This window comes from Bacillus sp. AFS002410 (assembly GCF_002556365.1).
GTDB lineage: Bacteria > Bacillota > Bacilli > Bacillales > Bacillaceae_G > Gottfriedia.
In genome coordinates this window covers 1-177,972 of sequence record NZ_NUEU01000023.1, presented here as the reverse complement: position 1 = coordinate 177,972, position 177,972 = coordinate 1, and the positions used below count along the sequence as shown (strand labels likewise).

Genomic DNA, 177,972 nt, shown 5'->3' with positions numbered 1-177,972 from the left:
TAGACAACGTTTTCTTTTTAAATTAATAATTGCTAATGCGAAAAAATACCGAAGATCTCGTAAGAAGTTATTCGCTTAGAGAATAAGTCTGTGGAATCCACTGTTAGAAGTTTATCGGAATTGAAATTTTCTTGGGCAATTTGTACTTAAAAATTAACTTATGATGCTTTATGTTCTAGGCGCAATTTGTCTGCTACCATTGCAATAAATTCTGAATTTGTTGGTTTTGCTTTTGACATCGAAATTGTGTAACCGAATAATGTAGAAATACTATCGATATTTCCACGGCTCCATGCTACTTCAATCGCATGTCGAATCGCACGCTCAACTCGGCTAGCAGTAGTATTAAATTTCTTAGCAATATCTGGATATAATACTTTTGTAATTGAACCTAGTAGCTCAATATCATTGTAAACCATTGAAATTGCTTCCCGTAAGTACATATAACCTTTAATATGAGCAGGTACACCAATTTCATGAATGATACTAGTGATACTTGCATCTAAGTTACGTGGCTTACTTTCGTAATTTGAAACAAGCGATGGGGCATTTCGTTTAGTAATTGAGCTACCTTTTCCAACTACTTGACGAATGTTGCTGATTAAATGCTCCATATCAAATGGTTTCAAGATAAAGTATGACGCTCCAAGATCAACCGCTTTTTTTGTTACATCCTCTTGACCAAAAGCAGTTAACATAATTACGTTTGGAATTTTCTCAACTAAGCCAGTACGTAAGCGATCTAAAACTGCTAAACCGTCTAAATGAGGCATAATAATATCTAATACTAATACATCTGGCTTTTTGTCCTTCACTAGAGGTAAGCAATCTTGTCCATTAAACGCAACTCCAACCACTTCCATATCAGTCTGTGCGTTAATGTAGTTCTCCAACATGATAACAAGTTCTTTATTATCATCAACCAATAATACTTTAATTTTCTCCACGCCCGTTCCTCCCTACATCCTCTATAGTGAATTACATTACTTATTACCGATAATTTCGACAATAAAAATTTATTTCCTGTTTTTATTATAAATTCTGAATATTTTTATTAATATAGATAGTTTTCTTCATTTTCTTCTAGCATTCGACGATAGCAATAAAAACAACTATGTATTAAGTCGAATTATCATATAATTCATTATATAAAAAATGAAATAGTATGTAAATTTATAATTTTTAATAAAAATTTACAAAGTCTTAAAATATTCTTTATTCTCAACTGTTTTCTATATTAATAATTTTTTAATCAACTCGTTCTTGTTACTAGTATATAACCATTTTTTTCCATATTCAATCTAATTTCAAAAAAATACACCTACTAAATTTAGTAGGTGTATTTTACATCAAGATGCTTTTTTATTTTGATAATCATATATTGGGACTTTCGCTTCATCAAGCATCCATTCAATATGAACTCCATATCCACTCGTTGAATCATTTACAAAAACATGTGTAACTGCACCAATTAATTTTCCATTTTGAATGATTGGTGAGCCGCTCATGCCTTGTACGATTCCACCGGTTTCTTTAAGTAAACGTTTATCAGTTACCTTTAAAATAATCCCTTTTGTAGATGGAAATTTTTGTTGGATACTGCTCACGATTTCTATGTCAAATGCTTCAACTTTATTATCATGTATAACAGTAAGTATTTTAGCAGGACCTTTTTTCACTTCATTTGATAATGCAATCGGTAAAGGTTGAGACATAATTCCATTGTCAATTGTACTATTAACTTTACCGAATATTCCAAAGGGACTATTAGATGTGATATTGCCGATCGTTCCGCGATCTAGAGCAAAATGTGCAATTTTTTCTCCTGGGGAACCATCTGAGCCTTTTTCAATAGCTGTAACTGTAGAATAGACTATATGCCCGTCTTCTACTTCTATAGCCTTTCTTGTATCGCTGTCTGAGATGACATGTCCTAATGCGCCATATTTTAATGAATTTGGTTCAATAAAAGTCATCGTACCAATACCAGAAGCTGAATCTCTTATATACAAGCCTATTCTATAGCTGTCACGGCCTTGATCACGAATAGGTTGTAGCATTTTTGTATAATACTTCCCTTCACGTTTTACAGTGATTTTAATCGGTTTTCCGTACTTCCCAGCTTTTTGAATAAATGGTAGTACATCCGACATTTTTTCGATTTGTTTACCATTCATTTTTATTATCATATCTCCAACCTTAATACCTGCAATTTCACCTGGAGACTTTTGTCCTGAGCTCGTATTTACTAAATGGTGCCCAACGACTAAGACACCAACTGAATTAAGTTTTACTCCTATTGATTGTCCTCCTGGTATTATTCTTAAATGGTTTAATACTTTTACATCCACCTTTTTGCTTGGTAATTCATTCATACCTAAAGCAACATTTACGATTTCGCTTTGTTGATCTTTATTTATGGTAGATGAAAATACATTTTTTTGATTTATATTAAACACGCCAATACCAACTATAAATAAAAGGAGAAGAATTTTTATTATTCGATGAACATTTACCTTTTTCACAAGCGAATCACTCTCCTTAGCGCCAAATTTCATTTTTTTTAATTCGCGGCTATGTAGTTAATGTTAGCTTTGTAAAAGCAAAATATGATTGTAAAATTATGATAGATACTTTCTCGTATAATGTTGTATTAGTATGTTTCATTTAGCATTTTCCAATTACTAATTTATCAATAATTCCCACAAAAAAAAGAGAATATTTAATGAATAGTAAAAAAACTACTATCATTAAAAATTCTCTTATGTTATTGAGCTTGAAATTTTGTTGAAGTTGCTTGTTCAATCAATTCTTTAGCATGCTGAATCGTAACGTCTGTAATTTCTACTCCAGCAATCATTCTTGCGATTTCATTAATTTTTTGATCATTTCGCAACGGCGTAACAGAAGTTTTTGTTCGGTTGCCATCAATTAATTTCGCTATAAATAAATGAGTATCTGCCATAGATGCAACCTGAGGTAAGTGAGTAATACAAAGTACTTGAGAATTAATCGATACCTTATGTATTTTTTCCGCTATTGCTTGCGCTACTCTTCCACTAACACCTGTATCGACTTCATCAAAAATGATTGACGTAATTCCTTGGTGCTTAGTAAATATACTCTTTAAAGCAAGGAACATTCTTGATAGCTCTCCGCCTGATGCAACTTTAGCTAACGGCTTTAAAGGCTCACCAGGATTTGTCGATATATAAAATTCGACAAAATCAAATCCATCTTTTTTAAACTTTACATGTTTGTCACCTAATAAAGGATCTGTTTCTTGACCTTCTTCTACTTCAAACATAATTTCAAAGGTCGTTTTATCCATATAAAGCTCTTTTAATTCTTTATGTATATCAGCTGTTAATTTAATAGCTAATTCTTTACGTTTATCTGAAAGCAATGTTGCAGCTTCGATTAGTTTATCCGTTACTTGATTTAATTCTTTCTCTAGCTTCTCTATATGCTTATCTTTATGTTGGATCGTATCTAACTCTTGTTCGATACCTTCCGCGTATTGTAGGATGTCTGCAACACTATGTCCATACTTCTTTTTAAGAGTAGAGATTTCGCTTAAACGTGTTTCAATTTCATTCAGTCTATTTGGATCATATTCCATTTGTTCAATGGAATCACGTAATCGATACGATATATCTTCTAATAAATAATAACTACTACTAATACCCTCATGCATTTCCTTAATATCATTATCAATATCTGTTACAGATTCTAAAGAATACATACTTGATCGAACTGAATCTAAACCTGATCCATCCTGTGATAAACTTTGATATGCCTCAACTAATGATTTATAAACGCGTTCAAAATTAGAAATTTTAAGTCTTTCTTCCATCAGCTGATCGTCTTCATTTTCCTGTAAATTAGCATTTTGAATTTCTGATAGCTGAAATTGGATTAAATCTAATCTATGCGCCATTTGTTGCTCATTTTCTGTCAATTGCTTTAACTGTTTTTTTAAGGCCATATAGTTATTAAAAATTGATTGATATTCAGTAATTAAAGGATGAATCGCTTTTTCATCATATTGCTGTAACATCGGTAAATGATGATCTTGGTCCATTAAATCTTGACTCTCATGTTGTCCATGAATATCAACCAAGAGACCACCAATTTCCTTTAAAATAGAAGTTGTCACTAACTTACCATTGATGCGGCAAATACTTTTTCCAGTTGAAGTAATATCTCTTTTTAAAATAATCATTTCATCTTCAATGTCAAAACCTAATTCTCTACATCTAGCGTAAATTAAATGATTCTCATTTTCGATATGAAATAAGCCTTCTATTTCTGCTTTATCAGTATCATATCTTACGAATTCTGCAGACCCACGACCACCAAGTAATAGACCGATGGCGTCAATAATAATTGACTTCCCCGCTCCTGTTTCACCACTTAGTACAGTTAAACCCTTTTCAAATGAAATGGCTACTTCCTCAATGATTGCAAAATTTTTAATGATAATTTCAGATAACAATGAGTTTCTCTCCTCTTTTTTAAAACCATTCTCCTATTGAAGCATGTCAATAAATTTTTCTTTTAAATGCTCAGCATCTTCAGGTGTACGACAAATAATTAATATCGTATCATCACCACAGATTGTACCCATAATTTCAGCCCAATCTAAATGGTCAATTAATGCACCAACAGCATTAGCATTACCCGGTAATGTTTTCATTACGATTAAATGACTAGAACTATCAATTTTAATAAATGAATCAATTAAAAGTCTTTTTAATTTTTGTAATGGATTAAATCGTTGATCCGCAGGTAAGCTATATTTATATCTACCATCTGATAATGGTACTTTTACTAAGTGTAGCTCTTTTATGTCACGAGAAATAGTTGCTTGGGTTACTTTAAAACCTAAATCTCGTAATGATTGTACTAATTCATCTTGTGTTTCGACTTCATTTTTCGCGATAATTTCACGTATTTTTATATGACGCTGACCTTTATTCATAATACACCTCTTTGCAAATTCCGACAAATATCTTACTTATGTAAGATTATCTTATCTAACTTACTCGTTATTGTATATATTTTTTTAAACGTTTTCATAAAATGCATTTTTTAGTATTTAAATATTAAATACTATTTTTACCGATATCCCCATTTGGAAAAAAGGAGAAAAAGGAAACCAAATAGGTTTCCTTTTTATTATTTGGTCTTCTTCAATTCACTATGTGCTTCATTTACAATTTCCATTGGAGAACGCTTTAGTTCGTTCGTTCCAACTTCTTTTGAACCTTCCCAATGAAGATGAATTAAGAATTCAATATTACCATCTCCACCTGTAATAGGAGAGAAAGTTAATGCTTTAACATCATATCCTTGACGTAGTGAAAAGTCGACCATCATTTCGATTACTTGTTCATGTACTTTCGGTTCGCGTACAATCCCTTTTTTACCAACTTGTTCTCTACCTGCTTCAAATTGTGGTTTGATTAAAGCGACAACATCACCAGAAGGTACTAGTAATGTTTTTAGAACTGGTAAAATTAATCTCAATGAAATAAATGACACGTCGATTGAAGCAAATTGCGGTAGTCCTTCGATTAAATCTTCTGGTTTCACATACCTAAAATTTGTTCTCTCCATAACAATTACGCGTTCATCTTGTCTTAATTTCCATGCAAGCTGATTATACCCAACATCAAGTGCATATGATTTTTTCGCTCCATTTTGAAGAGCACAATCTGTAAAGCCACCTGTTGAAGAACCGATATCAATCATAATTTTATCTTGCACTGATACATCAAATGTGTTTAAAGCTTTCTCTAATTTGAATCCACCACGACTCACATATGGCATTACTTCACCTTTAATTTGCAATGGTTGTTCAATATCAATCTTTTCTCCTGGCTTATCTAATCTTTGTTCATTTGTATAAACAAGACCTGCCATGATCGCTCGTTTAGCTTTTTCGCGTGTTTCCATTAAACCACGATCTACTAGGAGTACATCTACTCGTTCCTTTTTTGCCATTTATATGTCATCCTCTTATTTATTACAAATCATTTCACGGATTTTTTTAACCGATTCATCTTTTGTTAAATGAATTTCTTCAAGCAATTTATCAACATCACCATGCTCAACAAATAAATCAGGTATACCGATGCGTTCTACGCGGACATTTTGAAAATTATTTGAGCTTGCAAATTCTAAGACGGCACTTCCAAACCCACCTTGTAGGACTGCTTCTTCGATCGTTAAAATTGGTTTTCCATCTTTAAAAATATCACTTAACATAGCAGTATCCATCGGTTTAATAAACCTAGCGTTTACTACTTTTACAGAAATATTATCTTTTTCTAATTCATCCGCAGCATCTAGAGCCATTTTAATTGTTGTTCCAAATGTTAGGATTACGGCATCAGAACCTTCTCTTAAAACCTCCCATGAGCCTATTGGAATTTCTTTTAACTCTTCATCCATTGGAACACCAATTCCATTTCCTCTTGGGAAACGTAATGCAATAGGACCATCATCATATTTAATGGCAGTATTAACCATGTGTTGGCCTTCATTTTCATCTTTAGGCATCATTAATACTAAATTAGGTATATGACGTAGGAATGCTATATCAAATACACCTTGGTGTGTTTCACCATCTGCCCCAACTAACCCTGCACGGTCTATGCCAATAAACACATTTAAATTTTGTCGACAAATATCATGTAGCACTTGGTCATAAGCTCTTTGTAGGAATGTAGAGTAAATTGCTAAAAACGGCTTCATCCCCTGTGTCGCTAAACCAGCTGCTACAGTTGCGGCATGTTGTTCTGCAATACCGACATCAAAAATTCGATCAGGTAATAGCGCTTGGAAATTTTCCAATTTTGAACCTACTGGCATCGCAGGTGTTAGCGCAACGATTCGCTCATCATTTAAAGCTAATTTCAAAACCGTATCACTCACAAGCTTACTCCATGCAGGTGGTGCTTGATTTGGCTTAATTAACTTACCTGATTCAACTTTATAAGGACCAGTGCCATGCCAAGTTCCGATGTCATCACTTTCAGCAGGCTTATACCCTTTTCCTTTTTTCGTTAAAACATGCACTAAAACAGGACCTTTAGTTTTCTTTGCATATTCAAGCGTTTCAAATAAATCTTCATAACTATGTCCATCAACTGGGCCAAAATAAGTGAAGCCCATTTCCTCGAAAAACATTCCTTGCGTAACTAAATATTTAAGACTGTCTTTTAATTTCTTTGATGTACTTGATAGTTTATCGCCGATTCCTGGAATTTTTTTGATGACACCTTCAAGTTCACCTTTTGCCCAACGATATTTCCCGGTTGTTCGAAGTCTACCTAAAATGCTATGTAAAGCACCTACGTTCGGTGCGATTGACATTTCATTATCATTTAATATAACAATGACATCTTTTTGCTCATGACCAATATGGTTCATTGCCTCTAGAGCCATCCCGCCTGTTAAAGCACCGTCTCCGATGATCGGAACAATATACTCTCCAGTTTTTTTAATATCTCTAGCAATAGCCATTCCCATCGCAGCAGATAAAGAAGTCGAGCTATGCCCTGTTTCCCATACATCATGTTCACTTTCATTTCGCTTTGGAAAACCACATAATCCTTTAAATTGTCTTAGTGTAGTAAATTCCTTCGCTCGACCAGTTAGTATTTTATGAACATATGATTGATGTCCTACATCCCATAAAAATTTGTCTTTAGGCGAATCAAAGACTTTATGTAATGCTATCGTTAATTCTACAACCCCTAAATTTGGTGCAATATGGCCACCAGTTTCAGAAAGTTGTTGAATAAGAAATTTACGAATTTCTTCACTTAATACTTCTAACTCACCGTTCGTTTTATTTTTTAAAAAACTCGGATTTTCAATTGTCGTAAGATCCATCTTGGATCACTCACCTTCCTAGATGTTAAATCTCTTTAAATAATTCATTATTATGTAATTTTATCTATAAAATGATTTTACCATACTTGTAGTTAAACGCTAGTTTCGAAAAGACTTACTCTTAACACCATGTATCATAATACCATTTTTATTAAAAACTGTTTAATGTTTTTTATATTTATAGATTAAAATTATCAATATTTTCCATCAAAATGAAAAGAAAGCCGCTAGCACAGATGTGTTAACGGCAAACATTTCTGTATATTTGATTAACAACATTAGCATTTGTTATAAAGTACCTACATTATACATAAATGTATAAATCTATTCAATGGACAACCATTTCATTACATAATTAAAGGTTAAAAACTGCGATTTCCTACAAAATCACATATTGAGATTAAATAATCATCTTTAATTCCACATGCTCTAACATGTTGTTTAGCTTCTGTAATAAAAGTATGCAGTCTCTCTTTTGCCCCTTCGACTGTGTATAGCTTTACATATGTCGTTTTATCATTTTCGATATCACTGCCAACTGGCTTTCCTAAAACTTCTTCGTCGCCAATTACATCTAAAATGTCATCTTGTATTTGAAATGCTATGCCAAGTTTATATGCAAATTGTGTTAGATGTGATAATTGCTCAGCTGAAGCTTTTGAAATAATTGCACCCGCGATAACTGGATACATTAGCATTTTACCCGTTTTTCGTTCATGGATATACTGCAATTCTTCACCACTTAGCTGTTTACTTTCACCTTCCATATCTGCAACCTGACCAGCAACCATACCTTCAGGACCAGCAGCAATTGCTAATTCACTAATCAATTGTAGCTTCACTGAATTAGACACTTGATTTTCATTCATTTCTGTAATTAATTTGAATGCATATGTCAGTAAACCATCACCTGCTAATACTGCAAGATCTTCACCAAATACTTTATGATTCGTCGGTTTTCCTCTTCGGAAATCATCATCATCCATACAAGGTAAATCATCATGAATTAATGAATAAGTATGAATCATTTCCAAAGCACATGCTGGTTTAATCCCTTGTACTGGGTCATTACCAAATGCATCTAGAGTCGCGAAAAGTAAAAGAGGTCTAATTCGTTTCCCGCCACCTTGTAATGAATAAGACATCGATTCTTTTAATCTCTCTGGCGCTTTTAAACTCTCAATTGATTTAATCATTTCTTCATTAACAAGTCTACTGGAATACTCCATAAATTCCTTGAAAGTGTTCATATTATTCCTCCTCAACAGTAAAAGGAGTTTGCTCACCTTGTTCATTTAAAATCGATGTCATTTGTTTTTCAACTTTTGTAAGCTTTTCTTGGCAAACTTGAGACAGTTTTATACCTTCTTGAAAATATTCGATTGCTTTTTCAAGTGGTACATCACCTTGCTCTAGTTTTTGTACAATCGTTTCAATCTCTTTAATTGCTTCTTCAAAAGATAGTTCGTTTTGTGACAATTGCTTTACTCTCCTTTTACTTCAAGTACTTCACAATTTAATTTTCCATCAGTCATTTGTAACTGGAATCGATCTCCGCTTTTTGCTTGGTTAACCGATTTTATCAGTTCATTATTATCTTTATAAGCTAATGAATAACCCCTGGCCATGACCTTTAATGGACTAAGTGCATCAAGTGTATGCACTATTTTTTCCATTTCAAATTTTTTCTGGGTTACAAGTCGATTAAATTCTTTTTGTAAAGTCATATGTAACTGCAAGTGTTTTTGTTTTTCAAGCTGAATTCTATTACTCGGATGATGTATTAGTAAAGACGAATTAAGCTCTTTATGTTTATTGATTTTCGATTTAACAATTTCATTTATTGTCGTGTGAAAGCGCTCATTAATCCGATCAAACTGTTCTTGTTTTGGGTGAAATAATGAATTTGGATATCTAAAAACATAAGCATCTTGAACAGACTTTAATTGAGCTTTTTTACGTTCGATAATTGTATCTATCGCTTTATTAAGTCTAGTCTCTCGTACTGAAAATTGTTCAAGAATTTCCCTCTGACTTAAAGAAACTAATTCTGCCGCAGCTGTTGGTGTAGGAGCTCGTAAATCAGCTACATAATCAGCTATAGTTGTATCGGTCTCATGCCCAACTGCTGAAATAATTGGAATTTTTGATGTGAAAATAGCTCTTGCCACTTTTTCATCATTAAAAGCCCAAAGCTCCTCTATTGAACCTCCACCTCGCCCGACTATTAAAACATCAATTTCTTTCATTTTATTAGCTGTTTCAATCGATTTCACAACTGATACAGGGGCACCTTCTCCTTGTACAAGAGTAGGTATTACGACTATTTTACCAATTGGATATCTTCTTTGAATTGTTGTTATAATGTCCCGTACGGCCGCTCCAGTCGGTGAAGTCGCAACCCCGATTACACTAGGAAAAGAAGGAATCTTTTTCTTAAATTTCTGATCAAAGAGTCCTTCTTCTAATAGTTTTTTCTTTAATTGTTCATAAGCTACAAAGAGACCGCCAACCCCGTCAGGCTGCATGTCTCTTATGTAGATTTGATAGCTACCAGACCCAGGGTATACATTTATTTCACCTTGAACAATAACCTGCATACCATCAGTTGGTTGAAATGCTATATTAGCATTATAGGATTGAAACATGACCGCCGCAATTCTAGCACCATCATCTTTTAAGGTAAAATAATAATGACCGCTAGATGAATGACGTTTAAAGTTTGAGATTTCTCCACGGAGAAGTATACTTTGTAAATTTCGATCCGCTTGAAATTTTGCTTTTAAATATTTAGTTAATGCGGTAACAGTAACTGGTAGCTTTTCCGTCATGCCTACCCCTTCTTTCATTCTTGCAAAGCAATATGATTAAAGTTTTACACTCAAATTAATTTTATGATCAATTTGAGACGCCGCTTTTAACGTATTATGAAGTAGCATTGTAATTGTCATAGGACCAACTCCACCTGGTACAGGAGTAATAAATCCAGCAATATTTTTTACATCTTCAAAATTTACGTCTCCACACAATTTGCCATTTTCATCTCTATTCATTCCGACGTCAATAACAATTGCACCTTCTTTAACATAATCAGCCGTAATTAATTTTGCTACACCAATAGCAACAATTAGAATATCAGCCTGCTTTGTAATATTTTTAAGATTAGTTGTACGTGAATGTGTATAAGTAACCGTTGCGTTTTCGTTTAAAAATAACTGCCCAACTGGTTTCCCTACAATATTACTACGACCAATAACAACCACATGTTTACCACTAATCGGAATATTTGTATTTTCAATTAATTTTAATATACCAAAAGGAGTACAAGGTAGTAATGAATCTTGATTAGTCATCATTCTTCCAATATTAATTGGATGAAATCCATCAACATCTTTTAATGGAGAAATCGTTTCAATTACTTTCTTTTCAGAGATATGAGCAGGTAGTGGTAACTGAACTAAAATACCATGAATTGCCTGATCATCGTTTAATTTGTTTACAACCGATAATAATTCATCTTCAGAAACTGTCTCAGGTAATTCAATTACTTCCGAATACATACCTAGTTCATTACATGCTTTGTGCTTCGAATTTACATATGTTCTTGAAGCAGAATTATTCCCAACTAAAACAACTGCTAAACCTGGTGTAACACCTTGACTTTTCAATTCAGAAACACCATTTTTTAAACCCTCACGAATAGATACTGAAATTTCTTTACCATTAATTAATGTTGCTACCATTTTAGTTTCCCCCTATGCATATAAACAATTATCTATTTAGAATTTTGATAATACCGCATTGATAAATTTACTAGAATCATCGTCACCGTAAATTTTTGCAATTTCAATCGCTTCATTGATTGCTACACTTTTAGGAACATCCTCTAAGTAATTTAATTCCACTAAAGCAATTCTAAGAATATTACGATCAACATTAGCTAAGCGATCAATCGTCCAACTTTCGACTTTTGAAGCTAACTGTTCGTCAATCACCAATTTATGATCAACAAAATTCGTTACGATCGCATCTAAAAATGCATCTTGTTTTTCTTCAGCTTCTTCTAATACATGCTCTAATGCTTCTGTTGCATTTGCCTCACTTAAATCCATTTGAAATAATGTTTGTAATGCAAGTTCCCTTGCTTTTCTACGTTTCATCAAAATAATAAACTCCTTTAAGCTAAATTCATCATTCGTTGCATAGGTTATAACGAATTCTAATTTGTATAGTAACACGTTATTTTACCACTTTTTTTAACAAGTTCCAACGACTGTATTCATTAACTCCAATTTTTATTATTATTAACGTTTCTAAGCAAACTCAATACTATAAACTGTTTTCTACATTTTAACTTAAAATCTCATAAAATAACAGAATAATGTTTGTGTTTTACAAAACTTTTTTCCTTTTTATTACTACTTCAAAAGAATTATGCACCAAAACACGAACATTAACCGAGTGAAAGGTGAGGAAACCAAGGTCAAGTGGAAACAGAAATGAATAGAAATGTATAAAATTTTTTCTCTTTTAACCTCTTCTTTTTTGCCATACCTACCGTTACTCCCCTAATTACTCCATTCATGTTCTAAAATGCTGTATAAAAATGTGTCCCTCCATCCATCTCTTAGTAATAAATCTTCGCGCATTTTTCCTTCCAAAGTTAGCCCACACTTTTCGAGTACTTTTGCAGATCCAATATTTCTAACATCACATGTTGCATAAACTCGGTGAAGCTTAAACTTTTTAAATCCAAATGAAATTATTTCTTTCGTAGCCTCGGTTGCAAATCCCATTCGCCAATAACTCGGATGAATGATATATCCAATTTCACCGATTCGATTTTGTTCATCCCTAATATTAAACTCAATCGAGCCTATTAATTCATTTGCCTCTTTTTCAATAATTGCAAATGCAAACCTTGTCCTATTATTTTTTTTCTGATCAACAAGTATCGTTCCAACAAACTCCTTTGTATCGTATTCAGTATTTGGTCCCCACGGCTGAAATTGACAAACCTCTTTTTGAGATGCATATTTATGAACTTGCTCCCAGTCGCTTTCTACAAACTCACGTAACGTTGTACGATTTGTACTCAAATTTGGAATCATTTTTTCCACCTTTTTCTATTTTTATTTACATTTGAATTTTAACATATTTCAGAATTTTGAGATGAGTAGCACTTCATAAATTAAATGTTTTAGAATAAGAGATACAAAAATAAGTGTCACCACTTAAAGCATACTCCTATATTGATTGAAAACTGATTGATTTTAGATGGAGAACGTTGAAGATTTTATGTCGAGGCGGAAATAAGGGGGTATCTTAGCGTTGTTTTTCATTTGTTGATGAATAAATGATTCTTATTTATATGATTTCTTCAAAATTTAAGTAGGTTTTGATAGATTTAGACCAAGCTTGCTAATTTGTCTATTAAAAGAGCTATTTTTGGTCAAATACAAAGGTGAAATACCCTAACCGGTATAGGTATTTTCTTATTTTAATTGCGATTGTAGGCATTTAATTGCGATTTTACAAATTTTTTTTGCAGTTTTGTTAATTTTAATTGCGGTTTTGCTTATTTTATTTGCAGTTTCTCTATTTTTATTTGCACTTCACTTTTTATTAGCAGATTCGAATCTTTTATTTGCACCCAATACACTTTTATTTGCAGCTTTAGGCCTCTTATTTGCACCAGATACTCTTTTATTCGTATGCCTCACACTCTTATTCACCTCGACATTTAATTGCAGTTTCGATCTCTTTATTTGCACCCTTTACTCTTCTATCTGCACCCCCACACTCTTATATCCACCTCGACACTTAATCGCAGTTTCGATCACCTTATTCGCATCAGATACTCTTTTATTTGCACCCCCACACTCTTGTATCCTCCTCAACATTAAATCGCACTTTCTGTCTTCTTATTTGCACCTGTTACTTCTCTAATTTGAACAGTCCGTATCCTTTATTTGCACCATTCAAACTCTAATCGTCCTTACACCTTCTACTTTTTTAATAATTGTTCCAATAAAAAAAGGATGCCACTAAAAGTGGACATCCTCTTTTTTCAAATATTAAAGTTCAATTGGAGCTTCTTGCTCTGGTTTCGTTTCAAATTGAACTCCTACAACATGAACGTTTACTTCAGATAACTCAAGACCAGTCATTGTTAATAGAGCTTGACGGATATTGTCTTGTACATTACCTGCTACTGTTGGGATTGACTTACCAAATTTAACTAGAATGTATACATCGATTGTAATTCGATCGTCTGATAAATCAACTCGGACACCTTTACCATGATATTTCTTACCGATAATTTCAGAAATACCTGATGCTAGGTTACCACGCATGCTTGAAACACCGTCAACTTCAGCAGCTGCAATACCAGCAATTACTTCGATTACTTCAGGTGCGATTTCTACTCGACCTAATGTCGCAGTACCCATTTCTAAAATTTGATTTTCATTCATACGGATCCCTCCACTTTATCCTTTAACAAGCGCATGCTCCTCAAGGAATTTAGTATTATACTTCCCTTTTACGAAGATTTCATTTTGCAATAAATTTAAATGGAATGGAATTGTTGTGTGAATTCCTTCTACCACAAATTCTTCAAGTGCTCTTATCATTATAGCAATTGCTTCTTCTCTTGTCTTGCCATGTACGATAACTTTCGCAATCATTGAATCATAATATGGCGGAATTGTGTACCCGCTATATACTGCAGAATCAACACGAACATTCGGGCCACCTGGTGGTAAATACGCAACGATTTTACCAGGAGACGGCATAAAATTCTTAGCTGGATTTTCAGCATTTATACGACATTCAATAGACCATCCTTTTAGAGATACGTCTGCTTGTGTCATTTTTAAAGGATGACCTTTAGCAATCAATAATTGTTGCTTAATAAGATCGATACCAGAAATATATTCTGTTACGGGATGTTCAACTTGAATACGAGTGTTCATCTCCATAAAGAAGAAGTTTTTAGTATGTGGCTCATAAATGAACTCAACAGTACCTGCACCCCAATAATTAACTGCTTCAGCTGCACGAACGGCTGCGTGACCCATTTTTGCACGAGTCTCTTCGTCTAATACTGGTGATGGTGCTTCTTCTACTAATTTTTGAAGGCGTCGTTGAATAGTACAGTCACGCTCTCCAAGGTGAATCGTATTACCGTGTTCATCTGCTAAAACTTGAATTTCAACATGTCTAAAATCAGTAATATATCTTTCAAGATATACGCCTGGATTTCCGAATGCAGTTTGAGCTTCTTGTTGGGTAATTTGAATACCTTTTTCTAATTCAGCTTCATCTTTTGCTACACGAATACCTTTACCGCCGCCACCAGCTGTAGCTTTGATAATAACAGGATAGCCAATTTCTGCAGCAATTCTTTTACCATCTTCAATACTTTCAATAATACCTTGTGAACCAGGTACAACAGGAACTCCTGCTTCTTTCATTGTTTCACGAGCAACGTCTTTAGTACCCATTTTTGAAATGGAGTCAGCTGTCGGTCCAATGAATTTCACATTACATTCAGTACATAATTCTGCAAAACTAGCATTTTCAGATAAGAAACCATAACCTGGATGGATTCCATCACAACCTGTTAGTTTTGCAATACTAATGATGTTCGTCATATTTAAATAACTATCTTTTGATAATTTTGGACCTACACAATATGCTTCATCAGCCATTTGAACATGTAATGCTTCTTTATCTCCTTCAGAGTAAATAGCAACTGTTTCGATATTTAATTCTTTACATGCTCGAATAATACGAATGGCGATTTCTCCACGATTCGCGATTAAAACCTTTTTCATTTCTTCACCTTCTCTAGTAAAGTACTTTTGATTTTGTAGATACTTAAGCCTTTACCACGAATAATGGTTGACCGTATTCTACTAATTGACCATTTTTAGCAAGTACTTCAACGATTTCGCCTTCAATTTCAGCTTCAATTTCATTGAATAGCTTCATTGCTTCAACGATACATACGATTGAATCATTTTTAATACGATCGCCAATTGATACGTACTCTTTTGCATCAGGAGATGGCGATGCATAGAATGTACCTACCATTGGTGATGTAATCTTATGTAAGTTACTAGTATCTTCTTTTTCAACTACAGGAGCAGCAACTTCTGCAGCTGGTCTTTCTAATGTTGCAACTGGAGCAGCTGTAACAATTGGAGCTACCTCTTGGAGTACAACTGGAGTTGTTTGTGAAACAACAGTTGTTTGTCCACCTTTTTTAATTTTAACGATAGCACCATTATCTTCGAATTCGAATTCATTAATTGTTGATTGATCGATTAACTTAATTAATTCTCTAATTTCATGAATTTTCATTTCTGTTCACCCCTTAAGACATATAGTCTAATCTTATAACCTAATACTAAACTTTTCAACAAATTATTTTAAACAGGCAAATTCCTACTTATTTTTAGCCATTTTACTAGGAATATTTATTATATCATTCCTTATCTAAAATATTTTGGTATAACCTATTATAACAGGGAAAAGGAAAGACAGGAAGGGCACCAAAAATAGAATAGTCAAAATATTATGGTTATTTCTTATATGCTTTTTAGAAAAATTAAAGAGCCAGCAGAATAGGTCTGCTGGCTAATACTTCTAAATTATTTAACTTGGAATTGTACTACAACTAATTTTTCTCCAAGAACACTTCTTGTCATTTGAATAATATCGTTTGCTGCTTTTCTACTTGCTTTAGATGAAGTTACATCTACTTTTACTTCGTCTTTGTCTGTACGAACTAATGCATCTTTATAACCTGCTTCTTTAATCATTGTTTCTACATCTGATTCTAATGCAGTTAATTTTTGAAGCTCGTTCATATTAGTAAATGCTACACTTTTTTCTTCTGCAGTTGCAGTTGCTGAGTCTACTGTAGCTTTATATTCATCGATTAATTGACTTCTTTGATCTTCTTGTTCCATACGTTGTTTTAGGAATACTTCACTAGTTGAATTTTCTTGAGAAGTTGTTTCTTTATCGCCTTGTTTAGAAGAATCAGATTTCTTAGTGTCTTTAGGAGTTGAGTCTTTAGGAGTTGAGTCTAATGAACTTGTATCAGTATTATTATTCATGTCCATAAAACTTGTAGTTTTTAAATTATCAGGCGTTGTGACATAATACACTGATAATACAACAACTAAACTTAACATTGTTAATAACCAAATTGTTTGTTTTTTCATTTAAATTTTACCTTCTTCCTCTTATTTTTTTGGTAATACAGATACACGATAGCTTGGTACATCAAGTAATCGTGTTACAGCTTCTCGAATCATGCTTTTTACTTCAAGATTATCTGCGCCCTTAGCAATAACAAGTACTCCTCTAATTCTTGGCATTTCAGTTTCGACTATAACAGGTTCTTGTTTATCACCGTTATCTATAATGACTACTTGCTCTTCTTGAGATTGATCATCAATATTTCTTTTCCCGCCTTGTTTATCTGTTTCATCAGTTTCCTGAGTACGGTTTGTTTTATTTGTTTGATAGACTTTCTTTTCACTACCTTCAAGATTTACTTCTACTTTTACATTACTTACACCAGCCATATTATTTAAAGTGTCTGTTAACTGTTGCTCATATTTCCTTTCAAATTCTTCTATTTTGCTAGACGATGAATTTCCACCACCACTACCAAGAGTCTCAACAGCATTTTCATTCTTTGGTTTTCCACTAGTTTCAGTCGACATCGGTGAAATCATTGAATTCGTTTTTTGATTCGCATTTGAAAATAGACCACTTGCAAGCATCCAACAAATCCCGAGTCCTAGCAGGGCTAGTACATATTTTCTCGAAAATTTAAATGGACTTTGTCCTTTTTCAGAAGAGGTTTTATCATCGCCATTTCCTTTTAGAAAGTCTGCTAATTTTATTGGTGGAATCTTTTTCTTCATTTGTCATTACTCCCCTCCTTCCATTTTGACTTCAATTTGCTTGTCCTCAAGCTCCCATTTATTTGCTAAAAAAGTTTGTAACTCTTGTTGTTTAATTTTTTCATCGTCTGTCTGCACTGGTTGATCAGTATTGATTGAAACTTCTTGAACAGGTTCTACATTGCTTGTCTCATCTTTCTTCGGACTAACGTAAACGGTTACTTTAGATAGGTCCTGGGCCGTTTTTACTGTATTTACTCCATCTTTTACTTGTAAATCCACGTTTGTAATTACCTGTTCAAATTCTTTCGTAAAGCTTTTTTCAACTTCTTTTTTCATTTGGACAGCCATTTGTTTTAATATATATGCACGTTCTGCTTCTTGTATTTCACTTTTCTTATTATTTATTTCATTTTTTATTTCGTTATTCGCTTGATAAGTTGTAGATTGGTATCCAGCTAGAACTTCTTTAATATTCACTTTAAAAAGTTGAAAAATCGGTTGAAGCATCATGACGATTAATAATAGACTCGCAACAAATCGCACATATTTCGCTAAGCCGGAATTTGGAATTAACATCATAATAATCGTTGCAACTAATATATAGACGATAATATTTGATACCCAATGTATAAAGAATTCCATTTTTTCACCTACCTAAACATGACGACAATATTTCCTGCCGCTATTATTAATGTCATACTTAAGAAAAACATTAATGAAACAATCGATAAACAAACGAATAAATACGTTACACTTTTTCCGATCGTATCGATCGTGCTAATGATATTTTTACTACCCACTGGTTGAAGGATTGCAGCTGAGAATTTATAAATTAACGCTAAAACTAGTATTTTAATAGCTGGGAAAACGATGATTGCTAAAAGTGTCACTAAACCTACAATCCCAACTGTATTTTTAAGTAATAAAGACGCACTAATAACTGTATCCGTAACATCAGCAAATACTTTCCCAACAACCGGAATAAAGTTACTTGTCACAAATTTAGCCGTTTTTACAGCTACTCCATCTGTTACTGCTGTCGTCATACCTTGTACACCTAAAACCCCTAAAAAAATAGTTAAAAAGATCCCTAATACACCAACAGCAACATTTCTTATTAAAGCTGCTAATTTTGTCACCTTTAACTCATCATTAATGATACTTACAATACTTAAAATTGTTGATACGAGAATTAGAGGTAAGACAAAATACGTTACTAGTAATCCGCTTGTATGCATTAAAAATATTAAGATTGGGTGAAAGAAGCCAACGGATATTACGCCACCAGAGGTTGCAATTAAAGCTAGTAAAATAGGGATTAATGCTCTTAAAAAATCAATCATGACTGTAATTGCATCTTGCGTGGCTTGAGTTGCCACATAAAAGCTATTTAAAGCGAAAACTACTAAAACTAGAAAAACTACATTATCTGCAATTTTACTGATTGTACTTTTCTCAAAAGCATTTTGTAATGACTGGAGGAGTGAACTGAAAATGACTAACATAATTAGGATTCCTAATATTTTCCCATTGCTTAATAACTCAAAAAATATATATTTACCAAACGCGATAAACCATTCTTGTATTGAAAATTTCTTTTCTCCCTTTACAAATTGGATAAAGTCACCTTTTTGACTTTCAGGTAAAAAGCCACCATATTTATTCACAACTTCATCCCAATATTGTTGAACATCATCGATTCCTAGCTTTTGTATTTGTTCATTTACGATTTCAGCAGGTGGAGGAGCAGCTTGTACATATTTTGGTACTAAAAAAAAGAAGGTAAAGAAAAGAAGAAAAACTGTTAATTTTTTGGCCATAATGTCCTCCTTCCCTTACGTTTAAGAAACTTTAGGTAAAAAGCTTAAGATTGTTTCAATTAATGCTGTCAAAATAGGAACTGCAAGTACCAAAATAAGGATTTTACCACCTAATTCAATTTTGGAAGCGATCGCACCCTGTCCAGCATCTTTTGTAATCTGTACTCCAAACTCAGCTATATATGCAATCCCAATGATTTTTAATAAAGTTTCAACGTAAATATTTTTTATATTTGCTTGATTTGCTAATTTTTGAATTTCATGCAGTAAGTATTGAACCTTATCTAGTAAAAATAAAAATAATACACAGCTTATAAAAACAGTTATTGCTAAATTGAAATTATTCATCTTAAATTGATTTAATAATAGAATGATAAATGTAGCGCATAATCCTATACCGACAATTTGGATGATTTCCATTACGCTTTCACTCCTAATCTAATGAAATAGAAATACATCCTTAACTTTATTAAAAAGATCACCAGCTTTTGTGATGACTTGTAAAAACACGATTATAAATGCAGTAATAATTGTCCAAGTAGCGAACTCTTCTTGTCCTGCTTTTTTTAAGACAGCGTGGATAATCGCAGCAATTACCCCAATACCAGCTATTTGAAACATTAATGCATAATTTGTAATCAACTTAAACCCCTCCTACAAGAGTAATATAACGATTAAAATTCCACTTAAAACGCCTAGCATTTTTGACATCCGTTCATAACTAGCTTGCGAATCGATCGCTTCTTGTTCTTCTCTTTCTAAATGTTTTAATGCCAAAATAATTTGTTTTTGCTGTGAATATTTATCATGCATTCCAATCGTCTCACCAAACTGTAATAATACTTGGAGATCTGACTCTTTAATGGAGACTGTTTTTGCATATTTCATTAATGAACTTTCCCAGGCCTCTTTTGCTGTCAATGCGCTTGTCTCAAGTTGAGTTGCAAAATCCTGTAAACACCCATTAATCGGGCCTTTTAATTGACTAGAGATTCTTCGAAATGCTTCTTGCAGTGGCAATTGACTATACATCACCTCTGCTTCAAGAGATTGGAGAGCTAGTTTCCAACCCCTTAGTTCTTTTGTTCGTTCTGATAATCGACCTGCAAAATAAAATCCAAGCCAACTTGTTGAAAAGATGATAAAAAGCGCTCCAATCCATCTCATTTAAAGCACCGCCCTAGAATGAAATAAACTAGTGCAATTTTTATTTTTTATATCCGTAACAGTACCTGGCGAAGGAAAATTCGAAATTTCGATAAATCGCTCAAAAGTCGCATTTTGAAACAATGGTTGTAATGATGGCCGCTTCTTTATCTCCTCTAAAGAGTAACCATGCACTGTTACAATTAATTGAACACCAGCAAAGATGGCCTCTAAAATCGCGTCAACATCTTCTTTTTTTCCTATTTCGTCTACAAGGATGACATGAGGACTCATTGACCTAACAAGCATCATCATCCCCTCAGCCTTTGGACAAGCATCTAATACATCGATTCTTTCACCAAATGTATATTGAGGAACCCCTTTTACTGAACCTGCTATTTCCGATCGTTCGTCAACAATCCCAACCTTACCAGGCCTAATTCCTCTTACGACATCACCTTGGCTAACGACTCTCGCAAAATCTCTTAGTAATGTTGTCTTACCTGCTTGTGGTGGGCCAATCAGCATTGTATTCTTCCATCTTCCTTCATAAACATACTTAACAAATGGATTAGCTATTCCAACTTTTTCTTTCGCAATCCGAAAATTATAAGAACTAATATCTCGAATCATTTTAACAAGTCCATTTTCAGTAACGACTCGACCAGCAAGCCCGACCCGATGTCCACCTTTTATTGTGATGTAACCTTTTTTCAATTCTTCTTCAATTGTATAAATGGAAAACTGACTAAGCTTCCCAAGTATTTGGCTACCTTCCTCTTCCGTTAAAATATAAGGAATAAAGTTGGACTCATTATTAGAGATCACCTCAACCGGGCGTCCGACCCTTAGCCTTAGCTCCTCTACATAACGAAGGTCTCCATAAGAACGCTGTAACTTTTCTTTTAACAAAGTAGGAATTACATTGAAAACCTCTTCCATAAAGGTCACATCCTATCATTTAAAAACTGCTAATAATATTAAAAACACACCACATACTACTAAAACTAATCGAATAGGGTCTAATTTAGATGCAACACCTATAATTCCAATTGCCATCGTTGAAATCAGAATAATTGGACCAACAGTGGCCAAAACACTATTTACAGCTAAAGCCTTCTTAATATCGTTCAAATACAATATTGTAAAAGCTGCAATCAATTCCACACTTCCTCCAAAAACCCTAAGCATCCCCATACTCAAAACTGCTCGATCCATTGATTCAATCCAGTCCTTCATAGCTACACACCTTTTTTCAGTCTTTTTATTACTAATATGCTGAACATGTCCATTTCAGAAGACAAACATTAGTTAGAAGACATAAAAAAAGAGAGAAGTTTTCTAACTTCTCTCTTTAGAGTGGTGAATTATCAATATGTAAAGTAGCGACTAACAGGATCTACTCAGTAAATTTGGTGGTAGTGGATTCGGGTTATTTTTTTAAAACTTCGGATCTTTTTACTTACTCATGAACCCTTTATGAGTAACCTTTTTGGGGATTTCTGCTTTTTTACTTACTCATGAACCCTTTATGAGTAACCTTTTTCGGGATTTCCACTGTTTTACTTACTCATGAGCCCTTTATGAGTAACCTTTTTCGGGATTTCTGCTTTTTTACTTACTCATGAGCCCTTTATGAGTAACCTTTTTCGGGATTTCTACTGTTTTACTTACTCATGAACCCTTTATAAGTAACCTTTTTTGGGGATTTCTGCTTTTTTACTTACTCATGAGCACTTTATGAGTAACCTTTTTCGGAATTTCTGCTGTTTTACTTACTCATGAACCTCCACAGGATAGAAGACACTCAGGTCTCGCCCACCGAAAAAAGCAAGTAATAATCCACTGAACTTGCTTCTCAAATATAATTAAAAAACTAGATAAACAAAAAAGATAATAACCATAATAACCTGCAAAATCGCTTTCGCTAACGAGCTGCTTATAAATGAAAGTACTGTAGCCCAGGCAGATTTGATTGATTCTTTCGTATCCTTACCTTGTAATTTTTCAGCTACAAAAACAGAAATAAACGGGACAATGATTAAGCCAAACGGAGGAAAAACAAACGAACCAACGATTACAGCTAAACAACCTACTCTTTCACCTGTTTTTGTACTCCCATATTTTTTAAGAAAATATGCATTCGCTAGAAAATCCGCTAAAAAGATAACTGCTGTAAAAATCACCATTATGATCCAAAAAGACAGATTTAAATTACTTTTATTAATACCAAAATAATATATTAAAAAACCTACCCATAAAACAGGAACACCAGGAATAATTGGTTTGATTAACGCAATAAACGCTATTGCAAAACAAATGATGATCAATGCCCAAAGAACGATTGATGTAACCATTTTCATCACCCTTACTTATTTAAATTTGTTAATACGAAAAAGAGACACTTCATAAATAAGTGCCTCCAATTTTTATATTTATTAATTAAGCTTTTGAACGTGAAACATAGCTAGCTTCAGTAGTGTTAATAATTAATAATTCACCTTCATTAATGAAGATTGGTACTTGAACTACTAAACCTGTTTCCATAGTAGCTGGTTTTGTAACGTTTGAAGCTGTATCACCTTTGATACCAGGTTCAGTTTCAACTACTTTTAAGTCAACTGTATTTGGTAATTCAACACCTAAAATTTCACTTTCAAAAGTCATGATATAAACTTCCATATTTTCTTTAAGGAATTTTAATTCACGTTCAATGTTTGCTTCTGGTAATTCAATTTGTTCATAAGACTCATTGTCCATGAATACATGTTGGTTACCGTTAGCATATAAGTATTGCATTTTACGGTTTTGAATATGTGCTTTTGCAACTTTCTCACCTGCACGGAATGTTTTTTCTTGAACAGCACCTGTGCGTAGATTACGAAGTTTTGAACGTACGAATGCAGCACCTTTACCCGGTTTAACGTGTTGGAAGTCAATTACTTGCCAAAGGCCACCGTCAGTTTCAATTGTTAAACCCGTACGAAAATCGTTTACTGAAATCATTAAAATATCCTCCTAAAAAATGAAATGGTCCTAATAATATGTATCGTGTAAAAAAAGAACCATTTCGCTTACCATGAATTTCTTTTACAACTTTATATCATAAAGTAAAATACGCATTTTGTGTAGTTCTATTTTCTAATCTAATGAAAACTTATAGGATGATTAGATTTTTTGGTGAAGACATTAAGTTTTCGTTACCACCAGTTTTAACGATTAAATCGTCTTCTATACGAACTCCACCTAAATTTGGAATGTAAATACCAGGTTCGCAAGTTACGATCATATTTGGCTCTAATACTGTATCAGAACGGAATGAAACTCCAGGTCCCTCATGTACTTCAAGTCCAATACCATGACCTGTACCATGTCCGTAATATTCTCCATAACCTTTTTCTGTAATATAATCACGAGTTAAAGCATCCGCTTCTTTACCTGTAATTCCTGCCTTAATTCCGTTAACACCGCGTAATTGAGCTTCAAGAACGATTTCATAAATTTTCTTTAATTCATCTTTAGGCTCACCAACAGATACAGTTCTAGTCATATCTGAAACATAACCTTTATAGTATGCACCAAAATCTAATGTTACAAAGTCACCGATTTCAATTACTTTCTCAGATGCTACACCATGTGGAAGTGCAGAACGTGCACCAGAAGCAACAATTGTATCAAAAGATGATGAAGTTGCACCTAATTTACGCATGAAAAATTCTAATTCATTTGATACTTCTAATTCTGTAACACCCTGACGGATAAATCCTAAAATATGATCAAAAGCAGATTCTGCAATTTTAGCAGCTTCTTTAATAATTGAAATTTCTGCATCAGTTTTAATTAAACGTAATTTTTCAATTAATCCGCTTACTGGAACTAATTCAGCTTTTACAACTTTGCGATATGAACCGAATTCTGTAAATGTAACATAATCTTGTTCAAATCCAAGTTTTGAAACGCCTAATTTTTCAGTTAATGCAGCAACTTCTGCAGGAATAGAACCTTCATGTTTTACAATTTCATAGCCAACACATTGGCTAGTAGCTTGCTCAATATAACGGAAATCAGTAATGAATAAAGCTTTGTCCTGAGTTATTAAAGCAACACCTGCAGAACCTGTAAAATTCGTCATATAACGTCTGTTGTATGTACTAGTAATTAATAATGCGTCTAAACCTTTTTCTACTAAAGTCTCACGTAACTTGTTAATTTTTTCCATTATTTTTCTCTCCCCTACTAATCTTTTGTAACGCACTTAACCCTAAATCATATCCATACACACCTAATCCTACGATTTGTCCTACAGTAACTGCAGCTAAAACTGAAGTATGTCGGAACTCTTCTCTCTTATGTATATTTGAAATGTGTACTTCAATCGTTGGAACAGTAATACTAGCAATTGCATCACGAATTGCATAACTGTAATGAGTAAATGCGCCTGGATTAAAAAGAATCCCATCATAGACATTATTTGCCGCATGAAGTTTATCGATTAAATCACCTTCATGATTAGATTGAAAGCAATCAATCGTATCTCCATTTTCATGTGCTAGTGATGATACATGATCCTCAATATCCTTTAATGTAGTTGAACCATAGATAGAAACTTCTCTTTGACCGAGCATATTTAGATTAGGTCCATTTAACAATAAAAACTTAGCCATTTAAAAGTCTCCACCCATCATTTCAGCATATTTATCCCAAAAACGCATATTTTGGAATACCCAAGCTTTATTTTATCATAGGCCAGACTATTTTGAATAGCCACGCAAATATGTCTTTTGTTCTTGAAATGCAAATGAAACAGAATATCCAATAAATGTTCCGTATAAAATGAATACACAGATAGTTGTAACTGTTGTATCAGATGAATAATCCTTAACTGCTTTTAAATCAAATGCTATTTTACCGAGCACGATAAAAACAATGACCCAAAGAATTAATCCAAAAAATATTCCCGGAAGAACACCAGTAAACCTTTTACCAATAAAGTAAAATACAAATGCGATTATAATTGAAATGATTCCAATTCCTACAATTGAAATGAGGTTTTCTATGTAACCATGTGCCCATTTTCCAAGCTTAATTTTTTCTAAAACAAAATTCGGACCAATTTGAGTAAAATCAAAATAACTAAGAACTAACAAAATAGTGGACCAAAATATCCCACCAAAAAAGCCAATACTTACGATCTTATTAAAATTCGTATTTCCATTAGAACCTCCTTGCCCACCCTGAACTTGATTCTCAGCCGGAGTTTGGTCTGGGTTTGGATTTTGTTCCTGGTTTTGATCTTGACCCTGCTTTTCTTGTTCTTTATTCTCTTCTTGCTCTTTATGCCCTTTGTCCATCTAACATTTCCCTTTCCATACATTGCTAAATATCTTACTGTATTATGTCCAACAAAGAAATTTTTAATGTGAATCTGATTATTTATTTGAAAATTAAAAATATTTAAATTATTATTTTTATTTTCCTACTTCTTATACTTGCACCTTTATAATGCTTACATTTACAATAGATATAAATAGATAAATACAAGTTTAGGTTGGTGCAACATGAGAGAGAAGAATAAAGCAGTATATGGGGGTCAAGCAATCGTTGAGGGTGTAATGTTTGGTGGCAAAACACATACAGTCTCTGCAATACGCAGATCAAATGATGAAATACAATATTATGAAGAACCGATACATATAAATCGGACAATGCAAAAATTAAAAAAAATTCCATTTGTCCGTGGTGTAGTCGCGATTGTTCAAGCAAGCATCAATGGATCTAAGCATTTAAACTATTCCACTGATAGATATGGTGTTGATCCAAAAGATGATGAAAAAATAGCAATTGAACGTGAAAAACAAAAAGGTAAACTTGGAACTTACCTTGGGCTTTCATTACTTGCCGTTTTATCATTTTTAGTTGGAAAAGTTATTTTCACACTTGTGCCCGTTCTACTAGCAGCAACATTGAAACCAATATTCGAAACCGATTTTCAACAAGTCGTAATAGAAAGTATTTTAAAACTAGGTTTTCTGTTAATTTATATTTATTTAGTTTCGTTAACTCCATTTATTAAAAGAGTATTTATGTATCACGGTGCCGAACATAAAGTAATTAACGCATTTGAAAACAATATACCTTTAACAATTGAAGGCGTTCAATCACAATCACGACTACATTATCGTTGTGGTAGTAGTTTCATTCTTTTTACTGTAATTGTTGGCATGTTTATTTACTTCTTAGTTCCAACAAGCCCACTTTGGTTAAGGATTGTAGATAGACTTTTATTAATTCCAGTTGTAATAGGCGTATCATTCGAAGTTTTACAATTAACAAATAAAGTTCGAAACATTCCAATATTAAGATGGGTTGGCTACCCAGGATTATGGCTTCAATTATTAACGACAAAAGAACCTACTGATGATCAAGTTGAAGTATCGATCGCCTCTTTTAACCGACTGATGGACATGGAAAAAAATAACACCAGATAATTGACAGAATTTTATAAAAAATATCAACTTATTGGATAAAATGTAATAAACTATAAGAAACCATATTTTTTCTAATACAATTAATAACAAATTTACTCTTCACTTAGGAGGTGCTTAAAGTGAATCAAAAAGTGTACACATCAATATTTTATGGAATCATTGCATTAGCACTTTTTGGCTTAATTGCTCAGTTGATACACGAACCAGCAAAAATATTACAAAGGTTTTTGTTTATAGGATTAATCCTTTTAATTCTTTATTTTATTTATAGAGTTTTTACCTCTTCAAACAGTCAAAGAAGCCAACAGGATTCTTATCGAAAGGCTGCAAAACAAACGATAAAAAAATATAACACACAAAAATCAAGTCCGATAAAAAAATCGATGAACAAATCAAAGCCCACTTCAAGAAAAAGTACCTCCAGCCCTTTATTAAAAAAACGAATAAAGGATTCGAGCCACTTAACTGTGATTGAAGGTGAAAAGGGCAAAAAGAAAGACCGTGCTTCCTACTAAGCACGGTCTTTTTATTTATTCGAATTCGATTGTTGCTCTTCATTCGATTTTTGGATATATTTTAATGCTTCAATTCGCTCTTTATCTTCTTCAAAGTATTGAACTAATTCTCCAATTCGATCAACCGCTTCCCAACTCATATGGTGTTCCATTCCTTCAACATCTTGATAGATTAATTTTTCATCAACACCAATAATACGTAGGAATTGCTCAAGTAAAACATGGCGATAAACAAGCTTTTTCCCCATTTTTTTACCTTTTTGCGTTAAGATAAGTCCTCTATACTTTTCATAAATTAAATACTCGTCTTTATCAAGTTTTTGAACCATTTTGGTCACCGACGATGGGTGTACTGATAAGGCTTCAGCAATATCAGAAACACGAGCATACCCTTTATCTTCAATTAAAAGGTAAATTTGTTCTATATAATCTTCCATACTAGGTGTGGGCATGTTCTTCCTCCAATACAGTAATTCAAACTTTTATCCGTTACAATAAGCATCAGTTAAAATGATACAATACATATGCCAAAAGAGCAATTAACATGAACTAGAATCGATAGATAGTCCTACTGTATAAGAATATGTCAAAAATAAAAAGAGTGTACCTATTAATTAGATACACATTTAAGTAAAATATTGAATTTCACCATTCGGAAAATATTTATTTATATAGCTGGAGATTGTCTCTTCGATTGAAGCAGCCTCTTCCTTTTGATAAACATATTTTCCAATTCCGTATTTCCCCCATTTATATTTCCTTTTCTCTTCATCCATCTCAAGCTTCGTATTAGGATACCTCTCTAAAATCACTTTTTTTGCAGGCTTAGTAAAACGATGCTGAATTAGCTCAAACGTCATTTTCTCATCGGCCAATTCACCTAATGCATCCTTCAACCGAATAAAGAGCTCTTCATAGCCCTCTTCCCACTCATCATGCATATAAATAGGTGCCACTATAAAACCAAATGGATAACCTGCATGCGCAACTTTTTTCGCAGCTTCTATTCTCTCATCAAAAGAACCCGTACCAGGTTCAAAATTTTTAATAACATACCTAGAATTTATACTAAATCTAAATGTTGTTTTCCCATTATGTTTTGCATCGAGTAAATGATCAACATGTGGAAATTTCGTTACAAATCGTAAACGACCAAACTCAGTTTGTCCTATAAATTCAATTGTTTTCTTTAGTGAGTGAGTTAAATAATCAATACCTACAATATCCGAAGTACACGCTGCCTCAAACCTTGTAATCTCAGGCTCACGCTCCTTCATATATTTTTCTGCTTGTGCGAAAATATCCTCTAAATTAACATATACCCTAATATACGGCTTTGAACCAAGTGTAGTTTGTAAATAACAATAATGACAATGTCCCATACAACCTGTAGCAAGAGGAATAGCATATTCCGCAGAAGGTTTAGAAGTCTCAAATTTTAATGTTTTACGTAATCCAACAACTAAAGTTGATTTTGCAATACGATACTTTTCAATATCATTCTCACCTGGTAAATTACGAATTTGATTATGGGAAGTCGTTTCTCTAATATCTAGCCCCATTTTCTCAAATTTCTCTTTTAACTCCCTACCTAAAGGATACTCTAAAGCTTGAGGCTCAAAATACACAAGGTTTGGTACAAAAGGTTTCATCCAATCACCCCTTCTCCACGTTAATGCTTAGTATTGACCCCAATAAAAAATAAAACATTGGAAATGGTAGGAAGCTCATTTCTTATTGTGTTGTTCATTTATTTTTTGTAGCGCACCGCTTGGGGTTTACGGGTTATTTTTTGTTTTGTTAACTGATTGCATATGAAAACAACTGCATTACATGTATTTTTTAACTGATTTGCAATTCTGGAAGTAAAACTAAATATTTTTCTTTAAAATGAACCGATTTTTCTTCAAATTACACTTATCTCGGGCATTCAAATAAATTTTAAAGGTCAAGTTGACTAGATTTAAGTACGAATCACGTTATAATACCCTTAGGGGTATGGGTATATTTTTGTTTTATTTGCACTTTTATCATTTTTAATTGCGATTCTCGGATTTTATTTGCATTTTTCCTATTTTTAATTGCGATTATCAGATTTTATTTGCACTTTTGCCTTTTTTATTTGCACTTCTTTGTTTATTTGCACTTATTTCACAATTATTTGCGTTCCTCAGACTTTTATTTGCACGTTCGCCTTGTTTATTTGCACTTCATGTTTATTTGCACTTATCTCACTGGTATTTGCGTTCCTCTGGTTTTATTTGCGCCTTTGCCTTAGATATTTGCACTTCATTGTTTATTAGCACTTATTTCACTGGTATTTGCGTTCCTCAGGTTTTATTTGCTGCTTTGTCCTTTTTATTTGCTCTTATCACTTTGATAATTGCATCCCCAAGTTAATTTGCACCTTTACCCTGTTACCCCCTTAATCCCCACAAAAAAAAGAAAGCCAAAAAGGCTTTCCTCAAAACTACCTATTACATATAAAATTATTTACGTAAGTTCCATTCCTCAGTACTATACTTTGTAGCTAGTAGGTCTTGAACTTCTTTTTCTTGAGCTTCAGTTAATTCATATGGAACTAACTCAATGTCTAGTCCAATTTCAAATCCTTTTTCAAATGCTTCGTATAGATCCGCCATTGTTTTTGGAGTAGCACTTTCTGCATTAATCCAAGTTGCGCGATCTAAGAATCTTTTCTTCATTTTCTCTTTTACTGCATCTGAAGAGAAAATATATAGGTCATATAGCATATCAACATCAATATTTAATGGAACTGACCCGTGTTGAAGAATTGAGCCTTTTTGTCTAGTTTGAGCACTTCCAGCAATTTTTTTATCGTTCACTACGACTTCATACCAAGATGGAGCATCGAAACATACTGCACTTGCTGGGTTTTTAAGTTGATTTTTTTCTTCAGCAGTTTTTGGTACTGAAAATGATGCATCTAGACCTAGAAGCTTGTACCCTTCCAAAATTCCCATTGAAATAACTCTATATGCTTCAGTTACTGATACAGGCATATTCGGATAGCTTTCTGGAACGATTACACTATAAGTTAGTTCTTCATGATGTAGTACACTTCTACCACCAGTTTGTCGTCTAACGAAGTCACCATTGTATTTTTTTAATGCATCTAAACTAATTTCTTGATTTTTTTGGAAATAACCAATTGTAACAGTAGGATTTTCCCATTCATAAAAACGTAAAGTTGGTAGAAAGCCTTCTTCACTTTGCCATTTAATTAAGCATTCATCAAGTGCCATATTATAGCTACCAGATTTCACTCCACTATTAATAAAGTTCCACTTAGTCTTTGCCATGTTGATAAACTCCTCTTTTTTGTTTAAAATTTTACTTTTTTAATGAAAGTTTCTTGCACAATCCTATTAGAGAATTATAATAAGATAAGTAGGTAATTGAAAGGTGATGAAAAATTTGAATCAGTTTTTACCAGTAATTTTTGTCGTACTAGGTATCATTGTATACTCAACAGTAATGTATTTCTACCAAAAACGTTTAATTAAAACGTTAACTGAGGAAGAATTTCGTGCTGGCTTACGTAAAGCTCAACTAATTGACTTACGCGATCAAGAAGATTTTAAGAACGGCCATATATTAGGTGCTCGTAATATTCCGTTCGCACAACTAAAAACGCGTTCAAAAGAAATTCGTAGAGATCAGGCAGTTTATTTATACGATCAAATGGGCGTTCGTCCTGGACAAGCTGCACGTATTTTACGTAAACAAGGCGTAATGGAGCTTTACCAACTTAAAGGCGGCTTCAAGCTTTGGTCTGGTAAAGTAAAAAAAGGCTTATAATCTATTTAATGTAAATAAAAAAACTACTTCATTATAGGAAGTAGTTTTTTACGTTTATGTAATTATTACATATGTTTATTCTTTTTGAGTTTTAGGTTTACTATATTTTTCACCTTTTGTATCAATCTTAATTGATTCGATTACTACAGGAGTTACAGGTTTTTCCATTGAATCTACTTCAACTTCATCGATTTTTTTAACAATATCGATTCCTTCAATTACTTTACCAAATGATGCATATTGTCCATCAAGGTCTGGTGTATCATTAGCCATTATGAAAAATTGACTACCAGCACTATTAGGTTCACCAGTTCTTGCCATTGATAATACACCTGTTGTATGTTTTAAATTATTTTTAAAACCGTTAGATGTAAATTCTCCTTTAATAGTATATCCTGGACCACCGTTTCCAGTTCCCTCTGGATCTCCACCTTGAATAACAAAATCTCTAACAACTCGATGGAACGTTAAACCATTATAAAACCCTTTGTTTGCTAGTGAAATGAAATTATCTACTGTATTTGGCGCAATATTAGGATATAATTCAGCTTTAATGACACCATAGTCCTTTACAGTTATCGTTGCAATTGGGTTTTTCACATGCTTATTCCCTTTTGCAGTCTTATCATTATTGTTACCACATGCGGCTAATAAGCTAATCGTTAATACAAGACAGCTTATTAAAATTGCTCTAAAAGATCTTTTTAACATTTTTACTTCTCCCCTCTTTCCATAATTATAGTTTACCAAATTTGACCACTTATTTTCTACGGTTTCAAAAAATTGGGAATTTTTACACAGATAGACAACTTCCGATAAATTTAATGAAAATTCGCCGACTGGATCGATTTAAGGTTAAGACAGACATATAAAATTGGAAACCACATCGATTTTCTTCATCTTTCCCTATTTAGAGTTCTTACAGTACAAAAAAACTACTATCCATCTTTAAATGAATAGCAGTTTCCTTTTTAATTTACACAACTTTTTTCGATCGTTCTTCGATATTGTTTTTACTAAATGGAAACCACCAATTCCATTTTCCAAATAACTGCATTAAGCTTGGAACTAAGACTAAGCGAACGATTGTAGCGTCCAAGAATATAGCTATTGCGATACCGATTCCCATTTGTTTTACCGGTACCATATCAGTAAAAGCAAATGCTCCAGTTATAACGATCATAATGGACGCTGCTGATGTAATAATACGACTCGTCGATACTAAACCTTCTCTAGTCGAATAAGTATTATCTCCAGATTCATAATATAACTCTTGCATTCTTGACATTAAAAATACTTCATAGTCCATGCTTAAGCCAAAAACTAATCCAAAGACAAACACTGGTAAAATCAACATAATATCAGATTGAGGTAATCCAAATTTCCCACCCTGGAATAGCCACGTAATAATTCCAAAAGTTGCACTTAGTGATAATACATTCATTAGTATTGCTTTGATTGGGATGATAATTGACCTAAAAGCAATCATTAATATGATGAAAGTACTTACCATAATGACAAGTAAACCGTATAAAATATTATCTGTAATCTCATCAAATAATTCTTGTTCGAATTTAACTTGACCACCTACAGTATAGTTAAGGCCTTCAATTTTTCCTTTATATTTATCCTCAAAATCTCGTACCCATTGCTTCCCCTTTTCTGATTTCGGATTAGAATTCAGGAAAACTTGTATATATGTTTTATTATTTTTAATATAAGCATCAATCGCTGGCTGAATTTTTGAAGCACTAGGAGTTTTTAAAGCAGGTAATACTTGCTGTGCATTTAAATTAACTGCATTTAACACGCTTTTTACTTCATAAACATTCTGATCTTTTTCAAGTTTTTTCTGTATGTTTTCTAAGGTGTTTAAATGATCTTGATTCAAGAAATCATCTTTAGATGCCAATACGATTGAAATTGTCCCATGCTTTTGAGCTTCTGGAAGAAACGCTTTTTGATATTTTTCATAATTAATTCGCGATGCTGCATCCTTCGGTAATGCGTCAATCGTCGGTATATTTAAGTGCACATCTCTAATTGGAATGACAAAAAGACCTAATATGATTAACGATGTTAGAGCCATAATGACTGGTCTTTTCATAACGAAATTTGCAAATTTTCTCCAAACTGCTTGTTGTTGGTCTTGACTTCGATTCGCAATCGATTTTAGCGTACCTTTATTAATATTTTTACCAAGGGCTGAAAGTACTGCTGGTAGTAATGTTAATGATAAAAATAAACTGACTAAAACTACAACTGCGCCACTGATTGCAACACTTCTAAATAAATCAATATTAATGAAATAAAGTGCCGATAAACCTATAAACACACAAATTCCAGAAAAAATAATCGCTCTGCCGGCTGTTGCAAATGTGACACTAATCGCTTCCTTCACCGTTGAATGATTCTGTAATTCAGTTTTATAACGACTAACGAATAGCAATGCAAAATCGATTGATAGTGCTAATCCAATCATCGGTGCAACATTTAATACAAAGATTGACAATTCAATATGTTTTCCAATAAAGGCTAATATACCAAAAGTACTTAAAATACTAATCATACCAATAATAATTGGAATAGCAGATGCAACTAAACTTCCAAATGCAAAAAACAGTACAATAAACGCAATTGGAACACCAATCATTTCAGCCTTCTTTAAGTCTTTTTGACTAGTTTTATTCATAACATCACTAATGATCGTAAATCCAGTTGTACCTATTTTCACAGAATCATCTGACAAGGACTCTACTTTTTTTGCAAATTTATTATTTAGATCAACAAGCTTATCATGGTCCTTTTCATTGTATAAAAAAGATAAGTAAGCGATATTCTTCTTTTTCATACTTGGATTATTTAGAGGATGATGAAATTGTGCTATATTCTTTTCTTTTTGAACTTCTTTAACGACACGTTCAATTTCAGATTGGAATTTAGCATCGGTTACCCCTTTATTCCGTTCAAGAATTATGATTAGTGAGTCGGGTGATTGTTCAAATTCTTTTTCCAATACATTCTTAGCTTGTTCATATTCCCCAGGTGTTCTAAATCCATCCCCATCCAAAATGCCCGGTAAATGTTTAGAATAGACACCTAAAAAAATTGAAATCACGGCTAATATTGCTATGATAAAATATCGAAGTTGATATATCGAACGACCCACCTTTTTCCAAGCACTATTTTCATTTACTGTACTTTTCATCTTTCCACTCCTTATTTACATATCCTACCAATATTTTATCAAACTTTAGTGTAAATTCGCCTATTTATTTTATATTTTGACATAAGAATTTTTAAAGAAAACTCGCAAAAATTGATAGACCTTAAAGTGAAGACCGAGTCGTAAATGTAATTTGTGTAACTACGACGATTGTCCTTCTTAACTGCATATTTATTCTTTCTTAAGATGATAAAAAAACGCCCAAAATATAAATCAAATTGATTTATATTTGAGCGCTAAAATTTTGAAACAAATATAGCAACGATTATGCCTAATATTGCTCCGACAACAACTTCATATGAAGTATGACCTACTAATTCATTTAATGCTTTATAATTTTTTATTCTCCCATGAAAAAAATCATTTAATAACTTTGCATGTTTACTAACTGCAAGTCTAACCCCAGAAGCATCATACATAATAATCGTCGCAAAAATCGCTGAGATTGCGAAAGTAACATTTTCAAATCCTTCTGTTAACCCTACACTCAGTGCTAATCCTGTCACCGTAGAAGAATGTGAACTTGGCATACCACCAGAGGCAAAAAACTTAGATATATCAAAGTCCTTTTCTTTAAACAAATGAATAATAACCTTTAAGAACTGCGCAATAAACCACGCGATCACCGCAGAAACCAATGGTTCGTTATGAAGTATCGACAAAACGTACCTCCTCTAAATACAAAAAATTATTATTCCATTATTATCTTCCTTAAGTAATTGTATATTCACCAACTTTGTAAAAGAACTGATATTTAAGTCAGAAATTAGGAATTCGTAATCTGGGCAATGGTAGCGTAGTATAAAATATTCCACTTGCATATTCTGACTTTAATGTTCTACCTCATTGACTTGAAATTCTTGCCTTTAACGATCGCCCCTAAATTTTTTTAATAAATTATCATTTTTCAAATTGACAATTCATACAATTCTGATAGACTTAGTTGTAATTAATATCTAGGAGGAAGCCCATGAGCCAAGCCAACGACTTAAAACCCATCATTGAGGTCGTGGAATCGTTACTTAGTGGTTTAAAATTTGGAACAATCACATTAGTCGTTCAAGATGGGAGAATTATTCAAGTAGAAAAGCAAGAAAAAATACGATTAAAGTAAAATGTGTTCCTGCTGACTAGAAAAACTAGAGGCAGCTCAAGTCTACGAAACTGTAGATTTGGGCTGCCTTTTTCTTTTTAGGATAACTTGAATGGAAATAAACTTTCTTTTGAAAAAGATCTGTTTCCGCTCTACTCTCTTTAGTCAATTGGAGGAAAGAAAATGAAGTTTGAAAATTGGAATGAGAAAAATATTCCTAGCTTTTCGATTGATAATGAAACTAAAGGTGCACTTGAAGTACTTGAGTGGGCTTACAAAACCTATGGTGATGAGCTAATTTATGCTTGTAGCTTTGGTGTTGAGGGAATCTTATTAATTGATTTAATTTCAAAAGTTAAGCCTGATGCAAAGATTGTATTTTTAGAGACCGGCCTACATTTTAAAGAAACATATGAATTAATAGACCGTGTCAAAGCAAAGTATCCACACTTACAAATCGAAAAGAAAACACCAAGTCTTACTTTAGAAGAACAAGCGAGTATTCATGGAGATGAGTTATGGAAGCGTGAACCGAATAAGTGCTGTAATATTCGTAAAATCCTACCACTTCAAGAAGCTCTAAAAGGTGCTCCAGCTTGGATCTCAGGCTTAAGAAGGGAACAATCACCTTCTAGGCAGAAAACAGAATTTCTTAATCTAGATAATAAGTTCAGTTCAATTAAGGTTTGCCCCTTAATTCATTGGACTTGGAAGGAAGTTTGGCGATATGTATATTACAAAAACCTTCCATACAATCCATTACATGATATAGGTTATCCAAGCATTGGTTGTGAGGTTTGTACATTGCCTGTTTCGAACTCTTCAGATAGTCGTTCTGGACGTTGGTCAGGAACAAATAAAACAGAATGCGGTTTACATGACTAGTTGTCTTATTAGATGCTAAAAAACTAAATTTTATTCTTACTAACTATTAAATTAGGAAAATATAAGGAGTGTTTAGAAATGAGTTTAGCCCCTCACGGTGGAGTCTTAATTAATCGATTTTATCCAGAAGTAGCTGTTAGAGATGGTCTGAAAGAAATCCCTTTAGATTTAATAGCTTTAAGTGATCTCGAGCTAATTGGAAATGGTGCTTATAGTCCCCTAACTGGATTTTTAGGAAAAGATGATTATGAGCAAGTCGTAAGCACAATGAGATTAAAAAACGGAACAGTATGGAGTATTCCAATTACCCTTCCTGTAAATGGTCAATTAGCTAGTAAGCTAAAACTAGGTGAAGTAGTGAAACTTACTTGGGAAAATGATGTGTATGCATTGTTAGCGATTGAAGATATTTATACACCTAATAAGTTACTAGAAGCACAGTTTGTTTATGGAACTACTGACACAAACCACCCTGGAGTTGCGAAAATGTATTCTCGTGGTGATGTTTATTTAGGTGGAGAAGTAACTGTTATTAAACAAATTAATCGTACTAAGTTCACTGAGCATTATTTAAGTCCAAAAGAAACGAGAGAAAAATTTGCGTCATTAAATTGGAAAAAAATTGTTGGGTTTCAAACTCGTAATCCAGTTCATCGTGCACATGAGTATATTCAAAAAACTGCACTTGAAATCGTAGATGGCTTGTTCTTAAACCCATTAGTTGGTGAGACAAAATCGGATGATATTCCTGCTGAAGTACGTATGAAAAGCTATAAAGTATTACTCCAAAACTATTACCCAACAGACCGAGTATTTTTAGCTGTATTCCCTGCCGCTATGCGATATGCGGGCCCAAGAGAAGCTGTGTTCCATTCGATCGTTAGAAAAAATTATGGCTGCACACATTTTATAGTTGGCCGTGATCATGCTGGAGTAGGTAATTACTATGGAACATATGATGCACAAAAAATCTTTCAAAACTTTTCACAGGATGAATTAGGAATCAATCTCTTATTCTTTGAAAATAGTTTCTATTGCTCAAAATGCGAGAATATGGGTTCAACAAAAACTTGTCCGCATGGTAGTGAGCACCATGTAACTTTATCTGGTACGAAGGTTCGTGAAATGCTGAAAAACGGTGAAGTTCCTCCTTCAGCTTTTAGTAGGAAAGAAGTTGTTGAAGTATTAATAGAGGGATTGAAAGAACCTCAATCAATTTCAGCAGAATAGGAGAAATTTTAAATGTCTAAAAATATTGTTTGGCACCAAGCAAGTATTACAAAACAAGATCGTCGTTTCAAAAACAATCACCACAGCACTATTTTATGGTTTACAGGTTTATCTGCTTCTGGGAAATCAACTATCGCTAACGAAATCGCAAAAGCATTGTTCAACCTTAATGTTCAACAATACGTCTTAGATGGTGATAATATTCGTCACGGATTAAACAATGATCTTGGCTTCACTGATTATGATCGAACAGAAAACATTCGTAGAATTGGTGAAGTAGCAAAACTCTTTGTAGATAATGGGCAAATTGTATTAACAGCCTTTATCTCCCCATTTATAGCTGATCGAAATATAGTGCGGTCATTAGTCGCTCAAGATGAATTTATTGAAGTTTATGTAGAGTGCTCTGTTGAGACATGTGAAAGTAGAGACCCGAAAGGCCTTTACAAAAAAGCAAAAAATGGTGAAATTCAAAACTTTACGGGCATCAGTTCTCCGTATGAAGCTCCATTAAATCCAGAAATTACATTAAACACAGATAAACTATCCGTTCAAGAATGTGTTGAAACAGTACTTCAATTTTTAAAGAGTAAAAATTATATTGGGTAAGGTGATGTTCGATGGCATTTGAAAAAATATGGAAAGACAATCTTAAGTTAAATGAAACTGAAAAAAAGAAACTCGTTAAAGATGGACTAAAAATTTATGATGACATCCCCTACTATGCTGAAAATGGGTTTGAATCCATTCCAAAGGATCAATGGGATATGTTCAAGTGGGCTGGATGCTATTTACAAAAACCAAAAGAAGCCGGATATTTTATGATGCGTGTAAATGTTCCTTCTGGTATTTTAACGCATGATCAACTTGTCACATTAGCTGATATCGCTCGTGATTATGGTCGAGATGTTTATGACATTACAACTCGTCAAGCAATCCAATTTCATTGGTTAACAATTGATCAAATACCAGATATTTTCACCCGTTTAGAAAAAGTTGGGCTTTCTAGTTCCGGTGCATGCGGTGATATTACTCGTAATATCGTTGGAAATCCACTTGCAGGAATCGATCCAAATGAATTATTTGATACTACACCAATTGTGAAGGAAATTTATGAATTTTTTCAGTTTAATGAAGATTTCTCTAATCTACCTAGAAAATATAAAATGTCGATTAGTACGAATAAAAGTAATGCATCCAATGCAGAAATTAACTGTATTTCATTTGTTCCTGCAATTAAAGAGATTGATGGAAAAGAAACTTCTGGTTTCCATGTAAAAGTTGGTGGTGGACTTTCTGCCGCTCCACATTTAGCTCAAGAACTAGATCTATTCGTACTACCACATCAAGTTAAAGAAGTTTCAATAGCTGTTACAACAATCTTTAGAGATTTTGGCTATCGTGAAAAACGCCATCACTCCCGTTTAAAGTTTTTGGTCGCTGATTGGGGAGTTGAGAAGTTTAAAGAAGTTTTAGAAGGATACACAGGTAAGCTATTAACGAAAGGAACAGGCTTTGAGGGGTCATGGAATGCAGGGTATTTTTACGGAGTTCATCCACAAAAGCAAGAAGGACTAAATTATGTGGGATTAAGTATACCTGTTGGACGATTACATTCTAAGGACGTTTTTGAATTAGCTAGAATCGTAAAAAGATATGGTAATGGTGAAATACGAAATTGTAATTCACAAAATTTAATTTTGCCAAATATCCCAACAGAAAATCTTGATGAACTATTAAAGGAACCTATTCTTGAAAAATTCACGCCAGTGCCTCCAAAATTCATTGGCTACTCTGTCGCTTGTACTGGAAATGAATATTGCAACTTAGCATTAGTGGAAACAAAAGCTCGTATGAAGGATACTGCTTCTTATTTAGATGAAAAAATCACATTAGATGTCCCTGTCAGAATTCATATGGTCGGTTGCCCTAACTCTTGTGGTCAAAGAGCAATCGCGGATATAGGTCTTCAAGGAATCAAAGCTCGTAATGAGAAAAAAGAATTAGTAGAAGCTTTTGAAATTTACGTAGGTGGTACATTAGCGAACGGTGGTAAATTAAACGAAAAATTAAAAGGTAAGGTTGAATCCCCTGCCCTACATCTTGTATTAGAAAAATTCTTGCAGCACTTTAGTCAAAATAAACTACCTTCTGAACCTTATTTAGATTATGTATCAAGAGTTGGAATTGAAGAATTGCAAAATCATTTAACAGCTATTCTTGAAACTGTTAAAGCATCTTAAAGAAAGACGGTGACATATGTTTTTATATCGATTTGAAGCAACAATCCAAAGCCGTGTCGTACCTATTGTTATTTTAGCAAGTGATGATGAAAAAGCATTTAAGTTAGTTGATACTGAACTTGAAAAGTTTTATGTAAAAAAACCAGTCGTTAAAGATCTACTAATGTATGAAAAAAAGAAAGTTAATCAAAGTGGTGGATTTGTTTTAGATTTAGAAGTTTTAAGTAAACGATAATAATGAGGTGTGTGGAATGATTGGAAAAGTTTATTTAGTTGGTGCTGGGCCAGGGGATGTTGATCTAATTACTGTAAAAGGACTAAAGTACATTCAAAATGCAGATGTCATTATATATGACCGATTAGTCAATAAGGAACTACTAGATTATGCAAAAGAATCCGTCGAGTTAATATACGCTGGTAAACTACCAAACTACCATGCATTGAAGCAAGAAACTATAAATGCCTTCCTAGTGAAATATGCTAAAAAAGGAAAAAACGTTGTTCGATTAAAAGGTGGAGACCCCTTCATTTTTGGCCGCGGAGGTGAAGAAGCAGCTTATCTTGTTGAACGTGGTGTTTCATTTGAAATTGTTCCTGGTATTACTTCAGGTATAGCAGCTCCAGCTTATGCCGGCATACCTGTTACCCACCGCGATTACAGTAGTTCATTTGCATTTGTAACAGGGCATTGCAAAGAAGAGGATACTGTAAAATGGGCAGCTTTAGCAAAAGGCATCGATACTCTAGCAATTTATATGGGAGTTAATAATTTACCATATATTCGTCATCAACTAATTTCAAATGGAAAACATCAAGACACCCCTGTTGCACTCATTCATTACGGTACTACTGAACAACAGCGAACTGTCATAAGTACATTAAAAAATGTCTTAACAGATGTTGAAAAAGAAAAAATAACAAACCCTAGTATGATTATTGTAGGAGAGGTCGTTCGCTTACATCATCAATTACAATGGTTTGAAACGAAATATAACGCTATAACTGACCATAAAAATATTAATTATTCTAGTCTTTAAATTCTCGCCTAGCATGAAATGAGGTGCTTTACAATGGATGCAATCTTATATGTATGTCATGGAAGCCGTGTAAAATCGGCTGTCCATTCTGCCATACAATTTGTTAAAAAAGTTCAAAAGCAAATTGATTGCAAAGTACAAGAAATTAGTTTCATCGAACTCGCTGAACCATCAATTTCAGTAGGATTAGAAAATTGTTTGCGTAAAGGAGCAAACTCGGTAACAGTATTGCCGGTTTTACTCCTTTCTGCAAATCATGCAAAGGTGGATATACCTCTAGAAATTGCAAAATTTCAAGAGGTATATCCAGACATTACGATTAATATAGCTGAACCAATTGGCATTCACAAAAATATGATTGAATTAATTAAAAAACGCATAAATGAAAAAGCGAAGAATTTAATTAAACCAACCAAAATTATGTTAGTTGGACGAGGAAGTAGTGATCCACTAACCATCAAAGATTTTAATTCGATTGTTAAACTACTTGAGGTTAATTTAAATCACCCTGTTTTACCGGCGTTTATGGCTGTTTCAAAGCCAACTATTCATGAAGCTTGGGATCAACTAATGAACGAAAAAAATAATCAAGTTATTATTGTACCTTATTTATTTTTTTCAGGAACGCTTATGAATGAAATAAAGCATAAACAAAAAACGCTACCTCTAGCTATGCAAAATAACTGGATATTATGTGAACCATTAGGATATGACCCGTTAATTACTTCAATTTTTACTGATAGAATTCATGAATCTCAAGCAAAACAATTAATCACTGTGGCAAAATAAAAGCTCTTGTTCCTTCTATGAAAGAACAAGAGCTTTACTTTTATTATTTACTTTCAACTTTCAAGAAATTTGTTGGTTTGTAAGTTGGCAGTGTTTGTAAAAAACGATTAATTCTTTTTGTAGCTTCAATTAATTGATTTAATGAAGTTGCATAAGAACATCGAATATATCCTTCACCACAATCCCCAAAAACATTTCCCGGGACGACCGCTACTCTCTCTTTTAATAATAATTGTTCAGCAAATTCCTCTGATGTTAAGCCAGTATTTTGAATTGATGGGAAAACATAAAATGCGCCACCAGGATTATGACATGATAATCCAATTTCTTGTAGCGATTGAACAAGGAAATTACGTCGTTGCATATAGCTTCGTCTCATAGCTTCTACATCATGATCTCCATTACGAAGTGCTTCAACCGCTGCATGCTGAGACATTGTTGGTGCACACATGATTGCATATTGATGAACCTTAAGCATATGGGAAATAATGTCCGAAGGTGCCGCAACAATTCCTAAACGCCAACCTGTCATCGCAAATGTTTTCGAAAATCCAGAGATTAAGATTGTATGATCTCTCATTCCATCAATATTTGCAAAGCTTGTATATTCGCCATCATAAACAAGTTCAGCATAAATTTCATCCGAAATAACTAATAAATTATGCTTTTTAACAAATATAGCTAAATCTTCTAATAATTCTTTTTCTAATAAAGTACCTGTTGGATTATTAGGATTACAAAGTAAGATTGCCTTTGTTTTCGGTGTAATTTTCTTTTTTAACGCTTGGAGATTAATTTTAAACTCCTCTTCTCCCGTCGTCGCTAAATGAACTGGAACACCTCCAGCTAGTGATACAAGAGGCGCATATGATACAAAGCATGGATCAATGACGATTACTTCGTCCCCTGGATTTAAAATTGTTCTTAATGCAATATCAATCCCTTGGCTTGCCCCTACAGTTATAATTAATTCTTCCTCTGGACTATAATGTACATCAAATTTTTTTGCAAAATAACGACTTACTTCCTCACGTAATTCTAGTAGTCCAGCATTTGAAGTGTATGCCGTATGTCCAGTCTCTAATGAATAAATACTTGCTTCTCTTACGTTCCAAGGCGTAACAAAGTCAGGTTCACCTACCCCAAGTGAAATGACATTATCCATACTAGCCGCTAAATCAAAAAACTTACGAATCCCTGATGGTTGTAGTGAAGTTACTGTATTTGATAAATTAAATTTACTCATGGCGTGATCACCATACGCTTATCACTTTGTTTTTGACCATATACAATACTGTCATGCTTATATCGTTTTAAAATAAAATGGGTAGTTGTTGATAAAATAGATTCTAAAGTTGAAAGTTTTTGAGATACAAATGAAGCGATTGATGTCATTGTCTTCCCTTCAACTACAACTGATAAATCATATGTTCCTGACATTAAATAAACTGATTTTACTTCTGGGTATAAATAGATTTTTTCTGCAATCTCATCAAAGCCAACCCCGCGTTTTGGTGCAACTTTAACATCAATCATTGCAGTTATACTTTCTTGAACTGGCACTTTACCCCAATCAATAAGCGTAATATATTGAAGAATAACACGATCATTTTCGAACTTCGTTAATATTTGAGCTACCTCTTCTTCTGTAGCTCCGATCATTTTTGCCAAAACATCATTATTTAATCGACCATTTTGTTCGATACACTGTAATAATTGTATTTCTTTTTCTGTCATTTTCATTTACTCCTTATGTATTCCAATTTTACTGGAATAACCTTCAGTTGTTTATTCTATTCATCTATATTTTAATATTTTAGTTAGATGACACTTTTGTAAAGAATTCTTCGTAAATCACTTGAACAGCTTTTTTCTCATCACATGATTTTACGCCAAACATCATACTAACCTCTGATGACCCTTGGTTTATCATTTCAATATTGATCCCTGCACTTGCTAATGCTTGACTCGCTCTTGCAGTAGTACCAACATTATGACGCATACCCTCACCCACTAGCATAATCAATGCAAGGTCCCTTTCAACTACGACATGGTCTGCGTCTAATTCATCTTGGATTCGTTTAATAATTTCAAACTCTAATTCCTCTGATAATTGACTTTGACGAATGATGATTGAAATATCGTCAATTCCACTTGGCTGATGCTCATATGAAATTTGATAATCTTCAAGAATTTGCAATAATTTACGACCAAATCCAATCTCTCTGTTCATTAAATACTTGCTTATATAAATACTACAAAATCCATTGTCACTAGCAATACCAATTAAAGGACCGTTTGACAATGCTCGTTCCTTTACAATTCGTGTACCAGGACCTACGGGATTATTCGTATTTTTAATGTTTACTGGAATGCCAGCTTCAAAGGCGGGAATCAATGCTTCGTCATGAAATACATTAAAGCCTGCATAAGATAGCTCTCGCATTTCTCGGTAAGTTAATTCTTTAATTTCCTTAGGATTTTTTATAATCGCCGGATTAACAGAATAAACTGCGTCAACATCTGTGAAGTTTTCATACAGTGTAGCTTTAACTCCATTTGCCACAACAGATCCAGTAATATCCGATCCACTCCGTGAGAATGTAACGATATGCCCGTCTTCTGAATAGCCAAAAAATCCAGGGAAAATGAGTATTCCCGATTTTTTTCTCAATTTGAATAAGTTATCATAGCATTTCTGTAAAACTTGGGCATGTCCTGGTTCATTTGTTACAAATAAACCCGCTTCTTTTGGATTAATGTAACTAACCTCAAGTCCTTTTAACTGAAAATAAGAAGCTACTAATCTAGCACAGTTATCTTCCCCACATGCCATAACAGCATCCAGAAATCTTGCAGGATCGTCCCTTTTACTACTAATCGAAAGTTCGATACCTAGTGAAATTTCATTCACAATATCCGCATGTATTCCTAATCCATTTGCAATTTCAGAATACCTTTGAATGATTTGATCAAATTCTTTAGAATAATCCTCTTCCTGTAGAGCAAGCTGTGCGCAATTAATTAGTAAATCGGTAACTTTAATATCCTCTGGAAATCTTTTACCTGGTGCAGATACAACGATAATTTTACGTTCAACATCTGATGTAACAATCTGAAATACTTTTTCAATTTGTTCAGAAGTGGCTAATGAAGACCCACCAAATTTTACGATTTTCATTTTTATTACCCCTAATTAAGTTAATTTTCAGTTAAAATAATGCTACAATTATCCTCCTAATATGAGAAAAAATCAACACAATTTGAAAAGTTTCTTGGGAAAATATAGTATTTCACAAAAAGAATTTAGCTTTGTTATGGGTATTTATTCACTCTAGTGAAAAAGGAAGCTCATAGGAAGCACTGAAATTAATAGGTATATGGTAGTGCAAACGAAAAAAGGTAGGATAAAGGGAATACTTGAACAAGCATACAGCTGGCTCATAAAAGTTGCCTGTTTTTTCTTCCTCGCTATCTCGCAATTTTACTTTTGATTCCGATAGCTACGCTTAATAATTTTGTATAAAAATCCACTTAAAAATATTTTCATAAAATTTAAACTGCTATCTCAAAAATATGTTAATTGAACAAATTCCTCTAAAAAAACTCCCTATTTTTAGCAATCTCGTTACGAAAAGGAGATTACTAAAAATAGGGAGCTCATACTATTATAGCTCTAGTAGTAAAGTGAATTCTGTGTATTCATTTTCTATACTAGAAGCAGATATAGTACCACCTAAACGATTCGTAATTGATTGTGCGATTGATAAACCAAGTCCATACCCTTCTGTTTTATGTACCCTTGAGGGATCTGAACGATAGAAGCGATCAAATACTTTTGGCAAATCCTCTGCGGAAATTCCTTTACCGCTATTTTTTATCGTAAACTTCGCATGTCGTTTTACTTTTATAAGGTTTACTTCAATTTTTCCATGCTCATTTGTGTACTTAACTGCATTATCAAATAAAATAATCATTAGTTGCTTAATTTTTTCTAAATCACTTTCGATCATAATATTTGATTCAATGGCATGATTTAATGTAAGTTCCTTGTCCTTCAAAACTGTTTCCATTGACATCATCACTTCATATACTTCTTTACTCAGATCAAACATCTTACAATCTACTTCATCAATTGCTTCTTCCATTTTAGTTAAAGTTAATAAGTTATTAATTAATTTTGTCATTCGATCTGAGCCAACTCTTATATGGTTAAACCATTTTTGCTGATTTTCGATTGTTTCATCCTGATTAGCCATTAACACATCATAATTAGCATTAATAATAGCTAATGGTGTTTTTAACTCATGTGATGCATCTGCTACGAACTGATTTTGCTTCTTCCAAGCTTCAGCAATCGGTTCAATGGCTCGATTTGCAAAATATCGACTGATAAAATAAATAGCAAAAAGCGTGATTAGTCCAACACTTATTAATGTCGTCAAAAGCTTAAATAGTGCTTTATGGGACTCTGTAACATCTAAAAAATTAATTAAAGTTACTTTATTTATTATTTGTGGTGGCAGATCATTTGTTTGATTAGCAATTATTTCTGAAGGTTTTATTACGTATTGCCATTTTTTTCCGTCTAAAGTGAAAGTTGAAAAGTTCTTTTTATTTTCCAATGCGATCTCTGTAGCTTTTTTAAAAGTTTCCGTAGGCATTGAAATAAACGAATGACCTTCTATAACATTTCCATTTGAATCAACTTCCACACTGAAAGAAACCGAATCACCTAGAGAGATTTTTTGTGTCACAATTCCGCCTTCACCAATTATATTTGTAATTTCTTTTTTGCTTTCAGTCGGTCCATTTTCTTCAATGTTATTTTTCAGCTCAGACCCTATTTCTTTTCTTTTAATCTCTCTTTGAATCGTAACTAGTTTTTCCGTCTGTGCGTCTAGCTTTTTTTTATTTTCATTTTGAATATTGTTATATGTCATTATGTAGATGATTGTAAAGGCCCCAAGCATCACCAATGAGATAACTGACATATTAATAAGCAAAAATTTATTTCGGAGTTTCTTAAACATATTTTTCTCCAGCTTTATCATTTTTCAAAAAATAACCTGCACCTCGAATTGTTGCTATTGAAACATTTGATTCAACCTGTCTTAGCTTTTTTCGTAAAAGTGATACTTGTACTTCAACATGACGATCATCTGTATCTGTGTCATAACCCCAAAGTTTTTCGATAATAATTTCTTTCGAGCTAATTGCTTCTTTTCGGTTAATAAGCAACTCTAACAGTTGAAACTCTTTTAAAGTCAACTTAACTTCATTTTCTCTGCAGCATAAAACTAACATCTTTTGATTAAGCGAAATATCTTCATAAGTAAGAATACCATCTCTTATTAACTCTGTTTTTCGTCGTCCTAATGCTCTAAGTCTAGCAAGAAGTTCATCAGTGTGGAATGGCTTCGCTAGGTAATCATCAGCACCACTATCTAAACCTCTTATTTTATCAGTAAGATCGCCTTTAGCTGTCAACAAAATGACTGGCGTCTTAATTCCATTTTTGCGTAATTCTATTAGTACTTGAATGCCATCCATTTTAGGAAGCATGATATCTAGAATAATAATGTCATATATATTTGACAGTCCACAATCTAGTCCAAACTCACCATCACCTGCTAAATCGACACTGTAGTGATTTTTCTTTAAAACTTGTGCAATTGCCTCTGAAATATAAATTTCATCTTCAACCATTAATATTCTCATCGTTTATCCTCTTTACCTAGTTCTTTTATCCGAAGCAACTCCAACAAATGAGCTGTACACTTCTCATTTGTTGAAGATGCTCTAAGTATATACTTGCTGTTATTAAATTCACTTATATGGATGTGAAAATTTCATGTAATTTCTGTCTTAGTGCCGATCATTAATCAATTTTCTTTTTAACAATAATTGAACCATCTTCATTTTTTATAATTGTTACACCTTTTGGAGCATTCTCAGACCAAGTTTTTCCTCCATCTGTAGAAAACATCACTTTACCGTTTTCATTCTTTGTCATAAATGGTTCTTTCAATTTTTCTGGCTCACCTTTAATCCAAGTTTTACCACCGTCTTTAGAAAATTTAACAGCACCATTTTCTTTTTTTATAATCAGCTTCCTTTTCTCAAAAACAGCTCCATTGCCTTTTTCGATTTTAAAATGATCAGGTGCTTTTTCGCTCCAAGTCTTCCCACCGTCTTTTGAGAACTTAAGCTTTCCGTTCTCATTCTTTACCATTAAACCTCCGGAAGGTGCGGATTTAGCTTCACCAATTATAAATGATTCTTTTCCATCTACATCATGAATTATTTTTCCCCCTTCAGGTGCACCTGGAATCCATGTTTTACCATCATCAGTTGAGTGACTGATAACACCATTTTCATTTTTAACTAACATTTTTGTCATAACTTTTTCACCTTGTAGAGAAACAGAAGCTTCCTCACTTTTAACTTTGGATCCATCATTATTAGCAGCGTATACAGCTCCTGAACCGATGCCTAACACTAAAGCGCTACATACTGATGCTGCAACTGCCTTCTTTTTTGTTGTATTTAACAACGTTTTAAATCTTTCTTGCATTTTAATTTCCTCCTATATTCTGATTTATGTAAGCAGCTGTCTTACAGTAACAATAGTAGAAGACATACCTTTAACGAACCTTTAACGTATTAATTTTTTCTTATATTCTCTTTAAAATAGCTATTAGTTAATTAGATTAACTAATAGCTTACTATAATTTTCCGAAGACTTATAAGATTATACATAAGCTTTCTTTTATTTTTTGTTTTAAAATTTAACTGAAAATTCACACTAAAGCAAAGTTGTTTTTACATTCCTTTCCTATGCTTAGTAAGTAACCTACTAGCGAAATAGGAGGGAGAAAATTTTGAATTGGAACGCATTGAAAAAGGCAGCTTTTGCTTTTGTTCTTACGACTACATTATCTGTGGGTGTATTTATGGTCTCCGGTAAACCGGCAGCACTAGACATTCCTTTTCACAACAAGAAAGATAAGGACCGTTTCATTCAAGTACAATTACTCGGCATTAACGATTTTCATGGGCAATTAAATACAACTCGAAAATTTAAAGGAAGGAATGTTGGCGGAGCAGCTTATCTTTCCGCATATTTGAAACAAAAGAAAAAAGAAAACCAAAACACTATTTTAGTTCATGCCGGTGATATGGTTGGTGGTAGTCCTCCAATATCTTCATTTCTCCAAGATGAACCTACCATTGAAGTATTAAACAAGATGGATTTTGACTATGGAACACTAGGTAACCACGAATTCGATCGCGGTGTGAAAGAAATGATGAAGCTAATACACGGAGGAAAAAATTCAAAAACTGAATACTTTAACGGAGCAAACTTCCCATATTTATGTGCTAACGTAATTGATGATCAAACAGGTAAGACAATTCTACCTCCATATAGTATAAAAAAAATAAATGGTGTACCGATTGGATTTATTGGGGTCGTAATAAAAGATACTCCAAAAATTGCACCACCTAATCAAACCGCTGGAGTAAAGTTTATTGATGAAGCAACAGCAATTAATCATTCTGTGGAAGCACTAAAAAAACAAGGTGTTAAAGCAATTGTGGTACTCGCACATGATGGAGGAAGTCAATCCAAATCTACTGGAAAAGTTACAGGTGATATTGTTCGAATGGCAAAAAAAATGGATGATGAAGTTGACGTTATTATTTCTGGACATACACATACTTATCTTAATAAAGAAGTAAATGGAAAACTGATTGTGCAAGCATATTCTTACGGAACAGCTTTCTCTAATATTCAATTAAAAATCGATACTAAAACGAAAGAGATCATAGACAAACATGCTAAAATCGTAATGGTTTATCAAGATGCAATTAAACCAGATCCTGAAATAAAAGTAATGATTCAAAAATATGAATCAAAAATTGAACCCGTTGTTAATAAGGTTTTTGGAAAAGCAGTAAACGACGTGTTAAGTAAGAAAAATCATAACGGAGAATCCAGTTTAGGAAGTATAATTGCAGATTCACAACGAACTGCAATGAATTCCGAGTTCGCATTTATGAATTTTAGTGGAATACGTGCTGATCTTCCTAAAGGGGATGTAACGATGGATGAATTAGTCACAATCCAACCATTTAATCTTAAACTTGTTAAGATGACTTTAACTGGTGAACAAATCCGAAAACTGCTCAACCAGCAATGGCAGGATAACGGAAACGTTCGAATGCTACAAATTTCTGGTTTAAAATATACTTGGGATGATACGAAGCAACCCGGCCAAAAAGTGATTAATATTATGCGAACAGATGGTACCCCAATAAATCCTCAAACTAAGTATAGTGTTACAACGAATAGCTATCTCTCAAATGGCGGTGACAGTTTCTCCGTTTTACTTGATGGTAAAAATAAAATAGAAGGTCAAACTGATTTAGATGCATTTGAAAATTATGTGAAGGAACAAAAAAATCCATTGGTCGCAGTATATGATGGACGGATCATTCGGATAAAATAGATAAAGAAAGTTACTTAAATGGCTCGATTGTAAAGTTTTCTGTAGAATTTTTTTTTAAGCTCCTCATCTTTTTTATTTTTAACAAAAAAGAAGCTGTCTCAAAAATTCGTTGAAAAACAACTTATTTGAGTCAGCTTTTTATTTCACATCAATTATTAGGGGGATTTCGGATTCCTTTTACTTCTACGTTGCTATTATCTGTCTGTTGGAAGTGTTTGTCCATTTTTTTAGATTATAGGCAACACAAATAAGGGCCTAATCCGTGTTATTTTGGATTGGCCTTTTATTGTAATCTTTATGAGTTAACTTATTACTTCTTCTTGCTCTTTTTTTAACTCATGAACCCTTTATGAGTTAATTATTTCCTTCTTCTTGTTCTTTTTTTAACTCATGATCCTCTTATGAGTAACATATTTTCAGATTCTTCCTTTTTGCTTGCTTATAAGCCCTCTACTCTGTTTTTATAGTTAAATCAGACAAAAAAAAGTTCCCTAACAAAAGGGAACTTTTTACTTATGCTTTAATGTAACGTAATACTGGTTTACGAGCTGCTAAAGTTTCGTCAAGGCGGCTTACAACTGTAGTGTGTGGAGCTTCTTGTACGATTTCTGGATTTTCTTCTGCTTCTTTAGCGATTGTAATCATTGCATCAACGAACGCATCTAAAGTTTCTTTAGATTCAGTTTCAGTTGGTTCAATCATGATACACTCTTCCACGTTTAATGGGAAGTAAATTGTTGGTGGGTGGTAACCAAAGTCTAATAGACGTTTTGCAATATCTAATGTACGTACGCCTAATTTCTTTTGACGTTTACCACTTAAAACGAATTCATGCTTACAATGACGATCGAATGGTAGATCGAAATGAGGCTCTAAACGACGCATCATGTAGTTAGCATTTAATACTGCATCTTCTGTTACTTGTTTTAATCCTTCAGGACCCATTGAACGAATGTAAGTGTATGCACGAACATTAATTCCAAAGTTTCCGAAGAAAGGTTTAACTCGACCAATTGTTTCTGGACGATCTGCATTTAATACGTACTCATCTCCAACCTTTTCAACGATTGGTGCTGGTAAGTAAGGAATTAAATCTGCTTTAACTCCAACAGGACCAGAACCAGGACCTCCACCACCGTGAGGACCAGTGAATGTTTTATGAAGATTTAAGTGAACTACGTCAAATCCCATATCTCCTGGGCGTGCTTTACTTAATACAGCATTTAAGTTTGCTCCATCATAGTAAACTTTACCACCAGCAGCGTGGATGATTTCAGAGATTTCATAAATATCTTCTTCGAAAAGACCTAATGTATTAGGGTTTGTAAGCATTAATGCTGCAACATTTTCATCAACTACACGACGTAAATCTTCAAGGTCTACTAAACCTTTTTCATTTGATTTAACAGTGATCGTTTCAAAGCCTGCTACAGTAGCAGATGCTGGGTTTGTACCGTGAGCTGAGTCTGGTACGATTACTTTTGTACGGTTGAAATCGCCACGACTTTCGTGATAAGCACGGATAATCATTAATCCTGTCCACTCACCATGAGCACCAGCAGCTGGTTGTAATGTTACTTCATCCATACCAGTAATTTCTTTTAATTCTGTTTGAAGCTCATGCATTAATTCAAGGGCACCTTGCACTGTATATTCATCTTGAAGTGGGTGAATATGTGCAAAACCTGCAAAACGCGCTACAGCTTCATTGATTTTTGGATTGTATTTCATCGTACATGATCCAAGAGGATAGAATCCAGAATCTAAACCATGATTACGTTTAGATAATGCAGTATAATGGCGCATTAAATCTAATTCAGAAACCTCTGGTAATTCCGCTTTTTCTTTACGGATATAAGCACTTGGAATCACTTCATTAAGATCGATTTCTTCTACATCCCATGTAGGAAGACTATATGCAATACGACCTTCTTTACTTATCTCAAAAACTAACGGTTGATCCTTCAGCATGTTGAATCCCCTTTCCGTCTACTAATAGTGCTAACTCTTCTACAAATGTATCAATATGTTGTTTAGAACGTAATTCAGTTACTGCGATTAACATATGATTTTCCATAGTAGGTTCAACTTTTGCTAAGTCATAACCACCGATAATTTTCTTTGTAAATAATTGTTTATTGATTTCTGAAACGTTTTGTTTCACATCAATTACTAGTTCGTTGAATGCAGCACCTTGGAATACAACTTCGATACCGTTTTCAATTAATTTTTTCTTCATATATTGAGTACGAGAAATATTTTGCATTGCCATTTCTACAGCACCATTTTTACCAAGAGCTGTCATAGCAACAGAAGCTGCTAATGCATTTAGAGCTTGGTTAGAACAAATATTTGAAGTCGCTTTGTCACGACGAATATGTTGTTCACGTGCTTGTAATGTTAATACGAAACCGCGACGACCTTCTCCATCAACAGTTTGACCAACTAAACGACCTGGCATTTTTCTCATTAATTTAGTTGTTGTAGCAAAATATCCACAGTGAGGTCCGCCAAATTGAGTTGGAATACCAAATGTTTGAGCATCACCTGCAACGATATCCGCTCCGAATTCACCTGGAGGAGTTAAAGCTGCTAATGCTAATGGATTACTTGAAACAACGAATAAACTTTTACCAGTATGTGCAATTGGTTCGATTTCTGCTAATTCTTCTACTTGTCCATAGAAGTTAGGATATTGAACAACAACACATGCTACATTATCATTCATTTCATTTTTTAATTCTTCTATATCAGTTCTTCCATCTTTAATGCCGATTTCAACAACCTCTAAGTGTTGACCTTTTGCATAAGATAAGATAACTTCACGTGATTGTGGATGAACACCTTTTGATACTAAAATACGTTTTTTACCATTGTGACCTGCTGCTAAAGTAGTTGCTTCCGCTAAAGAAGTACCACCGTCATACATTGAAGAGTTTGCTACAGCCATACCTGTTAATTCACAAATCATTGTTTGGAATTCAAAAATTGCTTGAAGTTCACCTTGTGAAATCTCAGGTTGATACGGCGTATAAGCAGTATAAAACTCTGAACGTGAAATAACATGATCTACAACTGTTGGTAAGTAATGATCATAAACTCCAGCACCTAAAAAAGATACATACTCTCTTAAGTTAGCATTTTTATTCGCTAATCCACTTAACTCCTGGATTAAATCAGTTTCTGATTTAGCTTTTTTAATATTTAATAAGCCATTAAAACGAACTTTCTCAGGAATATCACTAAATAATTCATCAACTGATGAAACGCCTACTACTTTTAACATCTCTTGACGATCTTGCTCTGTCATTGGTAAATAACGATGCATTAAGGTAATCCCCTTTCTCCCCCTAGTTACTTCTTCTCTCTTTTATAAAATGGTTTTGAAACTACAACAGCTTTTAATTTTTTATTTCGAATTTCAACTTCAAGCTCAGTGCCTAAAGCAGAAAATTCAGATTTAATTAATGCAAGGCCAATATTTTTCTTTAATGTTGGAGATTGCGTACCACTTGTTACTTCACCAATTACTTCCCCGTTTACATATACAGGATAGTGAGTTCTTGGGATCCCTTTGTCAATCATTTCAATTCCAACAAGTTTACGAGGTACACCTTGCTCTTTTTGATTTTTCAGAACTTCTTTACCGAAGAAATCTTCTTCTTTATTTAATTTCACAGCAAAGCCGATACCAGCTTCTAATGGAGTAATGTCTTTAGTAAGTTCTTGACCATATAAAGCTAGCGCTGCTTCGAAACGAAGTGTATCGCGTGCACCTAATCCACATGGTTTTAAACCGTCTTCCTTACCTGCTTCTAATAGTAACGTCCAAAGTTTAGACGCGTCTTCAGCAGCTAAGTATAATTCATACCCATCTTCACCAGTGTATCCTGTACGTGAAACTAAAACATTTAGGTCACCAATTAATACATTATTTTTAAAAGTAAAGTACTTAATATCCGTAACGTTTTCTTCAGTTAGACGTTGTAAAATTGCCACAGACTTTGGCCCTTGTAGAGCTAATTGTGCAACTTCATTACTTTTATTTTCTACTTTTACATCACCTTCAACATGTGAAAGTAACCATTCGAAATCTTTTTCAATATTAGACGCATTTACAACTAATAAATAGTGTTCATCGTTATACTTATAAACTAGTAAGTCGTCTACAGTTCCAGCGTTTTCATAGCACATAGCAGTATATAATGCGCTTTCTTCATTTAATTTTGAAATATCATTTGTCATCATTTTTTGTAAATATTTAAGACTATCTTTACCAGTTACTTCAACTTCTCCCATGTGAGAAACATCAAATAAACCAGCTGCCGTACGAACAGCTTCGTGTTCTTCTTTAATGCTCGAAAATTGAACAGGTAGCTCCCAGCCACCAAAATCAATTGTTTTACCACCTAATACTTTGTAATCTTCAAACAATGGTGTGCGTAATAAAGTCGTCATGTAGCCATTTCCCCCTTATCTACATGCTAGCATGATGGAAAACTAAATTAATAGTTCATCCAGCTAACCATTAAATAATTTACATATTTTTGTATATTTTCGGAAAAACTAGTAGAAAACAAGAAAATATTATCAAACTGTAATAATTAACTGTTTTTTCTTAACAATAAGAGTTTTTTGTTTAATAAAAGAATAATAAATTTTTACTTTTTTCTACACTATTATCCTAACATTAAACGACAAGTTTCAGCAATATCAAAGTGAATTTTTTTAAAAATAAAATTACGAACATTATATCAGTTATTCTACTATAACGTTCATGATTATCTAATATAAATTAGAAATAGGTGAATTTTGCATGTCAATAGAGATTAAATTCCATACAGAATGGCAGGAAGAGTTCTTAGAAAAGCTAGAAAGTGATGGACCATGGTCAAATTGGGAGAATTATAAACTCGCATATCATACTTCTACGAAATTAGCAGTTCCTTCTTTTACCGGTATGATTGCTCCTACCCATTTACCAAATTTAACTCCACTACCCCATCAATTAGAAGTTGCTACGACTGTCATTGAAAAAATGAACGGTAAAGCAATTCTTGCCGATGAAGTAGGTTTAGGTAAAACAGTTGAAGCAGGATTAATTTTAAAGGAATACATGATTCGCGGATTAGTTAATAAAGTTCTAATTCTAGTTCCAGCTTCACTCGTATCACAGTGGACATTCGAATTAAATACAAAGTTCCATATCCCTGCAATAGCTCAACAAAAAAAGAATTATGTGTGGGATAGTTGTGATGTAGTTGTTTCTTCAATAGATACGGCAAAAAGAGAACCTCATCGTGAAAAAATATTAGACATTAATTATGATCTAATCATTATCGATGAAGCTCACAAACTTAAAAATAATAAAACAAAAAACTATGAGTTTGTTCAACTTCTTAAAAAGAAATATTGCTTACTATTAACTGCTACTCCAGTTCAAAACAATATTGAAGAAATCTTTCACCTAGTTTCATTATTAAAACCAGGTCACTTAGGTAATAAATCTAGTTTTGAAGAATATTTTTCTGCTAAAAACCGCTCATTAGAACATGAAGACATGCTGCGCGAACTTATTGGAAAAGTAATGGTTCGAAATCGTAGACAAGATACAGGTATCGAGTGGACTAAGCGTAAGGTTGAAACAGTACTAATTAATTTTAGTGAAGATGAACAAAAACTATATGACTTAATAGATGAATGGCAGAAATCACAATATACCGGTGTAACATCGGCTTTCTCTTTTTTAACATTTAAAAGAGAAGCTTGTAGTAGTCGTGAAGCTGTATATGTCTCGATGAAGAAAATGCTACAGAGATTTGAAAAAGAAAATATTGATATGAATGATCCTTACGTCGATAAAGTTTTTCATCAGATTAATCAAATTACCTCTAATTCAAAAGCAAATAAAGTAGTTGAACTGATAAAAAAAATAAATGATAAAGTAATTATTTTTACTGAATATCGAGCTACCCAATTGTACTTACAATGGTTTTTAAAACAAAATGGCATTACGTCTGTTCCATTCCGTGGTGGTTTTAAACGCGGAAAAAAAGACTGGATGAAGGAATTATTTAAAAGTAGGGTACAAGTTCTAATAGCAACCGAGGCTGGTGGAGAAGGGATTAACTTACAATTCTGTTCTAATATGATTAATTATGACCTCCCTTGGAATCCAATGAGATTAGAACAAAGAATTGGTCGAATTCATCGTCTTGGACAAACAGAAGATGTTAGCATCTATAATTTTGCAACAGTCGGTTCGATTGAAGAACACATTTTACGATTGCTTTATGAGAAAATCCATTTATTTGAACGTGTAATTGGTGAACTTGACGATATCTTAACTCGAATTCCATATAAAGATTTCGAAGCCCATATGAATGAAATTTTTATTAATTCAAAAACAGAAGGCGAAATGAAAATTAAAATGGAAAATTTAACATCCATTATTCAATTACAGCAACATAAACAAGCAGGTGATAGTTATGCAGCAACATGAAATTAATGATTATATTGAACATTTTTTCCAACATAATGATTGTGAAATCATAAAGAAAATGCCAACATATTTAGAAATTCAATTAACAATCGACATGGATAAAAAATTAATGAACCGACCTTTCTATTGGCATTACTTAGAAAAAACTGGTGGCATTCCAAATCCAATGAAATTAACAATTATTACTGATAGTGATAATGCACCGGAAGATCTTAAAGGCGAACAAATTCATTTTGGCTCGCCTCGTCTTCACCAGATTTTCTCAATTGTTAATGAACTTGGACAATCAATTAGACTTTATGAAGACACAAAAGCACCGATAGGCCAACAGATTGCACTTCATCCTTGGTTAGCTGTTAATTATCAAGTTTCATTTACTTGTGATCATAAAAAAGATTATTTATATTCTTTTGGAATCCATTTGATTTCAGGAAAAATAATTGAGGATTTTCATACAAAACTTGAAAAAATTCAATTCAACTCCAAAATTCCTGACTTTTGCTATTCAATGTCTCCGATTATTAAACCAATTAGTGGATTAAATCGTATGGAACAATTACTTCGGAATAAAATTGAGGCTGAAGATAAAAGTTGGGCTGAAGAAGCAAGAAATAGATGGCAACATGATTTAGATTTACTAAATCAATTTTATAAAGATGATGAGGATAAACCAGAAAATTATCATGTTGAGTTAAATGCATTAAAGGAACTTTATGAACCAATCATTCATGTTGATTGTATTAATGGTGGACTATTTTATTTATCACCAAACACAATGAGTGATTTAAATTAAAAAGAAAGACTGATTTCGTTTTTTAGGGAAATCAGTCTTTTTAATTATATACTTTTCTTTTCTTTTTCTTTTCGATTTGAAATTTTTTTCATATATAAAGCTATACTCAATGGTAACATTCCAAACATGTTGGTAGAAAATGGTGTTTTCAAATCCTCTTTTTCTTGTTTCATTGAATCTCGCTTCTCTTTAGGCTGATCGATATAATTAATAAACTGTTCAGTCATATATTTCACATAATCATTCGTTTTCAAAAAAATCACCTTACTTTCTTATCACTTATTTCTACTATCTCCTCCTTTTGAATAATTTAAACAGTCAATGATTTCCATCGCAATTTCAATTGGCGTTAAATTATTCGTTGATATTTTAAAATCCGCTTTTTTATATTGCGCTTCTCTACTTTGAAATAAAACGGTTAACTCCTCTAACGTTCGATTTACAGCATTTGGTCGATTAGAATCTAAGTGAATTCGATCGAATATTACATCAATTGATGTTTCAAGATAGATAATATTACCAGTTTCTTTCATACAACAAATATTTTCATCGCGTAGTATGATGCCCCCACCTGTTGAAATAATCGATTTTTTTCCTGATACATTTCTTAAAATTTGCGTTTCAAAATCACGAAATCCACTTTCACCGTATTCATTAAACAATTCAGGTATACTTTTTCCAGTTTGGATGACAATTTCCTCATCTAAATCAATAAATTTTTTGTTCATTCTTCTGGCTAGTTCTTTACCAACAGTTGACTTTCCACATCCCATAAATCCTACTAAATAAACTGACTCCATTACATCCTCCAACTTAGTCTATCCATTTAAATACTTGGTTTGAATTCTTTTTATAATTGAATTGAACAACATGTTTTTTTATGTTTGAATTACTACTAGTTAATGTAACATGGTATTCATCATTAGCTATTAAAGAGAAATTCCAGACAATTTTTGTATTATTATAATACTTTATTGTATTTGATTGAAAGGGTATTTCTCCACTTTTCAATTCGTAAATTGCTTGTATATGTGCTCGCTCTAGATTATTTTGACTAATTGTATAGCTATAAAAAGTGTGAATTGATTGAAAGATATCAACTTGAATTAGAAAAAAAACTAATAATAGATTTATCATAAATATTGTATAAGGTAAATAAATCCCTCTTTCATCAAGCCACTTAAATTTAATTAGTAAATACTCGAATCGTTTTTTCATAAATACCACCATTTAGATCAACAACTTTTACTAAAATTTGACTTTGGTAATTTTGACTATATTCAATGTCTCTTATATTTTGAAGGACTATTTCATGTCCTGTTCCAAGCTTTTGCCTCCGAATGATCGTTGCATACTTACGATAAGTAATTGGAACATGAGTGTAATCTTCAAATAAAAGCATATCTGAATAAACTATATAACTGCTACTTATATTTGCTTCTTTCTGAACTTCTTTAATAAAATTATCTAATTCCAATTTATTAACTGATTCATACCGATAATTTCGTTTAACAAAGCTTTTTAAACTTGAAGTAGTTATAGCGATAATCAATAAAAATAAAACAAGTGAAAATAGTGTTTCGATTAAAGTAAATCCTTTTTCATCCAATAATTTTTTCACATATTTCACGTTCCTTATCACGATCGACCCATGAAACACAAATCGAGTGCGAATGATTTCTAGACTTTAATTTTATAAAAAAATCTTTACCATTCTTCTTATATAAACCTTCTATAAAATCTTCTTTATTAACAAAATAAAGATGCACCATATCCGTTAATAAATCATCTGCGCTATTTCTAATCGTTAATTGATCTTTTTTTTGTAAAAATAATGACATTGAAGGAACGATCATAAGACAAAAAATAATTAGCAAGTTTAATGAGATGATTGCCTCAATGAATGTAAATCCCTTTTCACTTTTTATCATACTTAAATCGACCACTTCCTAAATAAAAAGTAACAATGTATTCTATTTTTTTATACTTAATTGAAATCGTGCCAAAGTTGGAAATATTACCGTCGGAGTTGAATCGTAATGGGGGTTTTAAAGTAAGATAGGTAATCTTAATCAATTCGTCAAAGTTTCGAATTACTACTGGTGGATTTAGTATATTATCCTCCATTTCATATTTATTTTGATAAAAAATTATTCTAGTTGGAATTTGTTTTAATATTGCGTTTCTTTGAGCAAGAAAAATATCATTCTGAAGCATTTGTATAAATAAACTTAGTTTTTGTTCATCTTCAACTTTTCTAACTTGAGAAATCGGTAAAATTAATAACATCATCATTAATGTTAGGACTAATAACAATTCAATAAACGTAAAACCAGGAGAATTCCCCAATCTTTTTTTAAGGCATCGATACTGTGCCAGTCGAATTGTCATACGATAATTCTACTTTATTTTTGCATTTATAAGTTGTTATATAGCCCTGTTCCTTCAAACTTGATAAACTTTCTGGTAATTGTTCATTGTCTAACCTATACGCCTCAACGCTCGATTGAACCATTTTTTGCAGTGCCAAACAGCCTTTCGTTTGGATTGACTCTTGTTGCTTTCCTAAATTTGGAATTACAAGTAATAATAAAAGGGATATGATTGTTAAAACAATTAGCATTTCGATAAGGGTGAATGCATTTTGCTCATTTAGTTTGTCAGTCCCTAAACGAGCATATTTACGAACTTTCTTTAAAGTAAACACACGCTCATTCACAACATAATCCTCCTAAATATTGTTCATTAATTGAAACATTGGAAATAAAATGGCTACGTACAGAGAAAGAATACTTGATGAGATAAGAATTAAAATAATTGGTTGAATGATTTTTATTGATCGATGAAAATATTCTTCGATGCTATCTTTTAAATAATCAGCGTAATCAGCAAGTTCTTTTCCAAGTGTACTATTGTTCATGCCATGTTCAATGACAAATAATAAATCTCTATGAAATGTACGTTCATTTCTTAAAGCTTCTTGCATAGAAATTCCATTACGAATTTGATTATATAGAACAACCGCTTTTTCTTTTAAAAATGTTCTACTTTCATTGTTCTGCATCGTTTTTAATGCATCACTAATTGGAAATCCAGCATGTAGTAAAATACTTAGTTGCATTGAAAATTCATAAGTATTGATCGCGATTAAATATTTTCTAACGAATGGGATCAGAACGAGTTTATTCATTCGCTCAATCGGATTTAATTTTTTTATCGTAATTAAATAAACAAAAACAATACAACCAAGTATGATCAATGAGAAAAACATAATTGAAGGTAAGTTTTTTATAAATTTTAAGTAGATGAAAATAAACGAATGCTGGTTGGATTGAAACGTAGAAAAAAGCATTTCATATTGAGGAATAATTAAACTTTTAAACAAAAATAAAATGAATAAAAGAATTGAAATTAGAAAAATAGGATAGCCCATGATTTTTCTTAAATAGGCTCTATGTTGAATTTTTTTAGTTAGCATAAAGCTACCTTCACTTAATGCAAAAGATAAATCACCATGCTTTTTAGCATAATACAAGTAAACAAGAACATCTGGATGAAGCCTTAATAATTTAGCAAATTCAATAAACGAATGCCCTTCTAACAATGATATTTTAGCTTTTTCAATTAATCCTTTAACATCGTCTTGGAATTGTATCGTTAGAAATTCAATCGCTTGTATTAAGGGATATCCTTTTTCTAAAAGTTCACTTAGTATTTTTAAAAGCCGAGCCTGTTCACTATACGATAGCCTTCTTTTAATAAACTTTTTAACCATATAGCATACTTTTGTCTAAAGATTTATAATCAATAAATCCTAAAGCATATCCTTTAATGAGTTGATCATTTAAAGTGTTGAATTGAATTTGTTTATCGCTTCCTTTAATTTGTTTTATGACCGAATTTAATGCATTTCCATACAGTAGTTCATATACCCCTAATCTCCGGTTTGTTCGATGAACGAAACAATTCGGCTCACACTCACCTTCACAAAAACGACATTTTACTTGAACTAATCTCTGTGAAACGATTGCTACGATCGCTTGGAATAATTCTTCTTTAGGAATCCCAAGCTCCAGCATTCTATAGATCGCACCCTTAGTATTGTTAGAATGAATTGTAGTTAATACTAAATGACCTGTTAAAGCTGCTCTAACAGCGATTTTCGCTGTCTCCTCATCCCGGATTTCTCCTACCATTACGATATCAGGATCTGATCGAAGAATAGCTTTTAAACCTGTTGCATAAGTTAGCCCGGCTTTCTCATTAACTTGTACCTGAGAGTATTCATCTGACTTCCTTTCAATCGGGTCTTCTAAAGTTATAATATTTCTTGCAATGTCTTTTTTAGCTGACTGTAATAGAGAATACAATGTTGTAGTTTTACCGCAACCAGTAGGACCTGTAAACATCATTAACCCATGTGAATGATGTAATAAAGACAAAAGCTTACGAGTTGTAGATGGAAATAAGGATAGACTTTCTATTGGAGAAATTTTTTGTTGTGGGTGAATTCGAATAACTAATGATTCGTCCGAGATCGTAGGTAATGTTGCCAATCGGAGCGATAATAATATGTCGTTTATATTAACGACTAATATTCCAGTTTGTGGTCTTCTTATTTCGCCTATATCCATACTTCCTAAAAATTTTAAATGCGTAATCATCCTCTTAGATTTCTCCTTATTAATTCGCTGAATGATTTTCAAATCGCCATCAACACGAAAATAAATTTCTACGTGATCTTGTTTTGGTAATAAATGAATATCCGAGGCACCAAAATGACAAGCTTTTTTTAAAAGTTCTTCGACCATATTTTCAACCGATACCACATTTCTTCCCCCTTTCTCATTTGTAGCAATTATAGTTTCGTTTCAATCGACTATCAAATCATGAAAATTATGTATTTGTTTATAAAACTAAGTTTTTATCAAAATTTTCATACAAACTATAGGTTACTTTATCGAAATAATGGACTTGAAATTCAAAAATAAATTGATGTAGTCCTACATAAAGTTTGAGACGATAGTTTTAAAAAAAACTAATTAAATCTATTTCTCCTACCATTACGATATCAGGTCTGATTGAAGAATAGCTTTTAAACCTGTTGCTTAAGTTAGCCCGGCCTTCTCATTAACTTGTACTAGAGAGTATTCATCTGACTTTCTTTCAATCGGGTCTTCTAAAGTTATAATATTTCTTGCAATGTTTTTTTTAGCTGACTGTAATAAAGAATACAATGTAGTAGTTTTAGCGCAACCAGTTTGTCCATAACTAAGGGAATATAAAAAATCCCTAGTTTTACTAAGGATTTGAAATAATTTTAATTACGATAAACGCTTGATTTAGAATATACAAGTTCATAGTATTCAGACATTTCTTCTTCTGTTATATTGTATTTTTTTTGGATTTCATTGTGTTCTTCCAATAAATTTTTTGACCATTTCATTGATTGTCTATCTGATATCTTACCACTCTTTAGTAACATTTTATTTTTTGCAAATTCTGACCTGAATTTCAGTTCGAATTCTGCAATTTCTATAATTTCTTCAGGAGTATGTTTTTCTTCCTTACGGCTAGAAGTGCTATTCATTTTAAGTATTATACCAATAATTACAATTACAATTACAATAAACCATACCACAATATCACCACCTTTCATTTTCATAATATCATGTATAAATAACTAATAGTTAAACTATTCCTAAATTTATACGCCTTAAATTTTTTGTATTTTCCACAATCTGTAGGACCTGTAAACAACATTAATCCAAGTGTATGATTTAATAAAGAAAAAAGCTTACGAATTGTAAATGGAAATAAGGATAGACTTTCTATTGGAGAAGTTTTTTTTGAGGGTGAATTCGAATAACTAATGATTCGTCTGAGATTGTAGTTTCGTTTCAATCGACTATCAAATCATGAAAATTATATATTTGTTTAAAAATCTTAGTTTCCATCAATATTTCCATACAAACTAAAGGTTACTTTATCGAAATAATGGACTTGAAATTCAAAAATAAATTGAAAAATAATATGGTGATTTTTAAAGCAATGTATAGAAAATATCAAATTAAGAAAAATAATAATGGATAAGCTACATTCATTATCTTTGTATCAATTTAGAATTGTATTAATACATTGTTTACAATTGTAACTTTCTTATTTTATAATAATGAATGGGTAGAAATTTTTTATGGGGGGATTTAGAATGGATCGCATGTTCCGCGTTCTAGGATTTTGGACAGCAATATTTACAGTAATGTTTTTTGTTGGACATATGTCAGCAGCAGCACTTATTTTCGCATGTCAAACAGCATTTTTCTTTGTATTAGGCTCTCTGAAGCTTTCTGAGCGTATGTACATCTATATCTTTGGCGCATACTTAACTGTGTTCTTTATTGGATTTACATATTATAGTACTTTCTTATTAGTACCTAGCTTTAGTGAATAATAAGAAAACCAGTCATATGACTGGTTTTTTTATTTATATTCATTTAATGAAATTAACTCATTCAACTTAGTTTGATCAATTTTTGACATTCCCTTTGTTTGTAACAGGACTTGAAACGAATCGCTTATCCCGCCAGGCATAATCAGTGATTGGACTGCCCTATTTTGTTTATACTCACTCGAAAATGGATTTGATTGAGCATGAGGAATGAGCCAATTTAAGACTCCAAAATCTAATAAAGCCTCTCTTTGACTAGAAAAGTATAGATTTTCAATATTATTAAGCGTTCCAAAATTCTTTAGTTCATCCCAGTGTATATGTGTAGTTATGTCAATTGTACCTAAGTTCTCAAATAAATTTGTTTTCATTTCATGTTTTGAATAACCACGCAAACTTCCTTTGATTCGATGGGGTGCATCCCATTCTTCTCTAGTAAATCCATAATCAACAGTTAATATGATTCCATAATTAAGTTTTGATTGTAAAAGGTCATATAATTTTTCCATTCCAACCGGAATTTCAACTCTTTGACCATTTTTACCATCAAAATGATTTCTTATTAGAAAATCGCTTATTATTGGATCTTTAATATTAACAAGATTTTCTCTTAGATTATTTTGCTCATCAAGAGTAATAACAACCTCTTGCCACTCGTTATGATTGAATTCCACTACTCGTACTGGTAAAGCGTCAAACAATTCGTTTGAGAATATCATCCCGTTATTGATTTGTTCAATCTCTTCTATATTTGAGAAATAGTTACAACTCAAATGGTTTTCTAATAGTTCTTGTTGTAATTTTCGATGATATTTACTTGCATCAATTATATAGTAAGTTAATCGATTATATATTTCTGGCTCCAGTTCTTCACAATACGTAAGAAAGGATGAGGCAAATCTACCGTTTCCACCGCCAACTTCAACAAAAAAAGGTTCAATTAGATTAGTCTTAACAAATCGACAAAAGGTAGCTGCAATTACTTCTCCATATATTAAACCAACTGAGCTTGAAGTATAAAAATCACCTTTTCGACCAATTTTTTCATTAGCCATTTGATAATAACCTTTTTCTGGATCATAAAGTACTAATGAAATAAATTGTTCGTATGTAATAAAATGATCTTCACTATTATTTATTGCGTTAAAAATTAAGTTTTTCATCATTTCACCTTAAAGAAATGGATTATACCTTTTCTCGTCACCAATTGTTGTTGTATCACCATGACCACTGCATACGACTACATCATCAGGTAATGAAAGAAGCTTACCTTTTATACTTCTAATAAGTTGGTCGTGATCTCCACCTGGTAAATCTGTACGGCCAATACTACCTTCAAATAATGCATCTCCAGAAAAGACTGTTTTGATTTCCTTACAATAAAATGAAACACTTCCTGGTGAATGGCCTGGGGTTTCAAAAATTGAAAATAAGAAATGACCGATTTCCATTTTACCTTCTTTTTCAATTAGGTGATCTGCCTCCCTAGCAAAAATGGATTGATTTCTCATAAATAATTCAGAACCATTTTTTTGACCGTCAGTTAACCAATCTGCTTCATATTTATGGATGTAAACGGGTATATTATACTCATCACGCACATCGTCAACAGCCCCAATATGGTCAAAATGAGCATGCGTTAAAAGAATTGCTAATGGTTTTAATCCATTTTCTTCAATTTTATTAAAGATTACATCAGCATCTTCGCCTGGATCAAAGATTACTGCTTCTTTCAGATCATTACTTATGATATAGCAATTAGTTTGTAAAGGACCTAACGGTAATTGAAAAACATTCATATTCATACCCTGCTTTCTTTATTTAATCTATATAATACTATATCATAATTTTGTTTTAGCACTTAATTTCAAATAGACAATTGTTCATAAAAGTTTTACAATAATAATGATGTGATAGCAAACAGGGGTTGCTTGAAGAAATTTATAGGGGGTTTACAATGGGTACAGTTATTATTTTTATACTAGTAGCTATTCTAAGTGTTCCAGCTTTTTTAGGATCAATAAAAAAGAAGAACTTTTTAGCCATTTTTTGGTCTGGAGCTACATTAGTTTTATTCGGTTGGTTTGCCATTATGACAATTTTACATAACGGATATCCACCAGCGCACTTATAATATTTATTCTTTATGTAGCGTACTAATTTCTACATAGAAACATGTTACTTAAAATAAAAAAGCTGACATTAAATTGTCAGCTTTTTTATTTTAAAGTTTGGTTGGGGTAATTTTCTAAATTAAATAATGATCCTAATAGGATTGGAAACGTTTCTGAAAAAATGGTTTCAAACATAGAAAGTGGCAATGGGTTAATTCCTTTACCTAATTCCAATGTAAATCCAGGTTTCCTAAATTCTTGTATATACCAATCTTTATAGCCTGCGTGGCTATCAATCGTTTTTACCGCCTTATATGGACTCACACTAGCAAAATAATTAGCATAAACTTCCGAAAATGCCGGCTCAAGCTGACCATAGCCCCAATAGAATTCCTTACCTTGTGTATGGAGTGCTAATAATAGATCAAACTGCTTTTCAATCGCCAAATTGCTCATTGCAATTGCTTCTGGTTCAGTTAATGGCGCATCTCCTGGATAATCTCTTGGAGCGTATGTTTTTTGCTTCTTTCTTTCTTTTTCAATCTCCCAATTTGCCGGAAATTGATTATTTAAATCAACACCTCTTATATTCGCTTTCCACCCAGTAAAACCATCATTTCCATTGTTTATTAGATTAACAAAATCCATAAATTCTTTATAATCAACAACTTCATTTAAAACTAAATTTACTCCATCAGGATTAACCATTGGTACAACCGATAATGTATTTTGATTTAATAAGGACAATAGCTCTTGATGGAAGGGTAAATCCTCCATTGCTAACGTGTTACATAACCAAACAACCATCTTCATTATGACACAGGTTGTAATCCATTCATTTGCATGAAATGAACCATTCCAATGAATCTTTCTCGGACCATTGCCAATCTCAATTTCGTATATAGGTTTGTTCAAAACACTATAACCGATTGTATTCACACGAAGAAAAGGAAATTTTTCAACTAGTAAACTGATATCATTAGTCAGTTCATTAAAATCATATCTTCTTGGATAGAAGACAAAGGGTCGATTACTATTATTCAATATTTTCACCTCATATAAATTTATCTAATTAATTGTATGAAGTAAAAATAAAGAAAAGCACTCCCTTAAAGGAAGTGCTTTTTGTCGTTATTCAAACTTTGTTTCACCTTTATCATATTTGATTTGGTAGAAACGTAGTAAATCTTTATAAATGATTGAGTTTGAGTACTCAAGTGATTTATTTGCTTTTGCTAAATCTTCTTTAGGTGGTTTTTGACCTTTTAATTCTTCACCAGTTTTTGGATCATACATCTTCTCACCAGTATAAATATACTTATCAGTAACAATTGTACCATCACGGAAGACTACGAAATCTTTGTGTTTTGGAGAGAATAAATCATTACCAAAGTTGATAGATGTTTTATTTGGATCTTCACCTAATAAGTTTAAGATTGTAGGCTTAATGTCAATTTGACCTGCCACTTCATGCATTGTTTTACCTTTAGTTTGTCCAGGTAAGTGGATAAAGAAAGGTACTTGTTGTAATTTAACATGTTCAGCAGGAGTGATGTCTTGTCCTAAAACTTCACTCATTGCACGATTATGGTTTTCAGAAATACCATAGTGGTCACCATACATAACAATAATCGTATTATCATATAAACCTTTTGCTTTCATTTCTTCAATGAAACGTTTGATCGATTCATCTAAATAACGAACTGTTGTAACATAATTATCAACAGTTTGGTCTCCTGTTTTTAAACGAGGAATCATTAAATCTTTATCATCTAACTCAAACGGATAGTGATTTGTTAATGTAATCATACGGTTGTAGAACGGTTTAGGTTCAGCAGCCATTTTTTCAACAGATTGCTCAACAAAATATTTATCTTTCAGACCCCAGCCAATTGAAGTAGCTGCAGATACTTTAAAGTCAGCTTCATTATAATAACGATCGTAGCCTAGACTTGGATACATCATATCTCGGTTCCAGAACGATTTATTATTTGAATGCATTACTGAAGTATAATAGCCTTGATCCTTTTTAAGAATAGCAGGAGTAGCAGTAAACGTATTACTACTGTTAGTAAAGTATACAGCTCCGCGATCCAATGGGAATAAACTATTATCAACTAAGAACTCAGCATCAGAAGTTTTACCTTGTCCAGTTTGGTGGTAGAAATTATCAAAGTAATAACTTTCTTTTGTAAATTTATTTAAGAATGGTGTAATTTCTTTACCATCAACTTTTCGTCCAATTACGAAATTTTGTAATGATTCTAATGAAACTACAACAACGTTTTTACCTTTATACTTACCGTGTAGTTGTGCATTTACACCTGTATCGTTCGCACGAATAAAGTTTTCAATACCAGCTAATTGACTATCATCAGCCATTGCTTTTTGAGCAGTTGTTTTTGATTGAATAACCATATCATATAAATGATAGTTGTATAAACCTAAGAATTTAACAATGTATTCTCTATCGAAAGAACGTGTTAATAATTGAGGACGCTCAGTTTCAGCAAGTCCAAGGTTTACTAAGAAAATAGCTACAGCGCCTAAGAAATAAGCAGTTCTTGCTTTAGCTTTAATGTTACCTGTAGTAAAGAATTTTTTACCCCAAATAAGATTAGCGATAATTAGAATATAAATATCAGAAAAAGCAAAGAATGTTTTATAACTAATCATTGCTTTAACACTTGACCCTAAATCACCGAAGTTGCGCGTCATAAATAAAACTGGGATTGTAACGAAATCATCGAAAAACGAATAATACGCTGTGTCACCAATTAAAATGAATGACATAATTGCACTAATCCATATAACTGCTCTATTTCTCTTTGGACCTTTTGCAAAAAGACTTATACCGATAAAAATTAATAATGAAGATATAGGTGCAATTATCAAGATAAATTCTTGCATTGAATTTTCAATTTCTAAATCAAAATAAAATTGGCTTAGTAAAGTTGCTTTAATCCATAAAAGGAATACAGCAAGTAACGGGAAACCAAAGTTTTTGATAAACTTTTTCCACATATTCTGTTCCTCCTCTTGTAAAGACTATTAATCTATTATAAACAATGTTTGGCGTTTCACATATCTATTTAATTGGTATTTATTACCAAGAATTTTTAAATGATTCATACAATCATTAGCTACTAATTGTATTTATCGTATGAATTATTGTAAGAAATCATTTGACGTAACCTTTAGGTTTTTTTCTAACGTCATTCAATTTATCATAAACTGGTTCAGTCGTCAAATAACTAATTTTTTTTTCAATTCAATACAATAAACATAATAAGGTACTTCAATTAGAAGCACCTTAAATTTAAGTTAAATTTCATTAGTAATAAACTTTTTCACTAAATATGCTGCACCAATTGCTCCTGCATCGTTACCTAATTTAGCAATTGAAAGTTTTGTCGAATCACGAACTGTCGTAAATGCAAATTCGTCAAAATATCTTTTTAATGGTTTCAATAACAATTCTCCTGCATTTGACACTCCGCCGCCAATAATAATATTTTCTGGATTTAATGTATTCCCTACTCCAGCTAAGACTAGAGCAAGATATCGCATTACATGATTAACAATTTCTTCTGCGACCTCATCACCTTTTGAATAAGCTTCAAATACATCCTTAGTTGTAATTTGGGACCCATTTGCAATTTCCTTTAAAACCGACTCTTTTGTCGTATTTTGTAATTTTTCGTTTGCGATTCTTGTAATACCAGTAGCTGAAGAAATTGTTTCTAAACAACCCCTTTTACCACAATTGCAAAGTACTCCATTTTCAAGTTGAACAGTTATATGACCAATTTCACCTGCAGATCCACTAATTCCGTGTGCTACATCTCCATTTACAATTACGCCACCGCCGACACCTGTACCTAACGTCACCATTACAACGTCTTTAGCACCGTTTCCAGCACCCTTCCACATTTCCCCTACTGCAGCTATATTTGCATCATTATCAACAATTACGGGAATACCAGATTCCTTTTCTAAAATTTCTTTTAAAGGAAAATTAACCCACCCTAAATTTACTGCTGCAAATATTAATCCATCTTCAAGGCGAACTGAACCTGGTGCACCAATACCGATTCCAGCTATATCTTCTTTTGTTTTATTCATTTGGTTTAGCTTTTCTTCAATCGCGATCGTTATTGTTTTTGGAATATGCTTACCACTATCTGATTTATCAGTTGGCACTTCCCATTTATCTATGAATTCCCCGTTATCTGTTAATAATGCCAATTTAATACTTGTCCCACCTAAATCTACGCCTACAATCATTTTATCCATTTTGCCTTCTCCCTCCGTTGTGAAATCGCTTGCAATTCGATTCTAAAAAAAAACGATTTTCTTCAAACCGTCTTATTTTTAATTACATCCATCTCTTTTTTTAAGATCAACGTTGCCACTTGTAAATCTTTTATATCTAAAATATTTGCTAAAAATAATTCTTTAAGCTCATCTTGCATTAACATCAAGTCTGCTAATCGATCACCTGTATATATAAAGGTGCCATAATTCTTTAGAAATTGTTGAATATCATATACGGATTTCATTTTTAACTCCTACTATTTAATCTTTCTAAATATGTAATTAGTATAAGTTGGAAACAGTTACTCGTCAATGTGAAATACCAAACAATCATATATTATTTAAGTATTTAATGATTTGGTTTCATGACTTCTTCTAAAACTAAATTATTTTTATAAAGATAGGTTGCGTATTTGATTCCTACATATCTTATATGCCATGGTTCATAGTCATATCCTGTCATTTCAGCCTTATCTTCTGGATAACGAATGACAAACCCACATTCATGTGCATGCTTTGCCAACCATATCCCTTCCTTTGTTTTTCCAAATCCCTGCTCTAGCTTATTTCCAAAGTTTGGCGACGATACATCAATTGCTAATCCAGTTTGATGTTCACTTGTACCGGGAACAGCACTAAAAGATTGTGTCCAATCTTCTCCATGAATTTGTACATAATAATTATATAAGCTTTTTTGTCTTTCAAAAGAACGGTATGCGGAAACTGGTGTCAGTTCGATACCATCTGATTCAGCTTTTTCAAATAATTTTTCTAATGCATGGCCTGCTTCTTTTCTCATTAAAGTTTTATCTTTACTAACACCATGTAACGGAACAATGGGATAAATTAAATCAGGCGGTCCATATCCATCTGGAAGCTTTCTTTCTTTATTCACTAATACTAAATCTGATTTAGGATTTGTGACCTCTAATAAGCCATTCTCAGCTTCTATAGCTGTATGATTATAATTTGGGAACACAGGTGAACGCTGTGCTTCATTTGTTTGAGGTTCATTGTTTACACTATTTTGGTTCGTAATAAAAAGAGCTAGTCCAACAATTGTGATTAAAACCATTAATAACAAGACGAACTTTCGATTTATTTTTTTCAAAACAGCCTCCCTCTGAACAGTTATCGTTAACTTAACAATATTAGAAGATAGCATCTTTTTAAAATTACACGTAATGAAATTATTCTTCTTTTTCTATAAAAAGACCTCTTTCAATTGAAAGAGGTTTTTTCGTACTGCTTACAAAATAGGTTCCATCGTTTTTCTTAATGTCTCAACTGAATTTTTAAATTGTCGTTGTTCTAATTCATTTAAATCTAATTCGACGATTTCACGAATTCCGCCTCTATTTAAAACCGCTGGAACACCGATATAAATATCATTTTCTCCATATTGACCTTCTAAATATGCTGAAACAGTAATAATACTATTTTCATTTTCAAGTATTGCTTTAGTTAACCTAACTAATCCCATTCCAATACCGTAGTATGTTGCACCTTTCTTCTTAATAATATGATATGCAGCATCACGTGTATTTAAAAAGATTTCATCAAGCTCTCTTTGACTATATTTCGGATTTTTCTTTAAAACATGGTGCACTGGTGAAGTACCAACAGTTGTTTGTGACCAAACAGGAAGTTCACTATCCCCGTGTTCACCTATTATATATCCATGGATATTTCTTGAATCAACATTAAAATAATCTCCTAGCATATATCTAAAACGTGCAGTATCTAAACTAGTACCTGATCCGATTACTCTTTCTTTCGGTAATCCCGAGTATTTCCAGGTTGCATAAGTTAATATATCAACTGGATTCGTAGCGATTAAAAAGATACCGTCAAAACCAGAAGCCATAATCTCTCCAACGATACCTTTAAAAATCGAGCAATTTTTCACCACTAAATCTAGTCGTGTTTCTCCAGGCTTTTGTGCAGCTCCAGCTGTAATAACGACTAAACCAGCATCTTTACAATCACTATAATCTCCAGCCCAGATTTTTGTTCTAGAACTGACAAAAGGTAAACAATGACTTAAATCCATCGCGTCTCCTTCTGCTTTATCTTTGTTTAAGTCGATCATAACTAATTCTTCGGCAATACCTTTGTTTAACATTCCAAAAGCATAACTCGCTCCAACTGCGCCTGTACCAATAAGTGCGACACGATTAATTTCTTTTTGTAACATTAAATCCACCTCATTAGTGTTATAAAAGTGTAAGTGATTGGGACTTTTATATTATATATGTATATCCGCTTAAAGTTTGTGAAACATTTTACAAATTTGTTACAATAAACATTAAAAACAAATTTTCTTTAAGGAATAGCGGTTTAATTCATCATTTATTTTAAACAAAAGGTGTCGCTTTATGCACTTATTGGAAAGCTTGTATTATTTCTGATTCTGTTATGATGAAAGGTATTTTAATGTCATGTTTTTCTGTTGGTAGCTCATTAACGATTTGAATATCATACGCTAAAGCTAAAAGAAGCTTATTATAGTCTTCTAAGTAGCGATCGTAATAACCGCCGCCATAGCCTAATCGTTCTCCTTTTAATGTGTATGCTACTCCAGGAACAATTACTAAATCAATCTGTTCCTTTTCTATTTTCTCGCATTTTTCTTCAATCGGCTCCTGTATACCAAAATAGCCTTCTTTTAAATCTTCAAACGAACTGATTTTATAAAAATCCATTTCTCTTGTTTTGTGATTACATTTCGGTACAACAACCGATTTATTCTCATTCCAACAAGTAGCTATTAAATACTTAGTATTTATCTCGTGCTCCATCGGCATCGTTGTTGCAATTATGTTTGCATCCTTTAATTGTTTTGTACTAAATAATGTTTCTATTATTTGCTTCGACTTTTTCTCTCTGTCTAATACTGAAATATTTTTCAAATTTTTCATCATATTATTTCTAATGTCTTTTTTTTCCATTATGGCCTCCTAAGGTCAGGATTAAAGTTTCTATCAATAGGATTAAATAGTAAAATGACGTTTCTAATTAGATTATAAATTTTTATATAAAAAAAAACAGTAGGAAAATTCCTACTGTTTATTTTGTTTCGCGATGAACTGTAACTTTTTTAAGTCTTGGGCAATATTTTTTAAGCTCAAGACGGTCTGGGTTATTACGTTTATTTTTAGTAGTGATGTAGTTACGATCTCCGCATTCTGTACATGCTAAAGTAATATTTACGCGCATTTTATTTTCCCTCCTGACATAGTGACATAATCAGACTTGTATATAATAACATTCTTTCAAGATAATTTCCATACTTTTTATTGATTCATTGCATTTCTTTTGATTTTTTTTTTATTGAATTATGTACAAATTTATTTTCATAATTCAGAGTATATTTTTGAAAGACTGCTTGATGCTGTAAAACGCTCCCCTGATCGATTCTAATATTTGAGCTAATTGATACGTACGGACCAATTACACAGTTTTCTTCGATTGTAACATCATTGCCAATAATTACTGGAGAAACAATCTTTACATTATTATTAATCGTTACATGCTCACCTAAAAAAATTCGTGGTAATATTTGAACGGCCGGAATAGGCAAGTTTAATTTTTCTTCAATCCAATCTACATTTAGCTTTGCAAAACGTCTAGGAGTCCCATAATCAATCCAGTAACCTTCTAAATGATAAGCATTCATACTAATATTATTTTTTAACATCAAAGGGATTAAGTCATTACTAATGTCAAAATATCGATTTTCTGGAATTTGAAATAATAATTCCGGACTCATAATATAAATCCCGGTATTTACTAGTTTACTAATTTCACTACCCTCATTAGGCTTCTCAATAAAATCGATTATTTGTCCATTTTTCACTTTTACATTTCCATAAGATCCACAATTTTCAACTTGTTTTACAAACATAGAAAATTTACTCTTATTTTCTAAATGATTCTTTAATGAGTCTCTAATTTCTCCATCAAATAAAATATCACCATTCACTAATAGAAAGGGCTCATTGAGAAAATGCTTAGATAATCGCAAACAACCAGCTGAGCCTAAGCTTTTTTCTTCTATAATATAATCAATTGAAACATTTTTTAATTTCATCGCGTTAATTGTTTCAATTATGGCTTGGGACATATAATGAAGCTGAATTATAAACTCATTAAACCCCAATCTTGTTAGATGTAATAATAAATGCTCAATTGCCGCTCTATTTGCGATTGGTAATAGTGGTTTAGGAATGTTGTTAGTAATTGGTAAAAGCCTTTGACCGTATCCTCCAGCTAAAATAACAACCTTCATTTGTTACCACCCCAAAATGTTATACTAGTTAAAGAAGTATGCTTAATATTACATAAATATGACAAAAGGGCGTCCAGTAAAATATGAACTGAACACCCTTTTATTATTTTATTGATTTAATAAATAATGCTTACCTTTTACTAAATAGTAAATGTTCTCTGCAATATTAGTTGCATAATCTGCAATTCTTTCAAGATATCTACAAATGAATGCCATTTGCAAAATATTTGCGACATGCTCAGGCGACTCAACAATACTTGACATTAAATTTCGTACAGTCGTTCCATATAACTCATCAACTAGATCGTCAATTTCACCAATCTCTTTTGCAGCTTGTAAATCTTCAGTTCGGTATGCTTCTGAAGCTTTTGTTAACATATCTAAACCAAGTTCATGCATCTTTTCGATATTTTCTATAGGTAAGTTTTCTTGACGGCCACGAATACGAATTGTCGACTTTGCGATATTTACTGCATAATCTGCAACTCGTTCAAGGTCATGAGCAATCTTAATTGCTGTTAAGTTTCTTCTTAAATCTACTGCAACTGGCTGTTGTCTTGTTATTATGACTAAAATTAATTCATTAACTTCTTTTTCTAATTTATTGATTCGCTCATCTTCATCAATGACTTCTAAAGCTAATTCAATATTTTCAGTTCGGAATGCATCCATACTCTTAACTACAGCTTTTTTTGTTTTCTCGGCTAGCTCGATGATCATTTCTTGTAATGATTTTAACTCTGTTTCAAATTGATTTCTCATATTATTGCCACCATTTCCCCTTCTATTAACCGAATCGTCCAGTAATATAGTCTTCTGTGCGTTTATCTTTAGGAGTCGAGAATAGTTTATTTGTATTTGAGAACTCAACTACCTCACCGCTTAAGAAGAAAGCAGTTTTATCAGAAACACGTGCTGCTTGTTGCATATTATGAGTCACGATAATAATACTAAAATCTTTTTTCAAATCATTGATTAATTCTTCAACTTTTAAAGTTGAAATAGGATCTAATGCCGATGTTGGCTCATCCATTAAAATAACATCAGGCTCGATTGCAAGGCAGCGTGCAATACATAAACGTTGTTGTTGTCCCCCTGACAAGCCATGTGCATTCTCATGTAAACGATCCTTAACCTCATCCCAAATCGCAGCACCTTTTAAACTTTTTTCAACAATTTCATTTAATGAGGCTTTATCTTTAATACCATGAATTTTTGGACCGTAAGCAACATTTTCCCAAATTGACTTAGGAAATACATTTGGCTTTTGGAATACCATCCCTACATGAGTTCTTAATTCTTGGACAGGATAGTTTTTATCGAATATATCTTGTTGGCGGTAAAGAATTTTACCTTCTGTTCTAACTGTAGGCACTAGCTCAACCATACGATTTAAAGTTTTTAAGTAGGTCGATTTACCACAACCACTTGGACCGATAATTGCTGTTACTTCATTTTCATATATGCTTAAATTGATGTTTTTTAACGCTTTATCTTGTCCATACCATAAATTTAAATTTTGAGTATCATAAACGATTGATTTTTTTGTGTTTGTATTTGTATCTTCAATATCTTCACTTTTAATATTATTTTCTCTATCTAATGTAAATGTCATAACTTCTATCCCCTCTCATCCTAAAGGAAGCATTCTATTGTTGTTTTATGTTAACTAAACAATAGCTAAAATTTATAATCTTTTTAATTCGGTAATTGATTACATGAATAATCATATCCTTAAACTATTAAACCTGTTTTAACCGAATGTAAAGATTATGTAAATAAGTTCAGAAGCTGTTTTAAATAGATAAAAAAAAGAGAAGGGATTCCCCTTCTCTTTTATTGATTCTTATTTTGGTCACCTTGACTATTTTGAGTAACTTGATTGTCAATTGTGCCTTTTGGTTCATCATTGTAAACTGATTGTCTTTCTTTTTTCAATTTAAAGTACTCATCCATAATATCGCGGCCAATGTATTTATTGACAGGCGCTTGGTCAGTTTGTAACCAAGGAACAACAACTGAAAATGCAATTTCAGGATTGTCATATGGAGCATAGCCAGTCAATGTTTCATTATATGTTCTTGGTGCTTCTTTATAATTTTTACGATCAGGTCCATCATAGAAGGACTGGGCAGTACCTGTTTTACCAGCTATTTTATAGTCTACGCCTAAGAAATAAGGACGAGCAGTACCACCTTGTTCATTATATACTTTTATAAAACCTTGTTTAACTCGATTGATGTATGAATCCTTCATATCAATTCGATTTAAAACTTTTGTTTTTACTTCTGATCTAATTACTCCAGTATCTTCACCAATAGAAGGTTGTCTTAATTCTTTTGCAACATGCGGCTGAATTCTATAACCTCCATTTGCGATTGTCGATATATACTGAGCTAATTGAAGTGGTGTATAAGTATCATACTGCCCAATCGCCATATCTAGAAGGAAACCTGGGTTTTTGTCGACACCTTTAAATCCAATTGCCTCATTTGGTAAATCAATTCCAGTTTTAACACCAAGTCCAAACTGACTGAAGCTATTACGGAATGTATCAAACGCTTTAACATCGATATCTAAAGGTTTATTTGGAACATAATTTGCATGACCAATTGCCATTGCTGTTCGGAACATATAAACGTTTGAAGATCTTTTTAACGCATCTAAATCATTAATCCATCCCATATTACTATAAGATGATTTGATAGGTGTGCCTGCAATTTTAATCGGTGTATCGAATTGTCTTTGTCCAGGAACAATCGCTCCTGTTTGAAAACCTGTTAAAAGGGTTGCACCTTTAACTGTCGAACCCATCTCGTAAGATGAAGTAAGATTGCCTGTTGCATAGTCTATAACTTTATTTCTTCCTGTCTTTTTATCTTTAACAATTTGTTTACCTGACATCGCTAGAATTTCACCCGTATTCGGATTAATCATTGTAACGAATGCTCGGTCCAAATATTTACCATTTGAAGTTGCTTTTGCTTGTAAAAGTCTAGTTTTTACAATTTCATCAACCTTACGTTGAAGCTCCATATCAATTGATAGTACTAAATCACTACCAGGTTCCCCTTCAGTAATCACCTTCGTATCAACAACATTTCCTTTTGAATCAATAACATTTTGAGCTTTACCTTTTGTACCGCGTAAAACATCTTCATACTGCTTTTCGATATAACTTTTTCCGACACGATCATTGCGATCATAGCCACGTGCTAAATAATAATCTACATTCTGAGCAGGTAAACCCTCTTTTTCAGAAGTAATATTACCTAAAATTGTGCGGAACGTATCACCGTAAACGTATTTTCTTTCCCAATTTGTTGTTACATCTACACCAGGAAGCTCGTCCAAATGTTCACTAACAGTCGCATATTCTTTTTCAGTAACTCCCTCACTTTTAATTGTTTGAGGAGTTAATGCATAACCAACGCTCATTTGCTTGTAAATTGCGAGTATTTGCAAATCATTTGGACTAAACGAATTCATGTCGGCTTCTGTAATTTTATCAAGTTGTAAATTATAGTAAGCTTTGTTATATCCAGCATCATCATCTTTATTTTGAGCCTTTAATTCTTTATCTTCTTGTTTCGATACAAGCATTTTTGCATCTTCAGGATTTTTTAGTAACCAAAAATCCTTTCGATCTCTTTCAGTTATTTTATTAGTTGGCATCTTAATAAAAGTTTTTAACTTAGTTGCCATTTGTAATAGTTCACCAGACGTTGTACCTTTTTTCCTTGTATACGTGATTGTACGTAAAGGCTTATTATCTACTACAACCTTACCATTACGATCTAGAATTTTCCCCCTTGGTACAGCTTGATCGACGGTCATATTTTCTGTTCGCTCTAATTCTGATTTATAGTCTTCACCTTTTACAATTTGTACAACACCTAATTTTAGAATTAAAAAGGAAAATAGTACAAATACAAGGAAAAATAGAGTATTCAGTCGTGTGGGTAATGTAATTTTATATTTCTTAGGTTTATTCATCTTTTCTCCTCTTTTTTCTACCATTGCTTTCATTACGCGTATTATTATTTTATTGAATTGGAAACAGAATTACAGAAATACTTTTGACAATTTAGTGAACTACCTTGTATTAAGCATGTTTAATTTCTAATTTCCTCATTACGAAATAGACCATAAAGTGTCCTGTACCAAATAAACACATTAACAATGGAATAACTTGTTTCGCTGGGAACAATATAGTACAAACAATGAATACTGCAATTGAAAACATTCTACCACTATTCAAATAAACTTCACGTATCACTATATATTCCACTCGATATTCCCTGGCCTTATACGATTTTCCTATTATATCATATGTTAAAGATAAGTAAGGTACTAAAATGATTGGATACGCCAAAGAAATTATTGCACCATAAATGATCAATAATGAAAAATTAACTTTAAAAGCGATTACAAAAACCGCACTAAATAATAAAAACCCTCCAAGAAATATTGCTTTCATTCTAAAATTTTCTTTTATGATTCTAGTCACAATGTAATAAGTAATAAAGCTGATTAATGATGTTATTAATCCATATTTCCCTAAAGCAAACTCACTTCCAGTTGATAAGAAAATATAGATTGAAATGACAAACATAAAGATTCCTTCACGATTGCCTTGAAAGAAATTTGCATAAGTAACTTGTCGCCAATTCTCATTTAATTTTCTTTCTAAGATGACTCGTTTAATGTTGAACTCACTATCAAGTTCTCTTTTAATTAAAAAACAACTTAACACAACCGCACAAACAAATAATAAAACTGCAGCCATAAATACAAAGTGATAACCTTTATTTCCAATCATGGAAGAAATGATTGCTCCAGCAATAAACGGCCCAAGCATTCCAGAAAATGAATTAACAAGCCCTAAAAAACCGTTAAAAAATTGCCTAGTCTCAGGCTCAGTCACTTCAAATGTTAATAAATTAAACGCCAAATAATAACAACCATTTCCAACTCCTAATATTGCTCCGATTAATATCGTTGCAAGCAATGTCTTTGTTTCAAACACTAAAACAACAATATAGAAGATCGCTAAAAAAGAAATACCGATCCTAAGAATCACAACACGGTCAACTGTTTTAGCTAATCTACCCGCAATCACGAAAGTCAGAGCTTGAAAAAATGCAATCGCAAATTGATACGAAGCTATCGGTAAATAATCATTTGACTGCTTCCATAAATAAACATTTACAAATGTACTAGATAAAGCTGTTGCCAAAGTAAATAATCCACCGACACTTAATAATAAAACTAAGTCTCTGTTTAGATCGACATCACCTAATAAAAATTTCCACCTACTCATAAAAACTCTCCTTTGTCTCATGAACTAGTTTTCCGAGTAAATGAAAATTTATCCTTTTATTTAACAAATATAAAAGAGACTATCCTGAAGATTTAACGATTCTAGGCAATTCCTTTTAAAAATAGATATCATACATGCAAGGTATTGATACTGAGTTACATATAAAACCGTTGAATCCGCAAAATGAAATCTGGAACCAAAGTGTATGGTTGTAGCTCAAATAAAAATGGGGAACGAGCGATGAATTACTTTACTAATTTTTTAATGTTTTTACTGATAAATGCTAAGTTAGCTGCACACTAATAAACTAATAAGGTTTACTTAAGTAAAATAAGGTATTATATTTGTTGAATAGATTCTCTTTAGAGACAAGAAAAGTAGGTGAACAAAGTGGGAAAATATCAATTAGATTATAAAGGTCAGCAAGCTGTTGCAAAGTTTCATGAAAAACAGACGCCTGCCAAATTTGATAAAAAGAAGCAACTTGAAAAAATGCGTGCGGAGTATTTGAAAAAAATGCAAAAACAAACTGATAAATAATTTGAATGAAAACATAGGAAAACTAAAAACTTCCTATGTTTTTTTAGTTCAAAAAGCAATTTAAAAAAATTACTGAGACAAATAAAAAAGGGGCCACCCCTATGCCAATTACCTTGACTTTAGGATGACCCCTTCATGTTTTATAAATTATTTAGCAGCTTGGTATAACTCTTCTACTTTTTCCCAGTTTACTACATTCCAGAATGCACCAACATAGTCAGGGCGTTTGTTTTGGTAGCCTAGGTAGTAAGCATGCTCCCAAACATCTAAGCCTAGGATTGGAGTTTTACCTTCCATTAATGGTGAATCTTGGTTAGGTGTGCTAGTTACTTCTAACTCACCATTGTTTACTACTAACCAAGCCCAACCAGAACCGAAACGAGTTAATGCAGCTTGTGTAAATGCAGCTTTTAACTCATCTAGGCTACCGAATTTAGCGTTAATTGCTTCTGCAACTTCACCAACTGGAGTGCCTGTGCCTTCTGGAGTTAATAAAGTCCAGAATAAGCTGTGGTTAGCATGTCCACCACCATTGTTACGTACAGCAGTACGGATACCTTCTGGAAGTGCATCTAAGTTTGAAATTAATTCTTCAATTGAAGAAGCAGCTACTTCTTTGCCTTCTAAAGCAGCGTTTAAGTTAGTTACATATGTATTGTGGTGACGAGTGTGGTGAATGTTCATTGTTTCTTTATCAAAGTGTGGCTCTAATGCATCATAAGCATAAGGTAATTGTGGTAATTCGAATTTTGACATTTTTAAATTCCTCCCAAGGATAATAGTGAATTTCCATTTAAAGTTATCAAATATATTGAAAGATTTCAATAGTAATGCTCAGAAAAGGAAAATAATATAAAAAAGATTTACTTTTGAAAGAAATTAGACCAAGGTTTAATAGCAATATTTAATAATCAAAACGAAAAAAGTCTCCAACGATAACGTTGAAGACTTTTTCACTGTTTAAGGAGTAAGAGGGATTCGAACCCCCGCGGGCTGTTACACCCCTGTCGGTTTTCAAGACCGATCCCTTCAGCCGGACTTGGGTATTACTCCATAATAAAAGATTGGTAGCGGCGGAGGGAGTCGAACCCACGACCTCACGGGTATGAACCGTACGCTCTAGCCAGCTGAGCTACACCGCCAAACTATAAAAATGGCTCCGCAGGTAGGATTCGAACCTACGACCACTCGGTTAACAGCCGAGTGCTCTACCACTGAGCTACTGCGGAATAATTTCCGTTGTCCTTAAGACAATATTTAATATATCATGACTCAAATTAAACGTCAATGTAATTTTTCACTTTTTTTTTTTTTTTAGATATTAATTTATCTTAATCAACTTTTAGTGTAAATAATATGTAGTGTGAAGTTTGAAACTCCACTAAATGTTCATCTTCTCCACTAATCTTGCACTCCTGTATTTCTCCCCCTAATTCATTGTCCAGGACAACTTACTATCATTAATAAAACTTCTGCCCGCTCTTAATCTTACTCTTTTCATTCTAATTAAAGTTTAATATTCATTTTCAAAAAAAAGATTATAATATACAAAATAGCCCGAAAGATACATAATAAATTTCGGGAAGTGAAATAACATTTAATAAGAAAGGATGAGTTTATGAATATATTTAAACAATTTTGGTTTAGTTTATACTCTCCAAAAACAATATCAAGATATAGACTCCAAAAAATCGGTAAAACAATCTTTTTTCTATTCCTACTAGCAATTTTATATACTCTTCCTGGGTTCTTTTCATTGGAAAAAAATGTGAAGCTTCAGGTGAACAATGTTTCTGATTTGCTAAAAGAAAATATTCATACAATTTCTTTAAGCAAAGGGACAATAGCCATAAACGACAATACGCCATTCGAACGAAAGATTGGTGAATATAAATATGCTTTTTATCCAAATGAAACAATTATGCCTACCAAATTAAAAAATGAACAGTATGCACTTGTTGTATTAAAAAATAGAATAATCATGAAAAATGATAAAGGCGAGCAAGATTTCCCTTATCCTTCATTAAAGTCAAAAGAAATAAATAAAGCGGGCGTTTCAAAATTTATTAAAAATATAAAAGAAGCTCTTCCAGTCATTTTAATCGCGTTATTTTTCCTATATTATTTTGGTTCATGTATCTTCATATTTTTACTTGCGACAATATTAGCATTTTTAACAACTTTAATTAAGTCGACTAAGCACCTACCGTATAGACAACGCTTTGCAATGGTTTCGTATAGCTTAACATTACCTACTGTTATTTATTTCTTGCTTAGAATATTGGAAATAAATATTCCATTCCAAACTTTAATTTATATTGTAATTGCAGTAGTTATGTATACATTAACAATTAGAAATTTACCATCAAAAAAATAATCAATTTCCGAAGCGGTTTATACGCTTCTTTTTTTATGAGCTTTTTCCTGGCTTCTTTTTTGGAATATTCAGTGTGGACAAGCATATAGTCTACAAAGGAGTGATTATTAATGAAAAGAATAGCTTTTTTATTCGGTGCATTATTACTTGGATATATAATTTTCTTCGACCTTAATGTAGGAACGATCCCTACTCAACATATTGCTACAGTAGCCAAAGCATCTAAATCAGAAACAAAAACATCCTCACTTCCAAAATATGAAAAAATCCAAGTAAAGAATGGAGATACTGTTTTAGGAATTATCGAAGATCTCAATCCTGATTTTAGCCAACCAATTAGCCAAATTACGAAGGATTTCACTGATTTAAATGATGGTCTACTACCTACTAAAATTCAAAGTGGAAAATCATATAAATTCCCAATTTACTCTTCACAAAAGTAAATTTTGTGTTATATTTCTTTAGAACCAGTTGATAAAATGAGTAATCATGAAGAAAATATGATAATGTAGATATATAAAAAATGAAATAAGTTATTTTTGAAGGAGCGAGTTACTCGTGAACGAAATTACACATAGAAGTAAAACACGTGCAGTTAAAGTAGGAAATGTAGTTGTTGGTGGAGCAAATGAGATTTCAATCCAAAGTATGACAACAACAAAAACACACGATGTTGAAGCAACAGTTGCAGAAATTAAACGACTTGAAGAAGCTGGATGTCAGATTGTTCGAGTTGCAGTACCAGATGAAAGAGCAGCTAATGCGATTGCTGATATAAAAAGACAAATTAATATACCACTTGTAGCAGATATACACTTTGATTATAAATTAGCGCTTAAAGCAATTGAAGGCGGCGTAGATAAAATAAGAATTAATCCAGGTAATATTGGACGTAAAGAAAAAGTTGAAGCAGTTGTAAATGCAGCTAAAGCTAAAGGAATTCCAATACGTATCGGTGTTAATGCTGGTTCTTTAGAAAAACGTATTTTAGAGAAATACGGTTACCCAACTGCTGATGGAATGGTTGAAAGTGCATTACATCATATTAAAATTCTTGAAGACTTAGATTTCCATGACATCATCGTTTCAATGAAAGCATCAGATGTAAACCTTGCAATTGAAGCATATGAAAAAGCATCAAAAGCATTCGATTATCCTTTACACTTAGGTATCACTGAATCAGGTACACTATTTGCTGGTACAGTTAAAAGTGCTGCTGGTTTAGGTGCAATCATAAGTAAAGGGATCGGAAACACAATGCGTATCTCTTTAAGTGCAGACCCAGTTGAAGAAATAAAAGTTGCTAGAGAATTACTTAAATCTTTCGGCTTATCTTCAAACGCTGCAACATTGATTTCTTGCCCTACTTGTGGACGAATCGAAATTGACTTAATTAGTATTGCAAACGATATTGAAGAATATATTTCAACACTAAAAGTACCGATTAAAGTTGCCGTACTAGGATGTGCAGTAAACGGACCTGGTGAAGCACGTGAAGCTGATATCGGTATTGCTGGAGCACGCGGTGAAGGATTACTATTCCGTCACGGAGAAATCGTTCGTAAAGTACCTGAAGCAACAATGGTTGAAGAATTAAAACGTGAAATCGACATTATCGCAAAAGAAAAACTTGCTGAACTAGAAGCAGCAAAAGGCTAAAGAGGCATAAAAACAGTCTCCCCTAGATTTTTCTTAATAGCGTTGTATACAAAGAGGCCTCCTAAGAGTCGCGTAACTGACAATTAGGAGGCCTCTTTTTCATATTAAGTAAGAATATGTATAACTGCATCTTCGCCTAAGGCTCGATCGGCAGTTTGCGTTAATATAAGCCTTTCTAGAATGGGGGTATCTTGTTAGAATTTTATTATTAGAGTGGAATTTATGCTCTCCTTACATAGATATTTAATAGATTTCTTCACTTTTTTAAGCGAATTTTTTAAAAAAAGTGCAAATTTATTGATTTTCCATTGTGTGCATCGATCTTTGAACAATAAATTAGGTAAAATACCCTAACTGGTATAGGTATTTCCATACTAATTTGGGGTTCAACATAGTTTAATTGCAGTTTCGCTAATTTTATTTGCAGTTTTACTGATTTTATTTGCGGTTTTGTTAATTTTAATTGCAGTTATACTGATTTTATTTGCAGTTCTTCCTTTAATTGCACTTTTCACAGTTTTATTTGCACGTTCAACCTTTTTATTTGCAGATTTTCTATTTTTAATTGCAGTGCCCCCTTTATTTGCAGCGATTCTTTTTTGCACTGTTCACAGTTTTATTTGCAGTTATTCTTCATTTCAACTACTCTCCTCTAAATACTTAGTAGGATGCCCTTCTCAAACATTTGGGACACCCTACTGTTTACACTCTCCTACTAGATCGAATAATCCTGAGGGATAAATACCTTTAATTCATTAGGGCGTACAAATACTCGTTCTCCAAGTTGAATATTTAGATCATAAAATAATTCGTTCATTAATTCGATTTCGACATAATCATTTGTGTCTTCTCGAAGGACTTCGACGTACACAATTGGCCCCACTGCATGAATATGAGTAATGATTGCACTTATGGATGTTTGATCTGTTTCAATTTTTTCGATTGATATTTGATGAGGTCGGACATAACCTGTAACTTCTTTATGATCTCGTTCAACTTGCTCTTGTAATGGTATTTCTAGACCACCGCTTATTAAATTTCCTTTATTGATCCGTCCATGAAATAAGTTTACTTTTCCAAGAAAATCATAAACAAACGGACTTGCAGGTGTATGATAAACTTCTTCTGGAGTACCGATTTGCTCAATTGTTCCACCATTCATAATGACCACTCGGTCGGCAACTTCAAGCGCTTCTTCTTGATCATGTGTTACAAATATGCTTGTAACATTAATTTCGTCATGAAGCTTACGTAACCATCTTCTTAAATCCTTTCTTACTTTTGCATCTAGTGCTCCAAATGGTTCATCTAATAATAATACGCTCGGTTCAACAGCCAAAGCTCTAGCTAATGCGACACGTTGTCTTTGTCCACCAGATAATTGCGAAGGAAATCGATTGGCAAAGCTTTCTAATTTTACTAAATTTAATAGCTCCATTACTTTCTCTTTAATTTTTCGCTTAGTTGGACGTGTAGCTCTTGGTCTTACATTTAATCCAAATGCAATATTATCAAAAACGGTCATATGCTGAAATAAAGCATAGTGCTGGAAAACAAACCCTACATTCCTTTCCTTTACTTGTAAATTTGCTACATCCTGTTCCTCAAAGAATATTTCCCCACCATCTGGATTCTCTAAGCCAGCAATTATTCGTAGTAATGTTGTTTTACCAGAACCAGACGGGCCTAAAAGTGCTACTAATTCTCCTTTTTTTATATTTAGATCAATCCCTTTTAAAGCAGACTCATTTTCATAGCTCTTTAATACATTAGAAACTTTAATTGACATACGATCCTCTCCTATTGTTTCTCTACCTTCTGAACTTTCCATTCAATAATATTTTTAATCACTAATGTCAGAATCGCAAAAATAGACATAAGTGAAGCTACTGTATACGCTTGTGGAAATTGGTACTCGTTATATAAATTTTCTATATGAAGTGGCATCGTAATTGTCTCTCCGCGAATATGTCCAGAAACTACTGATACAGCTCCAAATTCTCCAACCGCTCTTGCATTACATAATATAATGCCATATAAAAGTCCCCATTTAATTTTTGGTAGTGTCACCTTCCCAAAAATATGCCAACCGTTAGCACCTAAAGTTAACGCGGCCTCTTCTTCTGCACTTCCTGTAGCCTGCATAACTGCAATTAATTCTTTCGCAACAAACGGAAGAGTTACAAAGATTGTTGCTAAAACAATTCCCGGGGTTGAAAAAATGACTTTTAAATTGTGCTCTTTTAACCAGCCACCAAATACCCCATTATTCGGACTAAATAAAAGTACAAATAAAAAACCCGTAACAACTGGAGACATAGCAAAAGGTAATTCAATTAAAGTTACCAATAAATTTTTCCCTTTAAAATTAAATTTCGTTGTAGCCCAAGCAATTGAAACTCCAAATATTGCATTAAGTGGTAAGGTAATGATCGTTACAATAAAAGTTAATTTAATTGCAGCTAAAGTTTCATCATTTACGATTGTTTCTTTATAAACTCCGAAGCCATCTTGCAATGCTTTTATAAAAATTGAAACTAAAGGAAGAAATAAAAATAGCGCTAAAAATAAAATAACGATACTAGTTAAGATGATTTGAAACGATTTCCCCTTTAATTTAATTCCTTTTTTTGTATGACTATTTAAAGTTAATTTTCTCTCAATATTTAACTCTCTTTCCATTCTAACTCTTACCCCCTTGAACAAATGCCCGATTAGAGTATCGTTGAAAAATACTAATCAATAATAATAGAAGGAAAGAAATAACTAATAATACAACTGCTAGTGCAGTTGCCCCTGCGTAATCATATTGCTCTAATTTTGTCATGATCAATAAAGGGGTTATTTCAGTTTTCATAGGCATATTTCCCGAAATAAATACAACAGACCCATATTCCCCTAAAGACCTCGCAAAAGCTAATGAAAAACCAGTTAACAAGGCTGGTAAAATTCCTGGGAATATGATCTTCCAGAAAATTTGTAAACGGTTTGCACCTAAACTTGCAGCTGCTTCCTCAACATCTTTATGGAAATTCTCTAGCACAGGTTGCACCATCCTTACTACAAATGGTAATCCAATAAAAGTAAGAGCAATAATAATACCTAAAGGTGTATAAGCTATTTTGAAAGAAAATAGTCTTCCAATCCAACCACTAGGAGAATACAACGTAGTTAAAGTAATACCGGCTACTGCAGTCGGTAATGCAAATGGTAAATCAATGAAAGCATCGACTATTCTCTTCCCTGGAAAACGATATCGTACGAGTACCCAGGCTACTAATAAACCAAAGACAGCGTTTAAGATCGCAGCAATAAAGGCTGTTCCAAAACTAACTTTATATGACATTAGTACTCTAGGATCGGTTACAATTTTAAAAAATTTAGTCCATCCTATATCAAAAGAGTGTAGAAATAACATCGATATTGGTAAAAAAATGAAAAAACTTATATACAATATTGAAAATCCAAATGTTAAACCAAACCCAGGTAAGATTCTCTTTCTTGTCTTTAGCAAATTTATGTCACTCCTTAAATGAAAATCAAATAAAGAAGACTTGGACATAGCTCTATAGATGAGCCTCGGTGCTTCCATGTCCTCTTTATTTTTTAAGTTATCGTTACTCAATTAATCGTTTATTGATAAATTTGGTCAAATATTCCACCATCATTAAAATGCTTCGCTTGCGCCTTACTCCAGCCTCCAAAATCTTTATCGATTGTCAACATTGGTAAACTAGGATATTGTTTACTATATTTAGCAAGTATTTCTTGATCTCTAGGACGATAGTAATTTTCTGCAATGATTTTTTGACCTTCTTTACTATATAGATAAGATAGATAGGCTTTCGCTACTATTTCAGTTTTCTTTGCCTTTACATTTTTATCTACGACTGCAACAGGTGGCTCAGCAAGGATACTAATAGATGGATAAACAATTTTATATTTCCCTTCGCCTAATTCCTTAACAGATAGAAGAGCTTCATTTTCCCATGCAATTAGTACGTCCCCAATCCCTTTTTCAACAAATGTAGTTGTTGAGCCACGCGCGCCAGTATCTAAAACAGGTACATTCTTATATAATTTTTTCATAAATGCTTTTATTTCTTTCTCATCACCATTATATTTTTTATCTGCATAACCCCAAGCAGCTAGGTAATTCCATCTTGCACCACCAGAAGTTTTAGGGTTTGGCGTAATTACTTGAACCCCTTTCTTAGTTAGATCATCCCAATCCTTAATATTTTTTGGATTGCCTTTCCTTACTAAGAAAACAATAGTTGAAGTATATGGTGTTGAATTATAATCAAATTCTTTTTGCCAATTAGGTGATAATAGTTGTGCCTTTTCGTTGATTGAATCAACATCATAACCTAGAGCAAGTGTAACAACATCAGCATCTAAACCATCAATTACTGCCCTAGCTTGCTTTCCCGAACCTCCATGAGACTGTTTAATTGTCACTGTTTGATGATGCTCTTTTTCCCAATATTTACTAAACGCTTTATTATAGTTTTCATATAATTCACGGGTCGGATCATATGAAACATTTAGTAATTCTACTTTTTTATTTGTCGCATTTCCATTCGTTACCTCACTGCTATCGTCTTTTAAAGTCGAATATAAGATTCCAGAAACAGCCAAAACTGTAACAACCGAGCCAATAATCCAAGTTTTTGCCCCCACTATATTCCGCCCCCTCAAATATCAATTCTCCGATTTTATTTGTACCCATCTCGATCATTCAACACATTAAAATCTCCCCTTTAAGGCACAAATGCAAAAAGACCCTTAACTAAAGAAACTAGTTAAGGGCCTTTGGTCTTCCAATCAGCCAATTTGATTTTTTATATAAGCTTAATAATAAACACACTATTCCTATGTGTCAACTATGAATTTAGAAAATTTATAATTATTTTTCATTATATTTACTATTTATACAAGCCTCATTGTATACTCATTATATTTACTATTGAAATTACATTTTATATGGAGGATCTCATGCTGTTAGAAACATATTTTAAACACATCGGGTTAAGGCAACCAGATACAATTTCATATTCCTCTTTAAAAGAAATTCATCGTCATCACTTACTTTCCATACCTTTTGAAAATATCGATATTATTTCTCAAATACCACTATCCATGAACCCAACTCTTGTAATGAAAAAGATTTCATCAGGTAAGCGTGGTGGAATTTGTTTTGAAACAAATTCATTATTATTTTCTGTCCTACAAGAACTAGGTTTTAATGTCTCTTTTATTTCTACTCAATTTTGGAACCAAGAAAAACATCAATGGAATCCAGAGTTCTCCCATTTATCTATATTAGTTAAAATTAATGGACAAAATTATCTTGCCGACGTAGGAATTGGTGGCGGTTTTTTAGAACCCCTCCTTCTACAGGATCAATACGCATACTCTGATTCAAATGGATCCTATCGTATAAAAGAACAAGACAATTCCGGCTTCATCCTTCAAAAATCCAATGAATCTTGGAAGGATTTATTATTCATTTCAATCATACCGAAACAGCTATATCAATTTGAAAAACAATTTAACTACTTCCAAACTAGTAACGAAACAATCTTTACCCAATATAAAATTGTCAATTTACTAACAAAAGAAGGAAGAATCTCGTTATCGGATCATCAGCTAAAGGTAACTAAAAATCGCAGAATCTTTATAACAGAAATAAAAAATGAGGATGAATGGCAATCAATTTTTAACCAACTATTTAATCCAAAAGCTGAAATAAAGGGCTAAGAGATTGGACAAAGTCACAAAAATCCTTTTTGGCCCCTCTTCTTCGTAAAATACTAATAAACGAAACAATAATGGAACAAATTAATTGTAAACAAAGTAAAGGGGATCGATCATTTGAAAAACAGCGAAAAACAAAATAGCATAATAAGAGAAAGACGTGAAGATGAAGTAAATAATGTTAATGAGAGTCAAAAAAATAATCAGCCACTTCCTCAAGCAAAGGATATTGAAGAAATAGAATACTAATCGCTTAAATATAAAAAACTACACCTCCAATTGTTAGTTATGTCTAACAATTGGGGTGCAGTTCAATCTTGTGGATTTTTTGCTAACATGTAAAATTTTGTTCAAAATATAAACTGGGATGATTACATTTTTGACACTAAATCAACGGGTTTTTACCATATATCGCCGAGATTCAGTGTTTTATCAACGAGGTTCTGTGATTTATCAACGAAGTTCAGTGTTTTATCAACGAAGTTCACAACTTTATCAATATTGTTCACACTATGTTCGTATCGGTGGTAATGTCACATCCATTGCTCTCCCTACATTTTACTTACCATACGGATTACTTCTTCTACTATAAAAGGTACTTCTTCAAATGCATTTCTCATATGCAGTCGCTCAGTTAGCTTATGGGCATCCTTTCCGAATGGCCCAATATTTAATACAGGGGCATTTAATTTTCCCATTAAATCAAATGGTAATGTATAGCAATCCCCCCATACTGGTGTGTTTTGTTCAAATGCTGTCCATCCGTTAGATGAGTCACTGTAATTAACATAACTTAAATCACAAATTCCATTAAAATAGTGAATTCTTTTTACTGGCAAATTAAACTGATTAATAGCAAGTTCAGAAGAATACTTAATACATTGTTCGACTAATTCATTTCCAGTGGAATTAATAGCTGGATAATATGGTGGTGCAAACAAAATGATAATCGCAGGTGCAAGCTCCTGACATTCAATCATTAAATGATCAGCAATTCTAAAAGATTTTTCACGATCATCCCACTCATTATGAGCATTAATTTCCTTTTTAAGTTCCATAATATAGTTCTGTCCTAGTTTCTCAGAAGCATAGTTATGCAACTCCCTATACTGCAGAACCTTTACTTTTCCAATTGGATTCACATGATGTTTATTACACATATTTTCATATTCAAGATTACATTCATCAGCAGCTTGCTGTGCTATTTTTTCGAATAGATTAAAAACTTCAGAAGCATTTCTTTTCATTAAAAATACATTATACAACGCGTTTGAGCGAAACGGTGTTTGAGTGGAATACTCTAACCTCAAGTCCTTTTGTTGTAACGTAACTGGTAAAGGCGTAGTTTCATCAAAATCAGTCTCTTGAAATTCGTCATTCCACTCCATTTTTCTTGTTAAAAATGAAGAGATATATGGAGATGTTATACCACTTAACGGTTCTCCCGCATGGGTTTCTTTTCCATAAAATAGTGCTGCTGGCATGATTTTACCGATTGTACCAGAGTATGTGTAATACTTTGGATCGCCTGGCTCCTGTGTAAACACTGGCTCCCCGTTCAAGAACAATTTGTAATTTAAATCATATTCCTCTTTAAGATTTACAAGTGTTGAAACCGCATCACGCATGCCATCCGAATTAACCTCTTCATCAGGAACCGTTAATAACAGAAGATTGATCGGCCATTTCTCAATACTTGCCTTCTCAATAATACTCATATGCATCGCAAGTCCCATTTTCATATCCATTGTGCCTCGACCAAATAAATACTCACCGGATTTTAAATCATTCTGAACTTCTATAGATAACTCGCTAAGACGTTCATAGAAAGCTCTTGTTAACTCCTCAGTTTTAGTAGATAAAGTTTCTAACTCCCCATACTCTTCTGTGTTTACCGTATCAAAATGACTTATAAGACAAATTGTATCTTTTACTTCTGGATGTTTATATAATGCCGTTAAAAATTTCCGACCTTTATTTGAATTATGTAACTTCAATTGATCTGATGAATCTTTGAAATATTGTAAGTCACTTAACTTTTTATATAAGTTAATCGGAAATTGACGTTCTCCCTCTGTTAGACTAATACTTTTCCAACTAACTAACTCTGATAATAATGATTTTAAGCTTTCAGGTGTATTCCATCGCATTTTATCCATAATATCCCCCATAAACAAATGTGTAGTTATGCTCCTTTTTTCATAATTCTAGTAATATCTCACCAATTCTAGAAAAGTCACTTAATACCTTTTTTAAATGAACTGATCTGCTTAAAAATAAAAAACCATCTATAATTAGATGGTTCAGAGTGTTAAAAATTAGTTTGTCAATTAGTGTCCAACATTACCTAGGTTAAGTAAAGTTTGGTGTAGTGACTTTCCACTATAGCCTGTTAAAATAGGCTGTTTTTATATTTACTTACTCATGAACCTGGTATGTGTTAATAAACTTCATATTTCCTCTCTTTAACTCATGAACCCTTTATGGACCAACTATATTTAGATAGTCAGAGTGTAAAAAAACTGATGGTCCAGACTGATGCAAATACTTGTCAACAATCTGAACCATCAATTATTAGATAGAATACTTAACTCTCCTATCTGAACTATTTAAAATCGCGTTCCGCTCATATTCCATACAATAAATGTGCACATAAAGATTAAGCCAAATATGAGCATCAAAATAAAACCAGATAATTTTGCTAGCCCTTTTTCTTCTTTAACAATGGCTATTACACCAGTAATTAAGCTTGCAAAAAGACAAATATAATAGATATAAAATGAGATAACATTTATTGAATTAATTGTTTCGATCTTAAAAGCAAAAATTGAACTAATTAAACTACCTAATACAAAAAAATATGCCAATTTCCCAATCTTTTGACTAAACTTTATTACTCCGCTTGTAATGACTCCAAAACAACTAATTAGAGAAAGCCAACAAATGCCTTCTAGTATTCTTCTACTTAAGATTGGCAATGGCTTAGCTAAGTGGCCCATATACGATAATAAAATCACACATAATAATAGGAAGGCATTTCTTCTATATATTTTGAGCTCCTGCAAACTATCCAGCCTCCTAGGCTATAAGTTTAATAAAACATCTTGCCCTAATGCATACTATTCAACAGTTGAGGAATTTTCCCTTTAATTAATAGTTAAATTAAAATCGCAAAAAAGAACAAAAGTTCTCTTTTTATGTCGAAAAAATTAAAATAAATCTCTATTGCAAACATACGTTCTTTATTTTATAATTTATTCATGGATAGATTAATATAATAGGTTAAGAAAATTATGTTATTCTTTCATTTAAATATCTCAAATAGATTATAGGAGTGAAGTGGACATGTCATTAGAATTAATCCCTTATTTAATCATGGACGGAAACGCTAGTGAAGCAATTAATTTTTATGAAAAAGCTCTTGATGCAAAGGTACTTTTTAGTCAAACTTACGGAGATGTTCCAGGAGACACAGACGGAAAAATTCCAGCAGATGCTAAAGAATTAATCATGCATGCAACAATCCAAATTGGCAAATCAGTATTAATGCTTTCAGATACATATCCTGGTTATCCATTCCAAAGCGGGAATCAAGTTACTATTTGTATATCTACAAATGATATTGAAATTTCAAAACGATTTTTTGAAGGCCTTTCAGTTGGCGGTCAAGTAGAGTTACCTCTACAAGATACAGGTTTTAGCCCGTGCTACGGTAAAGTTGTAGACAAATTTGGTGTATTATTCCAAGTATTTACCCACCCTGCTGGGGAGTAATAATTGAATTTCTTGATTACTAAACTATTCAAGAATAATTTGACTAGATTAATTTAACATAGGACTTGTTTCCTAATTTCTTAATTGAGATTCATACAGGATTAATTGAAAAAAAACGACTCGATCAAATATGACAGAGTCGTTTTTAAACTATTATATTCTTCTTTGAATCGACCTTACGACGTTCGTGACTAATTTTCTTGGCATGAAACGAACAGATGTCGCAAGTATTTTATTAGTTACTCCTGGAATTACAATTGTCTTTTCATCATTAAATCCCTTATATGCTACTCTTGCAACATCTTTTACATTCCCTACTCCACTTTGGAATAATTTTGATTCATGCATGTTAGCACGATCTCCAAAATTTGTTTCAGTTGCTCCTGGGCAAACAGCTGTTATCTTTACATTTGTTCCTTTTAATTCATTCGAAAGTGCTTCGGAAAAAGAAAGCACATAAGACTTTGTTGCATAATAAACTGCCATTAATGGTCCAGGTTGAAATGCGGCTGTAGATGCTATATTCATCACTCCACCTTTATTTCGCTCAACCATGCCTTTTAAAAATAATTTTGTAAGATGTGTTACTGTACGTATATTTAAATCAATCATATTTAATTCTTCATCTAAACTTGTATTTACGAACTCTCCAAACAATCCGAACCCCGCATTATTCACTAAATAATCGATTTGAATTTTTTCTTCAATTAATTCTTTCTGTAGTGAGGTAATCTCATTTTCTTTTGATAAATCTTTTGAAAATAGATGAATCTTACTATTCGAATAAGATTCAATTTCACTTTTTACCTTCAGTAAATTTTCATACGATCTCGCTACTAAAACTAAATTAAATCCATCTTTTGCAAATAGAAAAGCTAGTTCTTTTCCAATGCCTCCAGATGCACCTGTAATTAAAACTGTCTCATTTGATTTCATCATTTTCTCCTATTTAAAACTATTAATTTTTTATATGATTATACGTTTAAACATTTAAACATATATGATGAACCTTACTATACCTTATAAACGAAAAAAAGACAATAATGTTTATTGTCTACTTTAGATTTTTATAGTTTTCGTTTATTTTATCAATTTTTGCCTCAAGTCTTTTCATTTGTAGCTTATGATTCCTAATAAATCGAAAAATAAATACACAAAAAATAATAATAGCAATCGGTATTAAAATGACAATCAACTGATATATTAGATCTCCAATAGGCATATTTTCTCTCCTCTACTTTTCATAAGAATCAAAATAAATACCACTTCTCATTAAAGTATAAAGCAAATTGGGAATTTATGTAATCTTTTAAAAACAAATACTTTAGTTTCTCGTTCATTAAAAATAAAAAGAGAGTACCTTCGTACTCTCTTCAATGTGCACACTATGCTCTTATTTTCAGACCTATTAACTTTAACTACAATCTGGACAAAGACCGTAAATTTCAAATTTATGGCTTTGTACTGTATAGCCAGGTAAATCAACAGATAAATTGTCCATAGGGCATCTATATATACTTTTTGTATTTCCACAATCTAAACAAATAAAATGATGGTGATGTTCTGATGAAGAACATTTTGAACGAAATCGTTTTTCTCCATCTAGTTCTGTCACTTCAACTACATCCACTTCGATAAATGTGGATAAATTACGATAAATTGTATCGAAGCTAAGCCCTTTGTATTTATCTTTAAGTGCTTGTTGAATATCTCTTGCAGTTACATATTTATTTTGCCTAAAAATATATTCAAGCATATCATATCGTTTAGGCGTGTTTTTAAATCCTCTTTCTTTTAATAGCTTTGATGCATCTGCTAATTTCATTTAATCACTACCTTTGACTTGTTCTTAATTTCTTCCAGCCTAAAGTTAAAATAAGAATAAGGATTTGCAGGATTACAATCGTACCACCAGGCGCTAGGTTTAAATTATAAGAAAGTAAAATACCTGCAACAACTGAAAACTCTCCGAACATAATTGAAAAGAAAATAGTTTGTTTAAATCCTTTTGAAATTCGAATGCTTGATGCTACCGGTAACGTCATTAGAGAAGAGACTAATAGTACTCCTACAACCCTCATTGAAATGGATACTACTAAAGCGACTAATAAGATAAATAAATAATGGATCCACTTTGCATTTATACCAGAAGCAACTGCATATTCCTCATCGAATGATAAAAGGAATAATTCTTTGTAAAGTACTATGATAGATATTACTACAAATACAGCAATAATTATGACAGTTATTAAATCTTGACCAGAAACAGCACTGACACTTCCAAATAAATAACTAAAAAGATCCGTATTAAATCCATTTGCTAATGAAATTAAAATAACGCCTAATCCCATTCCACCTGAAAGAATAATTGGAATTGCTAACTCTTGATAATGTTTATATACACTTCTTAGTTTTTCGATTAAAAATGCTCCTGCAACTGAAAATGTCATCCCCATAAATAAAGGACTAATAAAACCTGAAGTAAAGAAATACTTTTCAAGTAATAGGCTTGCTGCAACGCCTGATAATGTGACGTGACTTAAAGCATCAGAAATTAATGATAATCTTCTAAAGACAACGAATACACCTAATAATGGGGCCATTACGCCAATAATCATACCTGTGATTAGCGTATTTCTTAAAAAATCATAATGAAAAAAATCCATCATGCTTGATCACCCCCATCTTCATGATTATGAGACAATACATGTACAGAGTGACCGTATAAAAGTGATAAATCATTCTCTGTGGCATCTTTAAATTTCTCTCGGCTACCATGGAAATGAAGTCTCTTATTTAAACATGCAACATGTGATACTTTATCAGTAATAATGCCTATATCATGAGAAACTAATAATAACGTAATACCAAGTTTCGTATTTAAATCACTTAGTAATTGGTAAAAGCTTTCTACATTTTCAGCATCTACACCTACTGTTGGTTCGTCTAATATTAATAATTCCGGATCACTAACAAGTGCTCGAGCTATAAAAACACGCTGTTGCTGGCCACCTGATAGTTCACCAATATTACGGTTCGCAAACTCATACATTCCAACTGATTTTAATGCTTCGGCAACTTTTTGCTTATCAGATTTTTTAAATCCATTAAATAATCCAATTTTTGAAACAAGACCTAGAGATACTACCTCAAAAACTGAAGCTGGAAAGCCTGAATTAAAACTGTTTGCTTTTTGCGAAACATATCCAATCTTATCCCAATTTTTCATCTTTCGAATATCTGTGCCGAATAATTCAATTTTTCCTTCATCCGGTTGTTGAATACCTAATATACATTTTAGTAGAGTTGATTTACCGCTGCCGTTCGGACCAACTAATCCTAAAAAGTCCCCTTTTTTCACAAGAAGATTTATGTCTTTTAATACCTTTTGGCGTTCATAACTGTAAGACAAATCTTCAATTTTTATAATATCTTGACTCATTTATTTTAACACCTTCATCTATTTAGGAATAATTACGTTTTATCTCAAGTTCTTAGTATAAGAGAATACTTCCTATTTGTAAACAAAGAAAGCTCGGGAATTGACAGATAAACTTTCGATTAAATTCGTCTTTTTCTATTGTTTAAAACCCTTAATTTTCTTGGTTGTTTTTTAACGTTTTTTTAATAATTCAAACCTTTTCACTTTGTGACGAAATATACAATATGTTACAATTAACCTATAAATATAGATAAAGAGGTGGTTTTTTGAACGCAATTACACATCGTAAGCTTTCAAATTTTAAGATTATTAAACGGGGGTTTTTTATTACTTTAGGAGCTGCACTCATGGCAGTTTGCTTAAAAGCTTTCTTTATTCCAACTGATATCATTGATGGTGGAATCGTAGGTATCTCTTTGATCCTCTCCCATATTACTTCGATTAATCTCGGTATTTTTCTATTCATATTAAATTTACCTTTTGTATTAGTAGGTTATAAGCAAATTGGTAAAACATTCGCAATTTCAACGTTATTTGGTATAACTGTACTCTCAGTATTTACCTCACTTTTTAAGGACATTCCTCATTTAACAAATGACCCATTATTAGCTGCATTATTTGGTGGACTAGGATTAGGAATTGGAGTAGGTTTAGTTATTCGTAATGGAGGTTCACTTGATGGAACTGAAATTATAGGAATATTATTAACAAAATCATCACCTTTTTCAATTGGTGAAGTAGTTATGGCATTTAATGTATTTATTCTCGGAAGCGCAGGCTTTGTATTTGGATGGGATAATGCTATGTACTCATTAATTGCCTATTATGTAGCATTTAAAACGATTGATCTAACAATTGAAGGATTCCAAGATACTAAATCTGTATGGATTATAAGTGATTATGATAAAGAAATCGGCGATGCACTAAATGCCCGTTTAGGTCGAGGTGTTACGTATTTTCATGGTGAAGGCGGCTTTATGGGTGAAGATAAAAAAATTATCTTTACAGTTATCTCACGACTTGAAGAAGCGAAATTGAAATCAATTGTTGAAGATTATGATGAAAATGCCTTTATTGCAATTGGCAATATAGCAGATGTAAAAGGTGGAAAGTTTAAGAAGAAAGCCATTCATTAAATTAAAACAAAAGCTTGAATTCTATCATGAATTCAAGCTTTTTTAGTTTAATAGATTGATTGATTACTTGTACTTAATTATTGAGCCTTAACTAACTCATCATTCATAAATTTCAGTGCTTCAGTTATTCCAGTTCCAGGGTTTACTGCAAATAAGTTTGGTGGTAAAAATATAATTTGATTCTTTTTAACTGCGTTTAGTGTACTCCATGCTTTATTATGTAACATCTGCTTTTCAAATGCTTTTTTTGTAGCCTCTGGATCACCGTGCGAGATCATAAAAATGACATCTGGATTTTTTTCAATTATTCGTTCTGCACTAATTTGCGCATATCCTGGCATTGTTTTATCTTCAGCAAATTCTGAAGCAATGTTTTCACCACCAACTTTATTTAATACATCCCCTGAAAGAGACGTAGGTAACGCTATTAGAAAGTCAGTTCCTGCACCATATACGATTAATGACTTTGTTGTTTTTTTGTCTGAACCATATTCTTTCATTTGCTTATCTATTTTACTAGTTAAGACACTTGCTTCTTTATCTTTATTTAATACATTACCAATCAATGTAATACTTTGCTTAATTTCATTAATTGAATTTCCAGAAGTTACAACAACCTTCGTTCCTTGTGACTCCACTTTATCTATGTTATTCGCAAATGCCTTTCCTGCAAATAGTACGTCAGCTTTAACACTAGCAATTTCTTCAAATTTTGGTTGATGGATATTCCCTATTTCTACAATGTCTTTTAATTCTGGATCTGTTGTAGGCATGATTGATGTTGGTCTACCTACAATTTTGCCACCCAATGATTTAACAATATCTAAATCCCCTGAGCTTAAGACCGCAACGTTGTTTGGAGCCTCTTTGAATTCGTATGAACGCTTTGCTAAATCATATTGTTTTGCTGGTTTATCTGATGATTTAGATACCTCATTACTATTACATGCTGTTAATGTTAGCACTAATCCTAATGCCATAAAACTGAAAAATCGCTTTTTCATAGTTGAAATCTCTCCTTAAAAGTTAATCACTCTAATTGATATTGATTATCAATTTCAATCAATTATATTCAGTGTAATTGATATTGATTATCACCGTCAATTATATTTTTAATTAAATTTTAATTTTTTAATCCTAATGGAAACTATTATATCAATTATTTTCCATTTCCAATGACTAATTCACTATTTAAAGACAGATTTAAACCTCTGTTCTATACAAAAATACTACTTTCTTTCGTCTTTAACGTTAAGTAAACTTTCCTAATCTCATTTACTTACGCTAAAAAATAATTAAGAACATTGTCCCTCATTCATTATTTATCGGGGTTCCTCATAAAATCTATTGATGTAGATTTCATCTAAGAGGAGGCACAGAATGAATATTATCCAAACTCTCATAAATAAAAAGGTTAATAACATTACCCCAAAGGATCTTTTAAAATTAAGTCAGCAATATCAAGTTTATATTACCCCAGATCAAGCCAATAAAGTGGCAGTTATTTTAAACGGTAAAAACTATAATATTTATGATGCTGAACATAAAAAGCAAATCCTTACCCAAATTGCAAACGTAACCTCTAAAGCTACAGCACAACAGATTGAAACTATTTTTCAAAAGCTAACTTAAGCTTGATTAAGATGTTCATTAAAAAGCTTTAATTAATAACTCTACTCATTTCATACATCATATAATGCTCATACAATGAATCACTACTTATTCTAAAACGAAATGAGAGGGATTAATATGGATTTGCATGAGCTACATTATGAAATTATTTATTTAGACAAAGAAACGGATGATGAAGTTAAATTCAAACACATGTTTCACATGGATGATTTAAGCCATGATTTAGCACTTAACATCGCTAGTAGTTTAATCACACGTGACAAAGCACATGTGGTCTATATTAAATTATTACATTTAGACGAACATGATCACGAACTTGTTAGTAATGTTGTAACTGTGAAAAGAATTAAAGATGGCAAAATAATTGCTTCCTATTTGGATAGCAAATTAAAGAAAGTCGTAGAAATAGAGTTATAAGTAAGAAAAATTGTCCCTAACGATTTTGTTAGGGGCTTTTTTTGATTTATGAATTCAAATTTTTATCACAAATTAGCCATTCAATCTTCACATACATTTCGTAAAGATCCTTCTTTTTTCGATATGATTAACATGTAAATGGAACAAGTTAATCATAAAAAATTAGAAAGGAATATTTATATGTTTAGTAGAAAATCAAAAAAAGTTTTAAAAGGTTTACTTTTAGTAACTTATTTAAGTACTTTAGCTCCTAATCTCTCTAGTGCTTCTACAGAAAAGAACTGCGAAAATTCAATTACTCCCGAGTCTACATCAAACTACAAAACCTATTCAATAAATACTTTTTCAACTTCTACTTATTATTACTGGAAAATTATAAGCAAAACTTCTAATGGCAATATTACAAAAGGTGACTGGTTACTTATTTACGAAGGCTATCCAGCCCAAGGAACTGGTGAAGTCGATTCTTTCTCGTTTAGTACTTCTTCTAGTCATAACTTAACAGGATCAATAAATGTTTCAAACTCTTTAATAAGTGCTGAACTTGGTTATTCGATTGGTGCTAAACAAACATTTACTTCCCAAAAATCTTCTAGACCTTTAAAAAAAGGCGAATATGTTAAAGCATCTTACATAAAAGCCTTTAGTCGTACTATATTAAAACAACAAAAATACTTTTATGATCTTGGTACTAGCTCTCCACAAAACCAGTATGCTTCAGGATATTCCGATCAAGCGATTCATCCTTTGATTAAACTTGAGTATTTCTCCTCAAAAAGATCAAATCCAGAAGTTGAATATTTCCAATTTGAATCTGGAGAGTTCAGACAAGTGAGTGAAGATGACGTTAGAACTGTAGAATAAATCAAAAAACCAGCCCAATAATTTAATTGAGCTGGTTTCCTTTAGTTAAGCTTTCATTAATTCCTGAACTAAATTTTCATTGAATTCCTGATTGCGTAACATTTCAATTTCTAATTTATAAGGTGCAACTTTACTATTTTTATCTTCACCAACATATGGTGTTTCTAATATTTTAGGAACTTCCATTAATTGTGGATGATGAACGATATAGTTTAATGCTTTAAATCCAATCGTTCCAAAGCCAATGTTTTCGTGTCGGTCTTTATGACTACCCATTGGGTTCTTACTGTCATTAATATGTAGTACTTTTATTTTATCAATACCAATCAAGTGATCGAATTGTTGCAAGACACCATCAAAATCATTCACGATATCGTATCCAGCGTCATTTATATGGCATGTGTCAAAACAAACTGATAGTTTATCGCTGTAATGAACCCCTTCCATAATTCTCGCTATCTCCTCGAATGATTTACCACATTCTGAGCCTTTTCCTGCCATTGTTTCAAGCGCGATTTGTACTGGAGTATCCGTTGTTAATACTTCGTTTAAACCTTGAATAATTCGATCAATACCAGCATCTTCACCTGCGCCAACATGAGCACCTGGATGCAATACAATTTGTTTTGCCCCTAATGCTGCTGTACGGTTTATTTCTTTTTGTAAGAATTCAACCCCAAGCTCGTAAGTTGCCGGATTTGTTGTATTACCAATATTAATAATATATGGTGCATGGACAATAATATCAGCAATTCCATTTTCAGCCATATGTTTTAAACCTGCTTCAATATTTAAATCTTCAATTGCTTTACGACGTGTATTTTGAGGTGCACCTGTGTATACCATAAATGTATTTGCACCATAACTTGCTGCTTCTTCACTAGCGGCTAAAAACATCTTTTTCCCGCTCATAGAAACATGAGATCCAATTCGTAACATAACATCAACTCCTAGCTTAATTAATCATACTTATCATTTTAACATGAAAATAGAACATGGTTAAATGGATATACTCTGAAAAGGTAAGTGCTCTATAAAAAAACACCCGTAGTATCCCTTCTACTTTAAAACTCAATTAAAATAAAGGGCCACCCGTTTGTCAGTTACCCCGACTTTTTGGACAGCCCCCTTTTGCTTTATAAATTATCTTTCACTTTTTCGCTTTAATCTATTTTTAAAAGATTCTCTTTGGTCGTTCAGTTTACGCTTGTAGCCCGGTTTTACTTTCGAAGGCTTTTTAATTGTTTTATTTGCAACAGCATCTAAATTGCGATCAGTTCTTTTACGAAGCTTACGTTTAGCGCGTGGACCTAAATCAACCCACTCACCTTTTTTAAGTTCGCGATGCTCAAAAGTAATACCGCGTTCTTGAAGCTTGTCTAACGCTTGGTCATCTTCTTGATCATAAATTGTAATGGCAGTTCCATCAAAGTGTGCACGACCTGTACGACCTACACGGTGAACATAAAAGTCTAAATCTGCAGGTAATTCGATATTAATGACATGACTTACACCCTCAATATCAATTCCTCGTGATGCTAAATCAGTAGCAACAATATACTGGAACTCTAAGTCTTGGATTTGTTTCATCATTTTTTTACGTTCACGAGGACTTAAATCTCCATGAATTTGACCAACTTTTAAGCCATATGATGATAATTGAGTCGCAACTTCTTCTGCTTTTTTCTTTGTATTCGTAAAGATAATTGCTAAATAAGGCTGAAAACTTAATAAAATATCCTTTGCCATTTTAACTTTATCTTTATGACGACTTGGAACAATGATATGTTCAATTTTCTGAGCAGAAAGTTGTTTTGGATTAATATGAATATGTTCAGGATTTTCCATGTACTTTTTCAAGAATGGTTTAAGTTTTTCAGGAATTGTCGCAGAAAAAACAAGCATTTGTAATTTCTTTGGCATTTTTGATGCAACTTGGTCCACATCATGGATGAATCCCATATCTAACATTAAATCAGCTTCATCTACTACTAAATATTTCGTAGTATGAACTAATAAAACATTATCATTTACTAAGTCTTTAATACGACCTGTTGTACCGATAACAATATGCGGCTGTTTTTTTAGTTTTTCAACAGTACGTTTGTAGTCGGTACCACCAACGAAGTTTTTAGCAGTTAATTGTTGATCCTCAGGACAGCATTCAATAATCGCTTGAACATCGTTATAAATTTGAGTTGCTAATTCACGTGTTGGAGCAGTTATTACTAATTGCACTTGATCGACAGATGGATCTAATGTATTAATTGTCGGTACAAGGTATGCATGAGTCTTTCCTGACCCTGTTTGCGATTGACCTATCACACTACGTCCAGTTTTTACTTGAGGTATAATCTTTTGTTGAATTTCTGTTGGTTCTGTAAAGTGTTTCTTCTCTATCGCTTCCAAAATAAATGGTTTTAATTGATAATCTTTAAATGAAATTGCCATATAACTCACCTTCTTAATTTAAACTTTCTATGTAATAGAGGAGTTTATTTCCTCATACAAATTGGCTACAAATATCTATTATACAATAGAGGTACTAATAAAAGCTAATACTTATTTTTCTTTCTAATGATTAGGATTTTAATTTTTAGACTGTCCTATACTAACCTTTTCAAAGTAATTGCATAGCCTAAGTAATAAAGAGCATTTTGAAAGGAGGTATTAGGTTGGGTATACTTGATAAGTTTAAGAAAAAAGACAAACAACCTTTTCCAATGAACGGTCCAAATTATTTTAATGGTTATCAACAGCCTTATCAAAATATGCAAAATCCATACGGACCTAGACCAAATTTTGATCAAAGAATTCCATATCCTCAAGCACCGCAGCAACCATATCCACAACACTTTTACCAACCAACACATCAAATTGCGGGGCAACAAGGACATTACCAGCAACCAATAGCATATCAACCACAGTTAAACACTCATCAACCTCAGTTAAACGCGCATCAACAATATTTAATGCAAAATAAAATATTACAATCAGTACCATTTCAGAATCAACCAGTAATGCAAGCTCACAATGGTAGTAATTATCAACAACAAAGTGCACAAAAACCATATCCAATGACAGGGCAGCCCCCTGAAAAAGAAGATGACGGAAGTCCAGGATTCTTCTCAAGGATCATGGGTGGCGATACTTCTATCACTGGGGTTATAGGTGGTATGCAAAGAGCTGTTCAAGCTGCACAGCAGGTCACACCAATGATTCAACAATACGTTCCTGCATTAAAAAACTTCCCTTCAATTTATAAAATTTTTAAAGCAGTCAATACGGATGAACTAATCGATCCAAAAAAAGAGAAAAAGAAGGATTCTAATGAAGCAGTTGATTTAGTCCCTATTGATGAGTCTAAACCAAGAACAAAAAAAAGAAAGAAAGTTCCAAGTGAATCCGAATTAGAAATAAATCCTATCCAAGAAGAAAAAGTTTCAAATATAAATCCAAAACCAAAATTGTTTATGTAAATTTTCTTTTTCTTTGTATACTACCATCTCCCTCCTTTATAATAAAAAATGATAACAATATTATAAAGGAGGGGCTACTCCATGAAAGTTTTAAAAGTTACCCCACGAGGCTATTGCTACGGAGTTGTAGATGCAATGGTAATTGCTAGAAATGCAGCAAAAGATCCATCACTACCAAGACCGATATATATCCTTGGTATGATTGTTCATAATAAACATGTTACAGATGCATTTGAAGAAGAAGGTATTATCACTTTAGATGGTCCAAGCAGATTAGATATTCTAGATAAAATTGACAAAGGAACTGTCATTTTCACTGCACATGGAGTTTCTCCTGAGGTAAAATCTAGAGCAATTAAAAAAGGACTAACGACAATTGATGCGACATGTCCAGATGTAACGAAAACTCATGATTTAATTAAAGAAAAAATGTCTGAAGGCTATCACTTTATTTATATCGGGAAAAAAGGGCATCCAGAGCCAGAAGGCGCAGTTGGAATCGCACCGACAATCGTTCATTTGATTCAAAATAAAACTGATATTGATGCGTTAGAAATTCCGACTGAAAAAATTATTATTACGAATCAAACGACTATGAGTCAATGGGATGTAGTTGATTTAATTCAATACGCAATTAAAAAGTATCCTACTGCACATGTTCACAAAGAAATTTGTATGGCAACTCAAGTACGTCAAGAAGCAATTGCTGATCAAGCAGGTCAAGCAGATTTAACAATTGTTGTCGGTGACCCAATGAGCAATAACTCAAATAGACTGGCACAAGTTTCGCATGAAATTGCCGGAACAAAGGCATTTCGTATTTCAGATATTACCGAACTTCAGTTAAAATGGTTAGAGGGAGTCGAGACTGTTGCTGTTACATCTGGAGCGTCTACACCAACTCCTATTACTCGTGAAGTGGTTGCATTTTTAGAAAAGTATGATCCGAACGATGAAAGCACTTGGGATACAAAATCATCGGTTGAATTAGGTAAAATTCTTCCTAAAGTTAGAATAAAAGACTAAAGAAAAGGACTTTCGGAAATTAAATCCGGAAGTCCTTATTTTTGATTTTTAGATAAATGTAAACGGATCAGTGTGAATTGTAGATGCAATAATTTCACAAGTCATATTTTTTTCTTTAAGTTTAGCATCTAAAAGACGCTTTACACCTGACTTCATTACTTTTTCAATATTATGTCCTGCATCAACAATATTTAAATTTAGCATTTTCCAATCTTGTGCGACATGATAATAAATGTCCCCACTCAAATACACATCCGCACCATTTCTTTTTGCATGATAGGCAAATTTATTTCCGTCTCCACCAACAATGGCAACTTTTCTAACTTTATCTCCTAAAGCCCCTACTACTCTTACACCTTGTAGGTCTAATTTTTCTTTCACATATTTCGCAAATTCTTCTAATGAAAGTTCTTCATTAAGACTTCCGATTCTTCCAATACCGAAAGTTTTCCCTTCATTTTCTAATGTAAATGTATCATAGGCTACTTCTTCGTATGGATGAGATTTTTGCATCGCTTTAAGAACATGCTTTAATTTTAGTTCTGGAACAATTGTTTCAAGCTTTACTTCCTCTACCTCTTCTAATTGTCCACGTTGACCGATATATGGTGTTGTCCCTTCTAATGGCATAAATGTACCTTTGCCATTTGAACTAAAGCTACAATGACTATAATTGCCTATATGACCTGCCCCAGCATCACATAAAGCTTTTAAAACTTTTTCAGCATGCGTTTTTGGTACAAATACTACTAATTTAATTAACTTCTCTACATATGTAGGAGCGAGAACTTTCGTATTTTCTAATTGTAAAGCTTCTGCTAAAAAATCACTTACACCGATTTCTGCAATATCAACATTTGTATGTGCAGCAAAAACAGCAATATCATTTTTAATGCAAAGCTCTACAATTTTACCAGGTTCACTGTCAGTTTCAATCTTCTTTAAAGGTCGATAAATGATTGGATGATGTGCAATAATTAAATTCGCTCCGATTGAAATAGCTTCTTCAACAACCTCTTTTGTGACATCTAATGCAACTAAAGCCTTTGTCACCGGTTTTGATAAAGTACCTATTTGAAGGCCGTTTGGATCCCCTTCTTCAGCTAAGTGTTTAGGGAATAGTTCCTCAAACTGCTGCACAAGCTGAAAACCATTTATCGATTTCATGAAAGCACCTCTTTTATCCACTCTAGTTTCTGTTCAATTTCTTTCATTTTCTGAACTGATTCCTCTGTTTGCTTCGCTGAATCTAATTGAGATAAAATTCTCTCAAAATTTTTCTTTTCATGCTCCCATCTTTTCTGAAAGGCATCATTCTTGTTTTTAAGTAAATAAGGACCAATAAATAGTTCCATTTCCTTCTTTTCACTATATGCACTATTTTGATTCGACTTAGAAGCTATTAGAATTTCATAGATTTTACCATCCTCTTCTAATATATCTTCATCTACAAGGGAATATCCTTCTTTCTCAAGCCAAGTCCTGATTTGATGTGCACCTATATTTGGTTGTAATACTAAAGTTTCAACACCTTCAAGTTTTTCTTTTCCATTCTCAAGAATGCTTGAGATTAAAGAGCCACCCATCCCAGCAATCGTAATGACATCTACCTCGTTTGGAACTAGAACCTCAAGTCCATCACCCATTCTTGCTTCTACAACGCCTTCTAGCCCACTTTGACGGATCGTAGATCGAGCTGAATTATATGGACCTTCAGTTATTTCTCCAACAATTGCCGATGTACATCTTTTATTTAAAACTGCATAACAAGGTAAATAAGCATGATCTGACCCAATATCAGCTAATTTTGTCCCTTCTGGTATGTAATCATATACTCTTTTTAAACGCTTTGATAAATTTACTTCATTCATAACAAAATCACCATTTCATTTTATTTTCATCAATATTATTTTACACTAAAATTGCGTATAAACCAAAATGACCCCTTCATATGAAGAGGTCATTTTTAAAACTTGATTATTTTTTCTCAGATAACCATTTTGCAACAGCATCCAATTGTGCACCTTGTAGTAATCCAGCTGGCATTCCGCCTTCTTTACCGTTTTTAAGAATGTCTTTGATTTGATCTTCTGTGTATCTAGAACCTACTTTAGATATGTTTGGTCCTACTACCCCTTGTAATTGATCACCATGACAGCTAACACATGTTTGAGCATATATTTCATCTGGCTTAGTAGTTGCTGTTGCAGCTGGCTTTTTATCACCGTTAGCAATTTCATCAGCCTGTTTTGCCCCTTTTAATGAAATAATTAGCATGACTGCGATTCCTAGTGCTGCAATAAGAGCAAAAGGAATTAATGGATTTCGTTTCATTATGATCCCCCTTATGTAACCCCTTAAAAAATAAAATTAATGACTATAACATTATTATTGTATACGATTAAAAACAATAAAAAAAGTATTAAGTTGGATAAATTTAAAAATTGTTAAACGATTTCATAAATATATAAACCTTCCTACTGTAAAGGATTACATTGGATATAGCATAATTCCAATTTCTAAATAAAAATAAGCAATCCTTTGTTTTAACTAAATAAGTAAGTTTTTTTAAGAAACCATTTAAATGCAAAGTCATCCATTTAACTTTTAATTTGCTCCAAATCATATTTGAAAAAAATTGGTAAAATTTCCAATCCATTCTGTTATGAAGAGTAAGAAAATAATTGCAAAAGCGATATAGGTAATTTGTCTCCATACTACTTTTCAGTTCATTAGGAGTATTGAACTAAAGATAATAATATTTAAAAAAGTAGGGTAAATGAGTGTTTGCAAATTTAAAGACAATTCTGTAAAATAAAGTAAATAGCTTTCTAAAAGTATTAAATGGTGGAATTACTACTAGATTTATGATATCCATTTTTGCTTAAAATATCCTTTGTTTTAACTTCTGAATAATTTTATTAAAAGTTAATGATATTTTTAGATTTGGGATGAATTTCATACTCCGAATGTAGCATAGCACTACATGTAAAATTTTAGTACCGACATTCGATATATTTTGACAAATATATTTTATATGACATATTAACTATTTAAAACGTTTTCATAAAATTTTTTAGCAAAAAAAAAGTTTACCCAACTAAGGATAAACTTTTTAAACTTCCTATTCTAAGAAATCTTTTAGACGTTTACTGCGGCTTGGATGACGTAATTTACGTAGAGCCTTAGCCTCAATTTGACGGATACGCTCACGTGTTACACCAAATACTTTACCAACTTCTTCTAAAGTACGAGTACGTCCATCATCTAAACCAAATCGTAATCGTAAAACATTTTCTTCACGATCTGTAAGTGTATCAAGAACATCTTCTAATTGCTCTTTTAGCATTTCATAAGCTGCGTGTTCAGCTGGAGAAGTAGCTTCAGAATCTTCAATGAAATCTCCTAAATGTGAATCATCTTCTTCACCAATTGGAGTTTCTAATGAAACTGGTTCCTGAGCAATTTTAAGGATTTCTCGTACCTTTTCTGGTGGTAAATCCATTTCTTCACCAATCTCTTCAGGAGATGGTTCACGACCTAAATCTTGAAGTAATTGACGTTGAACACGAATTAATTTGTTGATTGTTTCCACCATATGAACTGGAATACGAATTGTTCTCGCTTGGTCAGCAATAGCACGAGTAATTGCTTGACGAATCCACCAAGTTGCATATGTACTAAATTTATAACCTTTACGGTAATCGAACTTCTCTACGGCTTTAATTAAACCCATATTTCCTTCTTGAATAAGGTCTAAGAAAAGCATACCACGACCAACATAACGTTTTGCAATACTTACTACTAAACGTAAGTTAGCTTCTGCAAGACGACGCTTAGCTTCTTCATCGCCTTCTTCAATTCGCTTCGCTAAGTTGATTTCATCTTGTCCAGAAAGTAAATCAACTCGACCAATTTCTTTTAAGTACATACGTACAGGGTCATTAATTTTAACACCAGGAGGAACACTTAAATCATTTAAGTCAAATTCTTCTTCCTTCTCTAATTGAGTCCCTCTAGGCTCATCATCAGCATCACCAACAATATCAATGCCTTGTTCACCTAATTGCTCATAAAATTCTTCCAATTGATCTGAATCAATTTCAAAACCATTTAAGCGGTCTGCAATCTCTTCATATGTAATTACACCACGTTTTTTACCATTTTCAATTAATAATGCTTTTACTTGATCAAGTGTTACTTCTGTTTCCGTATCTTTAGAACGAGCCGATTTATCAGCCATCTGTTCCCCTCCTTCGAAAAGTTCGCGAATCATTTAACATATTTCATACTAGATCTTAGCTGAGTAATCTGTTGGAGAATCGTTGCAGCTTTTACAAAATCTCCTTCACGTTCAGCTTTTTTAAGATCCATTTCTTTTTCACGTATACGTTGTTGTTTATCATAGTTGTTTAATGCATCTAAATAATCCTTTAACTCTCGCTCTGTTAGTTCAGGTGCTATCTGTAAATTGACAATTTTTGAAACTACTTCAAGTAACCCTTTTGAAGGAAGGTAATTCATAAATTTACTAATATTAGACTCATTGCCCTCTTCATAATAAGCATAAAGATGGATTATAATCTCGGAATAATCATTATTGTAGAATAGACCCTGATATTGTGATCTTACTTTTTCTGTCACTTCGCTACTATTAAGCATATGGGCCAAAAGTAATTGTTCAGCTCTTACATGTGCAGGAAGAAGTGTCTTAGAAGTAATATCGCGTTTGATATCAGTTTTTACTTCTGTTACATTAGATATACGATTTGCCTGATTACTATATTGTCCAAATTCCTTCTTAAGTACTTCAATCGAAATAGAAAACTCTTTTGAGAGTTGATTTAAGTAATAATCCTGTTCGATCAGTTGACTTAGTTTAGCAATTTCTTGTAGCATTTCTTTTAAATACTGAAATTTAACAGTTTCATCTAAAAGATTTTTTCCTTTTCGATGATATTGCATTTTAAAACTCATTAATGATACACTAGCTTCAATAATAGAGGTATTAAATTTTTCTGGACCAAATTGTCTAATGTATTCGTCAGGATCTAAGCCGTCTGGCATTTGAGCAACTTTAATGGTAAATCCTTCTTTCTGAAGAATTTTAGCTGCTTTCTCTGCCGCATTAATACCAGCTTGATCTGAGTCGTAACAAATGATAATTTGATCAACAGAAGTTTTCAAGACTTTTGCTTGATCCTCTGTTAATGAAGTTCCCATTGTTGCAACGGCATCATGGACGCCAGCCTTAAAGGCTGATATGACATCTGCAAAACCTTCCATTAAAATAGCCCGATTTTGCTTTCGCATGACATTTTTTGCTTGGTAAAACTGATATAATAATTTTCCTTTATGGAAAATTGATGATTCAGGACTATTTAAATATTTTGGTGACCCTTCACCCATTATTCTTCCACTGAATGCAACAATTTTTCCTTGATGGTTATGAATTGGAAAAATTAATCGATTTCGAAATCGATCATAGTAATTACCATCACGTTCACTTCGAACAACTAGACCAGCTTTTTCCATGATCGGCATTGAATAGCCACGTTTTTCTAATACCTTCGTAACAGCATCCCAAGAATCTAAAGCAACACCAAGCTCGAAATGCTTTATTTCTTCTCTTGAAATTCCTCTGTTATTTAAGTATTCTAACGCTTGTTTACCTTCTGTTGTGTTAACTAATAGATGATGATAGTACTTTTTGACAAACTCATGAGCTTCAAGCATAATGGCAAGCTCAGTAGATTGCGGATTCTTTACTGTGTCAATTGTATCTGTTGGTAACGTGACATTTGTCTTCTTTGCAAGCTGATGGACTGATTCTTGAAAATTTAGCCCTTCAAGCTGCATAATGAAAGAAATCGCATTACCACCAGCACCGCATCCAAAACAATGAAAAATTTGTTTTTCAGGAGACACAGAAAAAGATGGTGTGCTTTCCCCATGAAATGGACATAGTCCAAAATAATTTCTTCCTTGTTTTTTCAGAGGAACATATTCACTCACTACATCAACTATGTCAACTGACTGACGAACTTGTTCGACAAGCTCATCGGGAATTCTGTTTCCCATACTGACAGCTCCATATACTATTTTATTCGATAAAACTCACTGTATTCCTTCATGATTCGACAAAAATATTTCCATATTTTCCACTTAATTTTTAAAAGCTTTTTTAAGACAAATATGAATTAATAATTATTCTGAAAAAAGAAGTTTTACAGTAGTTCATAAGCATCGCATCCAACTGCTAGTTCTGGTTTTCTTTAACCCATTTATTTATCGCTTATGATTAATTTCTACACGTCTTTTGTAATTCCTTCAAAACATGTATCGATTTATGTAGTTTTATTTCCATCCTTCAATAAACTAGGAAGCACATATTCATAGTTTATTCGTAAGTATAAAAAGTTAAACCTATTATTAGTTCATTTCATACAATTTTTTATTATAATCTATTTCATCTAGGAAATCTAGCAATATGCACTGAAGATTTATTATCTTTTTAAAACTTTATCTTTTACCATAAAAAGATGAAAACACATTAGAATAATCTAATGTGTTAGCCTCGAGAGATCCAACTAAAAAAATTAACGAATCTGTTTATTTTGGTAATAATAATTTAAAATAACATTAGCCGATTCTTCCACAGCTTTACTTGAAACGTCTACTACTTTACAACCGATTTGATTAACAACATTATTAAAATGCTTTAGCTCTTCTTCAATTCTAGAAATATTAGCATAGCTAGCACCGTCATGAAGTCCTAATGAAATCAATCTTTCTTTTCGAATATGGTTTAATTTTTCTGGTGAAATCATTAAGCCAATGCATTTTTCTTTAGGTACTTTTAACAATTGTTCTGGTGGGTCAACTTCTGGAACTAAAGGTACATTGGCAACTTTAAATCCTTTATGAGCTAAATATTGAGATAAAGGCGTCTTAGATGTTCTAGACACACCTATTAATACGATATCCGCTTTTTCAATCCCTCTAGGATCTCTTCCATCATCATATTTAACCGCAAATTCAATTGCTTCAATACGTTGGAAATAATCTTCATCTAGTTTACGAACAACACCGGGTTCATTTCTAGGTTCCAGTTTATGAGTTGTTGAAATTTTATCGATTAATGGACCAATTAAATCGTAAACAATCACTCCAGCACTTTGTGCTTCATCCAACAATTTCTTTCTCATGTCAGGTTTAACTAACGTAAATACAATAATTCCATTATTCTCTTTTGCTACTTGAACGATTTCAATTAATGTTGCATTATCTTCAACGTATGGTACACGTCTAATCTCGAATTTTTGATGAAATTGACTAATTGCCGCCTTTACGACATGCTCCGCTGTTTCACCAACAGAATCTGATACAACATAAACGATTGAATTGCCCATATGTTCACCTCTTAACTTTACTAAAACATATCATTGTTCATTAAGTCTACAATCGCACGAGTAAAATTTGTTTTTGTAAATCGACCAATTACCTCAAGTCCATACTCACTTTCACGAACAACAGGGACAGCATCAATTTGTTTTTCAATTAAACTCTTAGCTACATTATAAATTGTATCATCTTTATAACAAATTGTAATGTTTGGCATCCTCGTCATAATAATATCTACAGGTAATGTATGCAAATCTTTATTTCCTATGCTTGCACGGAGTAAATCTTTTCTTGAAAGTACTCCTGTTAATACCGAATTTTGATCAACAACAAATAAAGTACCTACGTCTTCAAGAAACATTGTTACTATTGCGTCATACACTGACGAACTTCGATCAACTACAACAGGAATCGCCTGAAACTCTTTTACCGTTAGTTTTTTTATTCGATCAATTACTTGAGCACCACTTGTTCTTCCAGTGTAATAATATCCAACTCGAGGTCTTGCCTCTAAAAAGCCAGTCATTGTAAGAATAGCTAAATCCGGGCGAAGCGTAGCTCTAGTAAGAGCTAGCTTATCTGCTATATGTTCACCTGTAATTGGTCCATTGTTTTTTACAATTTCAAGAATTTGAGTTTGTCTTTTTGTCAGTTCGATCTTCCTCACCCCTAACTATCCAATATGTTATACTCTCTAATAAATATTATATACTATTTTTACAATTTAAAAAAGAAAGAAGGAAATAGTTAGCCTATTTCCTTCCTCAGGTTTCAGAATCTTTATTATTTTTCAGAAAATTATCCATAACTTTTAATTGCTCTAAAAATTTACGTGATTTTAAATAAATCCCGCTATATTCATCATAATAAGAAAATAAGATTTGTTGTAAATTTTTCTTCGTCGCTTCACTGACCTCGATTTTACCAAGACGATTTACATCAAAGTGATAAAACAGCCTCATTAATTTCACTGACTTTTCAGTAACAGAAAAAGCATAAGGATCAGTATGTTTACAACGCTGACATAAAAAGCCACCATCTTTCACAGAAAAGGCAACAAAGATATTCTCATTTGCACTACATCTACAATTCACACAATGATCAAAAAACGGGTGATATCCTAAAACAGGAATCATTTTTGTCATAAATAAATAAGTCAAAACTTCAGCATCTGCTCCTTCATTCATATGTTGAAGCAATTGAAGAACTAACTCAAATAAATACGGATTATTTTTCTTCTCATCCACCGCTTTATCTGTCAGCTCAACAACAATCGAAGCATAGGCAGTTGCAATTAAATCACCTCTTAAATCACGAAATGAATCAATTAACTCTCCTTGACTTAATGTGCCTAATCCTGAGCCTTTTTGAATTAAAAACGACCCATATGTAAAGAGTTGTGTAACAGAAGCAAGTCGACTATTCGTCTTCTTTGCCCCTCTTGCCACAACTCCTATCTTACCTAATTCTCTTGTTAAGAGAGTAATGATAACATTTGATTCTCCATAAGCGTTTGCCCGTAATACAATTCCTTCTACACGCTGTAACAAATAACTCACCATCCAATTGGATGAAGGTTAAGTATGTAGGGAATCAATATCAGCTATTTCTTCATCAATGTAACTTTTCTGATCCGTATGTTCTTGTTCAAGCTGCTTAAACAATAAATATGTCTCAAGATTTCCAGTTTTAGAAAAGACATCCCAGGTAAAATTCAACATTGAGAAACCACCTTTCAAGAATAGCTACAACTCATTGCTCATTACCTATAGCCAATTACTTTCCCTGCTTACTTATAATGTGACCTTCTCTCCCGGTTTTCATGTGTATAAAATTTACTAAAATCAAAAATAAAAAGCTTGCAAAACTCAAGGGAATGTGTTTGGTTATTAAATAATAAGATTAACCCTGTTAAAACTTAGAACCATAGCCTAAGAACTACAAATCTTAATCTTAATCCTTGACCTATAGCCTTAGAACTCTAGATCTTAGGCTTAATTATTTACCTATCCTCTAACCCTTACTCCTTACTAATGCTCTTAATACTCATCCTCACGGAACCCTAAATCTCTTAATTGAGACATACGGTTGCGCCAATCCTTTTGAACTTTAACCCATAATTCTAGGAATACTTTCGTATCAAGTAAATTCTCTATATCTAATCGAGCACGTTTGCCAACCTCTTTTAACATGCTTCCTTGCTTACCGATAATAATTCCTTTTTGGGAAGATCTTTCAACGACGATCGTTGCATTTACATAAATCGCATTACCTTCAGGACGTCTTTCAATTTGTTCGATAATAACTGCAATTGAATGTGGTACTTCTTCCCTCGTTAAATGCAACACTTTTTCTCTAACTAACTCAGAAATAATAAATCTTTCTGGATGATCTGTTACTTGGTTTGCTGGATAATATTGCGGTCCTTCTGGCAAATAAGTTTTGATAACTTGCAATAAACGATCGACGTTATTACCTTGCAATGCTGATATCGGAACAATTTCAGCAAATTCATATAAATCTTTATATTTATTAATTAGTTCAAATAATTCATCAGGATGAATTGTATCAATTTTATTTATTACTAAAATGACTGGACTGCGGCTACCTTGTAGCTTCTCGATAATAAATTCATCTCCACGACCAAAACCTTCATTAGCATTAATCATAAATAACGTAGCATCAACGTCTTTTATTGAGTCTTGAGCTACTTTTACCATGAAATCACCAAGTTTGTGCTTTGGTTTATGAATACCTGGCGTATCAATAAAGACAATTTGTGCATCATCTTCTGTGAACACACCTTGAATTTTATTACGAGTTGTTTGAGGTTTGTCACTCATTATAGCGATTTTTTGACCAACAACACGATTAAGGAATGTACTTTTCCCAACATTTGGTCTACCTATAATTGAAACAAAACCTGATTTATAACTTACTTTATTCATTCAAATCCTCCGATGTAAATGCTCCTGGCAATAATTCTTTTACTGTTGTTTCTTGGATTACTCCATTTAAGTTCGATAAATATACTACTGTATCTGGACCACAAAGTTCAAATAAAACTTGACGACATGCACCACAAGGTGGGACAGGTCTCTTAGTATCCGCGACGACAGCTACAGCTGTAAACTCCGTAATTCCATCAGAATAAGCTTTAAATAATGCAGTACGTTCTGCACAATTTGTAAGGCCATACGATGCATTTTCTATGTTACAGCCACGAATAACTTGACCATCCTTTGTAAGCAATGCAGCACCAACTTGAAACTTCGAATATGGTACATATGCATTTACTCTAGCTTTGATTGCCTCATTAATAAGTTCTTGTTTATCCATTTATGTAGCCTCCTAATATCGCCCGAATACGAAGTGGGTCTTATTAACGTAGTATAGTAAAATACGGAAAAAATAGCAAAGCTCCAATAATGATTGAAATGATTGCAGCGACTAATACTGCACCTGCTGCAACGTCTTTCGCTTTTTTAGCTAATGGATGCTGATCAGGTGATGCTAAGTCTACAGCTGCTTCAATTGCAGAATTAACAAGTTCAAGCGAAATAACAAGCGTAATGATCAGCAGAAGTATTAGCCAATCAATTCGACTAATTTGTAAATAAATTGCAAGTCCGACTGAAACTAGTGCTGCAAATAAGTGAATTTTTATATTTCTTTCTTCTTTAATTACTTTAAAAATGCCACTAAATGCATATCCAAAAGAGTTAACTAATGGCGATCTTTTTTTAAAGTCTTTCAAGGCCATATTTTTCTAATATTTCCTTTTGTTTTGTAAACATCACTTTTTCATCGGCTTCATTCATATGATCGTAACCAAGTAGATGTAAACATCCGTGAACTGCTAAAAAACCTAATTCACGTCGGAATGAGTGACCATACTCTTCAGCTTGTCTTTTTGTAGTAGGAATTGATATAACGATATCACCTAAAGTACGTGGTAAATCAACACCAACGATTTCAATTTCACCTTCACCTAACTCTTCCATAGGAAATGAAATGACATCAGTAGCACGATCTTTTTCTCGATATTCTTTATTGATTTCATGAATTCTTTCATCGTCTACAAATGAAATTGAAATTTCAACTTCTCCTGATACACCTTCATACTCAAGAGCACACTCCATCAACCCTGTTAAATCAGATTGTTGTTCTTCTGTAACCTCATTCGTTTCATCTATAAAATCAATTTCTAATTGAATCATTACCTCACCTTATCTTTCATCCGGATACTGTATTCTTGAATGGAAAGTACCTTTTAAAGTCTCACACAATGATTTCTCAACTATATGTAATTCTTTTAAGTTTAATTCACACATTGAAAATTGACCATCATTCAAACGATCATTCACGATCGAAGAAACTAATGCTTCGATTTTTTCCATATTCGGGTCTTTTAACGAACGTACTGCAGCTTCAACACTATCAGCAATTCCAACAACTGCAGATTCTTTCGAATGAGCTTTTGGACCTGGGTATCGAAAATCAATTTCTTTTACATCAGGATTGTTTTCTTTTTCTTTATAATAAAAAAACTTTAATAAAGTTGTCCCATGATGCTCAGCTGCAATATCAATAATATCTTTTGGCAAATTATATTTTTTTAGTATTTTTACTCCATCACTTACATGCCTAATAATAATATCCTTACTTCGAATCGGTTTAATTCGATCATGTGGATTACGGCCACCCATTTGATTCTCAATAAAGTATCCTGGATTATTCGTTTTGCCTATATCATGATAATATGCACCGACTCTTGCTAATAAACCATTCGCTCCAATCGCTTCACATGCACCTTCAGCCAAATTTGCAACCATAATACTATGATGATATGTTCCTGGGGCCTCTAGTAAAATTTTTCTTAATAAAGGATGATTAGGACTGCCTAATTCAACCAATTTAAATGAAGATACCATCCCAAAAGAATCCTCAACAAATGGTAAAATCCCCATTGTAATGACACTTGATAAAACTCCGGAAGTTAAGCCCATTAATAAATAAATTCCGATTTCAACTGAAGAATATTGACCATTTCGAATCAGAATTAACGAAAATAAAGTGGCAATATTAACAAGCGAAATTAAGAAACCAGCATGTAAAATCATTGAGCGTTTATTTTTTACCTCGTTTAAAAATAAAACAGCGATTGAACTAAACAAAATATATATTCCAGTCGAGTAATTAATCGCACCATTCACATCTTGATTAAACATCAGACTGCCACAAATGGAGAAAATAATCGACGACACCATTAAATATCGATTACCTAATAGAAACTTAATTAACAATGTTCCTATTGCTACTGGAGCTACATATACGAGACCAGAAAATTCAACCTTTTGAAACAAACTAACAATTTTTAAAATTAAAATCGTAAAAATTATGATGCTGTAATATGCAACTATATAAACATTACCCTTTTCTTTTAACGTTTCAGTTTGCTTCACCACAAAATACATTAATACGCCAATTAATAAAATTAAGCCGATATACGGTTGAATCGATTGTTTACTTTGAATTAATCCGACTAATTTTAATTGATCATATTTTTCCTTTGTAATTGTTTCACCAGCTTTTACTAAAACTTGTCCTTGTAAAATATAAACACTATCTACACCTTCACTCTCGATGCGTCTTCGCTCTTTTGTCTCTTCTGCATCAAAAAAGTAGTTTGGAATAATAGCATATTCGCCAATTGAAATCATCGCATCTTTTAGTGAAGGATTCACACTAACGTATGATAATTCGTTTCTTAGTTTACTACGTGAATCCTCAATTTGACTCGTTGTAATTTCTTCACTCATCACATTATTAATTGAAGTATTTAATGATGCTTTAGAAATATTTAACTGTTCCTCTGATGATCTTAATAAAGTACTATAGACACTGTCTTCAAAATTTTTACGAACATCGTCTGGTAATCGTTTCTTAACATCGCTTATTTCTTTATCAAGAAGGTCTTGTCCTTTTAATTTATCATCTTTTGCATTTTTAGTTTTTACTTCTGTTACAATATCAAAAATTGAATTTACTATGTCAATTCGGTTTTGCGTATAACCCTCTTCATATTTAAAAACGTCCTCTACTCTTGCTGCTGCTTCTTGACGCTTCTTATATGTAGCTGCTTTATCTTCAATCGTAATTGGTGAATAAATAGTGTCACTCGCGATTGCTAAAAGCTCAATATCGTATTTTACCGGTCTAACATGACTAATTAAAAGAAGAAAACTTGTTAAGCCTAATGCAATAATACATAGTAATATGACAAGAGTCTGATTCTTAAAACGTAGAATTAAAGCTTGCAAACTATTCATTGTTTCCCCTTTCTAGAAATGCACCTCATCATAAAAATACGAAATGACCCTATCATATTGTAGGGTCACAACGAATCATTCTTTTGCTAAATCATAAGCTTGAATAATCTTTTGTACTAATGGGTGACGAACTACATCGGTTTGTTCTAATATCGTCATACCGATCCCCTCCACACCCTTAAGTGTATGTTGAGCCGAAATTAAACCGGACTTTACTCCTTTAGGTAAATCAAGCTGAGAAGGATCACCCGTTATCACCATTTTAGAACCAAATCCTAAACGAGTCAAAAACATCTTCATTTGAGCCATTGTCGTATTTTGAGCTTCATCTAGAATGACAAAGGCATCTTCCAAAGTGCGTCCCCTCATATAGGCTAAAGGGGCAATTTCAATCGTCCCTCTTTCAATTAATCGAACAGTATGCTCTTGTCCTAAAACATCATGAAGCGCATCGTATAGCGGCCTTAAGTAAGGGTCAACTTTTTCTTTTAAATCACCCGGTAAAAACCCTAAACTTTCTCCAGCTTCCACAGCAGGTCTCGTTAAAATAATTTTACTCACTTTATTATTTTTCAATGCTTGAACAGCCATGACAACTGCAAGATATGTTTTACCTGTACCAGCAGGCCCAATTCCAAATACTAAATCATTTGATTGAATAGCACGAAGATAATGTCTCTGTCCAAAAGTTTTAACACGAATTGGCTTCCCTTTTGAATTCTTTATTATTTCCTCGTCATACAACCTAGCAAATGAAGATAGCCGTCCCTCTTTAGCCATCTGAATTGAGTATGTCACATCCCTTGATGTAATACTCACTCCATTTCGAATAACCTCTAAAAGAGCTTGGATGATTTGCTCAACAGTTTTCACATTCTCATCCGCACCTGAAACCTGTACAGATTGTCCACGTGACACAATTTTAACATCAAGCAAATTTTCAATAACTTCCAGATGTTTATCATTTGTACCAAATAAGGCAATTGCTTCGTTTGGATCCTCTAGTTGTTGATTAATCGTTAGTAGTTGTTCTGGCATTACTCAGTCCCCTTGAACAATAGTTTTCGTTTTAGTGATATCTTCTAAAACTTTATAATACATTCTTAAATTAACTTTACCATTGTCTATTGACTCGTGCAAAACTTTTTCTTGTAAAATCTTGGCATCCGGACTCAACTTTTTCATTAATTCCTTCCGACCGAATTGTTTTCCAAGTTCAGCAGCTTGCTCTTTAGAGTATGACCTAACAAAACCATTACTTTCAAGAATTGTTTTTTTAGTGAAATATATCGGTAATTTCCATTTTAAAAATTTAAATTGATACGAACTACTTTCACCTTCAAAAGATTTATATTTATTCTTTTCAAAACCCCAAAATTTTATTTTATTTTCTTTAGTCCCAATATAGTACCTCGTTTTTCTCTCTCCAGTTAGCAAAGTAAAAGGAGTATCCAAAGGAATACTAATAATTTCCTCTCTCCAAACTTCTCCCATAATTTTACCAACAGCCGGGACTAAAATAGGGTGCTCCTCCGTTCCAAGGACCCCAGATACTAATACTTGACCTTTTTTTACAAAATCATTTTTCACTACCATTGGCTTCCCTTTTTCAACAAACAAACTTGCAATAACCGCTTCTTCACTAGCAATAATATCTCGTGGTTTTAACGCTTTCTCTGGCTTTGGAAGATGCTTCTCAACTACTTCAAAATGAAAGGTAGTCCCCTTTAATTGCACACCTACCCAAGTCAACGAAGGATTATCATCTTGTAATTTCTTCTGGATTGTTTGCATTTTTGGTATTGAAAATTGAGAAGCTCCTGTCTTAACACCCATTGCCGTTAAATCTTTCCGAAGCTTATACTCAATTTCAGGAGATGCACCTTTTATATCAACACGCCAAACCATATTCGAAAGCAAAAATAAAACAACCAAAAATCCAACAATCCCAACAACAAAACCAAAATACTTCCAAGCTCGTCTTATTTCAAAAGGCAGTCCCTTCCTGCCAATAAAGAAAACCCTATACTCCTTTTTACGAGGAATATTCTTAATCCGTTTATAATCCTTTAACTCAATCGTAAAAGTAATAGAATTTGTTCCACTTTTTTTCACATCCCGCAAAGGAATCCCTTTACGCATACAATCATTTAAAAAACGTTCTGGTCCAAGCCCCATTACTTTCACTTGAACCATCCCTGTTAAATTTGAAGTCCACTCGTTTTTCATCCTAATCCCCCATGTTCATTAGACTGATCATGGTGTATGTTCTAGATGCTATTCATTAATAAAATACACATGCTCAATTTCGCCCTCCAACAAAATCTCCTCAGGCAACATCGTCTTCAGCACAAAATCCTTACCCTTAATCAATAACTGCCCTTGTTTCATTAACAAACGCAATTCATTATCCGTATAAACAAGTAAACCTCTATGATTTTCAATATAAATATGTAGTTGACCTAACATCGTAATACGTGGCAATTCCAAAAGAACATCTGGTGGTAAGTCCATCTTACTTGACATCCATGTTTTTAAACTATGCGCTAATCTTTTCAAGATAGACTCCTCCCCCTTTCATATCATATTTATGATGAATTTTAAGAAGGTATGATACAAATTGAAAAAGGAAATAGGAAATTTAAGACGCATAAAATTTAGTTATTGATATAGTGAGGTGTATTAGGTTGGGATTATTTAAGGGTTCTGGGATTAAGACTTGATGTGTGGTGGTTTGTGTATGCCTTATTCAAAGAATGAGGTATGGATTGAGTAGTGGGGGTTCTTTTTCTGAGAGATGGAAGTGTGATGGAAGTGCGCTCTCAGTATGGTAAGTGCGGGAACTTATAGTGGGGTGTTCTTTTTCTGTGATGGAAGTGCGCTCTCTATCGATAAGCGCAGGAACTTATAGTGGGGTGTTCTTTTTCTGTGATGGAAGTGTGCTCTCGGTCGGTAAGCGCGGGAACTTGTAATGTGGTGTTCTTTTTCTGTGATGGAACCTAGAAAGTGGTGTAAAAACTAACCCCTGGTTTGATCTTTTTTAATGGAAACAAGCAAATTTTAGTGTTTTTGAATTAGTTTCGAAAAAAATTTAAAATAATTTTGCGGTATGATGGCTGTTTTCTTTGATAAAGAGCTCTTAATTTGTGTTCTATGGTTTTTATTTGCAGTTTTGAAGGTTTTAATTGCAGTATCACGTTTTTTATTTGCACTTTCGAAGATTTTATTTGCAGTTTTACAATTTTTATTTGCACTTGGAAGATTTTATTTGCAGTTTTACAATTTTTATTTGCACTTTCGAAGATTTTAATTGCAGTTTCACAATTTTCATTTGCACTTGGAAGATTTTATTTGCAGCTACAATCAACATATTTGCACTCTACATAGGTTTATTTGCACATCGCAACTTTCTCTTTGCACGCCGTAATTTTCAAGAAATTCAATCCATGCACCAACCACCATTAAATAATCTAATTGACCATTTTATACTAATTTTGATCCATCATACTAAGAAACGATCTCATTTTCAGTTCATTTTGCTTTAAATGATAATGAAACGAACCAAATCACTTTATTTTCTTAACTTTATTAGCAATTACATGGATTTTAATGATGATTCCTGAATCTTATTTGCGATTCCTGATTTTTATTTGCGATTCCCAGATTTTATTTGCGATTCCTGATTTTTATTTGCGATTCACTAAATTTATTTGCGATTCCTGATTTTTATTTGCGATTCCCAGATTTTATTTGCGATTCCTGATTTTTATTTGCGATTCCCAAAATTTAGCGATTTACTAAATTTATTTACGACTCTTTACGTCGCCCAATTAATTACACAAAAAAAATAAACGTCTATAAATAGACGTTTATTTTAACAGACTTGCTACAGCCTTATTCACAGAAGAGCCATCAGCTTGTCCTTTTACTTTAGGCATAACTGCACTCATAACTTTCCCCATGTCAGCTTTTGATGTAGCACCGACTTCTGAAATTGTAACGCGTACAATTTCAAGAAGTTCGTCTTCAGATAATTGTTGAGGCAAGTATTCTTCTAGAATCAGTAACTCTTGCTTTAATTTATCCACAAGGTCTTGACGACCAGCTTTTTCGAATTCCAGGAGGGAGTCTTTACGTTGTTTCACTTCACGAGTTAAAATTGTTAACTCTTGATCAGCTGACAATGTTACATTATTCCCTAAGTTAATTACTTCATTTTGCAATGATGCTTTCACCATTCGGATAACGGATAACTTGTCTTTATTTTTTTCCTTCATCGCTTGTTTCATATCTGAATTCAAACGTTCGAGAAGACTCATAGTAACACCCTCTCTTAGAATTTACGTTTTCTCGCTGCCTCTGATTTTTTCTTACGTTTTACACTTGGCTTTTCATAAAATTCGCGTTTTCTTGCTTCTTGAAGCGTACCAGTTTTAGAAACTGAACGTTTAAAACGACGAAGAGCATCTTCTAAAGATTCGTTTTTACGAACGACTGTTTTAGACATCTTACTTTTCCCTCCCTCCAAGCTACCACTTACAATCAATAAAACACTGCAAAAAAGAACACTTTTCTACATGTCTTTTACGATTATAATACATAAACTATTGATAGGTCAACAGGTAAATGTCAAGTTTGAAACTTAACACTCTTTTGCTATAAAAAGAATCAATAGCCCTCAGTTGCCACATTTCCTTGGACAATCGTTATGCCGTTACTTGTACCAATTCGAGTTGCTCCTGCTTTAACCATTTCATTTACGCTTGCAAGATCTCGGACACCACCGGATGCTTTCACTCCTATATCAGGACCAACTGTTTTTCGCATTAATGCAACGTCTTCTACAGTTGCTCCACCAGTTGAAAATCCAGTTGAAGTTTTCACGAAATCAGCCCCTGCTTTAACAGAAAGCTTTGATGCCATTTCTTTTTCTTCGTTTGTTAAAAGACTTGTTTCAATAATTACTTTTACTAAAGCTTTACCCTTTGCTGCATTTACAACTGCTGCTATATCTTGTTCTACAGTGTCATAATCTTTATCTTTTAAAGCACCGATATTGATTACCATATCAACTTCCTGTGCTCCATTTTCAATTGCATTTTTCGTTTCAAAGCCTTTTGTTTCTTTTGTATTAGCCCCTAAAGGGAATCCAATTACTGTACAAACTAAAACTTCTGTACCTTTTAACAAACTTGCACAAAGACTGACCCAAGTTGGATTCACACAAACAGAGGCAAAATCATGCTCCTTTGCTTCTTGACATAATTTTTCAATTTGAGCTTTAGTTGTTTCTGGTTTTAAAACTGTATGGTCAATCAATTTATTGATATTAGTTGTCATGTTGTGGTGCTCCTAACTAAAGTTTTTTCAACTATTCCCCTTCAAAAGAAGACACTGAAACATCAGCATTATTAAGTATTTGTCATTTCAAAATTAAATATGTGAAATTGCCTTATCAATAAAAAAAACTCAGACCATCACATTGATGCATCCGAATTTTTTTTAAATGTAATATGATTTTCTTTTACTTTTAGCATCATAAAAAATGAAATTGTTATAAATAAGCAACCATAAAGGAACATATACTTAAATCCAATTAAATCCATAATTCCTCCTAGTAATGGAGGAGAGATGATATTGGAAATTGAAGAAAATAAGTAATATAGTCCCGTATACGTTCCAATAAATCCAATTGGTGCCATTTCAGTTAAAAAAGGATATGAATTAATATTTACTAATGCCCACAAGCATCCCATTACTAAAAAAACGATTCGAATTGTAAACAAATCCTTTAAGAAGAATAAAACAATAAAACCAATCATGATGCCAAATATGCCGATTAATATGCTACGTTTCTTGCCGATTTTTGTTCCGATGAATCCAGCAGGAATTGCAAAAAGTAAAAATGCTAATGAGATAAATGCAAATGAAAACGCAGCTGCACTTACTTTAACTCCCAAATAAACTTCTCCGTATCGCGTAAAAAAAGTTTCAATTCCATTAAAGCCAGTAAACCAGCTAAGAATAGCTAATAATAAAAATAATGCACTTTTATTTTGAATAGCAGAACGAAAACCTTCTTTTAATTTTACCTTTTCTTCAGCCACTTCATAATTTAAAACATCTCTTTTTTCTCTTATAAAATAAAAGAGAATTAAAAAGCTGACTAACATAAGTGACCCTGCTAAATAAAAAGGAAATCCTTTATTTTCATCCCACAAAATTGATCCAATAAAAAAAGCAATTAACGCACCAATTCCACCCATGAAATTAATGACACTATTTGCCTTACTACGTTGTTCAAGCCTTGTTAAATCAGGCATAAGTGCAATAACCGGTGAACGAAAAACACTCATACTTAAGTTCATAAAAAGAATAAAGAAGATTAACATGAAAAGCGTTTGATGAAAAGGAATTAAAAAAGTAAACAATGCTGCAAGAGGCATACCGACTATTAAAAATGGCATTCTTCTACCAAATCTTGAGTCTAGACGATCACTATACATCCCTACGGCTGGTTGTAAAAATAGTGCAAAATAATTATCAAAAGTCATGATAAATCCAATTAATGCAGACGACTTTATATAATCACTTAAAAGTTTTGGCATAAACGCATTATAAACTGACCAAGTAAGACTAATCGCAAAAAAACCAAATCCGAGCAACATAATTTTTTTGTAATTAAGTTTATCCATAGAAAATTCTCGTTACCATTATCTCTATATTTTTATTTTTCGTTCGAATCAATGACACAATTATCCCCCCTTATTTTCAGTATAGTTATTGAAATGTTCAAATATTTGCCCTTTTTTCAAAATTAATAAAAAATTAACACTGATTAAAATGGAAAAATGCACAGTAGAAATTACTGTGCATTTTAGTTAAATATTTAATTTTACATTCTTTCCTCTAAAGCTTTCGCAGTATTACTTGTATCAACTTCTTTTTCATCTTTCAATGTACCAAAAATCCCATCAAATATTGGCGTTGATACACCATACCAATAGTTTTCATTTTTAAAGTGATGTAATATATGAAGTTTTTTTACATTTCTCCCTAATTTTGTTTTTGGCTTAATTGGTCGATGGGCAACGTAATGCTTCCACTCATACATAAGCAACATAAAAATTAATCCTGAACCAAATGCGAAAGTTTGAATTAGATCCCTTGTAATTAAAAAGTAAATAATACAAAGTGTTCCAAGATTCGGAATGCTATACCAGATTGGTAAAAAAAGTAATTTCAAATCATCTGGATAAGTGTGATGATCATAATGGATTCGCTTCATAAATTTAAGAAATAGTTTATTTTTTGGTGCCTTTAGGTGAAAAAAGAAGCGATGAGTTGCATATTCACTAAACATAAAAAAGACTAAACCTACAATAAAAATTAAAACAACAAGCCAAGAAAAGTGAAAGCCTATACTATAAATAAATCCAATTAAAAAAAGTACCCCCATCACGATGATATCGAAATGAAGAAAAAAGTCTCGATATAGTCCCTTCATATTCTATCCCCCTTTATTAACTACTTAACAATCGTTTTATCAAATTTATATTTCAATATTATTTATGAAATTCCTTTTTGGAAATACTAATTTTGAATAAAGCAATTGTCTGAGAAGATAATAAAAAAGATAATCAATATTGAAAAGGGAGATATTTATGGAAAAAAGGAGATATTACGTATCAGTTCAGGCAAAAACAATTGTTCCAAATCAAGGTGATGCTGCATATGAGTTAGAGATTGACGGAACGATTGATGATAAACACAGACTCGAAAGAATTTTTCATCAAATTGACAATTATGATGAAGCTGCAGGGATACAAACTGCATTCATCATTCCAATTACAAACTGGAGTCAAGAAAACAATGATGGATACGACTATTTTTTAAAACAAGCATATGAATTAATATACGAATTAGGTACAGAAGAAACTCGCGAACATATTCGCCAGATGAAAATTTTAAAATAAGCATGATGAATTTTATTAATATAGTAATAAAAAAGAAAGCTTAAATTAGCTTTCTTTTTTTAAACATCAATAACCTTTGTTTTAGCAATTCGATCATGTAACGTTTTTCTTTCTGAAGTAAATATAAAAAATGGATCGATAAATGCAACAATACCTACAATAAATGAAAGATATTTTATTTTTACGTATCCTAAAAATGAAAAAATTGTTCTAACAAACATCGTACCCAAATTTACTTCTTGATTGTCTTCTTTAACTACTGCAATTTTTAACCAACGTTTTCCAATTGTTTGTCCTTTCCAAACATATGTTGGGATCAAAATATAGAATATAACAACACAAATAATTGATATAATAGAACTCCCTACGCTTAATTTTTCTACCTTTTTTAGATCAGTAAATGTTGAGAATTCAGCTATCCCCGTAATTAATAAAAAAACAAACCGGAAAAGAGCACTAATAAAAATATCAACTAATATTGCTAACAATCGACTTGATCTGCTTGCTAATGGTTCCAAAATATTCCACTCCTATAATTTCAGATGTAATAAATTATACTGAATGTTTTTCAATTTTTATAGATTGAATTCTCATTAAATACAATAAAAAAAGCCTGAAAAAATAACTTTTTTAAAGTATTTTATCAGGTCAATAATACGATTAGGCTTTTTTATGTAGACAATTATACTCCAGGGGCATCAAGAAGAGTCCAAGTAACAACAGCTTCATGATTTCCAACTGTAGCGGAGCCACCTGGAATTGTTAATGTAACATTATTGTTTTCTGCGCCATCATTTACATCTGGATTTGGACCTAACCATCTTGTAACCCAAGTTCCAAGACCAGTACCGGCTGCAGCAGTGACTACTGTCGCTGCAGATGATCCATCTGTATTAAGAGTGATTGTTTGAGCAGGAGTTGGAGCAGCTCCATCTCCTGGTGACACAGCTGTCCCATTCTTAAACGTAAGAACTGCACCAGGTAATGTGTCACTTGAACCACTTTTAAATTTACTAGCTTTTGCTGTTACTTTCCAACCGTCACCAGTTCCTCTCCTATCCGAAACTTGGATAAATGGCTTTTTAGATTTAGATGAATAAGTCATTTCACTACCAGAAATCTCTTTTGATCCAAATTGAACTGAAGAAACATAGTCTAAAGTTAATGAACCTGTCTCACCAGTTGGTGGATCGGTTGGATCAGTTGGGCCAATTGGCTCAAGCGGATTTGTTGGATCAGTTGGATCTACTGGTGTAACCGGACCAGAACCCGTAGTAAAACTAACGCCAACCTTTGATTCTGCTTGAGAGGTAACAGCTGCAAAAGTTGTTTTTGTTGCCCCTATAAAAGATGCACTTACTAATCCAACCGCTACAATTTTTGATACTTTCATTTAATCAAAACCCCTTAAAATAAATTCTTCAAATGATGTTTTTAAATAAATGTTCTAAATCTCGCTTGAAGTTAGTGCCAATTATAGTAAAGAAAAAATCAAATGTCTGTGAATTAATTGTGAAAACATTCACTAAAATTTTACCTTTAATTTTACAAATATCCGTAAAATTAGAAAATTAACATAGTATAAAATGATTTTTTTGTGAAAAAAATCTCAAACATCTTATTCCAAATGAATAATATTTTAATTATCAAACCAAATTTCACACAAAAAAAAGAAGTCCACTTATATATAAGTAAACTCCTGAGATAAACTTTTATTTAAAAAATTACTAAAATCTTTATTTCTTTCCTGTTCTCAACCATTACTTTTAATTTTTATCTCCCATTCAATACCTGTATCAATTCCGTATTCATCTGTAAAAGACCCTTGATTTACCGCAACTGCCATTTGATCAAGGCTGTTTGCATATAGAATTGGTTCACCAATTGCCACGTCTGCAAATGATTTTCCATATTTAACTTCTTGTTTGTATACTTTTCTTCCTTGATGAGTAATGAATACTTCAACTGAGTCTCCGTGTGTAATGCCTAGTTTTAAAAAGTCTGTTCGACCTATATTTGTCCAAATGCTACCATATCGAACATCAAGTATGTCGATTGTCCCTGTTATCGAATTATTTTCGCTATGGCATTCTTTAATTGGTAATTGTATGTATGAATTTGGATCCACTTCTGGTCCTATATTTTCGAAATCAATTTTCCCAGTAGCTAATCTTGCACCTGTAAAGGCAAAAATATCTCTACCATGGAAAGTATAAGATTCACTTGAATTTGGTAGTCTATTAATTTCTTCATCAATGACTCTTAATTGGCTAATACCATATACTTTGCCAATGTGAGTTAATGTTCCATTGTCAGGTGTGATAATAAAGTGATTCGTGTTTGTTCGAGCAACTATACTTCTGCGATCTGAGCCTACACCTGGATCTACTACTGAAACGAAAACCGTTCCAATCGGCCAGTAATTCATTGCTTGCACAAGTCGGTAAGAAGCTTCCCAAATATTGTATTGAGGTATATCATGGGTTAGGTCGTAAATTTTAATATCATCATCTACGCTACAAGAAACACCATACATAGCACTAACTGCTCCATCTAATAATCCAAAATCTGACTGAAACACTAATGCATTCCCCATCTAAACACTCCTATTATTTGAATATTTAAAATTAAATATAAATTCAATCTATTCTTTAGTCAATCATATTATTCTAAATTTTATTTAATTTATCATGATCTACTTGTAGACTTTTTTAACTTCCATTTGTTTTATTGCTGATTTGGTATAAATACGAGTTGTCTCATATTATTTCAAAATAAAAAAAGATATAGTTTTTAGATACTATATCTTTTAATAGTCTCACATATTTTATACGTTCTTTTATATTTACACGATTAAAATATTAATTATTTTGGAGTGAAAATTTGAATTAATTCAGCACAACTTATTTTCCTTAGAAGGTCGAACGTTGCCCAGCTGCAAACTCGATCCTCCCAAGCTACTAAGCATTTATTGTCTTTAGTTTCCATAACCGTTCCCACAGCACCATCTAAGCTAAACATAACATAGTTGCCTATCGAGAACATCTTATCACCCCAATCTAAAGATAATTCCGTGCCCACCTTTCGGATATTCCCATTTTATGTTCTGATGAGGACAGCCTATTCTACAGCTTCCACATTCATGACAACCTTCGTATCCAACATGCATTCGAATGTTTTCCCATTTGTATACTTCCGCTGGACAGAAGATCGTACAGATTTTATCAGGACATTTTGTCATACAAATATCAGAGTCTAATACAGTTAAGTGTGATTTAGTATCAGCATTAAAACGAACGAGATATTGTTTTTCTTCGATAGTACTTTCTTTTTTTGTCTCACTCATTTATTTCATCACCTTCCATGCTTTATATACGTCTTTCGCTAGCTTAAACTTAGCTTTTGCTCCTCCTAAATTACTCATAATATTCTTTTGTTTTTCCCATTTAGACTTACCATCTACTGTAAACATTTGGCTAGCAGATTTATTTAATAGTGGAATATATTGCTCGAAATATTGAGGGAATTTTTCAAAATGGTGAGTTGCATCCTTATATTTCTTCAAATCCTGCCCAACAAAACTAGCTAGTAATTTATCAGCATATGATTTTAAAACTACATCAGAATAATTATCAAGTGCTTTAGCTTCGATAATCGTCTCTGCTGCTAATCTTCCAGAAGTCATTGCCATATTTGAACCTTCACGATGAATTGCGTTAACTAACTGCGCTGCATCACCAATTACCAATACTCCATTACCTACTAATTTAGGAATCGATTTATAACCACCTTCAGGAATTAAATGTGCTAAATATTCTTGAGGCTCACTTCCTTGAATATATGGTCTAATCATCGGGTGATTCTTTACATATTCAAGTAAGTCATATGGTTTTATTTTCTGCTCAATCATACCTGATAATAATGTACCGACCCCAATGCTTAGCGAGTCTTTATTTGTATATAAAAATCCTGTTCCGACGATCCCTTTTGTCGCATCTCCAAAAAGCTCAATTGCGACCCCTTGATTTCCTTCTAGTCCAAAGCGATCTTGAATAATTTTACTGTCTAGTTTTAAAATTTCCATCGTTGCTAATGCGACTTCATCTGGTCTCCATTCTTTATGGAAACCTAATGATTTTCCTAAAAGTGAATTTACTCCATCAGCAAGAACAACAACATCTGCATATAAATCGCCATCTGGACGATCTGTTCTTACCCCAATTACTACATCATTTTCGACGATACACTCTAGTACAACCGTTTCATTGATTAACAAAGCACCTTGTTCTACTGCTTTTTGAGCGAACCATTGATCAAACTTTGAGCGAAGAACAGTAAAATTATTGAAAGGTTCTTCAGCAAATTCAAGCCCTTTATACCCAAAGGTTGTAGCTGATTGTTTATCAAGCATCATTACACGTTGTTCAACAATAACACGTTCAATTGGAGCATCCTTCCAAAACTCAGGTATAATGTCCTCCATCATTTTTCGATATAAGACGCCACCCATAACGTTTTTTGAACCGGGATATTCCCCTCTTTCAATAAGGACAACACTAACACCTTTTTTGGCGAGCTCGTATGCACATGATATACCTGCTGGGCCTGCTCCAACGACAATTACATCAAATTTTTCCGGCATGATCGTGATTTTCCTCCTTTAAAGATAAACTTTCTTGGAATTGGTTAATTAGCATTGGTACAATTTCAAATGCGTCCCCCACGATGCCGTAATGACAAGATTGAAAGATTGCCGCATTCGGATCCTTATTTATCGCAATAATAAGGCCAGAATTTTGCATCCCAACAATATGTTGAATTGCGCCAGATATCCCTATAGCAAAATAAATTTTAGGTGTAACGGTCACACCCGTCTGACCGACTTGATGATGATGTTCAACCCAGCCAGCTTCTACAACATCACGACTAGCTCCAACAGCTGCGCCAATTGATTCAGCAAATAGATTGATTAGCTGAAAACCTTCCTTACTACCCAGCCCTTTACCGCCTGCCACGATAATATCCGCTTCATCAATTCGAACCTTTTTAGTTGTTGCACGTACAATTTCTAATACTTTTGTACGAATATCTTCTTCTTTTAAATCAATTTCCTCTTCAATTACAACCCCTTCAGCACCAGGTGTAGGGGTGAGCGCTTTCATAACCTTTGGACGAACTGTAGCCATCTGAGGTCTATATTTCTTACAAAGAATCGTTGCCATAATATTCCCACCAAAAGCTGGTCGACTAGCTAACAATAATCCAGTATCTTCTTCAACATCTAAAACAGTCGTATCCGCCGTTAAACCAGTAGGTAAGTCAGTAGCTACTGCGCTTGCCAAGTCTTTTCCTTTTGAAGTCGCACCGTATAGTAAAATTTCGGGCTTATATTTGTTGGAGCATTCAAGTACTGCTTTCATAAAAGATTCCGTACGATAATCTTTAAAAATTGGATCATCATATACGTAAACGATGTCAGCACCATATTCAAATAATGTAGGGGCTAACGATTTCACGTTATCACCAATTAATAATCCTGCTAGTTCACATCCACGCTTTTCAGCTAATTCTTTACCAGCACCGAGAAGTTCTAGCGATACCGGTGCAATGACTTTTTCGTTTTCTTCAATAAATACCCAAATACCTTTGTACTCTGAGAAATCCATTTATACCTCTCCTTTCACTTCAAATAATGCTTTCTTCTCATTTAAAATTTTCATGAGTTCATTTACTTTCTCTAGTGATGTTCCTTCAAAAATCGTTCCACCTTTAGCCTTTGGCGGAGCCCAAACTTTTGATACAATAGTCGGTGAACCTTTTAACCCTAATTGTTTAATATCAATATTCTCTAAATCCTTAACAGCCCAAATCGTTGGATTATATCTTGCAGCTTTAATTAAATTTGGAAGCGGTGAATATGGAACTTCATTTATTTCCTTTTCAACCGCGAATAAACAAGGTAATGTCGTCTTTATCACTTCATGTCCATCTTCAATTTTCCGATGAACAATTGCATATCCATCATCTTTATTTATTTCTTGAACCTTCTTAACAGAAGTTAACGGAGGAATATCTAAACGACGTGCAATACCTGGTCCAACTTGTCCAGTATCACCGTCAATAGTCATCTTTCCACATACAATTAAATCAACCGCTTGAATTTGTCCTATTTTCTCAATTGCTTTTGTCAACGCATAGCTTGTCGCTAAAGTATCAGCTCCTGCAAATGCACGATCTGAAATCATATACCCTTCATCTGCACCAATTTCGATACATTTCCGAATTGCCTTTACTGCTGGCGGAGGCCCCATCGTAATGACTGACACCTTTCCTCCATATTTATTTTTAATTCGAACAGCTTCCTCAACTGCATGAGCATCATACGGATTTAAAATCGCAGGCGCACTTGAACGATCCATCGTATTCGTTTTCGGATTCATCTTAATGATTTTCGTATCTGGAACTTGTTTAATACAAACCACAATATGTAACACTTTTTCACTCCCCTTTTTAGTCCCCTCACCCAAAGTTAGTAAATGTACATGTTGTTCAAATATATTATTTTCAATGAAAAAATATGATAGAAATAAACGAAAAAAAGAGACATACTCAAACAGATAAACTGTTGAAAATGTCTCTTTCTTTCCTTAACCAACTAATAATTTAATTGTTATGCCTGAAGGATCCTTCGTAAATGTAGTACCATCTTCTACAAATACTGTCGCCCCCATATCTTTTAAACGATTTACAACTTTTAATTTTTCTTCTTCGCTTGGATATAACAAAGTAAAGTTCTTTAATCCTGCACTACTCTCACTTGCTGCAGAACCCCCTGCACTATGCCATGTATTTAATCCGATATGATGATGATAACGACCTGTAGAAATAAATAATGCCTGTGCACCGTACTTCGTCACAACATCAAATCCAAGCCCATCACAATAAAACTTCTCCGTACTAGCCAAATCAGAAACTTGTAAATGGATATGTCCCATAATCGTTCCTTTAGGTAATCCAGTAAAAGATTCATTCTCAGCTAGAGCTAATAATCCCTCTACATCTAATCGTTTACTATCCATCACAACATACTCATTATGCCATTGCCAATTCTCAGATGGACGGTCTACATAAATCTCAATACCATTCATATCTGGATCCGCTAAATAAATCGCTTCACTAACTAAATGATCAGAACCACCTTGAAGCGGATTTCTAGTTTCTATTAAATGCTTAAGCACAATACCTAAATCTTTTCTAGTTGGTACTAATAACGCTAAATGATACAACCCAGTATTTCGTTCATTTCTAGGCGTAACATTGTCTGGTTGAACTAAATTAATTAAAACATTTACCTCATCAGCTGTTAAACTAGCTGTTGTTGTTGAATGCTCCAATACTTTTAAACCAATAACCTCTTGATAAAACGCTAACGAACGCTCTAAACTTGCAACTTTCAATTCAACCGTTGGAGCATAAACTTGTGGCTTTTCATGAAAATTCATTTTAATTTACCTCCTCTTGAAAATAGAACAATTAATGTTAACACTAACAGAATAAATGGAGCCATTGCAACACTCATGCCTTGACCTGCATGTAAATGAGTAAATACAGCACCGACCATAATAATGACTAATCCAATTGAAGCAAGCTTACCTATAAATGTCTTCCAATAACCAACTAATAAACCAATCGCACCTAACACCTCAAACGAACCAATCGTATACATCATACCCTTTGAATAACCATAAACCTCTTTAAAATCATGTAACATCTGAGCATTACCACTTAGTTTCACAAACCCAGACATTAAGAATGCAATAATTAAAACTCCTTGGATAATTCTAGTGAACCATTTCATGTAAATTCTCTCCCTTTATTTAATATTTTTGTTTTACTGAACTTAACTTGAGTGCAGTTAAGTATAAAATTGACTACTGAACTTATTATGAGAACAGTATAGATTATAGTTGTTTACTGAACTTGATTTAGGTGCAGTATGGATTAAAGCTGATTAGTTTATTGATTTGAGAATAGTTCAGATTACACCTGATTACTTAATTAATTAGTGTAGAGTTCAGATTTAACTAAATTACTTAATTTAGGAACGGTACAGATAAAACTTAACTACTTAACCCAGGAACAGTACAGATTAAATCTGAACGCTTTATTTAAGAATGGTACAGATAAAAAAAGTGTAATAAAATCAAGCGGTTACTTTTTGTAAGTAATTAACTTAATGTTAGTATATTCTATAACTGTTCTCATATCAAGTGCATTTTTTATTTTTCATTGGATTAGTATAAATTATTGTTGAAATGGGCTAATTTTAGAGGATTTAGGTGATAATTTGCAATTCTAAAGTAGAGCTTAGTCATTATGAAGAAATTTTAGTGATCTTTTAAGTAGTTTTATATGATGATTCTTTTTTATTTGCAGTTTCAGTATTTTTAATTGCAGATTTAGAATTTTTATTTGCACTTACCTAATTTTATTTGCAGATTTGGCTTTTTTATTTGCAGTTTCCTGACTTTTATTTGCAGATTTAGAATTTTTATTTGCACCTACCTAATTTTATTTGCAGATTTGGCTTTTTTATTTGCAGTTTCTTAATTTTTATTTGCAGATTTGGCTTTTTTATTTGCACCTCAAACTTTATTTGCAGTTTTAATAGCCTTATTTGCAGAGTAATGATCTTTATTTGCAGTTCTTCCGACTCACAAAAATGAGTACCAACGAATCATTCAAAAATGAAGAAGTTTTCAACTAAAACGAACGCATTAAACTTAATTTGTTCATGATTCAACTCAAAAACGTTCCAACTAATAGAAAAATAAGATCCTTTCTAGCAATATCTAAGTCTTTTTAAGCTTTATTTGCGATTCTGCAATTTTTATTTGCGATTCTACGAATTTAATTGCGATTTTCATTTTTTATTTGCGATTGCGTCATTTTAATTGCGATTTCTGTTTTTTATTTGCGATTATGCTATTTTAATTGCGATTCTCAAATTTTATTTGCGATGGCACCTTTTATTTGCGATATCCTGTGTGTTAATTGCGATTATCCCGTTTTATTTGCGATGCACCTTTTATTTGCGATTTTCCCGTTTTATTTGCGATCACACTATTTTGATTTCGCTCCCCCCATATAATTTGCGATCACACACCCCCACAAAAAAATAAAAATATCGTACATCCAAATGTACGATATTTTCAAAGTGATTCGATTGTTTTATGACTGGCACGTCTTACAAAATCCGCCAAAGTATAGTTACATAAAAAGCCAAGTAAGTGTTCTTCTGCTTCAATTGCAAAGTCTGAAAATACATTGTTCATTACACGTCCGCTAGTACAGTCAGAAGTGGATTCGATTAGTGCGGTTGATAGAGGTTCTGTCATTTGTAGGGCAATATAGACTTGTTTTAAGGTAATTTCCTCAGGTGACTTGGCTAATAAGTAGCCACCGTCTCGTCCTTCTCTTGCTTCTACTATTTTTTCTTTTACGAGAGGAGCCATGATTCTTCTCATAAAAGAAACACCTGATCTAATATGTTTTGCGATTGCTTTACTTGGTGTAACCCCTTCTGTTGTTGCTAGTAAAACTAATGCCTGAATAGCAAATCCGAACCACTTAGGTGTAACGGAATTTTTACAACTTGACATATTAATCACCATCCAGTGACATTATTATCTCCCGTTTTTGTATCCCTTGCAAGTATATAGTAGTTTCATTCTTATATAAATACTAGGAAATAACAGTTTTGTTGGATGGAAGAAGTAATTTAACTCGGCGATTGGCAAGCCTTTTCATCTAAATTCTTCACTGTTGCTACTATAAAAATGTGCAAAAAAAAGGATAGAAAGTTTTCTTTCCATCCTTACTTTTTATTTAACGAGCATATCCGCCTAGGCTTTGTTCTGCCATTTGAACTAGACGCTTTGTAATTTCGCCACCAACTGAACCGTTAGCGCGTGAAGTTGTGTCTGGTCCTAAGTGCACTCCAAATTCAGAAGCTATTTCGAACTTCATTTGCTCAATTGCTGAATTTGCATTTGGTGAAGCATATTGATTTGAAGATCTTCTGTTTGCCATGTTGTTGACTCCTTTGTCTTTTGGATGCTCTGATGTTGTTTATCAGATTAAAGATAGTATGATTCTTAAAAATTATTCTATACATTTATTTACAAATTTTTTTCTTTTTACCAAAAGTACTTCTTGTTTCCAAATGTAGGTTTTATTGTATAAATATTTTCAAGTTCAAAAACTTGTATTATGTCCTTAGATTTTCTATAATCTTAGCATACTGTATATAATTTAAACACAGTTTTTCTAGAATAAAAAAGTCTCGATATTTCCATATATTAAATAATGTTTTATAGGAGGAAAATTTTATGATGAATAATCGTTTCCAAGATAAAGTTGCTAAGAAATTAAATGAAATACCTTTATCTGTGTTAGACTTAGCTCCTGTTGTTGAAGGAAGCACTCCTGCTGATGCTTTTAAAAATAGCCTTGATTTAGCACAGCATGCTGAAAAATGGGGATATCACCGTTACTGGTTTGCTGAACATCATAATATGCCAGCAGTTGCAAGTTCTGCAACTTCAGTTGTGATTGGACATATCGCAAGTGGGACATCAACTATTCGAGTTGGTTCTGGTGGTATCATGTTACCAAATCATGCTCCATTAGTCATAGCTGAACAGTTTGGTACATTAGAATCATTACATCCAGGTCGTATTGATCTTGGATTAGGGCGTGCCCCTGGAAGCGATATGTCAACGACACGAGCGCTACGTAGAGATTTACGTACTCATGAGGACTTCCCTGCTCAATTAGAAGAATTACAAAATTACTTCAATCCCCCTGGTGGATTAGGAAGTTTAACAGTTCAAGCTGTACCAGGTGAAGGATTAAATATACCAATTTGGCTATTAGGATCAAGCGGTTTTAGTGCTCAACTAGCTGCTGAATTAGGCTTACCATTTGCTTTTGCAGCGCATTTTGCACCAGACTACACAGTTCAAGCTATGCAAATGTATCATAATAACTTTAAACCATCTGAATTTTTAGATGAACCTTATGCAATGATCGGATTAAATGTTGTTGTTGCTGATACAGATAAAGAAGCAAAAAGACTTTTCACAACACAACAACAATCATTTTTAAATTTAGTTCGCGGTGGTAAACCAGCATTATTAAAACCACCAGTTGACGATATGGAAGAAATTTGGAGTCCGTATGAAAAACAAACATTAGAAAATCAAATGAGACTGTCTGCGATTGGGACGGTTGATACTGTAACCGAAAAGCTACAAGCAATTTTAAACATTACAAAAGCTGATGAAATCATGGTAAACGCTACTGTTTTCGATCATAATGCGCGTTTAAATTCTTATGAGCTGTTAAGTAAAGTTTCAAATCAATCATAAAAAAGGAGAGCTCACTGCTCTCCTTTTTGTTCGTTATGAGATAACTATTCCTGTCCTTTTAATGACTCTTGTTCCACTCGTTGTAAAAACTCATGAACAGCTTTTAAATTATTTCCCTTTGGATTAGCAAGTTTTAACATTGCTCGTCCCATAAAATTAACCCCGGCATTCGTACCTTCATAAGTAAATTTCGTGTGTGTGTCGTCGATTTTTTCTAGAATAAACGTCAAATTCGATTCAAATGTATTCGCTAAAACGAACTGAATTTTCTTTTTCTTATATGTTTCTGTATCCTCATATGCTAAAGTTTCAACGATATAACTTTCTACACGTTTACCTTCACGATAACTCTGATGATGCTTTGCCCCTACTTCATTCTCGTTCTTATCGATTAAATTATGCTCATCAACTTTTGGCATTATTTTCTTAATATTTTTATCTAAAAATAAACTCCACACTTTCTCGATATTTGTATCAATCATAATGTCTTCTTTCCATTGAATCATTTCTTATCTCCCTCCTGATGCAGTAAATTCATCTATTTTATTTTTCTTCAATTCTATTTTAATTTTTTTCGTTTAATATTCAATAACTAGTATACCGAATTTTGTTAACAATTCACAAAAAAAGCCCTCCCATTCAATGAGAAGACTCAGATTTTACCTCAAACTCTTTCGGTATTTATATTGGTTCCATTGAAAATGAATATAGCATCCGACGCAAAATCCGTTGATTGCGATAAACGATGCCAATGCGACCATTATTGAAAACACATAAAACAAAATGTTCCAGCCAAGTAACGCCCCGATCAATGCAAGTGACAAACATGAGACTGCAATTGTTTGATTAAAATTTTGTTGCACTTTATCCTCTTGTGGGTAGCTTGATGGTTTCTTTTTTAGAAATTGTTTTGCAAACTTTATGATTGGGTGAAAATCAAAAAGTAAACCACTAACGCCGCTAATTAAAGGAATAAGTAATAGCCAGTACTGACCCGTGATCCAAGTCAAAATAACAGAAATAAAGATCGTCCATTGATTTGTACGAACTAAAGGTAATGGGATTGTATTTAATTTTGCATTAGACATACCAAAAACCAACCTTTCGTATCGGATTAATTAAGTATAATCATAATATGATTCGAAAGACAATACAATCCATAAAATTTGAAAAAAATAAAAAACGATCTATTTGATCGTTTTTTTTAATTAATCGGAGCACCATATTGAACAGGATATAAACTTCCTTTAAAAGCAAAGGAAATATTGCCTGTTTCTTCTGATACAACTAAAGCAAGTGCATCACTTTGCTCGGATATTCCAATTGCAGCCCGATGCCTTGTTCCAAGTTTTTTATTATCATATGTTGTTTTTGAAAGTGGGAGCACATTACCCGCAGAAATAATCATATTATTGTCAATGAGTACAGCTCCGTCATGTAATGGGCTACCTGGATAAAAAATTGATTCTAATAAGGCCGGGGATAAGTTTGCACCGACGTGAATCCCTGAACTCATTAATTCTTCAAGTGAGTCATCTCTTTTTACAACAATCAATCCACCATGCTTACGTTTGGATAGGTTTTGTACGGAGATTGTCAGTTCTTCAAAGACATCCGTATAAGGTGAAAGATAGGAATTTAAATAAAATGAGGCAGCATCCATTTGTAAATTATTAAAAACGCGATGGATATTCTCAAATTCAGTTAAAATGCCGCATCCTTTATTTTCAATTTTGCCAATCATACCTTCTATTCTTGTATTAAGTTGAGTTAATGTTTGAGTTATATTTTTCCTTATAATAGGATTTAATTGAGACTCGAATTCTTCCATTTCAATTATTCATCTCGCTTTCAAACCGATTACCTCCACTTAAGTTTCCCAAAGCACACTATGTTATACCAGTCATTACCATGAGTAATTTATGTACAATCAAATTGATTATCTTGCTGCCCAAGCTTCAACTTCAATTTTGATGTTTGGATTTACTAAAGATGATACATAGGCATATGTTGTTGCAGGCGGGTTACCTGCGTGAAACTGACCCCAACAGTCTAAAAAGAATTGGCGATCGATATTCTCTGTTAGCCAAAAATTAATTTTAAAGATGTTGTTTAAATCGATTTTTTCACTTTCAAGTATCCTTTTAATATTTTCAAGTGCATTCTCGAATTGGCTTTCGATATCCTTTGGTAAGTTTCCATTTTTGTCGTTTCCCACTTGTCCTGATAATACTACAAGTTCTGCATTTCTTGGGACGATTGTTATATGACTATATTGTCCAAGTGGTGCAGCAACTGCTTCAGGGTTTACTTTTTTGATTTCCACATTTTCTCCTCCTTTTCTGTCAAAAAGCCTCAAATGTCTAATACATTTGAGGTTAGTTCATCTTAACAGATCAATTACTCTTGCTAAACCTGTTGGTGTTATTGACACTTTATATAATGAAGCTATTTCCTTTTGATCTATGTCACTTTTGATCCATATTAAACCGCTAATAAAGCCATTCATCTCTAGTTCAATTAATGCAGATTCGACGTCATCAATTGGTACTCCAACATCATTATGGAGTCCTTTATCAAAGTCCGGCTCTTTTTCTTGAAGCTCATTAAAAATAGCTAAAAGCATTAGCCCTGCATCTGAAATCTTAGTAGACAGAAAAAACACCACCTTTTTAGGTTATTAATTCGCCAGAAGGTGGTAATTTCCTTTTTTTGCTAATTTTTCTATTTAGTTAATAATTTATTTGTTTTTTCAGCTAGCTGTCGAGTATCCGTCAGTTTTACTGGATTATTATTTAGTTTATATTTTTGTTTGAGTAAAATAATTCTTTTTACGCTCTCATTTATTCGTTCCTCTGAGATTGTTTTATTATTTACAGCTGTTTCAATTGCTTTAAATACAGCTTTTGTTTTGTTTGGATCATGAGCAACCATAACAATATCACTTCCAGCTAAAATTGAAGTAACCGCTGCTTTTTCCAAATTATAATGATTACCAATTGCCGACATTGTCATATCATCTGTCATAACTACCCCATTATATTTTAAATCATTTCTTAATATAGAAGAAATGACCACCTTTGACATAGAAGCAGGGTAATTAGAATCAATTTTAGGTAATAAAATATGAGCGATCATAACAGCATCTGCATGTTGACTAATAGCATCTTTAAACGGGATTAATTCTAGCGATTTTAAATCAGTATACGATTTGTTTACAACAGGTAACTCTAAATGTGAATCAACAGAAGTATCACCGTGACCTGGGAAATGCTTTACGACTGGAATGATATTTTCTGATTGAATACCTTTCATTGTTTGGATGCCTAATTTACTAACAGTTTCCGGATTATTACTAAATGACCTGTCGCCAATAACTGGATTATTAGGATTACTATTTACATCTAAAACTGGTGCGAAGTCCATATTTAAGCCAAAAGCCTGTAACTGCTCTCCAAGAATTTGGCCAATTTCAAATGAGAATTTCCCATCATTTTTCTTTCCAATTTGTTCATTTGTCGGTATCTTTCCAATATTTCCAGGTAAACGAGATACCCTTCCACCTTCTTGGTCGACTCCAAATAATATTGGTAAGTGATTATTTTTATTCGAAGCCTTAATCGAATTAACTAGATTCACTGTTTGAGAAATATTATTTAAATTTTCATTGTAAAAAATAAATCCTCCAATATGATATTGTTCAACTAGTTCTTTTAAACTATTAGAGTAATTTGGTCCATTAAATCCGGCTATAATCATTTGACCTATTTTTTCTTGTAGTGACATCTCATTAATCATTTGATCAATGTTTGAGCCCGTGCTTGGTTGTATTTGTTCAATGAGTAAGACTGAAGTATGATCAACTGCCGGATTCTCATTTTCCTTTGTTGGCTTCGGTAAAATAAATTTCAATTCATAGTTGTTAGGCAAGTTGTAAATTATAATAATTTGATCAACTTCTTGATCCTTATAATATTTAACCTCACTTGGCTTATTTAATTGATTAATAATATCGTTATAGTGAACTTGTTTTAAATTAGGATCGTATGATCTTACTTCAAAAATTCGATTTTCGTTGTCATATCCGACTGAGAATTCTTGTGATTGATAGGTTAAATAGGTGCCGTTAGCAACCTCAGCTTTCTCAGCAGGCTCACCAAATTGATTTTTTATATCCATTAATAAAGTCTTCCCGACTGTTATTTTATTTTGATTTGGTATTTCCCCTTGTTTAGCACTTGTCAAAATTCCATTTAATACTTCTTCAGTTGAAAGATGATTATTATGACTAGTTTCCACTTCATTTTGATGATGTGAATTTTGAGCCGGTGTTTCTTTAAATACTTTATCTTTCACTGCAAAATAAATGCTAGTACAAACGACTAACACAACAACAATTAAAAAAACAGCTTTTTTAATAATAATCTCCTCCTAAACTATTATTTAATCCTAGAAAACCTTTACATTCATTTTCAGTAACTAGAATGGGCACCTTCTAACAAACAGGTGCATACGATGAGAAAGATTAACGAGGAGGGACTAATTAGCATGACCAGTAAAAAATCCCATGAATTGAATCATCCTATTAACTATAAACATCGAAATATGAATCCTAACTTAAATAATCCTTATTATTATCACCAAAATTGGCATAACGAATATCAGCCATATCCTATACAGCAAGAGTATCATTTAAATGATAAAACCGACTTTTTTTACCGTCAACATGCTCAACTTATTTTTGTACTAGTTCACGGTTCATGGGTTGATCCATTCTTCTGGCACGGGATTACACGTGAATTACAAAAAATGGGGCATATTGTTCATACACCACAATTACCTGGGCATGGAACAGATAAAGATAAAAATGTAAATCATGAAATTCTCACGAAGCAAGTTGTACATTATATAACTTCAAATAAACTTAATAATATTATTTTAGTAGGTCATAACCTTGGCGGAACAGTCATACAAAAAGTTGCTGAACAGCTGCACGACAGAATTAAACGACTAGTATTCTGGAATGCTTTTGTTTTAAATGATGGTGAAAGCTTAGTTGATCAATATCCAGCACAAGCACAAAAATTCCTTTTAGGTTTAGCACAACAGTCTACTGACAATACGATAAAACTACCATTCCAATATTTCAGAGATGTATTTGTTAATTTAGCTGATTTACAAACGGCACAGCAAATTTATAGCGCGACCACCCCAGAACCAGCTACTCCGCTTTTTGAAAAACTAGATTTAAAAACCTTTTACCAATTATCTATCCCTAGAAGCTTTATTAATTTACAAGAAGATACAGCTGTTCCTGCGGGCGAAAACTCTGGCTGGTACCCCTACATGGCTAGTAAATTAGGAGTTTATCGGTTTATTCAAGGAAGTGGCGATCATATGTCTACAGCAAAATTGTATTCAAGACGAATTGCCCAGCTTATTATAAGTGCCTCCCGAGACTAAAAAAGACTTTACTAGCTTATGATTGTAGCACTAAATTTATTTACCTTTAAGTGAAGTGACTTATCAAACTTCATTTAAAGGTAATTTAAAGTATTCTTAATTCTATTAATATATATTTAATATTTTTGTAACTTGTATTATACTAATATTACGAAATGTATAACAATTTTATTATCAGGAGATTATTATGAAAAAATTAAAAAAAATCGCAACCCTAGCAACTGCAACAACTTTATCAGCTGGTATTTTATTTAGTATTCTTCCTACAGAAACTCATGCAGCAACTAACCCTAAAGTTGTTCAAGCCCAAAACAACTTAAAAAAACAAGTAAGTTCTTATATTAAAACACTTACAAGTTATAAAAATGCAATAGCTTCAGATGATCAGGATATACATGATTATTACATGGAATTACGAACTGATCTAACTTTATTTACAAAATATAACTATACTAACAAAGATGGTTTAGTTAAAAAAATTGCTGGCTATAAAACACGAATTGAAAAAGCACGTAAAGATAATGCAGCAATTGATATGAAAAAAGTAACAGCACAATTTAATACTTATGTTAAAAAAGTAGATTCAAAAAGCGCTAAAACATACTTTACAACACAAAAAAATAAATTAATGGCAATTCGAAATTACCAAAATCATACATATGATAGCATTGAGGAATATGTATACGAAATCGAGGATCAAATTTATACAGAAAATGAAGTTTATATTCGTCAAAAGTTACCTGTTGAATATAAAAACTTTGAAGTAGAATCAGATCTTGCAATGCAGAATTTATATGGATTATCAAGCAAAGAACATGATGTTTTAAACTATGCTTATGAAGTTCTTAATATGGATTACTCAACACACCATCAAATCGAAACTGATATCGATAAGATGTTTACTAAATTATTTAATGAGAATTTTGCAGCGATTGATGATTTAGAAGAGGATGAAGACTCAAGCTTATATTCTGCAATTGATAATAGAGATGTTACAAAAGCTAAAAATGCTCTTGTTTCAGGTACTGCAGTTTATAAAAAATTCAATGATGCATATAATCAAGCAGAAGCTCAGCTTGAAGCATATAAAGCAAACCTAACTGTTAAATTCGCTAGTAAAGTAAAAAAATAAGGCTATTTGTCCGTAAATAAAAACAGTCCTTTTGAAAATCATCTTTTCCAAAGGACTGTTTTTTATGTTTCACTTGATTTAGTTTTTCTTGTTTCGTTTTCGTTCTACGCGTATTTAAATCTAACATCGAAAATGGACTTCTACTTAATTCAGGGTTACGGTTCCCTTCCCTAGTTAACTTTTCTCTCAATTTTTTTGCTCTTGATTTACTCATGCTTTCTCACCTCATTCATTTTATCTTTCTATTATATACTTGTTATCAAAATTTTCCACTAACTCTCTACCTTATTTTTTTGAAATCGGAATAAAGTGATTAAATAAACCTACTACTTTTATTTGCTTGTCAAAAGCCTTAACCTCATAAATCGAAAAAAAGACATAATCTTTATTAGTTGTCACTGAACTAATTAATTTTTCACCTAATAAATCAATTCCAAAATCAAGATACTTATTTTTTGATTCCGATTTAAGTTCATCTTTTGCCCAACTAACAAACTCACCCTTCGTAGGATTCGTCTGAGCTGATATGATCAGACAAATGGCCAAAGCTCCGATAATAATTAATTTCTTCATAAGTCACCTTTTCTTTATTTTCTCTTATCTATCATAAAGGATATTAACAAATTGTCCAAAAGATATCTCTTTTCATGCTGTTGAAAAAGAAATTGTTAATTAATCAAAAATTTAACCCAGGGAAAAGAAGCTGTATGTGTTGATTTCCACTACAGGATTCTCGCTTTCCTGTACTTATACACAAAATTGAAACCTACGTAGGTTATTTCTTAATGTGCAAAAAAAAGGGGACTAGTGCGCCCCCTTAGAAAAAGTAAAACCTATTTAATAACACCATTCTTTAAAATGTTTGAATCTAAAAATGGAATAATTGTAATAATTTCATTTATACCATTTTTGGATATGGCATCTAATGCAAGTTCATTAAGAAGGTCACTTTCAATAAATGGACAAATCGATGTTAAAGATTTAATACCATTTAATTCATAGCTTTTTCTTGCACATTCATTAATGACTTCATCACTTATAAATGGGGCCATTGATGTTAATCCATTAATACCATTTGTATCAAACTCTTTCTTTGCACATTCATCAATCATTTCATCGCTAATAAATGCTGCCATTGATGTTAATTCTTTTACACCATTTCTCTCAAACTCTTTTCTAGCGCACTCATCGATTATTTCATCACTTATAAACGGGGCCATTGATGTTAATCCTTTTATGCCGTTAATTTCGAACTCTTTCTTTGCGCATTCATCGATTATTTCATCGCTTAAAAATGGAGCCATTGATGTTAATCCCTTTATACCATTTATTTCAAACTCTTTCTTTGCACATTCATCAATTGTTACATCACTAATAAATGGTGCCATTGCTGTTAACTCTTTTATTCCATTTATCTCAAACTCTTTTTTTGCGCATTCATCGATCATTTCATCGCTTATAAATGGTGCCATTGACGTTAATCCTTTTATACCATTTAACTCAAATTCTTTCTTCGCGCATTCATCGACTATTTCTTCACTGATAAATGGTGCCAATGTCGTTAATCCTTTAATTCCATTTAACTCAAATTCTTTCTTCGCGCATTCATTGATTACTTCCTCGCTTATAAAGGGTGCCAACATTGTTAATTCTTTAATACCAGTGGTTTCAAATTCTTTCATTGCAAATTCGTCAATTAATTCTTTACTAATAAATGGAGCAATTTGTAGTAATTCTCCTATTCCTTTTGACTCAAACGCTTTCTTTGCAAATCCATCAGTCACTTCTTTACTAATATAAGATGCCATTCGAGATAATTCTTTAATTCCGTTTGAATCGAACTCTTTCTTAGCACATTCATCGATAATTTCTTCACTAATAAACGGGGCAATTTCTGAAGTATCCTTCAAAGTAAGCTCATTCTCAACATTTTTAAACACTAAGTCTGCTTGTTCAATATTAAGTATTGGTGCTACATTTAAAAATTCTTCTTTTTCAACTTCAATCACAATCGATGTATCATCATGATCCTTTTCGATTAAATTATTAATTAATTTAATCCCTTTTTCGTTTCCTAAAATTTCATCAATACTTACATTAAAAATCTCTGCAAGCTCGGGTAGCTTTGAAATATCAGGCATTGTTTCCCCACGTTCCCAGTTACTAATTGCTTGAAAGCTAACACCTAATTGATCAGCTAACTTCATTTGTGTAATCTTGTTTGCTTTTCTTAATTGTGCGATTCGTCTACCTACTTTTTTCATATCAAACATTTACATCACCTCTTGTCATAAGATAATTTAATTGTATCTAGCTACATGACTTTTTAAAATCAAGCATTACTTGAATTGCTTAAAAATGGACTCAAGTATTAATTGAATTCATAAAAAATAGCTTATTTTAATCGATTTATTTTTTTAAGTAGTAATTTAATTATAACAATTTTTTAAAAATTTTCGCCCGAAATTAAACAAAAAAAACAACCCAAAAATGAGTTGTTTATTAGAATTTACTATTAAAGATGTTCTTTTGATGCCCAATCATAAAGAGCTTCAAAATTTAGTTTTTCTAACCAATGTCGTTCAGCTAAAATGAAAGGGTGAATCAATATTTCCTTACGATTTGAGTCGTCACAAAAATTATATAATTTATCTTTATAAGGTTCTAAAAGCTCTAGAACTTCTTTTATTCGCCATTTAAACCGCTTACTTGAACCCCAGCCAACAATAATAATATCAGCATTATTGATCGCTAGCTTTATTGCCTCATCATTATGCGGGCCAACCTCGCATTCTTTTCCTTTAAGCTTTATTGAATCAGGTTCCATTAATGCAAAAAGATTTACTAGTTCTAGTGATCCGAAGCTACTTTTCTTATAATCTATAAAAAAGTTAAGGCATCTCGACAATATATAATCACTCTTTAGATGATTAGCTCTACAAGGATTAAGTAATACAAGTGTAGCTTTCTTTTTTGACTCATCCCAAGTTCTCGTAAGCGAATATCGCATTAATTTATTTTGTTTATCAAAGACGGCCTTCGTATTAATCTGCATTGAATGACAGTTTACAAAATCCTCAAATGACATATACTCACTCTTTTCATCATTAATTAAAACAAAATCAATAAGGTATTATATTCCGATGAGACGTCCAGTGTACTATATTATTAATTTAAAATAGATAATCATTACAATGATCCTATAAAAAAAAATTTAAAATTTTAGTAGACTTTCTATTTACTAATTTACATTTTCCTAGTACGATTATGGATAATTTAGACAATTCATATTAAGAAGGAGCTATCTTATGATTAAAGGAATAATTTTTGATTTAGATGATACATTACTGTGGGATCAAAAAAGTGTAGAAGTAGCATTTGCCAACACATGTAAACTAGCTACAGAAAAATACGGAATTAACCCGCTTGATTTTGAAAAAGCTGTACGTGACTCAGCTAGAAATCTTTATGAATCATACGATACATACGAATTCACTAAATTAATTGGCATTAACCCTTTTGAAGGTCTTTGGGGAAATTTCCTAGAGGAACATGATCAATTCCCAAAAATGAGAGCGAACTCTTCATCATATCGAAAAAATGCATGGACGCTTGCATTAAAATCCTTTGGCATTGAAGACCAAGAATTTGGACAATTACTCGCTGATACTTTCCCTGAAGAACGCAAAGGAAATCCATTTGTTTACGATGAAACATTTGCTGTGCTCAATCAATTAAATGAAAAGTATAAACTTCTATTACTCACAAACGGCTCACCTGATTTACAGCACACTAAACTTTCAATCACTCCTGAAATTAAAGAATATTTTGATCAAATCCTAATTTCCGGCGACTTCGGAAAAGGAAAACCCGACCCAAGCATATTCGAACATGCTCTCTCATTGATGGAACTTTCTAAAGATGAAGTAATAATGGTCGGTGATAATCTGATGACTGATATTCTAGGATCTAACCGAATTGGTATGAAGAACGTATGGATTAACAGACATAAAAAAGAACGGAATGAAGTGGTTCCTTCATATGAAATTACTCATTTAGAAGAACTATATCCGATAGTTGAATCTTTGAATAAGTAAATTTTTTTAAAATCTAGCAATTCATTTACTTGGGTTGCTTGATTTTTTTGTTTTTTGGTGGGGATTGTATGAGCTACTTTCATTAATGAGATAAGTCTATCCAGAAATATTTTTAGTCTTTATCTATGCTTTTTTAATATTAATATTACGATTTTGACTAGTTATACCCCCTTTTTGAATCATCTTTCTACAAAAAAATCCCCTTAATTTCTCTATGTAGATAGCTTGTACCATATAATATTTCAACTAATTAAATTGACCGTTTCAATGTTTAGGTCCGACCCCTATTTAACTTCACGATTTAAGTCTGTCTAGATGGAAAATGGGGGTATCTTAGTGACATTTTTCAGTTAGACTTGAATTTATAATCTTCATTTATAGATTTTTAGTATATTTCTTCACTTTTTTAATTGGTTTAGGAAGAAACCTGAGCAAATTTATTCATGTTCATCTACTTTTGAGCAAATATCAAGGTTAGATACCCTTACCGGTATAGGTATTATTCTTTGGAATTAGTGTTACTAGATCATTTAATTGCAGTTTTACTAAATTTATTTGCAGTTTTGTTAATTTTAATTGCAGTTTCACTGATTTTATTTGCAGTTTCTCTATTTTTATTTGCACTTCGACCTTTATTTGCACTTCCTGATTTCTTATTTGCACTTTTCACAGGTTTATTTGCACTTCCCGCTTTCTTATTTGCTTCTTCAACAGGTTTATTTGTACTCCGACCTTCACTTCACTTTCTGATTTCTTATTTGCAACGTTCTCAAGGTTTATTTGCACTTCCCGCTATCTTATTCGCACTATTCACAGGTTTATTTGCACTCTGACCTTTATTTGCACTTCCCGCTTCCTTATTTGTACTACGCCTTAACCTACAAATATAAAAAAAAGGCTGCCCCTAAATACTACACTCGGGACAGCCTCTATCTATTATCCTAAATTAATATACCTTATTACCACTAGACTTAGTAAAAGCTTGCCTTAGATCAGCCACAATGTCTTCCCATGCTTCAAGGCCTACGGACATTCGTAACAAATTATCTGTGATACCCATTTTTTGTTGTAATTCTTTTGGTACGACTGCGTGTGTCATTGTAGCTGGATGTTGGATTAATGTTTCTGTATCGCCTAAGCTTACTGCTATTTTTACCATTTTTAATTGGTTTATAAATTCCTGTGTTTCTTCTTTCGTGCCATGGATGGTAAAGGCGATGACACCTCCACCTTTTTTCATTTGTTTACTGGCAATATAATGGTCTTTATTTTTTGTATCGCCAGGGTAAAACACTTCTTTTACGATTGGATTGGATTGTAGATATGCAACGATCTTCTCAGCGTTTTCACATTGGCGATCCATTCGAACTGCTAGTGTTTTTAACCCTCGAAGCAGCAGCCATGCATCAAACGGAGACATAATTGCTCCGATGTCTTTTCGTATAGGGAGCATTCGTTCAGCTAACTCTTTTGTTTTGCAAACTACGATTCCTGCAACTACATCTCCATGGCCACTAATGTACTTAGTGGCACTATGAAGAACAATGTCACATCCTAGCGTAAGTGGCTTTTGTAGATAAGGGGAACAAAATGTATTATCAACTACAAGCGTTATATTATTTTTCTTTGCTACCTCTACAATCATCTCAATGTCGATCACTTTCATTGTTGGATTAATTGGAGTCTCAATAAATATGACCTTTGTGTTATCTTGAATTAATTCACTTAATTCTTCTTCTGTATCCATTTCACAAAAGTTATGTTGAATACCAAACTTGTTTTCTAGCATTTCTAAATATCCATACGTACAACCGTAAATTCCTTTCGAGCAGATGATGTGGTCGCCTGAACTTATTAAAGAGAAAATCGTGGCTGAAACAGCTGCCATGCCAGAACCAAATGCTAAAGCTGCTTCGCCTTCTTCTAGAGCTGCCATTCGTTCCTCTAAAATTTGAACGGTTGGATTTCCTAGCCTTGAATAAATAAAGTCATCTCTTTCTCCACTAAAAGATTGTTCACCATGCTGCGCTGTTGGAAATGTATACGTTGACGTATGAAATAACGGTGGAGTTAAACTCCCGTGATACTCACTAGTTTTGTACCCTTCGTGTATTAACTTTGTATCAAACCTATTTCCCTTCATTTTTAAATGCCTCCTTAATTAAGTGATTGATTAATTAAAAACGTTAATTAAAGCTAAAATCCCAAAATGAAAGCCTTTACAAAATTTTCCACTTTAACTACTTCTAGAAATAAGAGAGCAATACCTTTAAATAAATTATGTAATGAATATAAATGGTCAAGAGAAGAATCAAACACAATAAAAGATAATGAAAATAAAAAAAAGTACTCTCTACCTTTGTAGAAAGTACTTTTTTAAAATTCATTTCATTAAGTTAGTCTTCTAGCCACTTAAGTATTTCATCAATTCCAATTGCATCTTCAACTTCTGGAAACTTCTTAATAAAATTTAAATCGGTATCATTTTTTATCAATTCATCAAATTCGTTTGGCTCATGGACGCTCATTGATTACACCTCTTTAGTAAATTTTATTTAATTTTTGTATTGTTAACAAACTTACTTCATTAAATACATATACAATTTTTAATAAAAGAAGTACCTCGGACTAACAGAATAAATTATTAATAATATAGTTCGTAGAATATTTATTTTTTCCTCTTTTTTGCAAAAAAAAAATCTAGCTTTTTTTATAAAAATAGTTCATAGTCTAGCACATACTCTCCTGTACAAGCATTTAATATAATAGCTATTAAAAATATCATACCGAGTCTATAACTCAAAAAACTTCTACAAAATTTTATTACTAAAAAATTTAGCCATATCATTCAAATGCGTCTAACTCGAGCTTTTATCCCCAAACTACCCTTTCCAACTCTTTCCTCCGATTTAATTTATAAAGTAATACAAGCAATCATAAAAAGTTTCATTTATAGACTCTGGTTCATTAAAGTAGATGTTATTTCTCTAGAAATAACATCTACTTTTTACATACGAAGTAAACCGCCTATTTAACCATTCCATTCCTAAGTGCCGTTACGACAACTTGTGTTCGATCTTCACAACCAAACTTTTGCAATATGCGATGGACATGTGATTTCACTGTACCTTCTGTAATAAATAATTTCTTGCCAATTTGATCATTTCGAAGGCCATATGCCATTTCTTGCAGAATTTCTTGTTCACGATCTGTTAATTTTTCTATTAGTATTGATTCGCCCTCTTTTCCTGGAATCGCAAAACCTGAAACTATCGCTTTCGATAGTGCATCAGCCGCTAGCTTTGTTTTAAAAATTGCTTCACCTCGATATGCTGAGCGTATTGCTTCAAGCATTTCCTCAACATCCGCATCCTTTAATAAAAAGCCTATTGCGCCTGAACGAATGCCTTGGTAAATATATTCTTGATCATCAAACGTTGTTAGAATAACAATTTTCGTTGTAGGTAATTGTTTCATTATTTCTTTTGTAGCATCAATTCCAGAAAGATTTGGCATTTGTATATCCATTAAAATAACATCTGGAAGCTTTTCTTTTGCTATGTTAATTGCTTCTAATCCATCAGAAGCCTCACCGATTAAGTTCATATCATCTTGTAAGTTAATTACATAACGAAAGCCTTGCCTAATCATCGTTTGATCATCTACTAGCAAAACCTTTATTTTTTCATTAGACATTTTTCTCACCCTTTCTTTCGTTACAACGGTATTTTTGCAACGATTTCGAAGCCGTGTGGGGTAATTACTGAATACGATAAACTTCCATGCATTTTTTCAAGTCTTTCTCTCATTGATTTTAATCCAAAGCCTTCACTAATGTTTTGAGCATGATCCAAATAGCCATTATCTCTAATTGTCATAATGATGCATTCAGATTCTTTACTTAGCAATACGTCTAATTTTGTAGCTTTAGAATGGCGAATCACATTCGTAATTGATTCTTGTAAAATTCTAAATAATATTTTGTATACCTCTACATCAAGTTCAACATCACCAATCTCAGCTTGAAAGGAATATTGAATACTTGTAGAGGATTCCATATGTGTAAGTAGGGTTTCTAACGTTCCAATTGCAGATTGAGGGATTTCATCAGCAAGTGAGTGCACAGATTTTCGAATATCTTCTAAACCTTTTCGAGCAACAACTAGCATATCCTTTAAACTATCTTCAGCTTGATTAGGGTCCTTCTTCACCATATATTGTAAAGCTTGCATTTGAACGATTAGAGAAGTCAAACTATGGCCGACCGCATCATGAATCTCTCTAGCAATTCGGTTTCTTTCTTCTAAAATTGCATTTTGCATTACAGTAGAAGATGCTTCTTGTAGTTGGCTATATGCTTTTTCTAAATTAACTAAATGTTGTTTATTCAAATCATACATTTCATTACGCTGCATTCTACTTTTTACATTTAAATAAATAATAATTGAAATTAAAATATATGTTAAAACGCTCAATAAATCTTGATGGCCAAATCGTGAATAAATTAAGGCAATAATAATCATAACGATTATTGAAGCAATAGGTGTTCTAGATAATGATGACCGTATGATCGTTACGTAAAACATAAAGGCTAACAAATATAATACATTTATTTCTTTAAACATTATTAAACCAATTGAACTTTCAATCGCCATTATACTAAACACAATGACTAAATTTACATTAGTCCACTTATATTTAGGAATCAATAATATACAAGTTATAGTAGCCCAAATAGCTAAATAAAGTAGCGTTTTAATAGGTGGTCCACTAAATAACTTCCCCGTACTCATAAAAAACAATATAATAGCAGCACCCATGATTGGTCTTAATAAGGAGGCATTCTTCTCTTTCAAAATAAACTTACTCCTCTCAATTACCTATAAAAATTCATTCTTAATTTTAAACAATATTTTTCCTGATTTCCTCTATCTATAGTTATAGACTTTTCGAAAAAAATTCTATCATTTAGAAGTCGTTTCAGAGCAAATAAAAGAATATGATAGGAATATAAATCACACATTAAAGGAGAAAAACAATGAAACAACAATATATGATTATTGGTATTATTATTTTACTTTTAGTTTATCGTATCTTCAAAAGAGTTCAACGAAGTATCGGTTGGCAACAATTAAATAAAAATAGAATGCGCAGAAGTATCATTATATTCTTAATAATTGGAGCATTAGTCCTATTACAAAGTGGTTTAAAACCGATCATTATAACTTCAGATATAGTTGGTATTTTAATCGGAATTGGGCTTGCTTACTTCGCTTCAATTAAAACAAATTTTGAAATGAGAAATGGCTCATGGTTCTACAATACTAATATTTGGATTAGCGGAACTGTTACTTTACTATTCTTCGGTCGTTTAATTTATCGTATTTATGATATTTATTCAATTGAAAAATTACATGGTGCGTCAAATGATGTTTTAACAAACAGATTACAAAGCATGGCGTCTGGTTGGTCAGCTGGATTAATGTTAATCATGTTCGCATACTATATTGTCTTTAATTTATTTATGATGAAAAAAGAGAAAAACCTTACTCAAGAGATTAATATATAATTAACAGAGGACTTCTATTGGAATAATAGAACGATCATAAACACGAACAAAATATGAACAATATTGATAAAGTTGTGAACTCCGTTGATATATCATTGAATCTCGTTGATATATCACTAAATCTCGTTAATATATCACTAAATCTCGTTGATATATCTCTAAATCTCGTTGATATATCACTAAATCTCGTTGATCTATCACTAAACCTCGTTGATCTATCGCTAAATCTCGTTGATATATCTCTAAATCTCGTTGATATCCTCATTTTTCATATTGATATATGTTTCAGCCCAGTTCTACCGAGTTGTAAAATTCAAAAAATCCCACAAGATTTAATCTTGTGGGATTTTTTTTATTTACTCTCTAAAGCAAACTCGACCGCACTTTCGGCATGTATTCTTGTTGTATCGAAAACAGGTATACTACAACTGGATTGAGAGATTAACATCGTTATTTCTGTACAGCCTAAAATAACTGCTTCCGCACCTTGCTGGACTAAATGTTCAATTATGTTTAAATAAATTTGTTTTGATTCTTCTTTCACAATACCAAGACAAAGTTCTTCATATATAATATTATGTACAAGTTTTCTTTCAGCATCGTTTGGAACGATCACATCAAGTCCAAATTGATCAATTAATCTTCCTTTGTAAAAATCATGCTCCATCGTAAATGCTGTTCCTAAGAGTGCAACTTTTTTAATTCCATTCTTTACAATTTCTTTAGCAGTTGCATCCGCGATATGTAATAAAGGTATTGTAACTGATTCTTCAACTTCTTTAGCCATCTTATGCATTGTATTCGTACAAATAACAAGGCAATCTGCACCACTAGTCTCAAGCTTTTTAGCAATTTCAATCATTATTGTTGTTAATTCATCCCATTTATCTTCAAACTGGAGCGTTTTAATTTCCCCGAAATCAACCGAATACATTAAGCTTTTTGCAGAATGATGCCCGCCTAGCTTTTCTTTTACACTTTCGTTCATAATTTGATAATAGAGTAATGAGGACTCCCAGCTCATACCACCTATAAGTCCGATTGTTTTCATAAAGAATCAGCTCCAATTCCTTTTATTTTTGTTTATTAAATTAATTTAAAATTATTAAAACAAGGAAAATAAAAAATAGTATAGAATATTATTACAGTTCATGCCATCATTTGAATTACAGTTGTTAGGAGTGACTACATATGCATATTGAAAATAAAAAAGTATACCCAAATTGTCCATTTATTACTAGAAAAGTAGAGATTGGTGGACTATCAAAATCCCAGTTAATTGAGAAATTGCAACAAAATTCTATCTGGATCAACGAGTCTGGTGAGAGGATCCTAGCAGATGATAAGTTTACGACTTCTGAAAAAAAGTACAACCTTCAGACCGTCGAACTAACTGTTTATGATCTTGGCTTTATTGATGGGGCTACCACACCTGAGATTTATAAAAAAGCAGGCGAACTCGGCTTGGATTTATGTCCAATGGAGCTAGGTCCATACTTAAGACTGGAATATTTAGATCAGCCAGAAGGGTTTTTAGGAAATCCAGTGACACAACATCAAGCTCCACCAGGATCGATTACTGTTGCTTCTGAAGCATTAACTGATGACGTAGATTTTCCGAAGGGCTTTTATATTCGACGAATTGACAACGTGTTATGGTTACGCGGATATCGTGCAGATGATCTTCATGTTTGGAATTCCAACGATCATTTTATCTTTTGTCAAAAAAATTAATTGTGAACTATTAAGAAAAGCGAGTATACTTTGAATCGATCATGAAGATTGCTTAAAAGGTAATTTTTATTATGATCGGTTTCACTTTGAATTCGCAAATAACTAAGTAAATCCTGCCCCCTCTTACCTACTACTTCGCTTTCGCTAATTTATCCATTGCTTCTTGTTCTGTTGAAACAAAAAATACATAATTTCCTTTATTGCATTCATAAATAAAATCTTTTAGTGCATTACTTGTGTAACCCGAAAAGTCTCCAATAATTGCAAACTTAATATTGTAGTTAACGAACTTTTGAAGCATTGCTCCTGCAAGTTTAGTGCTTAGATTGAAAAAATCTTCTGAAATCGCCTCTTTGTTTAATGCAATACGGTTACTACGATGATCATAAGAAATCGTCATAATCATATCTAATGTACTTTGTTCATCAATAAGGATAACCGAATCTGCATGAGCGATTGCTATTACGTGTCCGTTTACTTCTGTCGTTTTTATATTCATTTGTCTTCCCCTTCTTAAATTTTGATTATTTCTACTAGTTTAATACAAAGATTATGTTCCGTGAAGTTATGCTTTGTTAAGATCCGATAAAAATGATAACAATTAGAATCCGACTATAGGCTTAGTCGGATTTTCTATTTCCTCAAGTTTCGTCTGTTCCTATTAAGAAAACCTTAAGAATTAATCTTCTTTTTCCTTAAGAATTTTTTGTTACTATACAGTCATACGAGGAGGATTATGAAGATGAATAAAAATTTAAAAATTGCCAGCAGCCTGTTTTTTTTGCTGAGCATCCCAGCCATAATGATGATTTATCCCTATTTAAATACTTCAACCCGCGGTGTCCATACATTAGTGACAAGTTTAGATAGAGAGATTCCTGTTGTGAAGATGTTTGTAGTTCCTTATATTGCCTGGATTGGTTATCTAACCATAACGTTAATTTATTTTTGTTTCAAAGATTATAAGCTAGCAATTAAAACGATTCTAGTATTTGACCTAGGATTGCTAGTTTGCTTCATTATCTATTATTTTTACCAAACTGTCGTCCCAATACGACCTGAGATTACAGGTGAAGATTTTTTGTCTCGCATTTTAAAGTATGTATACAAAATTGATCAACCATATAATTGCTTTCCAAGCATCCATGTTATGAGCAGTTATTTAATGATCCGTGAAGTTCGTCATTGTTCTTGGAAAAAGTGGTGGATTGATTGGGGAATTAAATGTTTCTCCATCTCGATTATCCTTGCGACATTATTTATTAAACAGCATGCGATTATGGATGTAATCGCAGCAATTATTTTGGTCAATTGCTTATTTAAACTAGTTGAAAGTGTGAATGAGTGGTTGTTATTGCCAAATAGAAAAGTAAAGACTGTTAGAAATGAACTTACCCCCATCAAGTAGACACATTTAAACTATCCCCACGAATAAGCAGAGAATTAATCTTGCATAATTACCGATCCTGAGTCATTTTTTTGACTCTTTTTTATTTATGCAAATAGCAGTAAGTTTAATTCAATTAGAAAAGGGTTTCTTAATTAGAAAAAAGAATACTATGGTTGGGTATTTTAGATTACACTCTAAATATAGCTAGGTTGACCAATTTCTAAAGGAGATGATGATCAATGAAAAAAACAGCACTTTTCGTAATTGATGTACAGGCATTTATGTTCAATGAATCTGACCCAGTATATAACGGTGAAAAATTATTACATAATATTAATCTATTAATTGATAAGGCAAGAGCGTCAAATACACCTATCTTTTATATCCAGCATTCTGAAGAAGGATCTCCACTTGAATATGGTACTCCTGGGTGGGAAATTCAGTCGGATATTGCACCTTCTGAAAATGATATCATTATACATAAAGAAACGCCTGATTCATTTTTTAAGACAAATTTATCAGAAGAACTCAGCAAGCTAGATATCCATCACTTAGTCATGGCAGGTATACAAACAGATATGTGTGTAGATACGACGACTCGAAGTGCCTTTGGAAAAGGCTATGAAGTTACTTTAATTACAGATGCTCATAGTACTTGGAATTCAGATGCACTTTCTGCGGAGCAAATCATTCATCATCATAATCAAACTTTACGCTGGATGGCTAATATACAAACAGCAGAGGAATTCAATTTTTAACATAAAAAAGAATCAGTGCAAATCTGCACTGATTCTTTTTTCAATATTCAAACATATTTAAGTGTGAGAAACTATTATTTCACAATCCCCATCTAAAACAAACTCGCCAAATCCAACAGGAATGATAAAGTTGGATCCTTTTGTTAAATGATATTCTTCACCACTGTGGATTAATTTTCCATTCCCTTTTATAACACTTAAAAGTAAATATTGATCGTTATAAGTTAAATAGGCTTCTCCAGTAATATCCCATTTATGGACGGTGAAAAACTCTGAATCTACAAATGTATTAATTTTTATATTTTCTTTTTGTTCTGTTTTAAATTCCACTTGTGCTTCTTTATGAGGTACTGTTGTTACGTCGATTGCTTTATCTAAATGCAGTTCTCTTACATTTCCTTTTTGATCTTTTCGGTCATAATCGTAAACGCGATAAGTTGTATCAGAGCTTTGCTGTGTTTCTAATACGAGTGTGCCTTCACATAATGCGTGAATAGTTCCACTAGGTACATAGAAAAAGTCACCTGGTTTAATCTTCACTCTTCTTAGTAAGTGAGACCATTCTCCCTTTTTAATTTGGTTAATTAATTCATCTTTTGATTTGGCATTATGACCAAAGATCATATCTGCGTCTTCTTTACAGTCAAGAATGTACCAGCATTCTGTTTTCCCAAGGTCGCCATTTTCATTTATTTTTGCATACGTATCTTCAGGATGTACTTGAACGGATAAATCCATATTTGCATCTAATATCTTTGTTAATAGTGGAAATACCTGTTCCTTTGGGTGACCAAATAATTCTGGTTGCTTCGTCCATAATTCATTTAAAGCCGTACCTGCGAATGGGCCATTTTCAATGATAGAGGCCCCATGAGGATGAGCTGAAATTGCCCAGCATTCACCTGTATTTTTATTTGGTATTTCATAGTTAAAATCCGTTTTTAAAGCTGTACCGCCCCAAATTCGTTCTTTAAATACTGGTTTTAAAAATAATGGTTGCATGGTAATTTCCTCCTATAATCTACTTAAACTAGTGCGTTTTTATTTAAAGCGTTTTGTGCAAGCATAAGAGCCCCTGTGATTCCAGCTCGATCTCCTAAGCCTGGTAGTACGATATATTCAGATAACTCTGGTAAACTAACATAATCACAAACTAATTCTGTTAAATATTTATAGATGCTATTAAAGACTTGTTTTTGATTCATTACTCCTCCACCAAGAACAATCTTCTTAGGCGATAAAATTAAAATATATTGCATAAGCGCTTGGGCAATATAGTAGCCTTCTAAATCCCATACTTCTTCTCGGTTAACAAGATTTGCACCATTTACTCCCCATCTTGCTTCAATTGCTGGACCAGCAGCTAATCCTTCTAAGCAATCACGATGATATGGGCATTTCCCTTCATACTGATCATTTGGATGACGTCTTACTAAAATATGGCCCATTTCCGGATGTGTAATCCCTTGTAGTAACTCGCCATTCACTATTGCACCAGCACCAATCCCAGTACCAACAGTAATATACAGGCAACTATCTAAACCTTTTGCTGCACCAAAAGTAGCCTCACCTAATGCCGCTGCATTGACATCAGTATTAAATCCAATTGGGACCGAAAAGTGATCTTTAAACACTTGAAGAAAAGGATAGTCCTTCCAAGCTGTTTTCGGAGTTGATGTAATATTCCCATAGGTAGCGCTTTCTATATTTACATCGATTGGACCAAATGAAGCGATTCCAATTGCTCTTATCGGAAATTTATTGAAAAATTCAATCACCATTGGGATTGTTTCATCCGGTATTGTCGTTGGAATTTGAATTCTTTCAATTAAATTGCCATTTTCGTCACCAACTGCACATACAAACTTTGTTCCACCTGCTTCGATTGCTCCTAACATAAATTTCCCTCCAATATAATGTCGTTAAATTTTTATACTTCCTTTGATTGAAGAACGGATTTTGAGAGTGGTTTCTTCCAAATTAAATAAAGAATTGGAATCATCACCACATATATAATCGGAAAGAAGCTAAAGGAAATTGGTAAAAGTGCTTCGAGATTAAAGTATTTCCCCAATGCTAGGAATATAAATACCCCGATTATTCTTCCAATACCAAGCGGAATTTCCCGAATAATAATATAATCCAATCGCTTATTCTTATAATTTGGATCTCGTTCAATTGATTCATAAATCATTGCATTCATTGATGTATTGATCATATTCATCGCTACTGGCGAAACAATGCCGAAAATAATTAATGAAATAAGATAGGGTAGCGAAGAAATTAGAATAGAACTGAGCAAGATACAAATTGCACCGACTGCAAAAATCTTTATTCGATCATTTTGATTCGTAAGTTTAGCTAAAAAATAAAATGCACAAACCGCAACTAGTTGAGCGAACGTGTTATAGATTCCTAGATTTAGCTCTCCGCCAGCTACCTTGAACGTCATCATCGTAATTAAAAAGGTCGTGTATACCCCAGATACTACTCCGTCGGAAAACATTACTAAGTACATTTTTTTCCATTCCGGTGAAGGTTTTTTTACAACATCCCAAAAATGGCTTTTTGAAGAAACTGGTTTTCCTTTTACCTTTAAGGACGTTAAAAATGCAATAAAGAAGAAAATACATGTACCGGTAAAAACAACATAATACCCTTTCATTCCATTAAATTGAGAAATGATGATTCCTGACAAAAGAGGTGCAATAACCCCTCCGATTGTCATTAAGATCCCTTGAACATACAAAAACTTATCTCTTTGTTCATTAGTTGTTAAATCTAAGATGGCTAAATGAACACCAACATAGTACAAGCTCATTGCCAATCCGTTTAAAAATCCTAGTAATAATATATGTTCATTCAAATTTGCATGGTAAAAAAGCATGATTAAATAGGTGATTAAATAACAGATGAAGCCTAATCGCATCGTAATCATTGGACTTGTTTTTCTAGCAATCCATGCACAAATACCAAAGCAAAGAATAATGGCAACTGACCAATGCAAGCTGAAACGCGCTAATAGTGAGTACGTTTTATCGAGCTTCCATAAAAATACACTTTGAAAGATCCCCGATAACGCTCCTCCAAATGAAAAAAATGTATTCATTACTAAATAGAACTTTAATTCTGTCGAAAAAGATTTAAAAATTTGAAGCATTCATGATTCTCCTCTTTTAAGAGGGGCTATTTACAAAGATGACTACTTACCTTCCAAAAATATCAATATTTTTGAGACGCTAGCTCCTAGCCTTTAGCTACCTCTTTATTTAATTTTTCTAGTATCCAGTCATTATTCTTTTTCATCTCTTTATTCCTCCCAAAAATTTTATAAAGAAAAAAGGATGCATAATGGATTTCTTTTACACCATTCCAAAATGTTAGATTGGGAGTAAATTCATTTCCTAGCTTTATGACATCCTTCCTATTAGAGTTAGATTATAAATAAGTTAGTGAATCTAGTATTTCTTGTAAGCTTAATTCAGCACATGCCATTGAAGTGTCTGCCACACCGTAGAACATTTTTACAACATCATCTTCCACTAATGCGCCACATGAAAAGACTACATTTCCAAAGAATCCTTCTACTTCATAGTCAGCTTCTGGTTGCAGAATCGGTTCATTTGAACGAGCGATAATTTTAGTTGGATTCTCTAAATCTAGTAAAACTGCACCCATGCAATAACGGTGATCTTCAGTTGCACCATGATATAGCTCCAGCCAACCTTTTTCTGTTTTAAACGGAACAGCTCCTCCGCCCATTCGAGCACTATCCCACATTCCTTCTCTTAAACCTAATAAATGTTTATGATTGCCCCAATATAATAGATTATTAGATTCAGCAATCCAGATTTCAGGTTCACCTACACTTTTCGGTACAGGACGGTGAAGTGCATAATATTTACCATTAATTTTTTCCGGGAAGATTAATACATCTTTATTTTCAGGTGCAAAAATCATTCCATGATGTTCAACTGTTACAAAATCCTTTGTTGAAACCATTGACTCTCCAACACCTACAGGTGAAACGGCACTAAAATAGATATAGTATGTATCGTCAATTTGTGTAATTCGTGGATCTTCAATCCCGAATGTTTCTAATTCATTTGAAGGGTATACAAATGGAGTTTCATCGATTGTAAATTGATGGCCATCTTTGCTTCGAGCAATTCGTAAATACGATAGTGAAGTTAAATATGTGAAGCTTTGATTTCCACTTTCACAAATCATACGTACATCTGAAAAATCATATTTCGGATCATTGACATTAAACTCTAAAATTTCCAGTTCATTTGTAGTTGGATTAAAAACAGGTGATTTGATAATATTTGGATTTTCACTAATTGGACGTTCTGCGACACGTAAAAGCATAATAATTTCATCATTATATTTTGCGATCCCTGCATTAAATGCACCGATTACTTCAAAGTCAGGACGATGTGGTTTTACACTTGCAGGTGTTACGACTGGATTTTCCTCATATCTATATACATTCATTATTATTAGCTCCTTTGTCTGTCTATGATTCGTACTTATTGTTCGTATTGTAAAAACGGATCTACAATCGTAATTTTTTGAGCATCTGCATCACTTATGCCAGCGAATAGTATAGCTGTGCCATTAGCATGACGAACTAATCCACCGCTGAATACAACATCAATTAAGTCAGGACGTTTAGATGGTCCAGGTAAAAAGTGACTTCTTGTCGCGATTAATTCCATCTTTGAAAATGCACCTGATTCAGGCTCAAGACAAAATACCATCGGATAATAATGACGATTTCCCTCTTCATCAAAATTAGCAATATGACCTAGCACACCAATCTTTCCATTTGATAAAAGATGGGCCTCATTTGCTCCGCCCCACTGCTCATCAATAAATTGAGTTTCAAGTAATGGAGCGTTATCAATCACATCAAGAGTTAAATCTGATAGTGATTGAATTGTTGTCCAACCTATTTTTCCTCTACCACCTTTTTCCCCTTGAGGTCTAGTTAATACACCTATCCTTTTATCTTTTAACTCGACTAGACGTAAGTCTTTCATTCCATCTGGACCTTTTGCAAACTCCACTAAATTTGCAATGGAATCACCTTTATAAAAAACGGTTCTCCAACCTAATTGCCCAGCGTTTACTGGATGTGGAAAGATTTGTACGCCTCCAAGCACTAATTCACCAGCGATTCTCGTAAAAAATGGATCTTGTAATTCAAGAATAAGTGATCCTTCTCTAGGTACCCATTCACCATTTTTTTCAACGAAGAAATAAACAAATGAATGTTCACTATCACGAGATTCAACTCTCCCAGCTATAACTAGTTCACCTTCGTCTTCAAAAGGAGCACTAATATTGTATACATCATGATTACCAATACCAGTAAAAACGATTTTTTCTGGATTCGTTGGCTGCTTTTTCGTTGTGAATTCAAAAATTAACTCTTCACAAGTTTGAGCATTTTGCTTTTGTTTAAATGTCATTCTCTTGTTCTCCTTTTAAAATGAGTACTTCGTTTGGTAAAACCTTTATATCTTTCGCAAATTCTAAGTCTTCTCGCTTAGATGAAAGTAGTAATTCAAATGTTTTATAACCATCAAACATGATTGATCTTGGTTCATCTGAAAAATTTAAAATAACGATTATTTTTTCATCAGAATTCGAGCGAATGTAATAGAATAATTCTTCTTCATACTTTAATAATTCATACTGACCTAACTGTAATGATGCATGCTGGCTTCTTAAGTTCAGTAAACTCTTATAATAAGAAAGAATTGAATTTGAGTTTTGTAGTTGGTCCTCAACATTAATCGAAAGAGTATGATTTGGGACATTAATCCATGGTTCAACATTCGAGAAACCTACATTGACTTCTGAGTTCCATTGCATCGGTGTACGAGATTTATCCCTCGATTTTTCATTTGCAATTTTTAAAGCTTGTTCTTCTGACGCATTCGATTGCATTTCTAATTCGTATGCTGTAAGCCCTTGAACATCCTTCATTTTTTGGATGTCATCAGTAATCCAATCTCGCATGCCTATTTCATCACCATAATAAATAAATGGGACACCTTTAGCTGTAAGCATCAATGTTGCTACTAATTTTGCTCGATCCTCATCTCCACCAAATCTTGAAATAAAACGAGACATATCATGGCTAGAGAAAAACAGTGTAGGAGTTTGTGTTTCATCATAAATTTTCTCTGTTTCGTATAATTGTTGAAAAATCTCTTTAGCGTCAAACTCAGCAATACTACCAATATTAAAATTGAAAACGACCTCTAATTTATTAAGTCCTGAGTAATCTTTAAGAATCGATAAATCATCTGAACCGACCTCACCAACTAAAAACTTATCCTCATAGCGATTTACAAACTCGGCGATTTCAGAAATAATCGGCAAGATTCCCTCTTGATCTTTATCATGCAAATGAATTTGCTCATTTTTTTCAATATCAGTTGGATTCCCTTTGAACGTATTATTTACCTTTAAGAAATTGATGACGTCTAACCGAAAACCATCTATTCCTTTTTGAAGCCAAAAGTCCATTACATCAAACATTGCTTGCTTTACTTCGGGATTTGCCCAGTTTAAATCGACCTGCTCTTTTGCAAATGCATGATAATAATATTGGTTTGTTAATTCATCAAACTCCCACGCAGTTCCACAAAAAAACGATTCCCAGTTATTTGGTTCATCTCTCCAAATATACCAATCTCGTTTTGGATGATTCTTACTGGATTTTGATTCTTTAAACCATTGATGTTCAGAAGATGTATGGTTTAAAACTAAATCAGCAATAACACGAATTCCTCTTTTATGTGATTCTTGGATAAATAATTCGAAATCCTCCATTGTTCCATAATCGGGATCAACGGAATAATAATCTGAAATATCATATCCATTATCAACCTTAGGTGATGGATAAAATGGAGTTAGCCATATTCCATCAATCCCTAACTCTTTTAAATAGTCGAGTTTTGAGATGATGCCAGTAAAGTCGCCAATTCCATCTCCATTTCCATCTTTAAAGCTCGGCATATATATTTCATAAAAAGTAGTTTGCTTCCACCAATTTGCCATTTCGTTAGAACTCCAATCCATGAATTACTTAAGCGTAAACTGCATACCTTCTTTAAACTTTTTAGCAAATAATAAGAAGATAATAATGATTGGCAGTGTTAGTAATACTGCTGCTGCATACATCGGTCCTGGATAACCTCCATAAGGACCAAACATTTGTGATAATAAAACGTTTAGCGTTAACATATTGTCACTCTTCGCAACTAACATATCCCATAAAAGCTCTGTCCATCTTTCCATAAATAAGAATAGGAAAATAACAGTTGTAATTGATTTGGACATCGGTAAAACAATTTTAAACATGATTTGCCATTCACTTGCCCCATCTAGCTTTGCCGCCTCAATAAACGTTTCGGGAATGGCTTTGAAAAAGTTTGTGTACATAAAGACTGCCCATAAGCTCATCGCTTTTGGTAAAATCATTCCCCAATATGAGTCATACATACCAATTTTTTGGATTACAAGGAATGTAGGGATTAATAAAATTATCGCCGGGAAAAACATTTGAAATAAAATAAAGTTATTAATAAAGTTCCTTCCTTTAAAAGGAATTTTAGCAAGTGCATATGCTACCATCACCGCTGTAACCATCATTAATAATGTAGATGCAGCAGAAACAAAGAAACTATTAAAAAATGCATTGATCCAAGGTCTTGGTATTGCTGACTCACCACCACCTAATAGCCAGCTATAAGATTTTAAAGTAAAGCCTGTTGGAATTAGCTTTCGGTCTACTTGGCTCCAATCAGCAAATGAATTTAAAACCATATAAATATATGGAAAAACCATAACTAGTAAGAGAATCGAGGCAATTAGGTAACGAAACCATAATCCTTTTTTCTTAGTTCCAACCATTTCGTCTTCCCCACATTTCTAAAAGTTTTCGAATAATAAAGATTGATATAAATGTAACAATCGAAGCAATAATCGCAATTGCAGATGCATAACCAGCTTGAAGATTCGAGAATGCTCTAGTAAAGATCTCCATTTGCCATGTATTTGTTGCGAAATTCGGTCCCCCACCTGTTAACTGGTAAACCTCTGTGAAAATACCAAAAGTTACACCAATTGCTAAAATTAATACTGTAAATAATGCAGGATATAATAGAGGGAATGTAATTTTCCAAAAACGTTGCATTGGTGTTACTCCATCAATTAAAGCTGCCTCATAAACTTCTTTATCAATGCTATCAAAACCGGAAGTTAAGATTAATGCATAGTAACCAGTAAATTTCCAGGCAATAATAACCGCTACTGTGAATAGTGCACCAAATGGTGATCCTAGCCAGTTAATATCTAAACCAAGTGAATTTCTTAAAAACTCGTTAATCGGGCTGTTGTATGATAATAGACCTTTAACAATTAATGAAGAAACAACACCTGAAGCTAAATACGGTAGAAAAAATCCGATTAAAAATAAACCTTTAAACTTTGGTAAACCTTGAACGATTAAAGCTACAATGATTGAAGATGCTACGACCATTGGTACAAATAACGCCATAAATTTGAATGCGACGAAAAATGCACTTTGTACGCCTGGACTTTTAAACGCTTCCGTATAATTTTCAATTCCAACAAAGCTAAATGTTGGAGCAATTAAATTCCAATCAGTAAATGATAAAAACAAAGACCATACTAATGGAATTAAGAAGAAAACAACTGCATAAATAAGATAAGGACTGGCAAATAGCCAGCCCAACCTTCCTTGTTTAGCGCTCATTACTTAAGAGCCCCCTCAATTGCCTCTTTCATATCTTTCCATGCAGTTTTAGAATTTTTTTCACCTTTTACTACAGGATTGAATGCATATTGGCCAATATAAGTTTGAATATCGTTATACTTTGCGTTATCCATTGGTGGAATCGCATTAGGAACGGCTGCTGCATATGGTTGTAATGCTGGATTTTTATCAAAGAACGCCTTAAATGTATCATTTGTTGTTAAATCATCTCGTGCTGGTGGTAAGTTCGTTTTCTCAAGCCATTTCAAATCATTTTCAGGATTTGAATACACCCAATTGATAAATTTCATCGCTGCTTTTTGTTGTTCTTTAGTAGCAGAAGCATAAATAACTAAGCCTTTTGTATCGGCGAATGTTTTAACATTTTCTGTAGACTTACCATCTGGAACTGGTGGTGTAGATAATGCGTATGTCTCATTAAACTTCATGTTTGGGAATTTATCTGCCCAATAAGAAATTGTCCAAGGACCGATATCAGTAAAGATGCCTAATCCTGTTTCAAATGGATCTTTAGCTTGTCTTGTTAGTAATGCATTAGATTTTCGTAGGTCGTTCACGAAATCGAATACTTGCTCTCCGGCTTTCTTATCACCTGTAAATTTAGTACCTTCTACGAATTTGTTACCTTCTGATGCTGCATCGTATAACATGAAGAAGTCGAACCATCTTTTCCATGCTGTTGGGTCTGCAAGGTCTGCTTTTGCCCAAACATATTTATCTGGATATTTCTCTTTTAATTTTTTAGCAACCGCTAACATTTCACTATAAGTTTTTGGTGGTTCATTAAATCCTAATTTCTTTAAAATATCTAATCTCCAACCAAATAGCATAGCGTTTGAGTAGATTGGTAGAACGTATTGGTGGTTGTCAGCAAACTGCCAACCCTTCATCGTATTTTCCATGTTACGGCTTTCTTTCACTTTGTCGAAACCATCTAATTCATCTAAAGGAACTAGTGCCTTACTATCAGCTAACTGTGCTGCAAATCCACGGTTAATATTTTCAGACATTGTTGGAGCGCTTCCACCTGCAATTGCTGACTGAATACTAGCTTCAGATGTAGGACTTTCTTTCATCGGACTCACATTTACTTTTATGTTGGGATTTTCTTTTGTAAACTGTTCAGCTACGTCTTTCCAATAAACTTGTTGAGTTGGATTTGGTGCAGCCCAAAACTCAATTGTCGTCACGCCATTTTTCGCTCCACCTTTTACTTCCTTATTACCTGTGGAACATGCAGATAAACCAGCAACAGATAAAGAAGCAGCTAACAAGACTGATGATACTTTTTTCATTTTCATCTGGTATTTCCTCCAATGATTAAGATAAAATCAAATTTCTTTCCAAAAGAAAAACACGTTGACTATTTCTATTTCCATTTATGTATTTACTTCAATCTGTAAGCGCTAACAAATACTTGAAAAAAAGGTATAATAGTTGTTAGGTCATAAATATAAATAGTTATTTGTGCCCTTCCTTTATTTAATCTTCAAATCGTCAAAAACACATTACCAAAACATTACAAAACTAATAAAATAATAATTTGTAACGTTATTAATTAACTTATAAACTGATTATTCCACCTAACATAATTTTAGTCAAGTGATTTTTAAATATTTTAATAGTTTTATACTTTAATTAATTTAACAAAGTACATTACAAATAGTTGCATTACATTTTTTGTAACGTTACAATATAATTACAATAGAAATTTTAGAATAATAATTTAGATAGATTGATTAGGGGAGAAATTTATTAATGGAAAAGAAAGTTACAATGCAAGACATCGCTCAGCGTTTGAACATCTCAAAAAACTCCGTCTCGCAGGCATTATCTGGAAAGCCTGGTGTTAGCGAAGAGACAAGAAAGCTTATACAAGATACTGCAGATGAATTAGGTTATTCTTATTCTAATAATCGAACGCAAAAACCAATTGAAGAAAAAACAGTCAAAACAATCGGATTAATCGCTTCAGAGCTTGCGTTTTCTTTAACTGGATTTTTTGGTGAAATCTACTTAAGTATCCAAAAAGAATTAAAAGCTAGAGACATGAATTTTTTAATTGAATCAATTGATCAGCATTCAGTTGAAAATTTAATCATGCCTAATCTATTAACAAATCAAGAAATTGATGGATTGTTAATTTTATCTCATATTAGTACAGACTATACTGCAAAAGTTATTAGCTCTGGAATTCCAACCGTATTAATTGATCACCATGAACCATTCCTTCATGCTGATTCAATTTTAACGAATAATCGCTTCGCGGCATTTACAGCTGTTGAGCATTTAATTAAATTGGGACATACAGAAATTAGCTTCGTTGGTGATGTCGATATTTCACCAAGTTACCAAGAAAGATTAGAAGGTTACTTTTTAGCATTAAAACGATATGGAATTAAACAAAACGAAGCATTCCTTTTAAATCATGCTAAAGAAGAACAATCTCACATCAAAGGATTACTTGATCAGCTCACAACTCAACCAACAGCTTATTTTTGTGTAAATGATGGACTTGGATTTCTCATTCAATCAGAATTGCAACAAAGAGGATTCAATGTACCAGATGACGTATCGATTTGTAGTTTTGACAACGGACAACTGTCTCAAATTGCATCACCAAAAATGACAACGATGGATATCGACTTAAACTTCTTCGGCAAAAAAGCAGTTGAACAGCTATGTTGGAGAATTGAAAACAAAGATGAACCAATACATGAAATTTTATTGCCTACTAGATTGATCATTAGGGAATCTACCGGGGAAATAGGAAAGATTTGAGTTAATAGAGAAGAAAATTAAATATTTAAAAGCATTATGTTTTGTCACTCTTACTTCATCTTGGGGTAAGGGTGTTTTTTGTTTTGTGGCTCTGTCGAATTTAAATGTTGATTTTTAAACTAAAAAAGATTGTCTAATTAGACAACCTTGGGGACTTTTATATAACTGATGCACTACACAAGGAAATTACTTTATATCTAACTTATTCAATTTTACTAACGCTTCGGCTACTTCTTTTCTTAATTGTTCTTCTGAAATCTCGAAATTTGTTTCTTCACCTGCTTGGCACTCATGCCAATAACAATCTGCTGATTCAAATACACCATTTAATATTTCAAATAAACTTGTATTAATTTTATCATTAGCCTCTTTAAAAGTTTCAAAAGATCGAGTCTGAAATTCATCAGCAGTAATTTCCCTTGTTAATAAATCTTCTATTAGTTTTTTATATTTATATATAATCATAGAATTACACCACTTTTTTAATAAAACTATTCTAATTTCCCTAATTAGATAGAGGTGCAACTTAGGTAATTAGCACATTTCTCTTTGAAGCACTTAGTTACTGTTCCTGGTTTAAGATTATCTTTAAACTTCTCATAGCAGTAACATATTTCACCGTCTTGTTTAGGTTCTTTTTTACGACCAAAGACCATTGGTCCGATATCAGCAGGTTTTATGTCTTCTATTCTATTATCTTCTTTGTACTTATCTAAACAGGACTTACATATACAAGATTTTCTTACCTCATCTGATGATATCTGATTAAAGATCTCTCTTGGGAAATACTCACCATTACACCAACAAGTCATCCCACTTGAGCACTTATTCTCATTACCACACATGGGACACAGCTTAATTGCCATTAAATCCCCTCCTCAATAATCTGGTTAACAAAAGTAAATACCTTTTTATTCTGTTCAATCATTAAATTGCTTTACTAAATTTATCCATTTAATTATATCATTCCTTTTTAAATTAAATGGTTATTTTGGTGAATAGTAAAAGAGGTTCCAAGGCAACTCATGTTGTGCAATTAACGCATTACGTTCGTATGATCAAGAGAAAAAAAGACTGTTAGTTAATTTTGAAAGGCTAAAAAATCATTAGGGAGAGATGGTAGACTAAGTATAAAAAGACCACACCTGTTCCAATAGTGGCCCTGATTTACTTGAAAAAGAAATAATTCACTAAGCCTTGTTTTTCCTTAGCCAAGTTACAATACAATCAAAAAATTCCAATGAATATGAGATATCTAATCTTGATGATGCAGAAGTCAAATTTGTTGTTATAGAAGTTATAGTTTCTTCAATATTTTTTGCCTCAATACTATGAACATAATCGGGAACAAAATTGTTAAGGGCTTCATAAAAGCGTTGATGAGGCTTCGCAATCTCTAAATGTGTATCGAAATTCCTTCTCTGTCTTGTAGTATCATTATCTTTGCGATACCTCAAACTATGTGTATCAGTATATAAATAAAAATATTTATCTGGAAATCCAATTCTTCCATTTTTTATTTCAGTTCGGTAAAAATCAGCAATAAAATCTAGACTTTGATTATATATTTTAAAATCAAAACACCAATTATAACTTAATGGTTGAAAAATATCCCCATCAAGAATTACTGTATCATAACTTTTACTTTTCTCTTTAGCGATCTGCCACCGTTCAACTTGTCGTTCCAAATACCATATGTTAGATTCTGCTTTTGGTCGATTAAATAAGAGGTTAACTTCTGGAATTACATATGTATTTGTGCTTTTGGAAATTTCATTAGAAGTTGTTGTTTTCCCTACCGCACTTGCACCTTCAAAGCATATGATCACTTTTTAGTCACCTCTTTAACGCTATTTTCCTCTTTTATTTCCATCAAAACTTCTTCAACCAAACTACGCGAGAGTGCAAAAAAAAAGACTACCGAAATAGTCAATATTTGTTAAACTAACGCTCTCGTAAGTACAATATTAAGAATTAGCACCTTTTGATTTGGTTATTTCGACAAGATCCATTTTGCTATATCTTCTAAAGCATTCCTGTCCACAGTTTGAGGAATATTATATTCGTTCCAAATGTCTTTCAGCGTACCAAAAGCTGCTTTCATAAACAGATGGTTCAAACCGGGATAGAGTTTAAATGTGGCATCTGGGTGGTCTTTTAGCATTTCACGATATCGATTGAAATCTTTTTCGACAGAAACTTGTACATCTTTATCACCTTGAACAACGAAAATAGATTTTTTGCTTTGCGATAAATAGTCCTTAGTAGGATGTTGATTCATTTCTTTAAAATACCAAGCATAAACAGAACCGAACAAAATTGTCTGCTGCGCAATCTCATCCGTCATGTCAGATATAGAATCAAACATGTTTTGTAGTTCTTTTACTTGCTTTAAGGCTAACTCTTGTTGAGATGCCTCAAGCTGCTTTATGGAATCCGCATTTTGGTTTAGGATGACTTCTTCAAGCGTTCGAGAAGTGCCGGCTAAGATTATTAATCCTGCCAAATCACCGCCTTCAGCATCAATTCTAGGAGCAAGCGTTCCTCCTAAACTATGTCCAATTATGAAAATACGATTTGCATCCACACGGGGATCTTTTTTTAGCATATTGACAGCCTCAATCGCGTCCTGTATGACCTCTTCTTTAACACAAAGTTTACCACCAAGTTCCTGAACCATCTGCTTACCATGGGCGAAGGTTCGTTTGTCATACCGAATCGATGCAATTCCCTGATTTGCAAGTCCATCCGCAAGATCTCGAAATAGTTTGTTGGCACCAACGGTTTCATCTTTATCTAAAGCACCGGACCCGTGCACAAATACAGCTGCTGGGACTTTTTCAGTATGAGAATCTGGCAATGTCAAAATCCCTTCCAATGGGTAGGCAGCGTTTGCCATAACCGTAACTTGTTCTATCATTTTTAACCTCCTATACAAACTTAGTTTCCAAATGCCCTATTATTCTAACTTTTCAACAATTATACATTAACATATATTGGAAGTAAAATGATCGTTACGATAATTAAAATCAACTTTGATGTCTATGAAAGTCAAAATAAAAAGCTACTGCTTTTTATTTTCAACTAATGCAATGCGTTAGTTGGATAAGAAATACAATAATCAACTCCTAATTGTTGGAATATTAATATGTATAGAAGCTAATGAAAATAAAAAAGCTACCCAGTAATAATAAGCAAATTTTAGAAAACCAATAGGAAACTATATCTGGTAGAGGATAGAACATATCTCTCAATCTTTTATATTTTTCCCCATATAAAAAATCTTTCTTTTTAACGAATATAACCATATGTATTTGGAAGTATCCAAATACAAAAAAACCTAAAAAATAAAAGAAATCTTCATTAATAATCATATTTATCGACCTTTTCTTTTTAAATTTAAAAACAATACAATCTGCCATTTAGCTCAATAAAAAAAATCGACTTTTAAGCCGATCGTGTTATTCAACTAATGCATTGCGTTAGTTATATAAGGAATTGTAATAAAATCCATTTTCCACTTTAAAATATTTTGAGACCTCGAAAAATACACTTAAACCAATAATGAAAAATAATAATCCAAACCAGAAGGTGAAGTTTGTAATATTCCATAAATATGAAGGTGTTAAATTTTTAATAGTGGTCATATCAATACCGTTACCATCACCATTAAAAGATAAAGAAATAAGTATCTTTTCTAACCCACCTAATACCATCATAATAACTCCCATAAATACAAATATTATCCCAAAGTTTTTCATTTGGTTAATCCCCTATTTTATAATATGTTTTATGTAAGTTTCTATATTCTTATTAAACTATCCTGCCATTTAGTTGAATAAGAATAGAGTTGCTAATGCAACTCTTGTTGTTCGATTATTATCATACATTCGTTCAATTAGAAGTACTTTTTTTATCTATCTGTCTATCTATCTATTATTAAACAACCTTGTTCAGTGTATTCTTCATGCTGCCAATTATACATTTGGACTAGATGAGTATGTGATAATTCCCCATAACTACATCTACTAAACGGTATATTCAACTTATTCATATCGTCACTTAGCCAAACTTTCCATAGTTCCAATAACTGTCCTTCTTTAATATTCGCTTTAAGGTACTCTAGTAGTTGATTCGCCCTTTTTATCGAGTAAATAAAATCTATTTGATAAATGAATGAGTGATTCGTAAATCCACAATCACCAAATGTTGTTTCTTTTGTAATAACTAACTCGTCAAAGTCTTCTTCATTTTCATATATTATTAATTTATCATCAGGGTCCATCTCTTCATAATAATCTGATTTTACTCCTGATTCGATTGCCTCTTTTACAGTAATAATTTTTTTATTTGTATTATCTAATTCTGGTATTTCATAATTTGTTGCTATAAATAAATATCTACTCATTTAACCCCATCCCGAATAAAGTGTAATTTTTATTAGTTTAATCTTATTGCTTACAATTGTTCAGATATAGAAATTAAAAAGGATTTTTAACATTTTTTAAAAGTCTATTAGCTACAAATAAACTTCTTCTTATTCAACTATTGCATCAGTTAGTTGAATAAGGTAATTTCAAATTATGACTTTTTAATTTTCCATGACTACTGTGATTCAATCTCGCTAAGCATAATACCACTTAATTCCGGATTACTACTTGATTCAGTGAAAAAGAAAAATGTTAGTTCATATTTTCCAAATCGATAAGATATGACTGGGCTTGTAACTTTCTGTTTTTGTTCTTCTTTATAAGGTTCTCCGAGTGTATTTTTCACAGTTACAAATGATGCTTGGTAAAACTGGGCATTGGGTGAAATATCAATTACTTTCTTTGTTTTTTCATCAACTTCAATGGAAGCTTTCTTATATCTTAATGTTAAACCAGGTATATTTGTATCTTCTGGCTCTCCCATTATCTTATATACCCCATTTTTTGTTTCTCCAATTGAAATAGGTACATCAGGAACTTTTCCCTTTTTTGCTAACTGAGCAATCTCTTTAATTTCTGCAATTTGTTTCTTAGAGTCTTTACGTAAAATAGTGTATCGAGTCGTATTAAAAAATTCTTCGTCATGCCAGAAATTAAATAGTAATTGATAATCTCCAACCCGATATACGACGTAATCTTTCCCTTCTATTGAAGGTTTCCCGAAATATTTGGTTAGTTCATTCCTTTTCAGTTTATCAAGTCGCTTATCAACTGACGTTATACTTTTTATTTTATTTTCATGAGTTATCTCAAATTTTGTATCATGTTTCGAATAGATTCTACTTCTGTATTTCATAGGAATTAGTCCATCTGAAAAAAGATCCATAAAAAATGGATGCATCTTAGTTGGTTCTTTATTCATGTCTTCTTCTTTAAACATATCAGATTTTCCCCAGTTTTTTCTAATCAATGCTGAAGATTCCCCAAGTTTAAAAGGACTGTTAATCATTTTACCTTCTTTTGCCTGTTTCTCAATCTCTATTAAAAACGCTTTCTTTTCAGACTCTATTTTATGAACCTTTAAAGAATGTTTTGTATAATTATAGATTGTCGGTGCAAAAAAACCTAGTGCGACAACTGCCGCAATTAATAATCCTATAAACAACTTGTTGCTTTTAATATAGTTCAAATTATTATCCCCTTAATATTTTACTAAAAGTCAGTATATCGAATATAACACAATGATACCTACATTTGGTTAAATAATTTTAGATGATTTTGTAATTTATCTTTATAGAAACCTCTAAATACAAAAAAGCAGCCAGTGGCTGTTTTATAATGTTGAACTAACGCATTGCGTTAGTTGCATAAAATCAAATTTAATTCTTTGAAATAACATTAGCCGTAGTTAATTAATAGATAGTAAGATACAGTATGCAAATCCTCCAACACATAAAAATTGTATCAACCCTATTTTTTTAGTTCTTTTATTATTACTCAGTTGACTACTTATTCCAGCAAATAAACATGTAATTAAACTTAATGAATATGAAGTGACCATATTAATTCTGGTTGAAGAATGTAACATGTCATAAATACTATAAACGGAATAAACAATAAATAGAATTAAGCCACAAAAAGCTAAATAATCACAGATTTTCTTAACCACACACTCAATCCTCTCGTATTACGATGATAACTTTAATAAGTTTACCTTCAACTAAAGCATTGCTTAAGTTACATAAGTGGTACTTATATTTGTAGAATTATTTTTATTTTATTATTAAACAAAAAAGCATTAATCCATCAAAAGAATCATATAATTGCAATTTCTTATGCAACTAAACTGCCATTTTGTTGAATAAGGAATGCTATACTAATGTAAAAAAAGAGGGAATCAAGAGGAGTCAACATGACTATTTTAATGATTATTTTCGCTATCATTTCATTTTCAGGTTTGATAATTTTTACTTTTAAAAATAAAGAGTATTATCAAAATGAAACTATTGATACAAGCACTTCAGAAGTTTTAGGAGTAATATTTTTATATATTGTTAATTTATTACCGTGGTATTTAAAAAAACTGTTAATGCTACTACTTTTCTTGGGGTTATGTAT

Annotated in this window: 191 protein-coding genes, 3 tRNA genes and 2 pseudogenes; 41 read left to right on the top strand and 155 right to left on the bottom strand. The window is 32.7% G+C overall.

What is annotated here, in order from left to right; all coding sequences use genetic code 11:
• Positions 1–158: 158 nt before the first annotated feature.
• The 29 genes and pseudogenes from spo0A to CN692_RS15535 form a co-directional block, all read right to left on the bottom strand.
• Positions 159–947 (bottom strand): sporulation transcription factor Spo0A, encoded by a 789-nt coding sequence (spo0A, locus tag CN692_RS15675; protein ID WP_098120090.1) that lies wholly within the window; start codon positions 945–947, stop codon positions 159–161.
• A 402-nt stretch (positions 948–1,349) separates the two neighbouring features.
• Positions 1,350–2,474 (bottom strand): annotated as a pseudogene (spoIVB, locus tag CN692_RS15670) (SpoIVB peptidase); the annotation flags it as partial.
• A 293-nt stretch (positions 2,475–2,767) separates the two neighbouring features.
• Entirely contained in the window at positions 2,768–4,498 is a 1,731-nt protein-coding gene (recN, locus tag CN692_RS15665; protein WP_098120088.1) for a DNA repair protein RecN, read from the bottom strand.
• Between the two features lie 33 nt (positions 4,499–4,531).
• Entirely contained in the window at positions 4,532–4,984 is a 453-nt protein-coding gene (gene ahrC, locus CN692_RS15660) for a transcriptional regulator AhrC/ArgR (protein ID WP_098120087.1), read from the bottom strand.
• A gap of 197 nt (positions 4,985–5,181) precedes the next feature.
• On the bottom strand, positions 5,182–6,009 hold the full coding sequence (locus tag CN692_RS15655; protein WP_098120086.1) for a TlyA family RNA methyltransferase: 828 nt from the start codon (positions 6,007–6,009) through the stop codon (positions 5,182–5,184).
• A gap of 15 nt (positions 6,010–6,024) precedes the next feature.
• On the bottom strand, positions 6,025–7,905 hold the full coding sequence (gene dxs, locus CN692_RS15650) for a 1-deoxy-D-xylulose-5-phosphate synthase (protein WP_098120085.1): 1,881 nt from the start codon (positions 7,903–7,905) through the stop codon (positions 6,025–6,027).
• Between the two features lie 362 nt (positions 7,906–8,267).
• On the bottom strand, positions 8,268–9,155 hold the full coding sequence (locus CN692_RS15645) for a polyprenyl synthetase family protein (RefSeq protein ID WP_098120084.1): 888 nt from the start codon (positions 9,153–9,155) through the stop codon (positions 8,268–8,270).
• A gap of 1 nt (position 9,156) precedes the next feature.
• On the bottom strand, positions 9,157–9,384 hold the full coding sequence (locus CN692_RS15640) for an exodeoxyribonuclease VII small subunit (protein WP_098120083.1): 228 nt from the start codon (positions 9,382–9,384) through the stop codon (positions 9,157–9,159).
• Positions 9,385–9,389: 5 nt separating this feature from the next.
• A complete protein-coding gene (gene xseA / locus CN692_RS15635; RefSeq protein ID WP_098120082.1) occupies positions 9,390–10,736 on the bottom strand; it encodes an exodeoxyribonuclease VII large subunit in 1,347 nt (448 codons plus the stop codon).
• Between the two features lie 36 nt (positions 10,737–10,772).
• Entirely contained in the window at positions 10,773–11,648 is an 876-nt protein-coding gene (gene folD / locus CN692_RS15630) for a bifunctional methylenetetrahydrofolate dehydrogenase/methenyltetrahydrofolate cyclohydrolase FolD (protein WP_098120081.1), read from the bottom strand.
• 36 nt (positions 11,649–11,684) lie between these two features.
• Positions 11,685–12,065 carry a transcription antitermination factor NusB gene (nusB, locus tag CN692_RS15625; protein WP_098120109.1) on the bottom strand — a complete coding sequence of 127 codons (381 nt, stop codon included), beginning with the start codon at positions 12,063–12,065 and terminating at the stop codon, positions 11,685–11,687.
• Positions 12,066–12,473: 408 nt separating this feature from the next.
• On the bottom strand, positions 12,474–13,016 hold the full coding sequence (locus CN692_RS15620; RefSeq protein ID WP_098120080.1) for a GNAT family N-acetyltransferase: 543 nt from the start codon (positions 13,014–13,016) through the stop codon (positions 12,474–12,476).
• A 966-nt stretch (positions 13,017–13,982) separates the two neighbouring features.
• Positions 13,983–14,381, bottom strand: a complete 399-nt coding sequence (locus tag CN692_RS15615; protein ID WP_098120079.1) for an Asp23/Gls24 family envelope stress response protein — start codon at positions 14,379–14,381, stop codon at positions 13,983–13,985.
• Between the two features lie 15 nt (positions 14,382–14,396).
• The gene (gene accC / locus CN692_RS15610) at positions 14,397–15,746 is read right to left on the bottom strand and encodes an acetyl-CoA carboxylase biotin carboxylase subunit (RefSeq protein ID WP_098120078.1); all 1,350 of its coding nucleotides are present in this window, start codon (positions 15,744–15,746) and stop codon (positions 14,397–14,399) included.
• A gap of 43 nt (positions 15,747–15,789) precedes the next feature.
• Entirely contained in the window at positions 15,790–16,275 is a 486-nt protein-coding gene (accB, locus tag CN692_RS15605; protein WP_098120077.1) for an acetyl-CoA carboxylase biotin carboxyl carrier protein, read from the bottom strand.
• Between the two features lie 290 nt (positions 16,276–16,565).
• Positions 16,566–17,144, bottom strand: coding sequence for a SpoIIIAH-like family protein (locus tag CN692_RS15600; protein ID WP_098120076.1), 579 nt, complete (start codon positions 17,142–17,144; stop codon positions 16,566–16,568).
• Between the two features lie 21 nt (positions 17,145–17,165).
• On the bottom strand, positions 17,166–17,855 hold the full coding sequence (gene spoIIIAG / locus CN692_RS15595) for a stage III sporulation protein AG (RefSeq protein WP_098120075.1): 690 nt from the start codon (positions 17,853–17,855) through the stop codon (positions 17,166–17,168).
• A 6-nt stretch (positions 17,856–17,861) separates the two neighbouring features.
• Positions 17,862–18,479 (bottom strand): stage III sporulation protein AF, encoded by a 618-nt coding sequence (gene spoIIIAF, locus CN692_RS15590; RefSeq protein WP_098120074.1) that lies wholly within the window; start codon positions 18,477–18,479, stop codon positions 17,862–17,864.
• Positions 18,480–18,487: 8 nt separating this feature from the next.
• Positions 18,488–19,657, bottom strand: coding sequence for a stage III sporulation protein AE (gene spoIIIAE, locus CN692_RS15585; protein WP_098120073.1), 1,170 nt, complete (start codon positions 19,655–19,657; stop codon positions 18,488–18,490).
• Positions 19,658–19,678: 21 nt separating this feature from the next.
• Entirely contained in the window at positions 19,679–20,077 is a 399-nt protein-coding gene (gene spoIIIAD, locus CN692_RS15580; RefSeq protein WP_179865521.1) for a stage III sporulation protein AD, read from the bottom strand.
• A gap of 18 nt (positions 20,078–20,095) precedes the next feature.
• Positions 20,096–20,299 (bottom strand): stage III sporulation protein AC, encoded by a 204-nt coding sequence (spoIIIAC, locus tag CN692_RS15575; RefSeq protein ID WP_373604971.1) that lies wholly within the window; start codon positions 20,297–20,299, stop codon positions 20,096–20,098.
• 12 nt (positions 20,300–20,311) lie between these two features.
• Positions 20,312–20,824, bottom strand: coding sequence for a stage III sporulation protein SpoIIIAB (gene spoIIIAB, locus CN692_RS15570; RefSeq protein ID WP_098120072.1), 513 nt, complete (start codon positions 20,822–20,824; stop codon positions 20,312–20,314).
• A complete protein-coding gene (gene spoIIIAA, locus CN692_RS15565; RefSeq protein WP_098120071.1) occupies positions 20,825–21,745 on the bottom strand; it encodes a stage III sporulation protein AA in 921 nt (306 codons plus the stop codon).
• A 15-nt stretch (positions 21,746–21,760) separates the two neighbouring features.
• The gene (locus tag CN692_RS15560; protein ID WP_216854064.1) at positions 21,761–22,042 is read right to left on the bottom strand and encodes a YqhV family protein; all 282 of its coding nucleotides are present in this window, start codon (positions 22,040–22,042) and stop codon (positions 21,761–21,763) included.
• A 629-nt stretch (positions 22,043–22,671) separates the two neighbouring features.
• A complete protein-coding gene (locus CN692_RS15555; RefSeq protein ID WP_098120070.1) occupies positions 22,672–23,160 on the bottom strand; it encodes a DUF456 domain-containing protein in 489 nt (162 codons plus the stop codon).
• 85 nt (positions 23,161–23,245) lie between these two features.
• A complete protein-coding gene (gene efp / locus CN692_RS15550) occupies positions 23,246–23,809 on the bottom strand; it encodes an elongation factor P (RefSeq protein ID WP_098120069.1) in 564 nt (187 codons plus the stop codon).
• A gap of 151 nt (positions 23,810–23,960) precedes the next feature.
• Entirely contained in the window at positions 23,961–25,022 is a 1,062-nt protein-coding gene (locus tag CN692_RS15545; protein ID WP_098120068.1) for a M24 family metallopeptidase, read from the bottom strand.
• Positions 25,009–25,467 carry a type II 3-dehydroquinate dehydratase gene (aroQ, locus tag CN692_RS15540; protein ID WP_098120067.1) on the bottom strand — a complete coding sequence of 153 codons (459 nt, stop codon included), beginning with the start codon at positions 25,465–25,467 and terminating at the stop codon, positions 25,009–25,011. Before aroQ ends, CN692_RS15545 begins: the two co-directional genes overlap by 14 nt.
• 87 nt (positions 25,468–25,554) lie before the next feature.
• Complete coding sequence (locus CN692_RS15535) at positions 25,555–26,154, bottom strand: YqhR family membrane protein (protein WP_098120066.1); 600 nt, start codon at positions 26,152–26,154, stop codon at positions 25,555–25,557.
• Between the two features lie 207 nt (positions 26,155–26,361).
• Between CN692_RS15535 and CN692_RS15530 the strand changes: the two genes are divergently transcribed.
• The gene (locus CN692_RS15530; protein WP_098120065.1) at positions 26,362–27,291 is read left to right on the top strand and encodes a DUF1385 domain-containing protein; all 930 of its coding nucleotides are present in this window, start codon (positions 26,362–26,364) and stop codon (positions 27,289–27,291) included.
• 119 nt (positions 27,292–27,410) lie between these two features.
• Positions 27,411–27,806: an SA1362 family protein gene (locus tag CN692_RS15525; protein WP_098120064.1), complete on the top strand. Its 396-nt coding sequence runs from the start codon at positions 27,411–27,413 to the stop codon at positions 27,804–27,806.
• 11 nt (positions 27,807–27,817) lie between these two features.
• Here the strand turns inward: CN692_RS15525 and mntR are convergent, their stop codons facing one another.
• The 3 genes from mntR to CN692_RS15510 all read right to left on the bottom strand — a co-directional run bounded on the left by mntR (position 27,818) and on the right by CN692_RS15510 (position 31,129).
• Positions 27,818–28,258, bottom strand: a complete 441-nt coding sequence (gene mntR / locus CN692_RS15520) for a transcriptional regulator MntR (RefSeq protein ID WP_098120063.1) — start codon at positions 28,256–28,258, stop codon at positions 27,818–27,820.
• A 174-nt stretch (positions 28,259–28,432) separates the two neighbouring features.
• Positions 28,433–29,458 carry a spore photoproduct lyase gene (gene splB / locus CN692_RS15515; RefSeq protein ID WP_098120062.1) on the bottom strand — a complete coding sequence of 342 codons (1,026 nt, stop codon included), beginning with the start codon at positions 29,456–29,458 and terminating at the stop codon, positions 28,433–28,435.
• Positions 29,459–30,295: 837 nt separating this feature from the next.
• On the bottom strand, positions 30,296–31,129 hold the full coding sequence (locus CN692_RS15510; protein WP_098120061.1) for a lipoate--protein ligase family protein: 834 nt from the start codon (positions 31,127–31,129) through the stop codon (positions 30,296–30,298).
• A gap of 106 nt (positions 31,130–31,235) precedes the next feature.
• On the opposite strand from CN692_RS15510, the gene CN692_RS15505 reads away from it, so the two are divergent.
• Positions 31,236–31,628 (top strand): rhodanese-like domain-containing protein, encoded by a 393-nt coding sequence (locus CN692_RS15505; protein WP_098120106.1) that lies wholly within the window; start codon positions 31,236–31,238, stop codon positions 31,626–31,628.
• Positions 31,629–31,703: 75 nt separating this feature from the next.
• Here CN692_RS15505 and CN692_RS15500 read toward each other — a convergent pair whose 3' ends face one another.
• From CN692_RS15500 to CN692_RS15490, 3 genes are all read right to left on the bottom strand, one after another.
• Positions 31,704–32,339 carry a peptidylprolyl isomerase gene (locus tag CN692_RS15500; RefSeq protein WP_098120060.1) on the bottom strand — a complete coding sequence of 212 codons (636 nt, stop codon included), beginning with the start codon at positions 32,337–32,339 and terminating at the stop codon, positions 31,704–31,706.
• A gap of 265 nt (positions 32,340–32,604) precedes the next feature.
• On the bottom strand, positions 32,605–34,836 hold the full coding sequence (locus CN692_RS15495; RefSeq protein ID WP_098120059.1) for an MMPL family transporter: 2,232 nt from the start codon (positions 34,834–34,836) through the stop codon (positions 32,605–32,607).
• A 254-nt stretch (positions 34,837–35,090) separates the two neighbouring features.
• Positions 35,091–35,516 (bottom strand): divergent PAP2 family protein, encoded by a 426-nt coding sequence (locus CN692_RS15490; RefSeq protein ID WP_098120058.1) that lies wholly within the window; start codon positions 35,514–35,516, stop codon positions 35,091–35,093.
• A 308-nt stretch (positions 35,517–35,824) separates the two neighbouring features.
• Here CN692_RS15490 and CN692_RS15485 point away from each other — a divergent pair, with 308 nt between their 5' ends.
• From CN692_RS15485 to CN692_RS15450, 8 genes are all read left to right on the top strand, one after another.
• Entirely contained in the window at positions 35,825–35,968 is a 144-nt protein-coding gene (locus CN692_RS15485) for a YezD family protein (RefSeq protein WP_098120057.1), read from the top strand.
• A gap of 162 nt (positions 35,969–36,130) precedes the next feature.
• Positions 36,131–36,832, top strand: coding sequence for a phosphoadenylyl-sulfate reductase (locus CN692_RS15480; RefSeq protein WP_098120056.1), 702 nt, complete (start codon positions 36,131–36,133; stop codon positions 36,830–36,832).
• Between the two features lie 78 nt (positions 36,833–36,910).
• On the top strand, positions 36,911–38,062 hold the full coding sequence (gene sat, locus CN692_RS15475; protein WP_098120055.1) for a sulfate adenylyltransferase: 1,152 nt from the start codon (positions 36,911–36,913) through the stop codon (positions 38,060–38,062).
• A gap of 12 nt (positions 38,063–38,074) precedes the next feature.
• Positions 38,075–38,671 (top strand): adenylyl-sulfate kinase, encoded by a 597-nt coding sequence (gene cysC, locus CN692_RS15470; RefSeq protein WP_098120054.1) that lies wholly within the window; start codon positions 38,075–38,077, stop codon positions 38,669–38,671.
• Between the two features lie 11 nt (positions 38,672–38,682).
• Positions 38,683–40,305 (top strand): nitrite/sulfite reductase, encoded by a 1,623-nt coding sequence (locus CN692_RS15465; protein WP_098120053.1) that lies wholly within the window; start codon positions 38,683–38,685, stop codon positions 40,303–40,305.
• 16 nt (positions 40,306–40,321) lie between these two features.
• Positions 40,322–40,540: a DUF3906 family protein gene (locus tag CN692_RS15460; RefSeq protein ID WP_098120052.1), complete on the top strand. Its 219-nt coding sequence runs from the start codon at positions 40,322–40,324 to the stop codon at positions 40,538–40,540.
• A 16-nt stretch (positions 40,541–40,556) separates the two neighbouring features.
• Positions 40,557–41,342: a uroporphyrinogen-III C-methyltransferase gene (cobA, locus tag CN692_RS15455; protein WP_098120051.1), complete on the top strand. Its 786-nt coding sequence runs from the start codon at positions 40,557–40,559 to the stop codon at positions 41,340–41,342.
• Positions 41,343–41,375: 33 nt separating this feature from the next.
• Positions 41,376–42,131, top strand: a complete 756-nt coding sequence (locus CN692_RS15450) for a sirohydrochlorin chelatase (protein ID WP_179874461.1) — start codon at positions 41,376–41,378, stop codon at positions 42,129–42,131.
• A gap of 43 nt (positions 42,132–42,174) precedes the next feature.
• On the opposite strand, the gene CN692_RS15445 is transcribed toward CN692_RS15450, so the two are convergent.
• The 6 genes from CN692_RS15445 to CN692_RS15420 all read right to left on the bottom strand — a co-directional run bounded on the left by CN692_RS15445 (position 42,175) and on the right by CN692_RS15420 (position 48,708).
• Positions 42,175–43,377, bottom strand: a complete 1,203-nt coding sequence (locus CN692_RS15445) for an aminotransferase (protein WP_098120049.1) — start codon at positions 43,375–43,377, stop codon at positions 42,175–42,177.
• Complete coding sequence (locus CN692_RS15440; RefSeq protein WP_179865523.1) at positions 43,374–43,874, bottom strand: Lrp/AsnC family transcriptional regulator; 501 nt, start codon at positions 43,872–43,874, stop codon at positions 43,374–43,376. The genes CN692_RS15445 and CN692_RS15440 overlap by 4 nt, the downstream gene beginning before the upstream one ends.
• 73 nt (positions 43,875–43,947) lie before the next feature.
• Positions 43,948–45,312 carry an aspartate kinase gene (locus CN692_RS15435; protein WP_098120047.1) on the bottom strand — a complete coding sequence of 455 codons (1,365 nt, stop codon included), beginning with the start codon at positions 45,310–45,312 and terminating at the stop codon, positions 43,948–43,950.
• A 487-nt stretch (positions 45,313–45,799) separates the two neighbouring features.
• Complete coding sequence (locus CN692_RS15430) at positions 45,800–47,164, bottom strand: sensor histidine kinase (protein ID WP_098120046.1); 1,365 nt, start codon at positions 47,162–47,164, stop codon at positions 45,800–45,802.
• Positions 47,157–47,852 carry a response regulator transcription factor gene (locus CN692_RS15425; protein ID WP_098120045.1) on the bottom strand — a complete coding sequence of 232 codons (696 nt, stop codon included), beginning with the start codon at positions 47,850–47,852 and terminating at the stop codon, positions 47,157–47,159. Before CN692_RS15425 ends, CN692_RS15430 begins: the two co-directional genes overlap by 8 nt.
• Before the next feature lie 160 nt (positions 47,853–48,012).
• Entirely contained in the window at positions 48,013–48,708 is a 696-nt protein-coding gene (locus tag CN692_RS15420; RefSeq protein WP_098120044.1) for a sialidase family protein, read from the bottom strand.
• 379 nt (positions 48,709–49,087) lie between these two features.
• On the opposite strand from CN692_RS15420, the gene CN692_RS15415 reads away from it, so the two are divergent.
• A complete protein-coding gene (locus CN692_RS15415) occupies positions 49,088–50,644 on the top strand; it encodes a bifunctional metallophosphatase/5'-nucleotidase (RefSeq protein ID WP_098120105.1) in 1,557 nt (518 codons plus the stop codon).
• A 513-nt stretch (positions 50,645–51,157) separates the two neighbouring features.
• Here the strand turns inward: CN692_RS15415 and gcvPB are convergent.
• Genes gcvPB through gcvT form a run of 3 tightly spaced genes read right to left on the bottom strand, consistent with a single transcriptional unit; the run spans position 51,158 to position 55,102 of the window.
• Positions 51,158–52,615, bottom strand: coding sequence for an aminomethyl-transferring glycine dehydrogenase subunit GcvPB (gene gcvPB, locus CN692_RS15410; protein ID WP_098120043.1), 1,458 nt, complete (start codon positions 52,613–52,615; stop codon positions 51,158–51,160).
• On the bottom strand, positions 52,587–53,972 hold the full coding sequence (gene gcvPA, locus CN692_RS15405) for an aminomethyl-transferring glycine dehydrogenase subunit GcvPA (protein ID WP_257131675.1): 1,386 nt from the start codon (positions 53,970–53,972) through the stop codon (positions 52,587–52,589). The genes gcvPB and gcvPA overlap by 29 nt, the downstream gene beginning before the upstream one ends.
• Positions 53,973–53,998: 26 nt before the next feature.
• A complete protein-coding gene (gene gcvT / locus CN692_RS15400; RefSeq protein WP_098120042.1) occupies positions 53,999–55,102 on the bottom strand; it encodes a glycine cleavage system aminomethyltransferase GcvT in 1,104 nt (367 codons plus the stop codon).
• Positions 55,103–55,460: 358 nt separating this feature from the next.
• Here gcvT and CN692_RS15395 point away from each other — a divergent pair, with 358 nt between their 5' ends.
• Together CN692_RS15395 and CN692_RS15390 are read left to right on the top strand one after the other, a co-directional pair.
• Positions 55,461–57,146, top strand: coding sequence for a DEAD/DEAH box helicase (locus CN692_RS15395; RefSeq protein WP_098120041.1), 1,686 nt, complete (start codon positions 55,461–55,463; stop codon positions 57,144–57,146).
• The gene (locus tag CN692_RS15390) at positions 57,133–57,939 is read left to right on the top strand and encodes a YqhG family protein (protein WP_098120040.1); all 807 of its coding nucleotides are present in this window, start codon (positions 57,133–57,135) and stop codon (positions 57,937–57,939) included. Before CN692_RS15395 ends, CN692_RS15390 begins: the two co-directional genes overlap by 14 nt.
• A 44-nt stretch (positions 57,940–57,983) precedes the next feature.
• On the opposite strand, the gene CN692_RS15385 is transcribed toward CN692_RS15390, so the two are convergent.
• The 11 genes and pseudogenes from CN692_RS15385 to CN692_RS15335 form a co-directional block, all read right to left on the bottom strand.
• Positions 57,984–58,193 (bottom strand): YqzE family protein, encoded by a 210-nt coding sequence (locus tag CN692_RS15385; RefSeq protein ID WP_098120103.1) that lies wholly within the window; start codon positions 58,191–58,193, stop codon positions 57,984–57,986.
• A 21-nt stretch (positions 58,194–58,214) separates the two neighbouring features.
• Positions 58,215–58,739: a shikimate kinase gene (locus tag CN692_RS15380; RefSeq protein WP_098120039.1), complete on the bottom strand. Its 525-nt coding sequence runs from the start codon at positions 58,737–58,739 to the stop codon at positions 58,215–58,217.
• 13 nt (positions 58,740–58,752) lie between these two features.
• Complete coding sequence (locus CN692_RS15375) at positions 58,753–59,157, bottom strand: hypothetical protein (RefSeq protein WP_098120038.1); 405 nt, start codon at positions 59,155–59,157, stop codon at positions 58,753–58,755.
• On the bottom strand, positions 59,126–59,560 hold the full coding sequence (comGF, locus tag CN692_RS15370; protein ID WP_179874460.1) for a competence type IV pilus minor pilin ComGF: 435 nt from the start codon (positions 59,558–59,560) through the stop codon (positions 59,126–59,128). The genes CN692_RS15375 and comGF overlap by 32 nt, the downstream gene beginning before the upstream one ends.
• Positions 59,541–59,870 carry a pilus assembly FimT family protein gene (locus CN692_RS15365; protein ID WP_098120036.1) on the bottom strand — a complete coding sequence of 110 codons (330 nt, stop codon included), beginning with the start codon at positions 59,868–59,870 and terminating at the stop codon, positions 59,541–59,543. The genes comGF and CN692_RS15365 overlap by 20 nt, the downstream gene beginning before the upstream one ends.
• On the bottom strand, positions 59,857–60,330 hold the full coding sequence (gene comGD, locus CN692_RS15360; RefSeq protein ID WP_142317530.1) for a competence type IV pilus minor pilin ComGD: 474 nt from the start codon (positions 60,328–60,330) through the stop codon (positions 59,857–59,859). Before comGD ends, CN692_RS15365 begins: the two co-directional genes overlap by 14 nt.
• On the bottom strand, positions 60,296–60,658 hold the full coding sequence (gene comGC, locus CN692_RS15355) for a competence type IV pilus major pilin ComGC (protein WP_257144041.1): 363 nt from the start codon (positions 60,656–60,658) through the stop codon (positions 60,296–60,298). The genes comGD and comGC overlap by 35 nt, the downstream gene beginning before the upstream one ends.
• A gap of 12 nt (positions 60,659–60,670) precedes the next feature.
• On the bottom strand, positions 60,671–61,714 hold the full coding sequence (gene comGB, locus CN692_RS15350; RefSeq protein ID WP_098120034.1) for a competence type IV pilus assembly protein ComGB: 1,044 nt from the start codon (positions 61,712–61,714) through the stop codon (positions 60,671–60,673).
• Positions 61,707–62,768: a competence type IV pilus ATPase ComGA gene (gene comGA / locus CN692_RS15345; RefSeq protein WP_179865524.1), complete on the bottom strand. Its 1,062-nt coding sequence runs from the start codon at positions 62,766–62,768 to the stop codon at positions 61,707–61,709. The genes comGB and comGA overlap by 8 nt, the downstream gene beginning before the upstream one ends.
• A gap of 220 nt (positions 62,769–62,988) precedes the next feature.
• Positions 62,989–63,206: pseudogene (locus CN692_RS15340) on the bottom strand (ATPase, T2SS/T4P/T4SS family); the annotation flags it as partial.
• A gap of 53 nt (positions 63,207–63,259) precedes the next feature.
• On the bottom strand, positions 63,260–63,580 hold the full coding sequence (locus CN692_RS15335) for a hypothetical protein (RefSeq protein ID WP_098120033.1): 321 nt from the start codon (positions 63,578–63,580) through the stop codon (positions 63,260–63,262).
• A 567-nt stretch (positions 63,581–64,147) separates the two neighbouring features.
• On the opposite strand from CN692_RS15335, the gene CN692_RS15330 reads away from it, so the two are divergent.
• Entirely contained in the window at positions 64,148–64,390 is a 243-nt protein-coding gene (locus CN692_RS15330) for a DUF2626 domain-containing protein (RefSeq protein ID WP_098120032.1), read from the top strand.
• Between the two features lie 29 nt (positions 64,391–64,419).
• On the opposite strand, the gene CN692_RS15325 is transcribed toward CN692_RS15330, so the two are convergent.
• Positions 64,420–65,550, bottom strand: coding sequence for an SAM-dependent methyltransferase (locus tag CN692_RS15325; protein WP_179874459.1), 1,131 nt, complete (start codon positions 65,548–65,550; stop codon positions 64,420–64,422).
• 9 nt (positions 65,551–65,559) lie between these two features.
• A complete protein-coding gene (locus CN692_RS15320) occupies positions 65,560–66,186 on the bottom strand; it encodes an MBL fold metallo-hydrolase (RefSeq protein WP_098120030.1) in 627 nt (208 codons plus the stop codon).
• 158 nt (positions 66,187–66,344) lie between these two features.
• Here CN692_RS15320 and CN692_RS15315 point away from each other — a divergent pair, with 158 nt between their 5' ends.
• Entirely contained in the window at positions 66,345–66,521 is a 177-nt protein-coding gene (locus CN692_RS15315; protein ID WP_098120029.1) for a DUF2759 domain-containing protein, read from the top strand.
• Positions 66,522–66,606: 85 nt separating this feature from the next.
• Here CN692_RS15315 and CN692_RS15310 read toward each other — a convergent pair whose 3' ends face one another.
• The 13 genes from CN692_RS15310 to CN692_RS15250 form a co-directional block, all read right to left on the bottom strand.
• The gene (locus CN692_RS15310; RefSeq protein ID WP_257144040.1) at positions 66,607–67,545 is read right to left on the bottom strand and encodes a M14 family metallopeptidase; all 939 of its coding nucleotides are present in this window, start codon (positions 67,543–67,545) and stop codon (positions 66,607–66,609) included.
• Between the two features lie 87 nt (positions 67,546–67,632).
• Positions 67,633–69,525, bottom strand: a complete 1,893-nt coding sequence (locus CN692_RS15305; RefSeq protein ID WP_142317333.1) for an LTA synthase family protein — start codon at positions 69,523–69,525, stop codon at positions 67,633–67,635.
• 300 nt (positions 69,526–69,825) lie between these two features.
• Positions 69,826–70,797 (bottom strand): ROK family glucokinase, encoded by a 972-nt coding sequence (locus tag CN692_RS15300; RefSeq protein WP_098120027.1) that lies wholly within the window; start codon positions 70,795–70,797, stop codon positions 69,826–69,828.
• A gap of 62 nt (positions 70,798–70,859) precedes the next feature.
• Complete coding sequence (locus CN692_RS15295) at positions 70,860–71,063, bottom strand: YqgQ family protein (RefSeq protein WP_098120026.1); 204 nt, start codon at positions 71,061–71,063, stop codon at positions 70,860–70,862.
• Positions 71,064–71,167: 104 nt separating this feature from the next.
• Positions 71,168–71,893, bottom strand: coding sequence for a M15 family metallopeptidase (locus tag CN692_RS15290; protein ID WP_098120099.1), 726 nt, complete (start codon positions 71,891–71,893; stop codon positions 71,168–71,170).
• 174 nt (positions 71,894–72,067) lie between these two features.
• A complete protein-coding gene (locus CN692_RS15285; RefSeq protein ID WP_098120025.1) occupies positions 72,068–73,015 on the bottom strand; it encodes an L-lactate dehydrogenase in 948 nt (315 codons plus the stop codon).
• Positions 73,016–73,202: 187 nt separating this feature from the next.
• Positions 73,203–73,769: a 5-formyltetrahydrofolate cyclo-ligase gene (locus CN692_RS15280; RefSeq protein ID WP_098120024.1), complete on the bottom strand. Its 567-nt coding sequence runs from the start codon at positions 73,767–73,769 to the stop codon at positions 73,203–73,205.
• A 118-nt stretch (positions 73,770–73,887) separates the two neighbouring features.
• Entirely contained in the window at positions 73,888–74,037 is a 150-nt protein-coding gene (gene rpmG / locus CN692_RS15275) for a 50S ribosomal protein L33 (RefSeq protein WP_056475024.1), read from the bottom strand.
• Positions 74,038–74,122: 85 nt separating this feature from the next.
• On the bottom strand, positions 74,123–75,109 hold the full coding sequence (locus CN692_RS15270) for a sugar phosphate nucleotidyltransferase (RefSeq protein ID WP_098120023.1): 987 nt from the start codon (positions 75,107–75,109) through the stop codon (positions 74,123–74,125).
• Positions 75,110–75,217: 108 nt separating this feature from the next.
• Entirely contained in the window at positions 75,218–75,871 is a 654-nt protein-coding gene (gene phoU / locus CN692_RS15265) for a phosphate signaling complex protein PhoU (protein ID WP_098120022.1), read from the bottom strand.
• Between the two features lie 25 nt (positions 75,872–75,896).
• Positions 75,897–76,724, bottom strand: coding sequence for a phosphate ABC transporter ATP-binding protein PstB (gene pstB, locus CN692_RS15260; RefSeq protein ID WP_098120021.1), 828 nt, complete (start codon positions 76,722–76,724; stop codon positions 75,897–75,899).
• Positions 76,725–76,945: 221 nt separating this feature from the next.
• Positions 76,946–79,105, bottom strand: a complete 2,160-nt coding sequence (locus CN692_RS15255; protein WP_373604972.1) for a peptidoglycan D,D-transpeptidase FtsI family protein — start codon at positions 79,103–79,105, stop codon at positions 76,946–76,948.
• Between the two features lie 109 nt (positions 79,106–79,214).
• Positions 79,215–80,432 carry an MFS transporter gene (locus CN692_RS15250; RefSeq protein ID WP_098120019.1) on the bottom strand — a complete coding sequence of 406 codons (1,218 nt, stop codon included), beginning with the start codon at positions 80,430–80,432 and terminating at the stop codon, positions 79,215–79,217.
• A gap of 390 nt (positions 80,433–80,822) precedes the next feature.
• Between CN692_RS15250 and CN692_RS26200 the strand changes: the two genes are divergently transcribed.
• Positions 80,823–80,972 carry a hypothetical protein gene (locus tag CN692_RS26200; protein ID WP_098120018.1) on the top strand — a complete coding sequence of 50 codons (150 nt, stop codon included), beginning with the start codon at positions 80,823–80,825 and terminating at the stop codon, positions 80,970–80,972.
• A 147-nt stretch (positions 80,973–81,119) separates the two neighbouring features.
• Here the strand turns inward: CN692_RS26200 and CN692_RS15240 are convergent, their stop codons facing one another.
• The 4 genes from CN692_RS15240 to CN692_RS15225 form a co-directional block, all read right to left on the bottom strand.
• Positions 81,120–81,728, bottom strand: coding sequence for a superoxide dismutase (locus tag CN692_RS15240; RefSeq protein ID WP_098120017.1), 609 nt, complete (start codon positions 81,726–81,728; stop codon positions 81,120–81,122).
• 207 nt (positions 81,729–81,935) lie between these two features.
• A tRNA-Ser gene (locus CN692_RS15235) sits at positions 81,936–82,025 on the bottom strand.
• Between the two features lie 12 nt (positions 82,026–82,037).
• Positions 82,038–82,114, bottom strand: a tRNA-Met gene (locus CN692_RS15230).
• A 12-nt stretch (positions 82,115–82,126) separates the two neighbouring features.
• Positions 82,127–82,201 (bottom strand) — tRNA-Asn (locus tag CN692_RS15225).
• A gap of 389 nt (positions 82,202–82,590) precedes the next feature.
• Here CN692_RS15225 and CN692_RS15220 point away from each other — a divergent pair.
• From CN692_RS15220 to ispG, 3 genes are all read left to right on the top strand, one after another.
• Positions 82,591–83,349 (top strand): DUF1189 domain-containing protein, encoded by a 759-nt coding sequence (locus CN692_RS15220; protein WP_098120016.1) that lies wholly within the window; start codon positions 82,591–82,593, stop codon positions 83,347–83,349.
• A 110-nt stretch (positions 83,350–83,459) separates the two neighbouring features.
• Positions 83,460–83,792: a hypothetical protein gene (locus CN692_RS15215; protein WP_098120015.1), complete on the top strand. Its 333-nt coding sequence runs from the start codon at positions 83,460–83,462 to the stop codon at positions 83,790–83,792.
• 115 nt (positions 83,793–83,907) lie between these two features.
• Positions 83,908–85,008, top strand: a complete 1,101-nt coding sequence (gene ispG, locus CN692_RS15210) for a flavodoxin-dependent (E)-4-hydroxy-3-methylbut-2-enyl-diphosphate synthase (RefSeq protein WP_098120014.1) — start codon at positions 83,908–83,910, stop codon at positions 85,006–85,008.
• A 386-nt stretch (positions 85,009–85,394) separates the two neighbouring features.
• On the opposite strand, the gene CN692_RS15205 is transcribed toward ispG, so the two are convergent.
• The 5 genes from CN692_RS15205 to CN692_RS15185 all read right to left on the bottom strand — a co-directional run bounded on the left by CN692_RS15205 (position 85,395) and on the right by CN692_RS15185 (position 89,694).
• Positions 85,395–85,613, bottom strand: a complete 219-nt coding sequence (locus tag CN692_RS15205; protein WP_098120013.1) for a hypothetical protein — start codon at positions 85,611–85,613, stop codon at positions 85,395–85,397.
• A gap of 110 nt (positions 85,614–85,723) precedes the next feature.
• Entirely contained in the window at positions 85,724–86,797 is a 1,074-nt protein-coding gene (locus tag CN692_RS15200) for a sulfate/molybdate ABC transporter ATP-binding protein (RefSeq protein WP_098120012.1), read from the bottom strand.
• An 11-nt stretch (positions 86,798–86,808) separates the two neighbouring features.
• Positions 86,809–87,690, bottom strand: a complete 882-nt coding sequence (cysW, locus tag CN692_RS15195; RefSeq protein ID WP_098120011.1) for a sulfate ABC transporter permease subunit CysW — start codon at positions 87,688–87,690, stop codon at positions 86,809–86,811.
• Position 87,691: 1 nt separating this feature from the next.
• The gene (cysT, locus tag CN692_RS15190; protein ID WP_098120098.1) at positions 87,692–88,570 is read right to left on the bottom strand and encodes a sulfate ABC transporter permease subunit CysT; all 879 of its coding nucleotides are present in this window, start codon (positions 88,568–88,570) and stop codon (positions 87,692–87,694) included.
• A 71-nt stretch (positions 88,571–88,641) separates the two neighbouring features.
• Entirely contained in the window at positions 88,642–89,694 is a 1,053-nt protein-coding gene (locus CN692_RS15185) for a sulfate ABC transporter substrate-binding protein (RefSeq protein WP_098120097.1), read from the bottom strand.
• A 312-nt stretch (positions 89,695–90,006) separates the two neighbouring features.
• Here CN692_RS15185 and CN692_RS15180 point away from each other — a divergent pair, with 312 nt between their 5' ends.
• Complete coding sequence (locus CN692_RS15180; protein WP_179874458.1) at positions 90,007–90,771, top strand: arylamine N-acetyltransferase family protein; 765 nt, start codon at positions 90,007–90,009, stop codon at positions 90,769–90,771.
• A 114-nt stretch (positions 90,772–90,885) separates the two neighbouring features.
• A complete protein-coding gene (locus CN692_RS26775; protein WP_257144038.1) occupies positions 90,886–91,017 on the top strand; it encodes a hypothetical protein in 132 nt (43 codons plus the stop codon).
• Positions 91,018–91,319: 302 nt separating this feature from the next.
• On the opposite strand, the gene CN692_RS15175 is transcribed toward CN692_RS26775, so the two are convergent.
• Together CN692_RS15175 and CN692_RS15170 are read right to left on the bottom strand one after the other, a co-directional pair.
• Positions 91,320–92,927: a M20/M25/M40 family metallo-hydrolase gene (locus CN692_RS15175; RefSeq protein ID WP_098120009.1), complete on the bottom strand. Its 1,608-nt coding sequence runs from the start codon at positions 92,925–92,927 to the stop codon at positions 91,320–91,322.
• Between the two features lie 450 nt (positions 92,928–93,377).
• Complete coding sequence (locus CN692_RS15170; RefSeq protein ID WP_098120008.1) at positions 93,378–93,833, bottom strand: hypothetical protein; 456 nt, start codon at positions 93,831–93,833, stop codon at positions 93,378–93,380.
• Between the two features lie 280 nt (positions 93,834–94,113).
• Between CN692_RS15170 and CN692_RS15165 the strand changes: the two genes are divergently transcribed.
• Positions 94,114–94,542 carry a VOC family protein gene (locus tag CN692_RS15165; protein ID WP_098120007.1) on the top strand — a complete coding sequence of 143 codons (429 nt, stop codon included), beginning with the start codon at positions 94,114–94,116 and terminating at the stop codon, positions 94,540–94,542.
• A 153-nt stretch (positions 94,543–94,695) separates the two neighbouring features.
• Here CN692_RS15165 and CN692_RS15160 read toward each other — a convergent pair whose 3' ends face one another.
• The 5 genes from CN692_RS15160 to CN692_RS15145 all read right to left on the bottom strand — a co-directional run bounded on the left by CN692_RS15160 (position 94,696) and on the right by CN692_RS15145 (position 97,984).
• The gene (locus tag CN692_RS15160; RefSeq protein ID WP_179874457.1) at positions 94,696–95,478 is read right to left on the bottom strand and encodes an SDR family NAD(P)-dependent oxidoreductase; all 783 of its coding nucleotides are present in this window, start codon (positions 95,476–95,478) and stop codon (positions 94,696–94,698) included.
• Between the two features lie 118 nt (positions 95,479–95,596).
• A complete protein-coding gene (locus CN692_RS25860; protein WP_142317334.1) occupies positions 95,597–95,764 on the bottom strand; it encodes a DUF4083 family protein in 168 nt (55 codons plus the stop codon).
• A 192-nt stretch (positions 95,765–95,956) separates the two neighbouring features.
• A complete protein-coding gene (locus CN692_RS15155; protein ID WP_098120005.1) occupies positions 95,957–96,367 on the bottom strand; it encodes a Fur family transcriptional regulator in 411 nt (136 codons plus the stop codon).
• A 7-nt stretch (positions 96,368–96,374) separates the two neighbouring features.
• Positions 96,375–97,211 carry a metal ABC transporter permease gene (locus tag CN692_RS15150; protein WP_098120004.1) on the bottom strand — a complete coding sequence of 279 codons (837 nt, stop codon included), beginning with the start codon at positions 97,209–97,211 and terminating at the stop codon, positions 96,375–96,377.
• A complete protein-coding gene (locus CN692_RS15145; RefSeq protein WP_098120003.1) occupies positions 97,208–97,984 on the bottom strand; it encodes a metal ABC transporter ATP-binding protein in 777 nt (258 codons plus the stop codon). Before CN692_RS15145 ends, CN692_RS15150 begins: the two co-directional genes overlap by 4 nt.
• Positions 97,985–98,250: 266 nt before the next feature.
• On the opposite strand from CN692_RS15145, the gene CN692_RS15140 reads away from it, so the two are divergent.
• Entirely contained in the window at positions 98,251–99,120 is an 870-nt protein-coding gene (locus CN692_RS15140) for a YitT family protein (protein ID WP_098120002.1), read from the top strand.
• A 77-nt stretch (positions 99,121–99,197) separates the two neighbouring features.
• Here the strand turns inward: CN692_RS15140 and CN692_RS15135 are convergent, their stop codons facing one another.
• Positions 99,198–100,124 (bottom strand): ABC transporter substrate-binding protein, encoded by a 927-nt coding sequence (locus CN692_RS15135; protein ID WP_098120001.1) that lies wholly within the window; start codon positions 100,122–100,124, stop codon positions 99,198–99,200.
• A gap of 376 nt (positions 100,125–100,500) precedes the next feature.
• On the opposite strand from CN692_RS15135, the gene CN692_RS15130 reads away from it, so the two are divergent.
• From CN692_RS15130 to CN692_RS15120, 3 genes are all read left to right on the top strand, one after another.
• Complete coding sequence (locus tag CN692_RS15130) at positions 100,501–100,752, top strand: DUF2624 family protein (protein WP_098120000.1); 252 nt, start codon at positions 100,501–100,503, stop codon at positions 100,750–100,752.
• A gap of 117 nt (positions 100,753–100,869) precedes the next feature.
• Positions 100,870–101,169, top strand: coding sequence for a hypothetical protein (locus CN692_RS15125; protein WP_098119999.1), 300 nt, complete (start codon positions 100,870–100,872; stop codon positions 101,167–101,169).
• 180 nt (positions 101,170–101,349) lie between these two features.
• Positions 101,350–102,033 carry a hypothetical protein gene (locus CN692_RS15120; RefSeq protein ID WP_098119998.1) on the top strand — a complete coding sequence of 228 codons (684 nt, stop codon included), beginning with the start codon at positions 101,350–101,352 and terminating at the stop codon, positions 102,031–102,033.
• A gap of 45 nt (positions 102,034–102,078) precedes the next feature.
• Here the strand turns inward: CN692_RS15120 and CN692_RS15115 are convergent, their stop codons facing one another.
• Positions 102,079–102,972, bottom strand: a complete 894-nt coding sequence (locus CN692_RS15115; RefSeq protein ID WP_098119997.1) for a deoxyribonuclease IV — start codon at positions 102,970–102,972, stop codon at positions 102,079–102,081.
• A gap of 204 nt (positions 102,973–103,176) precedes the next feature.
• Positions 103,177–104,484 carry a DEAD/DEAH box helicase gene (locus CN692_RS15110; protein WP_098119996.1) on the bottom strand — a complete coding sequence of 436 codons (1,308 nt, stop codon included), beginning with the start codon at positions 104,482–104,484 and terminating at the stop codon, positions 103,177–103,179.
• A gap of 224 nt (positions 104,485–104,708) precedes the next feature.
• Between CN692_RS15110 and vrrA the strand changes: the two genes are divergently transcribed.
• Together vrrA and CN692_RS15100 are read left to right on the top strand one after the other, a co-directional pair.
• On the top strand, positions 104,709–105,512 hold the full coding sequence (gene vrrA, locus CN692_RS15105; protein ID WP_098119995.1) for a VrrA/YqfQ family protein: 804 nt from the start codon (positions 104,709–104,711) through the stop codon (positions 105,510–105,512).
• A gap of 81 nt (positions 105,513–105,593) precedes the next feature.
• Positions 105,594–106,538 (top strand): 4-hydroxy-3-methylbut-2-enyl diphosphate reductase, encoded by a 945-nt coding sequence (locus tag CN692_RS15100; RefSeq protein WP_098119994.1) that lies wholly within the window; start codon positions 105,594–105,596, stop codon positions 106,536–106,538.
• Positions 106,539–106,586: 48 nt separating this feature from the next.
• Here CN692_RS15100 and CN692_RS15095 read toward each other — a convergent pair whose 3' ends face one another.
• The 22 genes from CN692_RS15095 to CN692_RS14990 form a co-directional block, all read right to left on the bottom strand.
• Complete coding sequence (locus tag CN692_RS15095) at positions 106,587–107,705, bottom strand: Nif3-like dinuclear metal center hexameric protein (protein WP_098119993.1); 1,119 nt, start codon at positions 107,703–107,705, stop codon at positions 106,587–106,589.
• Positions 107,702–108,409 (bottom strand): tRNA (adenine(22)-N(1))-methyltransferase, encoded by a 708-nt coding sequence (locus tag CN692_RS15090; RefSeq protein WP_098119992.1) that lies wholly within the window; start codon positions 108,407–108,409, stop codon positions 107,702–107,704. Before CN692_RS15090 ends, CN692_RS15095 begins: the two co-directional genes overlap by 4 nt.
• Before the next feature lie 106 nt (positions 108,410–108,515).
• Positions 108,516–108,872 carry a cytochrome c550 gene (cccA, locus tag CN692_RS15085; RefSeq protein WP_098119991.1) on the bottom strand — a complete coding sequence of 119 codons (357 nt, stop codon included), beginning with the start codon at positions 108,870–108,872 and terminating at the stop codon, positions 108,516–108,518.
• A 790-nt stretch (positions 108,873–109,662) separates the two neighbouring features.
• Positions 109,663–110,781, bottom strand: a complete 1,119-nt coding sequence (rpoD, locus tag CN692_RS15080; protein ID WP_069034168.1) for an RNA polymerase sigma factor RpoD — start codon at positions 110,779–110,781, stop codon at positions 109,663–109,665.
• 29 nt (positions 110,782–110,810) lie between these two features.
• Positions 110,811–112,619, bottom strand: a complete 1,809-nt coding sequence (gene dnaG, locus CN692_RS15075) for a DNA primase (protein WP_098119990.1) — start codon at positions 112,617–112,619, stop codon at positions 110,811–110,813.
• A gap of 518 nt (positions 112,620–113,137) precedes the next feature.
• Positions 113,138–113,950, bottom strand: coding sequence for a pyruvate, water dikinase regulatory protein (locus CN692_RS15070; protein WP_098119989.1), 813 nt, complete (start codon positions 113,948–113,950; stop codon positions 113,138–113,140).
• A gap of 20 nt (positions 113,951–113,970) precedes the next feature.
• Entirely contained in the window at positions 113,971–114,609 is a 639-nt protein-coding gene (locus CN692_RS15065) for a helix-turn-helix transcriptional regulator (RefSeq protein ID WP_098119988.1), read from the bottom strand.
• Positions 114,610–114,706: 97 nt separating this feature from the next.
• Entirely contained in the window at positions 114,707–115,492 is a 786-nt protein-coding gene (gene recO, locus CN692_RS15060; RefSeq protein WP_098119987.1) for a DNA repair protein RecO, read from the bottom strand.
• A 27-nt stretch (positions 115,493–115,519) separates the two neighbouring features.
• A complete protein-coding gene (locus CN692_RS15055; protein WP_098119986.1) occupies positions 115,520–115,663 on the bottom strand; it encodes a YqzL family protein in 144 nt (47 codons plus the stop codon).
• A gap of 318 nt (positions 115,664–115,981) precedes the next feature.
• A complete protein-coding gene (gene era, locus CN692_RS15050; RefSeq protein ID WP_098119985.1) occupies positions 115,982–116,890 on the bottom strand; it encodes a GTPase Era in 909 nt (302 codons plus the stop codon).
• Positions 116,883–117,281 carry a cytidine deaminase gene (locus CN692_RS15045; protein ID WP_098119984.1) on the bottom strand — a complete coding sequence of 133 codons (399 nt, stop codon included), beginning with the start codon at positions 117,279–117,281 and terminating at the stop codon, positions 116,883–116,885. The genes era and CN692_RS15045 overlap by 8 nt, the downstream gene beginning before the upstream one ends.
• A gap of 43 nt (positions 117,282–117,324) precedes the next feature.
• A complete protein-coding gene (locus CN692_RS15040) occupies positions 117,325–117,705 on the bottom strand; it encodes a diacylglycerol kinase family protein (RefSeq protein ID WP_098119983.1) in 381 nt (126 codons plus the stop codon).
• Complete coding sequence (gene ybeY / locus CN692_RS15035) at positions 117,686–118,159, bottom strand: rRNA maturation RNase YbeY (RefSeq protein ID WP_098120096.1); 474 nt, start codon at positions 118,157–118,159, stop codon at positions 117,686–117,688. The genes CN692_RS15040 and ybeY overlap by 20 nt, the downstream gene beginning before the upstream one ends.
• Before the next feature lie 12 nt (positions 118,160–118,171).
• Positions 118,172–120,274, bottom strand: coding sequence for an HD family phosphohydrolase (locus CN692_RS15030; protein WP_098119982.1), 2,103 nt, complete (start codon positions 120,272–120,274; stop codon positions 118,172–118,174).
• Between the two features lie 75 nt (positions 120,275–120,349).
• Positions 120,350–121,312 (bottom strand): PhoH family protein, encoded by a 963-nt coding sequence (locus CN692_RS15025; protein WP_098119981.1) that lies wholly within the window; start codon positions 121,310–121,312, stop codon positions 120,350–120,352.
• Between the two features lie 3 nt (positions 121,313–121,315).
• Positions 121,316–122,503: a sporulation protein YqfD gene (gene yqfD, locus CN692_RS15020; RefSeq protein WP_098119980.1), complete on the bottom strand. Its 1,188-nt coding sequence runs from the start codon at positions 122,501–122,503 to the stop codon at positions 121,316–121,318.
• Positions 122,504–122,551: 48 nt separating this feature from the next.
• Positions 122,552–122,800, bottom strand: coding sequence for a sporulation protein YqfC (gene yqfC / locus CN692_RS15015; protein ID WP_098120095.1), 249 nt, complete (start codon positions 122,798–122,800; stop codon positions 122,552–122,554).
• Between the two features lie 1,343 nt (positions 122,801–124,143).
• The gene (locus CN692_RS15010) at positions 124,144–124,593 is read right to left on the bottom strand and encodes a GatB/YqeY domain-containing protein (protein ID WP_098119979.1); all 450 of its coding nucleotides are present in this window, start codon (positions 124,591–124,593) and stop codon (positions 124,144–124,146) included.
• A gap of 14 nt (positions 124,594–124,607) precedes the next feature.
• Entirely contained in the window at positions 124,608–124,781 is a 174-nt protein-coding gene (gene rpsU, locus CN692_RS15005) for a 30S ribosomal protein S21 (protein WP_003152957.1), read from the bottom strand.
• Positions 124,782–124,942: 161 nt separating this feature from the next.
• On the bottom strand, positions 124,943–125,614 hold the full coding sequence (deoC, locus tag CN692_RS15000; RefSeq protein WP_098119978.1) for a deoxyribose-phosphate aldolase: 672 nt from the start codon (positions 125,612–125,614) through the stop codon (positions 124,943–124,945).
• Positions 125,615–125,751: 137 nt separating this feature from the next.
• Positions 125,752–126,969, bottom strand: a complete 1,218-nt coding sequence (locus tag CN692_RS14995; protein WP_098119977.1) for an SLC45 family MFS transporter — start codon at positions 126,967–126,969, stop codon at positions 125,752–125,754.
• A 200-nt stretch (positions 126,970–127,169) separates the two neighbouring features.
• Positions 127,170–127,781 carry a sterol desaturase family protein gene (locus CN692_RS14990; RefSeq protein ID WP_098119976.1) on the bottom strand — a complete coding sequence of 204 codons (612 nt, stop codon included), beginning with the start codon at positions 127,779–127,781 and terminating at the stop codon, positions 127,170–127,172.
• A gap of 157 nt (positions 127,782–127,938) precedes the next feature.
• Between CN692_RS14990 and CN692_RS14985 the strand changes: the two genes are divergently transcribed.
• Positions 127,939–128,250 carry a hypothetical protein gene (locus CN692_RS14985; RefSeq protein WP_098119975.1) on the top strand — a complete coding sequence of 104 codons (312 nt, stop codon included), beginning with the start codon at positions 127,939–127,941 and terminating at the stop codon, positions 128,248–128,250.
• A 59-nt stretch (positions 128,251–128,309) separates the two neighbouring features.
• On the opposite strand, the gene CN692_RS14980 is transcribed toward CN692_RS14985, so the two are convergent.
• From CN692_RS14980 to CN692_RS14925, 12 genes are all read right to left on the bottom strand, one after another.
• A complete protein-coding gene (locus CN692_RS14980) occupies positions 128,310–128,768 on the bottom strand; it encodes an RDD family protein (protein ID WP_179874456.1) in 459 nt (152 codons plus the stop codon).
• Between the two features lie 164 nt (positions 128,769–128,932).
• Positions 128,933–129,643 (bottom strand): WxL domain-containing protein, encoded by a 711-nt coding sequence (locus CN692_RS14975; RefSeq protein ID WP_098119973.1) that lies wholly within the window; start codon positions 129,641–129,643, stop codon positions 128,933–128,935.
• 360 nt (positions 129,644–130,003) lie between these two features.
• Positions 130,004–130,846: an SAM hydrolase/SAM-dependent halogenase family protein gene (locus tag CN692_RS14970; RefSeq protein ID WP_098119972.1), complete on the bottom strand. Its 843-nt coding sequence runs from the start codon at positions 130,844–130,846 to the stop codon at positions 130,004–130,006.
• 269 nt (positions 130,847–131,115) lie between these two features.
• Positions 131,116–131,295 (bottom strand): hypothetical protein, encoded by a 180-nt coding sequence (locus tag CN692_RS14965; RefSeq protein ID WP_098119971.1) that lies wholly within the window; start codon positions 131,293–131,295, stop codon positions 131,116–131,118.
• A 4-nt stretch (positions 131,296–131,299) separates the two neighbouring features.
• Positions 131,300–131,596: a ferredoxin family protein gene (locus tag CN692_RS14960; protein WP_025568180.1), complete on the bottom strand. Its 297-nt coding sequence runs from the start codon at positions 131,594–131,596 to the stop codon at positions 131,300–131,302.
• Positions 131,597–132,892, bottom strand: coding sequence for an FAD-dependent oxidoreductase (locus CN692_RS14955; protein ID WP_098119970.1), 1,296 nt, complete (start codon positions 132,890–132,892; stop codon positions 131,597–131,599).
• Entirely contained in the window at positions 132,876–133,916 is a 1,041-nt protein-coding gene (locus CN692_RS14950) for an electron transfer flavoprotein subunit alpha/FixB family protein (RefSeq protein ID WP_098119969.1), read from the bottom strand. The genes CN692_RS14955 and CN692_RS14950 overlap by 17 nt, the downstream gene beginning before the upstream one ends.
• On the bottom strand, positions 133,917–134,744 hold the full coding sequence (locus tag CN692_RS14945; protein WP_098119968.1) for an electron transfer flavoprotein subunit beta/FixA family protein: 828 nt from the start codon (positions 134,742–134,744) through the stop codon (positions 133,917–133,919).
• Between the two features lie 153 nt (positions 134,745–134,897).
• A complete protein-coding gene (locus tag CN692_RS14940) occupies positions 134,898–135,752 on the bottom strand; it encodes a VOC family protein (protein ID WP_098119967.1) in 855 nt (284 codons plus the stop codon).
• Positions 135,749–136,108, bottom strand: coding sequence for a DoxX family protein (locus tag CN692_RS14935; RefSeq protein WP_098119966.1), 360 nt, complete (start codon positions 136,106–136,108; stop codon positions 135,749–135,751). The genes CN692_RS14940 and CN692_RS14935 overlap by 4 nt, the downstream gene beginning before the upstream one ends.
• Before the next feature lie 1,354 nt (positions 136,109–137,462).
• Positions 137,463–137,912, bottom strand: coding sequence for an RrF2 family transcriptional regulator (locus tag CN692_RS14930; protein WP_025568186.1), 450 nt, complete (start codon positions 137,910–137,912; stop codon positions 137,463–137,465).
• 226 nt (positions 137,913–138,138) lie between these two features.
• A complete protein-coding gene (locus tag CN692_RS14925) occupies positions 138,139–138,342 on the bottom strand; it encodes an alpha/beta-type small acid-soluble spore protein (protein ID WP_056474875.1) in 204 nt (67 codons plus the stop codon).
• Between the two features lie 299 nt (positions 138,343–138,641).
• Here CN692_RS14925 and CN692_RS14920 point away from each other — a divergent pair, with 299 nt between their 5' ends.
• The gene (locus tag CN692_RS14920) at positions 138,642–139,682 is read left to right on the top strand and encodes an LLM class flavin-dependent oxidoreductase (RefSeq protein WP_373605040.1); all 1,041 of its coding nucleotides are present in this window, start codon (positions 138,642–138,644) and stop codon (positions 139,680–139,682) included.
• Positions 139,683–139,726: 44 nt separating this feature from the next.
• On the opposite strand, the gene CN692_RS14915 is transcribed toward CN692_RS14920, so the two are convergent.
• The 6 genes from CN692_RS14915 to nagZ all read right to left on the bottom strand — a co-directional run bounded on the left by CN692_RS14915 (position 139,727) and on the right by nagZ (position 144,038).
• The gene (locus CN692_RS14915) at positions 139,727–140,188 is read right to left on the bottom strand and encodes an SRPBCC family protein (RefSeq protein ID WP_098119964.1); all 462 of its coding nucleotides are present in this window, start codon (positions 140,186–140,188) and stop codon (positions 139,727–139,729) included.
• Positions 140,189–140,341: 153 nt separating this feature from the next.
• Positions 140,342–140,770 carry a DUF4395 domain-containing protein gene (locus CN692_RS14910; protein ID WP_098119963.1) on the bottom strand — a complete coding sequence of 143 codons (429 nt, stop codon included), beginning with the start codon at positions 140,768–140,770 and terminating at the stop codon, positions 140,342–140,344.
• Positions 140,771–140,886: 116 nt separating this feature from the next.
• The gene (gene cdaS, locus CN692_RS14905) at positions 140,887–141,513 is read right to left on the bottom strand and encodes a sporulation-specific diadenylate cyclase CdaS (RefSeq protein WP_098119962.1); all 627 of its coding nucleotides are present in this window, start codon (positions 141,511–141,513) and stop codon (positions 140,887–140,889) included.
• Between the two features lie 108 nt (positions 141,514–141,621).
• Positions 141,622–142,008: a RidA family protein gene (locus CN692_RS14900; RefSeq protein ID WP_098119961.1), complete on the bottom strand. Its 387-nt coding sequence runs from the start codon at positions 142,006–142,008 to the stop codon at positions 141,622–141,624.
• 57 nt (positions 142,009–142,065) lie between these two features.
• On the bottom strand, positions 142,066–142,308 hold the full coding sequence (locus CN692_RS14895) for a hypothetical protein (protein ID WP_098119960.1): 243 nt from the start codon (positions 142,306–142,308) through the stop codon (positions 142,066–142,068).
• 98 nt (positions 142,309–142,406) lie between these two features.
• Positions 142,407–144,038, bottom strand: a complete 1,632-nt coding sequence (gene nagZ / locus CN692_RS14890; protein ID WP_142317336.1) for a beta-N-acetylhexosaminidase — start codon at positions 144,036–144,038, stop codon at positions 142,407–142,409.
• A gap of 192 nt (positions 144,039–144,230) precedes the next feature.
• Here nagZ and CN692_RS14885 point away from each other — a divergent pair, with 192 nt between their 5' ends.
• Positions 144,231–145,145 carry an alpha/beta fold hydrolase gene (locus tag CN692_RS14885; RefSeq protein ID WP_257144036.1) on the top strand — a complete coding sequence of 305 codons (915 nt, stop codon included), beginning with the start codon at positions 144,231–144,233 and terminating at the stop codon, positions 145,143–145,145.
• A 187-nt stretch (positions 145,146–145,332) separates the two neighbouring features.
• Positions 145,333–146,277 carry a hypothetical protein gene (locus CN692_RS14880; protein WP_098119958.1) on the top strand — a complete coding sequence of 315 codons (945 nt, stop codon included), beginning with the start codon at positions 145,333–145,335 and terminating at the stop codon, positions 146,275–146,277.
• Here the strand turns inward: CN692_RS14880 and CN692_RS14875 are convergent.
• The 4 genes from CN692_RS14875 to CN692_RS14860 form a co-directional block, all read right to left on the bottom strand.
• The gene (locus CN692_RS14875) at positions 146,258–146,491 is read right to left on the bottom strand and encodes a hypothetical protein (protein ID WP_098119957.1); all 234 of its coding nucleotides are present in this window, start codon (positions 146,489–146,491) and stop codon (positions 146,258–146,260) included. The two genes, CN692_RS14880 and CN692_RS14875, sit on opposite strands and share 20 nt — an antisense overlap.
• A 71-nt stretch (positions 146,492–146,562) precedes the next feature.
• Entirely contained in the window at positions 146,563–146,850 is a 288-nt protein-coding gene (locus CN692_RS14870) for a hypothetical protein (RefSeq protein WP_098119956.1), read from the bottom strand.
• A 260-nt stretch (positions 146,851–147,110) separates the two neighbouring features.
• The gene (locus tag CN692_RS14865; RefSeq protein WP_098119955.1) at positions 147,111–148,550 is read right to left on the bottom strand and encodes a helix-turn-helix domain-containing protein; all 1,440 of its coding nucleotides are present in this window, start codon (positions 148,548–148,550) and stop codon (positions 147,111–147,113) included.
• 242 nt (positions 148,551–148,792) lie between these two features.
• Positions 148,793–149,365 (bottom strand): DUF1643 domain-containing protein, encoded by a 573-nt coding sequence (locus tag CN692_RS14860; protein WP_098119954.1) that lies wholly within the window; start codon positions 149,363–149,365, stop codon positions 148,793–148,795.
• A gap of 220 nt (positions 149,366–149,585) precedes the next feature.
• Between CN692_RS14860 and CN692_RS14855 the strand changes: the two genes are divergently transcribed.
• Together CN692_RS14855 and CN692_RS14850 are read left to right on the top strand one after the other, a co-directional pair.
• Positions 149,586–150,374 carry an HAD family hydrolase gene (locus CN692_RS14855; RefSeq protein WP_098119953.1) on the top strand — a complete coding sequence of 263 codons (789 nt, stop codon included), beginning with the start codon at positions 149,586–149,588 and terminating at the stop codon, positions 150,372–150,374.
• 506 nt (positions 150,375–150,880) lie between these two features.
• Positions 150,881–151,207 (top strand): hypothetical protein, encoded by a 327-nt coding sequence (locus CN692_RS14850; RefSeq protein ID WP_098119952.1) that lies wholly within the window; start codon positions 150,881–150,883, stop codon positions 151,205–151,207.
• Between the two features lie 113 nt (positions 151,208–151,320).
• On the opposite strand, the gene megL is transcribed toward CN692_RS14850, so the two are convergent.
• From megL to CN692_RS14835, 4 genes are all read right to left on the bottom strand, one after another.
• Positions 151,321–152,517 (bottom strand): methionine gamma-lyase, encoded by a 1,197-nt coding sequence (gene megL, locus CN692_RS14845; RefSeq protein WP_098119951.1) that lies wholly within the window; start codon positions 152,515–152,517, stop codon positions 151,321–151,323.
• A gap of 253 nt (positions 152,518–152,770) precedes the next feature.
• Positions 152,771–152,902 (bottom strand): hypothetical protein, encoded by a 132-nt coding sequence (locus tag CN692_RS26770; protein WP_257131687.1) that lies wholly within the window; start codon positions 152,900–152,902, stop codon positions 152,771–152,773.
• Positions 152,903–153,401: 499 nt separating this feature from the next.
• Positions 153,402–154,070, bottom strand: a complete 669-nt coding sequence (locus CN692_RS14840; protein ID WP_098119950.1) for a response regulator transcription factor — start codon at positions 154,068–154,070, stop codon at positions 153,402–153,404.
• Between the two features lie 20 nt (positions 154,071–154,090).
• Positions 154,091–155,230, bottom strand: coding sequence for a sensor histidine kinase (locus CN692_RS14835; RefSeq protein ID WP_098119949.1), 1,140 nt, complete (start codon positions 155,228–155,230; stop codon positions 154,091–154,093).
• A gap of 182 nt (positions 155,231–155,412) precedes the next feature.
• On the opposite strand from CN692_RS14835, the gene CN692_RS14830 reads away from it, so the two are divergent.
• A complete protein-coding gene (locus CN692_RS14830) occupies positions 155,413–155,943 on the top strand; it encodes a hypothetical protein (RefSeq protein ID WP_098119948.1) in 531 nt (176 codons plus the stop codon).
• Between the two features lie 352 nt (positions 155,944–156,295).
• Here the strand turns inward: CN692_RS14830 and CN692_RS14825 are convergent, their stop codons facing one another.
• Positions 156,296–156,994: an aspartate/glutamate racemase family protein gene (locus CN692_RS14825; RefSeq protein WP_098119947.1), complete on the bottom strand. Its 699-nt coding sequence runs from the start codon at positions 156,992–156,994 to the stop codon at positions 156,296–156,298.
• Positions 156,995–157,134: 140 nt separating this feature from the next.
• On the opposite strand from CN692_RS14825, the gene CN692_RS14820 reads away from it, so the two are divergent.
• Positions 157,135–157,677, top strand: a complete 543-nt coding sequence (locus tag CN692_RS14820; protein WP_098119946.1) for a helicase — start codon at positions 157,135–157,137, stop codon at positions 157,675–157,677.
• Between the two features lie 130 nt (positions 157,678–157,807).
• Here the strand turns inward: CN692_RS14820 and CN692_RS14815 are convergent, their stop codons facing one another.
• On the bottom strand, positions 157,808–158,176 hold the full coding sequence (locus CN692_RS14815; RefSeq protein ID WP_098119945.1) for a DUF4180 domain-containing protein: 369 nt from the start codon (positions 158,174–158,176) through the stop codon (positions 157,808–157,810).
• Positions 158,177–158,419: 243 nt separating this feature from the next.
• Between CN692_RS14815 and CN692_RS14810 the strand changes: the two genes are divergently transcribed.
• Positions 158,420–159,085: a phosphatase PAP2 family protein gene (locus CN692_RS14810; RefSeq protein ID WP_179874455.1), complete on the top strand. Its 666-nt coding sequence runs from the start codon at positions 158,420–158,422 to the stop codon at positions 159,083–159,085.
• A 221-nt stretch (positions 159,086–159,306) separates the two neighbouring features.
• Positions 159,307–159,825: a cysteine hydrolase family protein gene (locus CN692_RS14805; protein WP_098119943.1), complete on the top strand. Its 519-nt coding sequence runs from the start codon at positions 159,307–159,309 to the stop codon at positions 159,823–159,825.
• 57 nt (positions 159,826–159,882) lie between these two features.
• Here CN692_RS14805 and manA read toward each other — a convergent pair whose 3' ends face one another.
• The 9 genes from manA to CN692_RS14760 all read right to left on the bottom strand — a co-directional run bounded on the left by manA (position 159,883) and on the right by CN692_RS14760 (position 169,944).
• Entirely contained in the window at positions 159,883–160,827 is a 945-nt protein-coding gene (gene manA / locus CN692_RS14800) for a mannose-6-phosphate isomerase, class I (protein ID WP_179874454.1), read from the bottom strand.
• Positions 160,828–160,850: 23 nt separating this feature from the next.
• Complete coding sequence (locus CN692_RS14795) at positions 160,851–161,723, bottom strand: ROK family protein (protein WP_098119941.1); 873 nt, start codon at positions 161,721–161,723, stop codon at positions 160,851–160,853.
• 32 nt (positions 161,724–161,755) lie between these two features.
• The gene (locus tag CN692_RS14790) at positions 161,756–162,985 is read right to left on the bottom strand and encodes an MFS transporter (RefSeq protein ID WP_098119940.1); all 1,230 of its coding nucleotides are present in this window, start codon (positions 162,983–162,985) and stop codon (positions 161,756–161,758) included.
• Positions 162,986–163,263: 278 nt separating this feature from the next.
• A complete protein-coding gene (locus CN692_RS14785; protein ID WP_098119939.1) occupies positions 163,264–164,322 on the bottom strand; it encodes a BtaManbiosPhlase in 1,059 nt (352 codons plus the stop codon).
• Between the two features lie 35 nt (positions 164,323–164,357).
• Positions 164,358–165,302, bottom strand: coding sequence for an MTP-1 family protein (locus CN692_RS14780; protein WP_098119938.1), 945 nt, complete (start codon positions 165,300–165,302; stop codon positions 164,358–164,360).
• Positions 165,292–166,902: a glycoside hydrolase family 13 protein gene (locus tag CN692_RS14775; protein ID WP_257144035.1), complete on the bottom strand. Its 1,611-nt coding sequence runs from the start codon at positions 166,900–166,902 to the stop codon at positions 165,292–165,294. Before CN692_RS14775 ends, CN692_RS14780 begins: the two co-directional genes overlap by 11 nt.
• Before the next feature lie 24 nt (positions 166,903–166,926).
• Positions 166,927–167,757, bottom strand: coding sequence for a carbohydrate ABC transporter permease (locus CN692_RS14770; protein WP_098119937.1), 831 nt, complete (start codon positions 167,755–167,757; stop codon positions 166,927–166,929).
• Positions 167,744–168,622 carry a carbohydrate ABC transporter permease gene (locus CN692_RS14765; protein WP_098119936.1) on the bottom strand — a complete coding sequence of 293 codons (879 nt, stop codon included), beginning with the start codon at positions 168,620–168,622 and terminating at the stop codon, positions 167,744–167,746. Before CN692_RS14765 ends, CN692_RS14770 begins: the two co-directional genes overlap by 14 nt.
• A complete protein-coding gene (locus CN692_RS14760) occupies positions 168,622–169,944 on the bottom strand; it encodes an ABC transporter substrate-binding protein (protein WP_218923555.1) in 1,323 nt (440 codons plus the stop codon). The genes CN692_RS14765 and CN692_RS14760 overlap by 1 nt, the downstream gene beginning before the upstream one ends.
• A 457-nt stretch (positions 169,945–170,401) precedes the next feature.
• Here CN692_RS14760 and CN692_RS14755 point away from each other — a divergent pair, with 457 nt between their 5' ends.
• The gene (locus CN692_RS14755) at positions 170,402–171,424 is read left to right on the top strand and encodes a LacI family DNA-binding transcriptional regulator (RefSeq protein WP_098119935.1); all 1,023 of its coding nucleotides are present in this window, start codon (positions 170,402–170,404) and stop codon (positions 171,422–171,424) included.
• 186 nt (positions 171,425–171,610) lie between these two features.
• Here CN692_RS14755 and CN692_RS14750 read toward each other — a convergent pair whose 3' ends face one another.
• The 7 genes from CN692_RS14750 to CN692_RS14720 all read right to left on the bottom strand — a co-directional run bounded on the left by CN692_RS14750 (position 171,611) and on the right by CN692_RS14720 (position 177,043).
• On the bottom strand, positions 171,611–171,889 hold the full coding sequence (locus CN692_RS14750) for a colicin immunity domain-containing protein (RefSeq protein WP_098119934.1): 279 nt from the start codon (positions 171,887–171,889) through the stop codon (positions 171,611–171,613).
• Between the two features lie 44 nt (positions 171,890–171,933).
• Positions 171,934–172,290 carry a cysteine-rich CWC family protein gene (locus CN692_RS14745; RefSeq protein ID WP_098119933.1) on the bottom strand — a complete coding sequence of 119 codons (357 nt, stop codon included), beginning with the start codon at positions 172,288–172,290 and terminating at the stop codon, positions 171,934–171,936.
• Between the two features lie 324 nt (positions 172,291–172,614).
• Positions 172,615–173,253 carry an AAA family ATPase gene (locus CN692_RS14740; RefSeq protein ID WP_098119932.1) on the bottom strand — a complete coding sequence of 213 codons (639 nt, stop codon included), beginning with the start codon at positions 173,251–173,253 and terminating at the stop codon, positions 172,615–172,617.
• A gap of 164 nt (positions 173,254–173,417) precedes the next feature.
• Positions 173,418–174,344, bottom strand: coding sequence for an alpha/beta hydrolase family protein (locus CN692_RS14735; protein WP_098119931.1), 927 nt, complete (start codon positions 174,342–174,344; stop codon positions 173,418–173,420).
• A gap of 562 nt (positions 174,345–174,906) precedes the next feature.
• Positions 174,907–175,185 carry a hypothetical protein gene (locus CN692_RS14730; RefSeq protein WP_098119930.1) on the bottom strand — a complete coding sequence of 93 codons (279 nt, stop codon included), beginning with the start codon at positions 175,183–175,185 and terminating at the stop codon, positions 174,907–174,909.
• A 164-nt stretch (positions 175,186–175,349) separates the two neighbouring features.
• Positions 175,350–175,832 carry a magnesium transporter gene (locus tag CN692_RS14725; protein WP_098119929.1) on the bottom strand — a complete coding sequence of 161 codons (483 nt, stop codon included), beginning with the start codon at positions 175,830–175,832 and terminating at the stop codon, positions 175,350–175,352.
• Positions 175,833–176,029: 197 nt separating this feature from the next.
• On the bottom strand, positions 176,030–177,043 hold the full coding sequence (locus CN692_RS14720; RefSeq protein WP_098119928.1) for a DUF4309 domain-containing protein: 1,014 nt from the start codon (positions 177,041–177,043) through the stop codon (positions 176,030–176,032).
• A 723-nt stretch (positions 177,044–177,766) separates the two neighbouring features.
• Between CN692_RS14720 and CN692_RS26475 the strand changes: the two genes are divergently transcribed.
• Positions 177,767–177,972: hypothetical protein (locus CN692_RS26475; RefSeq protein ID WP_218923554.1), on the top strand; the 206-nt coding region annotated here is incomplete at its 3' end.

Coding starts and splice junctions, on each gene's coding strand:
- CN692_RS15530 (WP_098120065.1), top strand. CDS start 26,362: ATGAGAGAGAAGAATAAAGCAGTATATGGGGGTCAAGCAATCGTTGAG.
- CN692_RS15130 (WP_098120000.1), top strand. CDS start 100,501: ATGAATATTATCCAAACTCTCATAAATAAAAAGGTTAATAACATTACC.
- CN692_RS15145 (WP_098120003.1), bottom strand. CDS start 97,984: ATGAGTCAAGATATTATAAAAATTGAAGATTTGTCTTACAGTTATGAA.
- CN692_RS14795 (WP_098119941.1), bottom strand. CDS start 161,723: ATGTTAGGAGCAATCGAAGCAGGTGGAACAAAGTTTGTATGTGCAGTT.
- CN692_RS14810 (WP_179874455.1), top strand. CDS start 158,420: ATGAATAAAAATTTAAAAATTGCCAGCAGCCTGTTTTTTTTGCTGAGC.
- CN692_RS14875 (WP_098119957.1), bottom strand. CDS start 146,491: ATGAGTAAATCAAGAGCAAAAAAATTGAGAGAAAAGTTAACTAGGGAA.
- CN692_RS15125 (WP_098119999.1), top strand. CDS start 100,870: ATGGATTTGCATGAGCTACATTATGAAATTATTTATTTAGACAAAGAA.
- efp (WP_098120069.1), bottom strand. CDS start 23,809: ATGATTTCAGTAAACGATTTTCGTACGGGTTTAACAATTGAAACTGAC.
- spoIIIAD (WP_179865521.1), bottom strand. CDS start 20,077: ATGGAAATCATCCAAATTGTCGGTATAGGATTATGCGCTACATTTATC.
- CN692_RS14790 (WP_098119940.1), bottom strand. CDS start 162,985: ATGCTTCAAATTTTTAAATCTTTTTCGACAGAATTAAAGTTCTATTTA.
- megL (WP_098119951.1), bottom strand. CDS start 152,517: ATGAAGGGAAATAGGTTTGATACAAAGTTAATACACGAAGGGTACAAA.
- CN692_RS15510 (WP_098120061.1), bottom strand. CDS start 31,129: ATGGCAAAGACTAAGTGGAACTTTATTAATAGTGGAGTGAAATCTGGT.
- CN692_RS15150 (WP_098120004.1), bottom strand. CDS start 97,211: ATGATGGATTTTTTTCATTATGATTTTTTAAGAAATACGCTAATCACA.
- CN692_RS15045 (WP_098119984.1), bottom strand. CDS start 117,281: ATGGATAAACAAGAACTTATTAATGAGGCAATCAAAGCTAGAGTAAAT.
- cobA (WP_098120051.1), top strand. CDS start 40,557: ATGATTGGAAAAGTTTATTTAGTTGGTGCTGGGCCAGGGGATGTTGAT.
- CN692_RS15320 (WP_098120030.1), bottom strand. CDS start 66,186: ATGAATGTTTTTCAATTACCGTTAGGTCCTTTACAAACTAATTGCTAT.
- CN692_RS15180 (WP_179874458.1), top strand. CDS start 90,007: ATGCTGTTAGAAACATATTTTAAACACATCGGGTTAAGGCAACCAGAT.
- nusB (WP_098120109.1), bottom strand. CDS start 12,065: ATGAAACGTAGAAAAGCAAGGGAACTTGCATTACAAACATTATTTCAA.
- CN692_RS14830 (WP_098119948.1), top strand. CDS start 155,413: ATGAAACAACAATATATGATTATTGGTATTATTATTTTACTTTTAGTT.
- CN692_RS15450 (WP_179874461.1), top strand. CDS start 41,376: ATGGATGCAATCTTATATGTATGTCATGGAAGCCGTGTAAAATCGGCT.
- CN692_RS15175 (WP_098120009.1), bottom strand. CDS start 92,927: ATGGATAAAATGCGATGGAATACACCTGAAAGCTTAAAATCATTATTA.
- CN692_RS15365 (WP_098120036.1), bottom strand. CDS start 59,870: ATGATAAAAAGTGAAAAGGGATTTACATTCATTGAGGCAATCATCTCA.
- CN692_RS14730 (WP_098119930.1), bottom strand. CDS start 175,185: ATGAAAAACTTTGGGATAATATTTGTATTTATGGGAGTTATTATGATG.
- CN692_RS15055 (WP_098119986.1), bottom strand. CDS start 115,663: ATGTTGAATTTTACCTGGGATGTCTTTTCTAAAACTGGAAATCTTGAG.
- sat (WP_098120055.1), top strand. CDS start 36,911: ATGAGTTTAGCCCCTCACGGTGGAGTCTTAATTAATCGATTTTATCCA.
- CN692_RS15545 (WP_098120068.1), bottom strand. CDS start 25,022: ATGGAAAAAATTAACAAGTTACGTGAGACTTTAGTAGAAAAAGGTTTA.
- CN692_RS15460 (WP_098120052.1), top strand. CDS start 40,322: ATGTTTTTATATCGATTTGAAGCAACAATCCAAAGCCGTGTCGTACCT.
- ahrC (WP_098120087.1), bottom strand. CDS start 4,984: ATGAATAAAGGTCAGCGTCATATAAAAATACGTGAAATTATCGCGAAA.
- CN692_RS14970 (WP_098119972.1), bottom strand. CDS start 130,846: ATGGGGAATGCATTAGTGTTTCAGTCAGATTTTGGATTATTAGATGGA.
- CN692_RS25860 (WP_142317334.1), bottom strand. CDS start 95,764: ATGCCTATTGGAGATCTAATATATCAGTTGATTGTCATTTTAATACCG.
- CN692_RS15555 (WP_098120070.1), bottom strand. CDS start 23,160: ATGGTTACATCAATCGTTCTTTGGGCATTGATCATCATTTGTTTTGCA.
- cysT (WP_098120098.1), bottom strand. CDS start 88,570: ATGTCCAAGTCTTCTTTATTTGATTTTCATTTAAGGAGTGACATAAAT.
- rpsU (WP_003152957.1), bottom strand. CDS start 124,781: ATGTCTAAAACAGTCGTTCGTAAAAACGAATCTTTAGAAGATGCTCTT.
- CN692_RS15250 (WP_098120019.1), bottom strand. CDS start 80,432: ATGAGTAGGTGGAAATTTTTATTAGGTGATGTCGATCTAAACAGAGAC.
- CN692_RS15040 (WP_098119983.1), bottom strand. CDS start 117,705: ATGGCCTTGAAAGACTTTAAAAAAAGATCGCCATTAGTTAACTCTTTT.
- CN692_RS14840 (WP_098119950.1), bottom strand. CDS start 154,070: ATGTCTAATGAAAAAATAAAGGTTTTGCTAGTAGATGATCAAACGATG.
- CN692_RS14895 (WP_098119960.1), bottom strand. CDS start 142,308: ATGCTTTTAGCTATTTTTAATGAGCTTCAAGAAAAAGAGCCGGACTTT.
- CN692_RS15430 (WP_098120046.1), bottom strand. CDS start 47,164: ATGTTTAAGAAACTCCGAAATAAATTTTTGCTTATTAATATGTCAGTT.
- CN692_RS15115 (WP_098119997.1), bottom strand. CDS start 102,972: ATGTTACGAATTGGATCTCATGTTTCTATGAGCGGGAAAAAGATGTTT.
- spoIIIAE (WP_098120073.1), bottom strand. CDS start 19,657: ATGGCCAAAAAATTAACAGTTTTTCTTCTTTTCTTTACCTTCTTTTTT.
- CN692_RS15615 (WP_098120079.1), bottom strand. CDS start 14,381: ATGAATGAAAATCAAATTTTAGAAATGGGTACTGCGACATTAGGTCGA.
- CN692_RS15315 (WP_098120029.1), top strand. CDS start 66,345: ATGGGTACAGTTATTATTTTTATACTAGTAGCTATTCTAAGTGTTCCA.
- yqfD (WP_098119980.1), bottom strand. CDS start 122,503: ATGAAAAACGAGTGGACTTCAAATTTAACAGGGATGGTTCAAGTGAAA.
- CN692_RS15535 (WP_098120066.1), bottom strand. CDS start 26,154: ATGGACAAAGGGCATAAAGAGCAAGAAGAGAATAAAGAACAAGAAAAG.
- cysW (WP_098120011.1), bottom strand. CDS start 87,690: ATGGAAAGAGAGTTAAATATTGAGAGAAAATTAACTTTAAATAGTCAT.
- CN692_RS14770 (WP_098119937.1), bottom strand. CDS start 167,757: ATGGTTGGAACTAAGAAAAAAGGATTATGGTTTCGTTACCTAATTGCC.
- CN692_RS14965 (WP_098119971.1), bottom strand. CDS start 131,295: ATGTTCTCGATAGGCAACTATGTTATGTTTAGCTTAGATGGTGCTGTG.
- CN692_RS15120 (WP_098119998.1), top strand. CDS start 101,350: ATGTTTAGTAGAAAATCAAAAAAAGTTTTAAAAGGTTTACTTTTAGTA.
- CN692_RS14910 (WP_098119963.1), bottom strand. CDS start 140,770: ATGTCTAATGCAAAATTAAATACAATCCCATTACCTTTAGTTCGTACA.
- CN692_RS15395 (WP_098120041.1), top strand. CDS start 55,461: ATGTCAATAGAGATTAAATTCCATACAGAATGGCAGGAAGAGTTCTTA.
- CN692_RS15295 (WP_098120026.1), bottom strand. CDS start 71,063: ATGAAATCCGTATATGATATTCAACAATTTCTAAAGAATTATGGCACC.
- CN692_RS15255 (WP_373604972.1), bottom strand. CDS start 79,105: ATGAATAAACCTAAGAAATATAAAATTACATTACCCACACGACTGAAT.
- comGD (WP_142317530.1), bottom strand. CDS start 60,330: ATGACAATTCGACTGGCACAGTATCGATGCCTTAAAAAAAGATTGGGG.
- CN692_RS14735 (WP_098119931.1), bottom strand. CDS start 174,344: ATGATAGAACAAGTTACGGTTATGGCAAACGCTGCCTACCCATTGGAA.
- rpoD (WP_069034168.1), bottom strand. CDS start 110,781: ATGGCTGATAAATCGGCTCGTTCTAAAGATACGGAAACAGAAGTAACA.
- CN692_RS15440 (WP_179865523.1), bottom strand. CDS start 43,874: ATGAAAATGACAGAAAAAGAAATACAATTATTACAGTGTATCGAACAA.
- CN692_RS15465 (WP_098120053.1), top strand. CDS start 38,683: ATGGCATTTGAAAAAATATGGAAAGACAATCTTAAGTTAAATGAAACT.
- spoIIIAB (WP_098120072.1), bottom strand. CDS start 20,824: ATGAGATGGATTGGAGCGCTTTTTATCATCTTTTCAACAAGTTGGCTT.
- rpmG (WP_056475024.1), bottom strand. CDS start 74,037: ATGCGCGTAAATATTACTTTAGCATGTACAGAATGCGGAGATCGTAAC.
- CN692_RS15215 (WP_098120015.1), top strand. CDS start 83,460: ATGAAAAGAATAGCTTTTTTATTCGGTGCATTATTACTTGGATATATA.
- CN692_RS14725 (WP_098119929.1), bottom strand. CDS start 175,832: ATGAGTAGATATTTATTTATAGCAACAAATTATGAAATACCAGAATTA.
- CN692_RS15645 (WP_098120084.1), bottom strand. CDS start 9,155: ATGAACACTTTCAAGGAATTTATGGAGTATTCCAGTAGACTTGTTAAT.
- CN692_RS15070 (WP_098119989.1), bottom strand. CDS start 113,950: ATGGGCAATTCAATCGTTTATGTTGTATCAGATTCTGTTGGTGAAACA.
- CN692_RS15165 (WP_098120007.1), top strand. CDS start 94,114: ATGTCATTAGAATTAATCCCTTATTTAATCATGGACGGAAACGCTAGT.
- CN692_RS15135 (WP_098120001.1), bottom strand. CDS start 100,124: ATGAAAAAGCGATTTTTCAGTTTTATGGCATTAGGATTAGTGCTAACA.
- CN692_RS15270 (WP_098120023.1), bottom strand. CDS start 75,109: ATGAAGGTTGTTATTTTAGCTGGAGGATACGGTCAAAGGCTTTTACCA.
- gcvPB (WP_098120043.1), bottom strand. CDS start 52,615: ATGCTGAAGGATCAACCGTTAGTTTTTGAGATAAGTAAAGAAGGTCGT.
- CN692_RS14885 (WP_257144036.1), top strand. CDS start 144,231: ATGACCAGTAAAAAATCCCATGAATTGAATCATCCTATTAACTATAAA.
- manA (WP_179874454.1), bottom strand. CDS start 160,827: ATGCAACCATTATTTTTAAAACCAGTATTTAAAGAACGAATTTGGGGC.
- CN692_RS14960 (WP_025568180.1), bottom strand. CDS start 131,596: ATGAGTGAGACAAAAAAAGAAAGTACTATCGAAGAAAAACAATATCTC.
- CN692_RS14930 (WP_025568186.1), bottom strand. CDS start 137,912: ATGTCAAGTTGTAAAAATTCCGTTACACCTAAGTGGTTCGGATTTGCT.
- CN692_RS15305 (WP_142317333.1), bottom strand. CDS start 69,525: ATGTGGAAAAAGTTTATCAAAAACTTTGGTTTCCCGTTACTTGCTGTA.
- spoIIIAF (WP_098120074.1), bottom strand. CDS start 18,479: ATGGAATTCTTTATACATTGGGTATCAAATATTATCGTCTATATATTA.
- phoU (WP_098120022.1), bottom strand. CDS start 75,871: ATGAGAAATCAATTTGAAACAGAGTTAAAATCATTACAAGAAATGATC.
- CN692_RS26770 (WP_257131687.1), bottom strand. CDS start 152,902: ATGAGCGTCCATGAGCCAAACGAATTTGATGAATTGATAAAAAATGAT.
- spoIIIAG (WP_098120075.1), bottom strand. CDS start 17,855: ATGAAGAAAAAGATTCCACCAATAAAATTAGCAGACTTTCTAAAAGGA.
- comGB (WP_098120034.1), bottom strand. CDS start 61,714: ATGGTTAAAAAGTTTATTAAAAGAAGGCTATCGTATAGTGAACAGGCT.
- CN692_RS14785 (WP_098119939.1), bottom strand. CDS start 164,322: ATGAATGTATATAGATATGAGGAAAATCCAGTCGTAACACCTGCAAGT.
- CN692_RS15155 (WP_098120005.1), bottom strand. CDS start 96,367: ATGAAATTAGCAGATGCATCAAAGCTATTAAAAGAAAGAGGATTTAAA.
- CN692_RS14865 (WP_098119955.1), bottom strand. CDS start 148,550: ATGTTTGATATGAAAAAAGTAGGTAGACGAATCGCACAATTAAGAAAA.
- CN692_RS15375 (WP_098120038.1), bottom strand. CDS start 59,157: ATGAAAAAACGATTCGAGTATTTACTAATTAAATTTAAGTGGCTTGAT.
- CN692_RS15435 (WP_098120047.1), bottom strand. CDS start 45,312: ATGAAAATCGTAAAATTTGGTGGGTCTTCATTAGCCACTTCTGAACAA.
- dxs (WP_098120085.1), bottom strand. CDS start 7,905: ATGGATCTTACGACAATTGAAAATCCGAGTTTTTTAAAAAATAAAACG.
- CN692_RS14950 (WP_098119969.1), bottom strand. CDS start 133,916: ATGGATTTCTCAGAGTACAAAGGTATTTGGGTATTTATTGAAGAAAAC.
- CN692_RS15240 (WP_098120017.1), bottom strand. CDS start 81,728: ATGTCAAAATTCGAATTACCACAATTACCTTATGCTTATGATGCATTA.
- CN692_RS15290 (WP_098120099.1), bottom strand. CDS start 71,893: ATGGTTTTAATCACAATTGTTGGACTAGCTCTTTTTATTACGAACCAA.
- CN692_RS14940 (WP_098119967.1), bottom strand. CDS start 135,752: ATGAATTTTCATGAAAAGCCACAAGTTTATGCTCCAACGGTTGAATTG.
- CN692_RS14995 (WP_098119977.1), bottom strand. CDS start 126,969: ATGGATAAACTTAATTACAAAAAAATTATGTTGCTCGGATTTGGTTTT.
- CN692_RS15655 (WP_098120086.1), bottom strand. CDS start 6,009: ATGGCAAAAAAGGAACGAGTAGATGTACTCCTAGTAGATCGTGGTTTA.
- CN692_RS15330 (WP_098120032.1), top strand. CDS start 64,148: ATGGATCGCATGTTCCGCGTTCTAGGATTTTGGACAGCAATATTTACA.
- CN692_RS15485 (WP_098120057.1), top strand. CDS start 35,825: ATGAGCCAAGCCAACGACTTAAAACCCATCATTGAGGTCGTGGAATCG.
- CN692_RS14780 (WP_098119938.1), bottom strand. CDS start 165,302: ATGACATTTAAACAAAAGCAAAATGCTCAAACTTGTGAAGAGTTAATT.
- CN692_RS15560 (WP_216854064.1), bottom strand. CDS start 22,042: ATGAAGGACTGGATTGAATCAATGGATCGAGCAGTTTTGAGTATGGGG.
- splB (WP_098120062.1), bottom strand. CDS start 29,458: ATGAAACCTTTTGTACCAAACCTTGTGTATTTTGAGCCTCAAGCTTTA.
- CN692_RS15620 (WP_098120080.1), bottom strand. CDS start 13,016: ATGATTCCAAATTTGAGTACAAATCGTACAACGTTACGTGAGTTTGTA.
- CN692_RS14745 (WP_098119933.1), bottom strand. CDS start 172,290: ATGGCAATTAAGCTGTGTCCCATGTGTGGTAATGAGAATAAGTGCTCA.
- CN692_RS15325 (WP_179874459.1), bottom strand. CDS start 65,550: ATGAAAAACTTAATTTTTAACGCAATAAATAATAGTGAAGATCATTTT.
- CN692_RS15010 (WP_098119979.1), bottom strand. CDS start 124,593: ATGAGTCTTCTCGAACGTTTGAATTCAGATATGAAACAAGCGATGAAG.
- CN692_RS15600 (WP_098120076.1), bottom strand. CDS start 17,144: ATGAAAAAACAAACAATTTGGTTATTAACAATGTTAAGTTTAGTTGTT.
- CN692_RS14760 (WP_218923555.1), bottom strand. CDS start 169,944: ATGAAAATGAAAAAAGTATCATCAGTCTTGTTAGCTGCTTCTTTATCT.
- CN692_RS14765 (WP_098119936.1), bottom strand. CDS start 168,622: ATGAGCGCTAAACAAGGAAGGTTGGGCTGGCTATTTGCCAGTCCTTAT.
- CN692_RS14870 (WP_098119956.1), bottom strand. CDS start 146,850: ATGAAGAAATTAATTATTATCGGAGCTTTGGCCATTTGTCTGATCATA.
- CN692_RS14825 (WP_098119947.1), bottom strand. CDS start 156,994: ATGAAAACAATCGGACTTATAGGTGGTATGAGCTGGGAGTCCTCATTA.
- CN692_RS14915 (WP_098119964.1), bottom strand. CDS start 140,188: ATGATTCAATGGAAAGAAGACATTATGATTGATACAAATATCGAGAAA.
- CN692_RS15495 (WP_098120059.1), bottom strand. CDS start 34,836: ATGAAAAGTACAGTAAATGAAAATAGTGCTTGGAAAAAGGTGGGTCGT.
- CN692_RS15420 (WP_098120044.1), bottom strand. CDS start 48,708: ATGCAAGAAAGATTTAAAACGTTGTTAAATACAACAAAAAAGAAGGCA.
- pstB (WP_098120021.1), bottom strand. CDS start 76,724: ATGACATTTACATTAGATAGAGAAAATAATATTAAAAGTGAAGATATT.
- CN692_RS14925 (WP_056474875.1), bottom strand. CDS start 138,342: ATGGCAAACAGAAGATCTTCAAATCAATATGCTTCACCAAATGCAAAT.
- CN692_RS15380 (WP_098120039.1), bottom strand. CDS start 58,739: ATGGAGTCAGTTTATTTAGTAGGATTTATGGGATGTGGAAAGTCAACT.
- CN692_RS15425 (WP_098120045.1), bottom strand. CDS start 47,852: ATGAGAATATTAATGGTTGAAGATGAAATTTATATTTCAGAGGCAATT.
- CN692_RS14815 (WP_098119945.1), bottom strand. CDS start 158,176: ATGAATATAAAAACGACAGAAGTAAACGGACACGTAATAGCAATCGCT.
- CN692_RS14990 (WP_098119976.1), bottom strand. CDS start 127,781: ATGAAGGGACTATATCGAGACTTTTTTCTTCATTTCGATATCATCGTG.
- accC (WP_098120078.1), bottom strand. CDS start 15,746: ATGAAAAAGGTTTTAATCGCGAATCGTGGAGAAATCGCCATTCGTATT.
- CN692_RS15500 (WP_098120060.1), bottom strand. CDS start 32,339: ATGTTAAAAAGATCTTTTAGAGCAATTTTAATAAGCTGTCTTGTATTA.
- CN692_RS15200 (WP_098120012.1), bottom strand. CDS start 86,797: ATGTCAATTAAAGTTTCTAATGTATTAAAGAGCTATGAAAATGAGTCT.
- folD (WP_098120081.1), bottom strand. CDS start 11,648: ATGGTAGCAACATTAATTAATGGTAAAGAAATTTCAGTATCTATTCGT.
- CN692_RS14775 (WP_257144035.1), bottom strand. CDS start 166,902: ATGGCAAATTGGTGGAAGCAAACTACTTTTTATGAAATATATATGCCG.
- CN692_RS15415 (WP_098120105.1), top strand. CDS start 49,088: ATGGTCTCCGGTAAACCGGCAGCACTAGACATTCCTTTTCACAACAAG.
- CN692_RS14855 (WP_098119953.1), top strand. CDS start 149,586: ATGATTAAAGGAATAATTTTTGATTTAGATGATACATTACTGTGGGAT.
- CN692_RS14805 (WP_098119943.1), top strand. CDS start 159,307: ATGAAAAAAACAGCACTTTTCGTAATTGATGTACAGGCATTTATGTTC.
- CN692_RS15220 (WP_098120016.1), top strand. CDS start 82,591: ATGAATATATTTAAACAATTTTGGTTTAGTTTATACTCTCCAAAAACA.
- cysC (WP_098120054.1), top strand. CDS start 38,075: ATGTCTAAAAATATTGTTTGGCACCAAGCAAGTATTACAAAACAAGAT.
- CN692_RS15100 (WP_098119994.1), top strand. CDS start 105,594: ATGAAAGTTTTAAAAGTTACCCCACGAGGCTATTGCTACGGAGTTGTA.
- CN692_RS14755 (WP_098119935.1), top strand. CDS start 170,402: ATGGAAAAGAAAGTTACAATGCAAGACATCGCTCAGCGTTTGAACATC.
- CN692_RS15300 (WP_098120027.1), bottom strand. CDS start 70,797: ATGGATAAAATGATTGTAGGCGTAGATTTAGGTGGGACAAGTATTAAA.
- CN692_RS14880 (WP_098119958.1), top strand. CDS start 145,333: ATGAAAAAATTAAAAAAAATCGCAACCCTAGCAACTGCAACAACTTTA.
- cccA (WP_098119991.1), bottom strand. CDS start 108,872: ATGAAACGAAATCCATTAATTCCTTTTGCTCTTATTGCAGCACTAGGA.
- CN692_RS14750 (WP_098119934.1), bottom strand. CDS start 171,889: ATGATTATATATAAATATAAAAAACTAATAGAAGATTTATTAACAAGG.
- gcvPA (WP_257131675.1), bottom strand. CDS start 53,972: ATGCATCGTTATTTACCAATGACAGAGCAAGATCGTCAAGAGATGTTA.
- gcvT (WP_098120042.1), bottom strand. CDS start 55,102: ATGACGACTTTATTACGCACACCATTGTTTGAAGATTACAAAGTATTA.
- CN692_RS15110 (WP_098119996.1), bottom strand. CDS start 104,484: ATGGCAATTTCATTTAAAGATTATCAATTAAAACCATTTATTTTGGAA.
- deoC (WP_098119978.1), bottom strand. CDS start 125,614: ATGACAACTAATATCAATAAATTGATTGACCATACAGTTTTAAAACCA.
- CN692_RS14820 (WP_098119946.1), top strand. CDS start 157,135: ATGCATATTGAAAATAAAAAAGTATACCCAAATTGTCCATTTATTACT.
- cdaS (WP_098119962.1), bottom strand. CDS start 141,513: ATGGAAGAATTCGAGTCTCAATTAAATCCTATTATAAGGAAAAATATA.
- CN692_RS14985 (WP_098119975.1), top strand. CDS start 127,939: ATGGAAAAAAGGAGATATTACGTATCAGTTCAGGCAAAAACAATTGTT.
- aroQ (WP_098120067.1), bottom strand. CDS start 25,467: ATGGCTAAGTTTTTATTGTTAAATGGACCTAATCTAAATATGCTCGGT.
- CN692_RS15480 (WP_098120056.1), top strand. CDS start 36,131: ATGAAGTTTGAAAATTGGAATGAGAAAAATATTCCTAGCTTTTCGATT.
- CN692_RS15445 (WP_098120049.1), bottom strand. CDS start 43,377: ATGAGTAAATTTAATTTATCAAATACAGTAACTTCACTACAACCATCA.
- CN692_RS14860 (WP_098119954.1), bottom strand. CDS start 149,365: ATGTCATTTGAGGATTTTGTAAACTGTCATTCAATGCAGATTAATACG.
- CN692_RS14975 (WP_098119973.1), bottom strand. CDS start 129,643: ATGAAAGTATCAAAAATTGTAGCGGTTGGATTAGTAAGTGCATCTTTT.
- xseA (WP_098120082.1), bottom strand. CDS start 10,736: ATGACGGAAAAGCTACCAGTTACTGTTACCGCATTAACTAAATATTTA.
- era (WP_098119985.1), bottom strand. CDS start 116,890: ATGAATAAAGTAAGTTATAAATCAGGTTTTGTTTCAATTATAGGTAGA.
- CN692_RS15285 (WP_098120025.1), bottom strand. CDS start 73,015: ATGTTACAAAAAGAAATTAATCGTGTCGCACTTATTGGTACAGGCGCA.
- CN692_RS15095 (WP_098119993.1), bottom strand. CDS start 107,705: ATGAAATCGATAAATGGTTTTCAGCTTGTGCAGCAGTTTGAGGAACTA.
- CN692_RS14935 (WP_098119966.1), bottom strand. CDS start 136,108: ATGAAATGGTTCACTAGAATTATCCAAGGAGTTTTAATTATTGCATTC.
- accB (WP_098120077.1), bottom strand. CDS start 16,275: ATGAAAATTCATGAAATTAGAGAATTAATTAAGTTAATCGATCAATCA.
- CN692_RS15505 (WP_098120106.1), top strand. CDS start 31,236: ATGAAAAATTTGAATCAGTTTTTACCAGTAATTTTTGTCGTACTAGGT.
- spoIIIAA (WP_098120071.1), bottom strand. CDS start 21,745: ATGGAAGAGGTTTTCAATGTAATTCCTACTTTGTTAAAAGAAAAGTTA.
- dnaG (WP_098119990.1), bottom strand. CDS start 112,619: ATGGGAAACAGAATTCCCGATGAGCTTGTCGAACAAGTTCGTCAGTCA.
- mntR (WP_098120063.1), bottom strand. CDS start 28,258: ATGCCCACACCTAGTATGGAAGATTATATAGAACAAATTTACCTTTTA.
- yqfC (WP_098120095.1), bottom strand. CDS start 122,800: ATGTCAAGTAAGATGGACTTACCACCAGATGTTCTTTTGGAATTGCCA.
- CN692_RS15030 (WP_098119982.1), bottom strand. CDS start 120,274: ATGAATAGTTTGCAAGCTTTAATTCTACGTTTTAAGAATCAGACTCTT.
- CN692_RS15280 (WP_098120024.1), bottom strand. CDS start 73,769: ATGGAAAAAAAAGACATTAGAAATAATATGATGAAAAATTTGAAAAAT.
- CN692_RS15160 (WP_179874457.1), bottom strand. CDS start 95,478: ATGAAATCAAATGAGACAGTTTTAATTACAGGTGCATCTGGAGGCATT.
- CN692_RS15390 (WP_098120040.1), top strand. CDS start 57,133: ATGCAGCAACATGAAATTAATGATTATATTGAACATTTTTTCCAACAT.
- CN692_RS14920 (WP_373605040.1), top strand. CDS start 138,642: ATGATGAATAATCGTTTCCAAGATAAAGTTGCTAAGAAATTAAATGAA.
- CN692_RS14955 (WP_098119970.1), bottom strand. CDS start 132,892: ATGCCGGAAAAATTTGATGTAATTGTCGTTGGAGCAGGCCCAGCAGGT.
- CN692_RS15090 (WP_098119992.1), bottom strand. CDS start 108,409: ATGAATGAAGTAAATTTATCAAAGCGTTTAAAAAGAGTATATGATTAC.
- CN692_RS15025 (WP_098119981.1), bottom strand. CDS start 121,312: ATGCCAGAACAACTACTAACGATTAATCAACAACTAGAGGATCCAAAC.